The organism is Pseudoalteromonas qingdaonensis (assembly GCF_038739665.1).
Taxonomy (GTDB): domain Bacteria; phylum Pseudomonadota; class Gammaproteobacteria; order Enterobacterales; family Alteromonadaceae; genus Pseudoalteromonas; species Pseudoalteromonas qingdaonensis.
The window spans coordinates 1-230,686 of record NZ_JBCGCU010000002.1; the positions used below are offsets into that span (position 1 = coordinate 1).

175 protein-coding genes, 10 tRNA genes, 1 other RNA gene and 2 pseudogenes (1 of these 188 cut by a window edge) are annotated in these 230,686 nt (G+C 48.4%); 116 read left to right on the forward strand and 72 right to left on the reverse strand.

Translation table 11 applies throughout. The features are described 5' to 3' along the window. Positions 1-1,190, reverse strand: a 1,190-nt coding sequence (locus WCN91_RS02175; RefSeq protein WP_342675856.1) for an IS256 family transposase, incomplete at its 3' end; no start/stop codon positions are given. A gap of 158 nt (positions 1,191-1,348) precedes the next feature. Beyond that, positions 1,349-1,612 (reverse strand): annotated as a pseudogene (locus tag WCN91_RS02180) (transposase); the annotation flags it as partial. Between the two features lie 432 nt (positions 1,613-2,044). Here WCN91_RS02180 and WCN91_RS02185 point away from each other — a divergent pair. The 11 genes from WCN91_RS02185 to WCN91_RS02235 all read left to right on the forward strand — a co-directional run bounded on the left by WCN91_RS02185 (position 2,045) and on the right by WCN91_RS02235 (position 26,397). Continuing rightward, a complete protein-coding gene (locus WCN91_RS02185) occupies positions 2,045-3,583 on the forward strand; it encodes a sigma-54 interaction domain-containing protein (RefSeq protein WP_342675858.1) in 1,539 nt (512 codons plus the stop codon). Between the two features lie 58 nt (positions 3,584-3,641). Next, positions 3,642-7,097 carry a DEAD/DEAH box helicase family protein gene (locus WCN91_RS02190; RefSeq protein ID WP_342675860.1) on the forward strand — a complete coding sequence of 1,152 codons (3,456 nt, stop codon included), beginning with the start codon at positions 3,642-3,644 and terminating at the stop codon, positions 7,095-7,097. A 35-nt stretch (positions 7,098-7,132) separates the two neighbouring features. Next, entirely contained in the window at positions 7,133-8,725 is a 1,593-nt protein-coding gene (locus tag WCN91_RS02195; RefSeq protein WP_342675862.1) for a type I restriction-modification system subunit M, read from the forward strand. Continuing rightward, the gene (locus tag WCN91_RS02200) at positions 8,722-9,888 is read left to right on the forward strand and encodes a restriction endonuclease subunit S (RefSeq protein WP_342675864.1); all 1,167 of its coding nucleotides are present in this window, start codon (positions 8,722-8,724) and stop codon (positions 9,886-9,888) included. The genes WCN91_RS02195 and WCN91_RS02200 overlap by 4 nt, the downstream gene beginning before the upstream one ends. 161 nt (positions 9,889-10,049) lie before the next feature. Next, a complete protein-coding gene (locus WCN91_RS02205; protein ID WP_342675865.1) occupies positions 10,050-11,291 on the forward strand; it encodes a DUF6161 domain-containing protein in 1,242 nt (413 codons plus the stop codon). Between the two features lie 10 nt (positions 11,292-11,301). Continuing rightward, entirely contained in the window at positions 11,302-13,938 is a 2,637-nt protein-coding gene (locus WCN91_RS02210) for an McrB family protein (protein WP_342675867.1), read from the forward strand. A gap of 6 nt (positions 13,939-13,944) precedes the next feature. After that, positions 13,945-15,288 carry an McrC family protein gene (locus WCN91_RS02215; RefSeq protein WP_342675869.1) on the forward strand — a complete coding sequence of 448 codons (1,344 nt, stop codon included), beginning with the start codon at positions 13,945-13,947 and terminating at the stop codon, positions 15,286-15,288. Between the two features lie 138 nt (positions 15,289-15,426). Further along, positions 15,427-18,756, forward strand: a complete 3,330-nt coding sequence (locus WCN91_RS02220; protein WP_342675871.1) for an STY4851/ECs_5259 family protein — start codon at positions 15,427-15,429, stop codon at positions 18,754-18,756. Continuing rightward, positions 18,753-25,037 carry a DEAD/DEAH box helicase gene (locus WCN91_RS02225; RefSeq protein ID WP_342675873.1) on the forward strand — a complete coding sequence of 2,095 codons (6,285 nt, stop codon included), beginning with the start codon at positions 18,753-18,755 and terminating at the stop codon, positions 25,035-25,037. Before WCN91_RS02220 ends, WCN91_RS02225 begins: the two co-directional genes overlap by 4 nt. A 39-nt stretch (positions 25,038-25,076) precedes the next feature. Next, on the forward strand, positions 25,077-25,463 hold the full coding sequence (locus WCN91_RS02230; RefSeq protein ID WP_342675875.1) for a hypothetical protein: 387 nt from the start codon (positions 25,077-25,079) through the stop codon (positions 25,461-25,463). After that, positions 25,426-26,397 carry an IS481 family transposase gene (locus tag WCN91_RS02235; RefSeq protein ID WP_342675876.1) on the forward strand — a complete coding sequence of 324 codons (972 nt, stop codon included), beginning with the start codon at positions 25,426-25,428 and terminating at the stop codon, positions 26,395-26,397. Before WCN91_RS02230 ends, WCN91_RS02235 begins: the two co-directional genes overlap by 38 nt. Before the next feature lie 10 nt (positions 26,398-26,407). On the opposite strand, the gene WCN91_RS02240 is transcribed toward WCN91_RS02235, so the two are convergent. The 8 genes from WCN91_RS02240 to rnt form a co-directional block, all read right to left on the reverse strand. Further along, positions 26,408-26,986 (reverse strand): class I SAM-dependent methyltransferase, encoded by a 579-nt coding sequence (locus WCN91_RS02240; protein ID WP_342675877.1) that lies wholly within the window; start codon positions 26,984-26,986, stop codon positions 26,408-26,410. A 1-nt stretch (position 26,987) separates the two neighbouring features. Then, the gene (locus tag WCN91_RS02245) at positions 26,988-28,001 is read right to left on the reverse strand and encodes an HNH endonuclease (protein WP_342675879.1); all 1,014 of its coding nucleotides are present in this window, start codon (positions 27,999-28,001) and stop codon (positions 26,988-26,990) included. 834 nt (positions 28,002-28,835) lie between these two features. Further along, positions 28,836-29,528 (reverse strand): YagK/YfjJ domain-containing protein, encoded by a 693-nt coding sequence (locus WCN91_RS02250; protein WP_342675881.1) that lies wholly within the window; start codon positions 29,526-29,528, stop codon positions 28,836-28,838. Between the two features lie 117 nt (positions 29,529-29,645). After that, on the reverse strand, positions 29,646-29,831 hold the full coding sequence (locus WCN91_RS02255) for a helix-turn-helix transcriptional regulator (RefSeq protein WP_342675883.1): 186 nt from the start codon (positions 29,829-29,831) through the stop codon (positions 29,646-29,648). A 38-nt stretch (positions 29,832-29,869) separates the two neighbouring features. Continuing rightward, positions 29,870-30,085 (reverse strand): helix-turn-helix transcriptional regulator, encoded by a 216-nt coding sequence (locus WCN91_RS15165; RefSeq protein ID WP_425416000.1) that lies wholly within the window; start codon positions 30,083-30,085, stop codon positions 29,870-29,872. Between the two features lie 491 nt (positions 30,086-30,576). Beyond that, positions 30,577-31,794, reverse strand: coding sequence for an integrase domain-containing protein (locus tag WCN91_RS02260; RefSeq protein ID WP_342675885.1), 1,218 nt, complete (start codon positions 31,792-31,794; stop codon positions 30,577-30,579). A gap of 212 nt (positions 31,795-32,006) precedes the next feature. After that, positions 32,007-32,363: a transfer-messenger RNA gene (ssrA, locus tag WCN91_RS02265) on the reverse strand. A gap of 154 nt (positions 32,364-32,517) precedes the next feature. Beyond that, the gene (rnt, locus tag WCN91_RS02270; protein WP_342675887.1) at positions 32,518-33,189 is read right to left on the reverse strand and encodes a ribonuclease T; all 672 of its coding nucleotides are present in this window, start codon (positions 33,187-33,189) and stop codon (positions 32,518-32,520) included. Between the two features lie 206 nt (positions 33,190-33,395). Between rnt and WCN91_RS02275 the strand changes: the two genes are divergently transcribed. Then, on the forward strand, positions 33,396-34,259 hold the full coding sequence (locus WCN91_RS02275) for a flagellar protein MotY (protein ID WP_425416004.1): 864 nt from the start codon (positions 33,396-33,398) through the stop codon (positions 34,257-34,259). Positions 34,260-34,316: 57 nt separating this feature from the next. Here the strand turns inward: WCN91_RS02275 and WCN91_RS02280 are convergent, their stop codons facing one another. Continuing rightward, a complete protein-coding gene (locus WCN91_RS02280; RefSeq protein ID WP_342675891.1) occupies positions 34,317-34,676 on the reverse strand; it encodes a hypothetical protein in 360 nt (119 codons plus the stop codon). Between the two features lie 165 nt (positions 34,677-34,841). Beyond that, entirely contained in the window at positions 34,842-36,821 is a 1,980-nt protein-coding gene (mnmC, locus tag WCN91_RS02285) for a bifunctional tRNA (5-methylaminomethyl-2-thiouridine)(34)-methyltransferase MnmC2/FAD-dependent 5-carboxymethylaminomethyl-2-thiouridine(34) oxidoreductase MnmC1 (protein ID WP_342675893.1), read from the reverse strand. Positions 36,822-37,010: 189 nt separating this feature from the next. On the opposite strand from mnmC, the gene fabB reads away from it, so the two are divergent. The 10 genes from fabB to purF all read left to right on the forward strand — a co-directional run bounded on the left by fabB (position 37,011) and on the right by purF (position 50,319). Continuing rightward, on the forward strand, positions 37,011-38,225 hold the full coding sequence (gene fabB, locus WCN91_RS02290) for a beta-ketoacyl-ACP synthase I (RefSeq protein ID WP_342675895.1): 1,215 nt from the start codon (positions 37,011-37,013) through the stop codon (positions 38,223-38,225). A 451-nt stretch (positions 38,226-38,676) separates the two neighbouring features. Continuing rightward, positions 38,677-39,792, forward strand: coding sequence for a 4-phosphoerythronate dehydrogenase (locus WCN91_RS02295; protein ID WP_342675897.1), 1,116 nt, complete (start codon positions 38,677-38,679; stop codon positions 39,790-39,792). Positions 39,793-39,809: 17 nt separating this feature from the next. After that, entirely contained in the window at positions 39,810-40,826 is a 1,017-nt protein-coding gene (locus WCN91_RS02300; RefSeq protein WP_342675899.1) for an aspartate-semialdehyde dehydrogenase, read from the forward strand. 384 nt (positions 40,827-41,210) lie between these two features. After that, positions 41,211-44,108, forward strand: coding sequence for a FimV/HubP family polar landmark protein (locus tag WCN91_RS02305; RefSeq protein ID WP_342675901.1), 2,898 nt, complete (start codon positions 41,211-41,213; stop codon positions 44,106-44,108). A 290-nt stretch (positions 44,109-44,398) separates the two neighbouring features. Then, positions 44,399-45,187 carry a tRNA pseudouridine(38-40) synthase TruA gene (gene truA / locus WCN91_RS02310; RefSeq protein WP_342675903.1) on the forward strand — a complete coding sequence of 263 codons (789 nt, stop codon included), beginning with the start codon at positions 44,399-44,401 and terminating at the stop codon, positions 45,185-45,187. 189 nt (positions 45,188-45,376) lie between these two features. Beyond that, positions 45,377-46,252: an acetyl-CoA carboxylase, carboxyltransferase subunit beta gene (gene accD, locus WCN91_RS02315; RefSeq protein WP_342675905.1), complete on the forward strand. Its 876-nt coding sequence runs from the start codon at positions 45,377-45,379 to the stop codon at positions 46,250-46,252. A gap of 27 nt (positions 46,253-46,279) precedes the next feature. Next, a complete protein-coding gene (folC, locus tag WCN91_RS02320) occupies positions 46,280-47,539 on the forward strand; it encodes a bifunctional tetrahydrofolate synthase/dihydrofolate synthase (protein WP_342675907.1) in 1,260 nt (419 codons plus the stop codon). A gap of 11 nt (positions 47,540-47,550) precedes the next feature. Beyond that, positions 47,551-48,231 carry an SPOR domain-containing protein gene (locus tag WCN91_RS02325; RefSeq protein WP_342675909.1) on the forward strand — a complete coding sequence of 227 codons (681 nt, stop codon included), beginning with the start codon at positions 47,551-47,553 and terminating at the stop codon, positions 48,229-48,231. A gap of 60 nt (positions 48,232-48,291) precedes the next feature. Beyond that, positions 48,292-48,786: a CvpA family protein gene (locus tag WCN91_RS02330; protein WP_105199246.1), complete on the forward strand. Its 495-nt coding sequence runs from the start codon at positions 48,292-48,294 to the stop codon at positions 48,784-48,786. 18 nt (positions 48,787-48,804) lie between these two features. Next, positions 48,805-50,319: an amidophosphoribosyltransferase gene (gene purF, locus WCN91_RS02335; RefSeq protein ID WP_342675913.1), complete on the forward strand. Its 1,515-nt coding sequence runs from the start codon at positions 48,805-48,807 to the stop codon at positions 50,317-50,319. A 74-nt stretch (positions 50,320-50,393) separates the two neighbouring features. Here the strand turns inward: purF and WCN91_RS02340 are convergent, their stop codons facing one another. After that, complete coding sequence (locus tag WCN91_RS02340; protein ID WP_342675915.1) at positions 50,394-50,993, reverse strand: Yip1 family protein; 600 nt, start codon at positions 50,991-50,993, stop codon at positions 50,394-50,396. 153 nt (positions 50,994-51,146) lie between these two features. Between WCN91_RS02340 and miaE the strand changes: the two genes are divergently transcribed. After that, on the forward strand, positions 51,147-51,917 hold the full coding sequence (miaE, locus tag WCN91_RS02345; RefSeq protein WP_342675917.1) for a tRNA isopentenyl-2-thiomethyl-A-37 hydroxylase MiaE: 771 nt from the start codon (positions 51,147-51,149) through the stop codon (positions 51,915-51,917). A gap of 81 nt (positions 51,918-51,998) precedes the next feature. On the opposite strand, the gene WCN91_RS02350 is transcribed toward miaE, so the two are convergent. Together WCN91_RS02350 and WCN91_RS02355 are read right to left on the reverse strand one after the other, a co-directional pair. Continuing rightward, on the reverse strand, positions 51,999-52,736 hold the full coding sequence (locus WCN91_RS02350) for a UDP-2,3-diacylglucosamine diphosphatase (RefSeq protein WP_342675919.1): 738 nt from the start codon (positions 52,734-52,736) through the stop codon (positions 51,999-52,001). A gap of 302 nt (positions 52,737-53,038) precedes the next feature. Continuing rightward, complete coding sequence (locus WCN91_RS02355; protein WP_105199123.1) at positions 53,039-53,530, reverse strand: peptidylprolyl isomerase; 492 nt, start codon at positions 53,528-53,530, stop codon at positions 53,039-53,041. Between the two features lie 187 nt (positions 53,531-53,717). On the opposite strand from WCN91_RS02355, the gene cysS reads away from it, so the two are divergent. Further along, positions 53,718-55,097, forward strand: a complete 1,380-nt coding sequence (gene cysS / locus WCN91_RS02360) for a cysteine--tRNA ligase (RefSeq protein ID WP_342675923.1) — start codon at positions 53,718-53,720, stop codon at positions 55,095-55,097. Between the two features lie 141 nt (positions 55,098-55,238). Further along, a complete protein-coding gene (locus WCN91_RS02365; protein WP_342675925.1) occupies positions 55,239-56,135 on the forward strand; it encodes a DMT family transporter in 897 nt (298 codons plus the stop codon). Positions 56,136-56,342: 207 nt separating this feature from the next. Here the strand turns inward: WCN91_RS02365 and folD are convergent, their stop codons facing one another. Then, complete coding sequence (folD, locus tag WCN91_RS02370; RefSeq protein ID WP_342675927.1) at positions 56,343-57,197, reverse strand: bifunctional methylenetetrahydrofolate dehydrogenase/methenyltetrahydrofolate cyclohydrolase FolD; 855 nt, start codon at positions 57,195-57,197, stop codon at positions 56,343-56,345. A gap of 363 nt (positions 57,198-57,560) precedes the next feature. On the opposite strand from folD, the gene WCN91_RS02375 reads away from it, so the two are divergent. From WCN91_RS02375 to WCN91_RS02425, 11 genes are all read left to right on the forward strand, one after another. Beyond that, positions 57,561-57,637 (forward strand) — tRNA-Pro (locus WCN91_RS02375). A gap of 54 nt (positions 57,638-57,691) precedes the next feature. Further along, a tRNA-Arg gene (locus WCN91_RS02380) sits at positions 57,692-57,768 on the forward strand. 8 nt (positions 57,769-57,776) lie between these two features. After that, positions 57,777-57,852, forward strand: a tRNA-His gene (locus WCN91_RS02385). Positions 57,853-57,873: 21 nt separating this feature from the next. Next, positions 57,874-57,950 (forward strand) — tRNA-Pro (locus WCN91_RS02390). Positions 57,951-58,011: 61 nt separating this feature from the next. Then, positions 58,012-58,088 (forward strand) — tRNA-Pro (locus tag WCN91_RS02395). 405 nt (positions 58,089-58,493) lie between these two features. Then, entirely contained in the window at positions 58,494-59,798 is a 1,305-nt protein-coding gene (gene tig / locus WCN91_RS02400) for a trigger factor (RefSeq protein WP_342675929.1), read from the forward strand. A gap of 104 nt (positions 59,799-59,902) precedes the next feature. Then, the gene (gene clpP, locus WCN91_RS02405; protein ID WP_342675931.1) at positions 59,903-60,517 is read left to right on the forward strand and encodes an ATP-dependent Clp endopeptidase proteolytic subunit ClpP; all 615 of its coding nucleotides are present in this window, start codon (positions 59,903-59,905) and stop codon (positions 60,515-60,517) included. Positions 60,518-60,639: 122 nt separating this feature from the next. Beyond that, on the forward strand, positions 60,640-61,923 hold the full coding sequence (gene clpX, locus WCN91_RS02410; RefSeq protein WP_342675933.1) for an ATP-dependent protease ATP-binding subunit ClpX: 1,284 nt from the start codon (positions 60,640-60,642) through the stop codon (positions 61,921-61,923). Between the two features lie 156 nt (positions 61,924-62,079). Then, positions 62,080-64,440: an endopeptidase La gene (lon, locus tag WCN91_RS02415; RefSeq protein ID WP_342675935.1), complete on the forward strand. Its 2,361-nt coding sequence runs from the start codon at positions 62,080-62,082 to the stop codon at positions 64,438-64,440. Between the two features lie 224 nt (positions 64,441-64,664). Further along, on the forward strand, positions 64,665-64,937 hold the full coding sequence (gene hupB / locus WCN91_RS02420; protein ID WP_105199131.1) for a nucleoid-associated protein HU-beta: 273 nt from the start codon (positions 64,665-64,667) through the stop codon (positions 64,935-64,937). A gap of 158 nt (positions 64,938-65,095) precedes the next feature. Next, the gene (locus WCN91_RS02425; RefSeq protein ID WP_342675937.1) at positions 65,096-66,997 is read left to right on the forward strand and encodes a SurA N-terminal domain-containing protein; all 1,902 of its coding nucleotides are present in this window, start codon (positions 65,096-65,098) and stop codon (positions 66,995-66,997) included. A gap of 66 nt (positions 66,998-67,063) precedes the next feature. On the opposite strand, the gene WCN91_RS02430 is transcribed toward WCN91_RS02425, so the two are convergent. Genes WCN91_RS02430 through pspF form a run of 6 tightly spaced genes read right to left on the reverse strand, consistent with a single transcriptional unit; the run spans position 67,064 to position 73,430 of the window. Further along, complete coding sequence (locus WCN91_RS02430; protein WP_342675939.1) at positions 67,064-67,825, reverse strand: ATP-binding cassette domain-containing protein; 762 nt, start codon at positions 67,823-67,825, stop codon at positions 67,064-67,066. After that, positions 67,825-68,820 (reverse strand): peptide ABC transporter ATP-binding protein, encoded by a 996-nt coding sequence (locus WCN91_RS02435; protein WP_342675941.1) that lies wholly within the window; start codon positions 68,818-68,820, stop codon positions 67,825-67,827. The genes WCN91_RS02430 and WCN91_RS02435 overlap by 1 nt, the downstream gene beginning before the upstream one ends. Beyond that, complete coding sequence (locus tag WCN91_RS02440; RefSeq protein WP_342675943.1) at positions 68,820-69,713, reverse strand: ABC transporter permease subunit; 894 nt, start codon at positions 69,711-69,713, stop codon at positions 68,820-68,822. Before WCN91_RS02440 ends, WCN91_RS02435 begins: the two co-directional genes overlap by 1 nt. Next, positions 69,700-70,734 (reverse strand): ABC transporter permease, encoded by a 1,035-nt coding sequence (locus tag WCN91_RS02445; protein ID WP_342675945.1) that lies wholly within the window; start codon positions 70,732-70,734, stop codon positions 69,700-69,702. The genes WCN91_RS02440 and WCN91_RS02445 overlap by 14 nt, the downstream gene beginning before the upstream one ends. Continuing rightward, entirely contained in the window at positions 70,731-72,335 is a 1,605-nt protein-coding gene (locus tag WCN91_RS02450) for an ABC transporter substrate-binding protein (RefSeq protein WP_342675947.1), read from the reverse strand. The genes WCN91_RS02445 and WCN91_RS02450 overlap by 4 nt, the downstream gene beginning before the upstream one ends. Positions 72,336-72,338: 3 nt before the next feature. Next, entirely contained in the window at positions 72,339-73,430 is a 1,092-nt protein-coding gene (gene pspF / locus WCN91_RS02455) for a phage shock protein operon transcriptional activator (RefSeq protein ID WP_342675949.1), read from the reverse strand. A 189-nt stretch (positions 73,431-73,619) separates the two neighbouring features. Here pspF and pspA point away from each other — a divergent pair, with 189 nt between their 5' ends. The 19 genes from pspA to WCN91_RS02550 all read left to right on the forward strand — a co-directional run bounded on the left by pspA (position 73,620) and on the right by WCN91_RS02550 (position 94,314). Further along, on the forward strand, positions 73,620-74,291 hold the full coding sequence (gene pspA / locus WCN91_RS02460) for a phage shock protein PspA (RefSeq protein ID WP_342675951.1): 672 nt from the start codon (positions 73,620-73,622) through the stop codon (positions 74,289-74,291). A gap of 81 nt (positions 74,292-74,372) precedes the next feature. After that, complete coding sequence (gene pspB / locus WCN91_RS02465; RefSeq protein ID WP_342675953.1) at positions 74,373-74,606, forward strand: envelope stress response membrane protein PspB; 234 nt, start codon at positions 74,373-74,375, stop codon at positions 74,604-74,606. Then, complete coding sequence (gene pspC, locus WCN91_RS02470) at positions 74,603-75,001, forward strand: envelope stress response membrane protein PspC (RefSeq protein WP_342675954.1); 399 nt, start codon at positions 74,603-74,605, stop codon at positions 74,999-75,001. Before pspB ends, pspC begins: the two co-directional genes overlap by 4 nt. A 442-nt stretch (positions 75,002-75,443) precedes the next feature. Further along, complete coding sequence (locus tag WCN91_RS02475) at positions 75,444-76,835, forward strand: YcjX family GTP-binding protein (protein ID WP_342675955.1); 1,392 nt, start codon at positions 75,444-75,446, stop codon at positions 76,833-76,835. Beyond that, entirely contained in the window at positions 76,832-77,881 is a 1,050-nt protein-coding gene (locus WCN91_RS02480) for a TIGR01620 family protein (RefSeq protein WP_342675957.1), read from the forward strand. The genes WCN91_RS02475 and WCN91_RS02480 overlap by 4 nt, the downstream gene beginning before the upstream one ends. A 109-nt stretch (positions 77,882-77,990) precedes the next feature. Beyond that, on the forward strand, positions 77,991-79,175 hold the full coding sequence (gene megL / locus WCN91_RS02485; protein WP_342675960.1) for a methionine gamma-lyase: 1,185 nt from the start codon (positions 77,991-77,993) through the stop codon (positions 79,173-79,175). A 237-nt stretch (positions 79,176-79,412) separates the two neighbouring features. Then, entirely contained in the window at positions 79,413-80,210 is a 798-nt protein-coding gene (gene phhA / locus WCN91_RS02490) for a phenylalanine 4-monooxygenase (RefSeq protein WP_342675962.1), read from the forward strand. 10 nt (positions 80,211-80,220) lie between these two features. After that, positions 80,221-80,565, forward strand: coding sequence for a 4a-hydroxytetrahydrobiopterin dehydratase (locus tag WCN91_RS02495; protein WP_342675963.1), 345 nt, complete (start codon positions 80,221-80,223; stop codon positions 80,563-80,565). A 372-nt stretch (positions 80,566-80,937) separates the two neighbouring features. Beyond that, positions 80,938-81,483, forward strand: a complete 546-nt coding sequence (apt, locus tag WCN91_RS02500) for an adenine phosphoribosyltransferase (protein ID WP_342675964.1) — start codon at positions 80,938-80,940, stop codon at positions 81,481-81,483. 3 nt (positions 81,484-81,486) lie between these two features. After that, on the forward strand, positions 81,487-84,018 hold the full coding sequence (gene dnaX, locus WCN91_RS02505; RefSeq protein WP_342675966.1) for a DNA polymerase III subunit gamma/tau: 2,532 nt from the start codon (positions 81,487-81,489) through the stop codon (positions 84,016-84,018). Positions 84,019-84,074: 56 nt separating this feature from the next. Continuing rightward, positions 84,075-84,401, forward strand: a complete 327-nt coding sequence (locus WCN91_RS02510; RefSeq protein WP_342675968.1) for a YbaB/EbfC family nucleoid-associated protein — start codon at positions 84,075-84,077, stop codon at positions 84,399-84,401. 146 nt (positions 84,402-84,547) lie between these two features. Continuing rightward, on the forward strand, positions 84,548-84,799 hold the full coding sequence (locus WCN91_RS02515; protein ID WP_342675970.1) for a hypothetical protein: 252 nt from the start codon (positions 84,548-84,550) through the stop codon (positions 84,797-84,799). A 99-nt stretch (positions 84,800-84,898) separates the two neighbouring features. Beyond that, entirely contained in the window at positions 84,899-85,510 is a 612-nt protein-coding gene (gene recR, locus WCN91_RS02520) for a recombination mediator RecR (protein WP_105199156.1), read from the forward strand. 144 nt (positions 85,511-85,654) lie between these two features. Continuing rightward, complete coding sequence (gene htpG / locus WCN91_RS02525; protein ID WP_342675973.1) at positions 85,655-87,571, forward strand: molecular chaperone HtpG; 1,917 nt, start codon at positions 85,655-85,657, stop codon at positions 87,569-87,571. Positions 87,572-87,945: 374 nt separating this feature from the next. After that, entirely contained in the window at positions 87,946-88,980 is a 1,035-nt protein-coding gene (locus WCN91_RS02530) for an isoaspartyl peptidase/L-asparaginase family protein (protein ID WP_342675975.1), read from the forward strand. Positions 88,981-89,068: 88 nt separating this feature from the next. Further along, a complete protein-coding gene (locus WCN91_RS02535) occupies positions 89,069-89,497 on the forward strand; it encodes a CBS domain-containing protein (RefSeq protein WP_342675977.1) in 429 nt (142 codons plus the stop codon). Between the two features lie 146 nt (positions 89,498-89,643). Continuing rightward, positions 89,644-93,546: an ATP-dependent RNA helicase HrpA gene (hrpA, locus tag WCN91_RS02540; protein WP_342675979.1), complete on the forward strand. Its 3,903-nt coding sequence runs from the start codon at positions 89,644-89,646 to the stop codon at positions 93,544-93,546. Positions 93,547-93,615: 69 nt separating this feature from the next. Then, a complete protein-coding gene (locus tag WCN91_RS02545) occupies positions 93,616-93,990 on the forward strand; it encodes a response regulator (protein ID WP_342675981.1) in 375 nt (124 codons plus the stop codon). 24 nt (positions 93,991-94,014) lie between these two features. Beyond that, positions 94,015-94,314 (forward strand): PilZ domain-containing protein, encoded by a 300-nt coding sequence (locus WCN91_RS02550; RefSeq protein WP_342675983.1) that lies wholly within the window; start codon positions 94,015-94,017, stop codon positions 94,312-94,314. A 47-nt stretch (positions 94,315-94,361) separates the two neighbouring features. On the opposite strand, the gene WCN91_RS02555 is transcribed toward WCN91_RS02550, so the two are convergent. Continuing rightward, positions 94,362-95,552 (reverse strand): class I SAM-dependent methyltransferase, encoded by a 1,191-nt coding sequence (locus WCN91_RS02555; RefSeq protein ID WP_342675985.1) that lies wholly within the window; start codon positions 95,550-95,552, stop codon positions 94,362-94,364. Positions 95,553-95,788: 236 nt separating this feature from the next. On the opposite strand from WCN91_RS02555, the gene WCN91_RS02560 reads away from it, so the two are divergent. After that, positions 95,789-96,412: an HD domain-containing protein gene (locus WCN91_RS02560; RefSeq protein WP_342676370.1), complete on the forward strand. Its 624-nt coding sequence runs from the start codon at positions 95,789-95,791 to the stop codon at positions 96,410-96,412. Beyond that, entirely contained in the window at positions 96,402-96,803 is a 402-nt protein-coding gene (locus tag WCN91_RS02565) for a VOC family protein (RefSeq protein WP_342675987.1), read from the forward strand. Before WCN91_RS02560 ends, WCN91_RS02565 begins: the two co-directional genes overlap by 11 nt. On the opposite strand, the gene WCN91_RS02570 is transcribed toward WCN91_RS02565, so the two are convergent. Both WCN91_RS02570 and WCN91_RS02575 read right to left on the reverse strand, forming a co-directional pair. Then, a complete protein-coding gene (locus tag WCN91_RS02570) occupies positions 96,800-97,786 on the reverse strand; it encodes an HD domain-containing phosphohydrolase (RefSeq protein WP_342675989.1) in 987 nt (328 codons plus the stop codon). The genes WCN91_RS02565 and WCN91_RS02570 overlap by 4 nt on opposite strands. Beyond that, on the reverse strand, positions 97,779-101,117 hold the full coding sequence (locus WCN91_RS02575) for a PAS domain S-box protein (RefSeq protein WP_342675991.1): 3,339 nt from the start codon (positions 101,115-101,117) through the stop codon (positions 97,779-97,781). The genes WCN91_RS02570 and WCN91_RS02575 overlap by 8 nt, the downstream gene beginning before the upstream one ends. A 185-nt stretch (positions 101,118-101,302) precedes the next feature. Between WCN91_RS02575 and WCN91_RS02580 the strand changes: the two genes are divergently transcribed. Next, positions 101,303-102,001 (forward strand): M48 family metallopeptidase, encoded by a 699-nt coding sequence (locus tag WCN91_RS02580; RefSeq protein WP_342675993.1) that lies wholly within the window; start codon positions 101,303-101,305, stop codon positions 101,999-102,001. Between the two features lie 11 nt (positions 102,002-102,012). On the opposite strand, the gene WCN91_RS02585 is transcribed toward WCN91_RS02580, so the two are convergent. Next, positions 102,013-102,097 (reverse strand) — tRNA-Tyr (locus WCN91_RS02585). A gap of 38 nt (positions 102,098-102,135) precedes the next feature. Further along, positions 102,136-102,220, reverse strand: a tRNA-Tyr gene (locus WCN91_RS02590). A 112-nt stretch (positions 102,221-102,332) separates the two neighbouring features. Between WCN91_RS02590 and WCN91_RS02595 the strand changes: the two genes are divergently transcribed. Then, complete coding sequence (locus tag WCN91_RS02595) at positions 102,333-102,842, forward strand: VC2046/SO_2500 family protein (protein WP_342675995.1); 510 nt, start codon at positions 102,333-102,335, stop codon at positions 102,840-102,842. Positions 102,843-103,264: 422 nt separating this feature from the next. Next, on the forward strand, positions 103,265-103,711 hold the full coding sequence (locus WCN91_RS02600; RefSeq protein WP_342675996.1) for a hypothetical protein: 447 nt from the start codon (positions 103,265-103,267) through the stop codon (positions 103,709-103,711). Here the strand turns inward: WCN91_RS02600 and WCN91_RS02605 are convergent. Together WCN91_RS02605 and WCN91_RS02610 are read right to left on the reverse strand one after the other, a co-directional pair. Next, positions 103,708-104,166 carry a YchJ family protein gene (locus WCN91_RS02605; protein WP_342675998.1) on the reverse strand — a complete coding sequence of 153 codons (459 nt, stop codon included), beginning with the start codon at positions 104,164-104,166 and terminating at the stop codon, positions 103,708-103,710. The two genes, WCN91_RS02600 and WCN91_RS02605, sit on opposite strands and share 4 nt — an antisense overlap. 30 nt (positions 104,167-104,196) lie before the next feature. Beyond that, positions 104,197-104,649, reverse strand: a complete 453-nt coding sequence (locus WCN91_RS02610; protein ID WP_342675999.1) for a hypothetical protein — start codon at positions 104,647-104,649, stop codon at positions 104,197-104,199. Between the two features lie 233 nt (positions 104,650-104,882). On the opposite strand from WCN91_RS02610, the gene WCN91_RS02615 reads away from it, so the two are divergent. Beyond that, on the forward strand, positions 104,883-106,175 hold the full coding sequence (locus WCN91_RS02615; RefSeq protein WP_342676001.1) for an NCS2 family permease: 1,293 nt from the start codon (positions 104,883-104,885) through the stop codon (positions 106,173-106,175). Positions 106,176-106,282: 107 nt separating this feature from the next. Here the strand turns inward: WCN91_RS02615 and WCN91_RS02620 are convergent, their stop codons facing one another. Beyond that, positions 106,283-107,047, reverse strand: coding sequence for a hypothetical protein (locus tag WCN91_RS02620; RefSeq protein WP_342676003.1), 765 nt, complete (start codon positions 107,045-107,047; stop codon positions 106,283-106,285). A 464-nt stretch (positions 107,048-107,511) separates the two neighbouring features. Here WCN91_RS02620 and cysB point away from each other — a divergent pair, with 464 nt between their 5' ends. Further along, complete coding sequence (cysB, locus tag WCN91_RS02625) at positions 107,512-108,489, forward strand: HTH-type transcriptional regulator CysB (RefSeq protein WP_342676005.1); 978 nt, start codon at positions 107,512-107,514, stop codon at positions 108,487-108,489. A gap of 85 nt (positions 108,490-108,574) precedes the next feature. Here cysB and WCN91_RS02630 read toward each other — a convergent pair whose 3' ends face one another. From WCN91_RS02630 to pabB, 3 genes are all read right to left on the reverse strand, one after another. Further along, positions 108,575-109,951, reverse strand: a complete 1,377-nt coding sequence (locus tag WCN91_RS02630; protein WP_342676007.1) for an L-serine ammonia-lyase — start codon at positions 109,949-109,951, stop codon at positions 108,575-108,577. Between the two features lie 83 nt (positions 109,952-110,034). Further along, the gene (locus WCN91_RS02635) at positions 110,035-110,613 is read right to left on the reverse strand and encodes an NUDIX hydrolase (RefSeq protein ID WP_342676009.1); all 579 of its coding nucleotides are present in this window, start codon (positions 110,611-110,613) and stop codon (positions 110,035-110,037) included. A gap of 10 nt (positions 110,614-110,623) precedes the next feature. Beyond that, positions 110,624-111,976, reverse strand: coding sequence for an aminodeoxychorismate synthase component I (pabB, locus tag WCN91_RS02640; RefSeq protein ID WP_342676011.1), 1,353 nt, complete (start codon positions 111,974-111,976; stop codon positions 110,624-110,626). A gap of 157 nt (positions 111,977-112,133) precedes the next feature. On the opposite strand from pabB, the gene WCN91_RS02645 reads away from it, so the two are divergent. The 5 genes from WCN91_RS02645 (at position 112,134) to WCN91_RS02665 (ending at position 121,227) form a co-directional block, all read left to right on the forward strand. Continuing rightward, on the forward strand, positions 112,134-113,660 hold the full coding sequence (locus tag WCN91_RS02645) for a fumarate hydratase (protein ID WP_212546651.1): 1,527 nt from the start codon (positions 112,134-112,136) through the stop codon (positions 113,658-113,660). 54 nt (positions 113,661-113,714) lie between these two features. Next, a complete protein-coding gene (locus WCN91_RS02650; RefSeq protein ID WP_342676015.1) occupies positions 113,715-115,778 on the forward strand; it encodes a prolyl oligopeptidase family serine peptidase in 2,064 nt (687 codons plus the stop codon). A gap of 366 nt (positions 115,779-116,144) precedes the next feature. Next, entirely contained in the window at positions 116,145-117,185 is a 1,041-nt protein-coding gene (locus WCN91_RS02655) for a Leu/Phe/Val dehydrogenase (RefSeq protein ID WP_342676017.1), read from the forward strand. A 249-nt stretch (positions 117,186-117,434) separates the two neighbouring features. Then, complete coding sequence (locus WCN91_RS02660) at positions 117,435-118,094, forward strand: CatA-like O-acetyltransferase (RefSeq protein ID WP_342676019.1); 660 nt, start codon at positions 117,435-117,437, stop codon at positions 118,092-118,094. A gap of 166 nt (positions 118,095-118,260) precedes the next feature. After that, complete coding sequence (locus WCN91_RS02665; protein ID WP_342676021.1) at positions 118,261-121,227, forward strand: ligand-binding sensor domain-containing diguanylate cyclase; 2,967 nt, start codon at positions 118,261-118,263, stop codon at positions 121,225-121,227. 45 nt (positions 121,228-121,272) lie between these two features. On the opposite strand, the gene WCN91_RS02670 is transcribed toward WCN91_RS02665, so the two are convergent. Continuing rightward, entirely contained in the window at positions 121,273-123,639 is a 2,367-nt protein-coding gene (locus tag WCN91_RS02670; RefSeq protein ID WP_342676023.1) for a DEAD/DEAH box helicase, read from the reverse strand. A 90-nt stretch (positions 123,640-123,729) separates the two neighbouring features. Between WCN91_RS02670 and WCN91_RS02675 the strand changes: the two genes are divergently transcribed. The 4 genes from WCN91_RS02675 (at position 123,730) to WCN91_RS02690 (ending at position 129,777) form a co-directional block, all read left to right on the forward strand. After that, positions 123,730-124,560 (forward strand): M90 family metallopeptidase, encoded by an 831-nt coding sequence (locus WCN91_RS02675; protein WP_342676025.1) that lies wholly within the window; start codon positions 123,730-123,732, stop codon positions 124,558-124,560. A gap of 311 nt (positions 124,561-124,871) precedes the next feature. Further along, complete coding sequence (locus WCN91_RS02680) at positions 124,872-125,375, forward strand: outer membrane protein (RefSeq protein ID WP_342676027.1); 504 nt, start codon at positions 124,872-124,874, stop codon at positions 125,373-125,375. A 231-nt stretch (positions 125,376-125,606) separates the two neighbouring features. Then, a complete protein-coding gene (locus WCN91_RS02685) occupies positions 125,607-128,789 on the forward strand; it encodes an amidohydrolase family protein (protein WP_342676029.1) in 3,183 nt (1,060 codons plus the stop codon). 154 nt (positions 128,790-128,943) lie between these two features. Continuing rightward, positions 128,944-129,777, forward strand: coding sequence for a Tim44 domain-containing protein (locus WCN91_RS02690; RefSeq protein WP_342676031.1), 834 nt, complete (start codon positions 128,944-128,946; stop codon positions 129,775-129,777). Between the two features lie 212 nt (positions 129,778-129,989). On the opposite strand, the gene WCN91_RS02695 is transcribed toward WCN91_RS02690, so the two are convergent. Beyond that, positions 129,990-130,883 carry a helix-turn-helix transcriptional regulator gene (locus tag WCN91_RS02695; protein ID WP_342676033.1) on the reverse strand — a complete coding sequence of 298 codons (894 nt, stop codon included), beginning with the start codon at positions 130,881-130,883 and terminating at the stop codon, positions 129,990-129,992. 145 nt (positions 130,884-131,028) lie between these two features. On the opposite strand from WCN91_RS02695, the gene exaC reads away from it, so the two are divergent. Further along, positions 131,029-132,549, forward strand: coding sequence for an acetaldehyde dehydrogenase ExaC (gene exaC, locus WCN91_RS02700; RefSeq protein WP_342676035.1), 1,521 nt, complete (start codon positions 131,029-131,031; stop codon positions 132,547-132,549). Positions 132,550-132,632: 83 nt separating this feature from the next. Here the strand turns inward: exaC and WCN91_RS02705 are convergent, their stop codons facing one another. Both WCN91_RS02705 and WCN91_RS02710 read right to left on the reverse strand, forming a co-directional pair. Next, entirely contained in the window at positions 132,633-134,144 is a 1,512-nt protein-coding gene (locus tag WCN91_RS02705) for a leucyl aminopeptidase (protein WP_342676037.1), read from the reverse strand. 178 nt (positions 134,145-134,322) lie between these two features. Continuing rightward, a complete protein-coding gene (locus WCN91_RS02710; RefSeq protein ID WP_342676039.1) occupies positions 134,323-135,351 on the reverse strand; it encodes a CNNM domain-containing protein in 1,029 nt (342 codons plus the stop codon). Between the two features lie 256 nt (positions 135,352-135,607). Here WCN91_RS02710 and WCN91_RS02715 point away from each other — a divergent pair. Next, positions 135,608-135,754 (forward strand): annotated as a pseudogene (locus WCN91_RS02715) (transposase); the annotation flags it as partial. Between the two features lie 94 nt (positions 135,755-135,848). Further along, positions 135,849-136,823 carry a transposase gene (locus WCN91_RS02720; protein ID WP_342676041.1) on the forward strand — a complete coding sequence of 325 codons (975 nt, stop codon included), beginning with the start codon at positions 135,849-135,851 and terminating at the stop codon, positions 136,821-136,823. Positions 136,824-137,200: 377 nt separating this feature from the next. On the opposite strand, the gene WCN91_RS02725 is transcribed toward WCN91_RS02720, so the two are convergent. Further along, positions 137,201-137,277, reverse strand: a tRNA-Pro gene (locus WCN91_RS02725). Between the two features lie 104 nt (positions 137,278-137,381). Continuing rightward, positions 137,382-138,032 carry an arylesterase gene (locus WCN91_RS02730; protein ID WP_342676043.1) on the reverse strand — a complete coding sequence of 217 codons (651 nt, stop codon included), beginning with the start codon at positions 138,030-138,032 and terminating at the stop codon, positions 137,382-137,384. On the opposite strand from WCN91_RS02730, the gene WCN91_RS02735 reads away from it, so the two are divergent. Together WCN91_RS02735 and WCN91_RS02740 are read left to right on the forward strand one after the other, a co-directional pair. Continuing rightward, the gene (locus WCN91_RS02735; RefSeq protein WP_342676045.1) at positions 138,033-138,749 is read left to right on the forward strand and encodes an ABC transporter ATP-binding protein; all 717 of its coding nucleotides are present in this window, start codon (positions 138,033-138,035) and stop codon (positions 138,747-138,749) included. Further along, positions 138,739-141,240 carry an ABC transporter permease gene (locus tag WCN91_RS02740; protein ID WP_342676047.1) on the forward strand — a complete coding sequence of 834 codons (2,502 nt, stop codon included), beginning with the start codon at positions 138,739-138,741 and terminating at the stop codon, positions 141,238-141,240. Before WCN91_RS02735 ends, WCN91_RS02740 begins: the two co-directional genes overlap by 11 nt. 24 nt (positions 141,241-141,264) lie before the next feature. Here the strand turns inward: WCN91_RS02740 and WCN91_RS02745 are convergent, their stop codons facing one another. Further along, positions 141,265-142,155, reverse strand: a complete 891-nt coding sequence (locus tag WCN91_RS02745) for a TIGR01777 family oxidoreductase (RefSeq protein WP_342676049.1) — start codon at positions 142,153-142,155, stop codon at positions 141,265-141,267. A 181-nt stretch (positions 142,156-142,336) separates the two neighbouring features. Between WCN91_RS02745 and WCN91_RS02750 the strand changes: the two genes are divergently transcribed. Next, positions 142,337-143,344, forward strand: a complete 1,008-nt coding sequence (locus tag WCN91_RS02750) for an AI-2E family transporter (RefSeq protein WP_425416005.1) — start codon at positions 142,337-142,339, stop codon at positions 143,342-143,344. Positions 143,345-143,353: 9 nt separating this feature from the next. On the opposite strand, the gene WCN91_RS02755 is transcribed toward WCN91_RS02750, so the two are convergent. The 5 genes from WCN91_RS02755 to WCN91_RS02775 form a co-directional block, all read right to left on the reverse strand. Next, the gene (locus tag WCN91_RS02755; protein WP_342676053.1) at positions 143,354-143,773 is read right to left on the reverse strand and encodes a hypothetical protein; all 420 of its coding nucleotides are present in this window, start codon (positions 143,771-143,773) and stop codon (positions 143,354-143,356) included. Position 143,774: 1 nt separating this feature from the next. Beyond that, the gene (locus tag WCN91_RS02760) at positions 143,775-145,112 is read right to left on the reverse strand and encodes an ATP-binding protein (RefSeq protein ID WP_342676055.1); all 1,338 of its coding nucleotides are present in this window, start codon (positions 145,110-145,112) and stop codon (positions 143,775-143,777) included. Next, the gene (locus WCN91_RS02765; protein ID WP_342676057.1) at positions 145,106-145,780 is read right to left on the reverse strand and encodes a response regulator transcription factor; all 675 of its coding nucleotides are present in this window, start codon (positions 145,778-145,780) and stop codon (positions 145,106-145,108) included. Before WCN91_RS02765 ends, WCN91_RS02760 begins: the two co-directional genes overlap by 7 nt. Then, the gene (locus WCN91_RS02770; RefSeq protein ID WP_342676059.1) at positions 145,780-146,031 is read right to left on the reverse strand and encodes a PepSY domain-containing protein; all 252 of its coding nucleotides are present in this window, start codon (positions 146,029-146,031) and stop codon (positions 145,780-145,782) included. Before WCN91_RS02770 ends, WCN91_RS02765 begins: the two co-directional genes overlap by 1 nt. A gap of 184 nt (positions 146,032-146,215) precedes the next feature. Then, positions 146,216-146,518 carry a YciI family protein gene (locus tag WCN91_RS02775; protein WP_342676061.1) on the reverse strand — a complete coding sequence of 101 codons (303 nt, stop codon included), beginning with the start codon at positions 146,516-146,518 and terminating at the stop codon, positions 146,216-146,218. Between the two features lie 244 nt (positions 146,519-146,762). Between WCN91_RS02775 and WCN91_RS02780 the strand changes: the two genes are divergently transcribed. Continuing rightward, positions 146,763-148,187 (forward strand): sodium-dependent transporter, encoded by a 1,425-nt coding sequence (locus WCN91_RS02780; protein ID WP_342676062.1) that lies wholly within the window; start codon positions 146,763-146,765, stop codon positions 148,185-148,187. Positions 148,188-148,205: 18 nt separating this feature from the next. On the opposite strand, the gene WCN91_RS02785 is transcribed toward WCN91_RS02780, so the two are convergent. Both WCN91_RS02785 and WCN91_RS02790 read right to left on the reverse strand, forming a co-directional pair. Then, positions 148,206-148,844 carry a CPBP family intramembrane glutamic endopeptidase gene (locus tag WCN91_RS02785; protein WP_342676064.1) on the reverse strand — a complete coding sequence of 213 codons (639 nt, stop codon included), beginning with the start codon at positions 148,842-148,844 and terminating at the stop codon, positions 148,206-148,208. Positions 148,845-148,902: 58 nt separating this feature from the next. Continuing rightward, positions 148,903-149,544 (reverse strand): inner membrane-spanning protein YciB, encoded by a 642-nt coding sequence (locus tag WCN91_RS02790; protein WP_342676066.1) that lies wholly within the window; start codon positions 149,542-149,544, stop codon positions 148,903-148,905. Between the two features lie 134 nt (positions 149,545-149,678). On the opposite strand from WCN91_RS02790, the gene WCN91_RS02795 reads away from it, so the two are divergent. Further along, on the forward strand, positions 149,679-149,954 hold the full coding sequence (locus WCN91_RS02795; protein ID WP_342676068.1) for an HU family DNA-binding protein: 276 nt from the start codon (positions 149,679-149,681) through the stop codon (positions 149,952-149,954). Here WCN91_RS02795 and trpA read toward each other — a convergent pair. The 6 genes from trpA to WCN91_RS02825 are packed head-to-tail and all read right to left on the reverse strand — an operon-like array spanning position 149,951 to position 156,493. Beyond that, the gene (trpA, locus tag WCN91_RS02800; RefSeq protein ID WP_342676070.1) at positions 149,951-150,754 is read right to left on the reverse strand and encodes a tryptophan synthase subunit alpha; all 804 of its coding nucleotides are present in this window, start codon (positions 150,752-150,754) and stop codon (positions 149,951-149,953) included. The two genes, WCN91_RS02795 and trpA, sit on opposite strands and share 4 nt — an antisense overlap. Continuing rightward, positions 150,754-151,938, reverse strand: coding sequence for a tryptophan synthase subunit beta (trpB, locus tag WCN91_RS02805; RefSeq protein WP_342676072.1), 1,185 nt, complete (start codon positions 151,936-151,938; stop codon positions 150,754-150,756). The genes trpA and trpB overlap by 1 nt, the downstream gene beginning before the upstream one ends. Positions 151,939-151,945: 7 nt before the next feature. Beyond that, positions 151,946-153,310: a bifunctional indole-3-glycerol-phosphate synthase TrpC/phosphoribosylanthranilate isomerase TrpF gene (trpCF, locus tag WCN91_RS02810; RefSeq protein WP_342676074.1), complete on the reverse strand. Its 1,365-nt coding sequence runs from the start codon at positions 153,308-153,310 to the stop codon at positions 151,946-151,948. After that, positions 153,303-154,307: an anthranilate phosphoribosyltransferase gene (gene trpD / locus WCN91_RS02815; protein WP_342676077.1), complete on the reverse strand. Its 1,005-nt coding sequence runs from the start codon at positions 154,305-154,307 to the stop codon at positions 153,303-153,305. The genes trpCF and trpD overlap by 8 nt, the downstream gene beginning before the upstream one ends. A 3-nt stretch (positions 154,308-154,310) precedes the next feature. After that, positions 154,311-154,901, reverse strand: coding sequence for an aminodeoxychorismate/anthranilate synthase component II (locus WCN91_RS02820; protein ID WP_342676079.1), 591 nt, complete (start codon positions 154,899-154,901; stop codon positions 154,311-154,313). Continuing rightward, positions 154,898-156,493 (reverse strand): anthranilate synthase component 1, encoded by a 1,596-nt coding sequence (locus WCN91_RS02825; protein ID WP_342676081.1) that lies wholly within the window; start codon positions 156,491-156,493, stop codon positions 154,898-154,900. Before WCN91_RS02825 ends, WCN91_RS02820 begins: the two co-directional genes overlap by 4 nt. A 521-nt stretch (positions 156,494-157,014) precedes the next feature. Between WCN91_RS02825 and rnm the strand changes: the two genes are divergently transcribed. From rnm to rluB, 5 genes are read left to right on the forward strand one after another with little or no spacing between them, the layout of a single operon-like run. Then, positions 157,015-157,854 (forward strand): RNase RNM, encoded by an 840-nt coding sequence (gene rnm, locus WCN91_RS02830; protein WP_342676083.1) that lies wholly within the window; start codon positions 157,015-157,017, stop codon positions 157,852-157,854. A gap of 19 nt (positions 157,855-157,873) precedes the next feature. Continuing rightward, a complete protein-coding gene (locus WCN91_RS02835) occupies positions 157,874-158,494 on the forward strand; it encodes an L-threonylcarbamoyladenylate synthase (RefSeq protein WP_342676085.1) in 621 nt (206 codons plus the stop codon). Continuing rightward, positions 158,491-159,306, forward strand: coding sequence for a segregation and condensation protein A (locus WCN91_RS02840; protein WP_342676087.1), 816 nt, complete (start codon positions 158,491-158,493; stop codon positions 159,304-159,306). Before WCN91_RS02835 ends, WCN91_RS02840 begins: the two co-directional genes overlap by 4 nt. A gap of 58 nt (positions 159,307-159,364) precedes the next feature. Continuing rightward, positions 159,365-159,952 carry an SMC-Scp complex subunit ScpB gene (gene scpB / locus WCN91_RS02845; RefSeq protein ID WP_342676089.1) on the forward strand — a complete coding sequence of 196 codons (588 nt, stop codon included), beginning with the start codon at positions 159,365-159,367 and terminating at the stop codon, positions 159,950-159,952. After that, the gene (rluB, locus tag WCN91_RS02850; RefSeq protein ID WP_342676091.1) at positions 159,952-160,821 is read left to right on the forward strand and encodes a 23S rRNA pseudouridine(2605) synthase RluB; all 870 of its coding nucleotides are present in this window, start codon (positions 159,952-159,954) and stop codon (positions 160,819-160,821) included. The genes scpB and rluB overlap by 1 nt, the downstream gene beginning before the upstream one ends. 52 nt (positions 160,822-160,873) lie before the next feature. On the opposite strand, the gene WCN91_RS02855 is transcribed toward rluB, so the two are convergent. Beyond that, positions 160,874-161,620, reverse strand: coding sequence for a YciK family oxidoreductase (locus WCN91_RS02855; protein ID WP_342676093.1), 747 nt, complete (start codon positions 161,618-161,620; stop codon positions 160,874-160,876). Positions 161,621-161,817: 197 nt separating this feature from the next. On the opposite strand from WCN91_RS02855, the gene WCN91_RS02860 reads away from it, so the two are divergent. Together WCN91_RS02860 and sohB are read left to right on the forward strand one after the other, a co-directional pair. Then, entirely contained in the window at positions 161,818-164,223 is a 2,406-nt protein-coding gene (locus tag WCN91_RS02860; protein WP_342676095.1) for a VolA/Pla-1 family phospholipase, read from the forward strand. Between the two features lie 101 nt (positions 164,224-164,324). Beyond that, positions 164,325-165,341, forward strand: coding sequence for a protease SohB (sohB, locus tag WCN91_RS02865; RefSeq protein ID WP_342676097.1), 1,017 nt, complete (start codon positions 164,325-164,327; stop codon positions 165,339-165,341). A gap of 75 nt (positions 165,342-165,416) precedes the next feature. Here the strand turns inward: sohB and WCN91_RS02870 are convergent, their stop codons facing one another. Further along, positions 165,417-166,751 carry a dicarboxylate/amino acid:cation symporter gene (locus WCN91_RS02870; RefSeq protein WP_342676372.1) on the reverse strand — a complete coding sequence of 445 codons (1,335 nt, stop codon included), beginning with the start codon at positions 166,749-166,751 and terminating at the stop codon, positions 165,417-165,419. Between the two features lie 167 nt (positions 166,752-166,918). On the opposite strand from WCN91_RS02870, the gene WCN91_RS02875 reads away from it, so the two are divergent. Together WCN91_RS02875 and topA are read left to right on the forward strand one after the other, a co-directional pair. Next, the gene (locus WCN91_RS02875; RefSeq protein ID WP_342676099.1) at positions 166,919-169,618 is read left to right on the forward strand and encodes an Ig-like domain-containing protein; all 2,700 of its coding nucleotides are present in this window, start codon (positions 166,919-166,921) and stop codon (positions 169,616-169,618) included. A 264-nt stretch (positions 169,619-169,882) separates the two neighbouring features. Then, the gene (gene topA / locus WCN91_RS02880) at positions 169,883-172,534 is read left to right on the forward strand and encodes a type I DNA topoisomerase (protein ID WP_342676101.1); all 2,652 of its coding nucleotides are present in this window, start codon (positions 169,883-169,885) and stop codon (positions 172,532-172,534) included. Positions 172,535-172,657: 123 nt separating this feature from the next. Here the strand turns inward: topA and WCN91_RS02885 are convergent, their stop codons facing one another. Both WCN91_RS02885 and WCN91_RS02890 read right to left on the reverse strand, forming a co-directional pair. Next, entirely contained in the window at positions 172,658-172,786 is a 129-nt protein-coding gene (locus WCN91_RS02885; protein ID WP_342676103.1) for a hypothetical protein, read from the reverse strand. Positions 172,787-173,129: 343 nt separating this feature from the next. Further along, complete coding sequence (locus WCN91_RS02890; protein WP_342676105.1) at positions 173,130-174,746, reverse strand: alpha-glucosidase family protein; 1,617 nt, start codon at positions 174,744-174,746, stop codon at positions 173,130-173,132. Between the two features lie 655 nt (positions 174,747-175,401). Here WCN91_RS02890 and WCN91_RS02895 point away from each other — a divergent pair. The 5 genes from WCN91_RS02895 to WCN91_RS02915 all read left to right on the forward strand — a co-directional run bounded on the left by WCN91_RS02895 (position 175,402) and on the right by WCN91_RS02915 (position 185,639). After that, the gene (locus tag WCN91_RS02895; RefSeq protein ID WP_342676107.1) at positions 175,402-178,200 is read left to right on the forward strand and encodes a TonB-dependent receptor; all 2,799 of its coding nucleotides are present in this window, start codon (positions 175,402-175,404) and stop codon (positions 178,198-178,200) included. 62 nt (positions 178,201-178,262) lie between these two features. Beyond that, complete coding sequence (locus WCN91_RS02900) at positions 178,263-179,774, forward strand: tryptophan halogenase family protein (RefSeq protein ID WP_342676109.1); 1,512 nt, start codon at positions 178,263-178,265, stop codon at positions 179,772-179,774. 123 nt (positions 179,775-179,897) lie between these two features. Continuing rightward, positions 179,898-181,739, forward strand: coding sequence for an alpha-amylase family glycosyl hydrolase (locus WCN91_RS02905; RefSeq protein ID WP_342676111.1), 1,842 nt, complete (start codon positions 179,898-179,900; stop codon positions 181,737-181,739). Further along, positions 181,729-183,216 carry an MFS transporter gene (locus tag WCN91_RS02910; RefSeq protein ID WP_342676113.1) on the forward strand — a complete coding sequence of 496 codons (1,488 nt, stop codon included), beginning with the start codon at positions 181,729-181,731 and terminating at the stop codon, positions 183,214-183,216. Before WCN91_RS02905 ends, WCN91_RS02910 begins: the two co-directional genes overlap by 11 nt. Positions 183,217-183,230: 14 nt before the next feature. Then, positions 183,231-185,639 (forward strand): glucan 1,4-alpha-glucosidase, encoded by a 2,409-nt coding sequence (locus WCN91_RS02915; protein ID WP_342676115.1) that lies wholly within the window; start codon positions 183,231-183,233, stop codon positions 185,637-185,639. A 199-nt stretch (positions 185,640-185,838) separates the two neighbouring features. Here the strand turns inward: WCN91_RS02915 and WCN91_RS02920 are convergent, their stop codons facing one another. Then, positions 185,839-186,864 carry a LacI family DNA-binding transcriptional regulator gene (locus tag WCN91_RS02920; RefSeq protein ID WP_342676117.1) on the reverse strand — a complete coding sequence of 342 codons (1,026 nt, stop codon included), beginning with the start codon at positions 186,862-186,864 and terminating at the stop codon, positions 185,839-185,841. 359 nt (positions 186,865-187,223) lie between these two features. On the opposite strand from WCN91_RS02920, the gene glk reads away from it, so the two are divergent. The 9 genes from glk to lepB all read left to right on the forward strand — a co-directional run bounded on the left by glk (position 187,224) and on the right by lepB (position 196,723). Then, on the forward strand, positions 187,224-188,237 hold the full coding sequence (gene glk, locus WCN91_RS02925) for a glucokinase (RefSeq protein WP_342676119.1): 1,014 nt from the start codon (positions 187,224-187,226) through the stop codon (positions 188,235-188,237). A gap of 18 nt (positions 188,238-188,255) precedes the next feature. Beyond that, positions 188,256-189,293, forward strand: a complete 1,038-nt coding sequence (locus WCN91_RS02930) for a LacI family DNA-binding transcriptional regulator (RefSeq protein WP_342676121.1) — start codon at positions 188,256-188,258, stop codon at positions 189,291-189,293. A gap of 357 nt (positions 189,294-189,650) precedes the next feature. Beyond that, a complete protein-coding gene (edd, locus tag WCN91_RS02935) occupies positions 189,651-191,513 on the forward strand; it encodes a phosphogluconate dehydratase (protein WP_342676123.1) in 1,863 nt (620 codons plus the stop codon). Between the two features lie 24 nt (positions 191,514-191,537). Then, positions 191,538-192,158, forward strand: a complete 621-nt coding sequence (gene eda / locus WCN91_RS02940; protein ID WP_342676125.1) for a bifunctional 4-hydroxy-2-oxoglutarate aldolase/2-dehydro-3-deoxy-phosphogluconate aldolase — start codon at positions 191,538-191,540, stop codon at positions 192,156-192,158. Between the two features lie 17 nt (positions 192,159-192,175). Beyond that, complete coding sequence (gene gap, locus WCN91_RS02945) at positions 192,176-193,180, forward strand: type I glyceraldehyde-3-phosphate dehydrogenase (RefSeq protein WP_342676127.1); 1,005 nt, start codon at positions 192,176-192,178, stop codon at positions 193,178-193,180. Positions 193,181-193,316: 136 nt separating this feature from the next. Beyond that, the gene (locus WCN91_RS02950) at positions 193,317-193,661 is read left to right on the forward strand and encodes a metalloregulator ArsR/SmtB family transcription factor (RefSeq protein ID WP_342676129.1); all 345 of its coding nucleotides are present in this window, start codon (positions 193,317-193,319) and stop codon (positions 193,659-193,661) included. A gap of 27 nt (positions 193,662-193,688) precedes the next feature. Continuing rightward, positions 193,689-194,693: an ArsJ-associated glyceraldehyde-3-phosphate dehydrogenase gene (locus WCN91_RS02955; RefSeq protein WP_342676131.1), complete on the forward strand. Its 1,005-nt coding sequence runs from the start codon at positions 193,689-193,691 to the stop codon at positions 194,691-194,693. A 12-nt stretch (positions 194,694-194,705) separates the two neighbouring features. Continuing rightward, on the forward strand, positions 194,706-195,920 hold the full coding sequence (arsJ, locus tag WCN91_RS02960) for an organoarsenical effux MFS transporter ArsJ (RefSeq protein WP_425416001.1): 1,215 nt from the start codon (positions 194,706-194,708) through the stop codon (positions 195,918-195,920). A 92-nt stretch (positions 195,921-196,012) separates the two neighbouring features. Then, on the forward strand, positions 196,013-196,723 hold the full coding sequence (gene lepB / locus WCN91_RS02965) for a signal peptidase I (RefSeq protein ID WP_342676133.1): 711 nt from the start codon (positions 196,013-196,015) through the stop codon (positions 196,721-196,723). 49 nt (positions 196,724-196,772) lie between these two features. Here the strand turns inward: lepB and WCN91_RS02970 are convergent, their stop codons facing one another. Both WCN91_RS02970 and WCN91_RS02975 read right to left on the reverse strand, forming a co-directional pair. Continuing rightward, entirely contained in the window at positions 196,773-197,639 is an 867-nt protein-coding gene (locus WCN91_RS02970; RefSeq protein ID WP_342676134.1) for a patatin-like phospholipase family protein, read from the reverse strand. Positions 197,640-198,116: 477 nt separating this feature from the next. Next, positions 198,117-198,701, reverse strand: a complete 585-nt coding sequence (locus tag WCN91_RS02975) for a TetR/AcrR family transcriptional regulator (protein ID WP_342676136.1) — start codon at positions 198,699-198,701, stop codon at positions 198,117-198,119. Positions 198,702-198,824: 123 nt separating this feature from the next. Here WCN91_RS02975 and WCN91_RS02980 point away from each other — a divergent pair, with 123 nt between their 5' ends. Both WCN91_RS02980 and WCN91_RS02985 read left to right on the forward strand, forming a co-directional pair. Then, the gene (locus tag WCN91_RS02980; RefSeq protein ID WP_342676138.1) at positions 198,825-199,868 is read left to right on the forward strand and encodes an alkene reductase; all 1,044 of its coding nucleotides are present in this window, start codon (positions 198,825-198,827) and stop codon (positions 199,866-199,868) included. Positions 199,869-200,002: 134 nt separating this feature from the next. Further along, positions 200,003-201,781, forward strand: a complete 1,779-nt coding sequence (locus WCN91_RS02985) for a choice-of-anchor I family protein (protein ID WP_342676140.1) — start codon at positions 200,003-200,005, stop codon at positions 201,779-201,781. A gap of 129 nt (positions 201,782-201,910) precedes the next feature. Here WCN91_RS02985 and WCN91_RS02990 read toward each other — a convergent pair whose 3' ends face one another. Further along, a complete protein-coding gene (locus tag WCN91_RS02990) occupies positions 201,911-202,456 on the reverse strand; it encodes a DUF6795 domain-containing protein (protein WP_342676142.1) in 546 nt (181 codons plus the stop codon). A gap of 160 nt (positions 202,457-202,616) precedes the next feature. Here WCN91_RS02990 and recC point away from each other — a divergent pair, with 160 nt between their 5' ends. From recC to WCN91_RS03025, 7 genes are all read left to right on the forward strand, one after another. Continuing rightward, complete coding sequence (gene recC, locus WCN91_RS02995) at positions 202,617-205,886, forward strand: exodeoxyribonuclease V subunit gamma (protein WP_342676144.1); 3,270 nt, start codon at positions 202,617-202,619, stop codon at positions 205,884-205,886. Further along, a complete protein-coding gene (recB, locus tag WCN91_RS03000) occupies positions 205,873-209,439 on the forward strand; it encodes an exodeoxyribonuclease V subunit beta (RefSeq protein WP_342676146.1) in 3,567 nt (1,188 codons plus the stop codon). The genes recC and recB overlap by 14 nt, the downstream gene beginning before the upstream one ends. After that, positions 209,432-211,273, forward strand: coding sequence for an exodeoxyribonuclease V subunit alpha (gene recD, locus WCN91_RS03005; RefSeq protein WP_342676148.1), 1,842 nt, complete (start codon positions 209,432-209,434; stop codon positions 211,271-211,273). The genes recB and recD overlap by 8 nt, the downstream gene beginning before the upstream one ends. After that, positions 211,273-211,650: a hypothetical protein gene (locus WCN91_RS03010; RefSeq protein WP_342676150.1), complete on the forward strand. Its 378-nt coding sequence runs from the start codon at positions 211,273-211,275 to the stop codon at positions 211,648-211,650. Before recD ends, WCN91_RS03010 begins: the two co-directional genes overlap by 1 nt. Before the next feature lie 70 nt (positions 211,651-211,720). Beyond that, positions 211,721-212,224 (forward strand): Mpo1 family 2-hydroxy fatty acid dioxygenase, encoded by a 504-nt coding sequence (locus tag WCN91_RS03015; RefSeq protein WP_342676152.1) that lies wholly within the window; start codon positions 211,721-211,723, stop codon positions 212,222-212,224. Positions 212,225-212,649: 425 nt separating this feature from the next. Beyond that, entirely contained in the window at positions 212,650-212,862 is a 213-nt protein-coding gene (locus tag WCN91_RS03020) for a hypothetical protein (protein WP_342676154.1), read from the forward strand. A 140-nt stretch (positions 212,863-213,002) separates the two neighbouring features. Then, a complete protein-coding gene (locus tag WCN91_RS03025) occupies positions 213,003-213,623 on the forward strand; it encodes a TetR family transcriptional regulator (protein ID WP_342676156.1) in 621 nt (206 codons plus the stop codon). A 188-nt stretch (positions 213,624-213,811) separates the two neighbouring features. Here the strand turns inward: WCN91_RS03025 and WCN91_RS03030 are convergent, their stop codons facing one another. The 4 genes from WCN91_RS03030 to WCN91_RS03045 form a co-directional block, all read right to left on the reverse strand. Continuing rightward, a complete protein-coding gene (locus tag WCN91_RS03030) occupies positions 213,812-216,904 on the reverse strand; it encodes an efflux RND transporter permease subunit (RefSeq protein ID WP_342676158.1) in 3,093 nt (1,030 codons plus the stop codon). Positions 216,905-216,906: 2 nt separating this feature from the next. After that, positions 216,907-218,046: an efflux RND transporter periplasmic adaptor subunit gene (locus WCN91_RS03035; RefSeq protein WP_342676160.1), complete on the reverse strand. Its 1,140-nt coding sequence runs from the start codon at positions 218,044-218,046 to the stop codon at positions 216,907-216,909. A gap of 211 nt (positions 218,047-218,257) precedes the next feature. Further along, a complete protein-coding gene (locus tag WCN91_RS03040) occupies positions 218,258-219,322 on the reverse strand; it encodes a DUF3083 family protein (protein WP_342676162.1) in 1,065 nt (354 codons plus the stop codon). Positions 219,323-219,404: 82 nt separating this feature from the next. After that, positions 219,405-219,875, reverse strand: a complete 471-nt coding sequence (locus WCN91_RS03045; protein WP_425416002.1) for a CBS domain-containing protein — start codon at positions 219,873-219,875, stop codon at positions 219,405-219,407. A gap of 91 nt (positions 219,876-219,966) precedes the next feature. Between WCN91_RS03045 and WCN91_RS03050 the strand changes: the two genes are divergently transcribed. The 4 genes from WCN91_RS03050 to WCN91_RS03065 all read left to right on the forward strand — a co-directional run bounded on the left by WCN91_RS03050 (position 219,967) and on the right by WCN91_RS03065 (position 224,732). Then, positions 219,967-220,359, forward strand: a complete 393-nt coding sequence (locus WCN91_RS03050; RefSeq protein ID WP_342676164.1) for a VOC family protein — start codon at positions 219,967-219,969, stop codon at positions 220,357-220,359. 85 nt (positions 220,360-220,444) lie between these two features. Further along, positions 220,445-222,112, forward strand: coding sequence for a glutamine--tRNA ligase (glnS, locus tag WCN91_RS03055; RefSeq protein WP_342676166.1), 1,668 nt, complete (start codon positions 220,445-220,447; stop codon positions 222,110-222,112). A 122-nt stretch (positions 222,113-222,234) separates the two neighbouring features. Next, a complete protein-coding gene (locus tag WCN91_RS03060; RefSeq protein ID WP_342676377.1) occupies positions 222,235-222,594 on the forward strand; it encodes a VOC family protein in 360 nt (119 codons plus the stop codon). Between the two features lie 110 nt (positions 222,595-222,704). Further along, on the forward strand, positions 222,705-224,732 hold the full coding sequence (locus WCN91_RS03065) for a methyl-accepting chemotaxis protein (RefSeq protein ID WP_342676379.1): 2,028 nt from the start codon (positions 222,705-222,707) through the stop codon (positions 224,730-224,732). A 590-nt stretch (positions 224,733-225,322) separates the two neighbouring features. On the opposite strand, the gene WCN91_RS03070 is transcribed toward WCN91_RS03065, so the two are convergent. From WCN91_RS03070 to WCN91_RS03085, 4 genes are all read right to left on the reverse strand, one after another. Beyond that, positions 225,323-225,399 (reverse strand) — tRNA-Val (locus tag WCN91_RS03070). Positions 225,400-225,436: 37 nt separating this feature from the next. After that, positions 225,437-225,513 (reverse strand) — tRNA-Val (locus WCN91_RS03075). A 243-nt stretch (positions 225,514-225,756) separates the two neighbouring features. After that, positions 225,757-226,794, reverse strand: coding sequence for a DUF3080 family protein (locus tag WCN91_RS03080; protein ID WP_342676168.1), 1,038 nt, complete (start codon positions 226,792-226,794; stop codon positions 225,757-225,759). Next, the gene (locus WCN91_RS03085) at positions 226,769-228,121 is read right to left on the reverse strand and encodes an MATE family efflux transporter (RefSeq protein WP_342676170.1); all 1,353 of its coding nucleotides are present in this window, start codon (positions 228,119-228,121) and stop codon (positions 226,769-226,771) included. Before WCN91_RS03085 ends, WCN91_RS03080 begins: the two co-directional genes overlap by 26 nt. A 70-nt stretch (positions 228,122-228,191) precedes the next feature. On the opposite strand from WCN91_RS03085, the gene WCN91_RS03090 reads away from it, so the two are divergent. After that, complete coding sequence (locus tag WCN91_RS03090) at positions 228,192-228,815, forward strand: riboflavin synthase subunit alpha (protein ID WP_342676172.1); 624 nt, start codon at positions 228,192-228,194, stop codon at positions 228,813-228,815. Here the strand turns inward: WCN91_RS03090 and WCN91_RS03095 are convergent. From WCN91_RS03095 to WCN91_RS03105, 3 genes are all read right to left on the reverse strand, one after another. Next, complete coding sequence (locus WCN91_RS03095) at positions 228,812-229,015, reverse strand: CPXCG motif-containing cysteine-rich protein (RefSeq protein WP_342676174.1); 204 nt, start codon at positions 229,013-229,015, stop codon at positions 228,812-228,814. The two genes, WCN91_RS03090 and WCN91_RS03095, sit on opposite strands and share 4 nt — an antisense overlap. A 77-nt stretch (positions 229,016-229,092) precedes the next feature. Continuing rightward, complete coding sequence (locus WCN91_RS03100; RefSeq protein WP_342676175.1) at positions 229,093-229,974, reverse strand: fructosamine kinase family protein; 882 nt, start codon at positions 229,972-229,974, stop codon at positions 229,093-229,095. 567 nt (positions 229,975-230,541) lie between these two features. Further along, positions 230,542-230,686 carry the final stretch of a DUF3718 domain-containing protein gene (locus WCN91_RS03105; protein WP_342676177.1) on the reverse strand. 218 nt of this gene lie beyond the right edge of the window, so the window shows 145 of its 363 coding nt (coding positions 219-363); its start codon lies off the right edge, out of view; it ends in the stop codon at positions 230,542-230,544.

Here is a 230,686-nt window from a genome sequence, read left to right on the forward strand (position 1 = left end):
TACATAATCATAAACTGGCTCATGGCCGCTTTCCAGTCCCTGATGGGCATTGTCCATTTCTTCGAGATCTGGTGAAGTGCCAGATATAGTATCTTCATCACTGAGTCATCCGTCGGGAATGAGCGCCTGGTTTTCGTGATTTTACGCAGGCTAGCATTCAGCGACTCAATGGCGTTCGTGGTGTAAATCACTTTGCGGATTTCCGGCGGATAATCGAAGAACACGCTCAGCCGCTCCCAGTTGTTACGCCAGGACAGGCTAATGCTCGGATGTTCGTCATCCCACCTCTGTGCAAACTCGGTCAGGGCTAACTCAGCCTCGGCCAAAGTCGCTGCGCCATAAATGCGTTTCAGGTCGGCCGCGATGGCTTTACGCTGCTTCCAACTGACATATCGCAGTGAGTGGCGGATTTGATGCACGATACACAGTTGCACTTGGGTTTTAGGGTATACGGCTTCGATTGCTTCTGGGAAGCCCTTGAGGCCATCGACACAGGCAATGAAGATATCTTGCACGCCTCGGTTTTTCAGCTCATTCATGACCGACAGCCAGAACTTCGCCCCCTCTGTTTGAGCCATCCAGAGACCGAGCAATTCTTTCTCGCCGTCCGCGTTGATACCCAAGGCCAGATATACAGATTTATTCTGTACAGCACCCGAATCACGGCTACGTACAACCAGGCAATCGAGATAAACTACGGGGTACACCGAATCAAGCGGGCGCTGCTGCCATTGCTTCACTTCGTCCAGCACTTCATTGGTGACTTGCGAGATAAATGTCGCGGATACATCTACGCCGTAGGACTCCTCAAAATGGGCCTGAATATCGCGGGTTGTCATGCCTCGGGCATACAGCGATATGATGCGGTCATCGAAGCCGCCAAGCTGTTTCTCACCTTTCTTGACCAGCTTAGGGCTAAAGGTGCCGTTGCGGTCACGGGGAATATCCAGGTCAATTTCACCGTGAACGCTGCGCACAGTTTTGCTGGATTTACCGTTACGGGAATTACCGGAGTTATGGCCCTCTTGCGCATGTTTGGCATAGCCGAGATGTTGTTCCATCTCAGCATTCAAGGCGCGTTCTGCGACCTTTTTAGTCAATTGCTTAAGCAGCCCGGCTTCGCCGAGGATATCATCTGGAGAATCACAGCCATCAAGCAGCTGATCGATAAGTTTGTCTGTTATTGGCATTCTGCATTCCTTTCAACAGGTTAAGAATGCCACTTACACAGAGTTTTTTACAGTCTCGTGCATAAGTATCAAATTTCGTAAAAAAAGAGGGAAATATGGCAGGGATTGTATATTTTTTATTTTTAAACCCTGTAACACATTTTGTGCAACTGCCAGTGTTAAATAACATCTTTTAATCGGTCTTCGAATTCGATCACAAATCGATTCAAGGCCGATTTCCAATTTCTTATCGGCATCGTCCATTTTTTAGATGCCTGCTCAATGGCCAAGTAAACCACCTTTTTAGCCGAATCGTCATGCGGAAACAGTTTACGCTTTTTGATGGCTTTGCGGATGACCGAGTTCAGCGATTCGATTGCGTTGGTGGTGTAAATCGCTTTTCTGATATCTTCAGGATAATTGAAGATGGTACTGATGTTTTGTCAATTATTACGCCATGAGATTTGAAGTGGGGATTGTACTCAAATGCATCCATGCATTTGCCCCTGCAGGCGCCTACGCGGTACAAAATGTTCCAGACATTTTGTGAACCCGTGGGGGTCCATGCACCACCCAAATTCCAGGCAATAAAAAACCCCGTGCTTGTCAGCACAGGGTTTCTTTATTGGTGGAGCTGGGGGAGTTTGTATTTATTGCTTAGTGAGTTGATAAATATAGATATTTAAATTAAACAATTTCAAGTTAAGTACATATCAAAGTACTTCAAAGTGATACCTAAATTAACTTTGAACCGCCGTCTGAAAACGCTAATTTAGGCACAAAAATAGTCATGCAAGACTATGTTGACTACTACCTGGTCAAAGCGTAGCAAATAATTGTTTTGTACCCGTGAAATTAATCTCTTTTAATGTAGTATGAATCTCGGTCTAAATGGAATTAATGGTAACGGCTTGAATACATTACTTACTTGGCTTGGCAACAAAGATCTAGAAAACATGGAAACGGAACAGAGTGCAGCCATTGTTGCTCTTGCAATTAAATCACCAAAACCCTTCGATAAAATAGTTATTCTCTCAAATCATCAAGAAGCCAAATGGGATAGATACGAGCGTTTTTTAAGTAAACGTCTTGCTACCATAGGCAGACCTCATGAAAATATATCTATCAACAAAGTGTCGATTATGAGTCCCATTGATTACCCATCTATCGCCAAGGTGACGAAGCATTGGGTCGATAGGCTCAGTGAGGAGGCATCAACGCTTTCTATCAACCTCACCTCGGGTACTCCGGCGATGGCTAGTCTGTCCGTGCTAATAGGAAAAGCAAAGACGAACGTTAGTTTTGTGCAAACTAGCCCTTCGAACGAGTTGTTAGAGGTAGATATTCCATTAGATTTTGCTAACGAATACCGTTATTCGGCGAGTCGAGAGATTGCCAGTAACGCCGCTTCGAAGCCAAAAAGTGAAAAAGCATTTTCCGATATCAACGCTAATTCAATGCCTATGAAGTTGACCGTAGACAAGGCGAAAAAAATAGCAGCTTCAGAGGTGCCCGCATTAATACTTGGTGAGACTGGCACCGGTAAAGAACTAATGGCTAATGCCATTCATAAAGGGAGCTTGCGTGCGGATAAACCTCTGAGGGTTGTTAACTGCGGAGCGCTTGCTGAAAACCTGGTCGACTCCACACTGTTCGGGCATACCAAAGGCGCATTTACAGGTGCAGAAAAAGAGCACGCCGGCTTATTCGAACAGGCCAATGGTGGCACTCTATTTTTGGATGAAGTGGGGGAGTTAAAGCCAGATATTCAAGTGAAATTACTCAGAGCATTGCAGCAAGGCGAAATCACTCGCCTGGGCGATAACAAAACTATTCAGGTTGATGTTCGTATCATTGCAGCGACACACCAGAATTTAACTCAGTTAATAGAGCAGGGATCATTCAGAGAAGACTTATTCTATCGCCTAGCGGTAGGTATCATTGAAATGCCACCGCTTAGAGAACGACTGGATGACTTACCTGATATTGTAGATCAACTTGCTCAGCAAATTAACCAATCGGGAGCAAAGCACCCCGAATACAAAGGTAAAATAATTTCCAAAAGTGGAATAAATTTTATATTAAGCCAGCCCTGGAAAGGTAATATTCGCGAGTTATGGAGTACCCTCAACCGCGCTTTCTTGTGGAGTGAAACTCAACAAGTTGATGAAAATGACCTCATGGCGGCCATGATAAATAGGCAAGCATCAGCTCAAAGCGAAGAGGTGAGCTTATCCTATTCGGATAAAGTTGATATAGTTCAATTAACTGAAAAATATCAAAAAAAATATGTTGAAGCGGCATTAAAGGCCAGTGGTAATGTAAAGAAACATGCGACTGAAATGCTCGGGTTAAAAGACCATCAAACGCTAACAAACTGGATGAAGCGCTTAGGCATTGATAACCACAAATAAACATAGCTGCTAAATTTGGCACTGTATTTGCTAAGTAGGACACAAGGAATCATCAGGAATGAAGCAGTCAATGAACTTTGAACACATTAAAGACAAATGGCCAGAGTTGCACCAGCTAGCCGCATTTGCAGAAGAGTATGCTATCTCTGACCCGCAAAGTGCGCTTGTTAAGCTACGTTGTTTTGCTGAAAAAGTGGTAGGCTTTCTATATAAAGAGCTACGCTTGCCTGTTTTCCCAAATTCCAACATCTATGACAAACTCACGGCTGATGATTTTACCAGCGCTGTGCCCTCGTTAATCACCGATAAGCTGCACGCTATCCGTAAAAGTGGCAACCAAGCAGCTCATGAAGGCAAGGTCGACCAACAGCAGGCTATTTGGATTCTAAAAGAGAGCTATTTCGTTGCCAGCTATTTGTTTATGGCATACGCAGCGGGTAAGCAAAAGGATTGCCCTGAATTTACGGTTCCTGAGCAAAAGCAACCAGATGACCAAAGTGCTAAAGAGTTTGCTACTAAAAATCGTAAGCTTGAAAAACAATTGGCTGACAACCAAAAGCGACTCGACAAAGCCCTTGAAGAACTAGAAGCAGCAGAGCTTGCCCAAAAGCAGGCACAAATAGAGGCAGCTAAACTTAAGCAAGCCATTGATCAAGATAAGCTTCAGCGAGTTCAGTCTCGCAATAAAGAAATCACATCAAGTTTTGACTTTAAAGAAGCTGAAACCCGTGCTCGTATCATAGATATGGACTTACGTGCAGCAGGGTGGGATGTTTCCCTGGGTGAAAAAAGCACCGAAGAAGTCGGTAAAGAAGTTGAAGTGGCGGATCAGCCAACGCCAACAGGCATAGGCTATGTTGACTATGTATTGTGGGACGACGATGGCAAACCACTTGCTGTAATTGAAGCCAAACGCTCGCATGTTTCAGCCGAAAAGGGCCGAGAGCAAGCAAAAATCTACGCGGATGCCTTAGAAAAGCAATACGGCCAACGCCCGGTTATTTTCTACTCCAATGGTTACGACATTCGTATCCTTGATGATGCTCAGGGTTACAACAGCCGCAAATTGTATGGCTATTATTCTAAAGACTCTTTGCAATACCTTATTAAGCAGCGCGGCTTAAAGAAAAACCTAAACCAGACGCCAATTGACTTATCCGTAGCAGGGTATGACTACCAAATCGAAGCCATTACTCGAGTAAGCGAGCGATTCTCTGATAAACATAGAAAAGCGCTGATCGTGATGGCCACGGGCACAGGTAAAACCCGCGTGTCCATTGCACTTGCAAAGCGCCTACTTGATGCGGGCTGGGCAAAGCGTGTGCTCTTCTTGTGTGACCGCAAAGAGTTACGTAAGCAAGCGGCCAAGGCATTTAGTGAACACACCAATGATCCCGTTTACGTGGTTGGCAAGAGCAAAAAGCAAGCCGCGGATAGCAGCCGTGTGTATATCGCAACCTATCCAGGGATGATGCGTATTTTCCAAAAGTACGATGTCGGTTATTTTGACTTAATCGTCGCGGATGAATCGCATCGCTCTATCTACAACATCTATGGCGATATCTTTAAGTATTTTGATGCCCTAGAAGTCGGCTTAACCGCTACTCCCGTTGAGATGGTGTCACGCTCAACCTGTCAGCTATTTGGCTGTGATTTTAAAATGCCCACCGCCAATTATCCGCTAGAGCAAGCAATTGAGCAGCAAAAGCTCGTGCCCTATAAAATTGTCAGTTACACCACCAAGTTTCTGCGTGAAGGGATCAGTAAAGACAATTTAACTGATGAGCAAATCGCCGAGCTTGAAGAGCAGGGGGTTGATGTTAACGAGCTTAACTTCGAATCGAATCAAATTGATGAAGCCGTTAAAAATAAAGACACTAACCGCCTTATTTTGCGCAACTTGATGGAAAAAGGCTTGCGCGATGTCGAAGGTCAATTGCCAGGTAAGTCCATTATCTTCGCCCGGAATATCGCCCATGCTGAATTGCTCTCAGAGCTTTTTGCTGAGATGTACCCGCAGCTTGGCCCTAACTTCTGCCGCGTGATCCACTCAAAATACGAACGGGCAGAAGAGCTAATCGATGACTTCAAATCAACCGAAGAAAACAGCGTTCGCATTGCCGTCTCGGTTGATATGTTAGATACCGGTATTGATGTGCCCGAGTGCATTAATCTGGTTTTTGCCAAGCCAATTAAGTCAAAAGTGAAATTCTGGCAGATGATTGGTCGCGGTACCCGCTTGTGTAAAGACTTGTACGGCCCAGGCCAAGATAAAAAAGAATTCTTAATATTCGACCACTGGGAGAACTTCGACTACTTCGATATGGACCCAGAAGAGGAAGATGTAAAGCAGTCAAAGTCGCTAACCCAAAAGTTATTTGAGTCCAGAGTGCTATTAGCAGAAACAGCATTGAAAAAGGCCGATATAGCCACGTTTGATGAGATCATCAAGCTTATTTACGCTGATATTGATGCCCTGGATATGAATACCATAGCAGTGCGTGATAACTGGCAAATCGTGGAAGCGTGTAAAGATGAAAAGCGCTTAAACCAATTTGCGCCAGAAACCAAAGCTATTTTGTTCGAGCAAATTGCGCCGCTCATGCAATGGCGCAATATTATGGGCCAATCGGAAGCCTATAAACTCGATAATGAAATCGCCGTTATTCAAACTTTACTGTACACTGACCCCGGCCAAATCGACCTGGCGCGACAAGCGCTAATGGTGAAAATATCCGCGCTGCAAATGCACTTAAATGAAGTGCGCGCTAAAGCGGTGTTTATCGCCGAGATTCAACAAGAGCAGTACTGGCAAAACCTAAGCGCATCAATCGATGGCTTTACAGCGTTAGAAAACAGCCGTAAACAACTGCGTAGCATTATCCACTTGCGTGACAAAGGCGTTGCACCACCGCCAACAAATTACGTCATCGATGTGAAAGAAGAGGTTGATGAAATTCGTGAAGGCGCACGGCCAACAAAAATAGTCTCCATCGATTATCAAATTTACCGCCAAGAGGTCGAAAAAACCTTGGCACCATTATTTGATACCGATGCAGTGCTACAAAAAATACGCTCAGGAGAAGCGGTCACCGAGGCAGACTTAGAAACCCTTAATGCTCTGGTGCACATTCAAAACCCAAATTTAGACTTAAACACGTTAAAAGAGTTTTACCCTGACTCAACGGCGGGTCTGGATAAAATTTTGCGCACCATAGTGGGTATGGATAAAGAAGCCATAGAAAATGCTTTTACCGAGTTTGTGCAGCAAACCCACACCCATATGAACGCCAAGCAGCAGCGTTTTATTAGCCTACTGAAAAATCACCTAATGCGCTACGGCATGGTGTCAATTGAGCAGTTGTACGACGCGCCGTTTACACAAGTGCATGATATGGGTCTGGACGGCGTATTTAGCCAAGCACAAGCCGATGTTATCGAGCAATTTATTAAACAATTCGATGTGCAATTAGGCACCAAAAGCACATCGCTTGAACGAGAAATTCAGTTGTAGGTCGGGCGCGAGCCCACCATGAGGAAAAGAAAACAATGATCACAGGTCAGCTTAAAAGCAAAATCGACAAACTTTGGGAAGAATTCTGGACTGGCGGCATTACCAACCCGCTAACCGTTGTCGAACAAATCACCTTTTTAATGTATGCCCGTATGCTCGATATGTCGGAGCAGGCAGACGAAAAGCGTGCGGCTCGCACTAACAAGCCGTTCGCACGCCGCTTCAACGATGACGAGCAACACCTGCGTTGGCAAAACTTTCGCCACCTGGGCGCAAACGAGCTATACACCTTGGTCAAAGACGAGCTGTTTCCTTACTTTTCTAAAACATCGGCGGAAGAATCAACCGAAGGCGCCATCTTCAACGAGTTTATGAAAGACGCCCAGTTGATGATCCAAAAGCAAAGCCTGTTGGTCAAAGCGGTGGAAATGGTCAACGACTTACCCCTTGAAAACTCCGACACCAAGGGTGATTTATACGAATACCTGCTCAGCAAATTGACCACCGCCGGTATTAACGGCCAATTTCGTACCCCGCGCCATATTATTCGTGCCATGGTCGAGATGATGGACCCAGATAAAACCAGCCGTATTTGTGACCCATCAACTGGCACCGGTGGTTTCTTATCTGTGTCTTATGAGTATTTGTTGGAAAAGTACACCTCACCAGAAGGTGTTGAACGCGAACCCATGTTTGACGCCGACGGCAACCCCTTACTCGATAGTGACGGCAAGCAAATTGAGAATGTGCTTTATTCCGGCGATTTAATTGACCCAGAAGACAGACACCACATAGATACCGACATGTTCCATGGTTTTGATTTCGACGCCACCATGTTACGCGTCGCCGCCATGAACTTGGTGATGCACGGTATTAAACAGCCGGATATTCATTATCAAGATACCCTAAGCCAAAGCTTCAGCGATAACTTCCCATCAGAAGCCAAAGAAGGTATGCAAATCATTCTAGCAAACCCGCCATTTAAAGGTTCGTTGGATGAAGAAGATGTGTGCCCGGAATTGCTGCGTAAGGTCAAAACCAAGAAAACCGAGCTGCTATTCGTGGCGCTCATTGAGCGTATGCTGCAAGTAGGTGGGCGCAGTGCCACTATCGTGCCAGACGGCGTATTATTCGGCTCATCTAAAGCGCACCAACAATTGCGTAAACTGCTGGTGGATAACAACCAGTTAGAGGCTGTAATTTCGCTGCCAAGCGGCGTATTTAAACCCTATGCTGGCGTATCAACGGCGATTTTAATTTTCACAAAAGGCGGCACCACCGATCACGTGTGGTTTTATGACGTTCAAGCCGATGGTTTCTCGCTAGATGATAAACGCACACCGATTAAAGAGAACGACCTGCCTGATTTAGTCGCTCAGTTTAAAGCGCGTGATAAAGCTGTTGCCGTTCTTGAAGGTGAGAGCGGAGGAAACGACAAAACTCAAAAGGCGTTTTGGGTTAGCAAAGAAGACATCGTTTCAAATAAATACGATCTTTCCATTAACCGTTACAAAGAAGTAGTTTATGAAGAAGAGCAATACGATCCACCTAAAGAAATTTTAGGCAAGCTGGTATCACTCGAAAATGAAATCTTGGCAGACTTAAAAGAGTTGGAGGCGATGCTGTGAGTTGGCCGATATTTAAGCTTGGTGACCTAGTGACCATCAAAGGTGGTGGTACGCCGAGTAAAAAGGTAGAGGAATATTGGAATGGTGATATTCCTTGGGCTTCTGTAAAAGACCTTAAGGGTAGTGAGATTAGTAGCACTGCTGATTTCATAACTGAAGCTGGTGTTAAAAACTCAGCTACAAACTTAATACCAGCAGGAACTATTCTAACAGCTACACGAATGGCCTTAGGGAGATTTGTTGTTAATTCAGTTGATATGGCAATCAACCAAGACTTAAAAGCTTTGTTTATTAATGATTCGTCTGTCGTTGAACGAAACTATTTAATTAAATTTTTATCTTCTAAAGCTAAATATATTGAAGGGGAAGGAAAAGGAGCAACAGTTAAAGGGATTACTTTAGACTTTTTAAAAGACTTACAAATCCCTCTTCCACCACTCGAAGAACAAAAACGCATCGCTGCGATTTTAGATAAAGCCGACAGCGTGCGCCGCAAACGCCAACAAGCCATCGACCTCGCTGACGACTTCCTCCGCAGCGTCTTCTTAGATATGTTTGGCGACCCTGTCACGAATCCTAAGGGGTGGAAGCTCGGTAGTTTTAGTGATATTAGCGCGATAAACCCTAAGGCCGAAAAATATGATGATGATCTTCCAGTTTCATTTGTGCCAATGCCAAGTGTTTCGGAAGATTCTCATGTTTTGGATGCTTCAGATATTCGACCTTACTCAGAGGTTAGAAAAGGTTTTACAGCTTTTAAAGAAGGTGATGTGCTATTCGCTAAGATTACTCCCTGTATGGAAAATGGGAAAGCTGCGATTGCAACGGGACTGAAAAACGAAACAGGTTTTGGCTCTACGGAGTTCCATGTATTTAGACCTGATAACTCCAACTACGCGCCATTTATATATAGCCTCATTCATTTGCCTCTTTTCAGAAAAATTGCTGCTAGTAACTTCTCTGGCGCTGTAGGTCACAAGCGAGTCCCTAAAGATTTTTTAAGCGATTTTAAACTTATACTTCCACCGATTGAGTTGGTTTTAAAATTTAAAACTATTTTTGAAGCGGTGAACCAAAGCAAAGCTAAGTATTCAGCATATAAATCTGAAAGTAGTGAGCTGTTCAACTCACTAAGCCAAAAAGCCTTTGCAGGCGATTTATGAGCCACAAAGCCGTTAACATGGCAAAGAGCCACACCATCCTTGGCGCTCATCCAGCGTGCCAGCTAGAGGCTGTTCAACTGAGTTCGTTTCTTATAACGAAAGTCAGTTGTGCTGGCGAATTATAGCTATTACCTTAAAGCAAGAATAACAAGGACGTTGATATGTCAGAAGAAGTTGAACAAGAAGAAACAAAATTAAAGCGCATCACCATCAAAACAGAAACGGGCAGCAAATGGTTCGATGACTTAAATAAACTCTCGACATGGATACAAAGGCAGCGCGACTTGTATTCTGTGTATCAACGTGACGCACAACAAAAGCAGCAGTATAAGATACACAACTTGTTTAAGGTCTTTGATCAAAGCTGGAGTGACTTGCAGTTAAATATTAATAGCTCGCTTATGAAGTACCAGCATGATCCTGCTACTTACAACAAGAACGCAGAGGAATTTACTAAAACTTTTTCTTATTATCTTGAGAATAAAGACTTATTCACGGAAGAAAACCCACACCTTAGCTTTTTCCAACAACAAGCAGATAAAAGTATCACACACTACATTGGCGCACTCGCCGTTGCCTTCGATTTTAATGTTACAGAAATTGATAGAGAGATGTATCAAGCGCTTAAAGAGGCGGATGTATACTTTGAGGGCGGTAAAGAGCGAGCCTTAAATGAAGAGACTGGATTGCAGAAACTGAAGGAACGCTGGGACCTTGAGTTTGAAGAGCAGCGTGAGAAGTTGCTAATAGATAACCAGAATGCACTATTAGATTTAATAGAGCATAACGTAACCGCTGAAAAATTGATTTCAAAATGGTCAGAAAGAATAAACTCACAATCAAGTGAGTTAAAGGCTCACAAAGAGCAGTTCAAGAAGAGGCTCGACGATGAATTAGACAGCGCTAAAGATGATTTAGAAAACTTAACTAAAACCTATGACGATAATTTAGCGTTGCATGCGTCTGTGCGCTACTGGGGTATCCAACAGAATAGCCACAATAAAAAGGCTAAAGTCTTTGCCTGGGTGTTGGGTATTACAACAATCTCAGTGTTAGCGAGCATTATCCTCTTCGCACTTCTCGGATTAGATAAACCGTTTAAAGAGGTGGCGGTCAGTAAGCTAGTCACGGCTGCTGCGTTAACAACCTTTGGCATATGGATTATCAAAATTGTGGCAAACATTTTTATGTCGCATCTTCATCTAGCGACTGATGCTCAAGAACGCAGAACCATGATCCACACCTACCTTGCGCTTACTCGCAAAGGGCAAGGGCCAAAAGAAGAAGACCGCCAGCTTATTCTCCAAACCCTATTTAGACCAAGCACAACGGATATGGTCAAGAACGATCAAGGGCCCACCCAGCTTGTCGATATGATTAACCGACTCTCGCCAAAGCAGTAAGGAAATAACAATGGCTCGAGATTTAGCACAATATCAGTTTAACGGCCAACAATACGGCAAAGGTCGCTTGGTTTTAGCCGTGGTTAAAGAGTTCGTTGCACAGCAACACCCAAACTTAGAGCAGTTGAATCAGGCTTTTCCAGTTGAAGTCCAGGGGCGCAGAGGCATTTTCTGTACTGACGATGAGTTCAACGAAAAATTAAAAATATCTGACGATGTGACAAAACGCTTTTTTACAAAAGAAGAAGAAAAGCTGGAAGTTGACGGACAGAAGGTACTGGTTTCGACTCAATGGGGTGCAGGAAACATTGGGCAGTTTTTGGAACGAGCCAAAGCATTAGGCTTTAAAATTGAGAAAGTATCCGCAGAATTAACCGATGAAGACATTATTGAGCAGTTCCTTCATAACCAAGCGTTTGAGAGAAATTATAAGAGCTGGCCGGATGATGTTTTGGATTCATTCTGCCAGTTAATGCGCCATGCTAACGATGCTGGTTTAGATATTTTTACGGTTAATATGGATGCCGGAGGCGCCATTCGAATTGGGCGTAAGGAAAATGATAAGGAAAAGGCTGCAGCGGTACTTGAAACCCTAGAGCCCCAGACAACAAACATTCGTTTTAAAAAGAAGCACCTCACACCTGAAACTTTATCTGAGTTTATCGGCAGCAATAGCCTGCACTCGTTTGCTCAACGTTATCCGGTTTATAGGAAGCCCTATTGGCCAACTGACTACAACGGAAAATCTTTACCTATGACTAATGCCAGAATATGGAAGGTATCACATAGCCCTAATTCAATAGATGCAAACAACAGAGCCTGGCTCGAAGAGAACTCGCTATTAGCCGTACACAGAAATACTGGCAATGGCTCAATCCCTTGTTTTGAGCAAATGAGCGAAGGAGACATTGTCTCGTTGGGTTATGGTAATCAAGTAGCTAGGTTAGTGCGTGTCATCTCAAGCATTGAAACACAGCCCGAGTCTCCATTGGGCGCAGAATGGCTTTTAAGAAAGTATGCACCAGTTAAGAACTTAGATAAGCCAGTGAAATATGAAGGTAAGCACAAACGTTGGTCTCCGCGTTTTAATGGCACTTGTTGGGAAGTGCCTAAACACGAGTACTGGATGTTTGAGCAAGAAATCCTGCAGCCATATTATCAATTGTCACTTGAAGACCTGGGTTTAGAAGTAAGTCAGTTAAACAAACCTGAACAACATAGCGAATCAGCAGAAGCCATGGATAAAACACCGCTCAATCAGATTTTATACGGTCCACCAGGAACCGGAAAAACCTACCACTCGATTCATGCTGCAGTGAAAGCTGCCGAACCTGAAGCATACCGTGAGTTGGGAATAGATGAAAACCAAGGCGCAACAGCGGCACAGCGTTCAGCGTTAACCGAGCTTTATCAGGAGCTTTATGACGAGGGCAGGGTACGGTTTGTAACCTTCCACCAAAGCTACGGCTATGAGGAATTTGTTGAAGGGCTAAAGGCGTCTTCTGATGGTGGCAATATTTCCTATGATGTCGAAGACGGTGTGTTTAAGTCTATTGCAGATGAAGCTAAAAAGTACCAAAAGCCAAAAGAAGCACAGCTTCAATATAGCTTTGATAAAGCTTGGCAAATGTTCATAGAGCTATTGGCTGAAAAGGACTCAGTTGAAGTAAAAATGTCCAAGGCAACATTTAAAGTATTTGATTTCAACGACAGTCGCATCTTTTTTGAGAAGACCAGTGGCAGTAAAGACCACACATTAAGTATCTCGACATTAAAAGCGATTTTTGAGGACAGAAGAGAGTATAACTCTGGCTTGGGTGTGTATTATCGCCCATTAGCTAAATTTTTAAAGGAGTTAGCTGAACCAGAACATATGCCAGAGGTTGGCCGAAAGAATTTCGTGTTGATTATTGATGAGATAAATCGAGGCAATATTTCAAAGATTTTTGGTGAGCTAATTACCCTGATTGAGCCATCAAAACGCTCGGGCCAGGCAGAGACGATAGAAGTCACTTTGCCATATTCTGGCAAGTCTGGTGAGCCGTTCTCAGTGCCGGACAACCTATACATTATTGGCACCATGAATACCGCTGACAGATCGTTAGCCTTGATGGATACCGCACTTCGTCGTCGTTTTGATTTCGTTGAGATGATGCCAGACTACAAGGTTCTGCATGACGATGAAGGACTGCCATATACAATTGAATCCGGCGACTACAACATCAACTTGGCGCAATTACTGAAGACGTTAAACAAACGTATTTCAGCCTTATATGACAGAGAGCATGAGCTAGGTCATGCGTTCTTAATGCCTGTTGTACAGAAGATAAGAGCGTCGGAGCACGTAGCTGCTTTGGATGAACTCGCAAAGTGTTTTAAAAATAAGATTATTCCTTTGCTTGCCGAGTACTTTTTTGAGGATTGGCAAAAAATTCGTTTGGTGCTTGGCGACAATCAAAAACCCAGGCATTACCAGCTTATCCAGCAGTCTAATGTAGATTTTGAGGTTTTGTTCGGTGACAGCGATGAAGTTAACGAGTTGGCAGATGAAGCGAAAGAGTACGAGCTTATAACCCACTACAATCAGCTTTGGCTCGACGCAATAACGTATATTGCTATGTATGAACCTACCAAAGTGACTGGGTAGAGCCAAATGGCAAAGACGGCGAGCAAGCGCAGGAAGTATGTTCACGTATTCGAGTATGGGTTTGTCAGTTCAGATAAGAAAGCGCAACAAAACGAATATGTTGAAGAGATATCAGAGGAAGCATTTAAGTATTTAAAGAAGTGCTGTTTGTGTGATGAGTCTGAATCTCGGTTTTTAAAGCTGAAAATTGCGCACGGCATGGAAGTGTTGCAGGTTCAGAATTACGCTGGCGTTATAATCTGCTCTGATGGCACTCAAATAGAGGTGCTACCAAAAATAGCTAAGGTAAGCGAGCAAGAAGATGCCGCTATAGCCGCTAAAAAATCTCTACTGATGATGCTCAAATCGCTGAAGCAGTTTCGTCATATCGAATCTGAAGTTGCAAGCATAGAGAAACAGAAGATGCCTTTGATGGAAATTTTCATCGCGCAGTTTCTTAAAACCGTGAATGCACTAATAAAAAAAGGCATCAAAAGTGATTACGTCAGGGAACAAAGCAATAGCTCTTTTTTAAAAGGGAAGTTACTTCATAGCCAGCAGCTAAGGCATAACTTTATAAATCGCCATAAATTTTATGTTGAATATGATGCGTATTTGATGGACAGAGCCGAAAACCGTCTCATTCACTCCGCTCTAGCTGCTGTCGCTAAGTACACCACCAGCAATAAAAGCAATAAGCTTATCCAGGAGCTGTTGTTTGCGTTTGATGAGGTGCCGTTGAGTAGCAATTACAGAAATGATTTCTCTAGCATTAAGCTACAAAGAGGCATGCAGCACTATGAAGCCCCTCTAAGTTGGGCGAGATTAATACTTGAGGGCTTCTCGCCACAATCCATGCGAGGTGATCATAAGGCTTATTCATTACTGTTCCCTATGGAGGCGGTATTTGAAAGCTATGTAGCTAAATACCTCAAGAAGCATGTGCCTCATCCTTTAAAGTTGTCAGCGCAAGTACAAAGTAAGTCATTGGTTAGCTACGGCGACAAACACTATTTTCGCTTAAAGCCAGATCTCTACCTTAGCGCAGAAAGTGGCAACGACACGGTATTGGATACTAAGTGGAAGTTAATTGATAAAAGCAAAAAGGCAGGCAAAGACAAATTTGGCCTTTCGCAAGATGACTTTTATCAAATGCTGGGTTATGGCTATAAGTATCTAAAAGGAGAGGGGAACCTAGTGCTCATTTACCCTAGAACCAATACGTTTGATGAGCCCCTTGAGCATACTTTCGTTTATGACCGGGAGCATAAATTGAAGCTCAAAGTGGTTCCGTTTGATGTAAGCCACCAGTGTAAAGATAGGATTGATTTGGCGCTTCTGGGGATGGGGGCGTCTGTTGAACTGTTGTGAGCAAGTAAGGGGTTTATCTATGACAGAGTCATAGCAAAGGGTTACTGTCTTTCCTGTAACCTTTTGCAATAGAAATGTCTGTAAGTTTGAATAATATATAGGCTAAAAAATAATAACAACTATACAGGGAGTTGGTATATGAATACATCTCTATTGGATAACTGCCATTCAGCAGCTCATTGGCTAAGTAGTTTCCTTAGTAGTAGCAGGCGAGAGCAAAAAGCTACGCAACCACTATATCAATTGCACATGACGCAAGCCGAATATTTATCGTTGCGTCTGCTATTGAAATCTAGTTTCTCTATCGTTAACAAGACTACATTTTCAAAAGAGTGGTGTGGTGCATTTACTTTATACTGTGCTGAGTGGTTCCGTCGAGAATACAGTAGTGATTGGAGTTGGCGGTCAATTTACGAAACACTAGATTTTGAATTGACATCCCAACAAATAAGTCAAATTGTACCCAAAGGCCTCTCGGTATATTGGCAAAGGCCACTGTCTAAATTCAGACAAAATCATTCAGACTATTTAGGATCAGTTTTCCGTGAAGGGGGGTTACCATCAAACTTGCTGTCAAGCGACGCAAACAATTATCAGAAAGCTTTCTTTTCGGTATTTGAACGGTATCAAGATGCGAAGGATTTAGGGCCTAAAGCTATTGATAAATTGGTAAGGTCAAGAATAACAAGCCTTCCAGTAACGCTTCAAGGAGATGAGTCAGTTGGTCTCATCACTAATATGGCTGAAAAGCTGGATAGTTTGGTATATCAATTTTCGCTAGACAAGAAAGATGACCCTGCTCAGTATTTGGATGAACAGTACCCCCGTTGGCGAGAAAGCTTCCCTTTACCTTTAGAAAGTTCTATCGGTTCTTTATTTCTAAGTCAGCTTCTATCAAGAGCATCAAAAGAAGTTCGTAAAGTATCAAAAATTAGAAAAGTACTTGGGTGTAGGCATTTTGTTTCTTTTCCCAATGAGGCGATATACACCGAGGTTACGCTTCCACAGAAGTGTCGGTTTGATATTCGTCGGGAGCAATTACAAACTAGTAGAATCGAACTGGCCATTTTTGAAGGGGATAATCAGATAGCTGCATTGGGAACCGGATTTGCTCAGTTTGAGGAAAATGGAACATTCATTCGATTACGTAATGCTAGGGTGAGGGTCAAGAGGGAAAAATTGGCTAGTGAGTTATACCTAGTTGCACTTCAAGCTGGTTGTAAGCTGTCAGAAGTGCGTTTAGCTTCGAGTGCGGTTGATATATATGAAGCTCCAATTACAGCCGTAAAACAAGATTATGAATGGTTAATTATCAGCCAATCATCAATTACAACAAAGTACAAACAAGTAGGATTGATTGCCCCGGCGGAATCAAATTTATCTCTAGAGTATGGATCGTTAGATGATACGAAATATAAATTTGATGAGCTAAAGCTGAAAATTTTAGTCGGGAAGTGTCGTATTACCCTATCTACTCAAGAGTCTTATGTTATCACTACAGACTCTGAGGATATTTGGGATTGTGACTTTACCCTATCGGGTGAGCAATTGCCGTGGAAGACAACTCCTGCATTGGTTTTCAAAGGGGTACCAAAAATTGTCAGAGGTTTAGCCAAGTCTGAGTTTGAACACTTAGATGAGGTCACCACTTGCCTTAACGGTCATGCAGTTGAAAGCTTGAGTTCTACTGAGTTGTATGGTCGCCAATTACTTACTGTAACATCTCAAAATAGTATTACGCAGCTGCGCAAACGGATCGGCATTTTGCCAAACGATTTTGAAGTCGAATTGCTCAATGGCGATTCTCCAACTCAGGGAATTATAAGATTGAAGACACACTCCCCTTGTACTTGGAGTGTTAAATCGGATGATGTAGAGGTTGTCTCATCACGGCGGGATGGCGAGGTAAAGGAAATTGTATTAAACGCAAAGGGTAGTCCACCAGCGGTAGTTACTTTGGCGGTACAAGCAAATATTGTCTCTGCACCAATACTTATCGATGTTCCATTTCCAGCTAAAGGAGTGATTGCATATGATCGAAATAATAAAACGCTCGCCAGGCGCCTTACGGTAAATGAGCTTTTGGGCAGTCGACTGCACTTATTCGCTACTCAGGGAGTTCCCGCTAAGTTTCAAGTAGAGGCCGTACTCAAGTCAATTCAGGGAGGAAGCGCATCACCTTACTACAGGTGGCATTACATAGTTTCTGATAAGCCACTAGAAGTAAGCCTTTATGGATTAAAGGACTCTTTGTTGGAATTGTTGTCGCTAAATGAACAACTCGATGGGGAAGTGCAACTACACGTATCAGGTCCAGGTAAAAACCTAACTTTCACCATCAGTCACTATTCAACGACTTTGGAACACGAGTTGACAAAAAATTCTGTATTTGCACGTTCGACGAAAATTATAGACTCTGAGTCAATAAAACCAGTTTTGATGTCACTTTATGCTCCTGAACAAAAACCTTTACCACTTTGCGCTAGGGAAAGTGAAGGGGTTGAGACTGGAGAGTTTTTATTACCCACATGTATTGAGAGCAGTGGTCCCTGGCTTGTAGTTCCTGATAGGGATTCAGGCATTTACTTCCGCGCTAAGTTTTTTGGCGGCAGTCCAGAGCAGGTCAATGACCAACAGGTTAATACGCTTCAAAAAGCAGCCATGCTTTATCACCCTCACGACAATCCAGATGTAATATCTAATGTTTTAAATCAAATGGCTGAAAATTGGTCACATAGTGGTTGGCAGTACCTCAAAGATACATACAGGAACTATGATTATTTACCTCTTTCGACGTTTGAAGTTTGGCGCCATCTAGTTCGTAATTATCGAGCACTGGCTGTTTGCTTATTTGTTTTTGAAAATGACGCAAAATTCATCGCACAAATTGAGCGAGAGCTTCCGGTGTTTTGGGAGTTAATTCCTATAAGGCACTGGTGTCATGCGGTTAACTTAATGACTGAGGTCTTGGAGAATGTGGGCATTAGCTCAGAAGACGTTAGCGAGTTAGTCATTACAAGTATCAAGACTCTTGGTCAGTCTATCCCCGTGTTCGGTGGGGAAGAATCCCAGAAGCTTTTGTGTAGCCAGCAGGTTAGAGGGCTACCAGTACCGATTATTAAATCCATGGTTGACGGTTGGTATCAAGAGCTACTTAGGGTGCATAGAGAAGATGACTACTGGCCGACCGAGTTCGGTATTGAAATTCAAGATATTTGTTTGACTACTAGCACTCTACCATTTGAATTATCTGTAAACATGAATTACCAGACAGGAGTGGTGTATTTGCCACTGTTAACGGCGTTAATTGCTTCTGACCAATTGAAGGGAGGGGCATTGGAAATATTACCCAAAGACGCGTTATTCCACCTACGCAAGCTGAGGGACTTTGACCGCGAATGGTTTGAATCTGTCCATCGTTGTTTTCTGTCACACTTTGTTTATGTAATCAATAAGGAAGAGTCATGAACCGCTATTTTTCAGAACTTGTTGCACAATCAGTGACTCGCGCCACAGAGTCAACTTTAAGTGTTTTGGGTATAACCGATCCTAGTTTACGTACCCATCTGTCAAAACAGATGACTTCAGAGTGTGGTCAGGAAGATGCGTTTTTGGCCCCTCCTTTGTTCGAACATATGTTTGGCTGGGAGTTTGCTGAGCTAAGAATATCGGATTTAAAGGGTAATTTGCTGTCGGAGGCTGTTGTTGACGCCTTAGATGATAAAATAAACGACCGCTACCGTTTTGAAGCAGGCTTCAAGCCATTTAGGCATCAGTTGGATGCCTGGGAAACACTTTTACAACCGGAAGCTAAATCGGTTGTGGTTACATCAGGAACGGGGTCAGGTAAAACCGAGTGCTTCATGGTTCCTGTTATTGAAGACCTATATCGAGAATACAAACAAAAGAGAGCACCTTTGGTTGGGGTGAGGGCTCTATTTTTGTATCCGCTCAACGCCCTCATCAACTCTCAGCAAGAACGTCTAAATGCATGGACTCAGCATTTTGGTGAAGGTATTCGGTATTGTCTCTACAACGGTAATACGGAAAACAGTGAGAACAAACAAAGAAGCGAGCAAAAGTTACGACCTAACGAGGTGCTATCTAGAGAGCTGATGCGTAAGGAACCTGCGCCGATCCTAGTTACAAATGGCACCATGCTCGAGTATATGCTGGTCCGTCAGATAGATGCTCCTATCATTGAGCGCTCTAAACAGGAAAAGTCTTTACGTTGGATTGTACTTGATGAGGCCCACACATATGTAGGTTCGCAAGCTGCGGAGTTATCTTTGCAATTACGTCGCGTTCTTCAGGCATTTGGAGTAGAGGCGAAAGACGTTCGCTTTGTAGCAACTTCTGCGACGATTGCAGGCGCTGAAGCTGAGGAACAGCTGAAGTTATATTTATCAGATTTGGCTGGTGTATCTGTCAATCAGATTAAAGTAATCGGAGGAAGGCGTGTTATCCCAGAGTTAGACTTTAAGGACGATGAAGATCGCACTCTGGAACAACTGGAATCCATAGAGCCCTTGGGAGAGGAAATTAATCAATCCAAAAATAATAACGCTGAAGTATCCAGAAAGCGCTATAACGCCTTAGCTGCTTCAGCATTCGCAAGGGCACTAAGAGAAGTAGTGGTGAGTAGCAAAGCTCCGCTTACTCTTAGTGAAATAAATAGGAAAGTAGCTACACAGCTGAATCAAAATGTAATCCCGCAAGACGAGCTGTTGCGCTGGTTAGATTTACTTACAGGGACTAAAGAATCCTCCTCTTCCGAGGCGTTTCTGAAACTACGGGCACACTTTTTCCAGCGAATGACGAGTGGTATCTGGAGTTGTATCGATAAAAATTGCACTAAAAAACAAGCAAATAATCTGGCTGAAAGCTGGCCATTTGGAAATGTTTATGCGGTTCAGAGACAGCGATGTGACTGCAGTGCGCCGGTTCTTGAATTGAGTTTTTGTGTCGAGTGCAATGAGCCTCATTTAATGGGAAGAGATAAAAATGGTATTTTGACCCAATGGAACGGCAGCACTGGAGATGAGTTTTCACTGCAAGACGAGCAGGCGGAAGAAACTGATAACGATATACAGTATTTAGATGATTCTGCAAGTTCACCCGCTATGCTTTCTAGCAAGCAGGACAATAATGGTTTTTATATACCAACCAAAATTGCTGCAGATGGCTTGATTGGTTCTTTAAGCGCTGACGGTTATGATCTCAATCTATCTATAGAAAAACAGCAAACTTGCGTTGGTTGTGGCTTCGAAGGGTATAGTGGGAGCTCTCCTTTTAGAAGAGCTATTCTTGGTGCACCGTTCTATATCGCTAATGTAGTGCCAACGCTCTTAGAATTTTGTCCTGATATCTCTGTAAAATCAGGCGAGCCAGGACCACAATCCTTACCAGCGAGAGGGCGTAGGTTAATCACTTTTACAGATAGTCGACAGGGAACAGCTCGACTATCTGTAAGAATGCAGCAAGAAGCCGAACGGTCAAAGCTTCGTGGCGCGATTCAAGAGGTACTGAGAGAGAAGCAGCTAACTCACCTCAATAATAAAGAGCAACCGGCTGAGGGCACAACGGCTTCAGAACTTTTAGAGCAAGCTGGTCAACTCAGAAAAATGGGGATGACCCAGATGGCTAACGATTTAGAGTTAAAGGCTAAGTCTATCGAGTCTGGAGCGCCAACGATAGAATTAATTGAAGTTCCTTGGAAGGATATGGTGGCAGCATTAGCTAAAAAGAGTGACTTCCAGGGCGGGATGTTACTTTATAATCAATACCTTTCACCTGAAGTATTTAAAGAAAATGACGGAAGTATAAAGCTTGCCGACATGCTACTGTTTCGAGAGTTTGCGAGAAGACCCAAAAGGCAAAATAACTCAGAGACTCAAGGGCTTGTGAAGTTAGGTTATGTAGGGTTAGGTAATATCAATAAATGCCCAGAACATTGGCTCGACTTTGGGCTGTCTCTAGAGGATTGGCAAGACTTTATTAAGGTATCGTTGGACTTCTTTGTGCGGGATAACAGCTACTTAAGAATTGAAGAAGGCGGCTGGTTAAAGTGGATAGGTACCAAGTTTGCCTCCAAGACACTAAGAAACCCGACTTCGGAGGAAGATGACGAGATTAGAGTAAAAAAATGGCCTCAAATTCGTAGTTCCAATTTAAATAGGCTTGTGAAACTACTTGTTGCGGCCACAAATATTGACCCTAATAGTGCCTACGGTAAAGATGTTATCAATAGTTGGTTGCAGGCAGCTTGGAGTGAGTTAACTAGCACTCCAGGCGCTAATGTTTTATCAGTAGACGGTAATCAATACTCGCTGGATAGAGAGAAAATCACTTTTTCACTTGTCGATAAGGTCTACATTTGCCCCGTAACGAATAAGCTCCTGGACACTACGTTCAAAGGAATTTCTCCCTATTTACCACGGCAAGTAAAAGATGTAAGCGCCTTCAAATGTATTGAAATTGATTATCCCCATGTCTGGGAAATAGATGCAAAGCAGCTTGACTATCAAAAAGGCCTTATGCACATCAGAGACAGAGTGCGACAAGATGGAAAAATTGCACAACTCAGGGAGAAAAATCTATGGACAGATATCAATGATAGAGCTGTTGAGGGAGGATTTTATTACCGAACAGCTGAGCACTCTGCCCAACAAAGCTCAAATCGGCTAAATGAATATGAGGATTTGTTTAAAAAAGGAAAAATTAACGTCTTAAATTGTTCTACAACTATGGAAATGGGCGTTGATATAGGTGGCATATCTGCCGTAGTGATGAATAATGTTCCTCCACATCCAGCTAATTACCTTCAGCGAGCAGGGCGAGCGGGTCGTAGCAAAGAGTCGAGAGCGATTTCTTATACGTTATGTAAAGGAAACCCTCATGATCAGCAAGTATTTTCAAATCCAAAATGGCCTTTCGTAACAGAAATTCCCGCACCATATGTAGCTTTTAATTCCGAGCGTCTAGTTCAACGACATGTAAATTCTTTGCTTTTGTCTCTGTTTCTCAAGGACAAAATAGGAGTTACCTCTAAAGAGAAAACCTCATTAAATTTGGAGTGGTTTTACTTACCTTCAGGTGACTCCATTTGTGATCAATTTTTATCTTGGCTTGAAACCGAAAGCCAGGAGCGGGACAAAGGTATTGAGTCACTGGTGCGAGGAACCGCCTTAGCAAAATGTATTCCGGCAGCTCTGCGTAATAACGCTGTACAGACGGTCAAGCGTCTCAAGGAAAGGTGGTTTAAGGAGTATCTCTATTTGGAAGAAGAGATTTTAAGTGCTCAACCAGAAACTCCTTATGCGTATCGCCTATCAATTGAAAAGACTCGATTAGGGAAGGAGTATTTGCTTAGAGAGCTCGCATCAAAATCCTTTTTACCTGGATATGGTTTCCCAACAGATGTAGTCAACTTTGACAACAACAATATTGAAGATTTTATTAGAGATAAAGAGCAAAAAGAGGCTAAGAAGGGTGACAGAGAAGACAATGTTTCTCGATTCAGAGGCCTTCCTAGCCGTAATTTAGCTATCGCAATAAGAGAGTACGCACCCGGCTCAGAGATTGTACTTGATGGAAGAGTATTTAGGTCCGGAGGAGTCGCATTACATTGGCATAATGTGTCTGATTCTGGAGGTAAGGAGGCGCAGAAGTTTGATTTGGCTTGGCGTTGCGATAGCTGTGGCCAAACTGGCTATGAGACTGAAGTATCGGCTTCTTCAGTAGATATGAGTTGCACAAATTCTGCATGTGGAGCGCGTATAAGGCCTAAACATATTAGGCAAGTATTGCAACCAACAGGATTCGCTACTGATTTTTATAAGTCTCCTTCCAATGATATTTCTTCGCAAAAATTTATACCTGTTGAAGATGCGTGGGTGTCAACGGGTAAAGCACAGGGCGTGACGTTACCAAATAAGAAAATGGGATATATGGTTTCAACTACAGAGGGAACTGTGTTCAATCACAGCTCTGGAGAGAATGGCAAAGGGTATGCTCTGTGCATGGCATGTGGTCGTGCTGAATCACTAGATAAAAATGGAGATTTTCCTGGCAACTTTAACCCGCTGCATGCTCATAGGCCATTAAAAGCCGTTAAGGCTGATAAGTCTGGCGACGGAGAGGTGCAATGTGATGGTTCGGGAACTCTAATGCAGGGTATACACCTGGGGTGCCACTCAAAAACAGATGTGTTTGAGCTCGTACTTAAACATCCTGTTACTAATGAGTATATTCGTGATGATGCCGAAGGCGTAATAGTTGCTAAAACTTTAGCTGTATCGCTTCGCAGTGCTTTGGCTAAAGAGTTGGGTATAGCTACCTCGGAAATTGGATATGCGACACGGCCAGCAATAGTAGAAGGACATAGTCATGCAATGGTTATTCAGCTTTATGACATGATCTCTGGTGGCGCAGGCTTTTCAAGCTCAGCAAACTTCCATATTCAGAAAATCTTGGCAGGTATGGTGTTAAATTTAGAGTGTGAAAAGTGTAATAGTGGTTGCAGTGACTGCCTGCTTGATTCTGATACTCGTCATGATGTCGACAGTATCAATAGTGAAATTGCTCGTGATTGGATAGGAAAGGAGTTTCTTCTTTTCAACTTAGCACCACCGGAGTTCGATTCTATCTCTGATGCTGAATATCAACCATGCAGCTTGGCTAGTGCTATAAGGCATCAAATAAATCATGGGCTAAAGAATTTAACTCTGTGGCTTAGCGATGATATTGGTGAATGGGATCTAACTCACCCGGCATTTAAGCGTTCAATCACTACTTTTTTGACATCAGATAACTTGAAGTTAACCATAGCTGTTCCATCAAGAGAGCTAGGAAATGATACCTTAGAAGAGCTTTGGTCATTACAAAAATTAGGTGCAACGATCGCAGTAGGACTATCACGCCATCCTCAAATTGCAGCACAGATGACGACGCAAGATAGCGTTATATCATTAGCGAGCTCTGATGAGACGAATGTAATACCGGGAGAGTCATGGTTATGTGCTGGTGGAACAGTGGTACTGAGCCGTAAAGAGGCAGCTCTCCCATTTGAAAAGTTTGATATACCCCTTGATAGTTTGATTTCTAATACATCCTCTATGATGAGGGATTCGTTAGAGATAGTTGATGGATTGAATGGGAGTTTAATTGCTTTTGGTGACAAGTTTTGGAGTGAAATTTTAACCACGAACCCAGAGCTAAATTCGTTACTAGAAAGTGGACAGGTAAACTCTATTAAATATAGTGACCGATATATTCAGAACCCCTCGTCAATGATGATGTTAGCTGAAATTTTCAGTTCCATTTGTAAGCGTTTTAATTCAGTACAATCAATAGCTCTTGAATCGCTATATCACACCAAAGATAGGCTTGGTAAATTCCTTCATCATGATTGGCAGGACGAGGATGACTTTGTTTTGGCTTATAAGGTGTGGCTAGAGTATAAGACGGGTATTAAGCCTCAATTTAATTGCTATCAAGCGCGCAGAGATATAGCGCATAGAAGGCTCTTAATCCTGGAAATGGGTTCAGGGCAACAGTTAACTATAAAACTAGACCAGGGAGTTGGATATTGGCAACTAAAAGAAAACTACTCAAGATTTTCATCCGTTAAGTTCGACTTTTATACAACTATCGAAGCGCAGTTGAAAAGCCTTAAGGAGTTAGAACCAAATCTAGCTGTGAAGAACAGTGAAGATTGGTCAACCGACATTACATATAAAGTTCAATAGCGACGTTTCACAACAATATTAGAGAGGTAAGTCCTGACAATGACACCTCTCTTTCAAAATAAAAATTATAGAAACGACCAAGCGGAAAGGAGTTTTATTAAATGGTGTATAGCGATTGTGGTGAGTATTAGTATGCAACCGTTAACAAAAGAGCGAAGTATATCTATAGGAGTAAAGGAGCATTCAAGTGCCTTTATCCCGAGTGCATTAGCTAAGCTGCATAGAGAAGGTTACCTAAATAGCTTATTTCAAAAAGTTCTTGGTGAACTTGGAGATCATAGCATTGAAGTTGAAGGTGACCCCGTAGAAGCATATAGAGAAGCGGTTGAGGCGTCTGATGTTATTATGTGTGTGATTCATAGACATCATTTCAATATACTTGGTGTCTATGAACAGAGAAATTCAACAGCGGCTTACCTGGATTAAGCTGTATGAAGAGACCAATGATGCGGGTTTGGTTTGCCGTAGGTGTGGTATTTCCAGACCAACCCTCCGTAAATGGTGGAAGCGGTATTCTGAGCAGGGTATTGATGGGCTGAGCAGTCAGAGTAGACGCCCTCATAACTCACCGAACGCTAAAATCGACGACAATCTAGAAACCTTAATATTGGAAATGCGCTCGGTGAGAAATTTGGGAGCGAGGCGCTTGCAAACAGAGTTACTGAGACTCCATGAGATTTCATTATCGCTGGCAACTATTCATAAAGTGCTTTCAAATCACGATGTGAAACCCATCAAGAAGTTTCGCCGAAAAGTTGATTTCATTCGATATGAACGGCCACTTCCAGGTGATCGAGTTCAAATGGACACCTGCAAACTGGCTCCAGGGCTTTATCAATACACATCTGTTGATGACTGCACTAGATATAGGGTTTTAAGGGTTTATAAGCGTCGTACTGCGGCAAATACGCTTGATTTTTTAGACTGTGTAATTGAGGAAATGCCATTCCCTATACAACGTATCCAGACAGATCGTGGGCGTGAATTCTTCGCAGAGAAAGTTCAAAGAAAAATGATGGAGTATGGAATAAAGTTTCGGCCAAACAAGCCTGGTTCGCCTCATTTAAATGGAAAAGTTGAGCGCTCACAAAAGACAGACAAATCCGAATTTTATGCAACTATCGACATCGATTCAGATGACTTGCATGAACAACTTTCAGAGTGGCAGCACTATTACAATTGGACGCGGCCACATTCAGCGCTGAAGGGAAAAACTCCAATGGAAAAATATATCGAGCTCAGCGAGGAAACGCCGTTTTCAGATGAAGTTCAAAGGGAATATGACCTATCGAAAGAGCGTGTTCAAGATGCTAATTACAAAAGAGATTTAGAGATCGCCAGATTGAAACGATCTCAGTGAATCACACAACTTATGCTTTTACTAGTAAGGCATTTAGCCACAATTCTTTCCTATCCGGCCTATTATCCTCTGACACCCAGATAGAGTCCAAAGTGATATTGGGAAGGTCTGACATTAGCTGTTCGAGCTTATTCTCATTAAGGTCAGTAAAGTGACGACCACCTTTTATTCGTTCGCCCTGGCCATACTTGAAAGATACATACCAAATGCCACCTGGCTTGAGTGCTCTAGACAACTTATTGAATACTTTGAGTAGCTCGTGTTCTGGAACATGGAGTAGGGAAGCACAACACCAAATCGCGTCATATTGAGATTCGGCTGTTACATCATCAAAGGTCAGGTGCTTAACTATCAATCCTGTTTCTGCACTAGCAAGCTCGCACAGTGACTTACTGGCATCAAATGCATCAACGTCAAAGCCCATATCTAAAAAGGCTTTAGAATCTCTGCCAGAGCCGCAGCCAGCGTCTAGAATTTTGGCTCCCTTAGCTAAGTTAGCAGTAAACCTTGTATAGATATCTGTCATGTCTACATTGACCGTGTCATTGAAGAAGGCTTGCGCGTTTTGCTCGTAAAACTGACTGCTCATATTAAAAAGTAATTATGCCTTTGATTTCTGGTTGCCAGGTGTGGATTAGAATACTTTTCGCTACCGTGTAATTGGTTTGCAAGAAGCCTCGCCTTTGTGCTTCATTTTTCCCTGTTTGTTGGATAAGGGTTTCACGTAGTGGCAGGTGACTATTTATAAAGTACTCATTTCTCTTATGCAGTCTTTTTAGCAGCTCTAGATGAGGCACCTTAGCAAACTTTCCATTTTCACCACGATTACAATCTTGGCAAGATAAAACCAAATTCCAGACACCGTTTATATTTGGTACATGGTCTTTTAGTGTCCAGGGTAAAAAGTGATCCACATCCACCAGCAGGTCGCTTTGAGTGTTGATACTGACAGGCTGATAACAATAGAAGCAGCGACCCTTTTGATAGCCATTTAGGCTATCACGACAGCTAGTGATGTTGACTCTGCGTTCTTTCGTTCCGGTGAATAATGTCTTGAGCTCTTCATCATACTCTACGCTTACTAAGTGCCTTGAAACCCCCATTTTCCATGCTTGCTCTACTAAGCGCCAACGCGCTTCAGTTTCATTTTCAAAATTCGAGAATTGCTCGTGTTCCGTCAATTTGAAGAAGTTCTCAGTAATGCGAATGCCGTTATGGGTTTTGCGCTCATCAACGAAAAAGCGTTGGGATATCTCCCCACTATTAACCACGTGAAATGCATCGATAACATTAGTAAAGCCAAGTCGCACGGTTTGCTTGATTAACTCATCGTTACTGACGTTACCCGCGTTGTAGTCCATACAAGCGCTGAGAAACTTGCTGGACTTTGATGTTATTTGCTTGGGCGAATGTTCCAAGTGCTCACACAAGTGTCGGCTGAAAGGCACTGCGAGCTCATCAAGTGTCACTAAATCATTTGGAACAGCCTTTAAATCATATAAGGCTTTGGCTAGGGCAAATTTGTAGGAGGCCACGTTGCGGCCGAATAGGATAATAGCTCGCCAGTAGTTATCCAGCGTTGGTTCTACTTCATAAAATTCCATTTTATCTAATCCATTCTTCAACAGCTTCAGGGAGAGGTTAAAATTTAACGCCAATAAACGCAAGTCACATTAGGCTTGATGGTGGCCTTTGGTAATTTACACTCGCTTGGCTATGTATTGGCATTGCAGCAATATTATGGGGAGCAATACTAAATTAGTGATCGATCACTTTAAGGTTGTGATCGCTGATTTAGAGATAAAAATCATAGAAACCTTGTTTTACAGTGGGTTACGGTAAGTGATGGTGTTAGGTTCATAACGGTATGATTGTTTGGTATGTTCTTCAGGATTTTTTACTGAGAGCCAAAGTTGTGATCGCTCTAACAAAAGCCATCCCTGTTCGGTGATACGATAACGTTTTTCTATGTTCGCTGCTTTAAAATAACAAAGGAGTGGTTGTTTTAATTAAGCCATCCTTGGCTCTTTTTAAGGCCGGTATGATCGCTCTTTGATTGTTCGGCTTTAAGCGATCACTGTAGCCTTGCTGGTTACCACCGATATCGAATATCAGGGACGTTGCCTCTTACAGCTCCTCCATATCTTTGGCTATGGATAAGAAACTCATTGCTTGGGGCAAACCCATTGCGCTTACAATGTTTGTGAATGTATTCAAGCTGTGTAAGACACAAGCCTAAGTATTCGACTCTAGTTAGCTCTTTATCTAAAGGAATGCCAAATAGGACTTTGGCTCTGCCGCCATGTTTTAGGGCATTTGTATTGCCTTTAGGAGCACCTGCGCCTTTACGCTTTCCACCTCTGGGCATATCACTCTCCTGATGGATTATTAGGGCTACCTAGATTTCGATGAGTAGCCCTAAACTTAGAGTCGGTTGCTTACATTGCTGGGCTTCTATCAATATACTCTGGATTTATTCGGCTCATACCGAAGCTGAATTTCTTGCCGCCAGCTGGCCTGTAGTCGGTTTCACTCTTTGCCAGGTAGCTTAATCTAACGAAAAGGGCTTGTAGGGTGATCCAGAAACGTTCGTCACTTTTACGCACAAGATTGTAGTGTACATGGGGTATGTAAGGAGCAATGCCACCGGATATTCTCTCCCATAGTTCCCGTACCACTTTGTAAACCTTATGAGGCGCTTTCACCTTGTTTCCGTTTAGGAGTAAGGCAACATGATAATGATGATGAAGGCTCTTGCATTTCTCGCAGCTCCATACAACCTTGATGTCTGATTTATAATTGGCTTGTAACCTTTGCTTTAATTGCTTCAGAAAACGTTGAAGTATGCTATTTGAGTCTTCGGTATTTTGATGACCGTGGTGCAAGTCAAAGCGAAGCGCGAATACCTTTTGATATTGGCAGATAAATGAGTCAACTAAATGGATTATTTTGTTCATACGACTCTGGATGATATTGAACTTTTTCAAAACCTTAATAATGGTTTTGATGCCGCACTGACCTTTGAAAATATGATTCTTAGCGACGCTTGAACTAATGAACCTTTGATGCCTTACTAGCTCTTTATTTTCTGGTTCAATTAGATTTACTACAAGCTTTTTGACATTAGTCATTTCTTGAATCTCCAGTCATTTTATTGGCATATCTCTCGCAAGATACTAGGATAAAACCTTCGGGGGAGTTGCCCTTAAAGGCTGCTGTATTAAGTTCTCTCATCGATCTTATAACCATCATTTCTTTTGTGTTTTTGATCGTTTTTGTTCGGTAATGTTCTGCACTAACTCGTTAATTTCCAGAGTAGGCCACACCGAAACTTTGCCAAGTTTACTTGGTTTTGGCACATCGCCTTTTGAAACGTGTCTCCTAAGCGTTAACACGCCCATTTTTAGGTATTCAGCGACATCAATTTCGCTCATGACAGTGAAGTCTAAGGGCACCACGATGTTGTGTTGACTTATGAATCGCATGTTTGCTGGTGGCCAAAGTTACTAATCCACTCATACACTTCTTTAGCAACGTATCTGACGCTACGGCTATTTGGGTACAGCTTCCTTGCACTAGGAAAATTCCCAGCTCTCTCCATCTCAAAAAGGGTGGTGCGACTACAGCCAACTTTCGACAATACTTCTTTGCGGGTTAATAGTTCAGGTGATGAAGTAGGTGTATACATATTCGTTCTCTTCAAAAATTCGAAAATATATAGTGCTAAAAAGCACTTGCGAACATCTCGGATCGACACTCGTCAACCGCGGACGAGACAAAGATTAAATGTTTTTTTTGGCGATGCAACTTGCGGATAGATAGAAACGTAAACTTCAAGGATAGGCTTTTTGCTCAACATTGGTACAAGCGATATGCTCCATGAATAGGTGCGCCTGACTTAATTTTGTTAGTGTTTACTTACACCCTAGGTTAGGTTTAATCTGTTTTCGTGTTTAAGGAAAAAATGTGTATTTTGGACGAAGTGACCACAGGGATGATGGTGAAAAAAAAGTGAAAAAAAATTTCGCTGCTTAATTTTTGCACCTAATATTTGTGTGAAGAGGCGATTAGGTGTGCATCGCCTAAGAATTAGGAGGATAACAGTGGTAGCGAATAGCACTGTCTCTGTTGGCTAGGCGCCGTAATGATTCACCTATCTTTAGTTACTGACTGGTATATTTAGACCAGCTCTAAGCTCTTTATTTGAGCCTGAGTAATATAATTACTCCACCAGCACATCATCTCCCGGCGCTTTTCTAAGTAGTCTGCTCGGTTATAAGCAGCTCGTACTTCATTTTTGTCTTGGTGGGCGAGGGCTGCTTCAATAAGTACTGGCTCGAACTGCTGGTGGTCATTCAAAATGGTACTCGCCAGTGCCCTTAAGCCATGAGCAACAAGTCTTCCTTTGAATCCCATGCGCTTGATAGCTGCATTCGCCGTTTGCAGGTTGGTGTGAGTTCGAGGGTTTCTATCTGCTGGGAACACGTATTCACGATTACCGCTTATTGCACGCATTTTTTCAAGGATTTTTACTACTTGCGGCGACAACGGGATGCGATGCTCTTTGTTCATCTTCATTCGTTCTGCGGGGATGATCCATAGCTGTTTTTCCAAATCTATTTCATCCCATTTGGTTTTAGCCGCTTCATTCGGACGAGTCATCGTATGCAGCTGCCAAGCGATTAAACACCGTGTTGTGGTCTTGATGCTCGCATCATGCAGTGCAGAGAGAAATTCAGGCAACTCATCTTCTTTGATGGTCTTCATTGGGACTTTCTTTGGAGATGCAAAGGCCGAGCGAATACCCACCAGCCTATTGTGTTCAATGTATCCGGTATTAACAGCAAAATTCATGATGTCATTCAGCCGTTGGCATAGCCTTTTTACCGTTTCTAGGTTGCCTCTAGCGGCAATGGGGTTAATGGCGCTGATCGCCTGCTGCGCGTCAATGGAGTGGATAGGGTGCTTACCTAGTGCCGGGAAAATATGTAAAGAGAGTGAATTCCATACATTTTTTGCGTAGTCTGCTTTGACTTTACTCTTATGAACGTCAAACCATAGCTCGGCAATGCGTCGAAGCGTGTTCTCTCTTTTTTCGGCTTCTTGTTGGTAATGGCGGTCTCTTTGCTCTTTTGGATCGATGTTATCAGCTAGCAAAGCTCTCGCGTCTTCTCGTTTTTTCCTCGCTTGTGCTAGAGTAACTTCTGGATATTTACCAATGCTGATGTTTGTGCGCTTTTTGGTGTAGGGCTTTTGGTATTTGAACACCCAGCTTTTAGTACCGTTGGGCATCACGTTCAAATACAAGCCATAGCCATCTGCTAGGCTTTGCACTTTGTCAGTGGCTTTGGTGTTTTTGATTTGCGTGTCGTTTAATGGCTTAACTGTTTTTGCCATATGTACTATTCCCTGAAGGCCTTGATATATGGGGCTTTGACGCATCAATGTACTACGAGTTGGTGCGCTATGTACTAACTTAGTACATGGAATAGTACATAAAGAAGTGAATTCCAGCAAACGTGGGCGAACATTAAAGGCATTAAAAAACCCGCTAAGCCTTGAAACTCAACGGGTTTTTGAACGTTTTCGAACTTAATCGAACTCTAAAGTGGTGGAGCTGGGGGGATTTGAACCCCCGTCCGGAAAGCCTCGACCTTCGGTCCTACATGTTTAGTATCGTCTATTGGTTAACCTTTGAGTCTCGGACGAACACGATAAACAAAGGCGAGGCCGCTTAGTTTTAACCCTTCAACCCCGGCCAGGGTTTCCGTAGCGAGTCCGTGTAGGGTGACACTTCAGAACCGGGTCCACAGACATACACCGGAGAAGTGCTAGCGGGCTATTATGCCGCTAGAGCGTAGTTATCGTCGTTTGCGATTACTTTAAATGCGGCTTTTTTACGAGGCCAACCGCACCTCGACATGCACCTTAGGCTTCTTGAATCCCGTCGAATCCTAATCAGCCCCTGAAATACGTTTCAGTCCTTGAAGTATAACTGAGTCGGCGCCTACACCACAAGCAGGATATGAGAATTTGTTATAAATCAGGCTTGTTCGTCTAGTTACTGCACAATAAACGGCACTTTAGATGGCAAAATAGCCATTATCGACCGAGTAATGGCTAGTCTTCAGCCGTTTGTTCTGGCGTTGGCTCCTGCTCGTCAACTGGCAAAGGCCAGCCGCCAAGGGCTTGCCACTTGTTGACTATATAGCAAAATAGCTCGGCGGTGCGCTCGGTGTCATATAGGGCGCTGTGGGCCTGGGAGTTATCGAATTCGATGCCAGCGGCGCGACAGGCCTTGGCCAGCACGGTTTGCCCTAGCGCTAAGCCCGCCAGTGAGGTGGTATCAAAGCTAACAAAGGGGTGGAATGGGGTGCGTTTAATTTTGCAGCGCTCGATGGCGGCATTCAAAAAGCCGTGATCGAATGCGGAGTTATGAGCCACTACAACTGAGCGCTGACAACCGGCGTCCTTTTGCGCCTTGCGCACAAACTTACAAATGCTTTTCATCGCCTCAAGCTCGTCAACCGCGCCGCGCAGTGCGCAAAACGGGTCGATGCCGTTAAATTCGATGGCCGCCTGCTCAATATTGGCGCCTTCAAACGGGGCAATATGAAAATGCTCGGTTTGATCCAGGCTTAATACACCCTGGTCGTCCATTTTTAAGGTGGTGACGGCAATTTCCAGTAACGCATCGGTTTCTTTATTAAAGCCAGCGGTTTCAACGTCGATAACTACGGGAAAGAAGCCGCGAAAGCGTTGTGAAAAAAGAGGTTGTTGTGCGTCTGCCATCTATTTACTGCCCAAAGCCGATAAAGGTCGGCTATTATGGCAAAAACTCGACCCGGCCAACAGGGCTAAGGGAAAATTATTGTCGCCTCTTACCCAAGCTACCTCTAGTTAGTGGTATATAAATTGCTTGTGTTGTATTAGAGCCCAGAATCAAGAACCAAAATCTAATTTGATGTCAAAGAACCAACGAGGTGGTGACACCCATGATTAAGTTTAGCGCCATATTTATGGCACTTGTTGCCGCTACCAGTGTCGAGGCAGCGATGCGTACCTATACCGCCGATCCTCAATCATCGACCTGGCAGATGGTCGAAAATTCTCGCCTACAGTGTCAGCTTAATCATGCCGTGCCTTTTTATGGCGATGCGGTATTTCGCAGTGTTGCCAGCAAAAACAAAGATGTACGCTTTAATCTCGATATGGTGGTGCGCCCTAATAACTATGATGTCGCAGCCCTGGAATCGGTGCCCCCAAGCTGGCGCCCGGGTCAGCAAGGTAAGGCCTTGGCGTCGATGGAGTTGTTACGTCAGTTCGATGGCGAGCTCAGTAATGACACCGCCTGGCTGATGCTGACCGAGCTGGAAAAAGGCAATCAGCCAACCTTTTATTATCAGGATTGGCGCAATGAGCAAGACCGCATTGCGGTGGCCTTATCGGCAATAAATTTCCCCTCGGCTTACTGGTCATTTTTGCAATGTCGCGATGCTTTGCTTCCCTATAGCTTTGAAGATATTGCTTTTACGGTGATGAATTATAAGAAGAACTCCAGTGACTTAACCAAGTCATCGAAGCAGCGTTTGCAGCAAATTGGCGAATATTTAAAGCATGATAAAGACATAGAGTCGGTCACCATTGCCGCTTATACCGACAGCTACGGCGGGCGCTGGAATAACCTTGAATTATCAAAGCGTCGCGCCCAAGCTATTGCTGATTACATTAAAGAGTTGGGCGTGGATGAGGGTAAGCTGGTGACCACGGGGTTCGGGGAAAAGCGCCATATTGCGCCTAATGAAACCGTAATTGGTCGTGGCAAGAACCGCCGGGTGGTGATCCAAATAGCTAAACCTTAAAAGGTATTAGGGGCTCGGGATAAGTAAAAAGCCAGCGTGTTGCTGGCTTCTTTAGGCTTAGATATCGTTTGTGTTTTTATCGCTGACCATGGCGCTTACTTCAGTCCATTCGCCGCGCTGGTATACGGCAATACGCAGCGGGTGGCCGGCAACATTATAAAACAGGGTAAAGCGGTCGATATCGCTGGTGATCTTCAGCGGCTCACCCAGTTTGTCGCTATAGAAGGACTGCACTTGGCTGTCGCTAAGGCGAGTGAAACCGTCTAAGACCATAGGGTACTTCTTTTGTACCGTCATGCGGGTTTGAAAATCTTCTGGCAACGGCAAAATAGATAAGTCGGCGTTAGCCTGATGGCTGGCGACCATCAGCAGGCCTGCAAGTGTTAAGGTTGCTGCTCGACGAAGCGCGTTGTTCATGGTTTCACTCCATTTATATAAAATTATTAACCTGAATTGTAGGTTTAGGGCTTTATTCGCCTTATCCGTGCTAAGAGAATAAATAAGTTACAGCTCAAGCAGTTACTACTCCAGTTCAGGTTTATTACTTATCATATATAAAGTTAACCCATGTTTAACGAAAAATCATGTTATTTGTCCGCGTTTTAGGCCGCGGATAATAAATCGGGCCGGATGCAGGGCCTGATCAACACGCAAACTAACAGGAAGTGGCTCATCACACAGGCTGGCAACCAGCGCCTCGGCACAAATGGGCGCCGTACACAAACCGCGGGCTCCAAGGCCGGTAAACAGGTGCAAACCGCTAAACTCGTGCTCCAAGGGCTCAGCTTGCTGCCATACACCCACGCCCAGTTGTGGGAAGGCCTTCATATATTCATGATCTTGGGCATATTGACCAAAGAGCGGCAGGTGATCGCTCAAGGTGGCGCGAATGGCCGCCTTCGCGCCCTTGACTGTGCCTAACTCCTCGGTCCAATTACATTCACCATAAAAGTCGGCAAATTGTTGCCAGTTGGTGTCATTATCCTCGGCGCGAATATCCCGCTCTTTGGTGTCCTTGGTAAAGGTGGCGCCCATGCAATGCGCGCCTTGGCTACTTGGGGTGAAGTAACCCTTGTGGCAAAGCACGGTATTAAGTTTGCTTGAAGCCGAGCTAGTTTCCAGATGCGATACTTGCCCGCGCACGCTTTGCAGCGCTAAACCTTGACCCGGCAGCAGGCTGTCACTGTGCTCACCCATACAAATAAAGACATCGTCGAACGGGCCGTAGGTTTGCTGCTCACCATTTAGATACCATTGTCCGTCTTGTTGGCTCAAAGAGCGGATAGGGGTGTTAAAATTGAGCTCGTGCGCCACCTTTTTGCAAGCGGCATTCGTTAGCGCCTGTACAAGTTGCGGTGGGCTCAACCAGCCGCCTTGGGGGATAAACAGACCGCCATAAGGGATATCCACGGCCGCTAATTCGCTCGCTTGCTCGGCATCCACCTTATGGATAAGCCAGCTCGGCCAGTTGTCCTTGGCCACCAAGTTAGCGTGGCGTTTGCGCATCTCTTCTTTTACGCCTTGTAACAAGACGCCGCACCATTGGTGATCGAAGGCAAAACCTTCACTTAGCAATTGATCATACAAGCGTCTGGCGTAGGCAAAGCTGTGGGCAAAAAATTCGCTTGAGGGCGATACATCCGCCTGTAGATGTGGGTAGAGGGCACCCTGATTATTGTGCGACGCACCCTGGGCCAAATCGCCGTCGGCGCAAAACAAGGTGGCGGCGATATTACGGGCACTAAGACGATGCAGCAACAGGCTGCTGGCAATGCCGCCGCCGATAATGGCGACCTTATTTAAGGCGCGCGCCTGGCGCTGATAGGGAGCGGGGCAGTTGGCCTTTAATGTGGTTGCTGTCAGCTGACCGACAATCATCTCCCGTTTGCGGCCATAGCCCTTTACTTTTTTTACTTCAAAGCCGGCATCTTTCAAGCCGCGGCGGACAAAACCGGCGGCGGTAAAGGTGGCAAAGGTGGCCTGCTCGCGGCCTAAATGAGCCATGGCATCAAACAGGCTCTGCTGCCACATATCTGGGTTTTTGCTCGGTGCAAAGCCGTCTAAAAACCAGGCATCGACCAGTCCGGCGCTGCCATAATTAAGTTGAGCCAAGGAGTCTTTTACATCGCCTATCCATAAATCCAAGGTGACATTGCCAAAGTGCAGACGGTGGCAACCGGGCAGGGCATCTGGGTATTGAGCCAGTAATTGCTCGGCATATTTGCTCAACTGTGGCCAGTTGTTCAGGGCTTTGGTCAGGTCTTCTTTGCGAATGGGGAATTTTTCAAAAGAGATAAAATGCAGGCGCTCAGCCTTTTTTTCACTGCACTGGTTAAAGCGCTGCCAGGCATTAAGAAAATTAAGGCCAGTGCCAAAGCCGGTCTCGGCAATTACAAAATGTTTGCGAGGATGTGATTTTAGTCTCTCATCTATTTGATTATGCTGATAAAATACAAAGTCAGATTCGGCCAAGCCGTCTTCGTTGGAAAAATAAACATCGTCAAAGGCATCGGCTACCGGCGTGCCTGTGTCATTAAAATGGATAGTCGCGTGGGTGATCATGAAGACTCAAGGCTTTTAACAGTTTGGCCGTTATTTTAACGTCTTTAGGGCGGCACGTATATTGTCACCAAAAGATCATCGCGGTGCGCTTGAAAAGTTCAGAGTACAGATGTACGCTGGAATGACCACTTAGTAGGACATTTACGCGTACACTACACGCAATTTAGGAATAAGCTAAGGTAAATTCTCATGAGAAGAGCCGTAATTACGGGTATCGGTGTGGTTTCAAGCATCGGTAATAATAAAGAAGAAGTATTAGAGTCTTTAAAAACGGGCAAAAGCGGTATCGCTTACAACCCAGAGTTTGAGGAATATAACCTTCGTAGCCAGGTTTCTGGCAGCATCGACTTAGACGTGAAAGAGCATGTTGATCGCAAAGCGTTCCGTTTTATGGGTGATGCGGCAGCCTATGCTTATATTTCTATGGCGCAGGCGATTGCCGATGCCAAACTAACGGATGAGCAAGTATCTAACGAGCGTACCGGCCTTATTGTTGGCTCGGGTGGCGGTTCATCTAAGTACCAGGTTGAAGCGGCAGACACCTTGCGCGAAAAAGGCGTTAAGCGTGTAGGTCCTTATATGGTTCCTCGTACTATGGCGAGCACCACTTCTGCGTGTTTGGCCACTCCTTTTAAAATTAAAGGCGTTAACTACTCAATCAGCTCGGCCTGTGCCACATCTGCGCACTGTATCGGTCACGCGGTTGAGCAAATCCAGCTGGGTAAACAAGATGTGATCTTCGCCGGTGGTGGTGAAGAGCTACACTGGACCCTGGCAATGGAATTCGACGCCATGGGCGCCTTGTCTACCAAGTACAACGAGACACCTGAAAAAGCATCACGCACCTATGACGCTAACCGTGACGGTTTCGTTATCTCTGGTGGTGGCGGTATCGTAGTTGTTGAAGAGCTAGAGCATGCCCTTGCTCGTGGCGCGCACATCTACGCTGAAATCACAGGTTACGGTGCTACTTCTGACGGTTACGACATGGTAGCCCCTTCGGGTGAAGGTGCGGTACGTTGTATGCGCCAAGCCATGCAAGATTTGGACACGCCGGTTGATTACCTGAACACGCACGGCACTTCAACGCCTGTAGGTGATGTAAAAGAGCTGGGTGCGATTCAAGAAGTATTCGGTGGTAACTCACCTGCTATCAGTGCAACCAAGGCGATGACGGGTCACGCTCTGGGCGCGGCTGGTGTACACGAAGCAATTTACTCATTGCTAATGCTTGAGAACAACTTCGTAGCACCGTCTATCAATATCGACGAGCTGGATGAGCAGGCACAAGGCCTGGACATTGTGACCGAGCGTCGCGATGTTGAGCTTAATACTGTAATGTCTAACAGTTTCGGTTTTGGTGGCACTAACGCGACCTTGGTAATGAGCAAGTACAAGGCTTAATACCGACCTAAGTTTGCCCAAAAAGCCACGCATTGCGTGGCTTTTTTGCTTTGTGGCAGCAGCATGATTAAAATAGCGCTCCGCTCTTGTCGCTAGGGTCTGTTTATCTTTGCGGTTTACTTTATGTTCAATCTAAACGCATTCTGATGAATATAATCACTGATTTATGCGGTCAAATTCATCCATGAAGCTTGGTTACATCGCGCATCCATGCGCTCACCTCGCTAAGCTGCGAAGCATTGCTTCGGTCTTGCTCGCCTATGTTCATAGCGAGTAACACAGAGCAGGATGCGTTTAGATGAACCCGTAGGGCAGCGTTTGTAGCGCATTTCTACTGTGTTGTTACATGTTTATGTAGAATAACTACACCACACATGTGCCGCCTTGTATAAATACACTACAAACTGCTGCAGAAACGAACAACAAAGGTCAACAGACCCTAGGATAAATAATGAAAATATTAGCAGACCAAAATATGCCCCTTGTGGATGCCTTTTTTGCCCCTCTGGGCGAAATTGAGCGATTCGATGGCAGGGCTTTGACCCCCGAAATGGTCAAGGATGCGGACGTATTACTAACGCGCTCGGTGACCCAGGTTAATGCCAACTTGCTGGCGCAAAATACCAGCTTAAAGTTTGTCGGCACCGCCACCATAGGCGTGGATCATATAGATCAGGACTATCTGGCCGAGCGCCAAGTGCCTTTTGCCAGTGCTCCGGGCTGTAATGCAGTGGCCGTGGCCGAATATGTGCTTAGCGCTGTGTTTGCTTTGGCGCAAGAGCAGCATTTTTCTCTGTTCGACAAAACCATCGCTATTGTTGGTGTGGGCAATATCGGCCAATGTCTGGCAGATAAACTTGGGGCTATCGGCGTGAAAACTCTTTTGGTTGACCCACCGAGGCAGGCGCGCGGTGATATGGGTGACTGGCACAGCCTGGAAACAGCCCTGGCCGAGGCCGATATCATCACCTTTCATGTGCCCCTGGTTAAAGACGGTGAGCATTGCACCTATCATTTACTCGATAAGCAGCGCATCGATGCTTTGGCCGAGGGTAAAATACTGATCAATGCCAGCCGTGGTGATGTGATAGACAATCAGGCCCTGTTAGCACGTCAACAAGCCGAGGATGATTTATGCTTGGTGTTGGATGTGTGGGAAAACGAGCCGGATATTCTCGAAGAGCTGTTGCCTTATGTAGAGCTGGCAACCGCGCATATTGCCGGACATACGCTGGAGGGCAAGGGCCGTGGTACCTTGATGCTGTATCAAGCCCTGTGTCAGCACCTGAATATTGAACCAAGCAGTGATTTAACTCAGCACTTGCCAACACCAAGCCTGACTCAGCTTACTCTAAGTGAGAGCTGGAGTAAGGAGGAGCTTGGCGCCCTGGTTCACCTAATTTACGATGTGCGTCGTGATGACGCCATTTTACGTGCCCAACTGCATAGCCATGGCTTTGATCTGTTGCGCAAAACCTATCCGGTTCGCCGCGAGCTCAGCACCTTGACGCTCAGCGGTAATAACCCTTACCTGAGCGCCTTGGCAGCGTTTGGGTTTAGTATTTAACGCCTTGAGGAAGAGATATGTCGCAAAAATATAATGTCGCGGTATTGGGTGCCACTGGTTTAGTGGGTCGTCAAATCATAGAGACCTTGGCGGAGAGAAAATTTCCGGTTGATCAACTGTTTCCATTGGCGAGCAGCCGCTCAGCGGGTGAAGAGATTGAATTCAACGGCGAAACCATTGAAGTGCTTGATGTTGAACAGTTCGACTTTGCCAATGCGCATATTGGTTTGTTCTCGGCCGGTGGCAGTGTTTCTGAAAAATACGCGCCCATCGCGGCAGAAGCTGGCTGTGTGGTTATCGACAATACCTCACAATTCCGTTACGACTATGATGTGCCTCTGGTTGTGCCGGAAGTGAATGCGGCCAGTCTGGCGGATTTCCGTAACCGTAATATTATTGCCAACCCAAATTGTTCAACCATTCAGATGCTGGTGGCGCTCAAGCCAATTTACGATGCTTACGGCATTGAACGTATTAACGTCTCTACTTATCAGGCGGTGTCGGGTGCAGGTAAAGAAGCGGTTGATGAGCTGGCAAAGCAAACCGCTAACCTGATGAATGGTCGCCCACTGGACAATAAGGTTTTCACTAAGCAAATGGCGTTTAACGTTATTCCGCAAATCGATGCCTTTGAAGACAACGGCTATACCCGCGAAGAAATGAAAATGGTGTGGGAAACCCAGAAGATCCTCGGTGATGAAACCGTGATGGTGAACCCAACGGCGGTGCGTGTGCCGGTATTCTTCGGTCATGCCGAGGCTATTCATTTAGAAACCCGCATGCCTGTGGACGTTGAGCACGTTAAGCAGTTATTGCAGGACGCCCCGGGTGTTGAGCTTATCGAAGATGAGCATGATTACCCAACGCCGGTATCCGATGCTAGCGGCAACGACAGTGTTTTTGTTGGCCGTGTACGCCAGGATATTTCTCATCCCCATGGCTTAAATATGTGGGTAGTCAGTGATAACACCCGTAAAGGTGCGGCTACCAACAGCGTACAGATTGCCGAAGAGCTGATCGCTCATTATTTTTAAGATCATCGGCGCAGGCTGTTGGTCTTTGCCTTGTAGGTCGGTCTTTGCCGCCATGGATGGCGGTAGTAGAGCAATGCAGGAGCACATTGCCGAAAGGTCGACAAAAGGTGCCACAAACAAGATGTCGGTGCAGAGCACCGACCCAAAAGAGAGCGGCCAATGGCCGCTTTTTTTATACATATCAAGCGCTTCTTTATAGCTTTAAATTGCCTAACTGGCCGTGGATATTCACTTATATCTGGTTTATAGTTTGCAGGTGGAATAATACTTGCTGTTACTTGCCATAAATCGCAATAAAGCACAAAAATAACAACGAATCGTCAAAAAATGCTCGTTTGCCCACAGCCCTGCAAATACAGCACTTAACGTTAGTAAAGGAAAAGCATGCGCTCTCTAGTTACCCTGTTTTTTTTACTCCTGGCCCTGAGCCACGCCGGTGCCAGTGCGCAAAGCACCGAGATCCGCGGCCCGAAAGAGGCTGATAATAGTGAGCAAAGCCGTGCTATCGGGCCTATAAAGCCAAGTGATACCCTGTGGCGCATTGCCGCCAAGGTACGTCCCGATAATTCGGTGACCATGTATCAGGTGATGGTGGCCTTATATGAAAAAAATCCAAACTCCTTCTTAGATAACAATCTTAACCATATGCGTGATGGTGCCTATTTACAGATACCATCGATGCGGGAAATTCGCACTATTGACCCGCGTCAGGCCAAGGCCAAGTCGGAGCTAGACGATAAGCTGTGGAGTAACATTAAAGACAGCAAAACGAGTGCTTCAGCTGTGCCAGCGAGTACGGCGCGTCAACAACAAGCGGCTCAAGCAAAACAAGAATTGGAATTAGAACTGGAACGACTTAAGCAAGAGCAAAGTGAACGCTTAGTTGAGTTACAGCAGCAGCTGAGCACTTCGCTCAGCCATGCCGAGTCTATTTTGATCGACAATGATCGTCTGCGAGCGCAATTACAGAAAATCACCGAGCAGCTCACTCAAGTTCAGGCGCAGCTCGATGAAAAAGACGCCGAGTTGCAGCAACAGTTGCAACAATTTATGGCCGAACGTCAGGCCATGGCGCGACAACAGCAAATTCAACAAGAGCAAAACGCCAGCTGGTTTAATGCCTTACCCGGCTGGTTGAGCTTACTGCTAATGATGACGCTGCCAGCTTTAGCCATTTTGGCGCTGGTGGTGATGTTCTTGAAAAAGCGTGGCAAGGAAGAAGCTCCTAACCCAGCCGCAGAAGAGCAATCAACCGCCGTGTCACAGCCAGTTGCAGTGGCTGAGTCCTTAAACGGGCTGGACGAGTTGGATTTGACTCAGGATGACGACTCTCTTGAAGACCTGCCTTTAGAAGAGCCATTTGAAAAATCATTCGATGATACTCTTGATGAGCCCTTAGATGACTTCCTTGATGAGCCGCTGGATGAACCTTTGGACGAGGTGTTTTCCGAGCCGGGTATACAGCTCGATGAACAGAGCGATGATGTCCTCTATGGTGATAATAGCGATGCCAAAAATATAGACTCCTTGTTAGGGCAGGATGAGTTAGATGATCTGCTTGCCGATGATGTCAAAGAAACGTTTAGCTCTGAAGAAGAGGTATTGCAGCAGAATTTTGATTTATCAAGTCTTGATGCCGACACTGACAATGAATCATTGGACGATAGCCTAGATGCGCTAAGCGATGCTGAAATCGATGATTTATTCGCCACCGAAGCGAGCGCGAGCGATGAGCTGGATATTGACGACTTGCTCGATGATTTGCCCCAAGAAGATGACATTGATTTTGATGCAGAAGATGAGCTTTTGGTTGAGCCTTCAGTCGAGCCGGCGCCTTCAGCCGATCAAGTACCTTCAGCCGAGCCAGAGCCTTCAGCCGATCAAGTGCCTGAATTGGTGGAAGACCTTGCCGATGAATTCGATATTGATGATTTGTTGGATGAAGTTCAGGGCGAAGAAATTTCAGGCGAAGAAGACGAGCTTTTAACCGAACTTCTACCAGAAGATTTACCCGAGCATGCAGCACTGGCCGAAGATGAGTTTTTACCTGAGGATTTACCGGCGCCTTTAGCCGATCTAGAACCTTCAGCAGAGCAAGCGCCTGAATTGGTGGAAGACCTTGCCGATGAATTCGATATCGATGATTTGCTGGACGAAGTTCAGCAAGGCGAAAACCCGCTGGATGAGCTAGAAGAGCAAGAAGAGAAAAAGTTAAGCGAGACTGATAAGGCTGAACTGAATGCGCAGCCGCTTGAGGATGAATTGGGCGATGCGCTTGCCTTGGGCGATGATTTAGATGCCGGGGACGATCCTCTGGCTCAACTTGATGAGCTTTTTGAAGAACAAAGTAGTGCCTTACCTGAGACTTCATCCGAGCTCTCAGCAGAGCCTGCAAGTGAAGCATTATCTGCTGACAGCTTGGGCGAGTCGTTGGATGTGTTGGACTCTGATGCGGACGACACCGCTTTAGAAATCGACCTGGGTGATGATCCTCTGCTGGCGGACGATGACTTGGAAGAGCAAACAAACCTTGAGTCTTTCGATGAGCAAGTTGACTTAGGTGATGTGGACAACCCCAGCGCGCAGCTTGAGGATTATCCAGAGCTGGAAATGGACGAGCCTTTTAGTAGTGCCACCGAGCAGCAGCTAAGCGAGGCCATGGCCGAAAACGACGGCTTTGATATCGATGCTATGTTGACGGCGGAGTACGATGAAGACTCGGCCCTTGACGATGAGCAAGTGAATGAAGATTTCCTTGCCGACTTAAGCGAAACAGACTTCGACGCCATGCTTGATGAATTGGCAGAGTCGCCGACTCAGCCACTGGAGCGGGATGATATAGCCGGTGATCTGGACTTGCAGGCATTATTGCATGATGCGGATGACGACCAGGCCAGCAGTGACGCCGCTGGCGATGAACAAGCGGGCACAGAAAACGCGACTATGGCAGGGGAAACGTCGGCTAAAGATCAGGCCGACGCCTATGTGGATATCGATGACTTGCTAGCGCAAAGCGACGAAGCCGAGCTTGATGATGAACCCTATAAAGACGCCAATATGGATGTGGGTTTGGGTGAGTTCGATGATTTACTCGAAGACACCCCTAAGACCGATGTTGATACCCAAGATGGTGGTTTTAGCGCCAAGCTGGACTTGGCCCGTGCCTATTTGGAAATTGATGATGTTGACTCGGCACTAGAGGCGCTGCAAGAGGTGCTTGATAATGGCCCACAAACCTTGCAGCAAGAAGCCCAGGCATTGAAAGAGCGGTTAACAAACTAAGCCGCCTTGACATGATTACTAACCCTTAAAAAGCAGCCCATGGCTGCTTTTTTTGTCACCGCCGGTCTATACCAATTCACTTAAATAGCTAATCATTCTAGCGGGCTAAATATCATGATCACTGTGTTGGCATTTTTCTATGTAGAATAACTACATAAGTAAAATTCCGCCTTATGTTCAAATCATTTATCCAGCGCTATCTCTGCTCACATACTTAACAGAATTGGTATTAGCTATTTAGGGCCAGAGCAGATAAAATGCCGAAAATTTTGCAAACGAAAAGAGTGTCAATGCGCGTCGCGTTAGGAATTGAGTATAACGGTGCTCGCTACAGTGGGTGGCAGCGTCAGTCCCATGTCAACAGTATTCAGCAAGAAATTGAAACGGCCTTATCGCGAATTTGCGATCATCCGGTTGAGATCACCTGTGCCGGGCGCACCGATGCCGGTGTCCATGCCACGGGCCAGGTTATACACTTTGATACCCACGCCAAACGCGATATGGGCGCCTTCACCCTGGGCATGAATTCGCAGCTGCCCGATGATATAGCCGTGCGCTATGCTATGCAGGCTGATGATGAATTTCATGCCCGCTTTAGTGCCACCGCCCGCCGCTATCGTTATGTGATTTACAATCATCCTTATCGCCCGGGAATTTTACGCTCTGGCGTGACTCATTATCATCAGCCCCTTGATGCCGAGCGCATGCATGCGGCTTGTCATTATATGCTCGGTGAGCAAGACTTTACCTCCTTTAGGGCGGTGCACTGCCAGTCCAATACGCCGTTTCGCAATATTCATCATCTTAATGTTGAGCGAGTGGGGGACTATATAGTCATAGATATCAAGGCCAATGCGTTTTTGCACCATATGGTACGTAATATCACTGGCTGTTTAATGGACATAGGCGTGGGCGCACAGGAGCCGGATTGGATGCAGCACTTGTTGCAGCTTAAAGACCGCACCCAGGCCAGCGCTACCGCCAAGCCAAATGGTTTGTACCTGGTGGATGTTGATTATCCCGAGAAGTGGCAAATACCTTCTACCCCTTTGGGGCCGCTGTTCCTACCCAATAATTAGGGGAAAAATAGCGTCAGTTTTTTGATGTATTTAGTTCATACAAAAGTTTGACTGGTCGCTGTGATAGACTACACCGACCAGTTTTTTATATCTAAGCAACTAAATTCATGTTTTAATTGTTCTAATTTATCGGCTAATTTTGGGGTGGTGCATCCGCCTCGCTACTAACAAGCATTAAGAGAGTTGCAAATGAGCTGGTTAGAAAAGATCTTACCAAAAACAACCAAGTCTTCGGGCAAAAAAGAGATCCCTGAGGGCGTTTGGGCTAAATGTACTTCGTGTGACGCCATCCTGTATAAGGCTGAGCTAGAAAAATCGATGAACGTGTGTCCTAAGTGTGATCACCACATGCGTATCACCGCACGTAAGCGTCTGGAGCTATTCTTAGACGACGCCGGTCGCACCGAGTTGGGCGCTCAGCATGAGCCTAAAGATGTCTTGAAATTCAAAGACTCGAAAAAGTATTCAGATCGCATCAGCGCTGCACAAAAGAGCAGCGGTGAGAAAGATGCCCTGGTTGCCATGAAAGGCCAGCTTAAGGGTATTCCTGTTGCCGCAGTATCCTTTGAATTTGCCTACATGGGTGGTTCAATGGGCTCGGTAGTGGGCGCACGCTTCGTTGAAGCCGTGAATGTGTGTTTAGAGCACAACATGCCACTGGTGTGCTTCTCTGCTTCCGGCGGCGCGCGTATGCAAGAAGCCCTGATGTCATTGATGCAGATGGCGAAAACCAGTGCTGCACTGGCGAAAATGAGCGAAAAAGGCCTGCCATTTATCTCGGTACTGACCGACCCAACCATGGGTGGTGTATCGGCGTCATTGGCTATGCTAGGTGACGTTAACGTGGCTGAGCCAAAGGCACTTATCGGCTTTGCTGGTCCGCGCGTAATTGAGCAAACTGTACGTGAAACCCTGCCTGATGGTTTCCAACGCAGTGAGTTTTTACTTGAGCACGGTGCCATCGACATGATAGTTGACCGCCGCGAAATGCGTGACACCTTAGCGCGTCTGCTGGCCAAGTTAATGAACTTGCCTTCTACCGAACAAGAGCATAGAGTAGCGTAAATTTCTCGGCAATCTAGAAACTTACCTATGTCAGATTCGAAACCGAGCCAATCGTCTAGCCTAGATGATTGGCTTTGTTATTTAGAGCAGATCCATCCTGCCAACATTGAAATGGGCCTTGAGCGCGTTCAGCGCGTGGCAGAGCAAATCGGCCTGCTTGATACCCGCAGCAAAATCATTCTTATCGCTGGCACCAACGGCAAGGGCACCACAGCACAATGCTTAGAAGCGCTCCTATTAGCCCAGGGCTACAGCGTTGGCACCTATGCCTCGCCGCACCTTATTCGATACAACGAGCGGGTGCGTATTAACGGCGCCGAGCTTGATGACCAAATTCATGTGGATGCCTTTAACGCGCTTGAACAAGGGCGAGGGGATACTGCACTTACCTATTTTGAATACGGCACCTTAGGGGCGCTGCACATTTTTAAGCGCATGGATGTGGATTATGTGCTGATGGAAGTAGGCCTAGGCGGGCGTTATGATGCCACCAACATAGTCACTCCAATTGCCAGCGTGATCACCACTGTGGATCTCGACCATAAAGAATACCTAGGCGATACCCGCGAATTAGTGGGCTATGACAAGGCCGGTATTTTCCGCACCGGTGTGCCTGCTATTGTTGGTGATTTGGATATTCCGCATACGGTAGTTGATTACGGCAAGGAAATTGGCGCTGACCTTTGCTTATCTCGCCGTGACTTCCATTTCAGTGAAGATGAAGTCACCTTTAGCTGGCAAATGGACGACTATGATCTGTGCTTTGCGCAACCGGCTATTCCGGCGCAAAATGCCGCCACGGCGCTGAGCGTACTTTATAAGCTCGACCTGCTACCGGATATTACTGTGGCAGCCGATTGCCTAAAGGCCCTTAAGGTCACCGGACGTTTTCAAACCTTGAGCGAAAAGCCTTTGATAGTCACGGATGTGGCTCATAATCGCGAGTCTGCGCGTTTTCTCGCCAAGCGTTTACAATCCTTTAAGCAACAAGGGCTTAGTATTTATGCTATCGTTGGTATGTTGGCCGACAAAGAGCATGCCGATGTTATTGAAGCGATGAAGGGTGCGGTGGATTATTGGCATGTGACGACCTTGGATAACCCCAGGGGCACACAGGCCGAACAATTGGCGCAGACGCTAGATAAGCAAGTCAGTGTAGCCGGCGCCCATAATAGCGTTAGCGATGCCATTGAGGCGGTTTTACCACAACTTTGCGAGCAAAGCCTTTTGATTATTTTCGGATCGTTTTACACTGTGGCAGAAGCAATCACATTTTTTGAGAGTTAGGGGCTGTAAGAGTGAACTCAGGGTTTGTTAACCGTTTGATCGGAACCACTATTGTAGTTGTTGCCGCTATTGTTTTTATTCCTAATATTTTGGATGGCGACAAGGTGCGGTATAAGGAAGGCTTTAAAGCCATACCCGAACGCCCTGAGTTCAAGTCTATCGACTTACAGCAGGCCTTGTCTGACAAGGCCGATATGGCTCCTTTACCCAAAGATGAAAAAATAGAAGAAATAGCCCCAGACGATGAAAAACTTGCCGCTGGCTCCACTGAGGGCTCGGTTGAAAACTCGGCCGATAAAACAGCTGGCGACCCGGCGCCACAGCCAAAGGCGCAGCAGATCGACTCAGGCAAGGGCGTAGAAAGTAGCACAGAAAACACTACAGTGGCGGTTTCCATACTGACCAAGGATGAACCCCTGGAGCGCCCCAAACAAAGTGGCCTGACGCAAATGGCCTACGTGGTGCAACTGGGTGCCTTTTCTCGCAAAGCCAGTGTTGATGCCTTGATGGCCAAGCTTAAGAACAATGATTTTAAGGTCTTTACCCGCGAGGTTAAAACCGCCAACGGCACCTTGACTAAGGTGTTAGTAGGGCCGGAATTAAGCAAGGAAAAGCTTGAGCAGCAACTGCCCAAGTTACAAAAGCTGACCAATTTACAAGGTCGTATCACCCAGTTCCAAGTAACAAAATGATCTGGTATTTAACGCCTCGCTCCGCTAGAATGCGCCCCAAATTAACGACTAGTGGTTATTATGATCTGGGTTGATTACGCCATTGCCGGCATTATTGCACTGTCTACCATTATTGGCTTAGTGCGAGGCTTTATCAAAGAGTCTATGTCGCTGGCCGTTTGGGCCGCCGCGTTTTTTGTATCCAGTATCTTTTACCCCTATTTAGCTTCCTACCTAACCAATATTTCAGAACCCCTTTTAAGAAATGCCGCAGCGATAGCCATACTGTTCTTCTCTACGCTGTTGTTGGGTGGCTTGTTAAATTACATCTTAGGCGAGTTGGTGCAGCGCACTGGTTTGTCGGGTACCGATCGCGTGTTTGGAATCGTGTTTGGTGCCTTGCGTGGCGTGTTGGTCGTCAGCGCCATTCTATTCTTTCTCGATGCCTTTACCGGAGCCCCAAATACAAACTGGTGGAGCGCATCTCGACTTATCCCTGAATTTGGCTTTGTGATCGAGTGGTTTTTTGACTACCTCGAGAACAACTCAAGCTTTTTAAATTCAGCTAACCGTTAATCGGCGAGGAAAATTTTAATGTGTGGTATCGTTGGTATAGTCGGAACATCGCCTGTTAATCAGGCCTTGTATGATGGCTTAACTGTTTTGCAACACCGCGGTCAGGATGCGGCGGGTATTATTACGATTGAGGACAATACCTTTAGTCTGCGCAAGGCCAATGGCTTAGTAAAAGATGTGTTCCATACAAGACACATGAAGCGCCTACAAGGTAACATCGGCCTGGGTCATGTGCGTTACCCAACCGCAGGTACCTCAAGCTCAGCGGAAGCCCAGCCTTTCTACGTGAACTCGCCATTCGGTATTGCCATGGCTCACAATGGTAACCTGACCAACGCCGAGCAGCTAAAAGAGCAGCTGTTCAACGAAGCGCGCCGTCATGTAAATACCACCTCGGACTCCGAAATCCTGCTAAACGTGCTTGCTCATGAACTAAGCAAGTGCGACAAGCTGAAATTAGCCGCAGAAGATATTTTTACGGCGATTTCAGAGGTGAACTCTAAGGTTATCGGTGGTTATGCCACTATCGCCATGATCATCGGCCACGGCATGGTGGCGTTTCGTGACCCGCATGGTATTCGTCCGCTTATCTTTGGTAAGCGCGAAACTGAAAAGGGCACAGAGTACATGTTCTCATCAGAGAGCGTGGCGCTGGACACGGACGGTTTTGAAGTTATCCGTGACGTAGCTCCGGGTGAAGCCATTTATGTAACCGAAGACGGCCAGTTGTTCTCGCAATTGTGTGCCGATAAGTCGGTTTGCAACCCATGTCTTTTTGAATTCGTTTACTTTGCCCGTCCTGACTCAACTATCGATAATATGTCGGTTTATGCTACCCGCGTAAACATGGGTACCAAGCTGGGCGAGAAGATCAAACGCGAATGGTCTGATAAGGACATTGACGTGGTGATCCCAATTCCTGAGACTTCATGTGACATCGCTTTGGAAATTGCTTCTGTACTTGAACTTCCTTACCGTCAGGGCTTTGTGAAGAACCGTTATATCGGCCGTACCTTCATCATGCCGGGTCAGGAACTGCGTAAAAAGTCGGTACGTCGTAAGCTCAATGCCATTGCCCGAGAATTTAAAGGCAAAAACGTATTATTGGTTGATGATTCAATCGTGCGCGGCACCACTTCAGCCCAGATCGTTGAAATGGCCCGTGAAGCCGGCGCTAAGAACGTTTACTTTGCCTCAGCGGCACCGGAAGTACGCTTCCCGAACGTTTATGGTATCGATATGCCTTCAGCTGCCGAGCTGATCGCTCATGGTCGTGAAGTAGAAGACATCAATGCCAGCATTGGCGCCGATGGCCTTATCTATCAATCACTGGAAGATCTGGTTGCTGCGGTATCGCAGGAGAACCCGGAAATCACCCGTTTTGAAACCTCGGTTTTCGACGGTAACTATGTGACAGGTGATATCGACCAGGATTATCTAAATCGTATCGACGAGCTACGTAACGACTCGGCCAAGTCTGGTCGTGAAAAGGCGATGTCGGCAAACTTGGAAATTCATAACCAAGACGATTAAGCGAATAGAGATTAAAAAAGGAGCCTTTGGCTCCTTTTTTATTGCTTAAAATTATTGCTAGCGGCTGAAGGCGGCTAACTAAAGACAGGTGAAACTATGCCGTTGGTCCATAAAATAGCGGTCGCCGCGAGGATAATCACCAAGAGCACCAGGCCGCAGGTCACCACAGAGCTGGCATAAATAAAGCCGCGCTCATGGGGAATATGCATCAAAATCGGCACGCCGGTATAAAGCAAATACACCGAATAGCTTAGCGCTACCAAGCCAACGCAGACAATAAACCATAAGGTCGGATAGAAGGCCGCAAAGGCCGCCATAAATACCGGCGTTGAGGTATAAGCTGCAAGCTCAAGTGTTTGCGTAAAGGTCGGCTCGGCGCCAAAGGTTTTTGCCATCCAATGAGCCAAATAGGCCAGCGCAAATACGCCGGCAATCAAGGCCACATACATGGCGCCAGCAATAAGCAGGGCACTGTCGTGAGTCAAATAGACAGGATCGCCAGCGCCTATGCTCCAACCTAGATGAACCGCCGAATAATAACCCATGATACTGGGGATCAGGGCGATAAGTAGAATGTGCGATAAGCTGTAAAGTAGACTTTCGTGACGGTTGTCGATGGTTTGCCACTCTTCAACCGGATGGGCGTACAAGCCCCAAAGATGATTTAGAATCATATAGTTACCCCTTAAATAAACTGGTTTTTGGCTGTATTATTTTTCACCAGCACTCATCTATGTATCGTCCAGAGCTTGAGGTTTGTCAAGAAAGTCCCCCCGCGCGATGAATATGGTAAAATAGCGCCAATTACCAAGACATTGATTAAAGTTATGTTGGCCAAGTACCAAGACTTATTAGCACCCATTCATTCTTTTTTGCGTTGTGAAACACCGCAATCCTGGGTTGAGGAAGCAAAAAAGCCGGAAAATCTGCGCATTATTCTGACCGATCACCTGATCTGTGAACTTAAAGCCGCGCAGAGCGCCATGTTTTTAATCCGCCGTTATGCGGTGGACGAGCAAAGTGGTGAGGCCTTGTTGCAGTGGCTTAAGCCTTATGAAGACTTCACCTATCGCCAAGTCGGCGATTGGCGCGCTCTTGCCGATCATAATAAGCTCAACAAATCCATGATCCCCAAATCCAGCGTACCTTACGGCCAGGAACTCATAGATAAAATGGTGCTTTTGATAAAAGAAGAATTGCACCACTTTTATCAGGTGCTGGAGATCATGCAGGAATGCGGTATCGACTACGATAAAATCACCTCCAGCCGTTATGCCAAGGGGTTATTGCGCCATGTACGCACCTATGAGCCCCAGGCTTTGACTGACAAGCTGATCTGCGGTGCCTATATAGAAGCGCGCTCATGCGAGCGTTTTGCCATGTTGGCGCCCCATGTGGATGCGCGTCTGGGTGAGTTTTATGTATCCCTGCTGCGCTCTGAAGCGCGTCATTATCAGGATTATTTGACCCTGGCTTCAGCTCTCGCCGGTGAGGATATTTCCGAGCGCATCGAATTTTTTGGTGAGGTTGAAGCGGAGTTAATTGCTTCGCCGGATGAGGATTTTAAGTTTCACAGTGGCGCGCCCGTTGCCGCTTAGTACCTAAACTAAAAGCGCCTAACAAAAGCAAAAAAGCCCAAGCGTTAATAGTGCTTGGGCTTATCGTTTTTTCGGTGTGAGCTATTTAAAGTAAAGGCGCTCGCGCTCATGGCCATGGCACAAGGTCAGGCCGCTAGCATCAGCCACTATGTAGGAGCTGTGCTCATACCAATCACCCAGTACCACTCGGGTTTTACCGCCGTGGTCATGAATGGCGGGGCGGTGGGTGTGGCCGTGTATCATCAGCTCCACCTTATGCTCAGCAAAGGTATCCAGTACCGCACCAGGCTCGACATCTAAAATCTCAGCGCGTTTGTTTTGCTGGCTCATTTTACTCTTAATACGCGCATTGCGGGCAACGCGGCGGCGATACCAAAGCGGCATGGCCAGCATTAATCTCGGCCACCACCAACCGCGCGACTTGCGGCGAAACTTTTGATATTCGATATCCTGGGTGCACATTTCATCGCCATGGAGCAGCACCACTTGTGTGCCATAGAGGTCGATTACGCTTTGCTCGGGCAGTAAAGTCATGCCCGCCTGGGCTGCGTATTTCTTGCCGAGCAGAAAGTCACGGTTGCCATGAATAAAGTAGACCTTTACGCCGCTATCACTTATCGCTTTTAATCTTATGGCAATATCATCGCTCAGTGGCTCATTGGCATCATCACCCACCCAGACCTCGAAAAAATCACCGAGAATATAAAGCGCATCCACATCTGCATTTATATGGGTGTCTAAAAACTCAAAGAAGGCGGCGGTGATATCTGGCTGAGCGGCGCTCAAATGCAAGTCGGAAATAAACAGCGTACGTTTCATGGGGCCCTTATTAGGGTCTGTTGACCTTTGTTGTTTGTTTCTGCAGCAGTTTGTAGTGTACGGCACATGTGTGGTGTAGTTATTCTACATAAACATGTAACAACACAGTTGAAATGCGCTACAAGCGCTGCCCTACGGGTTCATCTAAACACATCCTGCTCTGTGTTGCTCGTTATGTACATAGAATGACTATGCAGCATAACGAGCGTCGTGATCAGAATGCGTTTAGATTGAACATAAAGTAAACCTAAAAGATAAACAGACCCAAGAAAAAGCGCGGCTGAGCCGCGCTTATTAAAGTATTACTCGACAGTAACCTTAGTGATCACCACGTCTTCAAGTGGTACATCTTGGTGGAAGCCAGCAGAGCCTGTGGCTACGCCTTTGATCTTCTCTACTACGTCCATGCCTTCAACAACTTCGGCAAATACACAGTAACCCCAGCCTTGCGACGTCTCGCTGCTGAAGTTTAGGAAGTCGTTGTTGTTTACATTGATAAAGAACTGAGCGGTGGCCGAATGTGGATCCGGCGTACGCGCCATGGCTACCGTGCCCACTTTGTTGCTTAGGCCGTTGTTGGCTTCGTTATCAATTGGGTCTTGCACAGACTTTTGGTCCATACCTGGGGTAAAACCACCACCTTGGATCATAAAGCCATCGATAACACGGTGGAAAATAGTGCCATCGTAAAAGCCTGATTTGGCGTAGTTTAAAAAGTTGGCAACTGTTTTAGGTGCTTCTGCTTCAAATAGCGCCAGCTTGATGGTGCCCATATTGGTTTCTAATACAACCATGATGATTCTCTATGTATTGAGGTAAAAGATTATTTTATCCCACGGTGGCGAAACTCTCAATTGACTAAGGGAGGATAGGGCCATTAAGTCCTTTAATTTTGTTGGTTTTGGTCTTTTGTTCGGTGGCGGCCTGCCCAGTGCGGTGGTAAGATAGCGCCATTAATATAACCGATAGGATCCCCTTGTAATGTTGCAGATATACAACACACTTTCACGTCAAAAAGAACACTTTGAGCCCTTGAATGCCAATAAAGTGGACATGTATGTGTGTGGGATCACCATTTACGATTATTGCCACGTTGGCCACGCCCGTACTTATGTGTCGTTCGACGTGATGAACCGTTACCTTCGCTACCTTGGCTATGACGTCACCTATGTGCGCAACATTACCGATGTGGACGATAAGATCATTGCTCGTGCCAATGAAAACAAAGAGCCTATCGATGCGTTAACCAAGCGCATGACGGCTTCCATGCATGAAGACTTTGCAGCCCTAAATATTTTGGCGCCGGATATCGAGCCTACGGTAACGGGTCATATGGATGACATTATCGCCATGATCGAGCGCCTTATTGCCAAAGAGCATGCCTATATCGCACAAAGTGGCGACGTGCTGTTCGATGTGTCCAGCTTTAATGACTACGGCAAGCTATCACAGCAAGACCTAGAGATGCTACAGGCCGGTGCCCGTGTCGAAGTTGCCGAAGGTAAAGACGATCCTTTGGACTTCGTGCTATGGAAAAAAGCCAAGGCCGGTGAGCCAAGCTGGTCATCACCTTGGGGTGAAGGTCGCCCAGGCTGGCATATCGAATGTTCGGCCATGAGCTCTAAGCACTTAGGCGAGTATTTTGATATTCACGGTGGTGGTTCGGATCTGCAGTTCCCACACCATGAGAACGAAATTGCCCAGTCGTGCTGTGCTAACAACGGCCGCTACGTGAAAACCTGGCTCCACACCGGCATGGTGCAGGTAAATAAAGAAAAGATGTCTAAGTCATTAGGCAACTTCTTTACCGTGCGTGAGGTATTAAAAGCCTACGACCGTGAAACCGTGCGCTACTTCCTGATCAATGGTCATTATCGCAGCCAGTTGAACTACTCGCAGGAAAACCTGGAGCAAGCCCGTGCATCTTTAGAGCGTATCTACACCGCCTTACGCGATGTTGAGCCGGTTGAGATTGAGCTTAAAGGCAACAAGTATGCGGCGCGTTTTGAAGCGGCCATGAATGATGATTTCAATACCCCCGAAGCCTTGCCTGTGTTATTCGAGCTGGCAAAAGAAGTAAATCGCCTTAAGGGTGAAGATGCGCCAGCGGCGGGTCAACATGCTTACCTGCTGGTGAAACTGGCGGAAGTATTAGGTATTGCTCAGCAAAACCCAGCGGCTTTCCTTCAGGGTGAGCAGGACGACGATGAGGCGGCGCACATCGAAGCGCTGATTGAACAGCGTCGTGCAGCCCGTGAGAACAAAGACTGGGCTGCGGCGGATGAAGCCCGTGATGCACTTACGGCCTTGGGTGTGGTGCTTGAAGACAGCGCCGGTAAAACCACCTGGCGTAAAGCGTAAACGCAAAGGTATAACGCCTTGTTAAAAACGCCGCGCATTTGTTCGCGGCGTTTTTGTTTGTGCCTCTGTGCTTTTATGTCTTGACCTCAGGCTAGCTTAAGGTTTTAGCCTGGCTGCCGTTATTATCAATCAGGAATCCGAATGAATATTTTTCTTGCCATGATCCCCGCCTTCTTATGGGGAACCACCTACGCGGTCACCAAGTACGCCATGCCCGACTGGCCACCCATTTTACTCGGTGCCTTGCGGGCCTTACCGGCAGGGATTGTGCTGTGGCTAATTAAACCTTCTTTACCCAAAGGCGGGCAGTGGCGCCCCTTGCTGCTATTGGCGACGGTGAATATCGCCCTGTTTTTTGCCTGTATCTTTGTTATGGCGGTTAATTTGCCAGCGGCCATTGCTGGGGTTGGCATGGTTTCCGTACCTGTGGTGGCGCTGCTTTATGCCTGGCTGGTGAAAGGGCAGAGGCCCGCCTTGGTGCAATCCATTTGCGCACTGGCTCTGGTCTTTTTAGCCTGGCTCTTGTTCGACCCAAAAGAAGTGAGTTTAACCCTGATTGGCATGCTGGCGTTATTTGCCTCCTTGCTCTGCATAGTGATTGGCAGTGCCCTGGTGCAAAAGTTCTCCATGCATATTCATTGGTGGACGGTACTGACTTGGCAGCTGATCCTCGGTGGCACCTTGCTTGCTATTGCTGCACTTATCCAGGCATTTTATCTTGAACCCGAGGCTTATCAGGCGCTGCAAAATCCCATCGAGCGCCAACAATGGTTGGCAATCTTGTGGCTGGTGCTGCCCAACACCGCGCTGGCGTACAGCTTATATGTGTGGTTGTTGGGGCGTATGTCTGTGGTGGAGTTTACCTTTGGCACCATAGCCAATCCCATTGCTGGAATTATTACCGCGGTGCTGTTATTGGCAGAGATGTATCAAGGTTGGCAATATGCCTTGATGATGGCGATGATAGTATTTTCGGTAACGCCGCAAGGGGTGCAATTACTGCGCTCAAGATGGGCTAATACCAATTCTCTTAAATAGCTAATCATTCTAGCGGGCTAAATATCATGCTCACTGTGTTGGAATTTTTCGATGTAGAATAACTACATAAGAAAAATTCCGCCTTGTGATCATCTCATTTATCCAGCGCTATATCTGAGCACATACTTAACAGAATTGGTATAACAAAAAGGCCAGCATTTAAAGCTGGCCTTTGACGTGATTAACACTATTACTTAGCTGTGATACCTAGCTGTGATAGTTTTCACAGGCCTCCAGGGTGTTTTCAATCAGGCTGGCAACCGTCATCGGGCCCACACCGCCAGGAACTGGAGTGATATAGCTGGCGCGTTGGCTGGCAACATCATAGGCCACATCGCCGACTAGGGTGCCATCGTCTAAGCGGTTAATGCCCACATCGATCACCAAGGCACCTTCTTTGATCCACTCGCCAGGAATAAACGCTGGCTTACCTACGGCTACCACTACTACATCGGCGCGGCGCACATGGGCTTCCAAGTCCTGGGTGAACTTATGACAAACGGTTGTAGTACAACCGGCCAGTAGCAGCTCAAGAGACATAGGGCGACCAACAATGTTTGAAGCGCCAACAACGACTGCGTGCATACCCTTGTAACGAACGCCGGTTGAGTCCAGCAGGGTAATAATGCCTTTTGGCGTACAAGGACGCAGTGCCGGCATACGCTGGGCAAGGCGACCTATATTATAAGGGTGGAAGCCATCCACATCCTTATGTGGAGTAATACGCTCTAGTACCTTTTCAGCGTTTAGGCCCTCTGGAAGCGGCAATTGGACTAGGATGCCATCAACCTCAGGATCGGCATTAAGCTCGTCAACTAAATCAAGAAGTTGTTGTTCACTGGTATCGCCTGGCAGATCGTAAGACTTAGAAACAAAGCCTACTTCTTCACATGCCTTACGCTTAGAGCCTACATAAACCTGGCTTGCCGGATCTTGGCCTACCAGTACAACCGCCAGGCCTGGTGCGCGCAGACCTTGCTCTTTACGCTGGGCAACACGCGCTGCCACTTGGGCGCGAACTTGCTTTGCAATTGCCTTACCATCAATGATGTTTGCCGTCATGAGTAACCTTCAATTGGGGTGAGTGTGCTCTTTAGGGGGCGCTAAAATAGTCACACATAATTAGAACGAAATACTTTTATTTGTCCCATGCGGTATAAAAAGGGGTTACCGCACCGAACTAGGCCAATATTTTCGCAGAAAAGCGCTTCCTAGCCAAGCTGTGACCATAAGGAAAGCACTGTTTTGTGGGCTAAATTGATAAAATATCGAACAAAATCGTTAAAACTTAAACAAAGCGGGTTAAAAATAAGCAAACGCACTGCTGCGGCGAAAAAAATGTTTGACCTCGTCAGGTCAAATCACTATTATGCACCCCGTTGTCAACGAGGGGTCAGGTTTGATTCCTTAGGCAGCGGCAAGTATCGGCGTTTAGCGCAGCTTGGTAGCGCACTTGGTTTGGGTCCAAGGGGTCGCAGGTTCAAATCCTGCAACGCCGACCACTTTCATTAATGAAAGTAATACTTGATAGCACACGAAGAAGTATTCGTTGCACCGCGCCCGTAGCTCAGTCGGATAGAGCAACGGCCTTCTAAGCCGTCGGTCGAAGGTTCGAATCCTTCCGGGTGCGCCATTATTGTGGCGGCTGTAGCTCAGTTGGTAGAGCCCTGGATTGTGATTCCGGTTGTCGCGAGTTCAAGTCTCGTCAGTCGCCCCATTTTTCTTAATATACGCATATCGGCGTTTAGCGCAGCTTGGTAGCGCACTTGGTTTGGGTCCAAGGGGTCGCAGGTTCAAATCCTGCAACGCCGACCACACTTTCTTTAAAGAAAGTGAAGGTCAATGCAAAAATATTTAGAAAACACAATTTGAGTATCGGCGTTTAGCGCAGCTTGGTAGCGCACTTGGTTTGGGTCCAAGGGGTCGCAGGTTCAAATCCTGCAACGCCGACCACTTTCTTTAATAAAAAAAGAAAACACATTTTTTGGCACTTTCATCAGGCTAATCAACTTCCCCTCTTAGAAAATATCCTTTTTTATTTATCACCTTGATTTAGATTATTTTCGCTATCTCTATCTTTAAGCGTTTTGCCACGAACTGTATGCAAAATATCCTAAGTGATGCGTATCAGCCGCAGATCCGCTAATTTCTTGGCCTGCGCTCTCGACTCTTATAAATATTAGGTTATAATGCCGCGTCTATTGTTAAACATAAGTGCCCCTAGGGCAGTGCAGGCATAGGGATCGCCCTCGTCATCACCGCGGCAAAATTGCCATTTTACGTGATTGGCCATGATAAACGATCGCCGTGTATGTAATGAAGGCGCAACGCCGCCATATTTGAAGATTGAGGTAAATCATGCAAGTTTCTGTTGAGACGACTCAAGGCCTTGAGCGCCGTCTGACTATCACTGTTCCTTCAGAGAACGTTGAGACCGAAGTTAAAAAACGCTTACAACAACTGTCTAAAACTCAGCGTATTGACGGTTTCCGTCCGGGTAAAGTACCAGTTTCTATCATCCAAAAACGCTTCGGCGCCGCTGTACTTCAAGAAGTAGCTGGTGACCTAATGCAGCGTAACTACATCGATGCAATCATCGCTGAAAAAATCAATCCAGCTGGTGCACCTACTTTCGCTCCTAAAGCGCTTGAAGCAGGTAAAGACCTAGAGTTTGAAGCCACTTTTGAAGTTTACCCAGAAGTTGAGCTTAAAGGCCTAGAGAACATCGAAGTTGAGCAACCAGTTGTTGAAGTAAAAGACGAAGACCTAGCTAACATGCTAGAGACGCTACGTAAGCAACACGCTTCATGGACTGAGTCTGAAGAAGCTGCTGGCGACAATGCACGCGTTACTATCGACTTCGTTGGTACTATCGACGGTGAAGAGTTCGAAGGCGGTAAAGCTGAGAATTTCCCACTTGAGCTTGGCCAAGGTCGTATGATCCCAGGTTTCGAAGACAACATCGTTGGTAAGAAAGCCGGTGAAGAAGTTGTTGCCGATGTAACTTTCCCAGAAGAGTACCACGCTGAAAACCTAAAAGGTAAAGACGCGCAGTTCACTATCACTGTGAAGAAAGTAGAAGTACAAGAGCTTCCAGAGCTTAACGATGAGTTCGCAGCACTATTCGGTATCACCGAAGGTGGCGTTGACGCACTTAAAGAAGAAGTGAAGAAGAACATGAGCCGTGAGCTTAGCCAAGCTGTTAAAGCTAAGGTTAAAGAGCAAGCGATCGAAGGTCTTCTAGCGCAAAACGAAATCGAAGTACCAAAAGCCCTTGTAGAGCAAGAGATCGACGCACTTCGCAAGCAAGCTGCACAGCGTTTTGGCGGCGACGCTCAAAACATGCCTGAGCTTCCAGCTGAGCTATTCCAAGAGCAAGCTATCAAGCGCGTTAAAACTGGCCTACTACTAGGTGAAGTGATCAAGTCTGGCGAAATCAAGCCTGACGACGCGAAAGTAGAAGAGCTAATCAGCACTATGGCTTCTGCTTACGAAGATCCAAGCGAAGTAGTTGAATACTACAAAGCCAATGAGCAACTAATGCAGCAAATGCGCAACGTTGCCATGGAAGAGCAAGCGATTGAAGCAATCGTTGAGAAAGCTAAAGTAACTGACGTAGAAACTGCGTTCGACGACATCATGAACCCGCAGGCGGCTCAATAAGTCGTTGACTTAAGTTACAAGCAACGTTTAAATGGCTCGTATGCTTTGCTCGCAAAGCACCGAGCCATTTTAGTTTGTATCGCTCATTAAGGAATCAAGTAATAATGAACAATGGTATGACAGATCCGCTTAACGCATTAGTTCCCATGGTGGTAGAGCAAACCGCTAAGGGTGAACGCTCTTATGACATCTACTCGCGCCTTCTTAAAGAGCGAATCATTTTTTTAACGGGTCCGGTTGAAGACCATATGGCCAATTTGATTGTGGCCCAGTTGCTATTCTTAGAATCAGAAAACCCAGAAAAAGACATTCACCTGTATATCAACTCTCCAGGTGGCTCAGTTACTGCGGGCATGTCTATTTACGACACCATGAATTTTATCAAGCCTGACGTTAGCACCTTGTGTGTAGGTCAAGCAGCCAGCATGGGCGCATTTTTACTTTCAGGTGGTGCCAAGGGTAAACGTCATTGTCTGCCTAACTCACGGGTGATGATCCACCAACCGCTTGGCGGCTTCCAAGGTCAGGCGTCTGATTTTGAAATTCACGCTAAAGAAATCCTGTCCATCAAAGATAAGCTAAATAGATTGATGGCAGAGCACACGGGTCAGCCTTTGGATATCATCGCCAATGATACCGACCGTGATAACTTTATGAATGCCGATGCAGCGGTTGCATACGGTTTGGTTGACTCTGTTTTCGACCGCCGCGCCAAGTAATCTAATTGCCGCGCTTATAACCAATTGGCGGCGCAATGCGCCGCAAAGTTTGGTATATTTGTTAAAGAAGTCCATTTGCTACAATGTAATAAAGCTCGTAGCGTAAAGAATGAGGTAGCTGAATGTCCGATAAACCAACAGACGGCGAAAAGACAAGTAAACTGCTGTACTGCTCGTTTTGTGGTAAATCTCAGCACGAAGTACGTAAGTTGATCGCAGGCCCATCCGTTTATATTTGTGATGAGTGTGTTGACCTGTGTAACGACATCATCAGGGAAGAAATTAAGGATATCGCGCCTAAAGCGAGCGCATCCGACAAGTTGCCGGTTCCGAAAGAGATCCGCTCTCACCTCGATGATTATGTAATTGGCCAAGAACACGCCAAAAAAGTACTGTCGGTTGCTGTATATAATCACTATAAGCGTCTGCGTAACGCTGGTAACAGTGACGGCGTTGAACTAGGCAAGAGTAATATCCTGCTGATCGGTCCTACTGGTAGTGGTAAAACCCTGCTTGCAGAGACCATGGCGCGCCTATTGGATGTGCCTTTTACCATGGCCGATGCCACCACCTTAACCGAAGCCGGTTATGTGGGTGAGGATGTTGAAAACATCATCCAAAAACTACTGCAAAAATGTGATTACGACGTTGAGAAAGCCGAGCGTGGTATAGTCTATATCGATGAAATCGATAAGATTTCTCGTAAGTCTGATAACCCGTCTATCACTCGTGATGTATCCGGTGAGGGCGTACAGCAGGCATTATTGAAACTGATCGAAGGCACGGTAGCCTCGGTACCACCGCAAGGTGGCCGTAAGCATCCGCAGCAGGAATTCTTACAGGTTGATACCTCTAAGATCCTCTTTATCTGTGGTGGTGCTTTTGCCGGTCTTGATAAGGTTATCGAGCAGCGCAGCGCTAAGAATACCGGAATTGGTTTTGGCGTTGATGTGAAATCGAGCAGCGCCGGGCGCAGCCTGAGCGAAACCTTTAAAGATGTAGAGCCGGAAGATCTGGTTAAATACGGGCTTATTCCTGAGTTTATCGGTCGTCTGCCTGTGGTTGCGACATTAACCGAGCTCGATGAAGATGCCCTTATCCAAATCTTGAATGAGCCGAAGAACGCACTGACTAAGCAGTTTGCATCGCTCTTTGCGATGGAAGATGTTGAGCTGGAGTTCCGTGAAGACGCACTTAAGGCCATTGCTCACAAAGCGATGGAGCGTAAAACCGGTGCCCGTGGTCTGCGTTCAATCGTAGAAGGCGTATTGCTTGATACCATGTACGAATTGCCGTCCATGGAAGATGTCAGCAAGGTGGTTATTGATGAAACTGTGATCAAGGGTGAGTCAGACCCCATACTTATCTACGAGAACAATAATCAGGATAAGGTTGCTTCTGAATAATACCTTTTCATTTCAATGAAATGGTGTAAAAAATAAGCAATTCTAAATAAAAAGGAGCCTCAGGCTCCTTTTTTTATAAATTTGTTGAACTTTGCCCAGCCAATCCCCATATACTTGGGTAATCATTAAATTTTAAGAAGTCCGAAGAGAGTTAGCATGACGCTTGAAAGAACGGATCGCGTAGAGATTCCTGTACTGGCTTTAAGGGACGTGGTGGTGTATCCCCACATGGTGATCCCGCTATTCGTCGGTCGTGAAAAATCCATTCATTGCCTTGAAGCAGCAATGGAGAATGACAAACAAATTTTCCTGGTGGCGCAAAAAGACGCCTCGGTGGACGATCCAACCAGCGATGAAATTTATACCGTAGGTACGGTTGCCAGCGTATTACAGCTATTAAAGCTGCCTGACGGCACGGTTAAGGTGCTGGTTGAAGGCACGCAGCGCGCGCGCATCGAAAAATATACCCAAGAAGACGATTTCTTTGTTGCCGAGGTTGAATATATTCCCTCCAGCGATATTGATGAGCGTGAGCATGAAATCTTTATTCGCAGTGCGATAAGCCAGTTTGAAGGCTATGTAAAACTGAATAAAAAGATCCCGCCTGAGGTACTAACCTCGGTATCTGGTATCGAAGAGCCGGCGCGCCTGGCCGACACCATGGCCGCGCATATGCCGATTAAGGTGCCGGAAAAGCAAAAGGTGCTGGAGATAAGTGACGTCACCGAGCGCCTGGAATACCTGATGGCCATGATGGAAGGCGAAATCGATCTGCTTCAGGTTGAGAAGAAGATCCGCGCCCGAGTGAAAAAGCAGATGGAAAAATCGCAGCGTGAGTATTACCTCAACGAGCAGATGAAGGCCATCCAGAAAGAACTTGGCGAGCTTGACGATGTACCGGATGAGTTCGAAGGGCTGCAAAAGAAAATTGCCGAGTCAGGCATGCCAGGCGAGGCCGAAGAAAAAGCCATGGCCGAGCTGAAAAAGCTGAAAATGATGTCGCCTATGTCGGCAGAAGCCACGGTTGTGCGCTCCTACATAGAAACCATCACCAATGTACCGTGGAAGAAAAAGTCCAAGGTGAAAAAAGACCTGGCTGGGGCGCAGAAAATTCTTGATGCCGACCACTACGGTTTAGAAAAGGTTAAAGACCGTATTATCGAATATCTAGCGGTGCAACAGCGTACCAATAAGCTGAAAGGGCCTATTTTGTGTTTGGTTGGTCCTCCAGGTGTGGGTAAAACCTCATTGGGGCAGAGTATTGCCCGTGCTACCGGTCGTAAATATGTGCGCATGGCCTTAGGTGGGGTGCGTGATGAAGCGGAGATCCGTGGTCACCGCCGTACCTATATTGGCTCTATGCCGGGTAAGCTAATTCAGAATATGACCAAGGTGGGTGTACGTAACCCGCTGTTCTTGCTTGATGAAATCGATAAGATGTCATCGGATATGCGCGGCGACCCGTCGTCAGCACTGCTTGAGGTGTTAGATCCGGAGCAAAACAGCACCTTTGCGGATCATTACCTTGAGGTGGATTACGATCTGTCGGATGTGATGTTTGTGGCGACCTCAAACAGCTTCAATATTCCAGGCCCCTTGTTGGACCGTATGGAAGTGATCCGTTTGTCCGGTTACACCGAAGACGAGAAGCTCAATATTGCCAAGCAGCACCTGATTCCTAAACAGATCAAGCGTAACGGTTTAAAGGAAAACGAGCTGACCATAGATGACAGCGCCATTATCGGTATTGTTCGTTACTACACCCGTGAAGCGGGTGTGCGTGGTCTTGAGCGTGAAATCTCTAAGCTGTGTCGTAAAGCAGTGAAGAATATCCTGCTTGATACGAGCCTGAAGCATATCACCATAGACGAGAGCAACCTTGAGGAATACCTGGGAGTGAAGCGTCACGACTATGGTAAAGCCGAAGGCGATGACCGTATTGGTCAGGTAACAGGTTTAGCCTGGACCGAAGTGGGCGGCGATTTGCTGACCATAGAGTCATCGGCAGTGCCAGGCAAGGGCAAGCTAAGCTATACCGGCTCCTTGGGCGATGTAATGAAAGAGTCGATTCAAGCGGCCATGACGGTCGTGCGCGACCGCGCCGAGAAGCTGCGTATTAACGCCGATTTCCATGAAAAGCGTGATATTCATGTGCACGTGCCGGAAGGGGCAACGCCAAAAGACGGCCCAAGTGCGGGTATCGCCATGGTCACCGCCTTGGTGTCTAGCCTCACCGGTAACCCAGTGCGCTCGGATGTGGCTATGACAGGGGAAATTACTCTGCGTGGTGAAGTTTTGCCTATCGGTGGTTTAAAAGAGAAACTCTTGGCCGCACACCGAGGTGGTATTAAGACGGTGATCATTCCGCAAAAGAATGAGCGCGACTTAAAAGAGATCCCTGAGAATGTGCGCGAAGGCCTGTCAATTCACCCTGTGCAGTGGATTGACCAGGTGTTGGAGATAGCTTTAGCCCAGCCAATCGAGCGTTTTAGCGCTGATTGCGCAAAAAGTGAGTGAAAATAGTAAAAAAATTTCTCAAAGGGCTTTTCAAATCACTAAGGTGTGATAAGTTAGGCACTGGATTTGACCCTAGGCCTTATGTGGCCTAGGTTTCAAGACGATTAAGGCGTTTGGAAAGGATGCGTTCTTTTCTAAATTTAATAGTACAGAGACGCTCTCACGCTGAACACTTTTCACAAGCTGAGTCGTTCTGGATAATAACAATGTAAGGGGATGATATTGTGAATAAGTCTCAATTAATCGATCAAATCGCAGCTGATGCTGATATCTCTAAAGCGGCTGCCGGTCGTGCGTTGGATTCATTCATTGAGTCAGTATCAAATGCACTTAAAGATGGCGATTCAGTTGCTCTAGTTGGTTTCGGTACTTTTTCTGTACGTGAGCGTGCTGCTCGCACCGGCCGTAACCCACAAACTGGCGAAGAAATTCAAATTGCTGCTGCAACCATTCCTTCGTTCAAAGCAGGCAAAGCGCTTAAAGACGCAGTTAATTAATTTGCGAAACTTGAATTGCTAGCAAACGGAAAACGATTGTTAGCTTCAAGTGAAAAAGCGTATCTGCTAAGATACGCTTTTTTTATATCCTTCACTTTATTGCGAGGCAAAAGCCAAGCAAGGTGGAGGGGGTACTAAATAAATAGAGATAAAGATAAATGCTAGAAAAAATCAGAGAAGGCTCGCAAGGCTTGGCGGCCAAAATCATTCTAGGGCTAGTGATTTTATCTTTTGCTTTGGCAGGGATCGGGGGCTACTTAGGTCAGACTACCGAGCAATCCGTCGCTGAGGTGAACGGTGTAAAAATCACGCAGCGCGACTTTGCCAGAGCATTCGACAACGAACGCGCTCGTCAAGAGCAGCAATTCGGTGAATACTTTGCGCAATTAGCTAATGACCCAACTTTTATGGCACAACTTCGCCAGTCTGTTATCAACCGCTTAATCCAACAAGAACTACAATCGCAATTAGCGGCAGAAATGGGTTTACGCATCAGCGATGCAGAAGTACGTAAAGCAATTTTAGACATGCCTGCCTTCCAGTTTGGCGGCAAGTTCAGCAACGACCGTTACCTTCAGGTAATGCGTCAAATGGGTTTCCAGGCCGATGACTTCCGCGAGTTTCTTCGTAAAGAAATGACCCGCTCACAACTGGTAAGCGCCTTAGCTGGTACCGATTTCACGCTTAGCAACGAGCTAAGCCTGGCGGTGGGTCTACAGCAGCAAGAACGTGCCATCGATTACTTAGTGCTTGATAACGCCAAGTACAAAGAAACTGTGACAGTAAGCGATGAAGAAATTCAAAACTACTATGACTTGAACCAGGCGCAGTTCTTAGCTCCTGAGCAGGTTAAAGTGGCTTACGTTGAGCTTAATGCCGACAATCTTGAATTAGCAACGCCAATCAGCGCCGAGCAAATTGCCGAGTATTATCAGCAGAACCAAGCCATGTACAGCGAGCCGGAAAAGCGTCGCGTTGCTCATATCCTAGTTGAGAACAGCGAAGACGATGCTGCGGCCCAGCAAAAAGCTGAAGAGCTGCTTGCACAATTACAGCAGGGTGCCGACTTTGCCGAGCTGGCTGAAACTCAGTCAGATGACATAGTAAGTGCCGAGCTAGGTGGTGATCTTGATTGGATTGAGCGTGATATGCTTGACCCAGACTTTGAAGATGCTGCATTTGCCTTAACTGAGGTGGGTCAGCTTTCAGAGGTAGTACAATCTGAGTTTGGTTACCACATTATTAAACTAACCGACTTACAGCCGGGTGAAAGCAAGGCTTTAGCCGATGTTGAGCCGGAGATCCGCAGCGAGCTTGAGAAAGTAGAAAAAGCCGATATCTACTATGAAAAGCAAACCGAGCTTGCAGAGCTGGCGTTTGAAGTATCGGATAGCCTGGAAGATGCAGCAACAGCCATTGGCGCTACTGTGCAAACTACAGACTTGCTAGCGCGTGGACAACTTCCTGCGCCGCTAAATCAGCCTAATGTTGCTGCAGTTATCTTCTCGCCTGAGTTGCTTGAAGACCGTGTTAACTCAGAAGTGTTAGAGCTGGGCAGTGAGCATGTTGTAGTTGTGCGTGTTGTTGAATACAAGCCAGCAGCGACCAAAGAATTGGCTCAGGTAAGTGAGCAAATTAAAGATATCCTGGTAGCAGAAAAAGCAACCTCTCTTGCCAAAGAGCAGGCCGAGGCTCTATTCGCCGAGCTACAAGCGGGCACGGCAATCGCTGCCTTAGCGGAGCAAGCCGGTGTTGAGCTGCAAAGCGAAGACAAGCTAACGCGTCGTACCTTTAGCGTACCACCAGCATTGACTCAGCAGGTGTTCAAACTGGCACACCCAGATACGGCTCCTGTAGTTGACTTGGTTGAGCTTAATAACGGCAATGTAGCTCTGGTAGCGCTTAAGTCGGTAAACACGCCGAGCGAAACCGAGGTGAACGAGCAAATAAAGCAAAGCCTGACCATGCAGTTGGCTAACAAAAACTACCAGACCTTCGTAGAAGCGCTAGAAGCGCAAGCGGAAGTACTGCGTAAGCCAATGGCACCGCAAGGCGAATAATATTCGCAAAGCATAAAGAAAGGCCGCATTTGCGGCCTTTTTTACGTTTGTTGAAAGTGTTTAGCGTTAGCAGATCAGCAGACGCTGACAGGTTTTCGATTGCGGATTGGCGAATATCTCTTGAGTGTTACCGTATTCGACGATCTCGCCATGATCCAGCACCATCACCTGATCGCTCATATGCTTTACCAGGCTCAGGTGGTGGGTGATCAGCACATAACTTAAACCCGTCTCGCGCTGCAGCTCTAACAGCAGGTTTACCGTTTGCGCTCGTACCGAAGGGTCTAAGGAAGAGAGCGCTTCATCAAGTACCAAGACCTTAGGGTCTAGGATCAGCGCTCTTGCCAGCGCCACCCGCTGTAGCTGACCGCCGGAAAACATATGCGGATAATAGTGGCGATGCTCGACCAGTAAGCCCACCTTAGATAAGGTTTGCTTGATTTTTTCCAGACGCTCGGCAGCGTTTAAATTCGTGTTAAAGCGCAGACAATCGTCCAGAGTATCCTCTATGGTCAGTGCCGGATTTAGCGAGGTGGTCGGGTCTTGAAATATCATGCGGATGGCGCTGCTATCGCCTAAATGTTTGGGGCCATCCTTAATTAGCTCGCTTTCAAGAATAATTTGCCCGCTACTGACTTCATCGGCACCAGCCAAAACCTTGGCCAGGGTACTTTTGCCTGCTCCCGTCTCGCCGATGACCGCCAGGGTTTCGCCCAGACCAATACAAAAGGAGATATCCTTGAGCAGAGCCACCTTTTTATGGCTAAGCAAGCCGGCACGGACATTGATCAGCTTATTCAGTGCTTGCACTTTAAGAAGTGGTTGCATCAGCTTTCCTCCTGCTTATGCAGTGGAAAATGGCAGGCATAACTGTGGCCATGCTCTTTTTCCAGTTTGGGCGTTACCACACAGGCTTTTTGTGCGTTAGGACAACGAGGGCCTAGACGACAACCTATGGGAAGGTGTTGCAAGGTCGGTATAGTGCCTTTTAGGGCATACAGAGGTTGTTTATGACCTAGTGCCATATCATAGTCGGGCAGGCTTTGTAGTAATGCCTTGGTATAGGGGTGACGCGGATGGGCAAAGACTTGTTCGGTCGGCCCAGCTTCTACCATCTGACCGCAATAGAGTACGTTTATGCCATGAGTCCAGTCGGTGAGCTCCTCAAGTTCATGGGAGATCATCAAGATGGACATGTTTTTCAGCTGGTTTAAACTTTTTAACAGTCTGAATACCTGAGCTCGCGTTGTGCTATCGAGTGCCGTGGTCGGCTCATCGGCAATAAGCAGGCGCGGTGAGCGGGCGATGGCCATGGCGATCATCACCTTTTGGCATATGCCTTCGGAGAGCTCGTGAGGGTAGCTTGAAAGCACCTTGGAGTGCTCCTTGATACCAACCTTATGTAACAGGGCGTGCACCCGTTTTTTCTTTGCGCGGCGACGTTGGAAAATATTGCCACTGTGATCGGTTTCGGGAATACTTTCTTCGAGCTGATCGCTGATTTTCGCCGTCGGGTCAAGGCAGCGACTTGGCTCTTGATAGATCATTGCCAGGTCCTGGCTTACCAGCTTACGGCGTTTTTCATCGGACAGCCGCATTAAATCCACGCCGCGCCAATGCATGCGGTCTGCACGTACTTCCCAGCGTTGGTTTAAGGCACCGACCAGCGCCTTGGCTATTAGGCTTTTTCCCGAGCCAGACTCACCAATAAGGGCATGCACTTCACCTTCTTTAAGGCTGAAGTTAACACCATCGACCACACGAATAATGGAGTCCGAGGTCTTGAGCTCTATTGTGAGGTTGCGAATATCAAGTAACTGCATCAGTCCGCCCGTCGCTCTTTAAGTACATTGCGCAGGCCATCGCCAACCAGGTTGGTGGAGAGTACCGCCAAGAATAGCAAGATCCCCGGCAGCGCTACGGTCCAAGGCGCCAGATAAATTAAGCCGAGGTTTTCCGCCAAAATCGCACCCCATTCTGCGGTTGGGGGCTGGGCACCGAGCTTTAAAAAGCCCAGGGCAGCAATATCGAGGATTGCCAGCGACAAGGCCATGGTGAAGATAACCACGATGCGCTCATAGATGTTGGGGAAAATACCGCGCACTAAAATTTGCCAATGGTTAGCACCGTCCAAACGAAAGGCGCTGATATAGTCCTTGCTCAGCTCTTCCACCACCAGGTTGCGTACCGAGTGAATAAATTGCGGCAGCAGTGCGAAAATAATGGCCCAGACGGTATTCATCAAACCCGGACCGAGTATGGCAATAATAATAATAGCCAGCAGCAACGAGGGAATGGACAGGGTGATATCGAGCAGGTGATTCAAAAGGCTGGCCCGCAGTCCGCGGCTGATCCCAGCAACCGTACCCACCAACACGCCCACGAGCGTGGTCACCAGCGCCGCCACTATAGATAGGCCAAAGGTGTAGGTGGCGCCGTTCATTAGCCTGGAGAGCACATCACGGCCCAGATCATCGGTTCCAAGAATAAAGCGCACATCACCGTCTTCGTGCCAGGATGGCGGGATGAGCAGCGCATCGGCGTGCTGCTCATTAATACCATAAGGTGCCAACATGGGCGCGGTAGCGGCTAACACAGTTAGCGCTAGGAACAACCAAAGACCGACCAGAGAAACGTGGTTGGCCCTAAATTTACGCCACAGTCTTGAAAGCGGCGAGGTATTGGATTGCTCGGTAAATAATTTAAAGTTTGCCATGCGCTTGATTCCGTGAGATCGGGTCGAGCAGGGTATAGAGTAACTCGGTGAAAATAGTCGCAAAAATAATAAACATGGAAATGGCTAACAGGCCACCCTGAATAGCCGGGAAGTCACGCTGATAAATACTGTCGATAAGCCAACGGCCTATACCCGGCCAAGAGAAAATCACCTCGGTGATCATTGCCAGGGTGATCAAGGCGCTAAACTGCAAACCAATTTGCTTAATGACCGGCAGCAAGGCGTTGCGCAGGGCATGGTGAATAATCAACTGACGACGACTCAGACCCTTGGCGCGCGCGGTTTTTATGTAATTTTGTTCGAGTACATTAAGCATGGAATCGCGGGTAAAGCGCACCAATACCGTGGTCGGGTAGGTGGCCAGCACCAGGGTTGGCAGTGCCAGGTGGTGTAGGGCATCGGTAAAGGCCTGACCGCCATAGGGGAAACCGGCAAGCATCACATCAAGGAGCATAAAGTGGGTGCTGGCGGGTATTTCATACAATAAACTGATGCGCCCGGACATGGGGAACAGACCCAACTGCAGGCAAAACACCATGATCAATAACAGCGCCAGCCAAAATATGGGCACCGAATAACCCACCAATGTGATGCCGCTGATCAGCTTATCGGGCCAACGACCTTGCGACAGCGCTGCCAGAATACCAGCGGGAACACCGATAATCACCGAGACCAACAAGGCATACACGGCAAGCTCGAAGGTGGCCGGTGCCAAGGTAAGTACATGACTAAAAACCGGATCTCCCGAGGCAAAGGATAAGCCCCAATCCCCTTGGAGAATACGCCCGACAAAGGCCAGATACTGGCTGATATAGCCCTCATCGAGATGGTACTTGGCGCGTAGGTCAGCGCTTTGTGAAAAGCCTGCCGTTTCGATGCCACTGAAATTGGTGAGCGGCTCTCCGGGAAACAGATAGCCCAGGGAAAAGGTAAACAGGCTCAGGGTAAAGAGCATAAACAGCAGCAGCGAGAACCGGCGAATGGCAAATTCAAACATCATGGCTCTTTACTCGCGTGGGCTAGGGAAATACCACCAAACGGGCTTAGGGTAATGCCTTGGATATTGGCATCATTGGCCTGTGAGCGCTTACCGTGGGCCAAAGGCAGCAGCGGCAATTGCTCGGCGATCATTTGCTGGGCCTTAACATAAAACTCTTTGCGCTCGGCTTGGTCCGTGGTGTCTAGGGCCTGGGTGAGCAAAAAGTCGAATTCCGGGTTACACCAGTTGGCCGGGTTTTTACCGCTGAAGGTTGCGGCACAACTGAGTAAGGGACTAAAGAAGTTGTCCGGGTCCGGGGTGTCGGCCGCCCAGCCCAATAACACGCTGTCGTGACGATGTTCATCGACGCGCTGTAAGAAGGTGTTCCACTCGTATTCGACGATGCGCACCTTCACACCCACCTCGCGCAAGTCGCTCTGCATTAGCTCCGCCATTTTACGCGCGTTGGGGTTGTAAATCCGGCTCACCGGCATGGCCCAAATACTCATTTCAAAGCCATTTTCATAGCCGGCCTCGGCCAGTAGCTCGCGGGCCCTGTCCGGGTTGTATCCGGGTAAGTTATGTTGTTCCTGATAGGCCCAGCTGATGGGCGGCAACATAGAAGTAGCCTTAACGCCTTGGCCGTAATATACAGCTTGCATGATTTTTTCGACATTAATGGCGTGGGCGAGGGCACGACGCACCTCGGGGTTGTTAAAGGGCACACGCTCTGTGTTAAAGGCCCAGTAGCCGATATTTAAATTGTCCTGTTGCTGCAAGTCTATGTCGCTGCGCTCGCGTAATACATCGAGCTGAGTGGCACTGGGGTGCGGGGTAACATCGCATTCCTTGGTCAACAGCTTAACAATGCGCGTGGTGCCGTTGGGGGTGATATCGAATACCAGTTGGTCGAGGTTCACCTGATGCTCCCAGTAATCGGGGTGGCTGTAATAGCGAATAAAGCGGTCCCGTTGATACTCGCGATAAACAAAGGGGCCCGTGCCCACAGGATACTGATCGAACAGCTCCATACGCTCGCTTTGCATCAACTCCATGGCATATTCCTGCGAAGTGATGGCGGCAAAGTCGGTGGCCAGGTTAGCTAAAAAGCTGCTCTCGGCGTTAAAAAGCTCAAAGGTCACCTGATATTCTGAATCTTTGCGAATATTGCGGATCAACTGATCTAAGCCAACACTTTGAAAATATGGATAATTGGCTTCGCCGACAAAGTGATAGGGGTTATAAACATCGAATAAACGATTAAAGGAAAAAACCACATCATCGGCGTTAAACAAGCGTGTTGGCGTAAAATAAGCTGTGGTATGAAACTGCACATCTTGACGCAGTTTAAAGGTAACTTCGGTGCCATCTTTATTGATTTGCCAACTGGTGGCAAGCTCGGGAATAAACTCACCGGTGACCGGGTCGATACGCAATAAACGGTTGTACAGTTGTTTGGAAATGAGGTCTATGGTGGAGCCTGAGGTGGTGACCTGAGGGTTAAACGACACCGGGTTGGCTTCGGCGCAGTACACCATGCCTTCTATGGGCGCATAGCGGGCATCTTCATTTTGGCACCCGGCGAGAACCACCGCCACTGTGCCTAACAACCATTTATACACGGGCTAAGCCTCTTGTTTTTGCTGCGAATCAAGCAAATTGTATTTCTTTAAATATCCTCTCAGTTGATGATACGTTAATCCGAGCATTTGTGCAGTTTTCTTTTGATTAAATTGACTAAATTTAAGCGCTTGGCGCAACAGTTCGGTTTCGTATTCGGCGGATAGCTGCTTTAGATCGCAAGGGAAGCTAAAGCCGGGCAGGGTCGGGCTGCTCGGCGCCGTTGTCGCGGCTGAAACATTTGCGCTCGCTGCTGGCTCGTGAGCACTTGGTGAGGGCATAGCAGCTTTTCGGTTGCTCGAGGCTTGCGGTCGAAATGGACTGGCAAAGGGGTCGAGATGTATGCTGTGTACCGCCAGGTCTTCACTGCCGTGACGATAAAGACTGCGCTCGATAACATTTTTCAATTCCCGCACATTACCGGGCCAGTGGTATTCCTGCAGGGCTTGTTTTGCGCGGGTGGTAAAGCCGCTGAAAAGCTCCCAGCCCAGACTGCGGGCCATGTTAATGGCGAAGTGCTCTGCTAATAACAGTATATCTTCCTGGCGCTCACGCAGTGGCGGCAAGGTGATCACATCAAAGGCCAGGCGGTCGAGCAGGTCATGGCGAAAGTGCCCTTGGTCGGCCAGGGCGGGTAAGTCTTCATTGGTGGCGCATATTAGTCGGGTGTCGACCTTGATAGGCGCGCGGCCACCGACTCGTTCAAACTCACCGTATTCAATAACGCGCAGCAGTTTTTCCTGCACCGCCGCCGGGGTATTGGCGAGTTCATCGAGGAACAGGGTGCCGCCATTAGCGCGCTCGAATCGGCCTTCATGGCGTTTGCTGGCACCGGTAAAGGCACCGCTTTCATGGCCGAAAAGCTCGCTTTCAAGCAGATTTTCGTTCAATGCCGCGCAGTTGAGGCTGACATAGTTTTGGTCCCAACGGCGCGAGAGATAGTGCAAACGCGCGGCGATCAGCTCTTTACCTGTACCGCGCTCGCCAATAACCAGCACCGGCTTATCCAACGGCGCCAGTTGCGAAACCTGGTCAAGTACGGATAAAAAGCTGTCGGATTGGCCGAGTAGATTGTCATTTTTACGAAACTGACTCATTTACACTAACTCTTAGTAATTTTTGCTAAAGCTTAGTGTATTTTATTATTCCGTGATTAGAAAGTGGTTTGTTGAAAGTGGTGTAACTAAATGAAAAATATGCTTTTATTAAGTTATTTCAAAGTTGGCAAGTTACTTGATACCACCTAGAGTAGTCAACGAAGACTTCTACATTTGAGGTATAAGATTATGGGAATTTTCTCACGTTTTGCAGATATCGTTAATTCGAATATCAATGCCATTTTAGACAAGGCCGAAGATCCTGAAAAGATGGTACGCCTGATCATTCAGGAAATGGAAGACACCTTGGTTGAGGTGCGTTCTACTTCGGCAAAAACACTGGCGGAAAAGAAAGACCTTAGCCGTCGTTTGGAAACGCTGAACAAACAGGTTGAGCAGTGGCAGGAAAAAGCCGAGCTGGCACTGTCGAAAGACCGTGATGACCTGGCTCGTGCGGCGCTTATCGAAAAGAACAAGGCGGCGGAAGCTCAAGTGGCTTTAGAGCGCGAGATGGAGCACGTTGAAGAGCACATCAACAAGCTACAGCAAGAGATCAGCACCTTGCAGGAAAAGCTCAGCGATGCCAAGGCTCGTCAAAAAGCCATTATTCTGCGTCAGCGTTCGGTGCAATCGCGCCTTGATATAAAGAAAACCCTTGATGGCAACAAGGTGCAGGATGCCCTTGATAAGTTTGAGCGTTATGAAACTAAAATCGACGGTTTAGAAGCCCAGGTTGAGTCTTACGAGCTAGGTCAAAAGTCACTTTCCGACGAGATCGAACAGTTGGAAAAAGACGAGAAGATCGACGACGAATTGTCGGCGCTTAAAGCGAAAATGGGTAAAAGCGATAAAGCAGAATAACAATGATAGTGGGCGAGCTCGACAAGTTTCAAAGCTACGCCCACACTTATAATACGCCGAAGCAACAGGCAGGAGAGGAAGATGTTTGATTTTGATTTATTAATGCCCCCTATAGTTATATTTTTGGTGATAGTGGCGCCGCTGTGGCTAATTTTGCACTATCGCAGTAAAAAGCAAGTAAGCCAGGGTCTTAGCGAGCACGAGCATCGTCAATTGAATGAGCTGGCGCATAAAGCTGAGAAAATGGCCGAACGTATTCATACGCTGGAAACCTTGCTAGATCAGGAATCGCCGCAGTGGAGGAATAAGGTATGAGCACTAAACGCGAACTCTATCGCGACCCCAAACGCGGTAAATTAGCCGGGGTCTGTGCGGGGATCAGCGACTACTTTAATATCGAACTGTGGCTGGTACGCATTGTTTTCGTCACCGCCGTACTGCTTTCCGGTGGCTCGCTGCCCGTTGTGGCCTATATTGCCGCCTGGTTTATTCTCGACACTAAACCTGCCGAGGATTCCAAAGGTGAGGCGAAAAAAGCGGTACATGTGGGTGAGGTGAAAGCCAAGGTGTGGCAAAAGGGTGAGCCGCCACGCAAGGCGCTAAAAGATTTGAAGGAGTTTATGACGGATTTGGATACGCGTATCCAACGCATGGAAACCCATGTGACATCGCCGACCTTTACGGTGAGCCGAGAAATAAACAAACTTTAATAGGGTCTGTTTATCTTTGCGGTTTACTTTATGTTCAATCTAAACGCATTCTGATGAATATAATCACTGATTTATGTGGTCAAATTCATCCATGAAGCTTGGTTACATCGCGCATCCATGCGCTCACCTCGCTAAGCTGCGAAGCATTGCTTCGGTCTTGCTCGCCTATGTTCATAGCGAGTAACACAGAGCAGGATGCGTTTAGATGAACCCGTAGGGCAGCGTTTGTAGCGCATTTCTACTGTGTTGTTACATGTTTATGTAGAATAACTACACTACACATGTGCCGCCTTGTATAAATACACTACAAACTGCTGCAGAAACAAACAACAAAGGTCAACAGACCCTAATCCCATCCTGCCGCATGGATAAGCCGATCTCGTCGGCTTATCCTTTTATTGTTATATTCAGCTAAGTTGCACTTAAGGATAAAGGAGCTAATTTGTCCTACTCTCGCCTTGATACACTCAAAGATAAAGCTAAAAAAACACTGCAGCGCACCCTTGATGGTCATATCACACTAGCGGTGACCGGCCTGTCAGGCAGCGGCAAAACCGCGTTTATTACCGCCTTGGTGCATCATTTAACCGAGCAGGCCAATGATAAAAACCTGCCGTTTTTTCGGGTTATGCGCGAAGGTCGCCATATAGCGACCGCCCAGGTGCCACAAAAAGCGCTGAATATTCCAACTTTTGGCTATCGTCATGCGATTGAAAGCATTACTCAGGAGCCACCGCAATGGCCACAATCCACCAAGCGCATTAATACCTTGCGCCTGGCCATGCGCTATCGCCCCGAACGCGGGCTGCGGGCGCAACTTGGCGATACCGCAACCCTGACCATAGATTTAATCGATTATCCCGGCGAATGGTTAATGGACTTGCCCATGTTGAATATGGATTACGCCACCTGGAGTGAACGCCAGCTCACCATGCTTAACTCTAAGGTACGTCGTGTTCATAGCGAGGCTTTTTTAGCGCAACTGGCAGACTTCGATAGTCAGGCTCAGGTGGACGAGGGGCAGCTTAAGGTGCTCAGCAATGAATATAAGCAGGCGTTAACGGCGATAAAGGCCCATGCCCATGCCGCCAATTTGCAGCCCGGGCGCATGCTTATTCCCGGTGAACTGGAAGGGGCGCCACTGTTGGCCTTTTTCCCATGCCCAACGCCGGATGAGCAGGGCGAAAACACCCAGTATAAGCAGCTGGAGGCACGCTTTGAGGCCTATAAAAATCAGGTGGTTAAGCCGTTTTATAAGGACTATTTCTGCCGCTTTGACCGCCAGGTGGTGTTGGTGGATTTACTTCAGGCGTTAAAACTCGGCCCGGATATTTTTGCCGAGCAGGCCGAAGCCATCACCGAGCTACTGGCGTTTTTTGAATATGGTAAAAGCAACCTGTTGCGACGCTTGTTTCGCCCCAATATAGATAAGCTGCTATTTGTGGCCAATAAGGCGGATCAGGTGGGGGTTAATTATCATCAAGATCTCGCCTTGCTGCTCCATGACTTAGTAAAGGCCAAGGCCAACGAGCTTGCCTTTGCCGGTGTTGAAGTGGACACCATGGCCATGGCCGGGGTATGTGCCACCCAAAGCAAGACGGTGAGCGAGCAGGGCCGTGATCTGCATTGTATTTACGGTAAACCCTTGAGTGAAGGAAACTGGCTCACCTATTTACCGCCACAGCCGCCGAGGCATCGCTTAAGTGAAGGCCAGTGGCCAAAACAAGGCTTTGATTATATTGATTTTGCGCCGCTGCCTGGTAATGACGGCAAGCTGCGTCATATGCGCCTCGACCATGCCTTAGAATTTTTATTGGGAGATAAGCTGCGATGAGCGATGAAGTAAAGCTAAACGCCGGACGCCGCATACAAGAGCAAGGCCCTAAGCAGGGCGCAGAAGAACTAAAAAGTGCGCAAATAGTGGCGCGCACCGAGCAGGCCCCCGTCAGTGATGAAGAAGCCCTGTTTGGTGATGAGTCTGAGCTTGAACAAAGTATCGAAACGACCATCAAGGGCCGTAAGGGCTCCTTATTAAAACGCTTATTCGTTTTTTTACTACTGAGCTTAATCCTAGTGGAAACCGGGCTAAGTATTATGGCCAGCTTTGCCACCGCCTGGTGGTTAGGCGCCTTATACAGCGCCGTGATCGCTCTGGCTGTGTTATTAATGGGGCGCTTGCTGTGGCGTGAACTGGTCAATTTAAAGCGCTTAAAGGTCAACCAACATCATCAGCAGAAGGCCGAACGTTTGCTTGAAAGCGAGCAAATAGGACAGGCCTTGCCCTGGCTGCAAAGTGTGAACCAAATTCAAAATCATCCTGAGTTTGAAACCTTTAAGGCCCGCATTGGCGATCATTTAAGCGACCGCGAGGTGATGATCTTATATCGCGATACCTTATTGGTCAGTCAGGACAACCAGGCCAAGCAGTTGATCAATCGTTATGCGGTGGAGTCTGCTGTGCTGGTATCGGTCAGCCCCTTGGCCGTGGTTGATATGCTGGCGGTGCTATGGCGTGGTTTAAAGCTGGTGGATACCTTGGCTAATAACTATGGCCTGGCGCTCGGTTATATGAGTCGCGTGCGTTTATATCGCAGCTTGCTTAAACAGATGCTGTTTGTCGGCTCCACCGAAATGCTCGCCGATTTGGCCGCCACGGCTTTTGGCGGCAAGTTATTGAGCGTGTTGTCGACCCGGGCGGCGCAGGGCCTTAGTGCCGGTGTGCTTACCGCGCGCATCGGTTATAAAACCATGGAGCTCTGTCGTCCCTTACCGCGCCTTGAAGCCAAGCCTTCCTTACTTAGGGCCACGGTGAAAAGTTTGGCCAGTCGTCTGGCTCGGGTCGATAAGCAAAATAATGAAGAGCAAAAGAACGTCAACTAAGGTTGACGCTTTTTTGGCCCTAAAATGGTGTTAGCTGGCCGTCCAAGCGGCTAGCTTGCTTGTTTTTCCAACAGTTATGCCCCTATTTTAAAAGAAAAAAGGTGGCATTATGAGCAAGCACACATATACAGACGACACTCTTTGCATCCACAGCATGCAAGGTCGACAGGATCCCCACAGGGCGCTGGCCGCGCCTTTATACCAAACCTCTACTTTTATTTTCGACAACACGGCGCAAGGGGCCGCACGCTTTGCCGGTGAAGAAGCGGGTTATATTTATTCGCGCCTGGGCAACCCCACGGTACGTGAATTGGAAGAAAGACTCGCGGCGTTAGAGCAGTGCGAAGATGCGGCGGCGTGCGCCACGGGTATGGGCGCGGTGTCGGCAGCTGTGATGAGCTTTTTAAGCGCCGGCGATCACCTGATCGCTTCGAGCACAGTGTATGGCTGCACCTATGCCTTATTTAGTCATCTGCTCACTCGCTATGGTGTTGAAGTGACCTTTGTCGATTTCAGCGATCTGGACGCCATAAAAGCGGCGCGCCGAGCCAACACTAAAATGGTCTTTTTGGAGACCCCGGCTAACCCGAATATGAAGGTGTATGATCTTGAGCAGATCTGCGCCTTTGCCAAAATGCACAAGCTGATAAGCGTTGTTGATAACACCTTCTTGACGCCCTTGTTGCAAAAACCAGCCATCTTGGGCGCGGATTTAGTGGTACACAGCGCCACCAAATACCTAAATGGTCATGGCGATGTAGTGGCTGGCCTGGTGTGTGGTAGTGCCGAGCATATAGAAACCATAAAATTTACTGTGCTTAAAGACATAGGTGCCACCATGAGTCCGTTCGATGCCTGGCTGATCCTGCGCGGTTTAAAAACCTTGTCGGTACGTATGAAAGCCCATTGTCAGGGAGCGCATAAAGTCGCCGAGTATCTAGGTGCGCACAAAAAGATTGAAAAGGTGTATTACCCAGGGCTTAAAAGCGATCCCGGTCATGCCTTTATCGGCACGCAAATGAAAGATGCGGGCGGGGTGATCGCCTTCGAGCTTAAAGCCTCGTTAGAAAAGACGGAGACCTTTATTAATTCGCTTAAGCTTTGCACCTTGGCGGTGAGTTTAGGTGACACCGAAACCCTGATACAGCATCCGGCTTCGATGACACACTCTACCTATGAACCTGAGCAGCGCCGCACGGCTGGGATCAGCGATGGCCTGGTTCGAATTTCCATTGGCCTTGAAGATGTTAATGAAATTATTGCGGATTTAGAAATGGGTTTGGCATCCATTTAAAATTGACTGTATCAATAACGTTACATCAATTATCGTTGCGCCCCTTTTGAATAAAGGGGTGTTTATTTTTTGAAACCGCAGTGTATTTTTATCTTTACGTATTTATGGGTTTGCCCAAAACCCATATCGGCTCCATCTATTACAAATTTTCGTACTTTTACTTAGTATCTGGTTAACACAGATTAGTTGCCAATGGCGTATCTAGGTACGCGGTTGGTCGAAGATGCAAAGGTTATTATGGCTAAGTCAAGCAAGTATGTTTCCAAGACACCCGATGAAAACGGCGTGATCCACTGGAGCGATGAAGAAAATCAAATTTGGGCAGAACTGGTTGAGCGTCAACTGGCCTGTATCGAAGGCAAGGCGTGTGACGAGTACCTGGAAGGGTTAAAGAAAATTAACCTGCCACATGATCGTATTCCGCAGTTGCATGAGCTGAACGAAGTACTAGAGCGTGAAACCGGCTGGCAGGTTGCCCCTGTACCAGCGCTTATCGACTTTGATGAGTTTTTCCGCCTGTTGGCCAACAAGCAATTCCCGGTAGCGACCTTTATTCGTACCCGTGAAGAGTTCGACTATCTGCAAGAGCCGGATATTTTCCACGAGATCTTTGGTCACTGCGCCATGCTGACCAACCCGGATTTTGCCGAGTTTACGCATAAATACGGCCAGCTAGGCTATGCGGCGGATAAAAAAGACCGCGTATATCTGGCGCGTCTATACTGGTTTACCGTTGAGTTTGGTCTAATGCAAACCGAGAAAGGCCTGCGTATTTATGGTGGTGGCATCTTATCGAGCCCGGGTGAGACTCAGTATGTTTACGGTGAACAGCCGGAAATTAACCCAATGAATGTACAGGATGTGCTGCGCACGCCTTACAGAATCGATATTATGCAACCTGTTTACTACACCATTAACTCTATCCATGATTTATTTGATATTTCTCAAATGGATTTAATGGCGTTAGTAGCTAAAGCAAAAGAATTAGGCTTGTTTGAGCCAAAATTTCCCCCTAAAGAAAAATTAGCAAGTTAAGGAATTAGTAATGTCTGAATTAAGCGCACAAAAATGTGAAGCGTGTCGTGCGGATGCGCCTAAGGTGTCAGATGATGAATTGGCAGTATTGATCAAAGATATCCCTGAGTGGGTGCCTGAAGTACGTGATGGCATTATGCAGCTTGAGCGTGTATTTAAGTTCAAAAACTTCAAGCAAGCACTAGAGTTCACTAATCTAGTAGGCGCCATGGCTGAAGAAGAAGGTCACCACCCAGGTCTTCTGACTGAGTGGGGCAAGGTAACCATCACTTGGTGGTCACACTCTATTAAAGGTTTGCACAAGAATGATTTCATCTGTGCGGCGAAAACAGACGCGGTTTTTGCAGCTCTATAATTAAATACTTTCCGTGTTTGAGCCACCTCGCTACTTGCTAGCAAGGTGGCTTTTTTGTTTTTCACACCCTGTTAATGTAATACCAATTCACTTAAATAGCTAATCATTCTAGCGGGCTAAATATCATGCTAACTGCGTTGGAATTTTCCTATGGAGAATAACTACATAAGAAAAATTCCGCCTTGCTATCACATCATTTATCCAGCGCTATATCTGATCACATACTTAACAGAATTGGTATAACTAAAAAGGGGCTCGTCGGCACATTATCACCCCGTGTATTGAAGCCCCTGTGATAGCGCCCAAGCATGTATCTTCAAATCGTTTACGTATATAATGCAGCGCTGAACAAAACAAAATATGAAATGAGTTATGAGCGCTGCTGATCTTGATTACATCAAGCAATCCATTGCCACGGTTGCCGATTATCCTAAACCGGGCATTATGTTCCGTGACGTTACCAGCCTGTTAGCCGACCCCAAGGCATTACAGCTGACCATAGATCACATGGTGAATAAGTATAAAGACCAGGGCTTTACCAAGATCATTGGTACCGAATCCCGTGGCTTTATCTTTGCTGCACCCATGGCCTATGTACTGGGTATTCCTTTTATTCCTGTGCGTAAGCCGGGCAAATTACCTCGTGCGGTCATTGCACAAAGCTACCAGTTAGAATATGGTGAAGATACCCTGGAGCTGCACCAAGACGCCATAGTGGCCGGCGATAAGGTATTGTTAGTTGATGATTTATTAGCAACTGGCGGCACCATTGAAGCCACAGCTAAACTCGTTGCCAAACTTGGCGGCGAAGCAACTCATGCGGCCTTTGTTGTTTCCTTACCTGATTTAGGTGGTGAGCAACGCGTGCGCCAACAGGGAATTGACGTATTTAAACTAGTCGAATTCGAAGGCGATTAAGCAATGAGCTATCAGGTTCTTGCCAGGAAATGGCGACCGCAAACCTTTCACCAACTTGTTGGTCAAGACCATGTAAAACAAGCTTTGGTTAACGCGCTAAATGAGCAGCGTTTGCACCATGCCTATTTGTTTACTGGGACGCGAGGCGTGGGTAAAACCACCATCGCCCGTATCTTTGCCAAGAGCCTGAACTGTGAGCAGGGCATTTCTGCTCAGCCCTGTGGCCAATGTAGCACCTGCTTAGATATCGAAGCGGGTAAGTACATAGATCTTATCGAAATCGATGCGGCATCGCGCACCAAGGTTGAAGATACGCGGGAAATCCTTGATAACGTGCAATATGCACCAACACGCGGCCAATTCAAGGTGTACCTAATCGATGAGGTACACATGCTCTCCAAACACAGCTTTAATGCGCTGTTAAAGACTTTAGAAGAGCCCCCCGAGCATGTGAAATTCTTGCTGGCGACGACCGATCCGCAAAAATTGCCGGTGACCATCTTATCTCGCTGTTTGCAGTTTAATCTCAGTGCCTTATCTGTGCCCCAGATCAGCACCCAGTTGCAGCATATTCTCGGCCAGGAACAGATCCATTTTGAAGACTCGGCACTGGCGGTATTGGCTAAGGCTGCCGACGGCAGTATGCGTGATGCCTTAAGCCTGACGGACCAAGCCATAGCCCAAACCAATGGCCAGCTGGTGGAAGAAGCGGTCAAAGACATGCTCGGTCTGATGGATGTGCGTTTTGCTCAGCAGCTACTGAGTGCCGTGCTGTTGCACGATGGCGCCGAGCTGATGCAGCAAACCCGAGCTTTAGCGCAGCGCAATCCTAATTATGTTGCTGTGCTGGATGACTTATTAAATCTGATGCACAGCATTCAGCTGACTCAGTTGGTGCCAAGTGCTGCGGCGCTTAGCGAGCGCGACGCCGAATACGTAAGTGCGGCGGCCAACACTGCCGACCCTCAGCACATTCACACTCTTTATCAACTGCTGTTAAGCGGTAAACGTGATTTGCAATGGAGCAGCTCGACACAGGTGGGCTTTGAAATGCTGATGTTACGTTTATTGGCCTTCGAGCCTGCGGCCTTAGCATCTATGCCAACAACGCAAACCATTGTGAGCGAGATGGCCAGCCCTAAGGCCTCGGGCCAAGAGCAAGCGGCCAATCTGCGTGCCATGCTGGCCCGCAATAATACTGAGCTGGCTTCAGCTCCCAAGGCTGCTAAGCCAGAGCCTGTGGCAGCACCTGTGGCGACAGCGCCTGTTGCTGCACCTGACGTAGCTTCCGCACCTTCTGTGCCTTCTGTATCCTCTGCACCAGCTGTAGAAATGGATGAGAAAATAGCGCAAGAGCAAGTAGCGCAGGAGCAAGAAGCAGCGGCGCAATTTGATGCCGTGTTAGAACAAGCTCAAGAGTTAGGCTATCAGGGCGGCGAGCCAGTGCAGCCTACTACAGCAGAGCCTGTACTTCAGCACCAAGGCGCACCAGAGCCAGCACCTCAGGGCACTGCTCAAGAACAAGACCAAGAGCAAGCGCAACCCCGCATTGAGCCAATGCAGTCAGTAAGTGCTGAACCAATGCAGTCAGTAAGTGCTGAGCAAATGCAGCCAGCTAACGCTGAGCAGGACAGTCAAGCTCAGGCGGCGCCGGCCGAGCAGCTGCACGCATTAGAAGAGCAAACTCAATCGGCCATCGCCCGTATTTTGCAAAACCGTAAGTTGGCAACGCCTGCGCCTTCAGCCGCACCTGGCCAAAGGGCGCAAAGCCGTAATGAAGTGACCCAAGGTGGCGATGACCTAAAAAAGGCAGCGGCCCGAGGTGAGCGGGCCGAACTAAGCGCATCACCAAGTTATTTTGATACCCCAGTTGCAACTGCAGTTGCCACGCCTGAGCCTGCTCAGCAACAGCAACAGCAACAGCAACAGCAACAGCAACAGCAACAGCAACAGCAACAGCAGCTAGAAGCGGCTAAGCGTAAGCAAACGCCGGCGCAGCGCCTACTTGATAGGCATCAGCCGGACCCGCAAAAGCTGGCCCCCGAGTTGCTGCAACAGTTGCAGGCACCGGCGACAAATACCGAGGCGCAAGAGCAACCCTTGGTGATACCAGTGCCTGAGGGCTTTACCAGCAGCATTAGCGACATCAAATTTGCCCATCAGCAAGATGCCTGGGCGGCCTTGATAGACGAGATGAATCTGGGTGGGCGTACCCGTCAGTTTGCCTTGCAAAGCTGTTACCGTAAGGAACAAGGGCAGGTGTTTTTGCAAGTCGACGCCAGTCAGCAACACCTCGATGGACCGGCGTTGCGTGAACGCTTGGTGCAATGTTTTAGCGAGCAACTGGGCGAGCCCATCGAATTGCACATCGCGTTTAGCCCCGAGGTGGCGGGCACCCCGAAACTGATCCAAGAAGCACTCGACGCCCAGCGTTTGCAACAGGCGGTGGCGGCCATGCACGGTGATAGCAATGTGCAGCGCTTAATGACACAATTTTCGGCGAACCTTGATGAAAACTCGGTGCAGCCATTGTAATTTTTCCTCGCTGGCCTTATCTTTGCCAGCATAGATTTAAATGAAGAGAGAACACTATGTTTAAAGGTGGAATGGGTAACATGATGAAGCAAGCGCAGCAAATGCAAGAGCGCATGCAAAAAGCCCAAGAAGAAATCGCAAACTTAGAAGTAACAGGTGAAGCCGGTGCTGGTCTGGTTAAAGTAACCATGCTGGGTAGCCACAATGTGCGTCGCGTTGAGCTGGATGAAAGCTTGATGGAAGACGACAAGGATATGATTGAAGACTTGCTTGCAGCGGCTTGTAACGACGCCGTACGTCGCGTGGCTGAAGAAAGCCAAAAACGCATGTCAGAAGTAACAGGTGGTATGAACTTACCTCCTGGCTTTAAAATGCCGTTCTAATTAAGAACCATATAAAAATTAGCGCCTTAGGGCGCTATTTTTTTGCCTGTTAGTACCTAAGAGCAATACGTATAGGGACTCAGGTGCGTTATCATTGGCATCACAATAAGACCCCCGTAAAAAACCAAGAGAAAGGATACTCAGCTATGAAGTTCAAACTAACCTCAATTTTAATGACGACGACACTGTTAGCACTTGGTTCGACACACGTTCAGGCCGACGACCAAAGCTTAAAAGCCCTTCAGGCAATAGAAGAATTTAAAGTCCCCTTTATACGTATGATTAATGCCTACAAAGAGGGTGGTGGCTCGACCACTTTCTTGTATGAGAAACACAGCGCTCAGTCAGAACTTAAAGTTACGCCATATCGAGAGCTGGTTGAGTCGGCCTCAAACTAGGGTTAACAACTCCTTATACTTTTGCGCTTGGTTTTGATACCTTAACGCCACATAATAGAGCGCTGAATTACACAGTGTCGCAGCTTAATCGGAATTTACATGCAGCTTTCGCCAAAATTAACTCAACTTGTTGATGCTTTGCGTTGTTTACCGGGCATAGGCCCGAAATCGGCTCAGCGGATTGCCTTTCACTTATTGGAGCGCGACCGTGAGGGCGGCAGCCAATTGGGCGCTGCGTTAAGTCAGGCCATGGTGGATATTGGTCATTGCAACAGTTGTCGTACTTTTACCGAGCAAGAGCAGTGCGAGCTGTGCGGTAATATTAAACGCCAGGATTCCGGCTTGCTGTGTGTGGTGGAATCGCCCAGCGACGTATTAGCGGTGGAGCAAACCGGGCATTATCAGGGTCTGTACTTTGTGTTAATGGGTCACTTGTCACCCCTTGATGGCATAGGTCCAAAAGAAATTGGCCTGGATGTGCTCGAGCAGAAGCTGGCTGCGGGAGGGATCAACGAGGTGATCCTAGCAACTAACCCCACGGTAGAGGGCGAGACCACAGCCCATTATATTGCCGAGCTGTGCAAGCAATACCAGGTGGGTGCTTCACGTATCGCTCACGGCGTTCCTGTCGGTGGCGAATTAGATCTGGTTGATGGCATGACCTTATCCCATGCCTTTAACGGTCGTAAGCAGGTCACCTTTGACGATTGATTTGCTCTAAAATCCAGCAAAAAGGCGCCTTTTGGCGCTTTTTTCGTTTTTTCTCTCTTGAATCCCAACTGCATCACCCCATATACAAGAGCATATCTGGTTATCAACCTACTCAGTTGAACCTGTTTGCTAACGGAGAGAGAAATGACAGCAACATCAGAAAAAGAAACGCTTGGCTTTCAGACTGAAGTAAAGCAACTGCTTAACTTAATGATCCACTCTTTGTATTCAAACAAAGAAATTTTCCTGCGTGAGCTGGTATCGAATGCTTCTGATGCCGCAGATAAACTGCGCTTTTTAGCCCTTGAAAACGGCGACCTGTACGAAGGCGATGCAGAACTCAAGGTGCGTATCAGCGCCGATAAGGACAAGGGCACGGTAACCATTGCCGATAACGGTATAGGTATGACCCGTGATGAAGTGATCAGCGCCCTTGGTACCATTGCGAAATCAGGCACCGCCGAATTTTTCAAAAACCTGACCGGCGACCAAGCGAAAGACTCTCAGCTGATTGGTCAATTCGGTGTGGGTTTCTACTCGGCCTTTATCGTGGCCGACAAAGTAACCGTGCGCACGCGCAAGGCCGGTGAAACGCATGCTATCGAATGGGAATCAAAAGGTGAGGGCGATTACACCCTGGCCGAGATCGAAAAAGACAGCCGAGGTACCGAAATCATTTTGCACCTGCGCGACGATGAAAAAGAATTCCTCGATGATTTCCGCCTGCGCGGCATAGTTAATAAATACTCAGATCATATCGCCATTCCGGTAGAGATGTACCGTGAGCCGGTGCCAGAAACAGAAGGCCCGGACGGTGAGAAAATCGAGGCGCAACCAGGTCACTGGGAAGTCATCAATAAGGCCGAAGCGCTGTGGACTCGTGATAAGTCTGAGATAAGCGATGAAGAATACCAGGAGTTCTACAAGCACGTAGGTCATGACTGGGAAGAGCCTTTGACCTGGGCCCACAACAAGGTGGAAGGTAAAACAGAATACACCAGCTTGCTGTACATTCCTAAACGCGCACCTTTTGATATGTATAACCGCGAGCGTCAAAGCGGCTTAAAACTATACGTACAACGCGTATTTATCATGGATGACGCCGAGCAGTTTATGCCAAGCTACCTGCGTTTTGTAAAAGGTCTGCTGGACTCAAACGACCTGCCGCTAAACGTATCCCGTGAGATTCTACAAGACAACAAGATCACCCAAACAATTCGCAAGGGCTGTACGTCTCGCGTGTTGAAAATGCTGGATCGCATGGGTAAGAACAAGCCAGAAGAGTATCAAACCTTCTGGGATGAATTCGGCAGCGTGATCAAAGAAGGTCCGGCGGAAGACATGGCGAATAAAGAAGCCATTGCCAAGCTGCTGCGCTTTGCTTCAACGCACACGGATGAAGCCACGCAGAATGTGTCGCTTGAGCAGTACATCGAGCGTATGAGCGAAGGTCAGGATAAGATTTACTACGTTGTTGCCGACAGCTTTGAGGCGGCGAAGAACTCGCCACACCTAGAGATCTTCCGCAAGAAGGGCATCGAAGTCTTGCTGCTGAGCGACCGTGTTGACGAGTGGATGATGAGCCACCTCACCGAGTTCCAAGACAAGCAGTTCCAGTCGATCACTCGCGGCGACTTGGACTTAGGTGACCTTGACGACGAAGAGAGCAAAAAGGCCCAAGAAGAGTCTGAGAAGGAAGTGGAAGGCTTGCTTGAGCGCATTAAAACGGCACTGGGCGATAAGGTCAAAGAAGTACGCTTTACCCATCGTCTAACGGAATCACCGGCCTGTGTGGTTGCCGATGAACACGATATGAGCTCACAGATGATCAAGCTCATGGAGTCCGTCGGTCAAAAGGCACCGGAAACTAAGCCAGTGTTTGAGCTTAACCCTGAGCACCAGCTGGTTAAGCACCTTAACGACGAGCAGGATGAAGACAAGTTTACTCAGTGGTCAGAGGTACTGCTGGATCAGGCCTTGCTTGCCGAGCGTGGCAGCTTAAAAGACCCGGCCGGGTTTGTAACCCGATTGAATAAGCTGATGCTGGATTTAAGCAAATAAGTTATCCCAACCAAAGAGCCCGAGTCCAACCACTCGGGTTTTTTTATGCCGGTAAATCGTTGCGGGAAAACAGTAACGCAGACACCCACTTTAACGCAGACACCCACTTTAAAGACACCCACTTTAAAGACACCCACTTTAACGCAGACACCCACCTTAACGCAGACACCCACTTTAACAGACACCCACCTTAACGCAGACACCCACTTTAACGCAGACACCTACTTTAACGCAGACACCCACCTTAACGCAGACACCCACCTTAACGCAGACACCCACTTTAAAAGGAAAAAGACGCTTTATCGCAAGTGCTTGCGCCAGTTAAGAACATTGCGCATAGTGGAATGCTCTTATTTCCATCATTAGAGCAAGATATGAAATCGTCTTTACTCGGTGCCTTGGCACTTCTTAGTCTTTCTTCTTTTTCGTCGCTAGCAGATATTCCTGCGGATCCCATAGCCATTGCCATTCACGGTGGGGCCGGGACCATTGAGAAGGCCCGTTTTACGCCGGAGCAAGAAAAGGCGTATCGCGCTAAATTAACCGAGGCGGTGGAAGCTGGCTATGCGGTGTTAGCGCAAGGCGGTGCCAGCCTGGATGCCATCAATGCGGCCATTAATGTGCTGGAGAATTCCCCTTACTTTAATGCCGGTAAAGGCGCTGTGTACACCTACGAGGGTGAGCATGAGCTCGATGCCTCGATTATGGATGGTCGTACCCGTGCAGCGGGCGCCGTAGCCGGGGTTAAATATATTGAAAACCCTATCGATTTAGCTCGTTTGGTGATGACAAATTCTGTGCATGTCATGTTAAGCGGGGAAGGGGCGGAAGAATTTGCCCAGCAGCAGGGTATGAAACTGGTGGAAAACAGTATATTTGATACCGAGCATCGTTATGAAGCCCTGCTTAAAGCCAAGGAAAAGCTGGATAAGGCCAAACCGGCCACCAAGGATTATCAGGCCCTGCATCAGGCCTTGCCAAGCCAATACAAGATGGGCACGGTCGGTGCGGTTGCACTCGATAGCCAGGGTAATATCGCCGCAGGCACAAGCACAGGCGGCATGACCGCCAAGCGCTTTGGTCGCATTGGGGACTCGCCTGTAATAGGCGCAGGTACCTTTGCCGATAATGCCTCCTGTGCGGTATCGGCCACGGGTCATGGTGAATACTTTATCCGCTACCAGGTAGCGAGCGATATTTGCGCCCGGGTGCAATACCAAGGCAAGAGCATAGAGCAGGCCGGTAACGAGGTGATCTTTGGGCCCATGTTTGAAGCCGGTGGCACAGGCGGAGTGATCATAGTCGACGCCAAGGGTAATATCAGCATGCCTTTTAATACCAAAGGCATGTATCGCGCCAGTAAGAGCAGCACAACCCCAACCTATGTGGCTATTTTTAAAGACGAATAATAACGGCGAATTGCGCTAAACCAGCTACGCAAAATCCCTAGCGCCAACTATATTTACAATGTTGGCGCTAATAATTTTGGGGGTGCGTATGCAATCTATCAAAGTCGCTGATTACTATAACCACAGACCTGTGACTTTCAAAGCCGATATGTCCATTGAAAGCGCGGTGGAAAAACTTCTTCAAAGCTGTCAAACCGGTGGTCCGGTAGTCGATGATCTCGGCACCGTCATAGGGTTCGTTTCCGAGCAAGACTGCTTGCAACAAATGCTTAATTCAACTTATCAAAACGAAGCGCACTGCGTGATTGGTGATGTGATGACCAAGGAGCCCTTGTGTGTCACGCCAGAGCATAGCGTGATGACGCTCGCCGAAAACATGAAGATAGATAAACCGAAAATGTATCCGGTGTGTGATGAGCAGGGTAAGTTGATGGGAGTCATTACTCGAGCGCATATTTTGTTGGCGCTGGACAAGCACTTACACGACAATTACGCGCCAGGGAAACGCTTTGTCTAATACCAATTCTGTTAAGTATGTGATCAGATTTAGCCCGCTAGAATGATTAGCTATTTAAGAGAATTGGTATAACCACATCTAGTACACTTTAAGGCGATATTTTGCTAAGCTGGGCGGCCATTTTATGCCGTTAATTAGAGGCCTGCGTGTCTGTCAGCAAATCCTTGTATGCCAAGCTCAATGAGTGTTTAAAAAAAGATCAATTTATACTCAAAAAACGCCTACAAGGGGCGCAAAAAATAGCCGACGCCCAAAAACAACAGGGCGTTCTTGCTAAAATTGCCACTAGTATAGATGCCAGCATGGCCGCCCGTGCCAAGCGTTTGGCCGAGTTGCCTAAGCCCAGTTTCCCTGCGGCCTTACCCGTTAGTGAAAAGCGCGAAGATATTAAAGCGGCGATTGCCAAGCATCAGGTGGTGATTGTCGCCGGTGAAACCGGCTCGGGTAAAACCACTCAGCTGCCAAAAATCTGCCTGGAATTAGGTCGTGGTGTTGAAGGCTTAATTGGCCATACTCAACCGCGTCGCTTGGCGGCGCGCAGCGTTGCCGCCCGTATTGCCGAAGAGCTGGAAAGCGAAATTGGTCAAACCGTCGGTTTTAAAATTCGTTTTAGCGATCAGGTCAGCGAGCGCAGTTATATCAAGCTGATGACAGACGGTATCTTGCTCGCGGAGATCCAAAACGACCGCTATCTCAACCAGTACGACACCATTATTATCGATGAGGCCCACGAGCGCAGCCTGAATATCGACTTTATCCTCGGCTACTTAAAGAACCTGTTGCCCAAGCGTCCGGGCCTTAAAGTCATTATTACCTCGGCGACCATAGATCCGGAGCGTTTTTCCCGTCACTTTAATGATGCGCCTATTATCGAGGTGTCCGGGCGTACCTACCCGGTGGAAGTGCGTTACAGGCCTATCACTGAATTAAGCGGCAGTGATGAAGAGCAGGATGAAAACGACCAACTGCAGGGCATTTTCGATGCCGTTGATGAGCTTTATGACGAAGGCCCGGGCGATATCCTGATCTTTATGAATGGTGAGCGGGAAATTCGTGACACCGCCGATGCTCTGAGCAAGCGCAACCTCAAGCATACCGAAATACTGCCCTTGTATGCCCGCTTGTCCAATGCCGAGCAAAACCGTATTTTCCATCCAGGTAATAAGCGTCGTATCGTCCTTGCCACCAATGTCGCGGAAACCTCGTTAACCGTGCCCGGCATTCGTTATGTGATTGACCCGGGTACCGCCCGTATCAGCCGCTACAGTTATCGTACCAAGGTGCAGCGCCTGCCCATTGAGGCCGTTTCCCAGGCCAGTGCCAATCAGCGTAAGGGGCGTTGTGGACGTGTGGAAGCGGGTATCTGTATTCGTCTTTATTCCGAAGAAGACTTTTTAGGGCGTCCTGAGTTTACCGACCCTGAGATCCTGCGCACTAACCTGGCCTCGGTTATCTTGCAGATGCTTGGACTTGGCCTTGGTGATATCAGCCGCTTCCCCTTTGTGCAGCCACCGGATGGCCGTAATATCAGTGATGGTGTGCGTCTTCTGGAAGAGTTGGAAGCGGTTAAAGAGGGTAAACACCGCAATCAAATAGCGTTAACAAAATCGGGTCGAGATTTGGCGCGCATTCCGCTGGACCCACGTCTGGCAAAAATGGTGTTGGCGAGTGTGCCGATTGGCGCGCTACGCGAAGTGATCATCATTACCGCGGCACTGGCGATTCAAGACCCTCGTGAACGCCCGCAAGATAAGAAGGGTAAAGCAGATGAATTGCATGGGCGTTTTAATGATGATGATTCAGACTTTATCGCCTTCTTAAATTTGTGGAACTACCTTGAAGAGCAACAACAAGCGCTGACCAATAATCAGTTCCGCAAGCTGTGTAAGCAAGAGTTCTTGGCGTATATGCGCGTGCGTGAGTGGCAAGACATTGTTTATCAAGTCTCGACTATTTGCGACGAGATGGGATTGAAAGACTCCAATAATGAACCGAGTTTTGAAAGTGTGCACCAAGCATTACTCAGCGGCTTATTGAGTCACGTCGGTCAAAAAGACGATAAAAATGCGTTCTACCAAGGATCGCGTAACAGCCAGTTTCATATTTTTCCGGGCTCAAACTTGTTTAAAAAGCGCCCTAAGTGGGTGATGTCGGCTGAGTTGGTTGAAACCTCTAAACTCTATGCACGTATTAACGCCAAAATTGATGTGACTTGGTTGTCACCTGTTGCCCAGCATTTGGTAAAACGCAGTTACAGCGAACCGCATTGGCAGAAAAAAGCCGGTGCTGTTATCGCCTTCGAGCAGCAAACTCTATATGGCTTAACTATCGTTGCGAAAAAACGTGCGCAATACGACAAAATCGACCCAGTGGTTAGCCGAGAAATTTTTATTCGTACGGCACTGGTTGAGCAAGAGCTTGGCGCCAATGAATCCTTCTTACAGGTTAATCGTAAGCTGATTGAAGAAGTACAAGACCTAGAAAACAAAGCTCGTCGCCGTGATATTTTAGTTGATGAGCATACCTTGTATGAGTTTTATGACAAACACATCCCCGCGGATGTGTGTAACCGTGTTAGCTTTTTGCAGTGGTACAAAGAGCAAAAGAATAAAAACAAACGCTTTTTGCACATGAGCAAAGCCGATTTGATGCAACATGGTGCAGATGAAATCACTGCTGATAGCTACCCTGACATTTGGATGCAAGGCAATTTAGTCTTGCCGCTGACATACAGCTTTGAGCCTGGTCAAGACGTTGACGGTGTAGCGGTGCAAATACCTCTCGCCTTGCTCAATCAAGTGCAAGCTGAAGGGTTTGATTGGCACATTCCAGCACTGCGCCATGAACTTATTTGTGCCTTGATCAAATCCCTCCCTAAAGCGTTACGCAGAAACTTCGTGCCAGCACCTAACTATGCAGATGCGGTATTGAGTTCCATTGAGCCGTTACAAGGCAAGTTGGTGGACGCGCTTGCACTGCGTTTATTCCGTATGACGGGAGCGAAAGTCGATGCAGAACAATTTGATACCTCTGCGTTGGCTGAGCATTTACGTATGGCGTTTGAAGTGCGTGATGACAAGAACAAGTTGGTCGCGCGAGGTTATGATTTAGACGCACTTAAAGCACAGCTCGCTGACAAAGTCAGCTCAACGCTGTCACAAGTGGCGGATGAGGGCATTGAGCGTCAAGGCTTGACTCAGTGGGAGTTTGACTCTTTACCTGAGTCATATGTTAAGAAGCAAGGCCAGTATGAGGTCAAAGCTTTTGTTGCACTAGTGGATAAAAAAGACAGCACGGCCATTGAGCTATTTGATTCTCCAACTAAAGCGAACGTAGCGCATCAACAAGGTTTGCGACGTTTGGTGTTACTTAACATTCCATCGCCGATTAAATACTTGCAACAAAACTTGCCCAATAAAGCCAAGCTTGGTTTGTACTTTAATCCTTTTGGTAAGGTGCAGTTGCTGATTGATGATTGTATTTCTGCGGGTGTAGACAAATTACTCAGCCAATTTGGTGATATTCGCGAACCAGAGCAATTTGAAAAGGCCAAAGAGCATATACGTGGTGAGCTAGGAGATACCGTAGTTGCTATCGCGTTAGAAGTGGAGCAGGTGCTTAGCCTTGCTCACGCTATTCACAAGCGCATGCGCGGTAAAGTCGACTTAACCATGATAACAGCCCATGGTGATATTAAATCTCAGCTAGAGAGTCTTATATTCAAAGGCTTCGTGAGTCATCATGGCGCCGGTAAAATGGCTGATTTAGGGCGTTATCTTAAGGCCATAGACCGTCGTTTGGAAAAATTGCCAGTAGATCCTAATCGGGATCGTTTATGTACCTTAGAGCTCGATAAAGTCGCTGATGCTTATCAAAAATGCGTAGCCAAACATCCTAAAGGTGAACCGCAACCGGATGCATTAAAAGACCTCTTTTGGATGCAACAAGAGTTACGCGTGTCACTTTTTGCACAAACCTTGGGTACGCCATATCCAGTGTCCGCAAAAAGGGTACTTAACCTTATAAATGAATACCTTACGCAAAATTAATCACCTGAATTTTTTATGAATTGGGTTATAATTATTCGTCAATGAGTAGTATTACAGGGACGGCAAATTTTGTTGCGTAAGGAAAAAAGGGCTAAGCTTCTTGTCGTAGATGATGAGTATTTCAATTTTAAGTTCTACACTGATGTATTGAGTGAACAATTTGAGTTGGAATACGCTAAATCAGGCGAGCAATGCTTAAAGGAAGTGTCTGTCATTAATCCAGATGCCATCTTGTTAGATGTGTGTATGCCGGGCATCGATGGGTTTGATACCTGTCGGATCTTGAAAAACACACCTGAAACCAGTGGTATACCCATTTTAATTATTTCTGGGTTGGAGACACAAGAGGCGAAGGAGAAAGCATTCGAATCTGGATGCGATGGTTTCTTTGAAAAGCCCTTAGCCTTTAACGAACTACTGGAGAGCTTGCAAACGCTGATTTAAAGCATAATAAGGAGAATAATAACCATGCTTTATAATGATGAGCGCCGCAATTTTCGCCGCATGACGGTCGATACAGAAGCCACCATAGAGTTATCTATCGATAATCAATCCATCCTACTAGCTGCTACCTGTCGTGACTTAAGCGCAACGGGTATGAATTTGTACGTTGAACAAGCCATTGATCCAGGCGTTACTGCGACTGTGCACATTGAGTCCTCTGGCGGTGCAATTCCACCTTTAAAAGCTCTGACCCGTGTAGTGCGATGTTCTCAAGACGAGGATGGGCAGTATTGTGTGGGTGTAGAGATGTTGGATATCAATTAACTCCCAAGAATGAGTGTGAGTGGCGGTTGCCACTCACGAGCGAGCACTTAATAGACTTTACAAACCAGACCTTTGAGGTAAAAACCCTCTGGATAAGGCCCTGAGATAGGGTGGTCGGCCGCTTGATTTAAACGCTCTACTATCAACAAGTCTTTGTGGGCATCTAAGGCTGCATCTGCCACCACTTTTTGAAACAGATTTTGTTCCATTAAGCCTGAGCATGAGAAGGTCAATAATGTGCCGCCTGGGTTCAATAACTGCATGGCCAGCATGTTGATATCTTTATAGCCACGGCATGCACCAGTTAGCTGCGCTTTAGACTCTGCAAATTTCGGTGGATCCATCACGATAGTATCGAACTTACGACCTTGTTCGCGGTATTCACGAAGTAGTTTAAACACGTCTTGTTTTACAAATTGTGCTTTGCTCATGTCTAGATTGTTGTGCTCAACATTGCGCTTAGCTATGTCTAAGGCGTTTTGCGACACATCGACGTTAGTGACTTCTTTACAGCCGCCACGTAGCGCGTAGAGACCAAAGGTACCGGTATAGCAGAAACAGTTCAGAACTTCTTTATCTTTCACATAGCGCTCAAGTGCTGCGCGACTGTCACGCTGGTCAAGGTAGAAGCCGGTTTTGTGGCCACCAATGATATCAACTTCGCAGGTTAAACCATTTTCTTTGATAAGCACTGGCGCTGCTGGCGCTTCACCCAAAAGAGCTCCGGTTGTTGGCGCAAGGCCTTCCTTTTTGCGCACATCCACATCAGAGCGCTCATAGATAGCACACTCTGGAAACAGGCGATGCAGGGCATTAACGATATCGCCTTTGTGACGTTCAGCACCGGCGCTTAACAGCTGACACACAAGGTAGTTGTCAAACTTGTCTATCGTGACACCTGGTAAGCCATCTGACTCACCCGCGCATAAGCGAAAACCAGTGAGACCACCCATTTCAATCGTGTGCTCACGGACTGAATAAGCGCGCGCTAGGCGTTGATAGAAGAATTCGCCATCAATGACTTCTTTTTCATTGAACGACCATACTCGGGCACGAATTTGAGATTCAGGGCTGTATGCAGCGGTTGCTAAGTATTTGCCGTTACTGTCATAGACAGTGACGGTATCACCAAGTGCTAAATTGCCTTTCACTTTTTTTATCGCCTTAGAAAAAATCCAAGGATGTTTACGCTTTAAAGATTTTTCGCGTCCAGTTTGAAGATATATTGCACCGGCCATTGCTGTTCCCGCTTGTGAAATGAGGCGCTATTCTAGGCAGTGATGCGCCGATACTCAAATTAATTTTGCCAATTTAGTTAGCGTGTTTTAATGTCATTTGAGTTAATTAACGCGGACGTTTTTGATAACATCCATTTCTCGACCAAGCTTTAGATAAAAATAATCGGTCTTAATAGTGAGAATCAGTGAATAAACAAATAGTTGAATTACCACCTCAATTACAGAGGGTCGAGGAGCTGTGCCGAGATTTTTTTCTTGAGTGCGGTAGTGCGGATGCAGCACATGACATCACCCATATTGAGCGCGTGGTCAAAGTAGCTAAAACCCTGTGTGTTGATGAGCAAGCTCAAATGGCTGTGGTGTTACCTGCCGCGTGGTTGCATGATTGTGTCGCTGTTGCAAAAAATCACCCGGATAGAGCGAAAGCATCGCAAATGGCAGCTGATAAAGCGTTGTCATTTTTGCACAGTATTAACTACGACGAGCAGTATTTTGAGGCGATACACCATGCTATTGTCGCTCACAGCTTTAGCGCTAATATCACGCCACTGACATTGGAAGCTAAGATTGTGCAAGATGCCGACAGAATGGATGCCCTAGGCGCGATTGGTATTAGTCGTTGCATGAAAGTCGGGGGCGCAATTTGTCGCGGCTTGTATCATCCCACAGACCCGTTTGCTTACCACAGAGAAGCGGATGATGGTAAATATACACTTGACCATTTCTTTGTGAAATTATTGGGTATCGCTGATAGTATGAATACCCAGAGTGCGCGTCTTGAAGCGCAAAAGCGCACCCAGTATATGCATGATTTTTTGAGCCAATTAGGAGAGGAAATCGGTATTGTCTATGAATACTAGTGCACCACCGCTCAGGGGCATTCATCACTGTCATCTACAGGTTGATGACGTGGTAAAGGCGAAAGCCTTCTATCAAGAGGTGATGGGCTTTGATGTCGTTCCTGAGCTGGAGTTTTGGTATTACGAACAAGAAGATGGGCCTTTGATGCTGCAAGACCAAGCACGGTCCATCTGTTTGGCGTTATTTGAAGGCGGTAAACGAAGTAATGGTATTGCCTTTAATACTGATGCCGCGGCCTTTGTGCACTGGCGTTCTCATCTGCAAAAGCATGGAGTTACTGTCCACTTAGCCGATCATCAGGTGTCATTTTCAATGTATTTTCGTGATCCCTACAACAATATGCATGAGATCACCTGTTTTGAATACTCGGCGCTTAAAGCCCAACTTTAATTAGAGTACTTTTCTTTCACTGCCAATATCTTATCAAGTTGAGATATAAAAACATCGACTAACTCTGGGTCGAAGTGTTTCCCCTTTTCTTCGCGCATAAGCTCAATCGCTTGCTCTACAGGCCATGGCTCTTTGTACGGGCGTCGGGACGTGAGGGCATCAAACACATCGGCAATACTACAAATTCGCCCTTCAATAGATATTTCTTCCCCTTTTAGGCCGTTTGGGTAGCCCTTGCCGTCATAACGCTCGTGATGTTCCAATGCTAAACGATGTGCCAATTGCACTAGTGCAGAGCTTGAACCAGCTAAAATATCAGCACCTATCGTTGCGTGAGCTTTCATGTATTGATATTCCTCATCATCGAGCTTTCCGGGTTTAAGCAGGATGTTGTCAGGAATGCCGATTTTACCTATATCGTGCATAGGTGCGGCTAAAAGCAAAGATTCGGCCTGTTGCTCGTTCATGCCATAGGCAAGGGCAATGATATGGCAATAGCGGCTCATACGAATGATATGCTGACCCGTTTCATTGTCTTTGTATTCCGCTGCATGGCTGAGTCGCTGGATTAATTCGAGTTGCGCAGATTTCAACAAATCGGCTTGCACCAAGGATAAGTGATTTTTAACACGAGCTCGCACGATTGCTGGGCTGATTGGCTTGGTGATGTAATCCACAGCACCCAATGCGAAGCCGTTGGCCTCGTCTATTTCCTCTTGCATCGCGGTTACGAAAATAACAGGAATGGCAGCGGTATCTGTGTTCTGCTTTAGGCTTTTGCATACATCAAAGCCTGACATGTTAGGCATCATCACGTCTAACAAAATCAGATCCGGCAACTTTTGCGCGGCTAACATCAGCGCCTGCTCACCTGACTTGGCGAAGATAAGACGGTAGTCCTTGCCGAGCACTTCGTTGAGTACTTTTAAATTTGTTGGCTCATCATCTACTGCGAGCAGAGTAGGACGTGCATCTTCAATCATCTTCAAAGCTCTCTAATTGGGGCATAAGGGTAGCAATGTGTTGTTTGGCCTTATCAAATTCGAACTCATTTATTAGCTCAATAATTTGTTCCACATCGCCCATAAATTGTTGACCTGCAGCTTCTTGCAGCTGCTCGCAACTATTGCTGTCATATTCGAAGTTATCGCACAGCTCTTGTATGTGTGGCAGTAACTGTTTTAAAACGCTCACGTTTTCCACAGACGTTTGAGCTGAGGTGATATTAGTTAAAGGATGATGCTGCAGATACCCATCAATTTCATCTAAACAACTGAATAACGCAAATCGGTGTTCGTCGGTGACCATGCCTTGGCGTTCGATGTCGTTTAATTGGGCGCTGAGATTTGGTAAACACAGGTTTCCAGCAAGCCCTTTTAATGTATGCACCAACATCAATTGCTCTTCATCCAATTCATTGAGTTTGCCCAGTACTTTAATATCTGCGGCTTTGGAAACAAAAAATTGCTGTAGCTGGTGGATGTATAGCTCTAATGTTCCCCAAAGGTTGATGCCTTTTTCTTCATTAACACTGATGTTACCGGTATGCGTGGTGTGTTGAACAACACTTTCGTTGGCGACATCCACTTGAATATTCAAAAGGCGAGCGATATCACACATTAGATCTTCAACCACGACAGGTTTAGTCGCAAAACTATTCATACCAGCCTTTCGCGCAGCTTCTCTGTCGCTTTGCAATACACTGGCTGTCAGTGCGATTACGACAGTTGGCTGTATGTTGGTTGCACTTTCGTGCTGGCGCAGTTGGCGTGTTGCCTCTAAGCCATCACAAATTGGCATATGAATGTCCATGAGTACAACATCAAAATGCTCTGATGTAGCCTTGATGACCGCCTCTTCACCATTTACGGCTGTTTGTGTTTTATGGCCTAAATTGCCTAGTCGTAGCTCGAGTAATTCACGGTTTTGAGCAACATCGTCAGCAATGAGAATATTCAGCGTCGGCATTGTGGGCAAGCTTTTTGAAGAAGCATGTTCTTGTTGCAGTTCACTTATTTGCTCATCACTTGCGGGTAATAACGGCAGGTTAAAACTAAATTCACTCCCTACGCCTAGTGTGCTTTGCACATCTATGTCGCCGCCCATCAGATTGACTAGCTGGCGACATATTGTGGTGCCCAATCCAGTGCCCCCGAAGCGACGGGTAGTGCTATCGTCAGCTTGCTCGAAGGGCATGAAAATAGCGTTGACACGCTCTGGCGCAATACCGATGCCAGTATCTTCAATAACAAATCGCACATCGTTACCGGCAACAATTACCTTAAGCGTGACACGGCCTTGCTCTGTGAACTTTAGGGCATTACCAAGCAGGTTGACGAGCACTTGGCGGATCCGTTGCGGATCACCAACGTAATAGGTACGCAAGGAGTCGTCCAATTGCATATCCAGGGTCAAACCTTTTTTCTGTGCTTGGTGATAGAAGCTTGAAACGACAGAATCACATAGAACGAGAAGGTCAAATGGGATACGTTCAATTGAGACTTTGCCTTGCTCTAATTTGGCAGAGTCTAAAATGTCGTTGAGTAAATGCAGCAGTGAGCGGGCGGATTGCAACACATTGGTGAGTTGATGACGCTGGTTTTTACTGAGTGGGCTGTCCAACAAGACTTCAGAAAAGCCGATAATCGAGTTCATGGGAGTGCGTATCTCATGGCTCATATTAGCGAGGAAAGCCTGTTTTGTTTCCGCAGCTGCTTCTGCTTTGTCTTTGGCTGCAACGAGCTCGTGTTCCATGCTCTTGCGCTCGCTGATATCAACCAGTACGCCAGCAATACACATTTCATTTTCGTCATCGGGCTCAAAAGTGCCTTTGTCCAAAATCCACTTTTGCATACCAGACTTAGTTTTGATTCGATATTCAAAGGAGTAGTCACTTTGGTTTATCGCTATGGCGTTATAAATCTTCTCTCGTAAGCTTTCTTCAAACTCAGGGTCAATTAAATCTGAAAAATGAATACTTCCACTGACAAACTCCTCGTCCGTATAACCGGTAAGGCTCTCAACGATTGGGCTGATGTATACCATGCTCCAGTACTTGTCTAAGCGACAACGAAAGGCGACGCCGGGCATATTATTGATTAACGTACGGTAATGGTGTTCTTGGGCAGCGAGTTGTTGCTGCATTTTTTTGTGTTCGCTTAAGTCAGTGATAAAGCCAACAAACATGACTTTTTTGTCTGGTAGCGCAACTTCACCGACACCGAGATGGATGGGCAAAGTATGACCGTCTTTGTGTTGGGCCGTGACTTCGCGGCCGTAGCCGATAATATTGCGTTGCCTAGTGTCTTTATAACGGGAGAGGAAATAGTCGTGTTGTACGGCGATATCGTCAGGCATTAACATTTTTACGTTATTCCCGACGACTTCATCACTGCTGTATCCCAAGATCCTTTCAGCGCCAGCATTAAAGCTTAATACTTTACCTTTGTCGGTTATAGTGACAATGCCGTCCACCGCGGTGTTTAAAACCGCCTCAAGGCGAGATTGACTAATTTTTTGTTTCTTTAACAGAATGCGAAAACGCAACAAGCTGTGTAGCAAGCCAATCACAGAGACTAATAACACGCTGACAATAGCAATGGCGAGCGCCAAGTCTACGACATGGTCCAAGTTAGCTTGCTCAGTATAGTAGGGGGTTTGCGAAATAAAGCGTGCTGCATGCATACCCGTATAATGCATTCCTGATACTGCTAAGCCCATTACAATGGCGCCGATAAAGCAGGCCCAAACACCTTGTGCTGTTGTTGCGTTTGGCTTACGAAGCTTCATATGAATCGCAAGCGCTATCCAGGCAAGAGATACAGCGACGAGAATAGATAGTGCGAACCACAGGGGATCATAAGCGAGTTTTGGCCCTAAGCGCATAGCTTCCATGCCACTGTAGTGCATAAGACCAATTCCCGCCCCGAGTAATAGGGCACTGATGAATTGCGTCTTAGTATCAACCTTAAACCCGCGGATAAGGTGGAATGCGACAATTGTGGCGCCAAAAACCGGTAGAAAAGACAATGCTGTCATGGTGAGGTTGTAATCGACCTCGACACATAGGCTAAATGCCAGCATGCCGATAAAATGCATACTCCAAACTCCACCTGAAAAGGCGGCAGAGCTTGAGACAAGTGCATATTTATAGGAGGCAGTGTTGCGATTTGAATCTGCGAATGAACGTAATTGCAAAGCAAAAAATGAAGAAAAAATGGCGATGATGACTGAAAGTGCAACCAGTCCATAATTGTAAGAGCCGTTCACGAGGAACTCAGAAGCAGGATCGATTGCGAAAAATTGTGAAAGCATTAGAAAGCCAAATACCCCGATAAACAACTGGGCGTAGGCCCAAACGATAATAAGTATAGTGCATTGATTTTAAAGAATTAGCATTATCTCGCCAAATATTACCTTGAAGGCAGTATGCGAAACGATGGTATCATCACATTAGCAAAATACATATCGTAACTCAAATAGGTTCTTGTGGAGCTGTTTTGGAACGCCAACCAATAAATTATTCCCTGATTTTTAGTAAAAAACGCAGAACCACCGCGATTCATGTGAAGGCGCAAAGTGTTTCAGTGCGAGCACCCCATGGTGCGTGTAAGCGTTTTATTGATGACTTCGTACTCAGCAAACGCACATGGATAGAAACGCAATTACTGAAACAAAGCGATTTCACCTCGCAGGTAACGAAACCGCTGCAAGACAACAAGGTTATGTTGTTTGGCGAGTGGGTAAACATTAAAGTGAGCCGCGGAAAACGCAGCCAGACAATTTGCGAGATGGGCGCAGTCGAATTAGTCATCGCACACAGAGTAAGTCAGGTTACGAGTAAAGCTAAGGACATGTTACTCGCTTATCTATCACAAAGCTTAACTGTATACGTAAACGAGCGCATAGCGTATTGGCAAAATGAGATGGGTGTTACAGCCAGCGATGTAAAAGTCAGAACGTACAAGCGCAGATGGGGTAGTTGTAATCAACGTCGTGAATTGAGTTTTAACACTTTTCTAGTTGGTGCACCCAAGTGGGTGATTGATTATGTGATTGTGCATGAACTTGCACATATTCGCCATATGGACCACAGCAATGCGTTTTGGCAATTTGTAGAGACAAAATACGCGCATAAGAATCAAGCTAAAGCTTGGCTGAAAGAGAATGGTCAAAAGTTGGAATTAAGATTCGAATAAAGAAAGAAAAGTGGTGGAGGGAGCTGGATTCGAACCAGCGAAGGCAGTGCCGTCAGATTTACAGTCTGATCCCTTTGGCCGCTCGGGAACCCCTCCACTAAAAATGGATGCGTGCTTATTAAACTTTAGAAAAGTGGTGGAGGGGGCTGGATTCGAACCAGCGAAGGCAATGCCGTCAGATTTACAGTCTGATCCCTTTGGCCGCTCGGGAACCCCTCCTAAGCAACGGCGGCGATAATAGCAAACTGAGCTTTCAAGTAAAGAAAAAAACTAAAGAAATACTAAATTATGCCGATAACCGTGTAGATATAAATCATCTTGTCGAAAGTTTATGCAAATCGAGTCGGTGCTCATCAATGAAGCACAATTAGGTACAGCGCTTAATAGCAGTATTACGCATCAACGCCGTAATGACTTTGCCTTGCTGTTAGCTTCGCTCTCTTATGACGCCCTGGATTTCGCTCAATTTCACCTGCCCAAAACACCTGTTCACACTAGAGTAGTTAGCGATGAACAGCTGCGTTGCCAACTCGGTGGTGCCACTCCCAGACCTTGCGCACCACCACACTACGACATTGCTTTAACACAGGGGCAACGCCAAACCCTGGCATTGAGCTCCTTAACCAGCCTGCGTTTACAGGATTGCTTGGCGCCCACACCATTGGCAGTACGCGACGACGCTAAACACCTCCCTTTGCCCGTTCTTACCAATTGTGCCCCCAGTGTGCAGGCAAAGTATGGCCAGCAGGCAACGTCTCTTAGTGAAGTGCAAATGGATGCCGCTGCATTCTACGACCAACTTAGCGAGATAAAAGCACAGAAGCTGTTTGCCAGCGCATAACACCACGGCCTAGGCCATAAATACTAGGAACAGGACCAAGGGCGTCTATACTCTTTAAGGCAGTATTTAATACCAATTCACTTAAATAGCTAATCTGTTTATTTTTGCGGTTAAATTCATCCATGAAGCTTGGTTACATCGCGCATCCATGCGCTCACCTCTTGAGAAAAACTACATAAGAAAAATTCTGCCTTGTTATCACATCATTTATCCAGCGCTATATCTGATCACATACTTAACAGAATTGGCATAAGGTAGTAAAACTCACCTGAGGATAGTGTTATGAACAAAAAAACGCTCTACTGCTGAGTGCTTCACTGGCCGTATTGGCCGGCTCAGCCATTGCTGATGAAGATAAACAAGCCTTATTAGAGGATGCTTTGAGCGCCGCACCGTTGACGTTAAGAGATAAGGTAACTGTGATGGACAGGCAACAAAATGTATTGCAAGAAGGCAGCAGTAATTACACCTGTTTTCCTACACCACCTAGCCTAAACGGCATCGCGCCCATGTGTATGGATGGGCCTTGGATGGAATGGGCAAATGCCTGGACCAATAAAAAGCCGTTTCAGGCTAAAGCGGTAGGTATTTCCTATATGCTGGCCGGTGATGGCGGTGCCAGTAATACCGACCCTTATACAGAAGGGGAAACGGAAGATAATCAATGGATAGTAGAAGGTCCACATTTGATGATTATTATGCCGGATAATGCTCTTTTGGATAGCTTACCCACAGATCCCTATGCAGGTGGCCCTTATGTTATGTGGAAAGGAACTCCCTATGCGCACATTATGGTGCCGTTGGCCCAAGAGAATAAGTGCTCCTCTGTACGCCCACATAACCCCAGTGAGGGCGCATTTTTATTCTAGCTGCTACAACACTTTTTAAATTTCTTTTCGCTGCCGCAGGGACAAGCGTCATTGCGGCTGAGTTTACGCTCTGGTGCGGGCATAAGAGTGCCTGCATCGTAAAGCCAATGACCATCTTGCTGGATAAAGGTCGAGCGCTCGTGAATACAACACAGGCTATTGGCAAATAGATAATAGGCCTTAAATTCAACCTCGGCTGGATAGGCACTGAGGTCGGTGTCGATTATCTCTAGTTTGGTGAATTTAGCCGCCTCGGCAAATTCGGCTACATCTTCTGCCTGGTTATTCTTAAGTGCCGTCACCGAGCAAGTGGCAACTAAATACCCAATGGCCTGGGTGCAAAAGGCGCTGTAGCGAGATTTCATCAGAGTAAGGGCGTCACCTGGGAGTTCACTTCCGTCGATAAAGCTACCACAACAATCCACATACTGTTTCTCAGACCCACAATAACACATACATGATCCCATAAAGGCAAAAGCCAAATATTAGCAAATTTGCATGGCTTGGGGCAGAGTACTCTGCTGGTTATCCACATCGGCTTCGGAGGCAAAGCAATATAATTGTGCTTTGGCCTGATGGGTATTGAGTTGCATGGCTTCAAGTTGCGCCAAAGTAACAATATCCGTCCAGGTAACTATGGCGGCAAAGCGGCCATTTTGCAGTGCGCAATTAAGCATATATTCGCAATCAACAATGTGTTTGCGGCGGATCACCAAGAGCTTACTGGTGTTGATAGAACAAGAATCTAGCAGGTCGCGGCTGGGGATATGATCCGGTGCAACCAGCAGGGTCCAACCATTGCTGCTATTGTAACGGTGAATAATTTTCAGTAATTCAAAAGAAGCTGAGATCTCATCCTCTGTGTGAACCAGGTTAATGGCCGCTGGGTTTTCTTGCTGATAGCTTTTTACGTGTCGAACCGCTGCTGTATGTAACATAATTGCCTCGCTGGGGGTAAAGTAAACGATATACAGTGTTTTATACAGTGTTCATATACAGTAGTTTATACAGTTATCAGGTGCAAGCTTTTTTTTGCCTCTTTTTTAAACGGCACTTTTTCACCAAGATAAAAAGTTTGCACGGAAATATGTCGTAGAGCCGCTATTTATAAGGTCATTTGTCCGTATTTGTGCTAGCATTGACGGCTTGTTTATCAGCTTGAAAAAGACCAATGCTAGAGAGTGTTTTTAAGATCAAAGCGCATGGAAGCTCTGTGAAGCGTGAAGTGATTGCCGGTATCACTACTTTTATCACCATGGTGTACATAGTTTTTGTTAACCCGGCGATGTTAGCGGAAGCGGGAATGGACCAAGGCGCGGCTTTTGTTGCTACCTGTATTGCCGCCGCAATTGGCTGTTTTATTATGGGTTTTTGGGCCAATTATCCATTGGCCTTGGCGCCGGGAATGGGGCTCAACGCCTTTTTCACCTATGGCGTGGTATTAGGTATGGGTTACACCTGGCAAGCGGCGCTGGGCGCGGTCTTTATGTCGGGCTGTATCTTTTTACTGCTGAGCTTGTTTAAGGTGCGGGAATGGATCATTAACGCCATTCCCTTAGTGCTAAAGCGAGCCATTGCCACGGGTATAGGTGCATTTTTAGCCCTGATCGCCTTAAAAAATGCTGGCATTGTTGTTGCCAGCCCGGCGACCCTGGTACAGATGGGTGATATCACCAGCAGTGGTCCGCTGTTGGCTATTTTGAGCTTCTTTATTATTGCTGCCTTGCTGTACCGCGATATCAAAAGTGGTGTCTTGATCAGTATTATGTTGGTTACCCTGGTGGCCCTAGGGCTGGACTTGGTTGAATATCAGGGTGTTGTCTCGACGCCGCCTTCGATTATGCCAACCTTTATGCAACTGGATTTTGCCGGAGCCCTTGAGCTGTCGATGCTCAGCGTAGTATTCGCATTCCTGTTCGTTGATTTATTTGATACCTCAGGCACCTTAGTAGCAGTAACGCAAAAAGCGGGTTTGGCTGATGATGAAGGCCGTATGCCGCGCCTGGGTCGTGCATTAAGCGCCGACAGCAGTGCCACCATTGCCGGCTCTATGCTCGGTACTTCAACTACCACTTCTTATATTGAGTCGGTAGCCGGTGTTTCCGTCGGTGGCCGTACGGGGTTAACCGCCGTTGTGGTCGGTCTGTGTTTCTTATTAATGATGTTTTTTGCGCCATTAGCTGCCATGGTGCCAGCCTATGCCACTGCGGGGGCGATTTTGTATGTTTCTATCTTGATGCTGCAAAACCTGAAGTTGGTTGATTGGGATGATATGACAGACGCCATCCCTGTGGCTGTGGTCTTGCTAATGACGCCGCTGACCTTCTCGATTGCCCATGGTATTGCCCTTGGCTTTATCGCTTATACTGCGGTGAAGGTGGTTTGCAATAAGGGTAATGAGGTCAGTATCAGTGTGTGGATACTCAGTGCCTTATTTGTGCTCAAATTTATCTTCCTGTCCTAATTCTTTTTAATAAAGAAAGCCGCTGTTAAGCGGCTTTTTATCACTTGCAATAATGTGAGTTTGCACAGGAATATGGCGTAAACATCATTGAGTGGTAATAGCGCTCATTACCACTTTTTCTTCGGTGCAAACAGCACATCTAAGTCATCTTTTTCTTGCTCTTCGCGTTGTTTCCGTGCTGAGGCATTGGACGCCTTGAGGTGGGTACTGATCTCATTTAGCAGTTGCTCCAGCTGCTGCTTTTTAGCACTGACATAGTCATCGCTATAGCTTAGGGCACAAATGGTGGCATAGGCCTTTTCGAAATATTGACGTGCCGAGCCTACCATGTTGGCATGGCGTGCGGCGTTGCCGCGCTTGAGCAGGCTTTCAATATTTATTTTCAGTTGCAGGTGTTCGAACACCTTGTCTTCTTGGGTAAATGTAGCCGTGTCTATTTTGCCCTTGCTGTGCTCCGAGCGCAGAATGCTGCGTAATTTTTTAATGCCCTGGATCAGGCTGATCAACTGTTTGTCATGCTCGGGTAATACAAAGGTCTCGCCGTTATTAACCTTCTCGTCGCTGCCATTAATAAGGCGCTGTTTGGCATCATGAAGACGGGTTTTTAGCTCTTTTGATTGGGGCGACATCTCCACCATGGTCGCTAGTGCATTGTAGATGCGGCGGTACAAGATGGTCAGCAAACTGTTGGAGAGGGGAATATTAACGCTGTTGACTAGAGCCTCTTCTGTGTCTTCAATGATCTTCTTTTGCTTGCTCAATTCTTGGCGTCGCAAGGCTTCTTGTTTTTCTCTATGTTGCTGTACGGCGCTGACCCACACCGCAATAACGATGAGCGCAACAATCAACATGATGATGATGGAGGGTATCATGCACAGGCTCTCTTAGTGGTTTTTATTCATTATTGTGGTTCCATGTTACCTAAAGAACAGGGGGCGCGGTAGTGATCAGGGGAAAATTCGGCAAATTAAGCCAAGGTTGCCAAGTACGCCTAAGTGCAATGAACGCAATGGTAAGACCTTTAGGGCTGGAGCTAATAGCAATTCTTTATCTCAACATATAAAAATTCCAACGCAGTGAGCATGATATTTAGCCCGCTAGAATGAGTAGCTATTTAAGTGAATTGGTATGAATCAACAGTACCGAGCGGCAATTAAATATGCTAGCCTAATCCTTCGCAATACTTGGCTCATTTTGGCGTTTATCGATTCGTCGTACTCGGCTTGTGGGTTGCCTGTCCATATTGGTGCATATGTGTTGCGGCGCCTGGCGCTGTCCCTAGTGGCCGCTGCTTGAGTTTGTTTTTTAAGTAGAATAATAAAAGAAAGTTAATATCATGAAATTACAGCAGCTAAAGTACATAGTTGAGGTACTCAACCATAACCTCAATGTGTCTGCCACCGCAGAGAGTCTTTATACCTCCCAGCCGGGGATTTCTAAGCAAGTTCGTATGCTTGAAGACGAGCTCGGTGTGCAGATATTTGGCCGCAGTGGTAAGCATTTGACTCATGTTACCAGCGCCGGTAACGACATCATCAATATTGCTCGAGAAATTCTTTCCAAGGTAGAGGGCATTAAAGCCGTAGCCAATGAGCACACCTTGCCGGATCAGGGTAAGCTCAATATTGCCACCACCCATACTCAAGCTCGTTATGCTTTACCCGGTGTGATCCAGGGCTTTATGAAAAAATATCCGGCGGTGTCCTTGCATATGCATCAGGGCACGCCACAGCAAATTTCCGACGCCGCCGCCCGCGGTGATGCGGATTTTGCCATTGCCACCGAGGCATTGCATTTATATTCGGATCTAGTGATGCTGCCTTGTTATCACTGGAATCGCAGTATCGTCGTGGCTAAGGATCATCCCTTGGCGAAAAAAGCCCATAGCCTCACCATAGCCGATATTGCCCAGTATCCTTTAATCACTTATGTCTTTGGTTTTACCGGCCGCTCCGAGCTTGATAAGGCCTTTAACGCCCAGGGCCACGAGCCGCATATCGTCTTTACCGCCACCGATGCGGATGTAATTAAAACCTATGTGCGTTTAGGATTAGGTGTGGGTGTGGTTGCCTCTATGGCCATAGATCAGGTGAGCGACACAGATCTGGTCTGTATCGATGCCAGCCATTTGTTTGAAGCCAGCACCACTAAAATTGGCTTTAGAAAGGGCACCTTCCTGCGCGGCTATATGTACGACTTTATCGAGCGTTTTGCCCCGCACCTGACTAAGGACAGAGTCGAAAAAGCCTGTTTACTGCGCAATCAGGATGATGTAGATGCCATGTTTGCCAATATTGAGCTGCCGGTACGCTAAGCGCTGGCGCTATTTTTGGCGCTTGAATGAGGCATTAAAAAAGGCGACCTAGGTCGCCTTTTTTAATGTGTTACTCTAAGCCGAATTAACACTCGATAATATTAACCGCAAGGCCGCCTCGAGCAGTTTCCTTGTACTTGGTTTTCATATCATTACCCGTATCCCACATGGTCTTTATCACCTTGTCCAGTGAGACCTTTTGCTCGCCGCTGCCACGCATGGCCAAGCGAGAGGCATTAATGGCTTTGACCGCGCCCATGGCGTTACGCTCGATACAAGGTACTTGCACCAGACCACCGACTGGGTCGCAGGTTAGGCCCAGGTTGTGTTCCATACCGATTTCTGCGGCGTTCTCAACTTGAGTAGCATTGCCGCCCATGATTTCAGTCAAGGCACCGGCGGCCATGGAGCAGGCCACACCCACTTCGCCCTGACAGCCCACTTCGGCGCCGGAGATAGAAGCATTTTTCTTATACAAGATACCGATAGCCGCAGCCGTCAGCAGGTAACGGGTGGCTATTTCCTTATCCACTTCCTTGATAAAGGTGTGGTAGTACATAAGTACCGCAGGCAAAATACCCGCCGCACCATTGGTTGGTGCCGTAACCACACGACCACCTGCGGCGTTTTCTTCATTCACGGCTAAGGCGAATAAATCAACCCAGTCCATGGCGCGCAGTGGGTCGTTATTGCTCTCAACATTGAGCTTTAAATACAGACTTGGGGCACGACGGCGTACCTTAAGACCACCGGGCAAAATACCTTCGGTGCGTATGCCGCGCTCGGTGCAGGCTTTCATTACTTCCCAGATATGGAACAGCTCATCGCGAATCTCGCTTTCGCTGCGCAGTGTTTTTTCATTGGCCATCATCAGGCTGGAAACGCTTAGCCCTGACTCTTTACACAGCTCTAAAAGCTCCTGGGCGCTATCAAAGAGATAGGGCGCCGGATTTTGCTCGCGAATATCCAGTGCTGCCAGCTTTTCTTTATCAAAATCTTCATCGCTGACGATAAAACCGCCGCCGATGGAGTAGTACACCTGGGAGGCGATAATCTCTTTGTCTTTAAAGGCTATCAGCTCCATGGCATTAGAATGCTTGGGCAAGGTTTTACGGCGATGGAAGACAATCGCCCCTTGCTTGGGAAATTTGACCTGATGCTTTTTATCAAGGTGAATGACTTGCTCTTGCTCGATCTTCTCTAGGATCTCCGGTACCGCATCGGCATCAACGGTTTCCGGATCATAGCCGGCCAAGCCTAAGATCACCGCCTTACCTGAGCCGTGACCGACCCCCGTTTGGCCTAACGAGCCAAACAGCTCGGCTTTAACTTCGGTAACATCCTTAAGCTTACCTTGCTGCTCAAGAGCTTGGACAAACAGTCGCGAGGCGCGCATTGGGCCTACTGTGTGCGACGACGAGGGTCCAATACCAATGCTGAACATATCGAATGCACTGATCATATAACCTATTACTCACATAACCTTTGAACGGTCGGCCATGATAACGTTAAATAATTATAGATGTAATCCCAGGGATCGGTTTTTTAGCTGATCAGACCAAGTTGTTTTGTGAATTGGCTGATAATGCGCTCGGTGGCGCCCCATAACACGCCATAGGGGGTATTAAAAAGGGGAAATTCCAGAGCTTGACCCTGGCGCTCAACAATGAGCGGGTACCAGTTTTTTTGTACTGCTAGGGTGGCAAATGGAATAAAAAATGCGGCATCCACTTCATTGCGATCCAGTTGCCAATGGGCACCGGGATGAAGATAGGCCAGATAGGGGGTAATGACCATGCCGCCTAGGGTTTCAATGTCCTCGAGGTGGCCGATAATATCCACCTCGCGGGCGGAAATATTGAGCTCTTCATGCAGTTCTCGCAGTGCCGTGTGCCTGAGACTGGCGTCCTGACGCTCCTGTTTGCCACCTGGGAAACACAACTGACTGGGATGACTGCGTAAATGGCGCGGGCGTTTACACAGCAGTACCTGAGCCCCTTGGGGCGAGTCGCTAAGCAGCATAACCACGGCGCTGCGCCGTTTTGGGTGGCGCTTGGGCTGCGGCTCTGTAACCACACAGAGGTTAAAGCGGCTGATCAACTGGGCACAGGTACTGGCTGGCAAAAGGCGATACTCACTCTAATACGGGTAAGATTTTATTTACCTTATGGTAGGTTTCCTGATATTCCAAATCAACATGTGAGTCCGCGACTATGCCGCCGCCGGCCCAGCAGTAGAGCTTATTGTCGTTCGCAACCAAGGTGCGAATGGTAATGCTGGTGTCCATATCGCCACAGGCGCTGAGATAACCGATAGAGCCGCAATAGGCGCTGCGTCTGTGTGGCTCCAGCTCTTCGATGATCTCCATGGCGCGGATTTTCGGCGCGCCTGTGATAGAGCCACCGGGGAAGGCAGCGCGTAGCTGATCTATGGCGGTTTTACCTTCGGCCAGTTGGGATTGCACCGTAGTGACCAAATGGTGCACCGCCGGGAAGCTCTCGATAGCAAACAGTGAGGGCACGGTGACGCTGCCGGGTTTAGCCACCTTACCTAAGTCGTTACGCAGCAAGTCCACTATCATGACATTTTCGGCGCGATCCTTTGGCGAGCTCGCAAGTTGCTCGGCCAGTGCCTTATCTTCTTCGGCGTCCTTACTGCGTGGCAATGTGCCTTTAATGGGCTTGGTTTCCACCTGCTTGTCTTTTACCTCGATAAAGCGCTCCGGCGAGATGGACAAAATGGCGCCCTGGGTTAGGCGAATAAAGGCTGAAAAGGGCGCTCTGTTATGCTCGCGCAGGCGCTGATAGGCTTGCCATTCGCAGCCCTGGTACTGGGCGCAGAAGCGCTGTGCCAGATTGATTTGGTAACAATCGCCGCTGCGCAAATAGTCTTGAATTTTAGCAAATTGCTGCGCATAAAAGGCATAACTCATATTCGATTGCCACTTTGAGCTCAGGGCAAAGTCACCGGCCTTTGGGGTCTTATCAAGCTGGGTGAGGTATTTTTGTAACCCGGCTTCGGCGTCGATACTAGGCTGCGCCAGGTAATACCATTGCTTGGCAGCTTTATCAAAAATGAGCGCATCGAGATACAAACCGATTTGCATCTCGGGCAGGTGAATATCTTTTTCTGCAGTTTCCGGCAGACGCTCCAATAAGCGACCCAGATCATAGCCAAAATAGCCAAGCCAACCGCCGTTAAAGGGCAGGCCATAAGGGGCTCTGTCCTGGCATAGTTCGCCGAGCTCGGCCTGCATTTGCACAAAAACATCTTGATCTAGGGGCTGGTTGTCCAACATGGCCTTGCCATCTTCAACACTGAGCCACTTGGTGGGGGCAAAGGCGATAATGTCATAGCGACTATTGACATGGCTATCGCTTGCCGAGTCGAGGAAAATAGCCCCCGGCAAATGGTGAAAATGGGTAAAAACATCACAGGCTTGTGCCTGTATTGGCGCCTTGATGCAGTGCAATTGCGATTTTGTCATTATCTTCAACTCGAAGAGCTAGCCCGAAACGGGCTGGGAGGGTATCATAAGTTACACTTTTTCAGAAGTCGCGGTCTCTCACCGTGCGCACGTCACCGAGTTGTCGTGCCTGCCATTGCTTGTTAATGGCACCACGACCCAGTATGAAGGAAGATTTATGAGCACTATTCGTCAGCAAGACTTCATCGACAGCATTGCCGATGCGTTGCAGTACATTTCGTTTTATCACCCATTGGATTTTGTTCAGGCGCTTGAAAAAGCATATAACAAAGAGCAAAACAAAGCGGCAAAAGATGCCATTGCGCAAATCCTAATTAACTCTCGTATGTCTGCTGAAGGCAAACGTCCACTGTGTCAGGATACGGGTATCGTAACCTGTTTCGTAAAAGTGGGTATGGACGTAAAGTGGGATAAAACGGACATGACGGTGCAGCAAATGGTTGACGAAGGTACCCGTCGCGCTTACCTGAATCCGGATAACCCACTGCGTGCCTCTATCGTTGCCGATCCTGCCGGTTCACGTAAGAACACCAAGGACAATACGCCATCTGTTGTGCATATCGACCTGGTACCAGGCGCTGAAGTGGAAGTGATGATCGCCGCTAAGGGTGGCGGCTCTGAAAACAAAACCAAGATGGTCATGCTTAACCCGTCTGACGATGTCGCCGAGTGGGTTGAAAAAACCTTACCAACCATGGGCGCAGGCTGGTGTCCACCGGGCATGCTGGGTATAGGTATCGGCGGTACCGCAGAAAAAGCCGCGGTACTGGCAAAAGAATCTCTTATGGATCCGGTTGATATTCACGAGCTAATGGAGCGTGGCGCCGAAACTACAGAAGAAAAACTGCGTCTGGAAATCTTTGAGCGTGCCAACAAAACCGGTATTGGCGCCCAAGGTCTGGGTGGTTTAACTACGGTTGTTGATATCAAGGTTAAAACCGCACCAACGCACGCGGCCTCAAAGCCAGTGGTGATGATCCCTAACTGTGCGGCGACCCGTCACGTACATTTCACGCTAGATGGCAGCGGCCCGGCCGACCTTAAAGCGCCAAAGCTTGAAGACTGGCCAGAAGTGACCTGGGAAGTTGGTGCAGACACACGTCGCGTAAACCTTGATACCCTGACTAAAGAAGATATCAAAGAGTGGAAAATGGGTGAGACCGTGCTACTAAGCGGTAAAATCCTCACTGGTCGTGATGCTGCGCACAAACGCCTGCAAGGCATGATCGAAAGCGGCGAAGGCATGCCAGAGGGCGTGGACTTCACCAACAAATTTATCTACTACGTAGGCCCGGTTGATGCCGTTGGCGACGAAGTGGTAGGCCCTGCAGGTCCAACAACTTCAACGCGTATGGATAAATTCACCGATCTGATGCTGGAGAAAACCGGCCTTATCGGCATGATAGGAAAAGCAGAGCGTGGTCCGGCAACCGTTGAGTCAATCAAAGAAAACAAAGCGGTTTACCTGATGGCCGTCGGCGGCGCCGCTTATCTGGTTGCTAAAGCAATTAAGAAAGCTCGCGTGGTGGCGTTCGAAGACCTGGGTATGGAAGCCATCTACGAATTTGAAGTAGAAGATATGCCTGTAACCGTAGCGGTAGATAGTGAAGGTGCCAATGCGCATACTCAAGGTCCAGCTATTTGGAAAGCAAAAATCGAAGAACTAGACGGCGCTTTAAAGTAATGTCTAAACCTTAGAAAAAGAGCGCTTTGGCGCTCTTTTTTATGGAGAAAAATAATGATAACAACAACTCGTATCGCCGCCGCATTGGCGCTAAGTGGTCTCAGTCTCAGTGGTTTCAGTCAAAGCGCTCAAGCCGATGTACTGACGGTAGATAAACTTAATAGTCTAAACAAAATTCACAGCGTGGCGCTGTCACCGGATGGTCATACCCTGGTCTACGCCATTAAAACGCCTGAGGGTAGTGAGCTTTACGCCCAGGCGTTAAACGCCGCTGGCGCCATGACTCAAGCGCAATCGCAACAGGTAAAGCAATTAACCTACAGCGCCGGCACCGAGTCGGACGTGAGCTTTAGCGCCGACGGCAAGGGCATCTATTTTCTATCGCCGCGTTCTGGCTCACAGCAGCTTTGGTATTTGCCATTAGCCGGCGGTGAAGCCAAGCCCGTCACTCAATTCCCACTGGATATCGAAGGTTATCGCCTGAGCGCTGATAACCGCTCCTTGGTGGTGACGTTCGATGTGTATCCCGAATGTGACACGCTTGCCTGCTCGGTTGATAAAGACAAACAGCAGCAGAGTGTTGCCCATAATGCACAGGTCTACGATAGCCTGATGGTGCGTCATTGGGATCACTGGAATGATGATAAGGTCAGGCATTTATTTGTTGCCAGCATGGGCAAGGAGATCATTAAAGATGCCAAAGATCTGACGCCGCAATGGCAAACCGATGTGCCGGCCAAACCCTTTTCCGGCATGGAAGAAGTAGCTATCAGTCCGGATGGGCAAAAGGTAGTCTTTAGCGCCAAGGTGAAAGCCAAGGACAATGCCTGGAGCACCAACTTTGACTTGTTTGAAGTAGCCATTGAAGGCGGTGCGGTGCGTAACCTGACCGAGGAAAATAAAGCCTGGGATTCAAGCCCGCAGTTTTCCAGTGATGGTCGTTACCTTGCCTATAAGGCCATGAGTAAACCCGGCTTTGAAGCGGATAAGTTTACCCTGCAATTGATAGACCTGCGCACCGGTGAGCGCCAGCCCATGGCACAACAGTGGGACAGAAGCGTCGACAGCTTTAGCTTTGGTCCTAATGGCCGTGCCATCTATGCCACCGCCAAAGATTTAGGACAAACCAGCTTATTTGAAATCAGCACCGCCTTTGGCGATGTGCGCAGCCTGTTCTCCGACGGTTACGTCGGCGATGTGCAGGTGCAGGGTCAGCAGATCATCTTCTCCCGCCATGCCCTTAATTCCCCCAAAGACCTGTATCGTATTAATCGCGATGGTGCCGGATTAAGCCAGCTGACTCAGGTGAATAAAGCCAATCTGGAAACCCTACAACTGGGTGAGACGGAGCAATTTACCTTTACCGGCGCCAACGATGAGCAGGTGTATGGCTATTTGGTTAAACCGGCCTTATTCGACCCGCAGCAGCGTTACCCACTGGCGTTTTTAGTGCACGGCGGTCCGCAGGGCTCATTTGGTAATATGTTCCATAGTCGTTGGAATGCACAGTTGTGGGCGGCACAAGGCTATGGCGTGGTGATGATAGATTTCCATGGCTCGGTGGGCTACGGCCAGGAATTCACCAACTCTATCTCCCGGGATTGGGGCGGTAAGCCGCTTGAGGACTTACAAAAAGGTCTAGCCTATGTGAAGAGCAACTATAAGTGGCTTGATACCGATAACGGCTGTGCGCTCGGCGCCTCTTACGGCGGTTATATGATGAACTGGATAGCCGGCAACTGGCCAACGGGCTTTAACTGCCTGGTGAACCATGCTGGTTTGTTTGATATGCCGAGTTTCCATCAAAGCACCGAAGAGCTGTGGTTTGCCGAGCATGAAATGGGTGGGCCGTTCTGGGCCAAAGACGCGGACTATAAGCGCTATAACCCGGCTAACTTTGTTGAAAACTGGCAAACCCCCATGCTGGTGACTCAGGGCCTGAAGGACTACCGTGTGCCTTATGCACAAAGCTTGGGTGCCTTTACTACCTTGCAACGTAAGGGCATAGACTCGCGCCTAGTGGTCTACCCGGATGAAAACCATTGGATCCGTAATCCGGATAATTTGAAACACTGGTATGAGCAAGTATTTGCCTGGATGACGAAGTACACTCAGTAATATCATCAAGTCTGACCAGTAACCTTAGGCTGGCGCTTTTTCGGCGCCAGCTCCCACCAGATCAGGGTTAGACAATTCCCAAATGCGTATTAAAATATTTACATCATTATTGCCGTTGACGTAAACGTCACTACCTAAGGGGTAGATGTTATTACTAAGCTGGCTTGAAGTGGTTCCTAAATTTACTTTTTGGTGTTTGTTTGCATAAACTTTTCAAATTACCAAGTTAATCGGGATAGGATATTTGCATTGTTAACCAGCTGCGACTTTATCATCTCATTGAGTGGCAAGGGGCGTGACTTAGTGATAGAGTCAGCGGCAATTTCAGCGCACCCGTATCTCGGGTATAAAGTTCGGAGAATAATAGTGGCTGTTTTTAATCAAGTTGACTTCGATAACCACGAGCAGGTGGTATTTTGTAGCGATAAAGAATCAGGCCTTAAGGCGATTATCGCAGTTCACAGCACTAAGCTAGGTCCAGCGGTAGGCGGTTGTCGTCTGTGGAACTACGCCAGTGATGAAGACGCAGTAACGGACGTTCTGCGCCTGTCTAAGGGCATGACTTACAAAAACGCGGTAGCGCGTTTACCGTTCGGCGGTGGTAAGTCAGTGATCATAGGTGATGCGAAAACAATTAAATCGGAAGCCTTGTTCCGTGCCTTTGGTAAGCAGCTAGAGCGTTTAGGTGGTAGCTACTACTCGGCCGAAGACGTAAACATCACTACCGGTGATGTTATGATGATGCACAAAGAGACCAACTATGTAATGGGTCTTGAAGGCAAAAGTGGTAACCCTTCGCCTTTCACCGCACTTGGTACTTTCCTAGGTATTAAAGCAGCATATCAGCACAAGCATGGTCACCAAAACCTTGAGGGAGTCAAGGTTGCGGTACAGGGTTTGGGCGCGGTTGCTTACGACCTATGTAAACACCTGCACAATGCCGGTGCCGAGCTATTTGTAACTGATATCAATGAAGAGTCGGTTGCTCGTGTTGTTAACGCGTTCAACGCGACTGCCGTGGGCATTGATGAAATCTATGACCTGGATGTGGACGTATACGCACCTTGTGCCCTGGGCGCAACGGTAAACGACAACACCATTGCACGCCTTAAGGCAAGCATCATTGCCGGTTGTGCAAACAACCAGCTAGCCGAGTCTCGTCACGGTGAAATCCTGCGTGAGAAGGGCGTTCTATACGCACCGGATTACGTGATCAACGCCGGTGGTATCATCAATGTATACTACGAGACCAAAGAAGAAGGCTACAGCGCCGAAGCGGCCACTAAGCACGTTGAGGGTATCTACGATACCCTTATCGAAATCTTCCAACGTTCAGACGTTGAGCAGGTTTCTACCCATGTGGTTGCCAATGAACTGGCAGAAGAAATTATTGCCAACGGGCTTTAATATCTTCTTATGCCAATTCTGTTAAGTATGTGATCAGATATAGCGCTGGATAAATGATGTGATAACAAGGCGGAATTTTTCTTATGTAGTTTTCTACATCGAAAAATTCCAACACAGTTAGCACGATATTTAGCCCGCTAGAATGATTAGCTATTTAAGTGAATTGGTATTAATTGTGCGTAATTAATTGCGCCGCAATGATGAATAAGGCATGCTTCATAGCGTGCCTTTTTTATACGTAATTAGCTTATGTCATCATCCTACACTCACGTTGATTTAGATAACTGGGAAAGGCAGCAGCACTTCGCCTTTTTTAAAAATTTCCAACAACCTTACTTTAATGTGTGCGTCAGCCTTAGGGCCGAACCCTTGTACGATTATTGTCGCACCCAACAAAAGTCGTTTTTCTTAGCCTATCTTTATTTAGCCCATATCAGCGCCGCCGAATATTGGCCCATGGGTCTGCGTATTGTTGATGGTCGTCCGGTGCATTGTGCCAACCCCAGCATCAGTGTGGTGCAATTGGCAGACGATGACACCTTCCGTTTTAGTTATTTACCTTTGGTGCAAGGTTTTAGCGAATATTGTCAGCAGCATGGCGAGGCCAAGACTCGAGCCTTAAAACAGCCCTTGTTTAGTGAAGGCTTTGCCGAAAGTGAAGGGCGCTGTGATTTAATTCATGTGTCCGTACTGCCCTGGCTTAATTTTTCTGCCTTTTCTCATGCCACCTGTGAGGGCAATGCCAGCGGTGTGCCTAAGCTGGTATTTGGCCAATATGATAAGGGCAGCGGCAGTATGACTTTGTCTTTAGATGTGCATCATGCGCTGATGGATGGCCTGCATAGCGGTCAGTTTATTGGCCAATTACAGCAGAAATTTCGCGACCCACAGCGTTACCTAACTGACTAGTTAACAGCTAAGCCAGTAAAAAGTGGAATTGGACGCTAAATGATCAGGTAATCCTTTGTAATTACACCTCAAGCGTGTAAAGTGATACGTTTAGATTTTGTTAATAACTGCCTAAAACAAAGAATTAAGAATTCATATAGGCTAGGTGCGGTTTACTTTTATTCCCATGACGTTAATTTTCAGCATATTTACTTTTGTATTTCTGGCCTTTGCTGCGTCTGCGCAGGCGGCCGAGCAAAACCCTGTGGGTGCCCCTAGCTCCGCAGTTGCTCCCGTGTTTGTAAATGCAGCGGTTAATGTCCCTGAAAATATTCCTCTTAGTCATTACTTTGCCGAAACCTGGGATACCCGAGACGGCCTCCCTCATAACAGTATTAATGCTCTGGCTCAGACGCCTGATGGCTATATTTGGGCCGGCACCTGGGAAGGGGTGGCACGTTTTAATGGTCGTAAATTCGCCCTGTTTACTCGCGGTGAAGAAACGGGTTTACCCGACTCCGGAATACGCAGCCTGAGCCTGGATAGCCAATCCCAGGAGTTGTATGTGGCTGGCTCGCGCGGCGGTGTGAGCAGCGTTAAGGGGAATTTTTGGCAGCCTTTGCCCACTGCTGCCTATATGATCAACTTTGCTCAGCGCGTAAGCGATGGCGCCTTATGGCTGGCGCTTGAAGATGGTGGCGTAATGCGCCGTTTCCAAGGACAAGAGCAGCACTTTCTCACCCAAGTCAGTACTTATCATGTGCTCGAGCAGGGTGATAAGGTGTGGGTGGCCAGCAGTGAAGGTTTATATGTTTATCAAAATGGACAAATGCAGCGCCCCTTGGGAACTAATAATGCTCTCAATGGCATGATTTATAAGTTGGCGCTGGATCATAACCAACGCTTGCTGGTGGGCGCTGAGCAAGGCATTTGGCGAGAAGCTAAGGGCGGCTTTAGCCTGTTGGACAAGGCTCTTAAACATGAATCGGTGTCGGCAATCATGGTCGATTACCGTGGCGATATTTGGTTTGGCACCATTAATCATGGCCTGTTCCGCTACAGCGAATTCGGTCTGGAAAAACTCGATGCCAATGTTGGCCTGCCGAGCAACCGTATTCTTTCTCTATTAGAGGATCAGGAACGCAGCATCTGGATTGGCACCAATGCTGGGTTGTTTCGCCTGCGCCAGGCCCCCTTTACCACTTTAAACCATTCTCGAGGGCTTTCCGGCGATTATGTACGAACCTTGCTTAGTCACAGCGATGGAGCCTTGTATCTGGGCACCAGTAATGGTCTAAATCGTTATGAAAATAGTCGCGCAACGCCCCTAGGGCAGCGCCCAGGCGCACCCATTTCGGTATTAAGCCTGACCTCCGGCAGTGACGGCGGTATTTTTGTCGGCACCTACACAGATGGCCTGATGTATTTTGATGGCACTAAGTTAACCAGTTATTTAAACCGCGACACCGGCTTGCCCAGCAATGAAGTGCGCGCCGTGTTAGAGCAGGACGATGGTGGCGTCTGGATAGGCACGGCTGCGGGTTTAGTGCACAGAGATAAGCGCGGCAAATTGCAGCTTTATACCGATGAATACGACTTACCCGGCAATTTTATTATGGCCTTAAGCGAAGACGATAAGGGGCGTATTTGGGTTGGCACCGGGGTTGGCGTGGGTTACTTCGAGCAGGGCCAGTTTAATCGCGTGTGGTTAGATGAACAATTCGATGCCGAGTATGCCTTTGGCTTTCTTATGGAGCCCGGCCTGGTCTGGATGGCCACAGATAGAGGCTTGGTACGTTATGATGGCGCGACCGGGCAATTGCGGAAGGTGGGCAAGGAGCAGGGCTTACCCGTTGATAAACTGTTTGCCGTGGTAGTGGATGAATTTGATCACTTCTGGCTCAGCAGTAACCGAGGTGTTATGCGGGTGAGCCGCGCAAGCATCATCGCCAGTATGGAGCAGCCAGAGCAGCAAATGGAATATACCTTGTTTGATCAGGGTGATGGCATGCTCAGCTCACAAGCCAATGGCGGCTCTCAGTATCCGGCTATTTTACATAAGGATAATAATGTCTGGGTGGCCACAGCGCGTGGTGCGGTCATGGTGGACCCTGATAAATTGACCCGTATGGCCAATATGGCCTTGCCGGTGAGCATAGAGGCGGTGCAGTTTGATAGTCACCCGCAACAGGTCTATCAAAATACCGTGGTTGATGTGTCCTCGGAACACAACCGTATTTCTTTTACCTATGCGGGACTTGGTTATGTAATGACCGAGCGTATCGAATATCAAACTCGCTTATTAGGCTACGAGCAGCACTGGGTTGACCGCGGCAATTTACATATCACCGAGTATACTAACTTGCCACCGGGCAGTTATCGTTTTGAGGTGCGTGCTCGATATCCCTATGGCAGTTGGCAATCCAGCGGCGCCGCTGTGGAGATTAAAGTAGCGCCTAAGCTCTGGCAGACCATAGGTTTTAAAATTGCTGTGGTGGCCATGCTGGTGCTGCTGCTGTTACTGTTTTACCGTTTGCGTTTCTATCACTTGAAGCGCTCTGAAGCGCACTTGAAAAAGCGGGTGAAGGAACAAACCCAGGTGCTGGCAAAACAGGCGCAGGCATTTGAGCATCAGGCCACTCACGACCAGCTTACCGGCATTGCTAACCGCCGTGCCTTTGACCAGTGGCTGGTGGCGCACTTTGTTCAGGCGCAACGTGACGAGCAGCCGCTGAGTATGCTGTTAATAGACATAGATCACTTTAAGCAAATTAACGATCAGTATTCGCATCTGATTGGCGATCAGGTGATTGTCTCCGTGGTGCAAGTTATCGCCAACTGTTTACCGCCACAAGCCCTGTTTGCACGTTGGGGTGGTGAAGAGTTCACCATCTTATTCCCAGGCCTTAATGAAGATGAAGCCCTGCAATGGGCACAGCGCATTCGCCATCAGGTAGCCAGTTATGACTATTCGATGCTGGCCAGTGGTTTGCAGGTCAGAGTTAGTATCGGCGCCGCCGATATCGACTGTGCGGTGAATGTCGATAGATTGTTATCCCACGCCGACAAAGCCTTGTATCTGGCCAAAGAGCAAGGCCGCAATCGCTGCCTGGGCCACCGCAGGGATTACCTCTTGTGCGAAGAGCAGCCTTAAACCAATTCACTTAAATAGCTGCTCACATACTCAACAGAATTGGTATTAGCGAATATCCACTACCTTGCTGGCTTTTTTATAACGAATTTGCAGGCCGCTCCAACTGGGTAACTCCCAACGTTTGGGTGGGTCTTTGCGCTCGCCGCTGTGATAATGAGCAATGACACGTTTGGCCTTAAATACATATTCGATATCTAGAGTCATCCCCGGCAGCACCAGTTGTAGCGGAAAGCGCTCCATAAATTCCTTACTCTGCCAGGGCTCAAGCCCTTGGTAATAAAGATCTTCCGCTTCAATAAGCATTAAATCTTCCTGGCTTTGAATACCTAATTCAACAAGTCTGGCTCGTAAATGCTCGCCAGCGGTGGCAAGGTTTTGCTCCTGCTGCTGATAAAGTAGATAGAGATTATGGTAGGCAAGGGCATCGCTCACCTGCTGAGCAACCCCGGGAAATAAGCTGCCATCTAATATCAGCTCGGTTAGTGCTGGCAGGAGCTGCTCATCGTCTACCCGGGTGTCCATGCTTCTAAGGGTAACTTGGGCATAGCTGTAGCTCAGGGTGGCTCTTATTTCACCCGCCAGTCCCTCGCCCGTATTTACCTCATCAGGATGCCAGTAATAATCGCTGAGTCTTGCTGTGGTCGGGGCAAATTCCAACACCTGCTTTAAGGTCAAGGGCGCGCATAAGGTTGCCAAAGTGTCGGCGTGTTTTTTACCTTTGCCCGCCAGCGCAAAGGTGGCCAGGACCAGGGCGGCTTCTTGGTCCTCACCAAGCAAGGAGTTTTTTGCTGGGCGAATTTCCAGCTCGCCATTGCCAAAGCCGCCGCGACGGTTATCTCGGCGCACAAAAATACAATCCGGGCGCACCCTGGCTATGGCCTGTATCAGCGCCTGATAATCGAAACTGGCGCAGCGTTCAAGCTCGGGCAATTGATAGGCCGAGCGTAAATAATTGCTGTAGGTTTGTGCTTCAGTCAGAGCCGTCTCCTCTATATGCAGGTACTCATTGCACTGGCCGCGCAGCGCGGCAATGCACAAGGCGATATCACTGTGCTTTAGGTGCTCACCCAAGGCCTTGGCTAACTCGGTGAGTGTGTCTTGGTTTGGCAGCGAATAAAGCTGCGCCGGTGTGGCGATCACCGCAGCCAAGTCTATCATGGCCTGACGCAGGGTGGAGCTGGGCATTTTTTCTATCAGATAACCTAGCTCTGCATCCACAGGCAGGGGATAAATGCGTCGTCCCAGCTCGGTGGCCAGGCCTTGCGCATCTATGGCATCGAGCTTGCTCAAAGTCTGTTTTGCCCGAGCCAGACTGGAAGGTGCCGGCGGTGTCAGTAGCTCAAGATTATCTATGGCGATACCAGCACAAGCGCTGGCCAAAACCAGCTCATCCAGGGCTTCGCGCTCTATCTCCACCGGTGTCTGTGCCAATAGCGGCGCATGTTCGCCAAAAAGCGCGATATAAAGACCCGGTGCGGTGCGCCCGCAGCGTCCCTTACGTTGTAGCTGCGAGTCTCTGGCTATGGCATCGAGCCCAAGCACGGTTTTGCCTTTGCGCAGATGAGTGCGCCGTTCAAGGCCGGAGTCTATTACACACTCAATTCCCGGTACCGTCAGTGAGGTTTCGGCAACGTTTGTGGCAAAGATAATGCGCCGCTGCGTGCCTTCTTGCATGGCGCAGCGCTGCTCGCTTACTGGGCTGGCACCATGCAGGGCAGTGCCCTCGGCGGGCAGGTCGCGACAGGCACTGAGGCAGCTGTTAATTTCTGCGCGCCCGGGTAAAAATACTAGGATATCTTTGCTGCTGTGCTCTAGGGCATAAGCGCAGGCCTCTCGCACCCGTGGAGCCAAGTCAAAACGTGAGGGCATACTTACGCTGCTGTCGGCCAGATATTCACAGTCGATAGGGAAGAGTCGGCCTTGGCTGTGCAGGGTTTTGGCGCTTAAATAGCCGGCCAAACGCTCATCATTGAGGGTGGCCGAGGTGACGATTAGGCGATGGCTTTTGTGCTGTTTTAGCAGCGCCAATAACAGGTCGGTATCCCAGCGACGCTCGTGGAACTCGTCCAGCATCACCACATCATAATCGCTGAGCCTATTTTCGAAAAACAAGCGCAATGCGACCCCTGGAGTGGCAAATACTACCTGAGTCTGTTCACTGAGCTGGGCCTCAAAGCGAATGGCAAAGCCAATGTCTTGCCCGGGTTTTTGTTGCTTTTGTCCTGCCAGATAGTCTGCCAAAGAAGTGGCGGCAATGCGTCTAGGCTGCACCACCAAAACGCGCCCTTGAGAGTTGGCCCATAGAGGTAAACAGGTTGATTTACCACTGCCTGTGGGAGCATGAACTATGACATTGTGGTGTTCGAGGGCGGCTAAAAAGGCCTGCTCTATGGCGTAGATGGGAAGCGTCATGATGCGTTTTATTTGTGAATTTGTGTCGTTGAGATTGAAATAGCGGGCTAAGGGTCATATTTACAAGTAACTATGTCAAGGAATTAACAGATGATAAATGTCGTATTGATAGGCCTGATGCTGGTTTTTGTGCTTGTGTATTGGCGCCAGGACGAGTTGCGTTTGCGCCTGTGGCGACGTAAATATCAAGGTGCCGCTTTAAGCCAGGCACAAAAGCAGTTGCTGCAAAGGGCTATGCCCATCTATCGCGCCATGACGGATGCGGACAGGGCCAAGCTGGAACGTCATATCTGTTGGTTTTTAGGAGAAAAGCGTTTTTTAGGTCGCGATGGCTTAAGGGTCAATGAGGCCATGAAGTTGGTAGTGGCGGCCAATGCCAGTCTGCTAATGCTCAATAAACCCTGGCCGCTGTACCCCAATGTTAAAGAGATATTGCTGTATCCCAGTGCCTATTATGCCGATGTGACCGAGCGCGATATGGCGGGCTTGGTGAGTTACCATCAGGTGGTGCGCGAAGGCGAATCCTGGCCTGGCGGCACCTTGGTATTAAGCTGGCATGATGTGCTTGAAGGTAACCGCTTGCCGGGTGATGGCCACAACCTGGTGTTTCATGAGTTTGCCCATCAACTCGACCAGGTGACAGGGCAAACCAATGGCACGCCCTTATTGGCAGACAGGCAAAGCTACCAGCGTTGGGGCGAGGTTTTTTCGCGCGCCTTTAATAAACTTAAAAGCCATATCGCCTACAATATGCCCCATGTGATGCACGGTTATGGTGCCACGAATGAGGCGGAGTTTTTTGCCGTAGCAACCGAAACCTTCATTGAAAAACCCCACCAAATGCGTCAGTTTGATGCAGAGCTTTTCAATATTTTGAGAGATTATTATCAGTTTGACCCAAGTGACTGGCAGCGCAGTTAGAGTGTAATTATTTATATACAAGATACTGCTTTTGTTAAGCTAAATGCACGAGCATGGCCTTGGTATTAGTCAGTTTATGTTGTTAATATGCGCGTCCTAGCGAAAAATCGTTGTTTTAAAGACAGTTCTCGTTAGGTGTACAGGGAAAGTTCGGATCTACATGGAATGTATGGTGCTCACTTGTTTTAGCCTACTAATGAGTATGCCACTTGGTGAAGGCATCAGCTGCAACACTCGCATTCTTCAGAACAGACTTTTCCTCACTCGTGAAATTCAAACCATCGTTAATTGATGGAGCATAAGGGAAAGACATGTTTAAAAAAACATTAGCTGCATTGGCATTGATTGGTACATCGTTCGCTTCACAGGCAAACTGGCAGGCGGGTGTAGGATATGTAAATCTATCTGACAGTGAGGGTGGTGATAGCATCAGCCTTGATGCTTTGGTTGGCTCTTTAGGTTACAAATTCAAGTCAGGTGAAAACTTTTACTTTATGCCTGAACTACGTCTAGGTACGGGTATGGGTGATGACGACCTATACGGAGTCAAAGTTGAAGTTGAAAGCTTTGTGGTTTTATCACTTCGTGGTCAATATGAGCTAGAGAGCGGTCTTTATCTTTATGGCGCTCCTTCTTACGCAAACCTTGAGGTTAAAGCATCAGGTTACGGTGAGTCTGCCACAGAAGACGAATGGGAATTTGGTCTAGGTGGCGGCATAGGTTACAACTTCAGCAACAACATGGCTGCAGAACTGTCTTATGAACAGTTTGATGGTGTTGATGTGGTGAGCCTTGCAGTGAAGTTTGATTTTTAATTAATCCTTCTCGCATAGCTATTGGAGCGTTTAGCAGGTAAATTTGTTAAACGCTCAACCTAACTACTTTCAAATTTACTCGTGTTTCGTAAATTTGAAACTTAGGCCGAGTATTCCCCCTCACTTATTTCTATCTCTGATTTTTGCCCATTAAGCCGATGTTGCTTCCCCTTTGCGATGGTTTTTGTTTTAGTAGGCAATGATAATAACTAAACCTAATCAGAGAATCATATGAAGACTCCATTATACAGCGCCTTGGCATTGGCTATCTCACTCGCTTTGCCAACGGTTCATGCTGATGAAGCCGCAAAAGATGATAAAAAATGGCAAGTTGACAGCCCTCAGGGTGAATTTTTAGATGCAAAAATCAGCGTCACCCAAGGTACTTGGATGAACGTGGATGTGTCACCCGATGGTAAAACCTTAGTGTTCGACCTTCTTGGTGACATTTACACTATGCCTGTTAGCGGTGGTAAAGCGACACAGCTAACATCAGACATCGGCTGGCAAATGCAGCCGCGCTTTAGCCCAGATGGCAAGCATATTGCGTTTACCTCTGACCAAGGCGGTGGTGACAACATTTGGATTATGAACCTAGACGGTTCGGAACAAACACAAGTTACTAAAGAGTCTTTCCGCTTGCTTAACAGTCCTGCTTGGAGTCCAGATGGCGACTTCATCGTTGCTCGTAAGCACTTTACTGCAAGCCGTTCACTTGGTGCGGGTGAGGTATGGATGTATCACAAAGCTGGCGGCTCCGGCGTGCAATTAACAGAGCGCCCGAACGATCAAAAAGACCTGGGCGAGCCGGCGTTTTCACCGGATGGCCGTTATGTGTATTTTTCTCAGGATGACACCCCAGGAAAGACCTTCCACTATTCCAAAGACTCGGTGCAAGGCATTTACAAGATTAAGCGTTATGACCGCGAAACCGGTGAAATCGACACTATCCTAAGCGGCACAGGTGGAGCCATTCGTCCAACGCCGTCGCCCGATGGCAAGACTTTGGCTTATATCAAGCGCGATGACTTCCAAAGCACGCTTTACCTTTATGATTTAGAGTCAGGTAAAGAAACCAAGCTATACGATAAACTTGAGCGTGATATGCAGGAAACCTGGGCCATTCACGGCGTATATCCAACCATGGCCTGGACCCCGGATAATGAGTCACTGGTATTTTGGGCCGGCGGTAAAATCCATAAGCTGGATGTAGATGACGGCGAGAGTGAAGAAATCGCTTTTGAGGTTGAAACCACCAAGTCAATTCAAAAGGCGCTGCGTTTCACGCAAAACCTGGATACCGATGAATTTGACGTAAAAATGCTGCGCAATGTGCAGGTATCGCCAGACGGTGAAACCGCAATTTTCGAGGCTATGGGTCATATCTACAAGCGCGACCTTGAATCGGGTAAGGTTAAACGCCTAACCAAGCAAGACGATCACTTTGAATTTTTCCCAACCTTCTCACGTGATGGTAAGCAAATTGCCTATGTCACTTGGGATGATGAGAAGCAAGGCAGTGTGCGTGTTGTTTCTGCACGCTCGGGCCGCGGTGACACCCTAACCACAGAGCCGGGCAAATACGTTGAGCCGGCCTTTAGCCTAGATGGTGAAACTCTGGTCTTTAGAAAATCATCCGGCAGCAGTTTGCTGGCGCCGGAGTGGTCGTTAAAACCGGGTATCTACGCGGTGAACATAGACGATCCCGAAAAGCCTGAGCTAATCACAGAGCACGGCTATCAGCCACAATTCGGTAAAGATAACGACCGTATCTACGTAATGAGCCCCTGGCCAAAACCGGCGTTCAGCGTTGTTGAGCTAGAGAGTAAGAAAATTCGCAAGTTATACGAGTCTGAGCATGCGACTGAATTCCGTATCTCACCAAACGGCGAGTACCTTGCATTTGCAGAGCGTTTTAAAGTTTTCGTAACGCCATTTGTTGAACGCGGTAAAACCATCAATATCGGCCCGAAAGACAGCCAATTCCCAGTGGAGCAATTATCTGTTCGTGCAGGTGAAAACATCAGTTGGAGTGGCGCGAGCGACCGTTTGTACTGGAGCCTAGGCCCAGAGCTTTATCATGCTTCCCTCGATGGCATCTTCAATATCAAAGCAGATGAAAATGCTAATTTCAAAGTAGAAAGTGGTGACAACATCGGCTTTAAAAAGGCCATGGCCGAGCCAGAGGGTATGATTGCTCTTGTCGGTTCCAAGGTGATCACGATGAACGGCGAGGAAGTCATTGAAAATGGTGTAGTACTAACTGACGGCAAGCACATTAAAGCCGTGGGTGCGCAAGGCGATGTAAGTATTCCAAAGGGAGCTGAAGTTATTGATGTAACTGGCAAAACAATCATGCCGGGGATTATTGATGCACACGCTCACGGTGGCCAAGGTAGCGATGAAATCATTCCTGAGCAAAACTGGAAGAACCTCGCAGGCTTGTCATTGGGTGTAACAACAATTCATGACCCAAGTAACGACACCACAGAAATCTTTGCAGCCAGTGAAATGCAAAAGGCTGGCGAGATTGTTGGCCCACGTATCTTCTCAACGGGTACCATTTTGTACGGTGCGAATATGCCGGGTTACACCTCGCATGTTGACTCACTGGATGATGCGAAATTCCACCTTGAGCGTTTACAAAAAGTGGGCGCGTTTAGTGTGAAGTCATACAACCAACCACGTCGCGATCAACGCCAGCAAGTGATTGAAGCAGGCCGTGAATTGGGCATGATGGTCGTCCCTGAAGGTGGTTCATTACTGCAGCACAACTTAACCATGGTTGTTGATGGTCACACGACTATTGAACACTCTATTCCTGTTGCCAATATCTATGAAGATATTCGCCAACTGTGGTCGCAAAGCGACGTGGCTTACACGCCAACATTGGGCGTGGCTTACGGCGGCATTTGGGGTGAGAACTATTGGTACGACAAAACAGATGTATGGAATCACCCACGTCTAAGCAAGTTTGTGCCTAAGAACCAGTTGTTACCGCGCTCTATGCGTCGTACTAAGGCGCCTGATCATCACTATAACCACTTCAATAACGCCCGTGTTGCCGGCGAGTTGCAAGACCAAGGCGTATTAGTGAATGTGGGTGCCCACGGTCAACGTGAAGGCCTGGCGGCACACTGGGAAATGTGGATGTTTGCCCAAGGCGGCATGACGCCTCTTGAAGTGATCCGCACCGCCACCATAGATCCGGCCAAAACCTTAGGTTTAGATAAAAACCTTGGCTCTTTGGAAGAGGGTAAACTGGCGGACTTGATTGTGATTGACGGCGATATTCTCAGCGATATTCGTCAGTCCGATAAGGTGCAATACACCATGATAAACGGTCGTTTATATGACGCCGAAACCATGACGGAAGTAGGTAAAAAAGCACGTACCAAGCTGTTTTTTGAATAACTCCTTCTCGGTTTAATATTCAACTTAGGCCCGTATTTTACGGGCCTTTTTTATACCTAAAAACTGGGCATATAGCTTGCCAGATATCCTGAATTACTTGCCTTAGGGGGCTGCTAGGGTACACTGGCGCCAGTATTTATTTTTAAGGATAACCATGAAAAATCTGGTACTTATGTTAACGCTATTGAGCGTGTTATTTACCGCCAGCTTCGATGCCCAAGCGCGTAAAAAGTTTGGTTCAAAACGCACTACGGGTAAAACCGAGCAAACACAAACCACGCAAAAGCAGCAAACCACGGACACCAAAACCGTGGCGGCGAAGAAAACTTCAAGCAAAAAAGGCATTATGGCCGGTGTGCTAGGCGGCCTGCTGGCCGGTGGCCTTATCGCTGCCATGATGGGCGATGATTTTGAAGGTATGCAACTGCTGGAAATTTTATTGCTGGCGGGCATTGGCTTCTTGCTGTTCAAGTTTATTCGCTCGGCGATGCGTAAAAACCAGCCGCGTCCCATGATGGCGACGCCACAAGGCCAGGCCTATGCAGGTCACGGTCAATGGCAGCAAAGCAGTGCCTCGGCTCAGGCTCAGCCGCAACCAAGCTCTGTGCCTATGCAACTGCCGCCAAACTTTGATCAGGTGGGCTTTATACGCGCCGCCAAAGAGCATTATGTCACCATTCAACAAGCCTGGAATGACAATAACCTTGAGCTGGTGTCCGAGTATTTAGCTCCTGAGCTTATCGAGGAATTTAAGGCGCTGCGCGCCGAGCAGGGTGAAGTGCTCACCGAGGTCTTGTTTGTTGATGCCAATATTGTCCGCGCCAGCTGCGACAATAATGTCTGGGCTATCAGCATTCACTTTAGCGGCCAGTATCAAGACCGTATCGCGCACTCTAAAGAGCGCATCGATGAGATTTGGCATATGGAGCGTAAAAACAGCGAAGCGGCGCCTTGGTTGATTGTCGGCACCGAAGACTTGGTTGATTAAGCTCACTGCTAATTTACTTTTAAAAGGCCGCATCTGCGGCCTTTTTAGTTTAATACCAATTCGTTAAGTATGTGATCAGAGATAGCGCTGGATAAATGATGTGATAACAAGGCGGAATTTTTTCTTATGTAGTTATTCTACATAGAAAAATTACAACGCTGTGAGCACGATATTTAGCCCGCTAGAATGATTAGCTATTTAAGTGAATTGGTTTAACTCACTCCTTGCTGACGGTAGTCCCGCGGCGATACGCCAAAATGGCCCTTAAAGCTGCGGCTAAAATGACTGACGCTGTTAAAGCCGGTTTCAAAGCAGGCATTGGTCACCGACTTGCCCTGATTGAGTAACAGCTGGGCCCGCTCTAAGCGGCGCTTAAGAATATAGGCTTGAGGGCTGACCCCAAAGCGCTGGCGAAAAGCGTTAAAAAACTTGCTGCGGCACATGCAGGCCAGGCTGCACAGGGTATCGACATCAATAAGGCCACCGAGATGATGCTCAATATGGGCCACCACAGCATGCCAAAGCGTGGCTTGAGGGTCTTGCTGGGCGCAGCTTAGTAACTTGCTATGCTCTTGCTCACGCAGTAAGCGCACCAGTAATTCGGTGCTGGCAAGCTCGATGAGTAAGCCTCTGTCCTTTTCATTTTCACTAAATGCCTCAATTAATCTTTGATACACGCCTTGTGTGCTGGCGCTGTGATTCAGTTGCAAGGTGGCGGTTTGCGTGGACGCCTCATTATCGCTTTGCAGGCGCATTTGCCCAGCTACCTGATGCAGCTTTTGGGTGTCTATTTCTATGGTCAAACAACGGGTCGGTGTGCTCAAGGTGGCGTCGGGGAAGTCTATGGCTACATGCTCTTGTGGCGCAATTACAAAGCTCTGTCCGGGGATAAAGTCCTGACCCTGACTCAAGCTCGAATGGTGCATTACTTTGCGCCCTTGGATCATGGCGCAAAACATAATTTCGTCGGCCTTAAAGGGCACACCGTCACTGTGCTCATAGGTGTCGTATAAACACAATTGCACGCCATCGGCGTTAAATACCGAGCGGTGATCGACCAAGGTATCGAGGCGCTCAATTGCATCTGGGTGTATGGCTGCTGGCATCGCTAGGCTCCTTTGCCGTGATCAAAGCATGCTCTAGCATGGCCAAAAAGTGTACTTGGAGTCAAGCAAGATGGAATGCTAATCAAGTTTTTATCACCAAACTGGTCTAGCGTTAAAGGGATTGCAGCAAAGAAGGACAATAACAATGATTTATGCAAAACCTAATTCAACCGACGCCGTGGTGTCTTTTGCCGCCCAATACGAGAACTACATTGGTGGGGCCTGGGTGGGGCCTGTGGATGGCAATTATTTTGATAACACCACGCCGGTGACAGGTGAAGTCTTCTGCCGAGTGCCGCGCTCGAACGATAAAGACATAGAATTGGCATTAGATGCGGCGCATCAGGCCAGAGCCGCTTGGGGCAAAACCTCGGTCACTGAGCGCAGCAACATGCTGTTGAAAATTGCCGACCGTATCGAGGCCAATTTAGAGCAGTTGGCGGTGGCAGAAACCTGGGATAACGGCAAGGCGGTGCGAGAAACCCTGAATGCGGATATTCCCTTGGTGGTGGATCACTTCCGTTATTTTGCCGGGTGTATTCGTGCCCAAGAGGGCAGTATAGGGGATATCGACGAAAACACAGTGGCCTATCATTTCTATGAGCCCTTGGGCGTGGTCGGGCAGATCATCCCGTGGAACTTCCCGCTGCTGATGGCTGCATGGAAACTGGCGCCAGCCTTGGCTGCTGGTAACTGTGTGGTGCTAAAGCCTGCAGAGCAAACTCCGGTATCGATTTTAAAGCTGGTTGAGGTCATAGGTGACTTGCTTCCACCAGGTGTACTTAACGTGGTTAATGGCTATGGCGCCGAGGCCGGACAAGCCCTGGCCACCAGTACCCGTATCGCCAAAATCGCCTTTACCGGCTCGACGCCTGTGGGTGCGCATATCTTAAAATGTGCCGCCGAAAACATTATCCCGTCAACGGTGGAGCTTGGCGGTAAATCGCCCAATATCTACTTTGAAGATGTGCTTGAGCAATCGGATGAGTTTATCGATAAATGTGTGGAAGGCGCGGTGCTGGCGTTTTTCAACCAGGGTGAGGTCTGTACTTGTCCATCGCGTTTATTGGTGCAAGAAAGCATCTATGATGAGTTTATCGCCAAAGTAGTGGAGCGTACCAAGCAGATTAAGCGCGGAAATCCCCTTGATACCGAAACCATGGTCGGTGCCCAGGCGTCGCAGCAGCAGTTCGATAAGATCATGAGCTACTTTAGCATAGGCCGAGACGAGGGCGCCGAGGTGCTTATTGGTGGCGATGCGGAGCATTTCGATAATGAATTTAGTCAGGGTTACTATATACAACCGACTCTGTTTAAGGGCACTAATCAGATGCGGGTATTCCGTGAAGAAATTTTTGGCCCGGTAGTGAGTGTCACCACCTTTAAGGATGAAGCCGATGCCATTGCCATTGCTAATGACACTGAGTTTGGCTTAGGGGCTGGTTTGTGGACGCGGGATATGAATCGGGCTTATCGCATGGGCCGCGCCATAGAAGCGGGTCGGGTTTGGACCAACTGTTACCACCATTATCCGGCTCATGCGGCCTTTGGTGGTTATAAGAAATCCGGAGTAGGGCGAGAAAACCACAAGATGATGCTGGAACATTATCAACAGACCAAAAACCTCTTGGTCAGCTACTCGGATAATGCTTTGGGTTTCTTCTAACCTGGGCTGTCTGATCTAGACTTTCTAGCTGGTTACCCAACCAACAAAAAAGGTGGCCTTGGCCACCTTTTTCATCTGTGAGCTTATTTGGTTTTTAAAATCCATTCGCTCAGCAGGCGTACACCGTAACCTGTACCGCCGACATTCACTTCGCCTTTGGCCTTGCTGGACAGGGCATTACCGGCGATATCTATATGTACCCAACGGGTGTCACCGGCAAAGTGTTGTAAGAAAGAAGCGGCAGTGGTTGCACCTGGGCCGCCCGAGCCGATATTTTGCAAGTCGGCAATATCCGACTTCAGCATGTCTTTGTAGCCCAGTGGCAGACGCCATACTTGTTCATTTACTACTTTACCAGCGGCGGTAAGCTCGCTGATAAGCTGATCATCTTCAGAGAATACGGCGCTGTAGCGATCGCCTAGGGCGCGTACCTTAGAGCCGGTTAATGTGGCTACATCCACCATGATCTCCGGTTTATAATGCTCGCGGGCGTACCACATGGCATCGCTCAGTACCAGACGACCTTCGGCGTCGGTGTTCACCACTTCTACGCTTAAGCCTTCTGCGGTGCGCAGCACATCACCTGGGGCAATAGCGTATTGAGAAACCATGTTCGCTGCCATACCCATTACCGCAACGACATTGACATCGGCCTTGCTCAGCGCCATGGCTTTAACCGTACCCAGTACCGCAGCGGCACCGGCCATATCTGACTTCATACGTGCGATAGACGGGCCGCTTTTAATGCTGTAGCCGCCTGAGTCGAAAGTAATACCTTTACCTACCAAGGCGATAGGCGCCTCATCTGAGCCCTTATAGTGGGCAACAACAAGGCGGGCGCCATGCTCACTGCCTCGACCAACGCCTTCTAAGGCGCCCATGCCCAGCTTTTTAAGCTGTTTTGGCTCAAGTACGGTTACCTTTACACCGTATTGCTCAAGGTCTTTAGCGGCTTTGGCAAAATCAACCGGAGTCATTTCCGTGGCCACTTCTGAGGTTAGATCGCGAGCTAGAAATACGCCTTGCTCGATATGAGCCAAGGCTTGGTAAGCTGCTTGAGCACGCTCGGCGTTAGCAACGCTAAAGTGGTAGCTGACGGTGGTTTTTTCTGCGTCTTTTTTATAGACATCGAAGCTGTGATCGCGAAGGTTGGCACCGTGGGCAAACTGGGCTGCCAGTTGCGCATTGCTTAGCTGGCCTTGTACGTCGGCAAAGGCCAAGTCAACCTGAGTGATTTTATCGGCTTTAAGTTGGCCATGAATATCACCGCCTAGTTTTGCCATGGCGGCGGCATTTAGCTCGTCTTTTTCACCTAAACCTACTACCAGAATACGCGCATAGTCGCTGCCAACAGGGGCAAGAACTTCCACTGTTTTACCGTACTCAGCCTCAAAGTCAGCGGCTGTCAGGGCTTTTTCCAGATGTGTTTGGGTGCTTTCGCTTAAACCTGCTTGTGGCTTAGCCTGCTCCTTGCTTTGTAGCAAAATTAGGGTGTTGTTATTGTTTTTGCCATCAAAGCTAAATTCGGCGGCGTACGCATTGGCTGTGCCCAGTGTGGCCAGGGCAATAGCGCTAAGAGTAAATTTACGCAACATGATAATGCTCTCCTTAATACCTAAATCGCGCGCATTTTTACCTTATTTTTAGACGTTTGATAACAAATAGTCGGCGAATGCCCCAAAAACACGGTTAGTGACGGGTAATAAGGCCAAAGTGGTGTGCGCAGAGTGTGAAAGCTACAGCTAAATGTGCGGTTAAAGCGAGAGCGAAAAACTATTCCTGTGATTTTCTTTGTGATTTTTTCTGCTTTTGCCAGCGTCGTCGAGCATAGCGACGCATATTTGCGATTTGATCCGTTTCATCGACAATTGAGCGGCCGATAATGGTCTCGATAATATCTTCCATGGTGATTAACCCTTGCCACGAGCCATACTCGTCATACACCAAACACATATGATGTTGCTCTGCTATAAGCTGGGTAAGTAGGTGTTTCAAGCTAGTATTGTTGGATACGACCTTAGCCGGTCGAGCAAAGTCAATTGCGTATTCTTTGTCGCCCACCATAATCAGATCTGATTTAAAAAGCATGCCGTGGGGAGCCTCATCTTTATCCAGGATGGGAAAGCGGGTGAACTGACTTTTGAGTACTTTGTCGCGAATATCGTCCAGCGGTAAGTCAGGTTTTAGCGTTTCACAGACGATCCGAGGCGTCATCACCTCGTGTACCTTGATGGTATGTAAATCGAGAATATTGCTGATCGCCCTGTGCTCGGTCTCATCGACACTACCAAGCTCGGTACCAAGAGAGGACAGAGCTTTAATTTCTGAGCGCAAGTCTTCTTCACTGGCGCTGCCACCGAGTAAGCGGGTGATTTTGTCTGAAATCCAAATAAAGGGTTTGAGTATCCAGATTAAGACGTTGAGTATTGGCGGCAGTACCACAGCTAGTTGGCGCCAGAACAGGGCGCCTATGGTTTTTGGGATAATTTCTGATAGTAATAGGATAAGAATTGTCATCACCGCCGAGGCTATACCCAGATAACCATTACCGAAGACGACCGTGACCTGGGCGCCAACCCCGGCAGCGCCGACCGTGTGAGCCACCGTATTGAGCGTAAGGATGGCGGCCAATGGCTGATCAATTCTGTCTTTTAGCTTTTTCAGTGCCTGATAGCGAAGGGGATTTTCTAATTTTTGCTTAGCGATATAGCTAGGTGTAATGGAGAGCAATGCCGCTTCTAAAATTGAGCACAAAAAAGACACGGCAATAGAGAGTACGGCGAAAGCAATGAGCAATAGCATAGATGGTTGTATAGGCCTGTGGAAAAGTAACTTCTTGTTAGTTTAGTTAACGATCTTTGGGTTAAAACAAAATAAGCAAGACACCCACTTAAAAAATAAGCAGAAACAAAATAAGCAAGACACCCACTTAAAAAATAAGCAGAAATAAGTTAGACACCCATTCTAATAGAAATAAGTTAGACACCCATTCTAATATTGCACATATCCCTGATCCTTTGACTACACTTTGAAGGTGCTACTCAAGGAGGAGTGGATCATGGCAACGCCTCGGAAAAACCAAATCAGTCTGGCTGATACTTCTTATTATCACTGTATTTCTCGCTGTGTGCGGCGTGCATTTTTATGTGGCATAGATGCATTGACCGGCCGCTCTTATGAACATCGCCGTGATTGGGTTGAGAAAATAAGCAGAAATAAGTTAGACACCCACTCCAAGATTTCACACTTCCAGACCCATTGACTACACTTTGAAGGTGCTACTCAAGGAGGAGTGGATCATGGCAACGCCTCGGAAAAACCAAATCAGTTTGGCTGATACTTCTTATTATCACTGTATTTCTCGCTGTGTACGGCGCGCATTTTTATGTGGCATAGATGCATTGACCGGCCGCTCTTATGAACATCGCCGCGAATGGGTTGAATGTAAGGTGCTACAGCTAGCACAAATTTTCAGCATTGATGTGTGTGCTTACGCGGTAATGAGCAACCATACTCATGTCGTGCTGCATGTGGATAAGCGCAAATCCCAGGATCTAACTGATAAGGAGATTCTGCTGCGCTGGCATAAACTATTTAAAGGCACCGTGCTCTGTCAGCGCTTTTTACAAGGAGAGCAGCTTGATACCGTAGAGTTGGCTGCCCTACAAGGTCGAGTCAGGATTTATCGGGAGCGTCTCAGCGATATCAGCTGGTTTATGCGCGTGCTCAATGAAGGGATTGCCCGTCAAGCTAACCGCGAAGATGACTGCACCGGCCGTTTTTGGGAGGGACGTTTTAAATCCCAAGCCCTTCTTGATGAAGCTGCCCTGGTTGCCTGTTTAGCCTATGTGGACTTAAACCCTGTTCGTGCAAAAGCTGCTGATTTACCTGAACAATCCGACTACACCAGCGTGAAAACTAGAATCGCTTCAGCAAAGCAGGGTCAGCAACCCACCGCATTAATGCCCTTTGTTGGTAATCCACGCAAAAACATGCCTAAGGGTTTGCCTTTTGAGCTACAGAGCTACTTAGAGCTGATTGAGTGGACTGGACGCTGTATGCACAAAGATAAACCAGGTCATATTTCATCTGACGCAGCCCCCATACTGGAACGGCTCGATATCTGCCCGGCGAATTGGCTGGTGCTGACCACTTCATTTACCAAGGTATTTCATGGTGCGGTAGGTAAGGAAGAAGCACTAACGACCTACAGCCATCATCAACACCGAAAACGACGTGTAGATTTAAGCAACAGCCAAGCGCTCTTTGCTTAAACACCGTTTCCTCTTCCCTATTATTAACTGTGTTCACAAGATGCAGACTTCGCACGCCAGAAATTCACGAAAATATATCAACGTAAGGCAAATCATCGAAAATACGGCTGCACAGAGCTAAATACGATTGAAAGGTGTGTATCAGATCCTACTGTGAAAGCTCAATTTTAAAGTGGGTGTCTTGTTTATTTTCTTTAGGATGGGTGTCTTGTTTAATTTTTGTGAAAGCTCAATTTTAAAGTGGGTGTCTTGTTTATTTTCTATAGGATGGGTGTCTTGTTTATTTTCTGGCTACAGATTGGAAAATGTAAAGGTTGTATTGTGAATTATGAGAAAGAGAAAATTGATATAACTTATTGATTTCAGGGGGAGAAGAATGGTCGGCATAGCAGGATTTGAACCTGCGACCCCTGACACCCCATGACAGTGCGCTACCAAGCTGCGCTATATGCCGACTAGGACTGCAATAGTACGGATAAATTTTGCAATTGCAAGTGGGTGTTGAATCGTTTGCTTATAAATTATTCATATCGATAAGGTTTTTTCGCTTTTTGCGTCTTATTTATCCGCGTTAGTTGAACTTAATTGGGAAGCGGCCAACCAGGTATCAATATGTTCGGCCATAATATCGCGCAGCAGCGGCTGGGCCTCGGCATTGGGATGAATATTGTCGTTTTGCATCAAGGAGCCGTCGGTGGCGACTTGCTCGACAAAAAAAGGCAGCAGATGAGCGCCGTGCTGTTCTGCCACGGTGGCAAAGCTGGCCTCAAACATTTGTGTGTAGCGGGGACCATAATTGGGCGGGATGCGAATGGCCATCACCGCCACATCGGCACCGGCCGCTTGGCTTTGCTTTATTAAGGCCGTGAGGTTTTGCTGCATTTTAGGAATAGGAAAACCACGTAGGCCGTCGTTGCCGCCCAGTTCAATCAGCACATGGCTGGGCTGGTGGCTGGCTAAAATGCCCTCTAGGCGCCTTAGTGCGCCGCCTGTGGTTTCGCCGCTGATACTGGCATTGATTAATTTAATGGGCTTTTTTTGCTCTTCATACGTATCTTGTAACAATTGCACCCATCCTTGGTGTTGTTTTAGACCATAGGCAGCGCTTAAGCTGTCACCTAGGATCAGGATTTGGTTGTCAGCCCAAGCAATAAATGGTTTAGTGACAACTAATAGGACGAGTAAAATACGTAGGATTAAAGCATTCATATGTCAGCGTTATCTCAATTAAACATTATTCAAGTCAAAGAATTAACCAAATCCGTTAATACGCTTGACGGCGATTTAACGATCCTCAACGACATCAGCTTTAATGTCAAGCCGGGCGAGTCGGTGGCCATAGTGGGCGCTTCGGGCTCGGGTAAATCAACCCTGCTTAGCCTGTTGGCTGGGCTTGATAGAGCCACTTCCGGCAGTATTATCGTTGATGGTGATGCCCTAGAGAGTCTTGATGAAGAAGGTCGTGCAGCCTTGCGGGCGCAAAAGGTCGGTTTTGTGTTTCAATCTTTTATGCTGGTACAAAGCCTAAGTGCCCTTGAGAACGTGATGTTGCCAGCTGAGCTTGCCAATCAAAAAGACGCCAAAGAGCAGGCCTTGGCACTGCTCGAAAAAGTGGGCTTAAGTCATCGTATTGAACATTACCCATCGCAACTCAGCGGTGGTGAGCAGCAAAGGGTGGCTATTGCTCGTGCCTTTGTTGGTACTCCAAAAATCCTTTTTGCCGATGAGCCCTCGGCTAACCTCGACAGCAAAAATGGCAAGCTGATTGAAGAATTACTATTTGAGCTCAATCAGCAGCAGGGCACCACCTTGGTGCTGGTAACCCATGATGAAGCTCTGGCCAATCGCTGTGAGCGCATCTTGCATATTGAGGGCGGTGAGCTAACCCAATTACGTGAGCCTCAGGAGCGCGCGCATGTGGGCTAAGTTAGCAATACGATTATTTTTCAGAGAGTTACGCCGTGGCGAGCTGACGGTGATCTGCGCCGCCATTGCTTTGGCGGTGATGACAGTGTTAACCCTGTCATCGGTCACCGACCGTATCGGCCAGGCTATTTTGCAAAAATCTAACGCCTTTATCGCCGCTGACCGTGCCTTGGCCAGTAACCATGCCTTGCCTGAGAATTATCAAGAGCAGGCGCAAAATATGGGGTTGAAAACCGCCCGGCTTACCTTTTTCGATACCATGCTGTTTGCCAATGAGCGCATGCAATTGGCGGCCATCAAGGCGGCTTCACAAGCGTATCCCCTTAAGGGCGAGTTGCTGATCAAACGTGATTTTGATGCCCCAGAGCAGGCTGCTAAGGGCGGCCCCGAGCCAGGCTCGGTTTGGCTCAATGAGTCGGTGATGTATTCACTGGATTTGGCGGTGGGCGACAGCGTAGAGCTTGGCGCCGCGAGCTTTGTGGTCAGCGCCATTTTAAGTGAAGAGCCGGACGCGCCCTTTAATATTTTCTCCGGCAGTCGCCGTGTGCTGCTAAACGAAGCGGATATAGAAAAAACGCAGGTCATCCAGCCTGGCAGTCGGGTGTTTTATCGCCAGTTGTATGCCGGCGAGAGCGACAAGGTCGAGGCCTTTTATCAGTTGTTAAAACCCCAACTGGCCGAGAATCAACGCTGGTATGGGGTTAAAGACAGACAGTCACCCATTTCTAACTCCCTTGAGCGCTCGGAGCGATTTTTACTCTTGGCGGGCTTGCTTGGCATTATTCTCGCTGCCGTGGCCATTGCGGTGTCGGCAAAGCGTTATTGTGAGCGACAGTATGACCCAGTGGCCATGATGAAAACCTTAGGCGGAGCGCGCTCGCAAATTCGCAATATCTATCTGCTGCATCTGGCCTTGGTGTGTGGCTTTTCGCTGGCGCTTGGTTTAGCGGCAGGGTATGGCCTACAGTATGCGGCGGGCAATTACATGGCCGCCAATATGGATGTGCAATTGCCCCCGGCGTCAATGCGCCCCTGGTTAAGTGCGGTGTTTATCGGCGTGGTGTGCGCTGTAATGTTCTCCATTAAGCCGCTGCTGGATCTTTTTGATATTCCGCCGCTGCGGGTCTTACGTCGCAACCTGGGTGACCGTTTACTGGTGAGTAAGATTCACCTTGCTCTGTCTGCCTTTACCGTCTTTGCTTTAATGTGGCTGTTCAGCGGTAAGATTATGATCACACTCATTTTATTCTTGTCCTCGGCGGCGTTGGTTTTGGTGCTCTTTATCCTTTCCAAGCTGATTTTTGGCGGTGGCCGTAAGCTCGGCTTAAGCCCGGGGAACAGCTGGTCTTTGGCAATTGCCTCGATTCAAAAGCGGGCCAATGCCAATGCGGTGCAGCTGATCAGTTTTGCCCTGGCCATCAAGTTGCTGCTGTTTTTAATCGTACTGAAAAACGACATGATCAATGACTGGCAATCTCAGCTGCCGGCGGATGCGCCGAACGCCTTTTTAGTGAACATCACAGAGGAAGAGAAACAACCCGTCAGTGACTATTTGGCGGATAAAGACATTGAGGTGTCGCGTTTTTATCCCACTATTCGCGGTCGTGTTAACGCCATTAATGGCGAGCCCGTGGCTCGAGAGGTGTCTTTAGAGGACAATGAGAAAAAAGACGAGGAAGCACGCTCCGGCGTGGGTCGCGAACTCAACCTGACCTGGGTGAGCGAGATGCCAAGTCATAACACCTTAAGTGGCGGACAATGGTTTAGCGAGCAAAGCCGTGGCGAGGTGTCGGTGGAGCAGTCCATGGCCGAACGTTTGGATATAAAGCTTGGCGACTCAGTTAGTTTTTTAATTGGCGCGCAGAGTTTTGAGGCCAAGGTCACTAGTTTCCGCGAGGTGAACTGGTCTACCTTAAAGCCGAACTTCTTTATGATTTTAAGCCCGGATGTGCTGGCGGATTTCCCCGCGACCTATATTGCCGCAGCGCGCATCGATGAGGGGGAGAGCAAGGCCTTTACCCAGTTGCTGCGCCAGTATCCGACCATCACAGCCATAGATGTTGATAACTTTGTCGATCAAATTCGCTCAACCATAGAGCAAGTCTCTTTGGCGATCGGCTTTGTGCTTGCCATTGTTGTAGTTTGCGGTGCCTTGGTGCTTATTTCTCAGGTGCAGGCGAGTCTAGGTGAGCGCATGCAAGAGGTGGTGATACTTCGTACCTTGGGGGCTCGTGGACAACTTATTCGTCATGCAACCCTGTATGAGTTTCTCTTGCTTGGTTTGGTGGCCGGTGTGGTTGCGGCGCTAATCAGTGATATCGCCTTGTTTATCGTGCAGCGCACCTTGTTTGAACTGCCGGGCAAGCTGCATCCGGATATCTGGCTGATTGGCCCTTTATCAGGTGCCTTATTTGTCGCTGTGCTGGGCTACACCATGATTGCCCGCACACTGAATAAAAACACCAGTGGTTTGCTGCGTAAAATCATGTAGTCGGCCAGTTTGAACCTTAGGCCGCTAATGGCGGCTGAGGATCTGGGCAAGGGCCGGTCTTAGCTCGGGATGGCGAAAGCGAAAGCCTTCTTTGAGCATGCGTTTGGGCTGCACGTTTTGCCCGTACAGCATAAGGTCGGCCATTTCTCCCATTAACAGCCGCAGTGCGGCTTTGGGCATACGCAAAAAGGCGGGACGGCGCAGTATTTGTGCTAGGGTTTTGCTGAATTCTTCATTGCTCACCGGGTGTGGGGCGGTGGCATTGATGGGGCCGCTGATATGCTCGTATTTGATTAAATACATGATCACCTGCACCATATCATCAAGGTGGATCCAGGACATATACTGGTTACCATCGCCTAAAGGCCCGCCGAGACCACAGCGAAATGCCGGCAGCATTTTTGTCAGCGCGCCGCCACGGGCAGAAAGCACTATGCCGGTACGCAGCAAACAGACTCGGGTTTGTGCCTTTTGCGCCGCTTGCTCCCAGTCTTTACACAGCTGGTGGCTGAACTCGTCATAACAATGTTCGTAATCTTCGCCAATCACCTGCTCGCCCTGACGGCCGTAATAGCCTATGGCACTGCCGGAGATCAGGGTTTTGGGTTTCTTCTCGGCCTGGTTTATACGCTCGGCAATTTCCTCGGTGAGGGCAATTCGAGAGTCATAGACCCGCTGCTTTTGCTCTGGCGTCCAACGCTTATTGACTATGGGCTCACCGGCGAGGTTGATCACCACATCGGTATCATTGAAATCAACCTTGTCCAGGCTGCGTACCGCTTCGATGCGGTGCCCGAGTTTCAAATAGGCATTAGCGGGCGTGCGCGTAAGTACCGTCACGCTATGATGGTTTAATAGGTGTTTATAGAGCTCGGAGCCAATGAGTCCGGTGGCTCCGGTGATCAGAATATTCATGGTGCTTTACGATGCCAAGGCCTTCTATACAAGTGTAGGACATTTTTGAAACTGTGTCGTTTACTTGTATTTTCTTCCCCATATCAAGAGTTTATTTTCCCTATTAAGTCGCTTAAACTAGGCCAATAATAACAAAAAGGAATTAACCGTGCCTAGCTTTATTGGAGCAAGTAAAAGTTTAATGGTGTTGGCCTCCCTGGTGATCGTCTTGGCCGGGATTAAAATAGCCAGCCCCCTGGTGATCCCCTTTATTCTCTCAGTGTTTATTGCGGTGATCTGTAGCCCCTTGATCAATGCTCTGGGGCGTTATCGTATTCCCAAAGGCTTGGCCATTGTTCTGGTGATCATGTTGGTTTTTGGCTTGATTTTAAGTTTGGCGGGCTTGGTAGGGCAGTCGGTGAATGACTTTTCGGCGCAATTACCCCAATACAAAGAGCAGCTAAAAAGCGAGTTTGAATGGCTGGTCAACACCTTAGCGCAATACAATATTTTCCTCGATAAGTCGCAAATTATGGCCATGTTTGACCCGGCCAAGATGATAGATGTGGCCACCAATATGCTCACCGGCTTCGGTGGCGTGATGGCGAACCTGTTTTTAATCATAGTCACTGTGGTGTTTATGCTTTTTGAGGGGCCAAGCATAGGTAATAAAATCCACCTAGCGATGGATGATCCGGACATGAAAATGGCGCAAATCGACCGTTTTCTTGCCTCTATCAATTCCTATTTGGCGATTAAAACCCTAGTGAGCTTGGCCACAGGTATTTTAGTTACCTTTATGCTCTGGCTGCTGGATATCGACTACTTCCTGCTTTGGGGCGTGGTTGCCTTTATGTTCAACTATATTCCTAATATAGGTTCTATTATCGCCGCCATTCCTGCGGTGTTACTGGCGCTTATTACTCAAAGTCCGCTGACCGCGGCCATAGTGGGTGGTGGTTATATCTTGATCAATACAGTGATGGGCAACATGATAGAGCCGCGTTTTATGGGTCGAGGCCTGGGCTTGTCGGCCTTGGTGGTATTCTTATCATTAATTTTCTGGGGTTGGCTGCTTGGCAGTGTCGGCATGCTGTTGTCGGTGCCACTGACCATGGTGGTGAAGATTGCCCTTGAAGAGAGTGAAGAAGGGCACTGGATAGCCACCTTGTTAGGTAGCGATGGCGAAAGTATTAATAAGCCCAGCTAGAAACTGAGCTTATTCCAATTCCTGCTTATGGCTGGCCAGGCGCTGCTCAAATAAATGTAATTTACATTGTTTGTAAGCGCCGGCGGCTTTTTGGCTGTTCGGCAACAGACGTACATAACGCCATCTGCAGCTGTCTTCCAGGTAAGTGTCAAAGCTGCGCTCGGCACGTAAAAAGATATCCAGTGCCTTAGTCAGGCCAGAATGCTTGGCTTCCGCTTCTAACTGCAGGCGGCGTTTATTAGACCAGGCCTGTAATTGTTGCTCTATCCCTTGCAAAGCAGAGTCCAAACACTGCAGATAGTCACGCTGCGCCTGAGGTGTTGTGTCGTTTAGCTGGCACTGTGTCTCTTGCGCTTGAACCGCATGGCTTGCAAAGGCGCTGCCAAGCAGCGCCAAAGCCAAAAAGCGCTGTGTATAGGATGTCATCACGCTAACTGGTTTCCTGATAATCAAATTCTAGCTCGAATAGAGCGCCGCCAAGGGGGCTGTCGCCTATGGTTAAGTGCCCATGGTAGCCCTTGACCAAATCGGCAACTATGGCCATGCCGACACCGTGCCCGCTTTCATAGCTATCCAGGCGGGTACCGCGCTGCAATAATAATTCACGTTTATTCTCTGGCACACCGGGTCCGTCGTCTTCAATGATCAAACGCAGGCGTTTTTTCATCTGCACTACCTTAAGGCTTACTTTTGAGTCGCAGGCCTTACAGGCGTTATCCACCAGGTTGCCAAGCAATTCCATTAAATCTGTTTTATCACCAAGGAAGAAATGTTTATCGCTCACCTCAAGGCTAAATTGAATATTCTTGTCGCGATATACCTTGCTCATGGCGTTAAAGATGGAGTCGGCAACCGGTTTGATCAGGGTTTGTTTTTTCCAGGTATCGGAGGCGCCGGTGGCGGCCCGTTTTAATTGGTGCTCGATCATCACATTGATGCGGTCGAGTTGCTCCTGGGCATCGCTATCTAGCGCCAATGGGCTTGATTTTAATACCGCCAACGGGGTTTTCAGGGCGTGGGCGAGGTCGCTTAAAGAGGCGCGATAACGCTCCTTTTGTCGTTGCTGGGATTCCAATAACAGATTCAAATCTGCTTTTATGGTTTGCAGCTCTACTGGATAATGGCCCTTAATGCTCATGCTGTCGCCGCTTTCTATGGCCTTAATTTCTTTATCCAGACGCTGCAGGGGGCGAGAGCTCCAGATAAAACCGATAATCATCAAGGCGGTGATCACCACGCCCATGATCAACATCCAATTGATGGAGGTTTGTTTAAAGCCTTCCATCAGGCGCAAAATGGCATCATTGCTTTTTACCAGAATAAAACGTGCTTCTATATCCTGGTCGAGATTGCCAAGAATGCCCGTAAGCGACAGCTGCCAATATTTTTTACCCTTATGGGTGACCATACGAAAATCAGATTTACCGGTTTCGGTGATAAAAAGGTCTGGTTTAAAGTCGGTATTGAGTGCCGATTCACTTTGCCACAGTTGTTGCTCACCGGCGTAGATCATTGCATAGGTGTCTGAGGTGACACGGTTAAGCTCAGGGGCAAGAATACTGCGTGGCATTTCCACTCCTTGCTCCGAGTATTCAACTTCGGAAATTAAGGAATAGAGGTGTGCTTCGAGGGTTTTTTCTGTGGCCTCAATCAGGGAGGCGCGGTAGGCATTGCCGATGGAGACAAAGAGAATGGGCATTGCCACGATCAACAAAAAGACAAGGATAAATCCTTGTCTTATTTTTAGTGAAACCTGGTTCTCTACCACTGGGAGCGCAACCTGTAACCTCGACCACGCAGGGTCTCAACAGGGTTTAGCGTGCCTTCAGGGTCCAGCTTTTTACGTAACCTCAGTACGAATACTTCGATAACGTTGGAGTCCAGGTCAAAGTCCTGATCGTAAATGTGCTCGGTCAATTCCGATTTTGAAATAACCTTTTGCGGATTAACCATAAGGTATTCCAATACCTTGTATTCGTAAGCGGTTAAATTAAGCTCACGGTCGTTAACCCAGACCTGCTGCGAGCGGGTATGAATACGGATAGGACCATTGTTAATTTCCGGGTTGGCCTGTCCGGCGCTGCGACGAATTAAGGCGTTGCAACGGGCGATCAACTCTTCAACATGGAAAGGCTTGGTCAGGTAATCATCGGCACCGGCATCCAGGCCTTCTACCTTGTCCTGCCAGCGATCGCGAGCAGTCAAAATTAGAATAGGAATATCAACGCCGTTTTTACGGGCCTGTTTAATTACTTCGATGCCGTCAATTTTTGGTAGGCCTAAGTCTACCACTGCCATATCCAGCGGGTATTCGCAAATGTGGAATAAACCGGCTTCGCCGTCGTTACATAAATCCACGCTATAACGCTCTTTTTCTAAAGCGCTACGTAAGTTGTCTGCTAAATGCAAATCGTCTTCGATGACTAAAATACGCATTAATTATTTTCCTTCTCAACTTGCCCCGTGCGTTTAGAGACAATGATGTCGATAACTCGGCCTTTGGGGTTTAAGATTCGAACAACAAATTTATCCTTTTGTTCCGAAATTTTTAAAACTTTACCGTTTTCGGCTTCTTTCGCAATCGTCACTGCCTGTTTCTTATCGATCACCTTGGCGGGCGAACCGGCGTGGGCCGCACTCAGAGACAGTGTAAATGTGATAAAGATGGCTGCGATTAGTCTTAACATGATTCAAAGAGCTCCCGGTGAATCTTCGGTAACCTAATATGGGTTAACCTGTGGTTTATCCCTTGGATTAATCGAGGATAAGTCCAAAGGCTAAGCCGTAGGCATAGCTACAGGCGGTGGCATATTGGTTAGCATACGGTACAGCAATTAACCTTTACTGAACTTATTACACCGAATACTGAACTTATGCGCCGAGCACTTTCTTAAATGGTTTAACCACGGAATTGTCGTAAACGCCGGCGGCGATATACGGGTCTTCAGCAGCCCATTCTCGTGCCTGTTGCAGCGAGTCGAACTCGGCAATAACCAGCGAGCCGGTAAAGCCAGCATCACCTGGGTCGTTACTGTCAACGGCGGGAAGCGGACCGGCTACATACAAGCGACCCTGGCTATCAAGCTCCTGTAAACGAGCTAAATGAGCAGGGCGGGCTTCAAGGCGTTTTTCCAGCGAGTTTTCAACATCGCTTGAGTAAATCATGTATAACATAAATAAAACCAAGTAGTTGGTATGAATTACCTCAATGATAGCCAGCATTGAGGGCGCTTGTAAATTTTTATCGTGCAATGACCCTTGCATAGGTGATTTAGCAAGCACCTAAAGGCGCGAATGACTGAAATTTACGCTGTAAACATAGACGCACTGATTTACTGGGCCTTAATACATCTATAAAGCTTGAAAAGGCCGCTTTAACACTGCTAGAGTCGGGTTAAAATAATAACAAGGTTTTTCTATGAGCGAAAAACGTGAACACTTTAGCTCGCGCCTGGGCTTTATTCTCGCCGCCGCTGGTTCGGCGGTTGGTATCGGTAACCTGGTGGGTTTCCCTGTATCGGCCACTAAAAATGGTGGTGGTGCCTTCTTAATTGTCTATGCCCTGTTTGTGGCCTTTATTTGTCTGCCTGTGATGATGGCGGAAATGGCCATGGGTCGTAAGGCGCAAAAAGACCCTTACGGTGCTTATCGCCAGCTATCGGGAAATTCCCCCCGTTGGCGCGGTGCCGGTATTTTAGCGGTATTGACTCCCTTTATGATTGCCGTTTTCTATATGGTGATCACGGTATGGATCTTCGGTTATTTGGCACAAACCGCTTTCGGTAACCTTGATGCCTTGGCCGATCCCGATAACTTTGGGCGCTTTATCAATGAATACAGTGTCTTTGCCTATATGCTGGTGGTGGCCCTGGTGGTCAATCTTATCCTGGTTGGCGGGGTAAAAGACGGCATAGAAAAGGCGGCAAAGTTTTTAATGCCTGCTCTGTTTGTTTTATTGATTGCCCTAGTGGCCTATGTACTGACCTTGGACAACGCCATGGCCGGGGTGCGTTACTATGTGGTGCCTGATTTCTCTAAGATGAATGCCAGTGTGCTAAATGGCGCGCTATCTCAGGCGTTTTTCTCGCTGTCGCTGGGCATGGGTATCCTGATGACCTACGCCTCTTATATTTCGAAAAAAGATGATATCGTCAGTGGCGCGAAAATGGTGGCGATCACCGATTCTTTGGTGGCCTTTACCGCGGGTCTTATGGTGCTTCCGGCTATCTTCAGCTTTAATCCGAACACGGATCCGAGCGAATTATCCGAGTCTTCTGTATCCATGATTTTCGTCTACCTGCCGCAAATTCTTCTGGCACTGCAAACCGATATAGGTTACGTGGGTGCATCCATTGTCGCCTTTGTGTTCTTCTTATTGGTGTTCTTCGCCGCCATCACTTCCTTGGTGTCTATTGTCGAAGTACCGACCGCGACCTTGATTGAAGAAAAAGGCTATAGCCGTAAAAAAGCACTAGTGGTGTTAGCCGGCGCCATAGGTGTCTTAACCGTGGCCTGCACCTTGTCGTTTGGCATGGTTGATTGGCTTACACAATTGACCAATTACGGTGGCAGCGATAAGAGCATGTTTGATGTGGTTTATGATGTTTTTTATGACACCATATTGCCGCTCAACGGTTTGATGGTTTGTTTATTCGTTATGTATCGCTGGAAGAAGGCCAAGCTAAGCGAAGAGCTTTCGCAAGGTTGTGAAGGCTACGCCGGCAGCTTTATGGAAAAGTACGTGAACTTTTCACTGTCGACCTTTATCCCAGCTATCTTATTGCTGATCTTTATCAATACCGTGGCGACCAAGTTCTTCGCCGTGAGTATCTTTGGATTCTAAGCGCTTATACGCGGGTGCCTATATGGCGCCCGCATCCAAATAACTACCCGCCCCAATTGTAAACATCCACAAGCCCCACAAACTATGTTCAAGCACGCAGGCGATAGTCGAGCGCGAGTGGGCATAGGTGTAAGAAAACAATAAGCCGCCAAAAAACGCCAGCAACACGGCCACCAGATTGCCATAGACCACATGTGCCAGGGCAAACACAGCCGCGCTTAGCCACACCCGCTTGGTCTTATCGGGAATAATCGGCTTATAGCGGTGAAAAAAATAAGTGCGAAAAATCAACTCCTGCGGCAATACCGAGAGCAAGGGGTAGAGAATAAGCAGCATCAGCCAGCTCATGGGCGATTGCAGCGGGTAACTAAACCAGTTGTCCTGATTGATAATACCGTACAACACACCTGAGAGCAGGGCGCCGGTCAGAAAAAAACTGGCCATGCGTTTTTTCACTACTGGAAACTGGCCCATGGAGGTAATGCGAAAGCGTTTAAAATGCGGGTCGGTAAGCAGAATAAAACAACACACGGCGGTGAGAATGATCAGCGCCGGGATCAGCCAGTTTTGTAAATGTTCACGCAAGGCAAGGCCCACCAGGGGCAATATGATAAAAACGCAGAACAGTTCAAGCCAGCGATACTGGGTATTAGTCAAGGAAGCGCTCCATTGCTACAGCGTGATGCGTTAAGTGTAGCAATGGATTAAGGCAGGGTTATGACTGTTCGTCAGGAAAATAGGGGTAGACGCGCACTATGGTAAATATGATGGCAGCAAAGGTGATCCCCATCAGCCCAAAGACCTTAAAATTCACCCAAAAATCAAGGGAAAAGTTATAGGCCACATAGATATTGAGGGCGGCAATGACACTAAACAAAAGCACCCAAAAAACATTCAATTGCTCCCACACTTTTTGCGGAACAGTGATGCTCTCGGTGTTACTATCGGCATTATTATCGAGGTTACCTCCGGCGTTTTTGTCTGTATTACTGTCGGTACTGGCCTGGGTTTGCTTTTCGGCTACGGAATTTAACAGTCCAAGCAAGGCTTTTTGCACTAGGTTCTTTTTGAAAAAACAGCGCGAAATAACAAGCGTCAGCGCCAAGATGGCGTAGACAAAGGTCGCCTTCCACTGAATAAAGTGTTCATCGCGAAACAAGATGGTCATGGTGCCAAGCACCAGGGCGATGGCGAAAAACACCCAGTGGCGGGTGCCGATTTTTCCTTCCTTAAAATAGGCGTAGGCCATTTGTATGGCGCTGGCAGCGACCAAGACCCCAGTGGCCCAATAGATATCGACCATTTTATAAACGGCAAAAAATAAAATTAGCGGGATATATTCGATTAGTGAGCTCATAGCCACATCCATTACTTCTGGTAGCAGGTGTTTTACCAGTATCGGCGCCTAAGCTCAAGGGCAAAGGCTGGGTTTGACATTTAAGGGCTGCGCTTTTAGGCTGCCCGCCTTTAAAGTTTTTAGTAGGGATTCAAGTGAATAAAAAACAGCTTATTGATGCCATGGGGCAACACAGCGGTTTAACGAAAAAGCAATGCGGTGCGGCACTTACGGCCATGCTCGATGCTATTAGTCGGTCATTACACGAAGGTGATGCGGTATTTATTCCCAAATTTGGCAATTTCTCCTTGAGCTATCATCCGAGCAAAATGGGCCGCAATCCACAAACTGGCGAGCAAATCGAAATTGCCGGGCAAAACAAGGTGGCCTTTAAGTGCGCCAAGGCACTTAAAGACCGATTACAAGCCTAGCGGGTCGCCGCCTTCATCTCGGCGCAAAATTCGCGTAGTGCTTGGCACATGGCCGCTTCATCATCTAAGTGCTGGGCAATGATCTTCACCACGGCCGAGCCACTAATAGCACCGCTGGCACCACTGTGCAGCGCTTGCCTTACATCCTCCGGGGTGCTGATCCCAAAGCCCAGCAAGGCTGGAGCGGCGTTATACTCGCTCAACTTAGTGACTAACTCCTGAGGTGGCATTTGCGCTTTTGTTTCTGTGCCTGTGACCCCGGCGCGAGAGAGCAAATAGGTGTAGCCGCGGCCATAGGAGGCACATTGGCGTAAGGTGTCATCGTCGGCATTGGGGGTAGCGATAAAAATAGGCGCTATGCCCTGGCTCATGGCCGCACGGCGAAAGACCTTGGACTCATGCAAAGGCACATCCGCAACCAAAATAGAGTCAACACCCGCTTCTTTGGCCAACCGATAAAAATTATCTATGCCCTTGGCAAACACCAGATTTGAATACAGCAGCAAGCCGATGGGAATATCGGCGTTATACTCGCGCACCTGCTTGATGATTTCAAAGCAGGTATCGGTATCGATATTTGCCGCCAAGGCGCGAATATTGGCTTCTTGTATCACCGGGCCATCGGCAATGGGGTCGGAGAAGGGAATGCCCAGCTCCAGGGCATCGGCGCCGCCATCAATCAGGCTTTTAATAATCGCCAGGCTTTGCTCCTTGTTGGGATCGCCTATGGTGACAAAAGGCACAAAGGCACCTTGGTTATTGGCACTTAGGTTGGCGAAGGTGGTTCTATAGCGATTCATTACTGCTCTCCTTTTGCTTGTAACACAGTGTGGACATGGGCCAGATCCTTATCCCCTCGGCCACTGAGGTTCACCACTAAAATGGTGTCCTGCTCTTGCTGCTCGGCATATTTTAAGGCGTAGGCCAGGGCATGGCTGGACTCAAGTGCGGGAATAATCCCTTCGTTGCGAGCCAATGCCTTAAAAGCATCCAGGGCTTCATCATCGGTAATGCCCACATACTGGGCGCGCCCAGTTTCATGTAAATAGGCGTGCTGTGGTCCCACCGCAGGGTAATCTAGGCCTGCGGATACCGAGTAGGACTCTTCAATTTGTCCCTGCTCGGTTTGCATAATATAGGTGTAGGCACCGTGCAGCACGCCCTTGGTGCCTTTGCACAAGGTGGCGCCGTGCTCACCGCTGTCCAGACCCTTGCCCGCAGGCTCAACGCCGATCAGTTTGACGCCAGGCTCGTCGATAAAGTCGTTAAACATGCCGATGGCATTGGAGCCGCCGCCAACACACGCAATCACCGCATCCGGCAAGCGGCCTTCCGCCGCCAATACCTGCTGCTTGGCTTCTTCACCGATCATTTTTTGGAATTCACGCACCAGGGTCGGGAAGGGGTGCGGCCCAGCTGCCGTGCCCAATAGATAGTGCGCGGTTTTATAGTTGGCAGACCAGTCGCGTAGCGCTTCGTTAACCGCGTCTTTCAAGGTGCCGGAGCCGGCGGTGACCGGGATCACTTCGGCGCCCATTAAGCGCATACGAAACACATTGGGTTGTTGGCGCTCGACGTCTTTAGCACCCATATAAATCCGGCATTTAAGGCCGAGTAAGGCGCAGGCCAGGGCCGTGGCCACGCCGTGTTGTCCGGCACCGGTTTCCGCTATCACTTCTTTTTTGCCCATTCGCTTGGTAAGCAGGGCTTGGCCGAGCACCTGGTTGGTTTTATGGGCGCCGCCATGGAGCAGATCTTCTCGCTTAAGATACAGCTTTACCTTAGGGTTTTTGACAAGATTGCGGGTTAATGTCAGGGGCGTTGGCCTGCCGGCATATTCGTTTAGCAATGAGTGGAACTCTTCCTGGAAGCTGGCATCCAGTTGCGCCTTGTTAAATTCATCTTCTAGCTGCTTAAGCGCCGGGACCAAAAGTTGCGGCACATACATGCCGCCGAAGTCGCCAAAATAGGCTGAATTTTTCATAACTACCTCAGTAATTCCTAATTGCCGCAAAGGCAGCGTTAATCTTATTAATACATTTTTTCCCAGGGCTGGACTCCACCCCGGAATTTAAATCTAAGCCCAAAGCCTGGGTTTGCTGGGCGCTGCCGATATTGTCTGCTTGAATGCCGCCAGCAAGCATATAGGGCGCCGTGGCGCCGCCGAGTAAATTCCAGTCGAACTGCACGCCTGTACCGCCCTTGGCGGCCTTGCTATAGGTGTCATACAGCACTCTGTCTACTCCAGCTATGCCCTCGGGAAGGGAGTCGGCCACCGCCTGAGCCTTCCAGATTTGGCAGGTCAGGGGCAAGGTGTTACGCAGGGTGCGAATATAATTCTCATCTTCATGACCATGTAATTGCACTGCGGCCAACTTAAGGCGATTGGCGTACTCGCTGACCTGCGTAATATCGGCATCGACAAACACGCCCACATAGCGCAGTGGTGCGCTGTCGACTATGGCCGAGGCGCAGTCGATATCCACATAACGGGGCGAGCCCGGGTAGAAAATAAGGCCACCATAATAGGCACCGGCTTGGTACACGGCCTGAGCATCCTGGATGCGAGTCAGGCCACAGACCTTATTCTCGCCAAGGATCAGGCTGCGACACGCCCCTTCTAAATCTGCCTGGGCCATCAGTGAGCTGCCAACCAAAAAGCCATCCACCAAGGGGCTTAGGCGCTTAACATCCTGATGGCTGTAGATACCGGACTCTGAGATCACCAATTTATCTTCAGGAATAAGTGCTCGCAGGCGCTCCGTGGTCGCCAAGTCCGTGCTTAAGTCCCTAAGGTCGCGGTTATTGATACCGATAATCTTGGCATCTAGGGCCAGGGCACGAGTGACTTCTTCTTCGTTACTGACCTCGGTCAGCACCGCCATATTCAACGAATGCGCCAGCGCTGCCAATTCCTGATAGGTGTCATCATCGAGCACCGACAGCATAAGTAAAATGGCATCGCCGCCGTGCAGGCGCGCCAGATAAACCTGGTAGGGGTCGATAAAGAAGTCTTTACAGATCAAAGGTTGATCCACAAGGGTACGCACCTTGGTCAGATAATCATAGCTGCCTTGAAAATACTTTTCATCGGTCAGCACACTGATGCAGCTGGCGTAGTGCTTATACACAGAGGTGATGCTCTCTAAGTCAAACACCTCGCGAATTAAGCCCTTTGACGGTGAGGCTTTTTTACATTCGAGAATAAAACTCGTTGGCGCCGCACTCAGGGCAGCATAAAAATCGCGCTGGCTTGGCTCGATTTGCGCGCTAAAGCTTGCCAGTGGGCGTGCCTGTTTGCGTGCTTCCACTTCGACGCGCTTGTCGGCGACGATTTTTTCTAAAACATTAGCCATGGCTCACCTCGATAATGGCATTAAGTGTGTGTTGTGCCTGGCCGCTGGCTAGGACTTGGCGCACCTGCTCGGCGGCCTCTTTAAAGCTGCTCGCCTTTTTATTGATAACTAACAGGGCGGCGACATTAGCAATAATGGCTCCGTTATGGGCGTCGCTCCCAAGGCCTGCTAAAATCGCGCGCGTGGCCTTGGCATTATATTCTGGGCCCTGGCCGCTGAGTTCGTCCAGGCTAAAGTGTGCCAAGCCAAAGTCGCTGGGGCTTAAGGTATATTCGCGCAACTGGCCATCATTTAGCTCTACGGCTTTAGTGTCGCCGTGCAGGGCAATTTCATCGGTCCCACTGCCATGCACTACCATGGCGCGTTGGCAACCCAGTTGTTTTAGGGTTTTTGCCATCGGCAGGCATAAGGCCGGGTCGTACACACCAAGCAGTTGTGCCTGAGGTTTGGCCGGGTTTGCCAAGGGGCCAAGCAGGTTAAACAAGGTGCGGGTTTTTAAGGTGGTGCGCACCGCCATGGCGTGTTTTACACCGCTGTGATACAGGGGCGCAAACAAAAATGTAAAACCGGTTCGCTCCAGCAAATTAGCCGCCTGCTCCGGGGTCATATTAATATTGACGCCCAGGCTTGCAAGCAAGTCGGAAGAGCCGCTATTGCTAGAGACGCTGCGATTACCGTGTTTGACCACATTAAGGCCACAGGCAGCGGCTACTAAAGAGGCGGTGGTGCTGATATTTATGGTATTAGCGCCATCGCCGCCGGTACCGCAGCTGTCGATTAAGTCAGTGGCCTGGGTGTGAAAGGGCAGCGCATTGGCGCGCATGGCCGAGGCCGCACCGGCGATTTCGTCACTGCATTCGCCCTTGATTTTAAGTGCCGTGAGTATGGCCGCCAGGCTAATATCGTCCACACGTCCTTGCATAATGTCGTTAAACAGGGTTTCTGCCTGGGCAAAGCTCAGGTCCTGCTGTTGGTATAGTTGTGCTAATACGTCCATGGCTTACTCCTTAGCGGTCAAATAGTCTAGGCTTTGGCGCAGTAACTGGGCGCCATTGGGCGTGAGGATCGACTCCGGGTGGAATTGATACCCGAGCACCTTATCCTGCGCCTGGCAAATGGCCATGGTCATGCCGTCGTACTCGGCGATCACCTCAAGCTCAGCCGATACGCTGGTTGCCACCAAGGAATGATAACGGGCCACCACTAAAGTATCGCCAAAGCCGCTAAACGCCGGATGTGGTGCCAAGGAAATAGCCGATGACTTACCGTGCACCGTTTCCTTGGCGTGACCGACAGTACCACCATAGGCTTGGGTTAATGCTTGCTGGCCAAGGCAAATACCAAGAATGGGAAATTGACCACGGCACAGCTCAATTAAAGCCATCAGGCAACCGGCATCGCTTGGCGCACCAGGACCGGGAGAGAGTACCAGCACCACGGGCTGGGTTTCGGCGCACATGCGCTGATAAATGCTCTGGGCATCCACCGTATTGCGATATACCACCAGGTCTTGTCCTAGCTGGGCAAACTCATCCACCAGGTTATAACTGAATGAGTCGATATTATCTAAGAAGTAAATCTTATATTTCATGCCCTTGTCTCCTTTTCACCAGCAGATTGGCTAGCGGCAATGGCGCTTAGCACGGCACTGGCCTTGGCACGGGTTTCATCCGCTTCGCTTTGTGGGTCTGAGTCAAACACCACGCCGGCACCGGCTTGGACATGGGCATAGCCGTCTTTGACAAAGGCACTGCGAATGACGATACAGGAGTCCATGGAGCCATCGCCGGTAAGATAACCCACGGCACCGCCATAACTGCCACGGCGTTTTTGCTCTACCTCACGGATTAGGCGGGCGGCGCTGACTTTAGGAGCACCGACCAGGGTGCCCATATTCATGCAGGCCTGATAGGCGTGCAGGGCATCTAAATCATCCTTCAATTGACCGACAACGCGCGATACCAGGTGCATCACATGAGAATAGCGGTCGACCTTCAGCAGCTCCTTAACATAACGGGTGCCGGCCTTGCTGATGCGGGCGACATCGTTACGAGCCAAATCAACCAGCATAATATGCTCGGCGCGCTCCTTGGCATCATCACGAAGATCCAGCTCAATACGTGAGTCGAGGTCGAGATTGATACTGCCGTCGGCGTTTTTACCACGTGGTCGGGTACCGGCAATAGGGTAGACCTCAACCTGGTTGCTGCTGGCGCAATATTTCAGTGCTGACTCAGGCGAAGCGCCAAACAGGCTGAAATCCTGATCGCGCAGGTAAAACATATAAGGGCTGGGGTTTTGCTGCTTCAATCTGGCGTAGGCGGCCAGCGGCTCAGTGCAGGGCAAGGTAAAGGTGCGCGAAGGCACGACCTGGAAAATATCACCATCGATAATATGCTGCTGCAATTGGCTAACCTGGGCCATAAAACGGGCGTCGTCAATATCGACCTGAGCCTGGCTTGGCGATAAGGGGTTTGTTGTGCTCGCTAGCGTGAATTCGCTCAGGTCGTCACAGAGCGTATTAAGGCGTTCAACCTGTTGTCCAACCTCAAAACAATTGGCATGAACCTCGGGGCCATTAAAGACATTGCCGATAATTTCTGTACTTTGTTCTTGATGATCTATTACCACCAAAGTTTCGGCTAGATAAAAAACATAGTCGGGACAGGTGTTTTCCTTGGTGGGCACGCCGGGTAAAGCTTCAGCGTTGGCGACCATGTCATAGCCCATTACGCCACCGAGAAACACCGAGAAGGGGTTGTCACCGTTGCTGTCGATACGCTCAATACATTGTCTTAGGGTATCAAAAGCATTCGCGGCCTTGAGCTTGGCATGCTCATCAAGGTTTTGGTTAACACTTGGGTAGCAAATATTCAGGGTGTCATTTTGCAACTCGGTGCTGGCATCGCTTAGGTGTTGCTGCAAATAAGGCAGGAGCTGGGCGCCATTGTTGGATAAGGCCTGAACCTGTACCTGGTTGCCGTTGCACTCAATGCGCAGCGCCGCATCGACTAGCACCAGGCTTTTTAAGTTGGCTTTGGAGTCGATTTCCGCCGACTCCAGCAATAAGGCATTGCTCTTATCCAGCTTGGCAAACAGGCTTAGCGCGGAGGGAATATAATCCCGTCGCAAACTAATGCTGGTCACTTGCCCGGCGGTCGTCGAGATGTGACTAAATATCATAAAAAAGGTCCTCATTCCCTTTTGTTTTAACCGATTTGTTCGGTTTTAAACGCTACATAATAAAAAACCCGCTGACTTAAGGATAAGCAGCGGGTTTGAAAATTGCTCAGCCATGATCAGGCCCACCCCGCTAGTTTGAGTGCCACCACCAAATCATCATGTGTTTAGACTGAGTAAAAATCATTGTTAGTTACCAAATTTAGTTACAAAAAAACCCGCGACATGGGCGGGTTTGTTATCAGTTCTGTGCTACCTACAGCCACGACTAATCCCACCCGCTAGTTCGAGTGCCACCACCAAGTGATATGAATTAGTTTTGCTGAGCGCATCTGTATTTCTTTTTGAACCGAAAAATTATGCCAATTAGTAAAACTTACCTCGGCATCAGAGTCAACCCCAAGGGGCATAAAAGTGCAAAGAAAACTTTGCTGGCCTAGGCAATGACATAAGTTGCCCCTAGGCGCCGGATAAAATGGTACACTGCCAGGGATTTAACAGTATGAACAAATGGGATAACCGCGTTGAAGTATGATCTCCACAGCCACAGTCAATTTTCCGATGGCAAGTTAAGCGTTGCTGAGCTTGTGCAGCGCGCCGCAGATAAGGGCGTGGATGTGTTGGCCCTGACCGATCATGACACTTTGGCGGGTATTGCGCCGGCGCAGGCCGCCATCAGCGAGTTGAACCTGCCGCTGACCTTAGTGCCTGGGGTTGAAATATCCACCCGCTGGCATAGCTTTGAAATTCATATTGTTGGTCTGCAGGTGGATACTGAAAACGAAGAGCTTAACGAATTGCTCGGCCAACAGCAGCAAAAACGCAGAGAACGTGCGCTTAAAATTGGTGAACGTCTGGATAAAGCCGGTTTTGAAAACACTCATGAGCAGGCCTTGGCGCTCGCTGAAAAAGCCCAGGTAACCCGCGCCCATTTTGCCCGTGTGCTGGTGGCCCAGGGCGCGGCAAAAACCATGCAGGGCGTGTTTAAAAAATATTTAAGCCGAGGCAATACCGGCTATGTGCCAAGCACCTGGTGCAATATGGGCACGGCTATAGACGCTATTCACAGCGCCGGTGGTCAGGCGGTGTTGGCGCACCCCGCGCGTTACAAGATGTCGAATAAATGGCTGCGCAAGCTTATTGGCGAGTTTAGTGGTCTAGGCGGCGATGCCATGGAAGTGGCACAAACCCAGCAGGCGCCCTGTGAGCGGCAGTTTTTAGGCCAGCTGGCGCGTGAAAATGGGCTCTTGTGCTCACAGGGTTCAGATTTCCATTTCCCTTTACCTTACATAGAATTAGGAAAGAACCTATACTTACCAAAAGACTGTGATGGCGTATGGCAACGCTGGCAGTCACAGCCATAAAACAATACCAAGGACAGCCATGAGTCAGTTTTTTCATATTCATCCGCAAAACCCGCAGCGTCGCCTTATTCAGCAGGCGGTGGACATTATTCGCCAAGGTGGGGTGGTGGTCTACCCAACCGACTCGGGTTATGCCATCGGCTGTCAGCTAGGTGAAAAGCAAGCCCAGGAGCGTATCACCCGCATTCGCGGCATCGAAAAGCACCATAATTTTACCCTGATGTGTCGCGATTTATCTGAGCTTGCCACCTATGCCCGGGTTGATAACCAGATGTTCCGCCTGATTAAAAACAATACCCCGGGGCCCTATACCTTTATTTTAAAAGGTACCAAAGAAGTGCCGCGCCGGGTGCTTAATGAGAAAAAGAAAACCATAGGTATTCGCGTCAGCAACCATCCTATCAGCCAGGCTTTACTAGAAGAGCTGGGCGCCCCCTTGATGAGTTGCTCGCTAATTTTACCCGGTGAGCAGTTTACCGAGTCAGATCCGGATGAAATCCGCCTACGTTTGGAAAAACAGGTGGACGTGATTATTCACGGCGGCTATTTAAGTGAGCAGGCCACTACTGTGATAGATATGTCCGAAGACGATATCGAGGTGCTGCGTATAGGCTGTGGCGACCCAAGTCCATTTCAATGACAGAGCTGCTCGCCCCAAAACAACAAAAGTTACCTCTGGCCTTTATCCGCGGCGAAGCCGTAATAGAAAAGCCGGAGGACTTGTATATTCCTCCCGATGCCTTAGAGGTGGTACTGGAAACCTTTGAAGGCCCCCTCGACTTACTTTTATACCTGATCAAAAAGCATAAGCTTGATGTGCTTGAGCTCTCTGTGTTTAGCATTACAGAGCAATATATGAAGTATGTGGAGATGATGCGCGAGTTTCAGCTTGAACTGGCGGGGGAATACCTGGTGATGGCGGCGCTGTTGGCGCAAATTAAGTCGCGACTTTTGTTACCGGTACATCAGGAGTTGGGTGAAGACGAAGAAGACCCCAGAGCCGAGCTGGTGCGCCGTCTACAGGAATACGAGCAATTTAAAAAGGCGGCAGAGCTCCTGGACGAAATTCCGCGCCTTGAGCGGGATATCTTTACCGCCCATGCCCTGGTTGATGAAAAGGCTAAGCCCGAGCCGCTGTTCCCTGATGTTTCCATGCAGGATCTGATGCTGGCCCTAAGTGATGTGATGGCGCGGGCAAAAACCTTTGAGCATCATCATATTAGCCCAGAGCACTTGTCTACCCGCCAGCGCATGAGTGATATTCTCGCGCGGCTGCAACAGGCGCCCGGTTACCTCGACTTTCATGCCTTATTTACCGTATCTGAAGGCCGTGCCGGTGTAGTCGTTACTTTTATCGCCATTTTAGAGCTGACCAAAGAAGGGCTGATCTTGTGCCAGCAGCCCACGAGCGAGTCTCTTATTCATGTGCGCTTAAAACCACAAGAGGCATGAAGCGCTTTGCCTTCGGGCCCGGCTCTGCCATAATAGCCGTTGCGACGGAGGTGCACTTATGAGCAGCAGACGTATTAGTGATGAGCAACTGGTCGAGCTTATTGAAGCGGCTATTTTTGTATCACCACAACCACTGACAAAAAAACAACTAAAAGAAACCCTACTCAGTGATATCAGCGTGACGCCCAAGCGGCTAAACCAGGCACTGGAAAGCATAGAAGAGCATTATCAAACCCGCGGCATTCGCCTGGTCAAGGTGGGCTCGGGCTATCGTTTTCAAGCCTGTAGCAGCTTAAGCCCTTGGCTAAGTCAGCTGTTCGTGGAGCGAGCGCCTAAGTATTCCCGGGCGCTGATGGAGACCTTGTCGCTTATCGCCTATCGCCAGCCCATTACCCGAGGCGAGATTGAGCAGGTGCGCGGTGTCACCGTGGCCAGTAATATTATCAAAACCCTGCAGGAGCGGGGCTGGGTTAAAGTAGTGGGTCATAAAGAAGTACCGGGAAGACCGGCCTTGTATGCCACCACCAATGAATTTTTAGACTATTTTTCTTTATCTGGTTTGGAGCAGTTACCGCCTTTACCGGCGCAGCAGCAAAGCCAGATAGAAAAACTATTGCATGATCCTTCTGTGAGAGAACCATCTTAATGAGTGAAAAGTTACAAAAAGTGTTAGCCCGTGCCGGTGTTGGCTCCCGTCGTGAGATGGAAAAGTACATCGAAGGGAACCGTGTCAGCGTTGACGGTAAAGTGGCGCGTTTGGGCGATAGAGTTGAACCGACCCAGCTGATCCGTGTTGACGGTCATATCGTCAAGATTGAGCAACCAGCGGAGCGCATTTGTCGGGTGATTATGTACCATAAGCCGGAAGGCGAATTGTGTACCCGTAAAGATCCTGAAGGCCGTCGCACCGTGTTTGACCGCCTGCCGCGTATCGACGGCGATCGCTGGATTGCCATCGGCCGTTTGGATATCAATACCTCGGGCCTTTTGTTGTTTACCAATGACGGTGAACTGGCAAACCGCCTGATGCATCCCAGCTATGAAATCGAGCGTGAATACTCGGTACGTGTATTTGGTGATGTCACCAATGACACCTTGAAAACCCTGACAAAGGGCGTTGAATTAGATGACGGCCCGGCACGCTTTCATACCATCAAACCCATGGGCGGTGAGGGGATCAACAAGTGGTTTAATGTGACCCTGAGTGAAGGCCGTAACCGTGAGGTACGCCGTATGTGGCAATCGCAGGGCGTGGAAGTATCCCGTCTTATTCGTGTGCGCTACGGTGAGCTGGATTTGGACAAGCGTTTACCGCAAGGCGGCTGGATAGAGCTGGAGCTGGGTCGCGTAAACTACTTACGTAAGAGTGTTGGCCTGCGCCCGGAAAAGCAAACCAAGTTGACCGTAGAGCAGCTGCAGCCTAAGCGTAAGGATAAACGCGCTCAGGTGAACCGTATTCGTAAGGCGGTGAAAAAGCACAATCAACGTGTGCAGCAGCAAAAGAAACGCAGATAAGCTGCTGAGAAATAAAAAACGCCGTATTAACGGCGTTTTTTGCTTTTAGCGCTTACTTTTTCGGTTGCGCATCCAGCGACTGACCATTTACCTCGATTGAGTCATCGCTCATCAGGTACAGGTAAGTTGGCATCAAATCTTCTGGCGTCGCCAGTTTATCTCTGTCTTCACCTGGGAAGGCGCTGGCACGCATGCTGGTGCGGGTTGCGCCTGGGTTAATACAGTTGATGCGGATATTGGTTTTACCCACTTCTTTTGACCAAGTTTGCATCATGCCTTCGGTGGCGAATTTAGAGATAGAGTAGGCACCCCAAAATTCACGACCCTCGCGGCCTACACCCGATGAGGTAAAGATAATAGAAGCATGTGGCGCCTTGCGTAGCACAGGGAACATGGCCTTGGTTAACAGGGCTTGGGCGGTGACATTCACCTTCATAATGCTTTCAAAGGTCGATGAACAAAAGTGCTCAAGGGGACCTAGAGAGCCGAGGATACTGGCATTGTTCAACAGGCCATCAAGCTTGCCAAATTGCTGCTCTATGGTAGCAGCTAGGTCGCGATAGTTTTGCTTGGTGGCACCTTTTAAATCCATAGGTACAATCGCAGGCTGTGGGTAACCGGCGGCAACAATTTCATCGTACACGGCTTCGAGTTTTTTGGTGGTCTTACCCAGCAAGATCACGGTAGCACCGTGCTTGGCGTAAGTCAGGGCGGCAACACGGCCGATGCCGTCGCCGGCTCCGGTAACGAGTATGGTTTTTTGGTCTAGTGCGTCCGCACTTGCATTGTAGTTTTGCATCAGTAACACCTAGCGCATGATTTTTGCTGGATTTTACCACAGTCGATAAACAAGTAAGTGATTTATTACAAATTTAAGTGGCGAAACGTACCCGTTTACGATAAGTTAAACTGGTCTAATGTGTCATTAACGATTTTTTATCCTTTTGATTAACATTATTTGCGCAGAACAATAAGAACAGGTTTGGAGCCAACACAATGAAAAAAATGCTACTTTCTCTCGCTGTAGCTTCTGCTCTCGCTGGCTGTGGCAGCGAAGACACGCTCGAAGAAATCAAAACAGAAACCCCGGCAGTCATTCCGCAATCCACCGTGGTTTTTGACCCAAGTAACGGTGCTGTGTCGGTTCCTAACGACCTGCTATTTAGCGGCACTCAAGACGGCACTCTAGTGATCCCTGGCGAAGGAGATGATTACAGCAGTCCCCAGTTGGCCTTAGGTGCCTTAGACGGCTGGTCGACACAAACGCCATTTAAAATCGACTTAAAATTCGCAGCTGGCGTAAGCTTAGATGCAACCTCGGCAGCCACCCCGGGTAGCGTACGTATTTTTGAAGTAGTGATGGGCGCAGATCAAAGCTCACAAACGTGTGCCCCTGTACCCGCTGGTATCGCCTGTGAGTTTGTTAAAGAACTCAGCTTCGGCGTAGATTTTATCACCCAAGGCAGTGGTGATGCGGTGGCCGTAGTGCCATTGAAACCTTTCACGCAAGGCCGCTCTTATATCACGGTATTAACAACTGGCCTAAAAGACAGTGAAGGCCGTTCTATTGCATCCTCTTCGACTTATGCTTTGGCAAGCGGTGAAGAGCCTTTGGTGACTCCAGAGCAAAAGTCACTGCAAGCCGTGTTAAACAGCTATGAAAATGTCATAGTCGGCAACACAGACCTTAATAAAGACGACATTATTTATTCTGCGGCCATGACCATGCAATCGGCCGGCGAGGTGCTGAGCACCATTAAGAGTATCCTGGCGGCCTCTTTGCAAGAGCCAAGCCTGCCAACACCTGCGGTGCAAATTCCGGATCAACCGCTGATCACCGTGGGTCAGCTTTTTGCTATGCAAGGCATGCAAAATGTGCCTGCGATGTTTAATGCGGTGAGTTATGAGAAGGGCAGCGTACTGCTGCCAAACTACCTGAAGACTCCTGAAGGTACCGAACTTAGCGATTTAAACGACGTTTATTGGCAAGGGGCCTGTGACAATGCCATTGCTGTGATGGGCTATAAAGAAAAAGTGGGCGAAGCCTTCCCTGAGCAGCCTCTGTCTGCAGACGACGCCTTATGTCATGCCTTAAGCGGCGGTTTGCTGCGCGACCTTGGCTTGGATGACAAGCGCCATCTTACCAAGTACAACAAGATCCCCAAAGTACAGAGTATCGCTAATGTACCTGTGCAGGTTACTAAGCCAAGCGATTTGGCCACTCTTAACGCCATTCGTGGCCAGTTAGGTTTACCAGCAATGAGCATGCCTGCAGGCGGCTGGCCCGTGGTTATTTTGCAGCATGGTATTACCAGCAAAAAAGAAGATATGCTGGCGTTGAGTGGAGCGCTAAGCTTGCAAGGTTTTGCAACCGTTGCCATTGATCACCCTAACCATGGGGAGCGTGGTATAGATGTGGATCTTGACGGTGTAGATGACTTTAACGCATCAACGGGTTCGGTGCTTGCTTATATGAACCTCAACTCACTGCTTGTTGCGCGTGATAACCTTCGTCAGTCTGCGGCGGATTTACTTGGTTTACGACTGGCGTTAAATTTTGCCCAAGATGCTGAGCTTAACACCTTGGATGTAAGTTTTGTTGGCCATTCATTAGGTGCGGTAGTTGCGCCGGCATTTTTGGCTACAACCAATGCGCCTTTGGCGGCTCAGGTGGACCCCTTGTTTAAAGTGAACACGGTAGCGCTTGCCAGTGGTGGGGGGGGTGTTGCAAGTTTCCTGGTTGAGTCGGGCTCTTTCGGTTCCTTTATTCAGGGCTCAGTTTTGGCTGGCGCGGGCACGGCGGAATCATTGGCCTTTGGTGCCTTCTTACAAGATGGTGCCCTAGCAAGTTGTGCTGACTATATATCCAATCAACAGGCGTATGTAGGCTGTAGCTTTGCAGCCTTTAGCGCTGAGTTGGCTGCATTGGGAGATACAACAGGCCTGGCGAATATTAAAAGTCTGATCACTGAATTTGCATTTGCGGCTCAAACCGCGTTAGATGCAGGCGATGCGAGCAACTATGCAATGCGTGTTAAAGACTTAAATATTCCTGTTTATACCGGGGTTGTTGTTGGCGATGGTGCTCAAAATAAAGCCGATACTGTGATCCCACCGACAGTCGCAAGCAACCCAATCGCAGGTACCATGCCTTTGGCCCTGCTGATGGGCGCGACCGTTACGTCACAGCCGCAAATGACACAAGCGCCGCAAAGTTACCTTGTACGCTTTAGTAAAGGCCATCACGGTACCTTGCTAACTCCAGCTGCGAACCTAAGTGCCGGTGCTACAGCTCAAGACAGCGCCGCCGCTAACATGGAAATGCAACAACAAGTGGCTGCTTACTTAAAATCTAAGGGCACCGTGCTTGCTGTCACCAATACAGACGTTATAGCGCAATAAAGCGACTATGCAGGTAACTAAGCCGTACCCTCAAGGGTGCGGCTTTTTTTATGTCGGTACCTTGTGTTACATTGCCAGAATCTAATTTAAGAGGAATTTCAGTGGAATACTTGTTTGAATATGGCTTGTTTTTGGCTAAGGCTCTGACCATAGTGGTGGCCATAGGTGTGGTTATTGCGCTTATCGTTGGCGCCGCGGCTAAGCCAAAAACTAAGCCCGGCACTTTGGAAGTAGATGATTTATCCGAGCAGATGAAGCAGATAAAGGACGACTTTTTAGAGCACACCTTGGATAAAAAGGCCTTAAAGGTACTTAATAAAGAACGTAAACAAGCGGCTAAGGAAGAGTCGGACAAAGAGACCAAGGGTAAGCTGTATGTTATTGACTTTAAAGGCTCAATGGATGCCCATGAAGTTGAGTCTTTACGTCAGGAAGTGAGCGCCATTATCAGCTTGGCGGATAAGGACAAAGACCAGGTGCTGGTGCGCTTAGAGAGCGGCGGTGGTGTGGTACATGGCTATGGCCTTGGCGCATCGCAATTGCAACGCCTTAAAGACGCTGAGATTAAGCTGACTGTGGCTATAGACAAGGTTGCCGCCAGCGGTGGCTATATGATGGCCTGTGTGGCCGATGAAATAATCGCAGCGCCTTTTGCCATTGTCGGCTCTATCGGTGTGATTGCGCAAATCCCGAACTTTAATAAGGTGCTCAAAAAGCACGATATTGATTATGAGCAGATCACCGCGGGTCAATATAAGCGCACCCTGACCCTGTTTGGCGAAAATACCGATGCCGGACGGGAAAAGTTCCGTGAAGAAATAGAGCAAACCCATGCCTTATTTAAGCAGTTTGTGGCTCAGCATCGTCCAGGTATGAATATGGAGCAAGTGGCCACCGGTGAGCACTGGTTTGCTCTTGATGCCAAGGATAAGGGGCTGGTGGACAGAATCAGCACCAGCGACGATGAGCTATTGAATCTGGTACGGGACTACCAAGCCTACAAAGTGACCTATAGGCAGAAAAAAGGCCTGGCGGAGAAGGTAGCAAAGAATTTTGCCATTACCATAGAGCAGCTTGGGATGCGTCTTTGGAGTAAAAGTAAGAGCTTAAGACCTTAATTTTAAAGGTGAATTAAAAAAGCCTCGCGTGTTGCGAGGCTTTTTTTTGAACATTAAACCGACTAGTTTTATGTATTAGCTCTTAGCCTTGGGCTTATATTCTTCCAGCTCCTTGGCCGATTCTAAGTCATTAAACACGCCCTCATCGAGCTGACCTTCGGACTTGGCCACCACGCAGGTCACCATACAGTCGCCGGTCACATTAACCGCAGTGCGGGTCATATCCAGCAGGCGGTCAACGCCTATGATCAGGGCAATACCTTCTACTGGCAGGCCAACCTGATTAAGTACCATGGCCAGCATGATCAGGCCAACTCCCGGTACCCCAGCTGTACCTACCGAGGCCAGAGTTGCGGTCAGAATAACCATAAGGTAATCGGATAGGGTTAAATCAACCATAAAGACTTGGGCAATAAATACGGTGGCAACACCCTGCATAATAGCGGTGCCGTCCATATTAATGGTGGCGCCCAGAGGTACGGTAAAAGAAGCCACAGAGTTGCTGGCTCCCAGCTTTTTGGTTGCCGTCTCAAGGGTCACCGGCATGGTGGCGCTGGAGCTTGAGGTACTAAAGGCAAACAAGCAGGTGTCTTTCATCTGCGCCAGGAATCTAAATGGACTTAGGCCGGTAAAGACTTTGAAGATAACCGAGTAATTTATTAAACCATGGATGGCCAGGGCCAAAAGCACCACGCCAAAGTATTTGGCCAGGCTCCAGATCAGTGCGATTTCTATGGTGGTAAAGAGTTTTGCCATCAAACAAAATACCCCGTATGGGGCGATATTCATAAGCAGGGTTACCAGCTTAAGAATCACATTATTTAGGTCTTCAAAAATTGCGCTCAGGCGTTGTCCCGCTTCGCCGCTCAGCGCCATGGCGACACCAAAAAGCAGTGAAAATACAATTACTTGAAGCATGTTTCCATTGGCCATTGCATCTATGGGGTTGGTTGGGAACATGCCGATGATCACCTGCGCCAGGGTCGGTGCCTGTTTAGCATCAAAACTGGCATTATGGGGCAGGGCAATGCCTTCACCTGGGTTAAACAGTAGCGCCAGGGTAATAGCAACGGTAATGGCAATGGCTGTAGTGGCAAGGTACAAAACGATGGACTTACCGCCTAAGCGCCCCAAAGTTTTTGGATCGCTTAAGTTACAAGTACCGCAAACCAGGGACACAAACACCAAGGGCACTACCAACATCTTTAAACTGGCGATAAAGATTTGTCCGCCGATATGGAACAGGCCATCAACAAAAAATGCTTTAATTGGCAGGGAAAAAAGCCCTAAGTTCAAGAGTAATTCTTTTTCACCGCCGAGGATAAATTTGAATAGGAAGCCAACAAATACTCCCAGTCCCATACCCAGCATAATGCGTGTGGTGAGACTTAATGAACCTTGTGAAGACATAAATGACATTTAACTTCATTATAATATTTTTGCTATAGCCTATCAGTGAAGTGACTTTAATGCAGCGAAAAAAGAGAAGTTTTTTTAAAAATGAATGCGTATTTTCTGCAGCTTAGGTTAGTATTAAGTAAAATAATTTAAATAAAATAAACGTAAGGGAGAATTCAATGCGTTTTATGAGATTGCTCTGTGCATCAATATTGAGTTTGCTTCTCGTCGCCTGTGGTGGAGGTGGCAGTTTAGAATCAAACGGAAATGGTGAGATTGGAAGTGGTGGTAACGGTGGAACTGGTGGCACAGTCACTACCACTTATACCATCACAATTGAATTTGAAGACCGCGTGGTAACTTTCGATGAGCCATTGGAAATCTTGGCTACGGTAAAAACGTCTGAGGGTGATCCAGTTGTCAGTCAAGTTGTTAACTTTGACACTTCACTAGGAAGCTTCGATCCTTCAACGGGTACAGCAAAAACTAACGCTGATGGTGTTGCCACAATCAAGCTAGAAGCTGGTACGATTGAAGGCGCTGGTACTGTTGTGGCTTCCTATGAGAATGTTTCGGCAAAGTTAGGTTTCGTAACCGCGGGTGATGAACCAATCACCACCGAAGACGGAGCAGCACTGAATATTCGTATTCTACAAAACTGTCCAGATGGTTGGCGTGATGTTGATCGCTCTCAAGTAGAACTTGATCCAACTCAGTGTGAACTTAATGACAATCTCTCAACTGAGCCTGCAATTGTCTTTATCAAAGTGACACGAGACAATTCATCTACGCCGATTCGAGGAGCTGTCGTAACCGGTGTGACGACTAAAGGTCACATCTTAGAGCAAGATGGCCAATCTCGTACTGATAACTTTGGTATCGCTTTACTTAACCTTTCGGCAGGTAATGACGATGGCACAGGTCAGGTAACTGTGGATGTACTTGACGCGTCTCAAACAACCTCTTTTGAGATCAATGCGGTGCAGCTAGTTATGACTCTTGACACCGGATTGGCAGAAGGAGAGGTATTGGCTGCAGGCTCTACAACTATTATTTCAGCTAACTTAGCGCTATCAACGGGTGAGTCTTTCACAACCCCAGTTGATGTGAAGTTCACTTCTTCGTGCGCCGCGTCTACTCCTCCCTTAGCAACGATAGATGAGGTTGTAACTAGTATTGGTGGTAAAGCGAATGCTACCTATCGTGCTAACGGTTGTAACGGTGATGACGTGGTTACAGCTACTTTGAGTACGGGCCAAACCGCATCGGTCACATTGCCCGTCGCCGTCGCTGAAACTGGCTCTATCGAGTACTTAGGTGCCACTAACCCAGTGTTAGCAATCAAGGGTACCGGTGGTGAAAGCTTAAAAGAGTTAAGTGTCCTTACATTCCGTTTACTGGATGTTAGTGGTAATCCTGTACCGCAGAAAGAAATGAACTTTGAACTGACGCAAAACCCAGGTGGCGCCGTTATCGATAGCACATCACAATTTACCAATAATAATGGTGACGTGATGGTTACTGTGCGTTCGGGTCTGACCGCAGGGGTATTAAAGGTAAAAGCATCGCATCTGAAGGTCGATGGTGGCACTGAGGAGTTGTTGACCTCTTTATCTAACGGCGTAACCGTGACAACGGGCGTTGCCGACCAAAACAGCTTTACCTTGGCTGCTGCGCAACTAAATCCAGAGGCATTGAATCAAGCGAATGTTGTCGTAGATCTGACGGTTTTAGCTGCCGATAAATACAACAACTTTGTGCCAGATGGTACCGAGGTTTATATCACTACAGAGGGTGGTGCTGTAGGCACTATTGATGGGCAAAGCCTCTCCGAGCAGCTATTGTGTCGTACTGTTGACGGCGTTTGTAACGCTCAGTGGCGTAGTCAAAACCCAATTCCTTACCATCATAGCATCTATAAAAATAGCGTAGCTGATAAGTGTGATCGTTGGTTTGGCGCTGCCGCACCTTGTACCTATGGTATTCGTGAATCACGCTTAGATGCTGCCGGCAACATTGAAGCTTATCTGGATGAAAGTGGTCAGGATTTAGCACTGAATCAAGGCCTGTTAGCGCCAATAGACCGCCCTCTTGGTGGCCGTGCAACCATCATTGCTATGTCAAATGGTGAAGAAAGCTTTGTTGACCTGAACAACAATGGTCGCTTCGATGCTGGCGAATTTGATGCCGTATTGGCGGATCTTTCCGAGGCTTTCGTGGATAACAATGAAAATGGTATCTACGATGGTGCTACAGCACCGGCTGATCCTTTGACATCAAATGGTGGAGAAAACGAAATTTTCTTTGATAAAGAAGCCAATGACTCTCTTAATGGTGTGTTTGACGAGGGTAACGGCATATACAACGGCCTGTTGTGCCAAGATGAAACACTTGATAATTGTTCGCGTGATTTGGTTGATGTGCGTGAAGATTTGGTCATGGTGATGTCAGGCAGTGAAGCTTATTTCCGTGCCGTAACGCCTATGCCTAATGTAGGCTGTCAAGCTGTATTGGAAACTGACTTTATTAGCCTTGAATCTAGCGATACACTAAATACTTGTGATATCAATGGTATAGACATTTCTAGCTCTACACCTTACGAAGTGATCGACGTTGATGTGTATATGTCCGATGTGCATAATAACCCGTTACCAGCAGGCACGCAGATTACTCTTAGCGCAGATAATGGCGTCCTTAGTGGTACAACTAGCTATACCGTACCGAGCACAAACAACATTATGCCTCTGGCTATTGGGGTAACGATTTCTCGCGAGACCGACCCTAATGGGAAAGCGGTGGGGTCACTAAGCGTTGAATACACAACCCCAAGCGGCTTAGTTGGTGTTAAAAAACTCGTCACAATTAAAGACGAAGGCTAATCGCCAATTATAGAAAATGCCAACCTAGCGGTTGGCATTTTTGTTTTTATTACTATATATTGCGCGGCATTATCAAGACCGTAAGCTGGAATTACCTCTCGTATTGGTTAAAACCAAGCCAACAAACGGTTAAAAAATCACTGATTGAATAAAAGTTTAGTGTTAAAGCTTGTAACAATGGGTGATAGTAGATATACCTATATTTATTCGTGCCCAGGAAAAGGGCAGTCATTATATATAAGAGATGGGTCAACTTAGACTATTATGGGCAAATCGCTAGTCATTGTAGAGTCTCCTGCAAAAGCAAAAACAATCAATAAATACCTGGGTAAGGACTTCATCGTTAAGTCCAGCGTTGGTCATGTCCGCGACTTACCTACGTCTGGCTCGGGGAAAGCCAAAGCACCTGCAGGCAAGACTCCGGCAGAAGTTCGCAAAATGGCGCCACAGGAAAAGGCGGCCTATAAAAAGACACGTGACTACCAAAACCTGGTTGCGCGTATGGGCATAGACCCGGAAAAAGGCTGGCAGCCCCATTATGAAATCCTTCCCGGTAAAGAGAAGGTGGTTCAGGAGCTGAAAAAGCTAGCCCAAGATGCCGATGAAATCTATCTCGCAACCGATTTGGATAGAGAAGGGGAAGCCATTGCTTGGCACCTCGAAGAGATTATCGGTGGCGATAAAGACAAGTATAAGCGTGTGGTGTTTAACGAAATCACCAAAAATGCCATTCAACAAGCCTTCTCAGCCCCTGGCGAGCTCAACACGGATATGGTGCAGGCGCAGCAAGCCCGTCGCTTTCTCGACCGTGTAGTGGGTTTTATGGTGTCGCCGCTGCTGTGGCAAAAGGTCGCCCGTGGCTTGTCTGCCGGTCGTGTGCAGTCAGTTGCCGTGCGATTGCTGGTTGAACGCGAGCGCGAGATCAAAGCCTTTATCCCTCAGGAATTCTGGGATATTCACGCCGATGTTAGCGCGAAAGAAGAAGCCCTGCGCCTGTTGGTGAGTAAACAACAAGGTCAGGCATTCAAACCCGTTAATAAAGAGCAGGCCGATGCGGCGACGGCACAGTTAAAAGACGCCCGTTATGTGGTCAGCGAAGTCGAAGAAAAGCCAAGTAAAAGCCGCCCAAGTGCGCCCTTTATTACCTCGACCATGCAACAGGCCGCCAGTACGCGCCTAGGCTATGGCGTAAAGAAAACCATGATGTTGGCGCAGCGTTTGTACGAAGCCGGTTATATCACCTATATGCGTACCGACTCGACCAATTTGTCGCAAGACGCCATCAACATGTGTCGCGACTATGTTAACGATAACTTCGGTGCCAATTACCTACCGGAAAAAGCGAATATCTACAGCGCCAAGGGCAATGCGCAGGAAGCGCACGAAGCCATTCGTCCTTCCGATGTCAATATACTTTCAGGACACGTTGAAGGCGTCGATGCCGATGCTAAGAAGCTGTATGAGCTGATCTGGCGCCAGTTTGTGGCCTGCCAGATGGTGCCGGCGCAATACGACTTAACCACCATTCGCGTTGAGGCCGGTGACTTTGAGCTCAAAGCCAAGGGTCGCGTAATGCGTTTTGATGGTTGGACTCGGGTGCAACCAGCGGTGCGTAAGAAGAATGAAGAAGAGCAGGCGCTGCCGGCATTGGCTGTGGGTGACGAGCTGTCCTTGGTCGAACTTGATCCGCAGCAGCACTTTACCAAGCCGCCGGCGCGTTACAGCGAAGCCAGCCTGGTTAAAGAACTTGAAAAGCGTGGTATTGGTCGTCCTTCTACTTATGCGTCTATTATCAGTACCATTCAGGATCGCGGCTATGTGCGTGTTGAAAACCGTCGCTTCTTTGCCGAGAAAATGGGTGAAATCGTTACCGATCGTCTGCTTGAGAACTTTACCGAGCTGATGAACTATGACTTTACCGCCAAGATGGAAGAGCGTCTGGATGATATCGCCGAGGGCAAGCGTCAGTGGACTCAAGTACTGGATAACTTCTATGCCGACTTTAGCAGCCAGCTAAGCATTGCCGCTGGTGATGAAGCCGAAGGCGGCATGCGACAAAATCAGATGGTGGAGACCGATATCGATTGCCCGACCTGTGGTCGTAAAATGGGTATTCGTACCGCTTCGACCGGCGTGTTCTTAGGCTGTACCGGTTACAACCTACCGCCGAAAGAGCGCTGTACTACCACTATGAATCTTACCCCAGGTGAGGAAGCGGTGAACGCCGACGAGGTGGAAGACGTAGAAACCTCCACCCTGATGCAGATGAAGCGTTGTCCTAAGTGTGAAACCGCCATGGACTCCTACCTTATCGATGAAAGCCGTAAACTCCATGTCTGTGGTAATAACCCGGGCTGTAGCGGTTATATCATCGAGCAGGGGCAGTTTAAGCTCAAGGGCTATGATGGCCCCATTATCGAGTGCGATAAATGTGGCAACGATATGGAGCTTAAAAACGGTCGCTTTGGTAAGTATTTTGGTTGTACCAATGAAGAGTGTAAAAACACCCGTAAGCTGTTAAAAAACGGCGAGCCGGCGCCGCCGAAAGAAGATCCTGTGCACCTGCCGGAGTTAGTGTGTGAGAAGTCGGACGCCTACTTTGTGTTACGCGACGGCGCCGCTGGCATCTTCCTTGCCGCTTCGACCTTCCCGAAATCAAGGGAAACACGAGCGCCCAAAGTGGAAGAGCTGAAACGCTTCCGTGACCGAATTTCACCGAAATTCTATTACCTTGCCGACGCGCCTAGTGAGGACTCGGATGGTAACCCGGCGATTGTCCGCTTTAGCCGCAAAACCAAGTCTCAGTATGTGATGACAGAGGTAGATGGTAAGGCCACGGGCTGGAAGGCAACCTTTGAACATGGCAAATGGGTTATTGAAGAAAAGAAAAAAGCCGCTGCTAAAAAGGCTAAATAGGGCTGCAGTAAGCTCATCTAACTCCTTATAAAAAAAGCCGCTCTGGGATCCCCGAGCGGCTTTAATTTTCCCCTAGGCTTATAGCAAGCGCTTGAACACGCTTGCCATGAATAGGCTAAGTGGTTATTTGATATCTACTTTTTCTACTGTTTGATAGCCCGCAGAGGTCAACTCATCGTTGACGCAGTCCAACACGTACTTGTACAAGCTTTGCTCGTCGATGTCATCTTCCCTGGCCCAGTCTAAGCACATCTGCGTGTACTCCTTGAGCGTCTCCTCGGGGGCGACTGGTAAATCATCACTGGCGTAAGCATTGCTTAAGCTAATAGCAAATAACACACTTAAAACTTGGCATTTCATATTCTTATCCTCTAGGGTCTGTTTATCTTTGCCATGGCTGTGCAGAGCAAAACCATTCAACCTGGCTGTATTTTTAGCTCAGTGTCGGTACTTAGAAAAGTGAGTTATTTTTATCGTTAGGATAAAGAAAATCGCCGTTATCCTGGGGAGATTTATCGCAAAAAAAGAGCACCTTAGGGTGCTCTTAGAGATGAACGCTTGTAACTGTGAAAATAGTAACCGTTTTAAAGCTCAGTTAAAGTGCGGCGAACCAGCAACCAAAGCCAGGCAGAGTCAAGGTATTACCCTCAAGCGTACCTGTGTGATGGCTAAGCGCGTTAAACTGCTGCACAGGCTGTGCCTCTAGCTCTATCTGTGCGCTCTGTGCTGCCAGGTTGAAGTAACACAGCAGGGTTTCGCCCAGATGCTCGCGACGAAACGCTAAAATTGGCTCCTCGCTGTCAATAAAGGCGATATCACCTTCAAGCAATACGCTTTGGGTGCGACGCCAGTGCATAAACTCTTGATAGGCCTTAAGAATAGAGTCCTGCTCTTGCTGTTGCGTGGCCACATTGCTTGCCAAGTGAGCTGGGCTCAGTGGCAACCAAGGCTTGGCGCTGCTAAAGCCGCCTTGTTCAGTGTCTTGCCAAGGCATAGGCGTACGACAACCATCACGGCCTTTAAAGTTTGGCCAGAAGGTGATGCCATAGGGGTCTTGGAGGTCTTCAAACGCCACGCTGGCTTCGCCTAGACCCAGTTCTTCACCTTGATACATGCACACACTGCCGCGCAGTGACGCCAGTAGTGCGGTGAGCATTTTCACCTGCTGTGGCTGTACTTCACCATTTGCTGACCAGCGGCTGGCAACGCGCTCCACATCATGGTTGCTAAATGCCCAACAGGGCCAGCCTTCAAGCATGCGTGCTTCTAAGGTTTCCACCGTAGTGCGAATATATTCGCTGCTGTAGTCGTTGGTCAGTAACTCAAAGCTGTAGCCCATGTGCAGTTTGTCGCCACCTGAGGTGTACTCGGCCATGGTAGCTAGGGAGTCTTCCGAAGAGATCTCACCCAGCGCTACTGTGCCTGGGTACTTGTCGAGCAGGGCACGGATATCGCGCATAAACTCAAGGTTTTCCGGCTGCGTATTATTGTAATAGTGGTACTGGAAGGCGTACGGGTTATCTTCGCTAAAGCCGCGACCCTGACGCTTTTCTTTCGGCTTGGCCGGATTATCACGGAGCTGGGCATCGTGATAGCAGAAATTAATGGCATCCAAACGGAAACCATCAACGCCTTTTTTCAGCCAGAACTCAACATTATCGAGCACCGCTTTACGCACGTCCGGATTATGGAAGTTAAGATCCGGTTGCTCGGTTAAGAAGTTATGCAAATAGTACTGACCGCGACGAGGTTCCCATTGCCATGCCGGGCCGCCGAAAATAGACAACCAGTTGTTCGGCTGAGTGCCGTCTTCATTGGCATCGGCCCACACATACCAGTCAGATAAGTCATTGTCTTTATTTTCACGACTGGCCTGGAACCAAGGGTGCTGATCTGAGGTATGGCTTAATACCTGATCGATAATAATCTTGATGTCACGCTTATGGGCTTCGGCTATCAGCTCATCGAAGTCGGCAAGGTTGCCAAACAGCGGGTCGATATCGCGGTAGTCACTAATATCATAGCCAAAGTCTTTCATCGGAGACTTAAAAAATGGCGAGATCCATACGGCATCCACGCCGAGGTCGTTAATATAGTCTAAGCGGTTGATAATACCGCGAAGATCGCCAATGCCATCGCCATTGGTGTCTTGAAAACTGCGGGGATAAATTTGGTAAATAACCGCACCTTTCCACCATTGTGGGTTTGCCATATCACACTCCAGATGAAAACCTAAGTTAGTTAAACTTAGAAAAGCATACGGCAAGCTACAAAGGCTTGTAAAAGAACTGCATACGTATGCACTGTGGATACGTATGCAAAGAGCCTAGAAGAACCCCCCTATTAGGCTGCGTAAGGGGCAGGAGTCAACCCAAGACAAGGTTTACCAATGGTAAATATCGGATAGTTAGTTGCCATTAGGGTAATAATAATAATGCACAGAATTAGGGCGTTGCGAATGGGTTTCGCACCAGTGTGGGGCTTGTTCAATTTGGTATGACCAATTAACACAGGGTTGAGGTTATAAATAGCCGCTGAAGTAGGGGCAAAACGGTGATAGTAGAGGTCGGACTTTTATTAACATTTACCCTGTGGAAGCGACTGCTTTTTTACCTCCCAAAACTTTTACAAATGCACCCTGGCTGCAGGGTGCGGAAACTGGCGTTATGGCTATAATGATGTAACTATATCTGTAAGTTTAATGTTAACAAAATGCCTGCTTTAAGGGCTGAATACGTATGCATAAATTTGTTATTAATTTAGCACGGGAGTTAGTATTTTTTATGACAACAACTTGAGCCAACTTGGTGCAGCGCTAACTTCCACCTCGTTCGGCCACACATTATGGTTAATTGGGGTAAAACAGTATGTCTATGTTCAAACCAAGTATGCTAACTCTTGCGCTTATTAGCGCCGGGGTTGCCAGTAGCAATGTCGCGTTGGCGCAAGAAAATGATACCGCGAACGCCGAAGAACAACAAAAGGTTGAAGTGATCGAAGTGCGTGGTTTCCGCCGCAGCGTTGCCGAGTCAATCAACACCAAGCGTTTCGCCAATGAAGTGGTAGAGTCTATTTCAGCCGAAGACATTGGTAAGCTACCGGATTCATCTATTGCCGAGTCAATCGCGCGTCTACCGGGTCTAACTGCCCAGCGCTTAGATGGCCGTGCATCACGCGTTAGCGTACGTGGTTTTAGCGAAAATGAAAGCGCCACTACCTTTAATGGTCGTGAGCAGGTTTCAATCAGCGATAACCGTGGTGTTGAGTTTGATCTGTATCCTTCTGAAATCATGAGCGGCGTAACCGTATATAAAACACCGAGCGCCTCGATTGAAGCCGAAGGCATCGCCGGTGTTATCGACATGCAAACCGTACGTCCTTTAAGCAAGGGCGAGCAGGTTATCCAATTCAACGGTCAATTCGAGCAAACCAGCTTTGATAAGCTAAACCCGGACGGCGACGATAAAGGCTTCCGCGGTACCATCTCATATATAGATCAGTTCGCAGACGACACCTTCGGCGTGGCTTTTGCGTACACCTCAATGAGCTCTCCGAATCAGGAAAAGCGTTGGAACTCTTGGGGCTACCCGGATGTTGAAACGCCAGATGGCAACTCTTATTCTATCTTGGGCGGCGCCAAGCCTTTCGTTCGCTCTTCTACCCTAGAGCGCGACTCGGCCATGTTGGTGCTTGAATATGCACCGACCAGCGACCTAAACATGACCTTCGACGCCCTGTACGTTGATTTCTCTGATGAGAAAATCCTCCGTGGTATCGAGGTACCTTTTGGCTGGGGTCAGGGTACGAGAACACCACTGGCCGTTGATGATGAAACTGGATTTGTTACCAGTGCTATCACTGAAGGCCAGCGCGTTGTTGTACGTAACGACTTTGAAGAGCGTAAAGCCGAGCTGACTCAGTTTGGTTTTAATCTTGAGTATCAAGTAAGTGACGAATGGTCGTTTGAATTCGACGCCAGCCGCTCTGAAGTAGACCGTCAGGTATGGAGTATCGAGAGTTATTCGGGTACTGGTCGCGGCGACAACAATGGCGTAGCCGATGATTTGGGCTACACCTTCAACAGTGGCAACACAGGTGCCCAGTTTACTCATGGTCTGGATTACAGTGACTTTAACCTGATCCAACTAGGTAGCCCGCTATCTTGGGGTAACAGCGGTGCATTAAATAATCACTACGGTCTGACTGGCACTAAGTATCAAAATACCGCTCAAGATGGCTTTATTAATGCGCCAGAAGTTGAAGATGAACTGACGACGTTAAAACTAGCGGCCAAAAAGCTGTTGGATAACGAATATATCAATAGCATAAATTTTGGTATCTCTTACCGTGACCGTGAAAAGACCAAGCTGTCTGAAGGTTACTATATGACGCTTGCGGATTTCTCCTTGAGCAACCCAGGCATGCTAGTGGTACCAGAGCAATACCGTCTAGGCACAGCCGATCTTAGCTTTATCGGCATGGGTGAGATGATAGCTTACGACACCCGCGCCCTTGTTGACGATGGTTATTATAGTCTGATGGCTGAGAGTCTGACCGACTCTAAACATTTAACGCGTTCTTGGACGGTGCAAGAAGAAGTGACGGCCGCCTTTGTGCAAGCCAATATCGATGCCGCTTTGGGTGATGTGCCAGTGACAGGTAATGTCGGCCTGCGTTATGTACGCACCGAGCAGTCGTCACAAGGTTATGCCTTTAGCGTTGACGCTGACGGCCTGGTTGTTGCGGAGCCAACCGATATCAGCCATGATTACTCACATTTACTACCTAGCATCAACCTGAACTTCGCGATTACAGAAGATCAAACCGTACGTTTTGGTGCAGCCAAGACTATTTCTCGGGCTCGCCTTGATGAAATGAATGCCTCTATCGATGCTTCATACAATCCGGAACGCCCTGATGAAAATGGTAATTATTGGTCTGTATCTGGTGGTAACCCATCACTGGAGCCAAAAGAAGCAACAGGTTTTGACCTAAGCTATGAAAACTACTTCAGCGCTGAAGGCTACTTCTCTGTTGCCGTATTCTACAAGGATCTGAACGAGTGGATTTTCGATGGTGTTTATGAAGCGGATATGAGCGGCATTGCCGATCCGGCCACAGGTCTAGTGCCAGAGCACAGCACGGCGACCGGCTCGGGTAAAGTCAATGGCGGTGGCGGCGACCTATGGGGTTACGAGTTATCACTTGCACTGCCGTTTAACCTTTTTGCCGATGAGCTTGAAGGCTTTGGTTTACTGGCCAGCCACACAGGCGTAGAGCAGGATGTTGAAGCCCCTAACGGTGATGAATACGAACTGCCGGGTCTGTCTGATAGTATTCAAAGCTTTACCTTGTACTATGAGCGTTATGGTTTCAGCGCCCGTACCAGCATGCGTAAGCGTAGCGACTTTAAAGGCGACATCTACGGCCCTGGTTTCTCAACCGATCAGGTGGCTATCCAAGGCGAGACCATTTGGGATGCGCAAATCGGTTATGACTTCGGCGAGTCGGGTATTGCCGGCTTAGAAGGTTTGGAAATGACCTTCCAGGTGCAAAACATCACTGAAGAGCCGTTTGTATCACTGCAAGGTGATAACTCGCTGCAAGTACGTGACTACCAGGATTATGGTCGTACTTATTTGCTGGGCTTCAAGTATGAGCTATAACTCTTAACTGAAGTTAAAAAAAGCCCTTGAATTTTCAAGGGCTTTTTCACAGGAGCAGGATAATGGCGGAAGTGAAAAAGGTATTGATCCTCGGTGGTGGTACCGCTGGTTGGCTTAGTGCGGCCTTATTGGCAAAACTGATGGGCGCGCGTCTGGATATTACCCTTGTGGAGTCGACGCAAATTGGCACAGTAGGGGTAGGCGAAGCCACCATTCCCCCTATAGTCGCTTTTAATCAGGCCCTGGACATAGACGAGCAAACCCTGGTAGAGCGCACCAGCGCCACCATTAAACTGGGTATTGAGTTCGAAAACTGGGGGCAGGTGGGCGAGCGCTATATGCATGCCTTTGGCTCACTCGGTAAGGCGTTTGCCTTTTGTGACTTCCACCATATTTTTCATGCCGCAAAAGAGCAGGGTTACAGCGGCTCGCTGTGGGATTACTCATTAAATTATCAAGCTGCCAAAGCCGAGCGTTTTACACCCTTGACACAGATACCCGGTACACAATTGCCCGGCACCCAACATGCCTATCATTTCGATGCTTCACTTTATGCCCAATTGTTACGCGAGCGTGCCGAGGCCATGGGGGTGACGCGCATAGATGCCAAGGTGATGCAGGTGAGTCAGAATAACAAAGGCGATATTCGCGCCCTGACGCTCGACAACGGCAGCGAGATTGAAGCAGACTTGTTTATCGATTGCAGCGGCCTGCGTGCTTTGCTTATCGAGCAAACCCTGGGAGTGGGCTTTGAAGACTGGGGCCACTGGTTGCCGTGCGACCGTGCCATTGCCGTGCAATGCGAATTGCCCGAAGGGCACAGCCCTAAACCTTATACCCGGGCCATCGCCCGCGAGTGTGGCTGGCAGTGGCAAATCCCGCTACAACATCGCATGGGTAACGGTTTGGTGTATTGCTCCCGGTATATGGACGAGCAGCAGGCAATGACCCAGTTGCTTGAAAACCTGCCGGGTAAGCCCATTACCGAGCCCAGGGTTATTAAATTTCGCACCGGGCAGCGACGCAAACAGTGGCAAAACAATGTGGTGGCCATTGGCCTCAGCAGTGGCTTCTTGGAGCCCTTGGAGTCCACCAGTATTCACCTTATTCAAACGGCGATAATTCGTCTGGTTAAACATTTCCCCCACAGGGAAATTAGCGCTGAGGCGCGGGATTCCTATAATCGGCAATTTAGTACGGAAATGGCGCAAATTCGCGATTTTATCATTCTCCACTATGCCTTGAATCAACGCCAAGATAGCGCCTTTTGGCGCCACTGCCAAAGCATGGAATTGCCGGAGTCGTTAACGCAAAAACTGGAACTGTTTGCAAAAACGGGTACGGTATTTCGCTATCAGGATGAGCTGTTCGCCGAGGTTGCCTGGCAGCAGGTGCTGCTTGGGCAAAATTGCTGGCCGCAGCAACATCATCCCTTGGCAGAGCAATTTAGCGCCGATCAGCGCAGCGAGTTGTTGGCCAGTTTGCGCACCTTAATTGAGCGCACAGTGGCACAAATGCCGAGCCACCAAGATTATCTCGGTTCCTTAGTGAAAAGCGCCAAACAAGGCAGCTGATCCGCACCTGAATCAGCGGATAATATGGCACCGGACTGGTTTGAATACGTATGCACGCCATACCCAAGTTGGTGCAGAGCACGTAATATTTTTGTCATAACAAAAGATAAATAAAGTAAGCGAATGATAAATAGCAAGTTGAAAACGCCGTTATTGGCACTGTCGCTCAGCGCCGCGCTTGTCGCTTGTGGCCAGGGGCCACAACAACAAGACGCTAGCACTGAGAGCACCAAAGAGAAGGGCATGCAGCAGATGCAAAAGCCTGTGGTCTATCAGGTCTTTACCCGCCTATTTGGCAACACCAACACCACCAATGAACCCTGGGGCACCTTGGAGCAAAACGGCGTCGGTAAATTTGCAGATTTCAGTGACGCGGCCCTTGAAGGCATTAAAGAGTTGGGTGTGACTCATATTTGGTATACCGGTGTTTTGCACCATGCCATGGTGACCGACTACAGCGATTTTGGCCTGCCAAGCGATGATCCAGACGTGGTTAAAGGCCGCGCTGGCTCGCCCTATGCCATTAAGGATTACTACAATGTGAATCCGGACTTGGCCTCTAAACCCGCCGACCGCCTGCGTGAATTTGAAGAACTGATCGAACGCACCCATAAACATGGGATGAAGGTGATCATTGATATAGTACCCAATCATGTGGCTCGTGATTACCACTCCATCAGCAAGCCTCAGGGCATTACAGATTTCGGTGCCAATGACGATACCAGTGTCGCCTATAAGCGTGACAACAACTTCTATTATGTGGCCGGTGAAGACTTTATTGTTCCCCAGGATGCCAATTACCAGGTGCTGGGCGGCCAAAGCCACCCGCTTGCGGACGGTAAATTTGCCGAAAGCCCGGCGAAATGGACCGGCAATGGCGCTCGCAAGGCTCAGCCGGATATTAACGACTGGTATGAAACGGTAAAGATCAACTATGGCGTCAAGCCGGACGGCAGCTATGACTTCCCCCGTTTGCCGGATAACTACGCTGAGTTGGACTATCGTGCCCATTATGCTTTTTGGCAGGAGCAGGAGCTGCCCGATAGCTGGTATAAGTTCCGCGATATCACCCAATACTGGCTCGAAAAGGGCGTAGACGGCTTCCGTTACGATATGGCGGAAATGGTGCCGGTGGAATTTTGGAGTTTTTTAAATTCTTCTATCAAGATGAGCAACCCAGATGCCTTCTTGCTGGCCGAGGTTTATAACCCCGAGCTGTACCGCCCTTATATTCATTTAGGCAAGATGGATTATCTGTACGACAAGGTCGGTTTCTACGACAGCCTTAAAGCCATTATCCAAGGTAAAGCAGAGGCCAGCGAGCTGCTGGCGACGCACCAAGAAGTGGTAGATATTGAACAGCATATGCTGCACTTTTTGGAAAACCATGATGAGCAGCGCTTGGCGAGCCCGGATTTTGCCGGCGATATGCGCTGGGGTAAACCGGCGATGACGGTCTCAACCCTGATTGGGCGCTCACCTAGCATGTTGTACTTCGGCCAAACCGTGGGCGAAGACGGCTCTGAAGAGCCGGGATTCGGCGACCCAACGCGCACCAGTATTTTCGATTATATCGGCGTGCCCGCGCATCAGCAGTGGATGAATGGCGGCAAGTTCGACGGCGGCGCGCTTAACGATGAGCAGCGTGCGCTGCGCCAGTTTTATATTGATTTGATGGCGCTTAATTCTCTTCCTGCGATTGTCGCCGGTGAGCTGATCCCAGTGCCAAACTCGGCGCCCCATGCAGTGATCAGTTTTGAGCGCAGGCTAGGCGAGCAGCGTATTGTCGTGGTTGCTAACTTTGGCAAGCATCCGGTGTTTGTGGATATTGAGCCAGAGGAAGCCATGGTCGGGAAAACCCTCCTGGGTACGGATCCTCTGTATTTAGAAAAGAAAATTCCAATCAAGTTGCCATATCAGGGCGTTTCCGTGTTTCAGATGGGAGTCCAAGTAGATGAATATTGAAAGACCTAGCCTGAGCTTTTGGCAAATTTGGAACATGTGTTTGGGCTTTATGGGCATACAATTCGGCTTTGCCCTGCAAAATGCCAATGTCAGTCGTATTTTCCAGACCCTGGGTGCCGATATCGATGATATTCCTATTCTTTGGGTCGCAGCGCCTTTAACAGGTTTAATTGTGCAGCCGATTATCGGCTATATGAGCGATAAAACCTGGGGTCGCTTAGGCCGTCGTCGTCCTTACTTTTTCTATGGTGCCATAGTGACTACGGCAGCCTTGTTGGTAATGCCGAACTCGCCAACTCTGTGGGTTGCCGCCGGTATGCTGTGGATTATGGATGCCTCCATTAACGTTACCATGGAGCCGTTTCGTGCGTTAGTGGGCGATAACCTGCCCAATAAACAGCGCGCCCTGGGTTATTCGCTGCAAAGTTTCTTTATCGGCATAGGCGCCGTGGTGGCTTCAAGTTTGCCTTGGATCCTAAGCAACTGGTTTGATGTCAGCAATACCGCCGCTGCCGGGGTGATCCCTGAGTCGGTGCAATACGCCTTCTATATTGGCGGTGCCTTCTTATTGGTGAGCGTGATGTGGACCGTGTTTACCACCAAGGAATACTCTCCAGAGCAGTTAGCGGCGTTTGAAAAGAGCGAAGCGCATCTTGAGAGCCACACGCAAAAGCAAGAGATTAATTTTGGTCGCACCATGAGCGTCAGCGGTGTGATAGGCGCCGCTATTATCGCCTTGGTGACGGCCTTAGATCTGGAAAAAGAGCTGTATCTGCTGGGCGCAGGACTTGTGGCCTTTGCCTTGTTGCAAGGCATTGCCCTGTGGCAACAAGCGAAGCAATACACGCAAAACGGCTTTTTCGCCGTGGTTTATGATGTTTTCACCATGCCTACGGCCATGCGCCAGCTGGCCTGGGTGCAGTTTTTTAGCTGGTTTTCGCTCTTTGCCATGTGGATTTACACCACGGCGGCGGTGACCAGTTACCACTATGCTACTGAAGATGTGACCTCCAAGGCTTATAACGACGGTGCCGACTGGGTGGGTGTACTCTTTGCCGCCTACAATGGTTTTGCCGCTTTGGCTGCGCTTATTATTCCCATCATGGTTAAGCGAGTGGGCATACGTTTGACCCATGCGCTGAATCTTATCTTAGGCGCGGTGGCGCTAATCAGCTTTATGTTTATTGAAGACCCAAGCTGGCTGATGTTGCCCATGGTAGGCATAGGTTTTGCGTGGGCGTCAATTTTATCCTTACCTTATGCCATGCTATCGACCACCTTGCCGAGCGCAAAAATGGGGGTCTATATGGGTATTTTTAACTTCTTTATCGTTATTCCACAGCTGCTCGCGGCCAGCATCCTGGGCCTTATTCTCAAGCATGGGTTCGCCAATCAGCCTATTTATGCCTTAGTGATTGGCGGCATTTCCTTTGTCCTAGGTGCCATCGCGGTTAGTCGAGTCAAATTAGTAAAATAATAAGGGGAAACTCAGTGAAAGTTTTAAATTCAATTATGGCGGCCATGCTGGTCGCAGGGCTGACGGGCTGTAACAGCGCCGAGCAGCAAACAACTACACAAGCTCAAGCGGCATCATCAGTCGCACCGGGTGCTCCGGGTGACACCCCTTATTGGGCCTATTCGGGTAAAACCGGCATAGGAACCTCGTTTGAGGCCTATAAAAATGGTCAATACAGCGACCAAGCCAGTACAGGCGCCGTCTCTAAGGTGTGGTTTTCTCTTGCCAAGGGCATGATCACCGAAACCATGTTTGGCCTTATCCATCAGGCGCAAATTCGCGATATGCAGTTTATCGTCACCGGCGATGACTTTGTGGTTAGCGAGCAAGATGGCTTAAAAAACACGGTTGAATACCTAAATACCGACGAGCAAGGCCGTCCGCTTTCTTTGGCCTATCGGGTCACCAGCGAAGATGAGCAGGGACGTTTTCGTATTATCAAGGATATCTTTACCGACCCAGATGCTCAGTCGCTGATGGTGCGCGTACGCTTTGAAGCCAACCAGCCCGGTCTAAGCGCTCATGTGCAGGTTAATCCCTATGTGAATAATGATGGCTTAAATGACAGCGCCAAGGTGGCCGGCGATGCCTTACTTGCCTACAGCCAAGGCGAACATTTCTTAAGCCTGCAAAGTAAACAAGGTTTCAAAGACGCTTCGGTAGGCTTTTTTGGCCAAAGTGACCGTTTAACTCAGCTCAATAAAGACAAGCGCTTTACTGGCTACACCAGCACCGGCGAGCAAACCGGTAACGTTACCATGAGTGCGACCTTAGGCGAGATTAAAGAAGCTGCAGAATTTGACCTGGTGCTGAGCTATGGCAGCACGGAGCAAAGCGCGTTGGCCGAGGGGCAAAAAACCCTAAGCCGAGGTTATGACACTGTCTTAGCCCATTACAATGGCGAAGGCGACTTTATTGGCTGGCAAGACTATTTGCAAAGCCTGTCTGTAGCTGACTTATATGCTGCAACCAAAGACGGTGGCAAGCTGCTTAACACCAGTGCTCTGGTGCTTAAAGCTCAGGAAGATAAAACTCATGCCGGCGCGCTTATTGCGTCCTTGTCGAACCCTTGGGGTGATACGGTCAAAGCCGAGCAGGGTCATACCGGCTATAAGGCGGTGTGGGTACGTGATTTTTATCAGGTGGCCATGGCATTTTTGGCCATGGGTGACAGTGACACCGCCAAGGCTGCATTTAACTACCTGCCTAAGGTGCAGGTGCGTGCGAACACCCCGGGCAATCAGGGTGACAGCGGTTGGTTCTTGCAAAAGACTCATGTTGACGGCGAGTTGGAATGGGTGGGTGTCCAGCTAGACCAAACCGCTATGCCTATTATGTTGGCGTGGAAACTCTATCAGGGTGAGGTACTTACCAAGGAAGAGCTGAGCAACTGGTATGCAGATATGCTTAAACCTGCCGCCGATTTTCTTGTTGACGGCGGTCTGGCGAAAATTCTTTGGAATGATGTGCAGATCACTCCGCCGTTAACCCAGCAAGAGCGCTGGGAAGAGCAGGCCGGTTACTCGCCATCGACCACGGCAGCGATAATTGCCGGCCTTATTAGCGCCGCAGAAATCGCCAAACTGAGCGGCGATGATAAAAATGCCGTCCGTTACCTGGCAACGGCCAAACAATACAATCAGGACGTTGAGACCCTGATGTTTACCACAAAGGGTACGCTTAAAGGCGAGCATGTTGATGGCCGTTATTTTGTACGTATCGCCCAGAGCTTAGATACAAACGCAAATACCAAACTGGCCGCTAACAATGGCCGTCAGGGCATGGATAAAAAGCTGATCCTTGATGGCGGTTTCCTAGAGCTGGTGCGTTATGGTGTACGTGCTGCCGACAGCGCTTCTGTGCTGGCATCATTACCTGAGTACGATGACCAAACCCTGGCGGAAAACCTGCGCGTTAAATACACATTCACCGATGCCCAGGGCGAATCCTTCCCAGGTTGGCGCCGTTACGGTAACGATGGCTATGGTGAAGATGAAAAACGCGGTACCAACTACGCCGAGGGTGGAGTGAATACCGACGGTCAACGCGGTCGTGTATGGCCCTTCTTTACCGGTGAGCGCGGTCACTATGAAATTGCCGTGGCGCAATCGCTAAGCGGTGAAGCGGCAGAGCAGAAGTATGCGGATATCCAGCACACCTATGTACGCGGTATGGAAGGCTTTGCTAATAATGGCATGATGCTACCCGAGCAGGTATGGGATGGCGTGGGCGTTAACCCCTTCGGTTATGACATGGGGCAGGGCACTAACTCGGCCACACCTCTGGCCTGGACTCACGCCGAATACGTGAAGCTGCTACGCTCGCTAAGTAATAAAGCGGTATGGGATCACTATCCTGTTGTTGAGCAAGCACTAGCAAAATAAACCCTGTTGGTCGGGGTTCACCCCGACAAAGATGCACCATGTGTTGATATGTCGTTGTAGGTCAGACTTAAGTCTGACAATTGGCCTTTGCAAGGCTAAAGCCTCGACCACAACACCGACCTTATATCTCTCAGTATTAGATGATTAGCTATCACCTAATACTGAGAGATGGTATCTACAGGCCGACAAACGAATTTCCTTATTTACTCGATTGCCTGACAATCAATTGCGGCGGCAGGACGCTGCTGGCAACATCCACTCCCTGCTTTGCTATCAAATTCAATAAATTAGCGACCAGCATTTGCCCGGCGAGAGTGGTGTTTTGCTGTACAGTCGACAGTGGTGGGGTACAAAAACGCGCCACTGCCAGGTCGTCAAAGCCGACCACTGACACATCGTGGGGCACCCTTAAGCCTGCTTCTTGCAATGCGCGAATGGCGCCTATGGCAATAAGGTCGCTGGCGCCGAATAGGGCATTAAATTTAATGTTATTGGCCAATAATGACTTGGTCGCCTGATAGCCAGACTCCTCGGTGGAAATTGCAGTGGCAATTTTGCGCTCACTCACATGGGCACCATGGGCTTTTAGGCGCTCGGCAAAGCCATTAAAACGGGCGCTGAACTCTGGGCTATGGTGCGATGTATCGCCGATAAAGGCACAGTCGGTGCGTCCTAATTCAATTAAGTGCTCGGCCACCAAGGCGCCGCCGCGGCTGTTATCGCAACTCACGGTTAATTCCGGACGCCCCTCAACATTGGCCCCCCAGCACACAAACTTGGTGTCACTCTCCAGCAGGCGTTCAAACTTGCTTTGATAGTCCATATAGTCGCCATAGCCGAGCAGGATAATGCCATCGGCGCGGTGGCTTTCGGCATAATCGGCGTGCCAGTCATTGCTGCTGGATTGAAAGGACACCAGCAGATCATAGCCCGCCTTGGCACAGGCTCGGGTAATGGAGCCGAGCATAGACAAGAAAAACGGGTTGATCTGCGACTCATCCGAGGTGGGGTCTTCAAACAGTAGCACCGCCAGGGTGGAGCTTTGCTGTGCCCTCAGGTTACTGGCATTTTTATCCACCTTGTAATTGAGTTTACGCGCTACCTCGACCACCCGGCGACGGGTTTCTTCATTGACCAAAGGACTGCCGCGCAGTGCCCGTGACACAGTTGATTGCGATACCCCGGCATAGTGGGCGATATCGAAGGAGGTGGCTTTACCTTTCATGTATTTCCTCATGGGTTAAAACAAACCCAGCTAAAATTCTAGGGGCGCATTTGCACTCGCACTTGGCCTTTAGGGCGAATAGGGGGCGCATTTTGCATTATTTTTAGCGGGAACTGAAAATTTTTATTGATCCCCGTCTGACACCGGTGTCATAATGTCGGCGTTTTATCATTTTGTTGTCACAAAACGGTTTGGCTGCCCGCTGCCCGGGCAGCACTTTTTTCAGTAGCGCGAAAAAAGAACTGCTAACATAAACTTAATAAGTTTATGCCAGGTAAGTCAATGTTGGGATTAAGTAATACTCTGGGAAAATCCTGGAAATCCCAAAACTTGGTGTAAATTAAAAAAGAGAAACAACAATGAGTTCATCAGGTTCACAGGCAGCTTTTGCACCTATTTTGGTCGCCGACATTGGCGGCACTAACGCTCGTTTTGCGTTAATTACCGACTACTGCAATAGCAGCAAATCTTTCGCCATTGAACATCAGCACACCTTTCCAAGCTGCGACTTTAAATCTTTTGAAGATGCGGTTGATGCCTATTTATCTCAGATTGATGCCATCAGCATCACCCGAGCCTGTCTGGCAGTAGCCGGTCCGGTTAAGGGCGCTGAAGTCATGCTCACCAATTTGGGCTGGCAATTTAATACCCAGCAACTGAAGCTGCGTTTCGGCTTTGAAAACTTACAAGTGATCAATGACTTTGCCGCCTTTGCTTATGCCGCTCCTTATTTAAATGAGCGCGATAATATCTGCGTTAAGCAAGGCATTGCCCAAGAGCATGCCAATATTGCCGTGTTCGGCCCGGGCACGGGTTTTGGCGCCGCTTGCCTGGTACGCTCGCAGGGTCAACAGGCGGTAATGAGCTGTGAAGCGGGGCATATCAGTCTGGCCCCGGTGACAGAGCTGGACCGTCAACTGCATAATGTGCTGCGCGAAGACCTGCAACATGTGTCTGTGGAAAATGTTTTTGCCGGCCCGGGCATCGCTCGTTTGTATCGTGCCATGGCCAAGGTCCATGGGCTAACGGTTCAAGACATAGATGCGGCGCAAATAGCAGCGCTTGCTGAAAATAAAGAATGCATGATTGCCGAGCGCACCCTGAACCATTTTTGTGATTGGCTTGGCAGCGTTGCCGGTGATATCGCCCTGAGCTTTGGTGCTTTAGGCGGCGTATTTATCGGTGGCGGCATCTTGCCGCGTATGCAACAGCGGCTGCTAACAAGTAGATTTAATGAACGATTTATTGCTAAAGGGGTGATGTCGCAGTATAACAATCAAATCCCTGTAACCTTGGTATGCCAAGAACATATCCCCTTTATTGGCGCTGCTGCCTGCATTCATACAGCTAGCCCAACGGGGCAAGGCAATTAAGGAAGATACTAGTCAACGATGAAAAAGATAACTATAAACAGTGTTGCTAGCTATGCTGGTGTATCGAAAAAGACTGTCTCCCGGGTGCTTAATAATGAGCCCAACGTCAGTGACGTGACCCGGGAAAAGGTGCTTAAGGCCTTTAAAGAGCTGGACTATACACCTAACCCTATTGCTCGTGGATTGGCCCGTAATCGCAGTTTTATTATTGCCTGCTTATACGATAATCCCTCGAAAAGTTATATTACCCGTTTGCAAAGCGGTGCTTTAGAGGCCTGTCATGAACATGGTTTTAATCTCCTGATCCATCCTTGTGAGCTGCGCTCTCAGGCGCTGCTCGACAATATTGAGCAATTGCTGCAAACCTCACGTGTTGATGGTTTGGTATTAACGCCACCGTTTTCCGACCACGGTGAGCTGGTGGCCTTTTTGCGCCAGAAAAAGGTGCCTTTTGCCCGGGTGGCTTCGGTGAAACTAGATGATGAGTCGATTTCGGTGCGCAGCAATGACGAGCAGGGCGCCTTTGAGATTACCGAGTTGCTTATTGAACTCGGTCACAAAGACATTGCCTTTATCAAGGGTCACCCGGATCACAGTGCCACCGAGCAGCGTTTTAACGGTTATCGCCGGGCGCTTGCCGAGCATGGTATTGAGTATCAGGAGCATCTGGTGGAAGAGGGGAATTTCTCCTATCACTCAGGTGCCGACAGCGCCGAAACCATACTGCATTTAGACCCCAGACCCACGGCCGTATTTGCCTCCAATGATTATATGGCGGCGGCTGTGCTCAAAGCGGCCACCCAGATGGATTTAAAGGTCCCCGACGATATTGCCATTGCCGGTTTTGATAATGCTCCCATTGCACGCCATATCTGGCCTGGGCTCACCACCATAGCCCAGCCGGTGGAAGAGATGACACGCTTGGCGGTTGAGCATTTAATCGAGCAAATCAATCAGGGCGATAATGGCGATGAAGAGCAGCAAAAAGAGCCGCTGCAGATCACCTTGGAAGCCAAATTGATTTGTCGCGAGTCCACCGCAGCGCCAAAGTCCTAACGTTTTAAATCCCAATTGCACGGAAATTAAAAACCAACATCCGGGTTCGCCCAGGTGTTGGTTTTTTGTTTTCAGCGCTCTTTCTTCTATCTTTATCAAACACTCTCAGCTGGTATTAAAAATGGCAATAAAAGGTCAAAAACTCGCAACATAGATTTTTTAGACTAAATTTACCAGGAGGGTTGACACCGGTGTCAAGGTTGTGAGTTAATGTTCTGACACCGGTGTCAGCTCGGTTGTGAGAGACGAGTTGGCAGCGTACCTTTGAACGGGTAATCCAAGCTGCTCAGTACCTCAGTGCGGGGAGTCTGTACTGATGTACTGAGCCTTTTATAACTGGCAAGAAAGAGCAGAACCATGTTGCATCCGCGTATTAAAGAAGTCACCGAACGGGTAATCGAACGCAGTAAAGCGAGCCGTGCCGCCTATTTGGCCCGTATGCAAGCGGCTAAATCACAAACGCGCGTACGTGCTGGTATCGGATGTGGCAACCTTGCCCATGTTATGGCGGCCTGTACAAGCGATGACAAGGCGCGTCTAAGCGGTGATGAAAAACCAAATTTAGCCATTATCAATTCTTACAACGACATGCTGTCGGCCCATGTGCCGTACAAGGAATACCCGGATTTAATTAAGCAAGTCGCGACCAAATTCGATGCCACAGCTCAGGTTGCCGGCGGCGTGCCGGCCATGTGCGATGGCGTAACCCAAGGACGTGATGGCATGGACCTGTCGCTGTTCTCCCGCGATGTGATTGCCATGTCGACGGCCATTGCCTTATCACACGATGTTTTCGACGGCGTATTCTGTTTGGGCGTGTGTGACAAAATCGTCCCAGGACTGGTTATTGGCGCCTTATCATTTGGCCATTTACCGGTATTTTTCCTGCCCGCAGGCCCTATGCCTTCAGGTATTCCCAATAAAGAAAAAGCCCGCGTAAGACAAAAATTTGCCCAGGGCCTTGTTAGCCGTGAAGAGCTGTTAAAGGCCGAAAGCGAGTCTTATCACAGCGCCGGTACCTGCACCTTCTACGGTACTGCGAACTCAAACCAAATGCTCATGGAGATCATGGGCCTGCACTTGCCGGGCAGCTCATTTGTAAACCCTTATACCGAACTGCGCGATGGTTTGACCGCACACGCGGTAGAGACCATGTTTAAACAGCTAGTCACAAGTAAGGATGCGGTGCCCATGGCCGAGGTGATGAGTGAAAAAACCATTATCAATGGTCTGGTGGGTCTTTTGGCCACCGGCGGCTCGACCAATCATGCCATCCACTTGGTGGCCATGGCTAAGGCCGCGGGTGTTGAGCTGACCTGGAAAGACATGGCGGACTTATCCGAAGTCGTGCCTCTGTTAACCCGCATCTACCCCAACGGCTCTGCCGATGTAAACCATTTCCAGGCCGCTGGCGGCATGGGCTATTTGATGAAGCAACTGCTTGCCAAAGGCCTGCTGCATAATGATGTTAAAACCATCTTGGGTGAGGGGCTTGAAGCCTACACCACGGAGCCGCGCCTGGATAAAGATGTGAATTTAATCATCTCTGATAACAATGGCCCGACCAAGGTGAAATGGGTGCCGTGCGCCGAGCAATCTTATGATCAAGAGGTGTTACGTCCGGCGGATAATCCATTTAACCGCAGCGGCGGTTTGCAATTACTGACCGGCAATCTTGGCAAGGCGGTGATCAAGGTCTCCGCAGTGCAGGAGCAACATCAGGTAGTGAGTGCTCCAGCCAAGGTGTTTGCCGATCAGGCCTCGCTGCAAAGCGCCTTTGCTCGCGGCGAGCTCAATCAGGATTTTATCGCCGTGATCAAGGAGCAGGGCCCCAAAGCCAAGGGTATGCCGGAGCTGCATAAGCTGACCCCGGTTATGGCCAGCTTGCAAGATGAAGGTTTTAAGGTGGCCATAGTCACCGACGGCCGTATGTCAGGCGCCTCGGGTAAGGTGCCAGCGGCCATTCATTTGGCTCCTGAAGCGGTTGAAGGCGGCATGATAGCCAAGATTAAAGACGGCGACTTGCTGACATTAGATGCGCCAAACGGCGTACTAAAATTGCATGTCAGCGATGAAGAGCTGGCCGCCCGCGAGATAGAGCTGGTTCACAGCGGTGCTACCTATGGCACCGGTCGTGAGCTGTTTGCCGGATTTAGAAATATTGTCAGTAGTGCTGATTTAGGAGCCAGTGCCTTCGCACCGGCGTACGAGCAAGAATAATGTCACTGGGAATGAGGATTTAACATGGCAATAGAACAGATTTTAGCATCGGCACCCGTGGTTCCTGTGGTGGTGATTGAGCGCCTTGAGGACGCTGCTCCCTTGGCACAGGCCCTATACAAGGGTGGACTGCGTGCGCTGGAAATTACTCTGCGTACCTCGGTGGCGGCCCAGGCTGTGAAAATTATGAAAGAAACCGTGCCAGAGGCTTATGTAGGCACGGGGACTGTGATCGATAAAGCCACTTTTGAAGCTTCAGTAAACGCTGGCGCCGACTTTATGGTTAGCCCAGGCGTAAATGATGAATTACTGGCCTTGGCCAGCCAAAGCGATATTCCCTTCTTGCCCGGAGCGGCCACACCGAGTGAAGTTATGAAGCTCGCCGAGCGTGGTTTCTCCTTTTTAAAGTTTTTCCCGGCGGCGGCCGCAGGTGGCCCGGCCATGCTGAAATCCATAGGTGGCCCTTTACCCGATATTAAATTTTGCCCCACCGGTGGTATCAGCCTACAAAGCGCGCCCGAGTACCTGGCCCTGGATAACGTAGTCTGTGTCGGCGGTACCTGGATGCTGGATAAAAAATTAATAGAAAACAAGGACTGGCAAGCGATAGAAGAACTTGCGCGCCAAGCCAGCCAACTTAAATAATTACGGGGAGAGTGGAGATGATTAAAATAGCTATCAATGGTTATGGTCGCATCGGTCGTAACACCCTTAGAGCATTGTATGAATCTGGTCGCAATAAAGACATCAGCATAGTTGCCATCAACGATTTGGCTCCAGCCAATGTTAATGCTCATCTGACCCAATTTGATTCGGTGCACGGGCAGTTTTCACAAAAAGTCAGCCTGCAAGATGATGTTATGCTCGTCGGTCATGATGAGATCAAGCTGCTGCAGGAGCGCGACCCGGCCAACTTGCCTTGGGCACAGCTCGGCGTTGACATTGTATTGGAATGTACCGGTCTGTTTACTTCCCGCGAAGCGGCGGCTAAACATCTTGAAGCGGGTGCTAAAAAGGTGATCCTCTCTGCACCAGGCACGGATATGGATGCCACCGTAGTGCATGGTGTTAACGACGAAGTGCTCAATGCCCAGTGCAATATTATTTCCAACGCCTCTTGCACCACTAACTGTTTGGCCCCTGTTGCCAAGGCCCTAAACGATGCTATAGGGATAGAGCAGGGCAGCATGACCACCATTCATTCTTATACCAATGACCAAAACCTGTCCGATGTTTATCACAAGGATCTATATCGGGCGCGCAGTGCGACGCAGTCGATGATCCCAACCAAAACCGGCGCCGCCAAGGCGGTGGGGTTAGTGCTGCCGGAATTGGCCGGTAAGCTCGATGGCATGGCGGTGCGGGTGCCGACCATTAATGTGTCCTTGGTTGATTTAACCTTTATCGCCAAGCGCGAAACCAGTATCGATGAAGTGAATGCCACGGTGAAGGCCGCATCCGAAGGCGTCATGGCCGAGGTATTGGCTTATAACGAGCTGCCGCTGGTGTCTATCGATTTTAACCATAACCCGGCGTCATCGGTATTTGATGCCACACAAACCCGGGTCGATGGCAAACTGGTCAAGGTGATGGCCTGGTACGATAACGAGTGGGGTTTTTCTAACCGCATGTTGGATCAGGTGCAAAACCTCGCCAAGTTTTTATAATTTTGTTGTTATGTCAAAGCCGCCTTGAGCGGCTTTTTTTATGCCTTGGCGTTAGGAAATAATGTGTATATACGATATTGCGTATATATAAAAGCTGGGCTAGTATTCTCAATATACGAAATTTCATATATACAAGATGGCCGTTAACTTTTTTAAAGCCCTAAGCGATGACACCCGGTTACTTATTTCCCTGTTGATCTTACATCAGGGGGAGTTGTGTGTGTGCGAGCTGGTCAGTGCATTAGGGCTGAGCCAGCCGAAAATATCCCGGCATTTAGCGCTGTTAAAAGAGGCGCAACTCTTATGTACGCGCAAGCATAAACAATGGGTGTTTTACCGTATTAACGAGCAGTTGCCGAGCTGGCAGCGCCAGGTATTAGAGACCACATTAAGTGAAAACCCGCACCTTGTGGCTGCGGCTTTAACCGGTTTAGACAATATGGGAGCAAGGCCCGAGCGCCAGGCTTCATGCTGCAATTAGGGTGAATTTCACCCAAAGGAGATACAGATGGCAATCAAAGTAGGGATCAATGGTTTTGGTCGCATGGGGCGGCTTATTATGCGCGCCGCCTTCGACTGGCCCGAGCTTGAGTTTGTACAGATAAACGACCCAGGCGGCGATGCGGCCACCTTGGCGCACCTATTAGAATTTGACTCTGTGCATGGCCGTTGGCATCACGCCCCAAGCGCCAGCGATGGGCAGATGCTGGTTAATGGCCAAAGTGTGCGCTGCTCGCAATCTAAAACCATTGCCGAGCTTGACTGGTCAGAGTGCGATATTGTGATTGAGGCCTCGGGCAAAATGAAAACCCGTGCGCTGTTGCAGCAATACCTGGATCAAGGGGTTAAAAAAGTTGTGGTAACGGCGCCGGTGAAAGAAGAGGGCGTGCTTAATATCGTTATGGGGGTGAACGATCATCTCTATAAGAGCGATGAGCATGATATTGTGACGGCGGCTTCGTGCACTACCAACTGTTTGGCGCCTGTGGTTAAGGTGCTGCAAGAAAATATCGGCATTAAGCACGGCTCCATGACCACGGTGCACGATATCACCAATACGCAAACCATCTTGGATGCGCCGCATAAGGATCTGCGCCGTGCCCGCGCCTGTGGCATGAGCCTTATTCCGACCACCACGGGCTCGGCCACCGCCATTACCCATATCTTCCCCGAGCTTAAGGGCAAGCTGAACGGTCATGCCATTCGCGTGCCCCTTGCCAATGCTTCAATTACGGACTGCGTGTTCGAGCTCGAGCGTGAAACCACTGAGCAGGAGCTCAATGCCTGGTTTAAGGCCGCCGCCGAGGGCGAGTTAAAAGGCATTTTGGGTTACGAGGAAAAGCCGCTGGTGTCGATAGACTACCGTACCGATCCGCGCTCGAGCATAGTCGATGCGCTTTCAACCATGGTGGTGAATGGCACTCAGGCAAAATTGTACTTGTGGTATGACAATGAGTGGGGCTATGCCAATCGTAGCGCCGAGCTGGTCGCAAAAGTAGCCGCGAGTCTTTAATTAGAGTACATCATGATGAAGTCAACGCCACTGCAGCAGTATGGGGTGATCACCGCCAATTACTGGGCCTTTACCCTAAGCGATGGCGCCCTGCGTATGTTGGTGGTGCTGTACTTTTATCAGCTTGGTTATACGCCCTTGGCGATAGCCATGCTGTTTTTGTTTTATGAGCTTTTTGGTGTCGTCACTAACCTGGTGGGCGGCTGGCTTGGCGCCCGTATCGGGCTTAATCGCACCATGCAACTGGGCATGGCGCTGCAAATTGGCGCCCTGGCCATGCTCTTGGTAGATAAGAGTATGTTAACCGTGCCCTGGGTGATGGCGGCGCAAGCGCTCAGCGGCATCGCCAAGGATCTCAATAAAATGAGTGCCAAAAGCGCCATTAAGCTGGTGGTCAAGGAGCAACAGCAGGGGCGTTTATACCAGTGGGTGGCATTGCTGACCGGCTCTAAAAATGCCCTTAAAGGGATTGGCTACTTTCTTGGTGGTTTATTGTTATCCCTGCTGTCGTTTCAAGGCGCGGTATGGGCGTTAATTGCCCTGGTAGCTTTGGGCTTTGTGCTTAGCTCAATATTACTGGGTGAAGACTTGGGCCGCAGCAAGTTTAAGCCCAAGTTTAAGGATGTGTTTTCCAAAAGTGCCGCCTTAAACCGTTTGTCTTTGGCGCGCTTGTTCTTGTTTGCGTCTCGGGATGTGTGGTTTGTGGTGGCCTTGCCGGTGTTTTTTATCAGCCAACTGGGCTGGCAGCATCAGCAGGTGGGCGGCTTTATGGCGCTTTGGATCATTGCCTATGGTGTGGTGCAAAGTATGGCGCCCAAATTTACCCGCAGCAATCACTATTCGGTGTTTAAGCAGGCGCAGCGCTACAGTGGTTTGCTGGCGCTGGTGAGCGCGCTCTTGCTGCTGGCCTTGGTCTTTATCGGCAATAGCAGCGCTCAAACCTGGGTTTTAGTGCTGGGTTTATTGCTGTTTGGTGCCGTGTTTGCCATTAACTCGTCGCTGCACAGTTATCTGGTGGTGAAGCTGGCTGATCGCGATGCCGTATCCTTGGATGTGGGCTTTTATTATATGGCCAATGCCAGCGGTCGCTTAATTGGCACCTTGCTGTCCGGTTGGTTGTATCAGGTTAGCGGTTTGCTGGCTTGTTTGGCCTGTGCGCTGATGTTGCAACTGGCGACCTGGTGGGTGTCGCGGCACTTATCTTCTCGGGAAAAATCTGAGGATTAATAGTCTGACTATATAAGTTGTTACATTTACAGCTAAACTTTTCCAACACAAGGCGCTCTAAGGATGAAATCACACTTCGCCTGGAGCGTCCGATGTTAAAAAATACAGCCAACAAAAAATCACCCCTAACCATTATTTCAATTTCCTCGCTATTGCATAAAAGTATCAAAAATAACTGGGGGCTGATCCTTTTTCTCGCCTGTTTGTTTACCATGCGCAGCTCTTTTGCCGATTGGTATCGAGTGCCGAGCGGCTCCATGTTGCCCACCATAGAAATTGGCGATCAAATCACGGTTAATAAAATGGCTTATGATTTACGCATTCCCTTTACCAGCTATTCACTTATGCGCACCGGCGAGCCCGAGCGCGGTGATATTGTGGTGTTTCAATCAGCCGCCGCCGATGAATTATTGATAAAGCGACTGGTGGGTTTACCCGGAGACACCCTGGCCATGAAAAATGAAGTGTTGACGATAAACGGTGAGCCGCTAACTTACGGCATCACAAAGGATAACGCCGACGAACTGCTGGCTACTGAGGAATTAGGTGGTGTAGTGCATGCAATCCGCATCGATAAGACTCGCCCTGGCACCAGCGGTCATTTTGCTCCTGTGCATATTCCCGCCGACCATTACCTGATGATGGGGGACAACCGCCGTAACAGTGCTGACTCCCGCTATTATGGCTTAGTGCCGCGTACTGAGCTTAAGGGCAAGGCGCATCATATTGCCTATTCGCTGGATTATAATGACCATTATTTGCCCAAGTCGCAGCGCTTTGGCAAAAGTTTGTATCAGGATTAAGCCTTAGGGGAGCGGGGTGGAAGCCTGTTTTAAATTTCACCCCACATATTCACCCGGCATAGGCACTGGCATCTTGCCATTTCTGCACCGCATCCATTCCCAGTTCAAAACCGAGACGATAGTCGTCCTGCAAGGTGGCCGGATCTGAACCCAGCACCATGGAGTGCAAGGGCCGGGTCGGCGCTATTTGTACTATGTTAACGCCCTCTGGCGGCGCATTCATAAAGTCCACCGCTTGCGCATAACGGCGTTGATAATGGTGATACATGGCAAACATGCGCGGCGACTGATTAATGCGGCTCATAATCGGCTTTAAACGCTCCAGTATAGGCATCTTACCGTCATCATGGGCTTCCACCGTGCGTATCACCCAGATGGTTTTTGCGCCTTGTTCATGAGCCCAGCGTACCGGTAGGGGATCGGCCACACCGCCGTCCATCAGCCCTTGCCCCTGAACTTCGACTCCAGGTCTATATAAAAACGGAATGGCGCTCGATGCTTTCAGGTGCGCAAACATATTATCGTGCCAGGTATGCAGATAATGGGGGGCAAAGGAGTCAAAATGACTGGCCACCGCATAAAAGTTGCTTTGTGGCGTCAGGCTAGTGGGCGTGGTGGGAAAACGCACCTTGCCATTGTGCTGCACCTCATGAAAATACCAATCCAAGTCAATCACATTTCCGCCAGTAAAAAACCGCGCCGGGCGAAAAAACTGTTGCTCTGTGGTCAGTTGTATTGCCGTCTGGGCGTACTGTTGGGCTCTGGCGCAATAGGCGGCAAGGTTCTGAGCGCCGGCAGAAACGCCGACCTTTAAATCAAAAGGTGTAAACTTTTGCTCTAAAAATGCATCCAAGACGCCGGCGGTAAATATGCCTTTTTGGCCGCCGCCTTCGGCAACCAATGCAGAATTTATCATGTGTTTCATCCACTACTTTTGTTATTAATATCACTGTGAAGAGGTTTCCTGCTTATTAGGGTCTGTTTATCTTTGCGGTTTACTTTATGTTCAATCTAAACGCATTCTGATGAATATAATCACTGATTTATGTGGTCAAATTCATCCATGAAGCTTGGTTACATCGCGCATCCATGCGCTCACCTCGCTAAGCTGCGAAGCATTGCTTCGGTCTTGCTCGCCTATGCTCATAGCGAGTAACACAGAGCAGGATGCGTTTAGGTGAACCCGTAGGGCAGCGTTTGTAGCGCATTTCTACTGTGTTGTTACATGTTTATGTAGAATAACTACACCACACATGTGCCGCCTTGTACAAATACACTACAAACTGCTGCAGAAACAAACAACAAAGGTCAACAGACCCTAGTGAGCAGGGCGGGGCACTGATGGCCACCGTTTATAAGTATAGCAATAAGGACGAAGGGCACAGATCTCAAGTCAGGGTTTTTGAATGGCGCGCAGCAGCTGTTCTGCCATCTGCGCTAAAATGCTTTGATCCGCATTGGTAAAAGCATAGGTGCGCATACCGTACACTCCCATGGTGATAAAGCGCGCTAAAGCCAAGGGCTCTTCATCTATGATGGCTTCCCCCTGGCGCTGAGCGCGGGCGATTTGCTCGCCAAGACTGAGCTCAATTTGTTGCAAGTTGCGGGCGAGAAGCTCGGCGATTTCTCGGTCCTGGCCTTCGATTTCATTGAGTGAGCGGGTTAACAAGCAAACCTTGGCACAGGTGTTTTGCACACACTCCTGTACCGTATTGGCGAGTAGCTCTTTGAGGCTGGCAAGTACCGGCTTATCTTCGCTAAACAGGCTTTCAAAAACCTGTAATTTTTGCTGATGATAAAAGCTGGCAGCCTCAATAAACAGGCCTTTTTTGCTGCCAAAGGCGCAGTAAATAGAGCCTGGGTGTAAGCCGGTAGCCTGGGTAAGTTTTTGCATGCTGGCTTTGGCGTAGCCGTGTTCCATAAAGGTATGCATGGCTTGCTCTAATACCTGGGAGCGGTCAAATTCGGCACTGCGCATGGGCGATAAGATCCCTTATTTTTATCATGGATAAGATAGTATCATTTATTTTTTGCAGATACTTGAATGTTCATTCAAGAGTCCTTATCTTGATTGGATATTCAAATAACTATTGAGTCATTTATGTCGGATTTATTGTTACAACCCTATGCTTTATCCTCGGAAATAAACCTTAACAATCGCGTCTTGATGGCGCCGCTTACGCGTTGTATGGCCGATGACGACTTGGTTCCTACCCAGGCCATGGCCGATTATTACGGACGCCGAGCGGATGCGGGATTGATCATCAGCGAAGCCACAATTATTCGCCCCGATGGTCAAGGCTACCCCAATGTACCTGGTATTTTTAGCGAGGCGCAAATAGCTGGGTGGCGTAAGGTCACCAATAAGGTGCATGCCAAGGGCGGGAAAATTTTCTGTCAGTTATGGCATGTTGGCCGCGTTGCCCATCCTCACTTTTTTGATGGTGAGGTGTTAAGTGCCAGTGCCGTCGGGATAGAAGGCACGGTACCAAGAATGCGTGAGCTTAGCTACCAGACTCCCAAAGCCGCTACTCAGGAGCAAATTGCAGAGCTTATCGGTGATTATGCCAAAGCGGCTGAAAATGCCATTGCTGCTGGTTTTGACGGCGTTGAGATCCATGGTGCCAATGGCTATTTGATCGACCAGTTTTTGCATCACAGTGTTAATCAGCGGGATGACAGCTATGGCGGCAGCGCCGAAAATCGTGCCCGCTTTGCCTTGGAGGTGGTTGATGCCATAACCGCCCGTATCGGCGCTGAGCGTGTTGGCTTACGACTGTCTCCGGGTGCCTACTTCCTGCTTGAGCCAGGTGACAGCGAAGACACCAAGACCTTTGATTATTTGTTGCAGGAGCTCAATCAACGGGAGCTGGCCTTTTTGCATCTGGGTATTTTCGACGATGCTATGGAATTTGATTATCTCGGTGGTCGCGCTTCGGATTATTTACGCAAACGCTATAAAGGCACCTTAGTGGGCGTTGGTAGCTATACCCCAGAGCAAGGGGCCGAGGCCATTGCCAACGAACGTTTTGACTTGTTGGCCATAGGTCGACCCTTTATCGCTAATCCGGATTTGATAGCCAAGGTCAAGGGCCAGCAGCCACTGACCCCATACAGTGAAGACATGCTTGCTGAGCTAGTCTAACCCCCATTGGCAACGTCTGATTGTTCCGGCGTTGCCATAAAATCGTCATCCTCCTTTCATACGCCCGCCATTGTATTGTCACCTTGAGACTATTTACTTAGCCCTTGTTTTACTTACAACAATGAGACAGGGTCATGAAAAAAACATTAGTAGCCTTAACTTTGGCCAGCGTATTAGCGGGCTGTTCACTTGATGGTGATGACGGCAGCATGGGCGCAACCGGACCACAAGGGCCGCAAGGTGAGCAGGGCGAGTCAGGTCAGGCTATCAGTGGCGATCTGGAATTAACACTAGTAGGTCGCGCGGTACTTAACGCCGAGTCGCCGGAAGGAGCGGCGGAAATCGTCGCTTTCCATGCCCGCACCCAGCAAATTTACGCTATTAACAGCTCAGGTGATAAAGCCACGGTGGAAATTATTGCTGCCGATAACTTCGATGCCGCTGCTTTAGTTGCTGATAACGAAGGGGTGATCAGCAGCACCAATCTTGATATTACAACCACCTTGGATGTGTCAGCTAACACGCCGGGCGATGCCAACAGTATCGCCATCGACGCCAACAACGACTTGCTGGCGGTGGCCATGGCCGCTCAAACAGGGGTAAAAGGCCAGGTAGCGTTTTATGATATCAGTGGTGATACGCCGCAGTTTTTACACAATGTTGAAGTGGGCTACCTGCCGGATATGGTGACCTTTACACCGGATGGCACCAAGGTAGTGGTGGCTAATGAAGGTGAGCCGGCGGGCGATTACAGTGTTGACCCGGAAGGCTCAATTGCCGTTATTGCTGTCGAGTCGGGTAAGCCAGCGCTTGAGGCCAGCCTTCTAGGCTTTAGTCAGTACAACGATAAGCAGGCCGAACTTGAAGCCCAAGGCGTGGTGTTTGCCAATCCAACCGGTCGCACCATTAAGGGCCAGCTGATCAATACCACAGTAGCCATGGATCTTGAGCCGGAATACGTGGCAATCAGCGCCGATAGCAAAACCGCGTATGTGTCATTGCAGGAAAATAACGCCCTTGCGGTTGTTGACCTTGAAAATATGACATTGGAAGTACGAGCTCTGGGCTTTAAGGACTGGGGGAATCTGCTAATTGATGCCTCGGATAAAGACGGCGGCATTAACTTCAAGCAGTATCCGGGTCTGTTCGGCATGTATCAACCGGATACCATTGCTACTTACCAATGGCAGGGTGCCGACTTTGTGGTCTCGGCAAACGAAGGCGATGGCCGTGAATACTTCTTTGATTCAGCCGATGAAGCCAGCTGTTTGGCCGAAGGCGGTTTGGATTTTGACAAAGACGATGGCTGCTTGGCCTATATCGATGAGTCCCGCGCAGAAGACTTGGACCTTGCGGACAATTTTGCCTACGTGAATAACGACGATGATGATATCGGTCGTCTTATTGTGAGTACGGTACGTGGCGATGCGGATCAGGATGGCCGCTACGAGCAGCTTTATACCTATGGTGCGCGCTCATTCTCTATCTGGGATGCCAACACAGGTCTGGTCTTTGACTCAGGTGATGATGTTGGTCGTATTACCGCAGCGATTCATGGCAGTGCCTTTAATAACAATGAAGATGAGAACGAAGGGGATACCCGCTCAGACGCCAAAGGTGCCGAGCCAGAAGCCTTGGCTTTAGGTCAGGTACAAGGTCGTACCTATGCCTTCGTCGGCCTTGAGCGTATGAGTGGCATCATGGTGTACGATATTACCAATCCGTTCGATGTGAAATTTAAAAACTATGTCAGCAACCGCGGCCTGATTGAAGGCGCTGATATCACCGGCGACCTGGCACCAGAGGGCATGCGTTTTATCAGCGCCGAGCAAAGCCCTAACGGTATGCCGCTGCTAGTGGTCGGTAATGAAATTTCTGGTTCGGTCAGCGTGTGGCAAATCGATCTAAAATAACAGAGTTCACAATAGGTCACACTTTTATGACGTATGTCATTAAACTGAAATATCAATTGCTTATTATAGGCGGCAAGTAATGACCAGCTTGTTGCTTGAATTCTGATTAGACAACCCTGACTTAGCCGCTCAAATGAGCGGCTTTTTTTGTATCTGCTCCGGGGCCAGATCGCAGATTGAATAGACATTGACCGGCAGACCCAGGCGACGCCTGTCACTAATGCTGAATTCGTCCTCATTCCACAATAGGTTGCAGTCGAGCTTTGACAGGGCTTTCTGAACAATAAAATTATCCATTTCATGGTCTATGGCTGTGTACCAGAGCACATATTGCTGGCCCTGATAATGCACGCTGATATCCTGCCAAAGCCTGTCTGGCGAGCGCCCTAACAGCGGCTCATCCGAAGTCAGAGCGGCAAAACTAAAATGACCTTGTTCGTCTGTGACAGCCTGGCTGACAAAGTATTGCTTGCCTATGGATAAGGTGCGGGTAATTTTTACATTGGCCAGGCGATTATCGCCTAGGGCTAAACGGCCTTGAATTTGCGGGGAGAGGGTTTGTGCTTGGAGCAGTAATTGGGACAGCGGTACACTGCTGGAGTTGGCTTGGGTAAAAAATAACACGGCGCAGGCCAGGATGCCGGCACACAGTAAACAAGAGACGATTAAACGCATATTCACACCCTGTGAAGATATCATCCGAGAAAGTTTGAAAGTTACTGCATAATCTCGGCTTTTGCAAACCAATGGGCTAATTCACCATACGTAACAGTAGCCTAGAGTATAGATGAAAAATTGCGTACACTGAGCCTTTATTATTTAACAGCTTATACGCATGCTGCATATCATTCAGTCTAATCGCATGGAGATTCTCAGCGCCCAGTTATGTGCGTTGTTAGCGAACCCCAGTAGCGATGATATTTTTGCTCGGGAGCTGGTGTTGGTGCACTCCCCGGGTATGTCTCAGTGGCTCAAACTTGAGCTGACAAAGCAATCGGGCGTGTGTGCTCAGGTCGACTTTCCCTTACCTTCAAGCTTTATCTGGTCTTTATACCAGCAAGTCCTGCCTGATGTGCCCGAAGAGTCTGCATTTAATAAGGCCAACATGGCCTGGAAGCTCTATGAGTTATTAGTGCAAAAACTGCCTCTGGAGCCGTATCAGGCGCTGGCCAGCTATCTGGAAGATGATGTTGATGGCAGCAAGCGTTTTGCTCTGTGCGAAAAAATAGCCGATGTTTTTGACCATTATTTGATGTACCGGCCCCAGTGGCTGCAAATATGGGAGCAGGGCGTGGATCAGCTGGATGAAGTGGATATTGCCCATGCTCCCTGGCAGCCCGATTTATGGCGCAGCCTGGTTGCTGTGGTGGCCGAGCGTGGGCAAAGCCCGTATCACCGCGCCAATATGCATGATGCCCTGTTGGCGGCGCTCGCCAGCAATAAGGTGCAACTGCCACCGCGCATCTGTTTATTTGGTATCTCGGCCTTGGCTCAGTCGCAGTTAGAAGTGTTTAACGCCCTGGCGCAACACACCCAGGTTTTGGTCTTTTTGTTTAACCCCAGCGAGCATTATTGGGGCGACTTGGTTGATGAGAAAACCCTGGCCAAGGTTAACAGCCGCTATAAGGTCAAACCCGAATTGGATGCGGCGCAAAAGGGCGAGCATTATTATATTGTCGGTAATCCATTATTGGCGTCCTGGGGCAAACTGGGGCGGGATTATTTAGAGCAGTTAATACAGTTCGATGGCAAGTGGCTGGACGGTTTTGACGATGAATTTGCGCCGCATTTGCTTGGTCGTCTGCAGCAAGAAGTGTATGAACTGGCCTTTAAGGGTCAGAGTCTGGCCGAAGATACGCACTGGTTTGTCAGCGACGAAGGCAAGATGGCGCTGCAAGATGATGATACCTCGGTGCAACTGGCCAATTGCCATACCCAGTTACGGGAGGTGGAATGTCTACACGACCATTTGCTGCGGGAATTTGTTAAAGACCCCAGCCTGACACCAAAAGATATTATTGTGATGATGCCGGATGTTGGCCAATACAGCCCCTTTATTGAGGCGGTGTTTGGTGGTGCCAAGGGCGCACGTCATATTCCTTATGCCATTGCCGATTTATCCATAGCCCAGGAGCGCCCGCTGCTTAACGCCATTTTAGTGCTGGCAAATTTACCCTTTAGCCGCTTTGGCGTCAGCGAATTAATGGATCTGCTGCAAATTAGCGCCATTAGCGAACACTTCGCCTTGTCCGAGCCGGAATTACAGCAATGCCATGTCTGGCTTGAGCAGGTCGGCGTTAAATGGGGCATAGACGGTGAGCATAAAAGCGAATTTGCCCTGCCGACATTGGCTTTGAACACCTGGCAGCTGGGCTTACAGCGTTTACTGCTCGGTATGGCAACCCGAAGTGAGCCCTATTTGGGCTTGTATCCCGCCGATGCGGTGGAGGGTATGAACAGCGATATTTTGAGCAAGTTGCTTAGCTTTATCAATGCGCTGTTGACGGCCAAAGCCTTACTTAGCCCGGATGCAGACTTGGCACAAAAGGTGGCGTCCATGCGCCAGGTGCTGGAGCAGATGTTTGCCAGTACGAGCCTCAGTGCGGTGGATTTAGCTACCATGGACAGGCTCTTTAACGCCGTCGACAAGCATTACTATAATGGCGATTATCTTGGCCCCATCTCACAGCGGGTGTTTGTAAACCTGCTGCAACAGGGCATAGACGACAAGGGCGTGGGCCAGCGTTTCTTAATGGGGCAGGTGAACTTCTGTACCCTGATGCCGATGCGGGCAGTGCCCTTTAAAAAGGTTTGTATTCTTGGCTTAAATGATGCGGACTATCCCCGTAACGTACAGCCCATTGGTTTTGACCTGGTGCCCTTTAGCAAACGCCGCAAGGGCGACCGCTCGCGTCGCCTGGACGACAGATACCTGTTTTTAGAGGCGCTCTTGAGTGCCCGCGACAGCGTATATCTTAGCTATATTGGCCGCTCCAGCCGAGATAACAGTGAGCGTATGCCCTCTATCTTGTTAAGTGAGCTGTGCGAATATATCGACCGCTGTTTTTACTATCCGGATAAGGACCCAGATAAAGACGAAACCGTCAGTGCTGCGCTTACCGCCGTACATCATTTGCAGCCGTTTCACAGTGATTACTATCAAAGCCAAGGACGCTGGCAGAGCTTTAATCCGGTGTGGGCCTTGACCTATGAAGACGCTCAGGAGCAGGGTGAACAAGCACCCCTTGCAGCATCCCCTGAGTCCATTATCGAGCTCGATGCCTTATTGCACTGCGCCACTCGTGCCCAGCAGTTTTTCTATCAGCAGGTGCTGGCGGTGCGCATCGAGGACATAGATGAAGGCAGTGATGATAATGAGCACTTTACCGTAGACCCGCTGGCTCGCTATCAGCTGCTTGATGAGCTACTTGAATGCGCCGTCAATGATAAAGAGGTAGATGATGCCGAGCTTATTCAACGCGGCGTATTACCACAAGGGATCATGGCGGAAGTAACCCTAGAGCAATTAAAAACCCGTATTACTGCGTTAGCGCAGCAGGTGCAAATGCGCATTGGCGCTCAAGAGCCGCAGCTGGTGGAAGTGGATGTAAGCATTGGCGGCTACCAAATTCAGGGCTGGCTAAGTCATGTATACGCCAATGAGCAGGTGTTTTATCGCAGCGCCAGTATTAAACCCAAGGACCGTATCAAGGGCTTTATTTATCATTTGCTGGCGCAATTAAGCGGCCAGGCCGTTACTACTTTGGTAATGGGGCTTGATGAGCAGGTACGTTTTGAACCGCTCACTGTGGATCATGCCGAGGAGCTTTTGTTGCCTTGGTTGGCTCTTTATCGTGAGGCGCAAACACGCAGCCCGGCATTTTTCCCTATTAGTGCCTGGGAGTGGTTGCAACAGGGGGAAATTAGCAAGGCCAATTTAAAATTTGTTGGCGCCTATATCGGTGTGCCGGAGCGTGCCGACCCTTATATCAGTGCCGACTACCGAGATTTATACCAATGCGAGCAGGAATTTTGCGACTGGGCGCAGCAGTTGTTAGCCCCTATCAATCAGTTTTCTGAGGAGCAAAAATATGCAGATTCTTGATCCCCTTAGTTTGCCCTTGATTGGCCAGCAACTGATTGAGGCTAGTGCCGGTACGGGTAAAACCTACACCATTACCGGCTTATACCTGCGTTACTTGTTGGGTATGTACCAGCGCTCAGATGGTACTGACGGTGAGCCTTTGAGCGTTGAGCAAATTCTGGTGGTGACCTTTACCGAAGCGGCCACCAGTGAAATTAAAGACAGGGTGCGGGCGCGCATCACAGAAGCCAAAGAAGTGCTGCTAGGTAAGGTAACTGAGGATGAGCTGGTGCAGCAATTGCTAGCTCAGGTCAAAGAGCCACAGCAGGCCTATAACCTGCTGGATGCGGCGGCCAAGTCTTTGGATGACAGTGCCATTTTCACCATGCATGGCTTTTGCCAGCGCATGTTAAAACAGCATGCGTTTGCCTCCAATATGGCCTTTAACCTGCATTTTGTGATGGATGAAAGTGAATTGCAGCAACAGGCTGTGTTCGATTTTTGGCGGCAATTCGTTTACCCCTTATCGGCGCAGCAGGTACAGGCGGTGTTGGCTCATTACCCTTCGCCTTACACCCTGCTAAAAAAACTGAGTCCGCTGATCAATCGCGAGCAACTGATCATAGAGCCGCGCTTTGACGACCCGCAGCAGGCATTAGAGCAGGTTTGGCAGCAACAAGCCCAATACCTTGAGGCCCTGGAGCCGTTCAAGCAGGCGCTTAGAAACGGCGATTTTTTCAGTGCCCTGGCTGCCAGCGATATCAAGGGCACAGCCAAGCCTAAGCACAAGGCCAATGTCGGTGCTTTACAGGCCTTTGCCCACAGCGACGAACTTGAGCTGGATAAAGGCAAAAAGTCGTTTGCGCTTTGGTCAAGCGAGTCACTGCAAGACCCAGGCATTTATAAGAAAAATGGCGAGGTGTTCAGCCATGAACTGGTGAGCGAGTTTGAACGCTTAAGTGAGCTTAGCGCCGGTTTCGGTAAGTCCTTGGCCCAGCTATTGTGTGTTTATGCTCTGGATTATGTGCGCACCCATGTGCAAACAGCGAAAAAACGCCAGCAATTATTGGCTCCGGACGACCTGCTAAGTGGCCTCTATCAGGCCCTGGGTAATAACAGCGAAGGTGAGTTGGCGCGGCAGATACGCAGCCAATATCCGGTGGCCATGATAGATGAGTTTCAAGACACAGACCCCATACAATACGGGATTTTTAATACCCTGTATCGCCCTTTAAGCTCGGCGATAAGCGGTCTGACCATGATAGGCGACCCGAAACAGGCCATTTATGGCTTTCGTGGTGCCGATATCTTTACTTATATAGATGCTAAACAACAGCTTGATGAGCAGCGCCTGTATACCCTGGCGGTTAACCACAGGTCCAGCACAGAGCTGGTGGGCTGCGTGAATGACCTCTTTAGCGGCCATCCGCAGAGCTTTATTTATAACGAGCAAATTCCGTTTTTCAATGTTAAAGCCAAGGGCAAGAAAGAGCAGTTATGTCTTGATGGCAAGCCCTTGGCGGCGATGGAATTTATCTGGCATGGCGGCGGACAGGAGATCCTCTCCAAGGAGCAAGGGCAGGGCGCTTTAGCCGAGAGCTTTGCTAAACGCATCCATTATCTGCTGGGCGAAGCACAACAGGGGCGTTTAACCCTGGGCGAGGCGTCTCCCTGTGCCGGCGATTTCTGTATTCTGGTGCGTGACCGTCGTGAAGCGGCGCTGATGAAAAAAGCCCTGGCTGAGGCCGGGGTGGCCAGTGTTTATCTGGCTCGCGAAAGTGTTTTTAAGCAGCCCTTGGCGCAGCACTTGTATCGCCTTTTAAGCGTGCTGCACGGCCCTTACGACGAGCGCTTGCTACGCGGCATGTTAAGCGGCCCCTTTTATAATTTCTCGGCGGCAGAGATCTATGCCCTTGGCGATGATCAGCAACGTTGGGGGGAATTATTAAATGAATTTGCCGAGCTAAGACGCCGCTGGTATGCCGATGGTGCCCTGGCCATGCTGGAGCAGTTGCTGTGGCAAAACAAACTTCCTCAGCGCTGGCACGACCTGGGCTGGGATGTACAGCGGGCGTTAACAGATTTTCGTCATCTCGGCGAAATCCTGCAACATAAGCAAATTGAACTCGATGGCACCACGCGTTTGCTCAGCTATTTTCATCAACAACTAAGCAGCGAATATGGTGAGGGCGACAGCGCCCAATTGCGCCTGGAAACCGATGCGCAGTTGGTGCAAATCGTCACCATGCATGCCTCCAAAGGTTTGCAATATCCCATAGTCTTTATGCCCTTTGCCCAAAGTTATCGCAGCGCCGCCTGGGCCTATTACCATAGTGATGGCGAGTTGCGTTTGGACCTTACCGAGAGCGATCAAGCCATGATGGCCGCCGAGCGTGAGCGTTTGGCCGAAGATTTGCGTCTGCTGTATGTGGCATTGACGCGGGCTATCTATCACTGCTCTTTAGGAATGTACGCCATAGGCCAGAGAGGGCGCTCACAGATGCACAACTGCGCCCTGGGCTATTTGCTATTTAGCGAGGCCGAGCCGCAGTCGGACTTCTATGCCTTACTGGCGGATAAGGTTGCAACGAATGCGGATATGGCGTTGATGCTAACAGATAAGGTGCCCGTGTCTGATATAGCACTGGCGCACAGTGACGCCGTTGAATTGCACCTTGCTACGCCACCGGCGGGTATAGAGCGTCATTGGCGGGCGACCAGCTTTAGTGCCTTAAGTTATAAACGCCATGAAGCGCCGAGTTTTGGCGCCGGTGGTGGTGACGACGATGAAGACCATCGCATGGAGCAGTATTTATATCCGTCCAAGAGCGCCGATGAAGCAAGCCTGAGCAGCTATGAATTCCCTAAAGGCCCGGGGCCGGGCAGTTGCTTGCACGATATCCTAGAGCAAATTTCCTTTGCCGGAGTCGCCAATGGTGAGGAATTGGCGCTAGCCCAGCTGCAACAGGTATGTGAGCAGAGCCTGCACAAGTACGCCCTGGACGAGAGTTGGCTGGAATTATTACAACATTGGATGGTGGACATAGTGCGCTGTCCGCTCGATAACACGGGTTTAAGTCTGGGGGCGCTGGAAGATAAGCAGTGCCTGGTGGAAATGGAGTTTCATCTGCCTCTGTTAGAGCTTGAACCCAAAGCCTTTAACCACGCCATGCTGAGCTTATTTGGCCATGACTTCGATTTTGACTTTGAGCGAGTGAAGGGCGTTTTAAAGGGCTTTATCGACCTTATTTTCTGTTATCAGGGTCGTTATTATGTGCTTGATTATAAATCAAATTACCTGGGCGATAGCGCCTTGGATTATGATCAAAATGCGCTGACTCATGCTATGAATGCACACAGCTACCATGTGCAAGGGGCCATTTATATGGTGGCGCTGCATCGTTTGTTGCAAAAGCGCTTGCCGGATTACGACCCCGAGCATCATTTGGGCGGCATGATCTACACCTTTATGCGCGCCATGCCACAGCAGCAAGGGGTCTACAGCAAAGCCTTTAGCAGTGATGAAATTAACCAACTGGACGCCTTATTCGCCCAAGGAGAGCGCGGTGATTGAGTTACTACAAGCGCACAACAAGGTGCGCACAGTGGATATTGAGCTGGCTAAGCTGCTGCTGGGCGAGCCCTTGCACGGCGGCAATGAAATGGGCTTCTACCTGCTCTTATTGCTGCTTAAGGCCATGAATGAGCAACATAGCTGTCTGGATTTAACCACAGTCGATACCAGTAACCCCTTTGCCCTTGATACCCGAGCACTTGAGCCAGGGCTGGAACTTGGGCTTGATATTGAGCTAGGGTTATCTCAGCTGCCTTGCATTGGTGAAGGGATGCCGCTGCGCCTTCGCGACAATGCCCTGTATCTGGCTCGTTATGATGAGTATGAAGCGCTACTGGCCGAGCGTTTTAGTGCTTTGGCCACAGCGCCCATTACCTTGGATAATGCCCGTCTGACTGAGTTGATCCAATTTTATTTTGGCGCTGAGGATACACAAAGCCCGAACTGGCAAAAGGTTGCCTGTGCTACTGCGGCCACGCGCAAATTCTGTGTGATCAGCGGCGGTCCGGGTACAGGTAAAACAACTACTGTGACCCGGTTATTGGCCATTTTGCAATCCCTGTATCGTGAGGCACCGCTGCATATTGAGCTGGTGGCACCTACGGGTAAAGCGGCGGCACGTTTAAGTGAGTCTATTCAAGGAGCCAAGCTGGATTTACCGCAAGCAGCTCAGGAGGTGGCGGCGCTTATTCCCGAGCAGGCGCAAACCCTGCACCGTTTGCTCGGTACCTTGCCATACTCCAATCAATTCCGTCATAACCGCGCTAACCCGGTGCATGCGGACTTGGTCGTAGTCGATGAGGCCTCCATGATAGATATCAGCTTGATGGCCAAGCTGGTGGATGCCCTGGCGCCGCATACCCGACTGATTTTGCTTGGCGATAAGGACCAATTAAGCTCGGTGGACAGTGGCAATATCATGGCCGATTTGTGCTGCCAGTGTCAGCTTGGCCACTTGCCTAATTACAGCGCGCCTTGGGCGCAGCAATTGGCTGGCCTGTGCGGGGAGCACCAGTATCACAGCCAGCAGCAAACCTCTTATCTGCTGCGCGACAATATCGCCTTTTTGCAGCATAGTTACCGCTTTGCCGAGGGCAGCGGCATTGGCCGTCTGGCCTATGCGGTCAATCGCGCCGAACAAAATACCGCCAGGCAGCTGCTGCAAAGCGATGCCAAGGATATCAGCTATTTTGATTTGCAGGAGGGGTTCTATTCCCAGCTTATCGACCGCGCCGCAACCCAATACAGTGCCTATTTAACCTTGGCTGGTGAGGGCTCGGATGCCAAGGCCGTGCATCAGGCTTTTGCTCAGTATCAATTGCTGGCGGCGCTGCGCGAAGGTCCCTTTGGCGTGCAACAGCTTAATCAACGTATTGAACAACGTTTGGCGCAGCAGGGATTAATCGATTTGAGGCAGCGTTTTTATCTTGGAATGCCCTTGATGATCAGCCAAAACGACTATCAGTTACGCCTCTTTAATGGCGATATAGGCATAGTTTTACCGGACGAGAATGGTGCCCTGAAGGCCATGTTTATCGCCAGTGATGGCACACTCCGCGCCATAGAGCCGGGGCGCCTGCCCGGGTTTGATAAGGTCTTTGCCATGACCATACATAAGTCGCAGGGCTCGGAATTTGCTCATACCGCCATGGTATTACCGCCCTTGGGCCGTGGTGGCCAGCGTCTTAACCGCCAACTGGTTTACACCGGCATTACCCGGGCTAAAAAGCACATTGAGCTTATCTGCGATATGCGTACCTTGTTCCATGCCATTAATCAGCCCATTAGTCGTGCCTCCGGGCTTTATCAGCGACTGCAAGGAGCAAATCACTGATGTGGCCTTACGTTATTCTCGCCCTGATCTTGGTAAAAACATCACTATTGGGGCTGGGTGGCCTATCCATAGTGCTGGCACTGTTGGGGTTATTATTGCTGCGCTTAGGTTTGGGTAAGCCCGAGCCCTGGTTACGCCGCCGCGCTGCGAAAATACTTAAAATAGCGCTTGGGCTGCATCTTTTCGTCTATGCCATGTTGCTGATAAAACTCTTCACGCTTGAGTCATGGGAGGATGTGCCCATGTTTATTGCCAGCCACCTGGTTTTGCATCATATGATGGCGGCCTTTATTGGCGCGACACTGATTTTTATGCTGATAAGAAGCTATTTTATCTTTAAAGATCAGCTGGGTAGCGGTCAGGCGGAAAAGGCGTAGGCAGATTAGATTTTTTACTCTAGACTGATATTTGCAGTAATAAACAATAACAATAAACAGGTTTTAGCTTATGAAATCACTGGTCAATCAACTGGCTAACTACGCCAGTTACCACAGGGATAGACGCAATATATACACTCATTTTATCGGCATCCCGCTAATAGTGTATGCCTTGGTGGTCTTGTTATCGCGACCAAGTTTTACGCTGTCTGCTGAGCTGACGCTTACTCCCGCCACCCTGGTTGTTGTTATTAGCTGTGTTTATTATTTGTTTCTTTCCCTGTCTTTGGGGTTAGTCATGACGGTACTGATGGCCTTTGCTTTGCTGGGCGCGGCACCTTTGGCTGCCTTGCCCTGGGCACAATGGCTGGGGTGGGGCGTTGGGCTTTTCCTTATCGGCTGGGTATTTCAATTTATCGGTCACTATTTTGAAGGCAAGAAACCGGCGTTCGTCGACGATCTGATAGGTTTAATCATAGGCCCGTTGTTTGTGGTGGTGGAGCTGTTGTTTATGCTCGGTTTATACAAAGACCTTAAAGCCGAGGTCGAGCAAATAGCCGGTAAAGTGCGCTAAGGTTTTGAAACCTTGGTATTCACTTTTATTTTTAATAAGGAGAATTAATTTTATGGATGAAAATCTTAAGTTATTAGGGTCTGTTTATCTTTGCGGTTTACTTTATGTTCAATCTAAGCGCATTCTGATGAATTTAGCACTAACCTATAAGGCATAATTCATCCATGAAGCTTGGTTACATCGTGCATCCATGCACTCACCTCGCTAAGCTGCGAAGCATTGCTTCGGTCTTGCTCGCCTATGTACATAGCGAGCAACACAGAGCAGGATGCGTTTAGATGAACCCGCAGGGCAGCGCTTGTAGCGCATTTCTACTGTGTTGTTACATGTTCATGTAGAATAACTACACCACACATGTGCCGCCTTGTATAAATCCGCTACAAACTGCTGCAGAAACAAACAACAAAGGTCAACAGACCCTAGTATTGGATGATTTAGAGCAGGTTTACTTTTGGATGGACTGGACCAATGTCGATGGTTTGCGCGCACCTGCACCTGTGACCTTTTTAGGCGGCATTGAGCAGATGCTTGGCGGTAACCATGGTTATGTCAGCGTTGATTTGGCACCGGGTAAGTATCTTTGGGTGTCAGAGGTCAATGCGGCAAAAATTAATATGCCTTTTGTGGTGACCGAATAATAAGTTAATTTACCTTAGCAATTAGGGGCAAATAGCCCCTTTTTTTATATGGAAATTATGCCCAAAATCCCTACTTGCTGGTCAAACTTGGTAACTAATATGTTAATATAATCAGCAATTAAAACTAATGAGCAAGCATAATGGCAAGGCGAAGTAAGGCCGATGCGGAGCAGACTCGGACGGCCATCCTAGATGCTGCAGAACAACTATTCTTTGATCATGGTGTGTCTTGTACCACCTTGGCGCATATTGCCGCCGCGGCAGGGGTAACCCGGGGTGCCATTTACTGGCATTTTGCCAATAAGAACGATCTTTTTAACGCCATGCTGGAGCGTATTCGCTTGCCCTTTAGAATGATGCTGAGCGAGCTGCAGCAGGCCAATGAGCAAAGCACTCTGGCTCAGGTTAAGGATGTGATTTGCCGCTCCATGCTCTTGGTTGAGCAGGAGCCACAATATTATCGCGTGCTTACAGTTGTGTTCCATCGCTGTGAATATGTGGAAGAGCTGAATCCCGTGGTGGCGCAGCAAAAAGAGTTGAATCAGGAAGTCATTGCGACTTTAACTTTGGCTTTTAATCGTGCCCTGGATAATGGCGAGTTAAATCCCAATATTCGCCCAGAAGATGCGGCAATATCGCTTAACGCCTTGTTCGTTGGCTTGCTAAGCCAATACCTACAGCACCCAGGCTGTATGAATTTGACCAAGCAGGTTGAGCCCTTACTCGATACCTTATTTGTAGGCCTAAAAAAGCCGGACTAATTTATACCAATTCACTTAAATAGCTAATCATTCTAGCGGGCTAAATATCATGCTAACAGTGTTGGAATTTTTCTATGTAGAATAACTACATAAGAAAAATTCCGCCTCGTTATCATCTCATTTATCCAGCGCTATCTCTGATCACATACTTAACAGAATTGGTATTAGCGCGGCTTGCTGTACCTTAGTTATTTATTGCGTACAAAGAGTTTTTGTACCACTAAATAGAATACAGGGACGAGGAAGATGGCTAGGAAGGTCGCCGTTACCATACCACCTAGTACACCAATACCTATGGCGTTACGACTCGCCGAGCCGGCACCTGAACTTATCGCCAGCGGTAAAACACCCAGCGAGAAGGCCAGTGAAGTCATGATAATAGGGCGTAAACGCAGGCGGATAGCCTCAAGTGTCGCCTTAATAACATCCAGACCTTGCTGTTGCAGATCTTTAGCAAACTCCACAATCAGGATGGCGTTTTTCGAGGCCAGACCCATAGTCGTCAATAGACCTACCTGGAAGTAAACATCGTTTTCCAAGCCGAAGATAAAGGCTGCACCCAGGGCACCAACGATACCCAAAGGCACCACCATGATCACCGAGAATGGAATTGACCAGCTTTCATACAGGGCCGCCAAGCACAGGAATACCACTAGAATCGACAGGGCGTACAAGAAGGGCGCCTGTGAGCCTGACATCTTTTCCTGATACGAGGTGCTGGTCCACTCGAAGTCTATGCCTTCTGGCAGCTGGGCAACCAACTCGGCAACAACATCCATGGCTGCACCCGAGCTGTATCCCGGAGCCGGCTGACCTAAGATCTCCATCGCCGAAATACCGTTATAACGCTCTAAACGTTGTGGGCCGTATACCCAGTGGCTGCTGGCAAAGCTGTCGAACGACACCATCTCGCCTTGGTTGTTACGCACATACCAGTGGCTTAAGTCTTCCGGTGTCATACGGAACTGGGCATCAGCCTGCACGTACACCTTCTTAACGCGGCCACGGTCAACGAAGTCGTTCACATAAGTAGAACCCCAGCCGATAGACAAGGCGTTATTGATCTCGCTAATTGGCACACCTAAAGCCTGAGCTTTAAGCTGGTCGATATCTACTTGCAGCTGCGCCGCATCTTCCATGCCGTTTGGACGTACCGCCATCAGCTCTGGACGCTGTGCGGCCATGCCAAGGAACTGGTTACGTGCCTGCAGCAGGGCTTCGTGGCCCAAACCACCGCGGTCTTGCAAGAACATGTTAAAGCCAGTGGCCTGACCTAATTCCACAATAGGTGGCAGGTTAAAGGCAAAAATCTGCGCTTCTTTAACGGTTGAGAACTTGCCCATGGCACGGCCAATAATCGCCTGTACGCTTTGGCTATCATCACGCTCACTCCAGTCTTTCAAACGGGTGAAGGCAAGACCGACGTTTTGACCCTGACCGGCAAAGCTAAAGCCGCTTACTGTGAATACAGATTGCACCGCCTCTTCGCTGCCATAGTGATCCGCTACCTGGGTCATAATCGCTTCGGTACGTTCCTGGCTGGCTCCACTTGGTAATTGCACCATGGTTAGGAAGATACCCTGGTCTTCTTCTGGTAGGAAAGACGACGGCAGGCGCGCAAACATCAGTGCCATTACCGCCACTATCACACCGTATAAAGCCATAGAGCGAACAGGGCGCTTCAATAGACCGCCTACGGCCTTACCGTATTTGTCATTACCGCGGTCGAAGGTGCGGTTGAACCAGCCGAAGAAGCCGCCTTTGTTGTGATGGTCGCCATGAATTGGCTTCAAAATCGTCGCACACAGGGCCGGAGTAAAGACGATAGCAACCACTACCGACAGCGCCATGGCCGATACAATAGTGATAGAGAACTGCTTATAGATGGCGCCGGTGGCACCGCCGAAAAACGCCATAGGTACGAATACTGCCGATAGAACCAGGCCGATACCTACCAGGGCGCCGGTGATCTGACTCATGGACTTACGGGTGGCTTCAACTGGCCCTAGGCCCTCTTCGCTCATTACCCGCTCAACGTTTTCTACTACAACTATGGCATCGTCCACCAAGAGGCCGATGGCCAGTACCATGCCGAACATGGTCAAGGTGTTGATAGAGAAGCCCATGGCCGACATGATGCCAAAGGTGCCAAGTAATACTACGGGAATGGCTAAGGTAGGGATCAGCGTGGCGCGGAAGTTCTGCATAAACAAATACATAACCACGAATACCAGGATCACCGCCTCAAACAGGGTTTGCACCACGGCACTGATGGACACCTCAACAAAGGGCGTGGTGTCGTAGGGAATGGTGATTTTTACACCGGCCGGGAAATAGGCTTCGAGCTCGGCTAAACGATCTTTAACCGCTTTGGCCGTGTCCAGGGCGTTGGCACCTGTAGCCAGCTCAATAGCAAAACCGGTTGCTGGCATGCCGTTATAACGACCCATCACCGCATAGTTTTCACCGCCCAGTTCAATACGGGCAACATCGCTCAGTAATACGCGTGAGCCATCGGCATTTACGCGCAGCAGAATTTGTCCGAATTCTTCTGGGCTGCTCAAGCGGCTTTGTGCCGTAATTGCAGCGTTATATTGCTGACCCGGTAAAGCCGGTGCACCACCTAACTGACCAGCTGTCACCTGGTTGTTTTGCACTCGAATGGCGCTGGTCACATCCGTGGGGGTTAGCTGAAACTCATTGAGTTTGTTTGCATCCAACCAGATACGCATGGCGTATTGGCTACCGAATACGGTGAGGTTACCTACACCTGGCGTCCGGCTGATCGGATCCTTTACGTTTGATACTACGTAATCGGAAAGGTCTTCACGGGTCATGGAGCCGTCTTCGGAAATAAAGCCGACAACCATTAAGAAGCTGCCGCTCGATTTGGCAACCGCCACACCCTGTTGTTGCACTTCTTGCGGCAACAAGGGGATCGCACGTTGTAGCTTGTTCTGCACCTGAACCTGGGCAATATCCGGATCTGTGCCGGTTTCAAAGGTCAGGGTCAGGGTTACATTACCCAAAGAGTCACTCTGTGCCGACATATACATAAGGTTGTCGATGCCATTCATGGCTTGCTCGATAACCTGAGTGATGGCATCTTCGGCGGTTTTCGCCGTTGCACCCGGGTAGCTGGCGGTAATGGTTACCGCAGGCGGTGCTACCTGAGGGTACTGCTCAACTGGCAATTGTTTAACAGATAACAAACCGGCCAGCATGATGACTATGGCTATCACCCATGCAAAGATTGGTCGGCTAATAAAGAAATTCGCCATACTTATGCCTCCGACGGCTTGTTGGTAACTTTAACAAGCGCCCCAGGACGGATTTTTTGCAAACCCGAAGTCACTACGGTGTCGCCCGCTTTTAGGCCTTTGCTTACCAGCCAGCTTTGATCAACCTGCTGCGCTAGCTCGACTACACGCACCTCAATGGTGTTTTCGCTGTTAACGACCATCACTGTGGCTTCACCTTTGGGCGTGCGCACTACTGACTTTTGTGGCACCAAAAGGCCGTTATCTATATTACCTAGCTCAACCTGGGCACGTACGAACATACCTGGTAGCAGTTCACCATCTGGATTTGGGAATACCGCACGCATGGTGACCATAGAGGTTGAAGGGTCAACGCTTACCTCAGAGAACTGCAGCTCACCAGAGTGGCCATACCAAAGTTGCTCATCAAGTTTTAGCTGTACCGCTGGGGCAACACCTGTATTACTGGCATTCGTGGTAATGGCCTGGCGCAACGACGCCAGTTTTGATGCCGCTTTGGTCATATCCACATAGATAGGGTCTAGCTGGCGAATGGTGGCCAGCTCATTGCCTTGGTTGGCGGTAAGCAGGGCACCTTCGGTTACCAAAGAACGCCCGATTTGACCACTGATTGGTGCACGAATACCTGTGTAATCCAGATTGATTTGGGCACTAAGTACGGCGGCCTTTGCGGCGGCTAAATCGGCTTGGGCGCCAAGACGTTGGGCATCAGCATCATCGAAGTCCTGTTGGCTAACCGAGTTGGTGCCAAGCAGGCTTTTAATACGTTTAGCGCGGGCTGTGGTGTTCTTTACCGCGGCTTCGGCCTTGGCCAGGCTCGCCTTGGCGCTGGCAAGAGCGGCTTCAAAAGGAGCGGGGTCGATGCGATAAAGAAGATCGCCTTTTTCAACCATTTGCCCTTCATCAAAGAGGCGAGACTGCAAAATACCACTGACCTGAGGGCGAATTTCCGCCTGACGGAAGTCCACGGTGCGCCCCACTAACTCTGTGTGTTGCATCACGGTTTGTGGCTGCAACTGATACGCTTCGACTTCCACCGCGCTCGGTGCGCTTTGGGTCTGAGCTTGCTCGCCCGACTGTTCACAGCCGCTAAGGCCAAGTGTCGCAACTATGGTTAAGGCGACCAGGGTTTTTGCTTTCATATCCAACCTTCTAAGAACAACAAATCGAGAAATAGAGTGCAAATATACATACATGAACGTATGCAAGCAAGGTAAACCAATCCGTTTACATGTAACTCATTGTAATCAATGACAATAAACTTGATATTTTCGTGTGGTTTAGAGGTTGGTTTGTTGTTGAAATGGCCGCCATACCCAGCTGGATGGCGGCGCAAATTAGGCTGGTTTGGCCTTATAGGGCGTAACTTAGGTGCTGATAGAAGCGGGTATTGATGTCTTGACGTTCGGGGTTTACGTGCAGCTCCATACACAGGGACTTGATTACACTTTCTACCTGATTCATAAAGCGGCCATAACCCATATCATGCCTGTCTTCGGTGCCGGCAACGATCACAAAGTCGATGCTTTGTACCAATTGGTTGCCATTATAAAGGACATAATTTTGAATTTTATCCTGGCACGGCAAAAAGCTTAGCTTTTCCAGCTCTTCATTGTGGGCACTGGTATCGATATCGCGGTGACGGATAAGGGGCGTACGGCCATTGGCCACCATGGCACGGCGTGGCAAGCGCTTGGCTTCGCAAGCGGTAACAAAAGCGTCGGCGATACGGGCGTAAAACTGAGCAAAGTCCGTGGCTCCATTGCCCAATAACTGAGTTTTAAGCGCTCGGGTTAGTGGCAGGGTAAAACGTGCATAGGTAAGATCTCTGTGCTCCGGCAGTGGACAACCGCGCGCTTCATAACGCGAGTCTAATGCCCTGAGCTTGTAGCCATAGCTTTCTTTAAAGCCTTTGGCGCGGGCAAAAATATCATAGGTAAGGTGTTGATGGTCACGCACTTTAAAGGGCTGCGCCTGGTTTGGTAACTGCTCTTGCAATGTCGTCAGTACCTTGGCAACACGGGAATGGAAGTCGGCGCTGTGGGCGCGAATATCCTCGCCTGTGGCTAAGAACAATAAGCGCACCTTGCGGGCTTTTTGCGTGTCATCGCCGTGCAAGGTGTGGGCTTCGTGATAGCGCGGGTTATAGAAAAACAATTGCTGGCGCTTGGTCTCTAAGCAATAGGCTTCCTCGTGGAAGCGCACGATAGGCAGCTTGTCGTTCACTAAAACGTGCACATTGTATAGCTCAGCGTCATCGCACAGGGCAAAGAGCTGACGCACTATGCGTTGATGGGCGCTGGCATAATCGCTAAAACAGGCATAAAAATCCTCGTCGGGTTTGAACTCGGCGAGGATATATTGGTTGGCTCGGGCATTGGTTGGGATATAGACCCTGTGCTGATTTTGTGAAGCCATGATAGTTCCTTATTCCTTGGTGTATGCATTGGCTTCATTTTAATGCTGATAAATGTCAGCGATGTTGCGCTAGATTAAACTTTCATGACTTTTCCATCAGGCTGATGCTAAGTCTGACAAAATCCGATGAGGTCAGCACGCCCACTAACTTTTTAGCCTCAACCACAGGCATACAACCATGGCGGTTATTCAAGAAAAACTTGGCGATATCAATTAGCTGGTCCTTGATTTCAACTGTGTCGAATTTGGTTAGCATAATCTCACTCACAGGCGTTTGCTTTTCTTTGCGTTCCAGGGCATCGGCGCCAAATACCGAGATAATCTTCATTACCTGAGCGATGATCACTTTTTGCGTCAGCATGCCCACCAGATGCTGTTTGTCATCTGTGACCGGTATATGGCGAATATTGTACTGGCGCATCAATTGATGAACATCATACAGGGAAGCATCAGCGGCTATGGTGATGGGGGAGGCGGTCATTAAATCCCCGGCGCATTGCATGGGGACGCCCGGCTCAGATACGGTTGAATTAGACTCGGTTGAATTAGACATACAGGTTCCTTATCACTTTCGGATTATGTGCTTTTAACGCTAACCTTAAATATAGAAACAAGTTTAGATCTCAATCAACTAAAGGTGGCTTATGCAATTACTGGGATTAGATCATGTGGTTATTCGTACTGCAAAGGTAGAGCAGTTGCTGGCGTTTTACCAAGAGGTGCTCGGCGCCACACTTGAACGGCTACTTGAGGATGAAGGCCTGTATCAATTGCGTGCTGGGTCGGCACTTATCGACATTCTGAGTACCGAGGGCAGTCTTGATAGCGGTGCAGCGGTGGATGTACGCAGCTCACCCATAGCCCATATTTGTTTGCAGGTGAGGGCGCCAAGCGAGCAAGCACTCATTCGTACCCTAAAACGCAAGGGGGTGATGGAGGCATTAACATTTGCCACACGCTATGGTGCTACGGGTTTTGGTCGTTCTTTATACATTCACGACCCAGATGGTAACACCCTTGAATTAAAGCTGGTTTGACCTTACTAAAAGCTGTATGTTAACGGCAGATTTTGTCATAATGACTTGGTTTAAAGCCACGTAGAATTCAGAGGAAAGTATCCCAATGGCGGAGATTGAAAATCGCCCAACGAACTTTATTCGTAATATTATTGATGCAGATTTGGCATCGGGTAAACACCAAAATATTCATACACGTTTCCCGCCTGAGCCTAATGGTTTCCTGCATATCGGCCACGCAAAATCAATTTGTTTGAACTTTGGTATCGCCCAAGATTACCAAGGTTTGTGTAATCTTCGCTTTGACGATACCAACCCGGAAAAAGAAGACATTAACTATGTTAACTCCATCAAAGAAGATGTGCGTTGGCTTGGTTTTCAGTGGGATGGTGAGATTGAATATTCATCAAACTATTTTGATAAGCTTTATGAGTATGCGGTTGAGCTGATCAACAAAGGCTTGGCCTATGTGTGTTTCTTAAGCCCAGAGCAAGCCCGTGAATACCGAGGTACGCTTACCGAGCCGGGTAAAAACAGCCCATACCGCGATACCCCAGCCGCTGAAAACTTGGCGTTATTCGAGAAGATGAAAAACGGCGAGTTTAAAGAAGGCGAATGTGTACTGCGCGCCAAGATAGATATGGCCAGCTCATTTATGGTGCTGCGTGACCCTATCATCTACCGTATTCGCTTTGCTCATCACCATCAAACCGGTGACAAGTGGTGCATTTACCCTATGTACGACTTTACTCACTGTATCAGTGATGCCTTAGAGGGCATTACTCACTCATTATGTACGCTGGAGTTCCAGGACAACCGTCGTCTGTACGACTGGGTGCTTGATAACATCAGCATTGAGTGTCATCCGCAGCAAATTGAGTTCTCACGCCTGAACCTGGAATACACCATGATGAGTAAGCGTAAGCTTAACCAGTTGGTAGTTGATGGTCACGTTGATGGCTGGGACGACCCGCGTATGCCGACCATTGCTGGTTTGCGCCGTCGTGGTTACACGCCTGCGTCTATTCGCGAATTCTGTAAGCGCATCGGTGTGACTAAGCAGGATAACCTGGTTGAAATGGGCATGCTAGAAGCCTGTATCCGTGACGACCTGAATGACAACGCCGCCCGTGCTATGGCGGTACTTGACCCTGTGCGTATCGTTATCGAGAACTTCCCAGAAGATCAGGTAGAAATGCTGGATGCGCCAAATCACCCAAGCAAGGAAGAAATGGGCTCGCGTCAATTGCCATTTACCCGTGAAGTATTTATCGAGCGTGACGACTTCCGTGTTGAAGCGAACAAGAAGTTCAAGCGTTTGGTATTAGGAAAAGAGGTGCGTTTACGTAATGCGTATGTGATCAAGGCCGAGCGTATCGAAGAAGATGCTGATGGCAATATCACCACCATTTACTGTAGCTATGACGCAAATACTTTAGGTAAAAACCCTGAAGATGGCCGTAAAGTGAAGGGCGTGATTCATTGGGTGAGCGCCACTCATTGTATCGAAGCCGAAGTACGTCTGTATGACCGTCTGTTTAATGTGCCTAACCCAGGCTCTGCAGATGATATCGCCAGCGTGCTTAACCCTGAGTCTTTGAAGATTGTCAGCAATGCCAAACTTGAACCAAGCCTGGCGGATGCACAACCACTAGTAGGTTATCAGTTTGAGCGTACCGGCTACTTCTGTCGCGACAATCACTTTGAGCATTTGGTGTTTAACCAAACCGTAGGTTTACGCGATTCTTGGGCCAAGATTGAGCACCAAGATTAAGCTTTCGACCTAAGCTCTCAGCGAAACGCTAAGCAAATTGAAAAACGGATACTTTTTATAGGTATCCGTTTTTTTACGCTAGCATAAAAGGACAGGCACGAAATTATGAGTTCAGCATGTCCATTACAAGTCACGAAAAGTTTAATTACCTCGAGTATCCAGCGCGGGATTTAGGCGCGACTAAGGATTTCTTCACCCAAGTTTTTAACTGGCAATTTACCGACTATGGCCCCGAGTACAGTGCTTTTAGTGGTGCAGGGCTTGACGGCGGCTTCTATGCCAGCGACCAATGTGCCAGCATGCAAAACGGCTCCGCACTCATGGTGTTTTATTCCAGCGCCCTTGAGCAAACCCAGCAAAAAGTAGAAAAGGCCGGCGGGGTGATCTGCAAGCCGATATTTTCCTTCCCAGGCGGGCGACGTTTTCATTTTGTTGAGCCAAGCGGCAATGAATTTGCGGTTTGGTCTGAGCCACAGGAATAATAAGTGAATTGATTTAAAAACAGACAGGCATTCATGAGCTCGTCACATAAGGCTGGCTTCAAAGCAGCGGATATGGTTTGATAACAAAAAATAATAATAACGTCAGTATTATGCTAAATAACCTGTCTCTTCGTAAAAAAATACTTCTGTTAATTGGTGGTACCTTAAGCGTGCTTATGGTGCTGGTCGCCGCATTTTTTATTAAACATATTGCCGAGCTGTCGCGCAATAGTGTGGAGCGCGAAGCGCAAAACTACCTGCAGGCGGAGCAGCTGTCTATGCGCTCCTTCTTTGCCCAATATGGCAAGCTGGTTGAAACCTATATTACCAACCCTTACTTGGTGGCCTTTTTTGCCGATTACCAACAGCGCGATGTTAACCTAGATACAGTGCCCGGTTATCAGCTGATCAATGAGGACTTCCAGCGTATCAGTGGCCGCGACAGCAATATTTTGTCAGCGTTTTTTGCCTCCGCCAATACCGGCGAATATTTCAAAGAAAATGAGCGTACCTCCAGCTATGCCGATGGTCGCCCTTATTACGCCTACGAGCGTCCCTGGTGGCAAGACGCCATGAATAAAGGTGGCTTGTATGTGGGTGCCATCTCAGTGGATATCAGCACAGGTGATGTGTCAGCTGTGGTGCAGCAACCCGTCTATGACGAGGCCGCCAACTTGGTGGGCGTGGGCGGTGTTGACCTGCAAATCAATGCCATTAAAGAGATGGTTGAAGATATTTCCTTGCAGGGTCAAGGTTATGGCTTCTTGCTCGACAGCGAACTTAATGTAGTGCATTTGTCCGAGCGCACCGGGCACCAACTGTCCATCACAGATGATAATGGCGGCAAAGACAACCTTAGCGCTTTAGAGCAGCAATTTGCCGATACCCAAGGTTTTAGCACCTTAAATTTGGCGATGAAAGAGCGCCCAACAGGTATTGTTGAGGTGACGCTTAAGGGAGTGCAGTATTACGCGCTGTTTAATGCCTTACAGCTTGATAAACCCATGATTGACTGGCATGTGGGTGTATTAGTGCCTGTGAGTCTGATTGAGGAGCCGGTTAATGCCGCGGTGATGTCCGCATCTGTGGCTGTGGTGGTGATCCTTGCCGTAATAGTTGCGATGATCTTCTGGGTTACACATCTGGTGATCCAACCCATTAGTTCACTCTCGAGTGTGATGCGCGATATTGCCACTGGTGAGGGGGACTTGACCCGTCGTATCGAAGTAAAAAGTAACGACGAAGTAGGGCAACTGGCCGAGCATGTAAATACTTTTATCGATAAGTTACGAGCACTTATGGTGCAAACTGCGCAGCAGGCGCAACAACTTAGCCAGGCTGCCAATCATTTACAGAGCGTTTCTAACGAAACGAATGCAGAGATCCAAAAAGAAAAATTACAGGTCGACAGCGTGAGCACTGCGGTTACGGAGATGGCCACTACGGTGACCGAAATTTCCCGTAATGCGCACCAAACTAATGCCGCAGCCGAGTCGGTGCAGGCGATCAGCGAGCAAGGACGACAACAATCGAATGACTCTCAGCGAGTGATGAGCGAATTGGCGTTGCATATAGGTGCAGCCGCCGAGGTGGTAACCGGTCTGGCGCGTGAAAGTAATAATATCGGTGCCGTTATCGATGTTATCAATGGTATCGCCGAGCAAACCAATTTATTGGCATTGAATGCCGCTATTGAAGCGGCCCGTGCCGGCGAGCAAGGCCGTGGCTTTGCCGTGGTTGCCGATGAAGTACGCTCCTTGGCCAGCCGCACTCAGGAGTCGACTCATGATATTCGCACCATGATAGACAAGCTGCAGCGCATTGCCGAGCAAGCCTCGGAAATGATGCAACAAGGACAGGAGCAGGCACAAAGTTCGGTGAACCAAACCGCTGCGGTACTTGAGTCGCTACAACAGATCAGTGAATCCGTGACCCATGTGCTCGACCAAAGTCACCAAATTGCCACCAGTACAGAGCAACAAAGTATCGTTGCCGAAGACATTAACACCAGCCTTAATGCCATTAATGAATTAGTAAACAGCACCGCCAGCCATGCCGATGTACTCGCCCATGAAGCCAGCGAGCTCAATGAGTTAGCCAGTTCGTTAAATGGCACTGTAGGTCAGTTTAAGCTCTAAAGCCACTTACTAAGCTGTAAATCAAAGAAATAAACCAGCCCTCGTTATCGGGGGCTTTTTTATGTCCAGTTTTATGTCGAGAAATACACGGATAAATTTGGTACGACCGAGTGTATTTGAAACATGGGCACGGGATACGGGTCATAAAGAGTTGGAAGTGCTCTAACCAACAAATAGATAAAACAAGGAGTAATTAGTCTAGAAAGCTATCTAAATAGCGTATTGAGAAATATAAAGAGGAAAATTGGTACGACCGAGTGGATTCGAACCACCGACCCTTGGGCCGGGTCATAGAAAGTAGGTAGTGCTCTAGCCAACTGAGCTATTTTCTTATTGAATACGAGATGTATTTTAGAGAATTGGTACGACCGAGTGGATTCTAACCACTGACCTTTGGACCGGGCCATAGAGAGTAGGTGGTGCTCTAACCAACTGAGTTATTTTCTTATTGAATACGAGAAGTATTTTAGAGAATTGGTACGACCGAGTGGATTCGAACCACCGACCTTTGGACCGGGCCATAGAGAGTAGGTGGTGCTCTAACCAACTGAGCTATTTTCTTATTGAATACGAGAAGTATTTTAGAGAATTGGTACGACCGAGTGGATTCGAACCACCGACCCCTACCATGTCAAGGTAGTGCTCTAACCAACTGAGCTACGGTCGTACAAAAAATAGAAAACGAAGATACTTACAAAGTAATTTGGTACGACCGAGTGGATTCGAACCACCGACCCCTACCATGTCAAGGTAGTGCTCTAACCAACTGAGCTACGGTCGTACTATCTAGTTTTTTGTGCCAATAAATTCGTCCATGAAGCAATATCCTGTCGGCGTCATGCCTCCACCTCGCTTGGCTGCGAAGCTTTGCTTCGGTCCAACCTCGCCCAACTGAGCTACGGTCGTACTATCTAGTTTTTTGTGCCAAAAAGCTAACCCTTGGCAACGCCGTGTAATATATAGTGTGTGCAGGGGCTTAGCAAGTGCAATTGGCTAATTTCCTGATTGTTTGCTTTTTTTTTATTCATACCGGGCTAATATCGCACTGGGCGTAAAACCCTTGCCACCAGCGCACGTGATTACGGCTTGATGCCTTTAGTTGAGCTAATAGGTTTGCTTGCTCCTGTGTGCCGACGATCGCTCGCTTAGCTTCTATATCTTCACCATCTTCATTTTTCCCGCTGAATTGCCACACCTGGGTCAACAAGGGCGTAAATTCTTCCAATGCGCCACTGAGTTGCCCCTGATACCCCTGTAATTCCTTAATAAAAAATAGATTAAAGATATTGTGTAATATGCTGGCCGCGTCGCTGTGGCGCCCAGGAGGGCATATCTCGGCGGTTAAAGAAACTTGCTCTAGTTGGGATGTCAGCTGATTGTTTAGGGCAATTTGTTTGCGTGCCGAGGTTAATAACTTGCGCACATAATCGTTACCATTGAGCTTGGCCAGCGCTGGAGTAAGTGTATTTACATCTATGGCATGCCAATTTCCCTCGGCTATCGCCTTGGCCATATCGGCCAGTAGGGTTAAGGCCTCGGCGCTTTGTGCTCGTCCTGCCTGCTCGTTAAAATCAAGCTCAACGGCGGCGAGGGTAAAGAGTCGGTTGAGCTCCGGCTCCCGGCTTAGCATCAGATTAAATGCCAGCTTAGCATGGGCGATTTTAAAGCGTTTTTCTGTTTGTAGGGCGCTGCGTAGTTCAGCGGATAAGTCAGTGCTTTGGTTGTGTTCGAGACAAGGGTCGACCAACTGGATAAAGCGGATATGATATTTAAAGCGTTCGGAGGCACTGGCTAGCTTACCAAGTTGGTTGTTATGTGCGGCAATATGGCTGGCCAGGCGGCAATGGTTAATGTCTGCCAGCGCCAACAGACTTATGCTTTGACTCGGGGGTAAAGGCTCGCTGTCAAAGCCTCGCCAAGGGGACAGGCGAACCAGGCTTTGTTGCTCTATGGGCAAATACTTGCCAAGACGATATTGATACTCGTTATAGCGCTTACTGGGAGCATCGCTGCATCCTCCCAGTAGTATCAGTGTGCTAAAAATTAAAAGGAGCTTGTGCAAGACGCCTCCGCAGCACATAAATTAACAGTACTGCAGCACAGGATAGCCCAACTATGATGCCGAGCCAAAAACCTTGGGCGCCCATGGCCGGGACTATCAGATCCGTACGGCCCAACACATAACCTAAAGCAAAACCCACCAACCAATAAGAGAAAAAGGTGATATAGGAGATAGGTGCTGTGTGCTTAATACCGCGCAGCATACCGCTGGCCACCACCTGCAGCGCATCCGGTAATTGATAAAAACAGGCCAGAACCATAATCGCCGTGGCCAGCGCCAGCACTTCGGGGTTGTCGCTATATAGGGCGCTAATATCCGCACGCAGCACATAGGTAATTAGCGCAACAAATGCGGCGATAGCAATGGCGAGAATAAAGCTGGTGCTCATACAGCGGCGCAGTGCTTGAAAGTCTTCCTGGCCATAAAGGTTACCAAAACGTATGGCCACCGCCATAGACAGGCTATAGGGCAACATAAACAACAAGGTGGTTACCGAGGCGGCCACCTGATGTCCGGCGACGACCACGGCTCCCAAGGAGGCAATAAATAACGGAATACAGGCAAATAAGGTGACTTCAAAGAAAATCGCCAGGGAGATGGGCACACCCAGTTTAAATTGTTGCCACATGGCCCTGGTGTTTGGGCGGGCAAAGGCACTGATAAGAAATCGGCCATTAATGCGTTTGCTCATCATGCTGTAGAGAAGCAAAGAGACACCCATGGCGGTCAATACAATTGCCGTGGCCACGCCACATCCGGCGCCGCCAAGCGCAGGCGCGCCAAACTTACCGTAAATAAAAATATAGTTGGCGGGGATGTTTACCAACAAACCGATAATGGAAATATAAAAGGCTGGGGTAGTATAAGCCTTACCCTCGGCAACATTGCGAAACAGGGAATAGACGATAAAACCGGGCAGGCCAAATTGCACATAGGTAATGTAATCACCGGCCAGTGATTTAATCTCGCCACTGGTGTCGAGCAGGGCGATAAGGTGATCCGCGGATTGCCCTACCATAAGGCCGGCTAAACACAAGATCAGGGCAAGATAACAAGCCTGTTGGAAGTGACCGGCAATGGCCTTTTCATCCTTGGCACCAAAACTGTGTGCTACCAGCGAGGTCAGTGCAATCAAGATACCCAGTAGGGCAAATACTACAGGGTTCCACAAACCGGTTGCGATAGACAGGGCCGCCAAGTCGGTAGCACTGACCTGACCGGCCATAATGGTGTCGACCACAGACATCAACACCAGGGTCACCTGGGCAAAAAACACTGGTGCGGCAAGGCGCAATAAGCGACTTGCTTCCCATGTACAAAACTTCATAAGTGAAAAAACATCAGATAAAATAAAGCGCTATTCTATCCTGTTGGTTTCAACTTAAAAAGGAAATACGATGTTTACCGGTATAGTGCAATGCCAAGCTCAAGTGCAAAGTAAAACCCTGACCAATGGCGTGCAGCGCTTAGTGCTGAGCGTGCCGTCTAAATATCTGCAAAACCTTGAACTCGGTGCCAGCATTGCCGTCAATGGCTGCTGTTTGACCGTGGTTGAATACAATGGTGATGAAGGCTCCCTTGGCAGCGTGCAATTTGATGTTATAGATGAAACCCTGGCGCTGACCAACTTAGGTCAACTTGAATGTGGCGATAAGGTCAACTTTGAGCGCTCCATGACCTTTGGCAGCGAGCTCGGCGGCCATATAGTTTCCGGGCATATTCATTGTGTTGGCAGTCTTATAGAGCGAATCGATACCCAGGATAATTGCCGCATGCACATAGCCTTGGATGCTAAGTGGCGCGAATATGTCTTGTATAAGGGTTTTATCAGTGTGAATGGTGCCAGTTTAACTGTGGGGGAGTTATCAGATCAGGGATTTTGGTTACACCTAATTCCGGAAACCCTGGCTATCACCAATCTCGGCCAGATGGCAGCGGGGGCCGAGATTAATATCGAGGTCGACCAACAAACTTACACCATAGTGCAAACGGTGCAGCGTTATTTAAAACAGCAGCATTAAAAAATTTGCTCGTCGTCCGCATCTATCCGCAACTCTACCTTGTTAAGGGCTTGGTCTATATGCATATTGACATGAATAGGGTTGCAGCAGGCGGCGCAATCTTCATAGTAATCCTGATCGCCTGAGCTGGTGTCGACATCGACAAATGTATGATGGCCGCAGTGAGGGCAGCGCACCCTTTGTAGGCTGTAGTCTTTCATAACCACCTCGTATGACATTCCAATGACATCACTTAAAGTATAGTTATCTTTTCCCTGAGTCTTGGAAAATTTCGACCTTAATCGTACTCCTCAATCACCTTATCTATGGTTTCTTTGGCCTGAGTCAAATAATGACCGGCGAAGATGTTGGCATGGTTTAGCACATGATAAAGGTTATAGATGCGCTCTCTTTGTTCATAGCCCTCGCTTAAGGGATAAACGCTTTGATAGGCATCATAGAAGGTATCGGGGAAGGCACCGAAAAAGCGGCTCATGGCGATATCCACTTCCCGATCACCATAATAACAGGCTGGGTCGTACACGCAGGGTACGCCGCCATGAAAGCCAACATTGCCGCGCCAAAAATCGCCATGTAGAAGCGAAGGCCTAATATGGTGATGGTGTAGAGCGTCTTTTATCTGGCTGACAAATTCATCAATATCGCAAAAGTAAAACCCTTTTTCAGCCAACAACTGCAATTGCCAGCCGATGCGATCTTCACTGAAAAACACATCCCATTTTTTATGCCAGCAATTAGGTTGGGCTGTGATGCCGATAAAGTTATCTCTTTCATTGCCGAACATGCCTTGTTCGTGCTTTTCGTGCAGCTGTGCCAGATATTCTCCCATATGCCGCCAACCCAATGCTTTGGCCTGATCTGTATGGGGCGCTAGATCCAACCATTCAAGTACATTAAAGCTATATTCCAAGGTGGTGCCGGTAAGCAGGCAATCGGGCACCATAAACATGGACTCCTTGGTTAGCAGCTCAAGATCGGCGGCTTCGCATTCAAGGCGCTCAAGAGAAGCCAAGGGCGCAACCTTGACAAAAAACTGCTGCTGGCCATCGGAAATTTTAAACAGGTGATCGGCGGAAGAGTTTGTCAGCTGTTGCTTGTGCGCCAAGGTAAAAGGACTGTTGAGAGTATCGCTAAGTAACTGAGTTAAGGTATTCCACATAGCCGCAAACCGCTAAATTTCAGGGATACACCAAGTATGGCAAAGTTCTGATTCACTGCAATAATATTCCTAGGGTCTGTTTATCTTTGCGGTTTACTTTATGTTCAATCTAAACGTATTCTGGTGAATTTAGCACTAACCTATAAGGCATAATTCATCCATGAAGCTTGGTTACATCGTGCATCCATGCACTCACCTCGCTTAGCTGCGAAGCATTGCTTCGGTCTTGCTCGCCTATGTTCATGGCGAGCAACACAGAGCAGGATGCGTTTAGATGAACCCGTAGGGCAGCGCTTGTAGCGCATTTCTACTGTGTTGTTACATGTTTATGTAGAATAACTACACTACACATGTGCCGCCTTGTATAAATACACTACAAACTGCTGCAGAAACAAACAACAAAGGTCAACAGACCCTAGTAGACTTCATTTTGCGAAGGTTAATAAGCGGTAATTTTAGCTAAATAACAAGGGAGTAAGTCCCAGTGCAAAAAACGCCCTGATAAAGTTTTCGCTTGTGAAAAAGAAGAAGCCCGCAATTGCGGGCCTCTGTAAATACTGTGGCTATTTATTTCGAGCCAGATACCACCAAGATGGTGTCGCCATGTACTTTGGCTAAGTCGTGAATAGATGTTTCAGTAAGTGGTGAGAGACGTAGTTTTTGCAAGCTACGTTCAAAACCATAAAGGCTTGCGAATTCACGGACGCTAAGG

Excerpts from the sequence above, each read along its gene's own strand:
- WCN91_RS02185 (WP_342675858.1), top strand. The coding sequence starts at position 2,045 with ATGAATCTCGGTCTAAATGGAATTAATGGTAACGGCTTGAATACATTA.
- WCN91_RS02190 (WP_342675860.1), top strand. The coding sequence starts at position 3,642 with ATGAAGCAGTCAATGAACTTTGAACACATTAAAGACAAATGGCCAGAG.
- WCN91_RS02195 (WP_342675862.1), top strand. The coding sequence starts at position 7,133 with ATGATCACAGGTCAGCTTAAAAGCAAAATCGACAAACTTTGGGAAGAA.
- WCN91_RS02205 (WP_342675865.1), top strand. The coding sequence starts at position 10,050 with ATGTCAGAAGAAGTTGAACAAGAAGAAACAAAATTAAAGCGCATCACC.
- WCN91_RS02210 (WP_342675867.1), top strand. The coding sequence starts at position 11,302 with ATGGCTCGAGATTTAGCACAATATCAGTTTAACGGCCAACAATACGGC.
- WCN91_RS02215 (WP_342675869.1), top strand. The coding sequence starts at position 13,945 with ATGGCAAAGACGGCGAGCAAGCGCAGGAAGTATGTTCACGTATTCGAG.
- WCN91_RS02220 (WP_342675871.1), top strand. The coding sequence starts at position 15,427 with ATGAATACATCTCTATTGGATAACTGCCATTCAGCAGCTCATTGGCTA.
- WCN91_RS02225 (WP_342675873.1), top strand. The coding sequence starts at position 18,753 with ATGAACCGCTATTTTTCAGAACTTGTTGCACAATCAGTGACTCGCGCC.
- WCN91_RS02230 (WP_342675875.1), top strand. The coding sequence starts at position 25,077 with ATGACACCTCTCTTTCAAAATAAAAATTATAGAAACGACCAAGCGGAA.
- WCN91_RS02235 (WP_342675876.1), top strand. The coding sequence starts at position 25,426 with ATGAACAGAGAAATTCAACAGCGGCTTACCTGGATTAAGCTGTATGAA.
- WCN91_RS02240 (WP_342675877.1), bottom strand. The coding sequence starts at position 26,986 with ATGAGCAGTCAGTTTTACGAGCAAAACGCGCAAGCCTTCTTCAATGAC.
- WCN91_RS02245 (WP_342675879.1), bottom strand. The coding sequence starts at position 28,001 with ATGGAATTTTATGAAGTAGAACCAACGCTGGATAACTACTGGCGAGCT.
- WCN91_RS02250 (WP_342675881.1), bottom strand. The coding sequence starts at position 29,528 with ATGACTAATGTCAAAAAGCTTGTAGTAAATCTAATTGAACCAGAAAAT.
- WCN91_RS02255 (WP_342675883.1), bottom strand. The coding sequence starts at position 29,831 with ATGAGCGAAATTGATGTCGCTGAATACCTAAAAATGGGCGTGTTAACG.
- WCN91_RS15165 (WP_425416000.1), bottom strand. The coding sequence starts at position 30,085 with ATGTATACACCTACTTCATCACCTGAACTATTAACCCGCAAAGAAGTA.
- WCN91_RS02260 (WP_342675885.1), bottom strand. The coding sequence starts at position 31,794 with ATGGCAAAAACAGTTAAGCCATTAAACGACACGCAAATCAAAAACACC.
- rnt (WP_342675887.1), bottom strand. The coding sequence starts at position 33,189 with ATGGCAGACGCACAACAACCTCTTTTTTCACAACGCTTTCGCGGCTTC.
- WCN91_RS02280 (WP_342675891.1), bottom strand. The coding sequence starts at position 34,676 with ATGAACAACGCGCTTCGTCGAGCAGCAACCTTAACACTTGCAGGCCTG.
- mnmC (WP_342675893.1), bottom strand. The coding sequence starts at position 36,821 with ATGATCACCCACGCGACTATCCATTTTAATGACACAGGCACGCCGGTA.
- fabB (WP_342675895.1), top strand. The coding sequence starts at position 37,011 with ATGAGAAGAGCCGTAATTACGGGTATCGGTGTGGTTTCAAGCATCGGT.
- WCN91_RS02295 (WP_342675897.1), top strand. The coding sequence starts at position 38,677 with ATGAAAATATTAGCAGACCAAAATATGCCCCTTGTGGATGCCTTTTTT.
- WCN91_RS02300 (WP_342675899.1), top strand. The coding sequence starts at position 39,810 with ATGTCGCAAAAATATAATGTCGCGGTATTGGGTGCCACTGGTTTAGTG.
- WCN91_RS02305 (WP_342675901.1), top strand. The coding sequence starts at position 41,211 with ATGCGCTCTCTAGTTACCCTGTTTTTTTTACTCCTGGCCCTGAGCCAC.
- truA (WP_342675903.1), top strand. The coding sequence starts at position 44,399 with ATGCGCGTCGCGTTAGGAATTGAGTATAACGGTGCTCGCTACAGTGGG.
- accD (WP_342675905.1), top strand. The coding sequence starts at position 45,377 with ATGAGCTGGTTAGAAAAGATCTTACCAAAAACAACCAAGTCTTCGGGC.
- folC (WP_342675907.1), top strand. The coding sequence starts at position 46,280 with ATGTCAGATTCGAAACCGAGCCAATCGTCTAGCCTAGATGATTGGCTT.
- WCN91_RS02330 (WP_105199246.1), top strand. The coding sequence starts at position 48,292 with ATGATCTGGGTTGATTACGCCATTGCCGGCATTATTGCACTGTCTACC.
- purF (WP_342675913.1), top strand. The coding sequence starts at position 48,805 with ATGTGTGGTATCGTTGGTATAGTCGGAACATCGCCTGTTAATCAGGCC.
- WCN91_RS02340 (WP_342675915.1), bottom strand. The coding sequence starts at position 50,993 with ATGATTCTAAATCATCTTTGGGGCTTGTACGCCCATCCGGTTGAAGAG.
- miaE (WP_342675917.1), top strand. The coding sequence starts at position 51,147 with ATGTTGGCCAAGTACCAAGACTTATTAGCACCCATTCATTCTTTTTTG.
- WCN91_RS02350 (WP_342675919.1), bottom strand. The coding sequence starts at position 52,736 with ATGAAACGTACGCTGTTTATTTCCGACTTGCATTTGAGCGCCGCTCAG.
- WCN91_RS02355 (WP_105199123.1), bottom strand. The coding sequence starts at position 53,530 with ATGGTTGTATTAGAAACCAATATGGGCACCATCAAGCTGGCGCTATTT.
- cysS (WP_342675923.1), top strand. The coding sequence starts at position 53,718 with ATGTTGCAGATATACAACACACTTTCACGTCAAAAAGAACACTTTGAG.
- WCN91_RS02365 (WP_342675925.1), top strand. The coding sequence starts at position 55,239 with ATGAATATTTTTCTTGCCATGATCCCCGCCTTCTTATGGGGAACCACC.
- folD (WP_342675927.1), bottom strand. The coding sequence starts at position 57,197 with ATGACGGCAAACATCATTGATGGTAAGGCAATTGCAAAGCAAGTTCGC.
- tig (WP_342675929.1), top strand. The coding sequence starts at position 58,494 with ATGCAAGTTTCTGTTGAGACGACTCAAGGCCTTGAGCGCCGTCTGACT.
- clpP (WP_342675931.1), top strand. The coding sequence starts at position 59,903 with ATGAACAATGGTATGACAGATCCGCTTAACGCATTAGTTCCCATGGTG.
- clpX (WP_342675933.1), top strand. The coding sequence starts at position 60,640 with ATGTCCGATAAACCAACAGACGGCGAAAAGACAAGTAAACTGCTGTAC.
- lon (WP_342675935.1), top strand. The coding sequence starts at position 62,080 with ATGACGCTTGAAAGAACGGATCGCGTAGAGATTCCTGTACTGGCTTTA.
- WCN91_RS02425 (WP_342675937.1), top strand. The coding sequence starts at position 65,096 with ATGCTAGAAAAAATCAGAGAAGGCTCGCAAGGCTTGGCGGCCAAAATC.
- WCN91_RS02430 (WP_342675939.1), bottom strand. The coding sequence starts at position 67,825 with ATGCAACCACTTCTTAAAGTGCAAGCACTGAATAAGCTGATCAATGTC.
- WCN91_RS02435 (WP_342675941.1), bottom strand. The coding sequence starts at position 68,820 with ATGCAGTTACTTGATATTCGCAACCTCACAATAGAGCTCAAGACCTCG.
- WCN91_RS02440 (WP_342675943.1), bottom strand. The coding sequence starts at position 69,713 with ATGGCAAACTTTAAATTATTTACCGAGCAATCCAATACCTCGCCGCTT.
- WCN91_RS02445 (WP_342675945.1), bottom strand. The coding sequence starts at position 70,734 with ATGATGTTTGAATTTGCCATTCGCCGGTTCTCGCTGCTGCTGTTTATG.
- pspF (WP_342675949.1), bottom strand. The coding sequence starts at position 73,430 with ATGAGTCAGTTTCGTAAAAATGACAATCTACTCGGCCAATCCGACAGC.
- pspA (WP_342675951.1), top strand. The coding sequence starts at position 73,620 with ATGGGAATTTTCTCACGTTTTGCAGATATCGTTAATTCGAATATCAAT.
- pspB (WP_342675953.1), top strand. The coding sequence starts at position 74,373 with ATGTTTGATTTTGATTTATTAATGCCCCCTATAGTTATATTTTTGGTG.
- pspC (WP_342675954.1), top strand. The coding sequence starts at position 74,603 with ATGAGCACTAAACGCGAACTCTATCGCGACCCCAAACGCGGTAAATTA.
- WCN91_RS02480 (WP_342675957.1), top strand. The coding sequence starts at position 76,832 with ATGAGCGATGAAGTAAAGCTAAACGCCGGACGCCGCATACAAGAGCAA.
- megL (WP_342675960.1), top strand. The coding sequence starts at position 77,991 with ATGAGCAAGCACACATATACAGACGACACTCTTTGCATCCACAGCATG.
- phhA (WP_342675962.1), top strand. The coding sequence starts at position 79,413 with ATGGCTAAGTCAAGCAAGTATGTTTCCAAGACACCCGATGAAAACGGC.
- WCN91_RS02495 (WP_342675963.1), top strand. The coding sequence starts at position 80,221 with ATGTCTGAATTAAGCGCACAAAAATGTGAAGCGTGTCGTGCGGATGCG.
- apt (WP_342675964.1), top strand. The coding sequence starts at position 80,938 with ATGAGCGCTGCTGATCTTGATTACATCAAGCAATCCATTGCCACGGTT.
- dnaX (WP_342675966.1), top strand. The coding sequence starts at position 81,487 with ATGAGCTATCAGGTTCTTGCCAGGAAATGGCGACCGCAAACCTTTCAC.
- WCN91_RS02510 (WP_342675968.1), top strand. The coding sequence starts at position 84,075 with ATGTTTAAAGGTGGAATGGGTAACATGATGAAGCAAGCGCAGCAAATG.
- WCN91_RS02515 (WP_342675970.1), top strand. The coding sequence starts at position 84,548 with ATGAAGTTCAAACTAACCTCAATTTTAATGACGACGACACTGTTAGCA.
- recR (WP_105199156.1), top strand. The coding sequence starts at position 84,899 with ATGCAGCTTTCGCCAAAATTAACTCAACTTGTTGATGCTTTGCGTTGT.
- htpG (WP_342675973.1), top strand. The coding sequence starts at position 85,655 with ATGACAGCAACATCAGAAAAAGAAACGCTTGGCTTTCAGACTGAAGTA.
- WCN91_RS02530 (WP_342675975.1), top strand. The coding sequence starts at position 87,946 with ATGAAATCGTCTTTACTCGGTGCCTTGGCACTTCTTAGTCTTTCTTCT.
- WCN91_RS02535 (WP_342675977.1), top strand. The coding sequence starts at position 89,069 with ATGCAATCTATCAAAGTCGCTGATTACTATAACCACAGACCTGTGACT.
- WCN91_RS02550 (WP_342675983.1), top strand. The coding sequence starts at position 94,015 with ATGCTTTATAATGATGAGCGCCGCAATTTTCGCCGCATGACGGTCGAT.
- WCN91_RS02555 (WP_342675985.1), bottom strand. The coding sequence starts at position 95,552 with ATGGCCGGTGCAATATATCTTCAAACTGGACGCGAAAAATCTTTAAAG.
- WCN91_RS02565 (WP_342675987.1), top strand. The coding sequence starts at position 96,402 with ATGAATACTAGTGCACCACCGCTCAGGGGCATTCATCACTGTCATCTA.
- WCN91_RS02570 (WP_342675989.1), bottom strand. The coding sequence starts at position 97,786 with ATGATTGAAGATGCACGTCCTACTCTGCTCGCAGTAGATGATGAGCCA.
- WCN91_RS02575 (WP_342675991.1), bottom strand. The coding sequence starts at position 101,117 with ATGCTTTCACAATTTTTCGCAATCGATCCTGCTTCTGAGTTCCTCGTG.
- WCN91_RS02595 (WP_342675995.1), top strand. The coding sequence starts at position 102,333 with ATGCAAATCGAGTCGGTGCTCATCAATGAAGCACAATTAGGTACAGCG.
- WCN91_RS02600 (WP_342675996.1), top strand. The coding sequence starts at position 103,265 with ATGGACAGGCAACAAAATGTATTGCAAGAAGGCAGCAGTAATTACACC.
- WCN91_RS02605 (WP_342675998.1), bottom strand. The coding sequence starts at position 104,166 with ATGTGTTATTGTGGGTCTGAGAAACAGTATGTGGATTGTTGTGGTAGC.
- WCN91_RS02610 (WP_342675999.1), bottom strand. The coding sequence starts at position 104,649 with ATGTTACATACAGCAGCGGTTCGACACGTAAAAAGCTATCAGCAAGAA.
- WCN91_RS02615 (WP_342676001.1), top strand. The coding sequence starts at position 104,883 with ATGCTAGAGAGTGTTTTTAAGATCAAAGCGCATGGAAGCTCTGTGAAG.
- WCN91_RS02620 (WP_342676003.1), bottom strand. The coding sequence starts at position 107,047 with ATGATACCCTCCATCATCATCATGTTGATTGTTGCGCTCATCGTTATT.
- cysB (WP_342676005.1), top strand. The coding sequence starts at position 107,512 with ATGAAATTACAGCAGCTAAAGTACATAGTTGAGGTACTCAACCATAAC.
- WCN91_RS02630 (WP_342676007.1), bottom strand. The coding sequence starts at position 109,951 with ATGATCAGTGCATTCGATATGTTCAGCATTGGTATTGGACCCTCGTCG.
- pabB (WP_342676011.1), bottom strand. The coding sequence starts at position 111,976 with ATGACAAAATCGCAATTGCACTGCATCAAGGCGCCAATACAGGCACAA.
- WCN91_RS02645 (WP_212546651.1), top strand. The coding sequence starts at position 112,134 with ATGAGCACTATTCGTCAGCAAGACTTCATCGACAGCATTGCCGATGCG.
- WCN91_RS02650 (WP_342676015.1), top strand. The coding sequence starts at position 113,715 with ATGATAACAACAACTCGTATCGCCGCCGCATTGGCGCTAAGTGGTCTC.
- WCN91_RS02660 (WP_342676019.1), top strand. The coding sequence starts at position 117,435 with ATGTCATCATCCTACACTCACGTTGATTTAGATAACTGGGAAAGGCAG.
- WCN91_RS02665 (WP_342676021.1), top strand. The coding sequence starts at position 118,261 with ATGACGTTAATTTTCAGCATATTTACTTTTGTATTTCTGGCCTTTGCT.
- WCN91_RS02670 (WP_342676023.1), bottom strand. The coding sequence starts at position 123,639 with ATGACGCTTCCCATCTACGCCATAGAGCAGGCCTTTTTAGCCGCCCTC.
- WCN91_RS02675 (WP_342676025.1), top strand. The coding sequence starts at position 123,730 with ATGATAAATGTCGTATTGATAGGCCTGATGCTGGTTTTTGTGCTTGTG.
- WCN91_RS02680 (WP_342676027.1), top strand. The coding sequence starts at position 124,872 with ATGTTTAAAAAAACATTAGCTGCATTGGCATTGATTGGTACATCGTTC.
- WCN91_RS02685 (WP_342676029.1), top strand. The coding sequence starts at position 125,607 with ATGAAGACTCCATTATACAGCGCCTTGGCATTGGCTATCTCACTCGCT.
- WCN91_RS02690 (WP_342676031.1), top strand. The coding sequence starts at position 128,944 with ATGAAAAATCTGGTACTTATGTTAACGCTATTGAGCGTGTTATTTACC.
- WCN91_RS02695 (WP_342676033.1), bottom strand. The coding sequence starts at position 130,883 with ATGCCAGCAGCCATACACCCAGATGCAATTGAGCGCCTCGATACCTTG.
- exaC (WP_342676035.1), top strand. The coding sequence starts at position 131,029 with ATGATTTATGCAAAACCTAATTCAACCGACGCCGTGGTGTCTTTTGCC.
- WCN91_RS02705 (WP_342676037.1), bottom strand. The coding sequence starts at position 134,144 with ATGTTGCGTAAATTTACTCTTAGCGCTATTGCCCTGGCCACACTGGGC.
- WCN91_RS02710 (WP_342676039.1), bottom strand. The coding sequence starts at position 135,351 with ATGCTATTGCTCATTGCTTTCGCCGTACTCTCTATTGCCGTGTCTTTT.
- WCN91_RS02720 (WP_342676041.1), top strand. The coding sequence starts at position 135,849 with ATGGCAACGCCTCGGAAAAACCAAATCAGTTTGGCTGATACTTCTTAT.
- WCN91_RS02730 (WP_342676043.1), bottom strand. The coding sequence starts at position 138,032 with ATGAATGCTTTAATCCTACGTATTTTACTCGTCCTATTAGTTGTCACT.
- WCN91_RS02735 (WP_342676045.1), top strand. The coding sequence starts at position 138,033 with ATGTCAGCGTTATCTCAATTAAACATTATTCAAGTCAAAGAATTAACC.
- WCN91_RS02740 (WP_342676047.1), top strand. The coding sequence starts at position 138,739 with ATGTGGGCTAAGTTAGCAATACGATTATTTTTCAGAGAGTTACGCCGT.
- WCN91_RS02745 (WP_342676049.1), bottom strand. The coding sequence starts at position 142,155 with ATGAATATTCTGATCACCGGAGCCACCGGACTCATTGGCTCCGAGCTC.
- WCN91_RS02750 (WP_425416005.1), top strand. The coding sequence starts at position 142,337 with ATGGTGTTGGCCTCCCTGGTGATCGTCTTGGCCGGGATTAAAATAGCC.
- WCN91_RS02765 (WP_342676057.1), bottom strand. The coding sequence starts at position 145,780 with ATGCGTATTTTAGTCATCGAAGACGATTTGCATTTAGCAGACAACTTA.
- WCN91_RS02770 (WP_342676059.1), bottom strand. The coding sequence starts at position 146,031 with ATGTTAAGACTAATCGCAGCCATCTTTATCACATTTACACTGTCTCTG.
- WCN91_RS02775 (WP_342676061.1), bottom strand. The coding sequence starts at position 146,518 with ATGTTATACATGATTTACTCAAGCGATGTTGAAAACTCGCTGGAAAAA.
- WCN91_RS02780 (WP_342676062.1), top strand. The coding sequence starts at position 146,763 with ATGAGCGAAAAACGTGAACACTTTAGCTCGCGCCTGGGCTTTATTCTC.
- WCN91_RS02790 (WP_342676066.1), bottom strand. The coding sequence starts at position 149,544 with ATGAGCTCACTAATCGAATATATCCCGCTAATTTTATTTTTTGCCGTT.
- trpA (WP_342676070.1), bottom strand. The coding sequence starts at position 150,754 with ATGAATCGCTATAGAACCACCTTCGCCAACCTAAGTGCCAATAACCAA.
- trpB (WP_342676072.1), bottom strand. The coding sequence starts at position 151,938 with ATGAAAAATTCAGCCTATTTTGGCGACTTCGGCGGCATGTATGTGCCG.
- trpCF (WP_342676074.1), bottom strand. The coding sequence starts at position 153,310 with ATGGCTAATGTTTTAGAAAAAATCGTCGCCGACAAGCGCGTCGAAGTG.
- trpD (WP_342676077.1), bottom strand. The coding sequence starts at position 154,307 with ATGGACGTATTAGCACAACTATACCAACAGCAGGACCTGAGCTTTGCC.
- WCN91_RS02820 (WP_342676079.1), bottom strand. The coding sequence starts at position 154,901 with ATGAAATATAAGATTTACTTCTTAGATAATATCGACTCATTCAGTTAT.
- WCN91_RS02825 (WP_342676081.1), bottom strand. The coding sequence starts at position 156,493 with ATGATATTTAGTCACATCTCGACGACCGCCGGGCAAGTGACCAGCATT.
- WCN91_RS02835 (WP_342676085.1), top strand. The coding sequence starts at position 157,874 with ATGAGTCAGTTTTTTCATATTCATCCGCAAAACCCGCAGCGTCGCCTT.
- WCN91_RS02840 (WP_342676087.1), top strand. The coding sequence starts at position 158,491 with ATGACAGAGCTGCTCGCCCCAAAACAACAAAAGTTACCTCTGGCCTTT.
- scpB (WP_342676089.1), top strand. The coding sequence starts at position 159,365 with ATGAGCAGCAGACGTATTAGTGATGAGCAACTGGTCGAGCTTATTGAA.
- rluB (WP_342676091.1), top strand. The coding sequence starts at position 159,952 with ATGAGTGAAAAGTTACAAAAAGTGTTAGCCCGTGCCGGTGTTGGCTCC.
- WCN91_RS02855 (WP_342676093.1), bottom strand. The coding sequence starts at position 161,620 with ATGCAAAACTACAATGCAAGTGCGGACGCACTAGACCAAAAAACCATA.
- WCN91_RS02860 (WP_342676095.1), top strand. The coding sequence starts at position 161,818 with ATGAAAAAAATGCTACTTTCTCTCGCTGTAGCTTCTGCTCTCGCTGGC.
- WCN91_RS02870 (WP_342676372.1), bottom strand. The coding sequence starts at position 166,751 with ATGTCTTCACAAGGTTCATTAAGTCTCACCACACGCATTATGCTGGGT.
- WCN91_RS02875 (WP_342676099.1), top strand. The coding sequence starts at position 166,919 with ATGCGTTTTATGAGATTGCTCTGTGCATCAATATTGAGTTTGCTTCTC.
- topA (WP_342676101.1), top strand. The coding sequence starts at position 169,883 with ATGGGCAAATCGCTAGTCATTGTAGAGTCTCCTGCAAAAGCAAAAACA.
- WCN91_RS02885 (WP_342676103.1), bottom strand. The coding sequence starts at position 172,786 with ATGTGCTTAGACTGGGCCAGGGAAGATGACATCGACGAGCAAAGCTTG.
- WCN91_RS02890 (WP_342676105.1), bottom strand. The coding sequence starts at position 174,746 with ATGGCAAACCCACAATGGTGGAAAGGTGCGGTTATTTACCAAATTTAT.
- WCN91_RS02895 (WP_342676107.1), top strand. The coding sequence starts at position 175,402 with ATGTCTATGTTCAAACCAAGTATGCTAACTCTTGCGCTTATTAGCGCC.
- WCN91_RS02900 (WP_342676109.1), top strand. The coding sequence starts at position 178,263 with ATGGCGGAAGTGAAAAAGGTATTGATCCTCGGTGGTGGTACCGCTGGT.
- WCN91_RS02905 (WP_342676111.1), top strand. The coding sequence starts at position 179,898 with ATGATAAATAGCAAGTTGAAAACGCCGTTATTGGCACTGTCGCTCAGC.
- WCN91_RS02910 (WP_342676113.1), top strand. The coding sequence starts at position 181,729 with ATGAATATTGAAAGACCTAGCCTGAGCTTTTGGCAAATTTGGAACATG.
- WCN91_RS02920 (WP_342676117.1), bottom strand. The coding sequence starts at position 186,864 with ATGAAAGGTAAAGCCACCTCCTTCGATATCGCCCACTATGCCGGGGTA.
- glk (WP_342676119.1), top strand. The coding sequence starts at position 187,224 with ATGAGTTCATCAGGTTCACAGGCAGCTTTTGCACCTATTTTGGTCGCC.
- WCN91_RS02930 (WP_342676121.1), top strand. The coding sequence starts at position 188,256 with ATGAAAAAGATAACTATAAACAGTGTTGCTAGCTATGCTGGTGTATCG.
- edd (WP_342676123.1), top strand. The coding sequence starts at position 189,651 with ATGTTGCATCCGCGTATTAAAGAAGTCACCGAACGGGTAATCGAACGC.
- eda (WP_342676125.1), top strand. The coding sequence starts at position 191,538 with ATGGCAATAGAACAGATTTTAGCATCGGCACCCGTGGTTCCTGTGGTG.
- gap (WP_342676127.1), top strand. The coding sequence starts at position 192,176 with ATGATTAAAATAGCTATCAATGGTTATGGTCGCATCGGTCGTAACACC.
- WCN91_RS02950 (WP_342676129.1), top strand. The coding sequence starts at position 193,317 with ATGGCCGTTAACTTTTTTAAAGCCCTAAGCGATGACACCCGGTTACTT.
- WCN91_RS02955 (WP_342676131.1), top strand. The coding sequence starts at position 193,689 with ATGGCAATCAAAGTAGGGATCAATGGTTTTGGTCGCATGGGGCGGCTT.
- arsJ (WP_425416001.1), top strand. The coding sequence starts at position 194,706 with ATGATGAAGTCAACGCCACTGCAGCAGTATGGGGTGATCACCGCCAAT.
- lepB (WP_342676133.1), top strand. The coding sequence starts at position 196,013 with ATGTTAAAAAATACAGCCAACAAAAAATCACCCCTAACCATTATTTCA.
- WCN91_RS02970 (WP_342676134.1), bottom strand. The coding sequence starts at position 197,639 with ATGATAAATTCTGCATTGGTTGCCGAAGGCGGCGGCCAAAAAGGCATA.
- WCN91_RS02975 (WP_342676136.1), bottom strand. The coding sequence starts at position 198,701 with ATGCGCAGTGCCGAATTTGACCGCTCCCAGGTATTAGAGCAAGCCATG.
- WCN91_RS02980 (WP_342676138.1), top strand. The coding sequence starts at position 198,825 with ATGTCGGATTTATTGTTACAACCCTATGCTTTATCCTCGGAAATAAAC.
- WCN91_RS02985 (WP_342676140.1), top strand. The coding sequence starts at position 200,003 with ATGAAAAAAACATTAGTAGCCTTAACTTTGGCCAGCGTATTAGCGGGC.
- WCN91_RS02990 (WP_342676142.1), bottom strand. The coding sequence starts at position 202,456 with ATGCGTTTAATCGTCTCTTGTTTACTGTGTGCCGGCATCCTGGCCTGC.
- recC (WP_342676144.1), top strand. The coding sequence starts at position 202,617 with ATGCTGCATATCATTCAGTCTAATCGCATGGAGATTCTCAGCGCCCAG.
- recB (WP_342676146.1), top strand. The coding sequence starts at position 205,873 with ATGCAGATTCTTGATCCCCTTAGTTTGCCCTTGATTGGCCAGCAACTG.
- WCN91_RS03010 (WP_342676150.1), top strand. The coding sequence starts at position 211,273 with ATGTGGCCTTACGTTATTCTCGCCCTGATCTTGGTAAAAACATCACTA.
- WCN91_RS03015 (WP_342676152.1), top strand. The coding sequence starts at position 211,721 with ATGAAATCACTGGTCAATCAACTGGCTAACTACGCCAGTTACCACAGG.
- WCN91_RS03025 (WP_342676156.1), top strand. The coding sequence starts at position 213,003 with ATGGCAAGGCGAAGTAAGGCCGATGCGGAGCAGACTCGGACGGCCATC.
- WCN91_RS03030 (WP_342676158.1), bottom strand. The coding sequence starts at position 216,904 with ATGGCGAATTTCTTTATTAGCCGACCAATCTTTGCATGGGTGATAGCC.
- WCN91_RS03035 (WP_342676160.1), bottom strand. The coding sequence starts at position 218,046 with ATGAAAGCAAAAACCCTGGTCGCCTTAACCATAGTTGCGACACTTGGC.
- WCN91_RS03040 (WP_342676162.1), bottom strand. The coding sequence starts at position 219,322 with ATGGCTTCACAAAATCAGCACAGGGTCTATATCCCAACCAATGCCCGA.
- WCN91_RS03045 (WP_425416002.1), bottom strand. The coding sequence starts at position 219,875 with ATGTCTAATTCAACCGAGTCTAATTCAACCGTATCTGAGCCGGGCGTC.
- WCN91_RS03050 (WP_342676164.1), top strand. The coding sequence starts at position 219,967 with ATGCAATTACTGGGATTAGATCATGTGGTTATTCGTACTGCAAAGGTA.
- glnS (WP_342676166.1), top strand. The coding sequence starts at position 220,445 with ATGGCGGAGATTGAAAATCGCCCAACGAACTTTATTCGTAATATTATT.
- WCN91_RS03065 (WP_342676379.1), top strand. The coding sequence starts at position 222,705 with ATGCTAAATAACCTGTCTCTTCGTAAAAAAATACTTCTGTTAATTGGT.
- WCN91_RS03085 (WP_342676170.1), bottom strand. The coding sequence starts at position 228,121 with ATGAAGTTTTGTACATGGGAAGCAAGTCGCTTATTGCGCCTTGCCGCA.
- WCN91_RS03090 (WP_342676172.1), top strand. The coding sequence starts at position 228,192 with ATGTTTACCGGTATAGTGCAATGCCAAGCTCAAGTGCAAAGTAAAACC.
- WCN91_RS03095 (WP_342676174.1), bottom strand. The coding sequence starts at position 229,015 with ATGAAAGACTACAGCCTACAAAGGGTGCGCTGCCCTCACTGCGGCCAT.
- WCN91_RS03100 (WP_342676175.1), bottom strand. The coding sequence starts at position 229,974 with ATGTGGAATACCTTAACTCAGTTACTTAGCGATACTCTCAACAGTCCT.